This window comes from Ruegeria meonggei (genome assembly GCF_900172215.1).
GTDB classification, from domain to species: Bacteria; Pseudomonadota; Alphaproteobacteria; order Rhodobacterales; family Rhodobacteraceae; genus Ruegeria; species Ruegeria meonggei.
In genome coordinates, this window is sequence record NZ_FWFP01000004.1 from 56,817 (window position 1) to 287,502 (window position 230,686).

The 230,686-nt window shown below is 56.6% G+C and carries 203 protein-coding genes, 2 tRNA genes and 3 pseudogenes (2 of these 208 only partly in view); 108 read left to right on the forward strand and 100 right to left on the reverse strand.

The features are described from left to right. Both RUM8411_RS07515 and RUM8411_RS07520 read left to right on the forward strand, forming a co-directional pair. Positions 1-550 carry the final stretch of an ROK family transcriptional regulator gene (locus RUM8411_RS07515; protein ID WP_085822084.1) on the forward strand. Its footprint begins 650 nt before the window's first position, so only the last 550 of its 1,200 coding nucleotides appear in the window; the start codon falls outside the window, past its left edge; its stop codon occupies positions 548-550. A gap of 137 nt (positions 551-687) precedes the next feature. Further along, positions 688-942, forward strand: coding sequence for a DUF1289 domain-containing protein (locus tag RUM8411_RS07520; protein WP_085822085.1), 255 nt, complete (start codon positions 688-690; stop codon positions 940-942). Between the two features lies 1 nt (position 943). Here RUM8411_RS07520 and RUM8411_RS07525 read toward each other — a convergent pair whose 3' ends face one another. From RUM8411_RS07525 to RUM8411_RS07535, 3 genes are all read right to left on the reverse strand, one after another. Continuing rightward, positions 944-1,414, reverse strand: a complete 471-nt coding sequence (locus RUM8411_RS07525; RefSeq protein WP_085822086.1) for a Dps family protein — start codon at positions 1,412-1,414, stop codon at positions 944-946. Between the two features lie 108 nt (positions 1,415-1,522). Continuing rightward, positions 1,523-1,879, reverse strand: a complete 357-nt coding sequence (locus tag RUM8411_RS07530) for a hypothetical protein (protein ID WP_085822087.1) — start codon at positions 1,877-1,879, stop codon at positions 1,523-1,525. A 285-nt stretch (positions 1,880-2,164) separates the two neighbouring features. Then, positions 2,165-3,760, reverse strand: a complete 1,596-nt coding sequence (locus tag RUM8411_RS07535; RefSeq protein ID WP_085822088.1) for a GMC family oxidoreductase — start codon at positions 3,758-3,760, stop codon at positions 2,165-2,167. A 109-nt stretch (positions 3,761-3,869) separates the two neighbouring features. On the opposite strand from RUM8411_RS07535, the gene RUM8411_RS07540 reads away from it, so the two are divergent. The 4 genes from RUM8411_RS07540 to RUM8411_RS07555 all read left to right on the forward strand — a co-directional run bounded on the left by RUM8411_RS07540 (position 3,870) and on the right by RUM8411_RS07555 (position 7,991). Continuing rightward, positions 3,870-5,108, forward strand: a complete 1,239-nt coding sequence (locus RUM8411_RS07540; RefSeq protein ID WP_085822089.1) for a TRAP transporter substrate-binding protein — start codon at positions 3,870-3,872, stop codon at positions 5,106-5,108. 68 nt (positions 5,109-5,176) lie between these two features. After that, positions 5,177-5,842 (forward strand): TRAP transporter small permease, encoded by a 666-nt coding sequence (locus tag RUM8411_RS07545; RefSeq protein ID WP_085822090.1) that lies wholly within the window; start codon positions 5,177-5,179, stop codon positions 5,840-5,842. Continuing rightward, positions 5,842-7,200, forward strand: a complete 1,359-nt coding sequence (locus RUM8411_RS07550) for a TRAP transporter large permease (RefSeq protein ID WP_085822091.1) — start codon at positions 5,842-5,844, stop codon at positions 7,198-7,200. The genes RUM8411_RS07545 and RUM8411_RS07550 overlap by 1 nt, the downstream gene beginning before the upstream one ends. 11 nt (positions 7,201-7,211) lie before the next feature. Next, on the forward strand, positions 7,212-7,991 hold the full coding sequence (locus RUM8411_RS07555; RefSeq protein ID WP_085822092.1) for an IclR family transcriptional regulator: 780 nt from the start codon (positions 7,212-7,214) through the stop codon (positions 7,989-7,991). A 207-nt stretch (positions 7,992-8,198) separates the two neighbouring features. Here RUM8411_RS07555 and RUM8411_RS22685 read toward each other — a convergent pair whose 3' ends face one another. Both RUM8411_RS22685 and RUM8411_RS07560 read right to left on the reverse strand, forming a co-directional pair. Further along, positions 8,199-8,369 carry a hypothetical protein gene (locus RUM8411_RS22685; protein ID WP_159453869.1) on the reverse strand — a complete coding sequence of 57 codons (171 nt, stop codon included), beginning with the start codon at positions 8,367-8,369 and terminating at the stop codon, positions 8,199-8,201. Between the two features lie 185 nt (positions 8,370-8,554). Beyond that, on the reverse strand, positions 8,555-9,223 hold the full coding sequence (locus tag RUM8411_RS07560) for a cupin domain-containing protein (protein WP_085822093.1): 669 nt from the start codon (positions 9,221-9,223) through the stop codon (positions 8,555-8,557). 350 nt (positions 9,224-9,573) lie between these two features. Between RUM8411_RS07560 and RUM8411_RS07565 the strand changes: the two genes are divergently transcribed. Both RUM8411_RS07565 and RUM8411_RS07570 read left to right on the forward strand, forming a co-directional pair. After that, positions 9,574-10,698, forward strand: coding sequence for an efflux RND transporter periplasmic adaptor subunit (locus RUM8411_RS07565; RefSeq protein ID WP_143534850.1), 1,125 nt, complete (start codon positions 9,574-9,576; stop codon positions 10,696-10,698). A gap of 57 nt (positions 10,699-10,755) precedes the next feature. Further along, positions 10,756-13,860, forward strand: coding sequence for an efflux RND transporter permease subunit (locus RUM8411_RS07570; RefSeq protein WP_085822094.1), 3,105 nt, complete (start codon positions 10,756-10,758; stop codon positions 13,858-13,860). 104 nt (positions 13,861-13,964) lie between these two features. Here the strand turns inward: RUM8411_RS07570 and RUM8411_RS07575 are convergent, their stop codons facing one another. Beyond that, the gene (locus RUM8411_RS07575) at positions 13,965-14,597 is read right to left on the reverse strand and encodes a glutathione S-transferase (RefSeq protein WP_085822095.1); all 633 of its coding nucleotides are present in this window, start codon (positions 14,595-14,597) and stop codon (positions 13,965-13,967) included. 168 nt (positions 14,598-14,765) lie between these two features. Here RUM8411_RS07575 and RUM8411_RS07580 point away from each other — a divergent pair, with 168 nt between their 5' ends. From RUM8411_RS07580 to RUM8411_RS07630, 12 genes are all read left to right on the forward strand, one after another. After that, on the forward strand, positions 14,766-15,380 hold the full coding sequence (locus tag RUM8411_RS07580; protein WP_085822096.1) for a helix-turn-helix domain-containing protein: 615 nt from the start codon (positions 14,766-14,768) through the stop codon (positions 15,378-15,380). Positions 15,381-15,509: 129 nt separating this feature from the next. Then, positions 15,510-17,093, forward strand: coding sequence for an ABC transporter substrate-binding protein (locus tag RUM8411_RS07585; protein WP_085822097.1), 1,584 nt, complete (start codon positions 15,510-15,512; stop codon positions 17,091-17,093). Positions 17,094-17,152: 59 nt separating this feature from the next. Then, entirely contained in the window at positions 17,153-18,094 is a 942-nt protein-coding gene (locus RUM8411_RS07590; RefSeq protein WP_085822098.1) for an ABC transporter permease, read from the forward strand. Beyond that, positions 18,091-18,942: an ABC transporter permease gene (locus RUM8411_RS07595; RefSeq protein ID WP_085822099.1), complete on the forward strand. Its 852-nt coding sequence runs from the start codon at positions 18,091-18,093 to the stop codon at positions 18,940-18,942. The genes RUM8411_RS07590 and RUM8411_RS07595 overlap by 4 nt, the downstream gene beginning before the upstream one ends. A 3-nt stretch (positions 18,943-18,945) precedes the next feature. Beyond that, positions 18,946-19,938, forward strand: coding sequence for an ABC transporter ATP-binding protein (locus RUM8411_RS07600; protein WP_085822100.1), 993 nt, complete (start codon positions 18,946-18,948; stop codon positions 19,936-19,938). Then, positions 19,935-20,933, forward strand: coding sequence for an ABC transporter ATP-binding protein (locus RUM8411_RS07605; RefSeq protein ID WP_085822101.1), 999 nt, complete (start codon positions 19,935-19,937; stop codon positions 20,931-20,933). Before RUM8411_RS07600 ends, RUM8411_RS07605 begins: the two co-directional genes overlap by 4 nt. After that, complete coding sequence (locus RUM8411_RS07610) at positions 20,905-22,725, forward strand: aminopeptidase P family protein (protein WP_234995164.1); 1,821 nt, start codon at positions 20,905-20,907, stop codon at positions 22,723-22,725. The genes RUM8411_RS07605 and RUM8411_RS07610 overlap by 29 nt, the downstream gene beginning before the upstream one ends. Before the next feature lie 319 nt (positions 22,726-23,044). Next, positions 23,045-23,518, forward strand: coding sequence for a DUF4178 domain-containing protein (locus RUM8411_RS07615; protein ID WP_234995165.1), 474 nt, complete (start codon positions 23,045-23,047; stop codon positions 23,516-23,518). Beyond that, a complete protein-coding gene (locus RUM8411_RS07620; protein ID WP_085822103.1) occupies positions 23,515-24,816 on the forward strand; it encodes a DUF4178 domain-containing protein in 1,302 nt (433 codons plus the stop codon). Before RUM8411_RS07615 ends, RUM8411_RS07620 begins: the two co-directional genes overlap by 4 nt. A 1-nt stretch (position 24,817) precedes the next feature. After that, the gene (locus RUM8411_RS22825) at positions 24,818-24,982 is read left to right on the forward strand and encodes a hypothetical protein (protein WP_200818548.1); all 165 of its coding nucleotides are present in this window, start codon (positions 24,818-24,820) and stop codon (positions 24,980-24,982) included. Between the two features lie 10 nt (positions 24,983-24,992). After that, positions 24,993-25,217, forward strand: a complete 225-nt coding sequence (locus RUM8411_RS07625) for a DUF350 domain-containing protein (RefSeq protein WP_085822104.1) — start codon at positions 24,993-24,995, stop codon at positions 25,215-25,217. After that, positions 25,214-26,755 (forward strand): polyamine aminopropyltransferase, encoded by a 1,542-nt coding sequence (locus RUM8411_RS07630; protein ID WP_085822105.1) that lies wholly within the window; start codon positions 25,214-25,216, stop codon positions 26,753-26,755. The genes RUM8411_RS07625 and RUM8411_RS07630 overlap by 4 nt, the downstream gene beginning before the upstream one ends. Before the next feature lie 62 nt (positions 26,756-26,817). On the opposite strand, the gene RUM8411_RS07635 is transcribed toward RUM8411_RS07630, so the two are convergent. The 5 genes from RUM8411_RS07635 to RUM8411_RS07655 all read right to left on the reverse strand — a co-directional run bounded on the left by RUM8411_RS07635 (position 26,818) and on the right by RUM8411_RS07655 (position 32,625). Continuing rightward, positions 26,818-28,053, reverse strand: coding sequence for a Tm-1-like ATP-binding domain-containing protein (locus RUM8411_RS07635; protein ID WP_085822106.1), 1,236 nt, complete (start codon positions 28,051-28,053; stop codon positions 26,818-26,820). A 24-nt stretch (positions 28,054-28,077) separates the two neighbouring features. After that, positions 28,078-29,562, reverse strand: coding sequence for an aldehyde dehydrogenase (locus RUM8411_RS07640; protein WP_085822358.1), 1,485 nt, complete (start codon positions 29,560-29,562; stop codon positions 28,078-28,080). Between the two features lie 5 nt (positions 29,563-29,567). Then, complete coding sequence (locus RUM8411_RS07645) at positions 29,568-31,088, reverse strand: tripartite tricarboxylate transporter permease (RefSeq protein ID WP_085822107.1); 1,521 nt, start codon at positions 31,086-31,088, stop codon at positions 29,568-29,570. A gap of 7 nt (positions 31,089-31,095) precedes the next feature. Further along, on the reverse strand, positions 31,096-31,632 hold the full coding sequence (locus RUM8411_RS07650) for a tripartite tricarboxylate transporter TctB family protein (protein ID WP_085822108.1): 537 nt from the start codon (positions 31,630-31,632) through the stop codon (positions 31,096-31,098). Positions 31,633-31,695: 63 nt separating this feature from the next. Continuing rightward, positions 31,696-32,625 carry a tripartite tricarboxylate transporter substrate binding protein gene (locus RUM8411_RS07655; RefSeq protein ID WP_143534851.1) on the reverse strand — a complete coding sequence of 310 codons (930 nt, stop codon included), beginning with the start codon at positions 32,623-32,625 and terminating at the stop codon, positions 31,696-31,698. Between the two features lie 108 nt (positions 32,626-32,733). Between RUM8411_RS07655 and RUM8411_RS07660 the strand changes: the two genes are divergently transcribed. Both RUM8411_RS07660 and RUM8411_RS07665 read left to right on the forward strand, forming a co-directional pair. After that, positions 32,734-33,513, forward strand: coding sequence for an IclR family transcriptional regulator (locus RUM8411_RS07660; protein WP_085822109.1), 780 nt, complete (start codon positions 32,734-32,736; stop codon positions 33,511-33,513). A gap of 34 nt (positions 33,514-33,547) precedes the next feature. Then, entirely contained in the window at positions 33,548-34,900 is a 1,353-nt protein-coding gene (locus tag RUM8411_RS07665) for an aminotransferase class III-fold pyridoxal phosphate-dependent enzyme (protein ID WP_085822110.1), read from the forward strand. A 33-nt stretch (positions 34,901-34,933) separates the two neighbouring features. On the opposite strand, the gene hpaR is transcribed toward RUM8411_RS07665, so the two are convergent. Next, positions 34,934-35,374 (reverse strand): homoprotocatechuate degradation operon regulator HpaR, encoded by a 441-nt coding sequence (gene hpaR / locus RUM8411_RS07670; protein WP_085822111.1) that lies wholly within the window; start codon positions 35,372-35,374, stop codon positions 34,934-34,936. 105 nt (positions 35,375-35,479) lie between these two features. Here hpaR and RUM8411_RS07675 point away from each other — a divergent pair, with 105 nt between their 5' ends. The 7 genes from RUM8411_RS07675 (at position 35,480) to RUM8411_RS07705 (ending at position 42,359) form a co-directional block, all read left to right on the forward strand. Then, positions 35,480-35,878 carry a 5-carboxymethyl-2-hydroxymuconate Delta-isomerase gene (locus tag RUM8411_RS07675; protein ID WP_085822112.1) on the forward strand — a complete coding sequence of 133 codons (399 nt, stop codon included), beginning with the start codon at positions 35,480-35,482 and terminating at the stop codon, positions 35,876-35,878. Positions 35,879-35,881: 3 nt separating this feature from the next. Then, positions 35,882-37,393 carry a 5-carboxymethyl-2-hydroxymuconate semialdehyde dehydrogenase gene (gene hpaE / locus RUM8411_RS07680; RefSeq protein ID WP_085822113.1) on the forward strand — a complete coding sequence of 504 codons (1,512 nt, stop codon included), beginning with the start codon at positions 35,882-35,884 and terminating at the stop codon, positions 37,391-37,393. Between the two features lie 48 nt (positions 37,394-37,441). Continuing rightward, the gene (gene hpaD / locus RUM8411_RS07685) at positions 37,442-38,425 is read left to right on the forward strand and encodes a 3,4-dihydroxyphenylacetate 2,3-dioxygenase (protein ID WP_085822114.1); all 984 of its coding nucleotides are present in this window, start codon (positions 37,442-37,444) and stop codon (positions 38,423-38,425) included. 98 nt (positions 38,426-38,523) lie between these two features. Beyond that, positions 38,524-39,921 (forward strand): pyridoxal phosphate-dependent decarboxylase family protein, encoded by a 1,398-nt coding sequence (locus RUM8411_RS07690; protein ID WP_085822115.1) that lies wholly within the window; start codon positions 38,524-38,526, stop codon positions 39,919-39,921. Then, entirely contained in the window at positions 39,918-40,772 is an 855-nt protein-coding gene (locus RUM8411_RS07695) for a fumarylacetoacetate hydrolase family protein (protein WP_085822116.1), read from the forward strand. Before RUM8411_RS07690 ends, RUM8411_RS07695 begins: the two co-directional genes overlap by 4 nt. Beyond that, complete coding sequence (hpaH, locus tag RUM8411_RS07700; protein ID WP_085822117.1) at positions 40,769-41,569, forward strand: 2-oxo-hept-4-ene-1,7-dioate hydratase; 801 nt, start codon at positions 40,769-40,771, stop codon at positions 41,567-41,569. The genes RUM8411_RS07695 and hpaH overlap by 4 nt, the downstream gene beginning before the upstream one ends. A 13-nt stretch (positions 41,570-41,582) precedes the next feature. After that, positions 41,583-42,359, forward strand: coding sequence for an aldolase/citrate lyase family protein (locus RUM8411_RS07705; protein ID WP_085822118.1), 777 nt, complete (start codon positions 41,583-41,585; stop codon positions 42,357-42,359). Between the two features lie 119 nt (positions 42,360-42,478). Here the strand turns inward: RUM8411_RS07705 and RUM8411_RS07710 are convergent, their stop codons facing one another. Then, on the reverse strand, positions 42,479-42,907 hold the full coding sequence (locus tag RUM8411_RS07710; RefSeq protein ID WP_085822119.1) for a hypothetical protein: 429 nt from the start codon (positions 42,905-42,907) through the stop codon (positions 42,479-42,481). A gap of 105 nt (positions 42,908-43,012) precedes the next feature. On the opposite strand from RUM8411_RS07710, the gene RUM8411_RS07715 reads away from it, so the two are divergent. Then, positions 43,013-43,777 (forward strand): helix-turn-helix transcriptional regulator, encoded by a 765-nt coding sequence (locus tag RUM8411_RS07715; protein ID WP_085822120.1) that lies wholly within the window; start codon positions 43,013-43,015, stop codon positions 43,775-43,777. 193 nt (positions 43,778-43,970) lie between these two features. Then, positions 43,971-45,302 carry an MATE family efflux transporter gene (locus RUM8411_RS07720; RefSeq protein WP_085822121.1) on the forward strand — a complete coding sequence of 444 codons (1,332 nt, stop codon included), beginning with the start codon at positions 43,971-43,973 and terminating at the stop codon, positions 45,300-45,302. A gap of 164 nt (positions 45,303-45,466) precedes the next feature. On the opposite strand, the gene RUM8411_RS07725 is transcribed toward RUM8411_RS07720, so the two are convergent. From RUM8411_RS07725 to RUM8411_RS07735, 3 genes are read right to left on the reverse strand one after another with little or no spacing between them, the layout of a single operon-like run. Further along, a complete protein-coding gene (locus RUM8411_RS07725) occupies positions 45,467-46,246 on the reverse strand; it encodes a carnitinyl-CoA dehydratase (protein ID WP_085822122.1) in 780 nt (259 codons plus the stop codon). A gap of 3 nt (positions 46,247-46,249) precedes the next feature. Continuing rightward, positions 46,250-48,259, reverse strand: coding sequence for an acetate--CoA ligase family protein (locus tag RUM8411_RS07730; protein WP_085822123.1), 2,010 nt, complete (start codon positions 48,257-48,259; stop codon positions 46,250-46,252). A gap of 9 nt (positions 48,260-48,268) precedes the next feature. Then, on the reverse strand, positions 48,269-49,429 hold the full coding sequence (locus tag RUM8411_RS07735; protein WP_085822124.1) for an acyl-CoA dehydrogenase family protein: 1,161 nt from the start codon (positions 49,427-49,429) through the stop codon (positions 48,269-48,271). A 99-nt stretch (positions 49,430-49,528) separates the two neighbouring features. Between RUM8411_RS07735 and RUM8411_RS07740 the strand changes: the two genes are divergently transcribed. Then, on the forward strand, positions 49,529-50,446 hold the full coding sequence (locus RUM8411_RS07740) for a GlxA family transcriptional regulator (protein ID WP_085822125.1): 918 nt from the start codon (positions 49,529-49,531) through the stop codon (positions 50,444-50,446). A 123-nt stretch (positions 50,447-50,569) separates the two neighbouring features. After that, complete coding sequence (gene curA / locus RUM8411_RS07745; RefSeq protein WP_085822126.1) at positions 50,570-51,604, forward strand: NADPH-dependent curcumin/dihydrocurcumin reductase; 1,035 nt, start codon at positions 50,570-50,572, stop codon at positions 51,602-51,604. A gap of 77 nt (positions 51,605-51,681) precedes the next feature. Here the strand turns inward: curA and RUM8411_RS07750 are convergent, their stop codons facing one another. Beyond that, complete coding sequence (locus tag RUM8411_RS07750; RefSeq protein WP_159453870.1) at positions 51,682-55,584, reverse strand: beta strand repeat-containing protein; 3,903 nt, start codon at positions 55,582-55,584, stop codon at positions 51,682-51,684. A 274-nt stretch (positions 55,585-55,858) separates the two neighbouring features. Between RUM8411_RS07750 and RUM8411_RS07755 the strand changes: the two genes are divergently transcribed. Next, on the forward strand, positions 55,859-57,946 hold the full coding sequence (locus RUM8411_RS07755) for a tetratricopeptide repeat-containing sulfotransferase family protein (RefSeq protein ID WP_085822128.1): 2,088 nt from the start codon (positions 55,859-55,861) through the stop codon (positions 57,944-57,946). A 49-nt stretch (positions 57,947-57,995) separates the two neighbouring features. Here RUM8411_RS07755 and RUM8411_RS07760 read toward each other — a convergent pair whose 3' ends face one another. From RUM8411_RS07760 to napF, 8 genes are read right to left on the reverse strand one after another with little or no spacing between them, the layout of a single operon-like run. After that, a complete protein-coding gene (locus RUM8411_RS07760; RefSeq protein ID WP_085822129.1) occupies positions 57,996-58,253 on the reverse strand; it encodes a hypothetical protein in 258 nt (85 codons plus the stop codon). A gap of 13 nt (positions 58,254-58,266) precedes the next feature. Next, entirely contained in the window at positions 58,267-58,968 is a 702-nt protein-coding gene (locus tag RUM8411_RS07765) for a NapC/NirT family cytochrome c (protein WP_200818549.1), read from the reverse strand. A gap of 29 nt (positions 58,969-58,997) precedes the next feature. Further along, complete coding sequence (locus tag RUM8411_RS07770) at positions 58,998-59,435, reverse strand: nitrate reductase cytochrome c-type subunit (RefSeq protein WP_200818550.1); 438 nt, start codon at positions 59,433-59,435, stop codon at positions 58,998-59,000. 12 nt (positions 59,436-59,447) lie between these two features. Further along, positions 59,448-60,365: a quinol dehydrogenase ferredoxin subunit NapH gene (napH, locus tag RUM8411_RS07775; RefSeq protein ID WP_085822131.1), complete on the reverse strand. Its 918-nt coding sequence runs from the start codon at positions 60,363-60,365 to the stop codon at positions 59,448-59,450. Beyond that, a complete protein-coding gene (gene napG / locus RUM8411_RS07780; protein ID WP_085822132.1) occupies positions 60,362-61,180 on the reverse strand; it encodes a ferredoxin-type protein NapG in 819 nt (272 codons plus the stop codon). The genes napH and napG overlap by 4 nt, the downstream gene beginning before the upstream one ends. A 27-nt stretch (positions 61,181-61,207) precedes the next feature. Then, complete coding sequence (napA, locus tag RUM8411_RS07785) at positions 61,208-63,700, reverse strand: nitrate reductase catalytic subunit NapA (protein ID WP_085822133.1); 2,493 nt, start codon at positions 63,698-63,700, stop codon at positions 61,208-61,210. Continuing rightward, complete coding sequence (locus RUM8411_RS07790) at positions 63,697-63,990, reverse strand: chaperone NapD (protein ID WP_085822134.1); 294 nt, start codon at positions 63,988-63,990, stop codon at positions 63,697-63,699. The genes napA and RUM8411_RS07790 overlap by 4 nt, the downstream gene beginning before the upstream one ends. Continuing rightward, positions 63,987-64,502 (reverse strand): ferredoxin-type protein NapF, encoded by a 516-nt coding sequence (gene napF / locus RUM8411_RS07795; RefSeq protein ID WP_085822135.1) that lies wholly within the window; start codon positions 64,500-64,502, stop codon positions 63,987-63,989. Before napF ends, RUM8411_RS07790 begins: the two co-directional genes overlap by 4 nt. Before the next feature lie 347 nt (positions 64,503-64,849). Between napF and RUM8411_RS07800 the strand changes: the two genes are divergently transcribed. The 3 genes from RUM8411_RS07800 to RUM8411_RS07810 are packed head-to-tail and all read left to right on the forward strand — an operon-like array spanning position 64,850 to position 69,820. After that, positions 64,850-67,267 carry a DUF3141 domain-containing protein gene (locus RUM8411_RS07800; protein ID WP_085822136.1) on the forward strand — a complete coding sequence of 806 codons (2,418 nt, stop codon included), beginning with the start codon at positions 64,850-64,852 and terminating at the stop codon, positions 67,265-67,267. Further along, positions 67,264-68,658, forward strand: coding sequence for a bifunctional enoyl-CoA hydratase/phosphate acetyltransferase (locus RUM8411_RS07805; protein WP_085822137.1), 1,395 nt, complete (start codon positions 67,264-67,266; stop codon positions 68,656-68,658). The genes RUM8411_RS07800 and RUM8411_RS07805 overlap by 4 nt, the downstream gene beginning before the upstream one ends. Continuing rightward, on the forward strand, positions 68,651-69,820 hold the full coding sequence (locus RUM8411_RS07810; protein WP_085822138.1) for an acetate/propionate family kinase: 1,170 nt from the start codon (positions 68,651-68,653) through the stop codon (positions 69,818-69,820). Before RUM8411_RS07805 ends, RUM8411_RS07810 begins: the two co-directional genes overlap by 8 nt. Before the next feature lie 12 nt (positions 69,821-69,832). On the opposite strand, the gene RUM8411_RS07815 is transcribed toward RUM8411_RS07810, so the two are convergent. The 7 genes and pseudogenes from RUM8411_RS07815 to RUM8411_RS07840 all read right to left on the reverse strand — a co-directional run bounded on the left by RUM8411_RS07815 (position 69,833) and on the right by RUM8411_RS07840 (position 75,728). Further along, positions 69,833-70,294 (reverse strand): phage holin family protein, encoded by a 462-nt coding sequence (locus tag RUM8411_RS07815; protein ID WP_085822139.1) that lies wholly within the window; start codon positions 70,292-70,294, stop codon positions 69,833-69,835. Positions 70,295-70,304: 10 nt separating this feature from the next. Continuing rightward, the gene (locus RUM8411_RS07820; RefSeq protein ID WP_085822140.1) at positions 70,305-70,568 is read right to left on the reverse strand and encodes a hypothetical protein; all 264 of its coding nucleotides are present in this window, start codon (positions 70,566-70,568) and stop codon (positions 70,305-70,307) included. A 149-nt stretch (positions 70,569-70,717) separates the two neighbouring features. Continuing rightward, positions 70,718-71,389 (reverse strand): D-lyxose/D-mannose family sugar isomerase, encoded by a 672-nt coding sequence (locus tag RUM8411_RS07825; RefSeq protein WP_085822141.1) that lies wholly within the window; start codon positions 71,387-71,389, stop codon positions 70,718-70,720. A 16-nt stretch (positions 71,390-71,405) separates the two neighbouring features. Next, positions 71,406-72,332 carry a carbohydrate kinase family protein gene (locus RUM8411_RS07830; RefSeq protein ID WP_085822142.1) on the reverse strand — a complete coding sequence of 309 codons (927 nt, stop codon included), beginning with the start codon at positions 72,330-72,332 and terminating at the stop codon, positions 71,406-71,408. Positions 72,333-72,369: 37 nt separating this feature from the next. Beyond that, positions 72,370-73,329, reverse strand: a complete 960-nt coding sequence (locus RUM8411_RS22975; RefSeq protein WP_234995185.1) for a glucokinase — start codon at positions 73,327-73,329, stop codon at positions 72,370-72,372. Between the two features lie 63 nt (positions 73,330-73,392). Continuing rightward, positions 73,393-74,694, reverse strand: a pseudogene (locus tag RUM8411_RS22980) (GH1 family beta-glucosidase); the annotation flags it as partial. A gap of 2 nt (positions 74,695-74,696) precedes the next feature. After that, positions 74,697-75,728: a LacI family DNA-binding transcriptional regulator gene (locus RUM8411_RS07840; RefSeq protein WP_085822144.1), complete on the reverse strand. Its 1,032-nt coding sequence runs from the start codon at positions 75,726-75,728 to the stop codon at positions 74,697-74,699. A gap of 218 nt (positions 75,729-75,946) precedes the next feature. Between RUM8411_RS07840 and RUM8411_RS07845 the strand changes: the two genes are divergently transcribed. The 9 genes from RUM8411_RS07845 (at position 75,947) to RUM8411_RS07885 (ending at position 87,326) form a co-directional block, all read left to right on the forward strand. Continuing rightward, entirely contained in the window at positions 75,947-77,215 is a 1,269-nt protein-coding gene (locus RUM8411_RS07845; RefSeq protein ID WP_085822145.1) for an ABC transporter substrate-binding protein, read from the forward strand. A gap of 66 nt (positions 77,216-77,281) precedes the next feature. After that, positions 77,282-78,289, forward strand: coding sequence for a carbohydrate ABC transporter permease (locus RUM8411_RS07850; RefSeq protein WP_085822146.1), 1,008 nt, complete (start codon positions 77,282-77,284; stop codon positions 78,287-78,289). 5 nt (positions 78,290-78,294) lie between these two features. After that, complete coding sequence (locus tag RUM8411_RS07855; RefSeq protein WP_085822147.1) at positions 78,295-79,443, forward strand: carbohydrate ABC transporter permease; 1,149 nt, start codon at positions 78,295-78,297, stop codon at positions 79,441-79,443. 9 nt (positions 79,444-79,452) lie between these two features. Then, entirely contained in the window at positions 79,453-81,108 is a 1,656-nt protein-coding gene (locus RUM8411_RS07860) for an alpha-glucosidase (protein ID WP_085822148.1), read from the forward strand. Positions 81,109-81,111: 3 nt separating this feature from the next. Further along, the gene (locus RUM8411_RS07865) at positions 81,112-82,194 is read left to right on the forward strand and encodes an ABC transporter ATP-binding protein (protein ID WP_085822149.1); all 1,083 of its coding nucleotides are present in this window, start codon (positions 81,112-81,114) and stop codon (positions 82,192-82,194) included. 587 nt (positions 82,195-82,781) lie between these two features. Further along, positions 82,782-83,906 carry an extracellular solute-binding protein gene (locus RUM8411_RS07870; RefSeq protein WP_085822150.1) on the forward strand — a complete coding sequence of 375 codons (1,125 nt, stop codon included), beginning with the start codon at positions 82,782-82,784 and terminating at the stop codon, positions 83,904-83,906. Positions 83,907-84,022: 116 nt separating this feature from the next. Continuing rightward, positions 84,023-85,135, forward strand: a complete 1,113-nt coding sequence (locus RUM8411_RS07875) for an ABC transporter ATP-binding protein (RefSeq protein ID WP_085822151.1) — start codon at positions 84,023-84,025, stop codon at positions 85,133-85,135. 11 nt (positions 85,136-85,146) lie between these two features. Continuing rightward, the gene (locus RUM8411_RS07880) at positions 85,147-86,067 is read left to right on the forward strand and encodes an ABC transporter permease (protein ID WP_085822152.1); all 921 of its coding nucleotides are present in this window, start codon (positions 85,147-85,149) and stop codon (positions 86,065-86,067) included. Further along, complete coding sequence (locus RUM8411_RS07885) at positions 86,064-87,326, forward strand: ABC transporter permease (protein WP_085822153.1); 1,263 nt, start codon at positions 86,064-86,066, stop codon at positions 87,324-87,326. The genes RUM8411_RS07880 and RUM8411_RS07885 overlap by 4 nt, the downstream gene beginning before the upstream one ends. A 34-nt stretch (positions 87,327-87,360) precedes the next feature. Here the strand turns inward: RUM8411_RS07885 and RUM8411_RS07890 are convergent, their stop codons facing one another. The 10 genes from RUM8411_RS07890 to RUM8411_RS07935 all read right to left on the reverse strand — a co-directional run bounded on the left by RUM8411_RS07890 (position 87,361) and on the right by RUM8411_RS07935 (position 98,646). Beyond that, the gene (locus RUM8411_RS07890; protein WP_085822154.1) at positions 87,361-89,280 is read right to left on the reverse strand and encodes a beta-galactosidase; all 1,920 of its coding nucleotides are present in this window, start codon (positions 89,278-89,280) and stop codon (positions 87,361-87,363) included. Beyond that, on the reverse strand, positions 89,277-90,137 hold the full coding sequence (locus RUM8411_RS07895) for an SMP-30/gluconolactonase/LRE family protein (RefSeq protein ID WP_085822155.1): 861 nt from the start codon (positions 90,135-90,137) through the stop codon (positions 89,277-89,279). The genes RUM8411_RS07890 and RUM8411_RS07895 overlap by 4 nt, the downstream gene beginning before the upstream one ends. Further along, positions 90,134-90,739: a 2-dehydro-3-deoxy-6-phosphogalactonate aldolase gene (locus tag RUM8411_RS07900; RefSeq protein WP_085822156.1), complete on the reverse strand. Its 606-nt coding sequence runs from the start codon at positions 90,737-90,739 to the stop codon at positions 90,134-90,136. Before RUM8411_RS07900 ends, RUM8411_RS07895 begins: the two co-directional genes overlap by 4 nt. Then, positions 90,736-91,629, reverse strand: coding sequence for a 2-dehydro-3-deoxygalactonokinase (locus RUM8411_RS07905; protein WP_085822157.1), 894 nt, complete (start codon positions 91,627-91,629; stop codon positions 90,736-90,738). Before RUM8411_RS07905 ends, RUM8411_RS07900 begins: the two co-directional genes overlap by 4 nt. A 4-nt stretch (positions 91,630-91,633) precedes the next feature. After that, positions 91,634-92,401, reverse strand: coding sequence for an SDR family NAD(P)-dependent oxidoreductase (locus tag RUM8411_RS07910; protein ID WP_085822158.1), 768 nt, complete (start codon positions 92,399-92,401; stop codon positions 91,634-91,636). After that, a complete protein-coding gene (locus RUM8411_RS07915) occupies positions 92,401-94,107 on the reverse strand; it encodes an IlvD/Edd family dehydratase (protein ID WP_085822159.1) in 1,707 nt (568 codons plus the stop codon). The genes RUM8411_RS07910 and RUM8411_RS07915 overlap by 1 nt, the downstream gene beginning before the upstream one ends. Before the next feature lie 48 nt (positions 94,108-94,155). After that, on the reverse strand, positions 94,156-95,496 hold the full coding sequence (locus RUM8411_RS07920) for an alpha-glucosidase/alpha-galactosidase (RefSeq protein WP_085822160.1): 1,341 nt from the start codon (positions 95,494-95,496) through the stop codon (positions 94,156-94,158). Between the two features lie 21 nt (positions 95,497-95,517). After that, positions 95,518-96,366, reverse strand: coding sequence for a carbohydrate ABC transporter permease (locus tag RUM8411_RS07925; protein WP_085822161.1), 849 nt, complete (start codon positions 96,364-96,366; stop codon positions 95,518-95,520). A gap of 1 nt (position 96,367) precedes the next feature. Next, complete coding sequence (locus RUM8411_RS07930) at positions 96,368-97,291, reverse strand: carbohydrate ABC transporter permease (RefSeq protein ID WP_085822162.1); 924 nt, start codon at positions 97,289-97,291, stop codon at positions 96,368-96,370. 95 nt (positions 97,292-97,386) lie between these two features. Beyond that, the gene (locus RUM8411_RS07935; RefSeq protein WP_085822163.1) at positions 97,387-98,646 is read right to left on the reverse strand and encodes an ABC transporter substrate-binding protein; all 1,260 of its coding nucleotides are present in this window, start codon (positions 98,644-98,646) and stop codon (positions 97,387-97,389) included. Between the two features lie 137 nt (positions 98,647-98,783). Between RUM8411_RS07935 and RUM8411_RS07940 the strand changes: the two genes are divergently transcribed. The 9 genes from RUM8411_RS07940 to RUM8411_RS07980 all read left to right on the forward strand — a co-directional run bounded on the left by RUM8411_RS07940 (position 98,784) and on the right by RUM8411_RS07980 (position 108,686). After that, complete coding sequence (locus RUM8411_RS07940) at positions 98,784-99,590, forward strand: IclR family transcriptional regulator (RefSeq protein ID WP_085822164.1); 807 nt, start codon at positions 98,784-98,786, stop codon at positions 99,588-99,590. Next, positions 99,587-100,645 (forward strand): ABC transporter ATP-binding protein, encoded by a 1,059-nt coding sequence (locus RUM8411_RS07945; RefSeq protein WP_085822165.1) that lies wholly within the window; start codon positions 99,587-99,589, stop codon positions 100,643-100,645. The genes RUM8411_RS07940 and RUM8411_RS07945 overlap by 4 nt, the downstream gene beginning before the upstream one ends. 158 nt (positions 100,646-100,803) lie before the next feature. After that, positions 100,804-101,763 (forward strand): dihydrodipicolinate synthase family protein, encoded by a 960-nt coding sequence (locus RUM8411_RS07950; protein WP_085822166.1) that lies wholly within the window; start codon positions 100,804-100,806, stop codon positions 101,761-101,763. Then, positions 101,754-102,686 carry a 4-hydroxyproline epimerase gene (locus RUM8411_RS07955; RefSeq protein ID WP_085822167.1) on the forward strand — a complete coding sequence of 311 codons (933 nt, stop codon included), beginning with the start codon at positions 101,754-101,756 and terminating at the stop codon, positions 102,684-102,686. Before RUM8411_RS07950 ends, RUM8411_RS07955 begins: the two co-directional genes overlap by 10 nt. Beyond that, the gene (locus tag RUM8411_RS07960; RefSeq protein ID WP_085822168.1) at positions 102,683-103,921 is read left to right on the forward strand and encodes an NAD(P)/FAD-dependent oxidoreductase; all 1,239 of its coding nucleotides are present in this window, start codon (positions 102,683-102,685) and stop codon (positions 103,919-103,921) included. The genes RUM8411_RS07955 and RUM8411_RS07960 overlap by 4 nt, the downstream gene beginning before the upstream one ends. Before the next feature lie 9 nt (positions 103,922-103,930). After that, entirely contained in the window at positions 103,931-104,953 is a 1,023-nt protein-coding gene (locus RUM8411_RS07965; RefSeq protein ID WP_085822169.1) for a trans-3-hydroxy-L-proline dehydratase, read from the forward strand. Between the two features lie 126 nt (positions 104,954-105,079). Continuing rightward, on the forward strand, positions 105,080-105,493 hold the full coding sequence (locus tag RUM8411_RS07970; RefSeq protein WP_085822170.1) for a tetratricopeptide repeat protein: 414 nt from the start codon (positions 105,080-105,082) through the stop codon (positions 105,491-105,493). A 123-nt stretch (positions 105,494-105,616) separates the two neighbouring features. Beyond that, positions 105,617-106,222 carry a hypothetical protein gene (locus RUM8411_RS07975; RefSeq protein WP_085822171.1) on the forward strand — a complete coding sequence of 202 codons (606 nt, stop codon included), beginning with the start codon at positions 105,617-105,619 and terminating at the stop codon, positions 106,220-106,222. Between the two features lie 250 nt (positions 106,223-106,472). Further along, a complete protein-coding gene (locus RUM8411_RS07980) occupies positions 106,473-108,686 on the forward strand; it encodes an NADP-dependent isocitrate dehydrogenase (protein ID WP_085822172.1) in 2,214 nt (737 codons plus the stop codon). Between the two features lie 264 nt (positions 108,687-108,950). Here the strand turns inward: RUM8411_RS07980 and RUM8411_RS07985 are convergent, their stop codons facing one another. The 12 genes from RUM8411_RS07985 to RUM8411_RS22985 form a co-directional block, all read right to left on the reverse strand. Continuing rightward, complete coding sequence (locus RUM8411_RS07985; RefSeq protein WP_085822173.1) at positions 108,951-110,057, reverse strand: transporter substrate-binding domain-containing protein; 1,107 nt, start codon at positions 110,055-110,057, stop codon at positions 108,951-108,953. Between the two features lie 45 nt (positions 110,058-110,102). Further along, positions 110,103-111,332 carry a type 2 periplasmic-binding domain-containing protein gene (locus tag RUM8411_RS07990; protein ID WP_085822174.1) on the reverse strand — a complete coding sequence of 410 codons (1,230 nt, stop codon included), beginning with the start codon at positions 111,330-111,332 and terminating at the stop codon, positions 110,103-110,105. Between the two features lie 22 nt (positions 111,333-111,354). Next, positions 111,355-112,140, reverse strand: coding sequence for a PP2C family protein-serine/threonine phosphatase (locus tag RUM8411_RS07995; RefSeq protein ID WP_085822175.1), 786 nt, complete (start codon positions 112,138-112,140; stop codon positions 111,355-111,357). A gap of 3 nt (positions 112,141-112,143) precedes the next feature. Further along, positions 112,144-113,205, reverse strand: a complete 1,062-nt coding sequence (locus RUM8411_RS08000; protein WP_085822176.1) for an FHA domain-containing protein — start codon at positions 113,203-113,205, stop codon at positions 112,144-112,146. A gap of 128 nt (positions 113,206-113,333) precedes the next feature. Then, the gene (locus RUM8411_RS08005) at positions 113,334-115,478 is read right to left on the reverse strand and encodes a serine/threonine protein kinase (RefSeq protein WP_085822177.1); all 2,145 of its coding nucleotides are present in this window, start codon (positions 115,476-115,478) and stop codon (positions 113,334-113,336) included. A 338-nt stretch (positions 115,479-115,816) separates the two neighbouring features. Further along, on the reverse strand, positions 115,817-117,103 hold the full coding sequence (locus RUM8411_RS08010; protein WP_085822178.1) for a dynamin family protein: 1,287 nt from the start codon (positions 117,101-117,103) through the stop codon (positions 115,817-115,819). After that, positions 117,100-119,142: a dynamin family protein gene (locus RUM8411_RS08015; protein ID WP_085822179.1), complete on the reverse strand. Its 2,043-nt coding sequence runs from the start codon at positions 119,140-119,142 to the stop codon at positions 117,100-117,102. The genes RUM8411_RS08010 and RUM8411_RS08015 overlap by 4 nt, the downstream gene beginning before the upstream one ends. Before the next feature lie 67 nt (positions 119,143-119,209). Then, the gene (locus RUM8411_RS08020) at positions 119,210-120,043 is read right to left on the reverse strand and encodes a hypothetical protein (RefSeq protein ID WP_234995166.1); all 834 of its coding nucleotides are present in this window, start codon (positions 120,041-120,043) and stop codon (positions 119,210-119,212) included. A 47-nt stretch (positions 120,044-120,090) separates the two neighbouring features. After that, positions 120,091-120,492, reverse strand: coding sequence for a hypothetical protein (locus tag RUM8411_RS08025; RefSeq protein ID WP_085822181.1), 402 nt, complete (start codon positions 120,490-120,492; stop codon positions 120,091-120,093). Positions 120,493-120,513: 21 nt separating this feature from the next. Further along, positions 120,514-122,256, reverse strand: coding sequence for a dynamin family protein (locus tag RUM8411_RS08030; protein ID WP_085822182.1), 1,743 nt, complete (start codon positions 122,254-122,256; stop codon positions 120,514-120,516). 8 nt (positions 122,257-122,264) lie between these two features. Then, complete coding sequence (locus RUM8411_RS08035; protein ID WP_085822183.1) at positions 122,265-124,274, reverse strand: dynamin family protein; 2,010 nt, start codon at positions 124,272-124,274, stop codon at positions 122,265-122,267. Positions 124,275-124,276: 2 nt separating this feature from the next. Beyond that, the gene (locus tag RUM8411_RS22985; RefSeq protein WP_234995167.1) at positions 124,277-124,525 is read right to left on the reverse strand and encodes a hypothetical protein; all 249 of its coding nucleotides are present in this window, start codon (positions 124,523-124,525) and stop codon (positions 124,277-124,279) included. Between the two features lie 900 nt (positions 124,526-125,425). Between RUM8411_RS22985 and RUM8411_RS08045 the strand changes: the two genes are divergently transcribed. Next, positions 125,426-125,510 (forward strand) — tRNA-Leu (locus RUM8411_RS08045). Between the two features lie 237 nt (positions 125,511-125,747). On the opposite strand, the gene RUM8411_RS08050 is transcribed toward RUM8411_RS08045, so the two are convergent. Together RUM8411_RS08050 and RUM8411_RS08055 are read right to left on the reverse strand one after the other, a co-directional pair. Continuing rightward, positions 125,748-126,104, reverse strand: a complete 357-nt coding sequence (locus tag RUM8411_RS08050) for a nucleotide-binding protein (protein ID WP_085822185.1) — start codon at positions 126,102-126,104, stop codon at positions 125,748-125,750. A gap of 167 nt (positions 126,105-126,271) precedes the next feature. Then, a complete protein-coding gene (locus RUM8411_RS08055) occupies positions 126,272-126,814 on the reverse strand; it encodes a hypothetical protein (protein ID WP_085822186.1) in 543 nt (180 codons plus the stop codon). Positions 126,815-126,912: 98 nt separating this feature from the next. On the opposite strand from RUM8411_RS08055, the gene RUM8411_RS08060 reads away from it, so the two are divergent. The 3 genes from RUM8411_RS08060 to RUM8411_RS08070 all read left to right on the forward strand — a co-directional run bounded on the left by RUM8411_RS08060 (position 126,913) and on the right by RUM8411_RS08070 (position 128,144). Further along, complete coding sequence (locus RUM8411_RS08060) at positions 126,913-127,257, forward strand: hypothetical protein (RefSeq protein ID WP_143534853.1); 345 nt, start codon at positions 126,913-126,915, stop codon at positions 127,255-127,257. Between the two features lie 169 nt (positions 127,258-127,426). Beyond that, a complete protein-coding gene (locus RUM8411_RS08065) occupies positions 127,427-127,654 on the forward strand; it encodes a hypothetical protein (RefSeq protein ID WP_085822188.1) in 228 nt (75 codons plus the stop codon). A gap of 190 nt (positions 127,655-127,844) precedes the next feature. Continuing rightward, a complete protein-coding gene (locus RUM8411_RS08070; protein ID WP_085822189.1) occupies positions 127,845-128,144 on the forward strand; it encodes an ArsR/SmtB family transcription factor in 300 nt (99 codons plus the stop codon). On the opposite strand, the gene RUM8411_RS08075 is transcribed toward RUM8411_RS08070, so the two are convergent. Then, on the reverse strand, positions 128,141-128,698 hold the full coding sequence (locus RUM8411_RS08075) for a hypothetical protein (RefSeq protein ID WP_085822190.1): 558 nt from the start codon (positions 128,696-128,698) through the stop codon (positions 128,141-128,143). The two genes, RUM8411_RS08070 and RUM8411_RS08075, sit on opposite strands and share 4 nt — an antisense overlap. A 157-nt stretch (positions 128,699-128,855) precedes the next feature. Next, positions 128,856-129,668 carry an SOS response-associated peptidase gene (locus tag RUM8411_RS08080; protein WP_234995168.1) on the reverse strand — a complete coding sequence of 271 codons (813 nt, stop codon included), beginning with the start codon at positions 129,666-129,668 and terminating at the stop codon, positions 128,856-128,858. A gap of 747 nt (positions 129,669-130,415) precedes the next feature. Here RUM8411_RS08080 and RUM8411_RS08090 point away from each other — a divergent pair. Beyond that, positions 130,416-131,510 (forward strand): glycosyltransferase family 47 protein, encoded by a 1,095-nt coding sequence (locus RUM8411_RS08090; RefSeq protein WP_159453871.1) that lies wholly within the window; start codon positions 130,416-130,418, stop codon positions 131,508-131,510. Between the two features lie 282 nt (positions 131,511-131,792). Here the strand turns inward: RUM8411_RS08090 and RUM8411_RS08095 are convergent, their stop codons facing one another. Beyond that, the gene (locus RUM8411_RS08095; protein WP_200818551.1) at positions 131,793-132,065 is read right to left on the reverse strand and encodes a hypothetical protein; all 273 of its coding nucleotides are present in this window, start codon (positions 132,063-132,065) and stop codon (positions 131,793-131,795) included. Positions 132,066-132,421: 356 nt separating this feature from the next. After that, positions 132,422-133,351: a LysR family transcriptional regulator gene (locus tag RUM8411_RS08100; RefSeq protein WP_085822195.1), complete on the reverse strand. Its 930-nt coding sequence runs from the start codon at positions 133,349-133,351 to the stop codon at positions 132,422-132,424. 342 nt (positions 133,352-133,693) lie between these two features. Between RUM8411_RS08100 and RUM8411_RS08105 the strand changes: the two genes are divergently transcribed. Next, entirely contained in the window at positions 133,694-135,373 is a 1,680-nt protein-coding gene (locus RUM8411_RS08105) for a BCCT family transporter (RefSeq protein WP_085822196.1), read from the forward strand. A 599-nt stretch (positions 135,374-135,972) separates the two neighbouring features. Here RUM8411_RS08105 and RUM8411_RS08110 read toward each other — a convergent pair. From RUM8411_RS08110 to RUM8411_RS08120, 3 genes are all read right to left on the reverse strand, one after another. Further along, complete coding sequence (locus RUM8411_RS08110; protein WP_085822197.1) at positions 135,973-136,731, reverse strand: site-specific integrase; 759 nt, start codon at positions 136,729-136,731, stop codon at positions 135,973-135,975. A gap of 312 nt (positions 136,732-137,043) precedes the next feature. Continuing rightward, a tRNA-Pro gene (locus tag RUM8411_RS08115) sits at positions 137,044-137,120 on the reverse strand. A gap of 111 nt (positions 137,121-137,231) precedes the next feature. Further along, entirely contained in the window at positions 137,232-138,347 is a 1,116-nt protein-coding gene (locus RUM8411_RS08120) for a THUMP domain-containing class I SAM-dependent RNA methyltransferase (protein WP_085822198.1), read from the reverse strand. Between the two features lie 289 nt (positions 138,348-138,636). Here RUM8411_RS08120 and RUM8411_RS08125 point away from each other — a divergent pair, with 289 nt between their 5' ends. From RUM8411_RS08125 to nqrF, 6 genes are read left to right on the forward strand one after another with little or no spacing between them, the layout of a single operon-like run. Continuing rightward, positions 138,637-139,980: a Na(+)-translocating NADH-quinone reductase subunit A gene (locus RUM8411_RS08125; RefSeq protein WP_085822199.1), complete on the forward strand. Its 1,344-nt coding sequence runs from the start codon at positions 138,637-138,639 to the stop codon at positions 139,978-139,980. 5 nt (positions 139,981-139,985) lie between these two features. Continuing rightward, complete coding sequence (locus tag RUM8411_RS08130) at positions 139,986-141,194, forward strand: NADH:ubiquinone reductase (Na(+)-transporting) subunit B (RefSeq protein ID WP_085822200.1); 1,209 nt, start codon at positions 139,986-139,988, stop codon at positions 141,192-141,194. Next, on the forward strand, positions 141,187-142,002 hold the full coding sequence (locus RUM8411_RS08135; protein WP_085822201.1) for a Na(+)-translocating NADH-quinone reductase subunit C: 816 nt from the start codon (positions 141,187-141,189) through the stop codon (positions 142,000-142,002). Before RUM8411_RS08130 ends, RUM8411_RS08135 begins: the two co-directional genes overlap by 8 nt. Further along, complete coding sequence (locus tag RUM8411_RS08140; RefSeq protein WP_085822202.1) at positions 142,002-142,655, forward strand: NADH:ubiquinone reductase (Na(+)-transporting) subunit D; 654 nt, start codon at positions 142,002-142,004, stop codon at positions 142,653-142,655. Before RUM8411_RS08135 ends, RUM8411_RS08140 begins: the two co-directional genes overlap by 1 nt. Next, the gene (gene nqrE, locus RUM8411_RS08145; RefSeq protein WP_085822203.1) at positions 142,655-143,263 is read left to right on the forward strand and encodes an NADH:ubiquinone reductase (Na(+)-transporting) subunit E; all 609 of its coding nucleotides are present in this window, start codon (positions 142,655-142,657) and stop codon (positions 143,261-143,263) included. Before RUM8411_RS08140 ends, nqrE begins: the two co-directional genes overlap by 1 nt. Positions 143,264-143,273: 10 nt before the next feature. Further along, positions 143,274-144,497, forward strand: a complete 1,224-nt coding sequence (nqrF, locus tag RUM8411_RS08150) for an NADH:ubiquinone reductase (Na(+)-transporting) subunit F (RefSeq protein WP_085822204.1) — start codon at positions 143,274-143,276, stop codon at positions 144,495-144,497. 35 nt (positions 144,498-144,532) lie between these two features. Here nqrF and RUM8411_RS08155 read toward each other — a convergent pair whose 3' ends face one another. Both RUM8411_RS08155 and RUM8411_RS08160 read right to left on the reverse strand, forming a co-directional pair. Continuing rightward, positions 144,533-145,546, reverse strand: coding sequence for an NAD-dependent epimerase/dehydratase family protein (locus RUM8411_RS08155; RefSeq protein WP_085822205.1), 1,014 nt, complete (start codon positions 145,544-145,546; stop codon positions 144,533-144,535). Between the two features lie 84 nt (positions 145,547-145,630). Next, positions 145,631-146,155, reverse strand: a complete 525-nt coding sequence (locus tag RUM8411_RS08160) for a CBS domain-containing protein (RefSeq protein ID WP_085822206.1) — start codon at positions 146,153-146,155, stop codon at positions 145,631-145,633. 120 nt (positions 146,156-146,275) lie between these two features. On the opposite strand from RUM8411_RS08160, the gene RUM8411_RS08165 reads away from it, so the two are divergent. The 7 genes from RUM8411_RS08165 to RUM8411_RS08195 all read left to right on the forward strand — a co-directional run bounded on the left by RUM8411_RS08165 (position 146,276) and on the right by RUM8411_RS08195 (position 153,635). Continuing rightward, entirely contained in the window at positions 146,276-146,461 is a 186-nt protein-coding gene (locus RUM8411_RS08165) for a hypothetical protein (protein WP_085822207.1), read from the forward strand. A 66-nt stretch (positions 146,462-146,527) separates the two neighbouring features. Beyond that, positions 146,528-147,553: an FAD:protein FMN transferase gene (locus RUM8411_RS08170; RefSeq protein WP_085822208.1), complete on the forward strand. Its 1,026-nt coding sequence runs from the start codon at positions 146,528-146,530 to the stop codon at positions 147,551-147,553. Between the two features lie 13 nt (positions 147,554-147,566). Next, the gene (gene nqrM / locus RUM8411_RS08175) at positions 147,567-147,797 is read left to right on the forward strand and encodes a (Na+)-NQR maturation NqrM (protein WP_085822209.1); all 231 of its coding nucleotides are present in this window, start codon (positions 147,567-147,569) and stop codon (positions 147,795-147,797) included. A gap of 108 nt (positions 147,798-147,905) precedes the next feature. Continuing rightward, positions 147,906-149,555, forward strand: coding sequence for a sulfatase-like hydrolase/transferase (locus tag RUM8411_RS08180; RefSeq protein WP_370738034.1), 1,650 nt, complete (start codon positions 147,906-147,908; stop codon positions 149,553-149,555). A gap of 88 nt (positions 149,556-149,643) precedes the next feature. Next, positions 149,644-151,161 carry a 2,3-bisphosphoglycerate-independent phosphoglycerate mutase gene (gpmI, locus tag RUM8411_RS08185; RefSeq protein WP_085822211.1) on the forward strand — a complete coding sequence of 506 codons (1,518 nt, stop codon included), beginning with the start codon at positions 149,644-149,646 and terminating at the stop codon, positions 151,159-151,161. Then, on the forward strand, positions 151,158-152,288 hold the full coding sequence (locus RUM8411_RS08190; RefSeq protein ID WP_085822212.1) for a murein hydrolase activator EnvC family protein: 1,131 nt from the start codon (positions 151,158-151,160) through the stop codon (positions 152,286-152,288). The genes gpmI and RUM8411_RS08190 overlap by 4 nt, the downstream gene beginning before the upstream one ends. Before the next feature lie 6 nt (positions 152,289-152,294). After that, positions 152,295-153,635, forward strand: a complete 1,341-nt coding sequence (locus RUM8411_RS08195) for a S41 family peptidase (protein ID WP_085822213.1) — start codon at positions 152,295-152,297, stop codon at positions 153,633-153,635. A gap of 43 nt (positions 153,636-153,678) precedes the next feature. Here RUM8411_RS08195 and RUM8411_RS08200 read toward each other — a convergent pair whose 3' ends face one another. From RUM8411_RS08200 to RUM8411_RS08210, 3 genes are all read right to left on the reverse strand, one after another. After that, positions 153,679-155,205: an MFS transporter gene (locus RUM8411_RS08200; protein WP_085822214.1), complete on the reverse strand. Its 1,527-nt coding sequence runs from the start codon at positions 155,203-155,205 to the stop codon at positions 153,679-153,681. A gap of 86 nt (positions 155,206-155,291) precedes the next feature. Next, positions 155,292-155,651 (reverse strand): hypothetical protein, encoded by a 360-nt coding sequence (locus tag RUM8411_RS08205; protein WP_085822215.1) that lies wholly within the window; start codon positions 155,649-155,651, stop codon positions 155,292-155,294. 10 nt (positions 155,652-155,661) lie between these two features. After that, positions 155,662-156,423 (reverse strand): DUF6478 family protein, encoded by a 762-nt coding sequence (locus RUM8411_RS08210; RefSeq protein WP_085822216.1) that lies wholly within the window; start codon positions 156,421-156,423, stop codon positions 155,662-155,664. A gap of 248 nt (positions 156,424-156,671) precedes the next feature. Here RUM8411_RS08210 and RUM8411_RS08215 point away from each other — a divergent pair, with 248 nt between their 5' ends. Genes RUM8411_RS08215 through RUM8411_RS08230 form a run of 4 tightly spaced genes read left to right on the forward strand, consistent with a single transcriptional unit; the run spans position 156,672 to position 162,922 of the window. Further along, on the forward strand, positions 156,672-159,779 hold the full coding sequence (locus RUM8411_RS08215) for an ABC transporter transmembrane domain-containing protein (RefSeq protein ID WP_085822217.1): 3,108 nt from the start codon (positions 156,672-156,674) through the stop codon (positions 159,777-159,779). Further along, entirely contained in the window at positions 159,772-160,659 is an 888-nt protein-coding gene (locus RUM8411_RS08220) for a CPBP family intramembrane glutamic endopeptidase (protein WP_306372835.1), read from the forward strand. The genes RUM8411_RS08215 and RUM8411_RS08220 overlap by 8 nt, the downstream gene beginning before the upstream one ends. A 59-nt stretch (positions 160,660-160,718) precedes the next feature. Beyond that, positions 160,719-161,651 (forward strand): acetyl-CoA carboxylase, carboxyltransferase subunit beta, encoded by a 933-nt coding sequence (accD, locus tag RUM8411_RS08225; RefSeq protein ID WP_085822218.1) that lies wholly within the window; start codon positions 160,719-160,721, stop codon positions 161,649-161,651. Continuing rightward, on the forward strand, positions 161,648-162,922 hold the full coding sequence (locus tag RUM8411_RS08230) for a bifunctional folylpolyglutamate synthase/dihydrofolate synthase (RefSeq protein WP_085822219.1): 1,275 nt from the start codon (positions 161,648-161,650) through the stop codon (positions 162,920-162,922). The genes accD and RUM8411_RS08230 overlap by 4 nt, the downstream gene beginning before the upstream one ends. A gap of 59 nt (positions 162,923-162,981) precedes the next feature. Here the strand turns inward: RUM8411_RS08230 and zapE are convergent, their stop codons facing one another. Then, a complete protein-coding gene (gene zapE / locus RUM8411_RS08235; protein WP_085822220.1) occupies positions 162,982-164,040 on the reverse strand; it encodes a cell division protein ZapE in 1,059 nt (352 codons plus the stop codon). 146 nt (positions 164,041-164,186) lie between these two features. Between zapE and RUM8411_RS08240 the strand changes: the two genes are divergently transcribed. Next, positions 164,187-165,425, forward strand: a complete 1,239-nt coding sequence (locus RUM8411_RS08240; protein WP_085822221.1) for an MFS transporter — start codon at positions 164,187-164,189, stop codon at positions 165,423-165,425. Position 165,426: 1 nt separating this feature from the next. Here RUM8411_RS08240 and RUM8411_RS08245 read toward each other — a convergent pair whose 3' ends face one another. From RUM8411_RS08245 to RUM8411_RS08265, 5 genes are all read right to left on the reverse strand, one after another. After that, entirely contained in the window at positions 165,427-166,047 is a 621-nt protein-coding gene (locus RUM8411_RS08245; protein WP_085822222.1) for an HAD family hydrolase, read from the reverse strand. A gap of 145 nt (positions 166,048-166,192) precedes the next feature. Beyond that, entirely contained in the window at positions 166,193-166,648 is a 456-nt protein-coding gene (locus RUM8411_RS08250) for a YaiI/YqxD family protein (RefSeq protein ID WP_085822223.1), read from the reverse strand. Further along, entirely contained in the window at positions 166,645-168,093 is a 1,449-nt protein-coding gene (gene sthA, locus RUM8411_RS08255) for a Si-specific NAD(P)(+) transhydrogenase (protein WP_085822224.1), read from the reverse strand. Before sthA ends, RUM8411_RS08250 begins: the two co-directional genes overlap by 4 nt. A 3-nt stretch (positions 168,094-168,096) precedes the next feature. Next, on the reverse strand, positions 168,097-168,930 hold the full coding sequence (fghA, locus tag RUM8411_RS08260) for an S-formylglutathione hydrolase (protein ID WP_085822225.1): 834 nt from the start codon (positions 168,928-168,930) through the stop codon (positions 168,097-168,099). Between the two features lie 95 nt (positions 168,931-169,025). Beyond that, entirely contained in the window at positions 169,026-169,955 is a 930-nt protein-coding gene (locus RUM8411_RS08265) for an AEC family transporter (protein ID WP_085822226.1), read from the reverse strand. Positions 169,956-170,160: 205 nt separating this feature from the next. Here RUM8411_RS08265 and RUM8411_RS08270 point away from each other — a divergent pair, with 205 nt between their 5' ends. The 7 genes from RUM8411_RS08270 (at position 170,161) to RUM8411_RS08300 (ending at position 178,098) form a co-directional block, all read left to right on the forward strand. Beyond that, the gene (locus tag RUM8411_RS08270; RefSeq protein ID WP_085822227.1) at positions 170,161-170,778 is read left to right on the forward strand and encodes a TetR/AcrR family transcriptional regulator; all 618 of its coding nucleotides are present in this window, start codon (positions 170,161-170,163) and stop codon (positions 170,776-170,778) included. A 731-nt stretch (positions 170,779-171,509) separates the two neighbouring features. Next, the gene (locus tag RUM8411_RS08275; RefSeq protein ID WP_085822228.1) at positions 171,510-173,093 is read left to right on the forward strand and encodes an ABC transporter substrate-binding protein; all 1,584 of its coding nucleotides are present in this window, start codon (positions 171,510-171,512) and stop codon (positions 173,091-173,093) included. 66 nt (positions 173,094-173,159) lie between these two features. Next, positions 173,160-174,254, forward strand: coding sequence for a M24 family metallopeptidase (locus tag RUM8411_RS08280; protein WP_085822229.1), 1,095 nt, complete (start codon positions 173,160-173,162; stop codon positions 174,252-174,254). Further along, positions 174,254-175,261: an ABC transporter permease subunit gene (locus RUM8411_RS08285; protein ID WP_085822230.1), complete on the forward strand. Its 1,008-nt coding sequence runs from the start codon at positions 174,254-174,256 to the stop codon at positions 175,259-175,261. Before RUM8411_RS08280 ends, RUM8411_RS08285 begins: the two co-directional genes overlap by 1 nt. After that, positions 175,261-176,163: an ABC transporter permease subunit gene (locus RUM8411_RS08290; protein ID WP_085822231.1), complete on the forward strand. Its 903-nt coding sequence runs from the start codon at positions 175,261-175,263 to the stop codon at positions 176,161-176,163. The genes RUM8411_RS08285 and RUM8411_RS08290 overlap by 1 nt, the downstream gene beginning before the upstream one ends. A gap of 4 nt (positions 176,164-176,167) precedes the next feature. Next, a complete protein-coding gene (locus RUM8411_RS08295) occupies positions 176,168-177,145 on the forward strand; it encodes an ABC transporter ATP-binding protein (RefSeq protein ID WP_085822232.1) in 978 nt (325 codons plus the stop codon). Further along, the gene (locus RUM8411_RS08300; RefSeq protein WP_085822233.1) at positions 177,142-178,098 is read left to right on the forward strand and encodes an ABC transporter ATP-binding protein; all 957 of its coding nucleotides are present in this window, start codon (positions 177,142-177,144) and stop codon (positions 178,096-178,098) included. Before RUM8411_RS08295 ends, RUM8411_RS08300 begins: the two co-directional genes overlap by 4 nt. Before the next feature lies 1 nt (position 178,099). Here the strand turns inward: RUM8411_RS08300 and RUM8411_RS08305 are convergent, their stop codons facing one another. Further along, positions 178,100-178,774, reverse strand: coding sequence for a GntR family transcriptional regulator (locus RUM8411_RS08305; protein ID WP_085822234.1), 675 nt, complete (start codon positions 178,772-178,774; stop codon positions 178,100-178,102). 162 nt (positions 178,775-178,936) lie between these two features. Between RUM8411_RS08305 and RUM8411_RS08310 the strand changes: the two genes are divergently transcribed. From RUM8411_RS08310 to RUM8411_RS08330, 5 genes and pseudogenes are all read left to right on the forward strand, one after another. Further along, the gene (locus tag RUM8411_RS08310) at positions 178,937-179,959 is read left to right on the forward strand and encodes a GlxA family transcriptional regulator (RefSeq protein ID WP_085822235.1); all 1,023 of its coding nucleotides are present in this window, start codon (positions 178,937-178,939) and stop codon (positions 179,957-179,959) included. A gap of 209 nt (positions 179,960-180,168) precedes the next feature. Beyond that, positions 180,169-181,068, forward strand: coding sequence for an alkaline phosphatase family protein (locus tag RUM8411_RS08315; protein WP_200818552.1), 900 nt, complete (start codon positions 180,169-180,171; stop codon positions 181,066-181,068). A gap of 111 nt (positions 181,069-181,179) precedes the next feature. Continuing rightward, positions 181,180-182,400 (forward strand): annotated as a pseudogene (locus tag RUM8411_RS08320) (aldehyde dehydrogenase family protein). A gap of 68 nt (positions 182,401-182,468) precedes the next feature. After that, positions 182,469-183,383: a LysR family transcriptional regulator gene (locus RUM8411_RS08325; RefSeq protein WP_085822236.1), complete on the forward strand. Its 915-nt coding sequence runs from the start codon at positions 182,469-182,471 to the stop codon at positions 183,381-183,383. A gap of 146 nt (positions 183,384-183,529) precedes the next feature. Continuing rightward, positions 183,530-184,192, forward strand: a complete 663-nt coding sequence (locus RUM8411_RS08330) for an NAD(P)H-dependent oxidoreductase (RefSeq protein ID WP_268808352.1) — start codon at positions 183,530-183,532, stop codon at positions 184,190-184,192. Positions 184,193-184,271: 79 nt separating this feature from the next. Here RUM8411_RS08330 and RUM8411_RS08335 read toward each other — a convergent pair whose 3' ends face one another. Genes RUM8411_RS08335 through RUM8411_RS08370 form a run of 8 tightly spaced genes read right to left on the reverse strand, consistent with a single transcriptional unit; the run spans position 184,272 to position 191,549 of the window. Then, complete coding sequence (locus RUM8411_RS08335) at positions 184,272-185,114, reverse strand: fumarylacetoacetate hydrolase family protein (RefSeq protein ID WP_085822237.1); 843 nt, start codon at positions 185,112-185,114, stop codon at positions 184,272-184,274. An 18-nt stretch (positions 185,115-185,132) separates the two neighbouring features. Then, positions 185,133-185,888 (reverse strand): SDR family oxidoreductase, encoded by a 756-nt coding sequence (locus RUM8411_RS08340; protein ID WP_085822238.1) that lies wholly within the window; start codon positions 185,886-185,888, stop codon positions 185,133-185,135. An 8-nt stretch (positions 185,889-185,896) separates the two neighbouring features. Next, on the reverse strand, positions 185,897-187,399 hold the full coding sequence (locus RUM8411_RS08345; RefSeq protein ID WP_085822362.1) for an aldehyde dehydrogenase (NADP(+)): 1,503 nt from the start codon (positions 187,397-187,399) through the stop codon (positions 185,897-185,899). A 13-nt stretch (positions 187,400-187,412) separates the two neighbouring features. Next, positions 187,413-188,516: a fumarylacetoacetate hydrolase family protein gene (locus RUM8411_RS08350; protein ID WP_085822239.1), complete on the reverse strand. Its 1,104-nt coding sequence runs from the start codon at positions 188,514-188,516 to the stop codon at positions 187,413-187,415. Position 188,517: 1 nt separating this feature from the next. Beyond that, positions 188,518-189,348 (reverse strand): amidohydrolase family protein, encoded by an 831-nt coding sequence (locus RUM8411_RS08355; protein ID WP_085822240.1) that lies wholly within the window; start codon positions 189,346-189,348, stop codon positions 188,518-188,520. Continuing rightward, positions 189,345-189,773, reverse strand: coding sequence for an RbsD/FucU family protein (locus tag RUM8411_RS08360; protein WP_085822241.1), 429 nt, complete (start codon positions 189,771-189,773; stop codon positions 189,345-189,347). Before RUM8411_RS08360 ends, RUM8411_RS08355 begins: the two co-directional genes overlap by 4 nt. Continuing rightward, positions 189,763-190,815, reverse strand: coding sequence for an aldo/keto reductase (locus tag RUM8411_RS08365; RefSeq protein ID WP_085822242.1), 1,053 nt, complete (start codon positions 190,813-190,815; stop codon positions 189,763-189,765). Before RUM8411_RS08365 ends, RUM8411_RS08360 begins: the two co-directional genes overlap by 11 nt. After that, the gene (locus tag RUM8411_RS08370) at positions 190,812-191,549 is read right to left on the reverse strand and encodes a GntR family transcriptional regulator (RefSeq protein WP_085822243.1); all 738 of its coding nucleotides are present in this window, start codon (positions 191,547-191,549) and stop codon (positions 190,812-190,814) included. Before RUM8411_RS08370 ends, RUM8411_RS08365 begins: the two co-directional genes overlap by 4 nt. Before the next feature lie 83 nt (positions 191,550-191,632). On the opposite strand from RUM8411_RS08370, the gene RUM8411_RS08375 reads away from it, so the two are divergent. The 6 genes from RUM8411_RS08375 to RUM8411_RS08400 all read left to right on the forward strand — a co-directional run bounded on the left by RUM8411_RS08375 (position 191,633) and on the right by RUM8411_RS08400 (position 199,448). Beyond that, positions 191,633-193,186: a UxaA family hydrolase gene (locus RUM8411_RS08375; RefSeq protein ID WP_085822244.1), complete on the forward strand. Its 1,554-nt coding sequence runs from the start codon at positions 191,633-191,635 to the stop codon at positions 193,184-193,186. 39 nt (positions 193,187-193,225) lie between these two features. Beyond that, on the forward strand, positions 193,226-194,752 hold the full coding sequence (locus RUM8411_RS08380; RefSeq protein WP_085822245.1) for a sugar ABC transporter ATP-binding protein: 1,527 nt from the start codon (positions 193,226-193,228) through the stop codon (positions 194,750-194,752). Beyond that, a complete protein-coding gene (locus tag RUM8411_RS08385) occupies positions 194,749-195,756 on the forward strand; it encodes an ABC transporter permease (RefSeq protein WP_085822246.1) in 1,008 nt (335 codons plus the stop codon). The genes RUM8411_RS08380 and RUM8411_RS08385 overlap by 4 nt, the downstream gene beginning before the upstream one ends. Positions 195,757-195,803: 47 nt before the next feature. Next, positions 195,804-196,748: an ABC transporter substrate-binding protein gene (locus RUM8411_RS08390; RefSeq protein ID WP_085822363.1), complete on the forward strand. Its 945-nt coding sequence runs from the start codon at positions 195,804-195,806 to the stop codon at positions 196,746-196,748. Positions 196,749-196,945: 197 nt separating this feature from the next. After that, the gene (locus tag RUM8411_RS08395; protein ID WP_234995169.1) at positions 196,946-197,590 is read left to right on the forward strand and encodes a GNAT family N-acetyltransferase; all 645 of its coding nucleotides are present in this window, start codon (positions 196,946-196,948) and stop codon (positions 197,588-197,590) included. Positions 197,591-197,678: 88 nt separating this feature from the next. Beyond that, complete coding sequence (locus RUM8411_RS08400) at positions 197,679-199,448, forward strand: adenylate/guanylate cyclase domain-containing protein (RefSeq protein ID WP_234995170.1); 1,770 nt, start codon at positions 197,679-197,681, stop codon at positions 199,446-199,448. A 72-nt stretch (positions 199,449-199,520) separates the two neighbouring features. Here the strand turns inward: RUM8411_RS08400 and RUM8411_RS08405 are convergent, their stop codons facing one another. From RUM8411_RS08405 to RUM8411_RS08420, 4 genes are all read right to left on the reverse strand, one after another. After that, positions 199,521-200,369 (reverse strand): hypothetical protein, encoded by an 849-nt coding sequence (locus RUM8411_RS08405; RefSeq protein ID WP_085822248.1) that lies wholly within the window; start codon positions 200,367-200,369, stop codon positions 199,521-199,523. A 150-nt stretch (positions 200,370-200,519) separates the two neighbouring features. Further along, on the reverse strand, positions 200,520-201,815 hold the full coding sequence (locus tag RUM8411_RS08410) for a gluzincin family metallopeptidase (RefSeq protein WP_085822249.1): 1,296 nt from the start codon (positions 201,813-201,815) through the stop codon (positions 200,520-200,522). A 43-nt stretch (positions 201,816-201,858) separates the two neighbouring features. After that, the gene (locus RUM8411_RS08415; protein ID WP_085822250.1) at positions 201,859-203,172 is read right to left on the reverse strand and encodes a TfuA-like protein; all 1,314 of its coding nucleotides are present in this window, start codon (positions 203,170-203,172) and stop codon (positions 201,859-201,861) included. Then, positions 203,169-204,374, reverse strand: a complete 1,206-nt coding sequence (locus RUM8411_RS08420) for a YcaO-like family protein (protein WP_085822365.1) — start codon at positions 204,372-204,374, stop codon at positions 203,169-203,171. The genes RUM8411_RS08415 and RUM8411_RS08420 overlap by 4 nt, the downstream gene beginning before the upstream one ends. 329 nt (positions 204,375-204,703) lie before the next feature. Between RUM8411_RS08420 and RUM8411_RS23290 the strand changes: the two are divergent. The 3 genes and pseudogenes from RUM8411_RS23290 to RUM8411_RS08435 all read left to right on the forward strand — a co-directional run. Further along, positions 204,704-205,106: pseudogene (locus RUM8411_RS23290) on the forward strand (IS30 family transposase); the annotation flags it as partial. 303 nt (positions 205,107-205,409) lie between these two features. Beyond that, on the forward strand, positions 205,410-207,131 hold the full coding sequence (locus tag RUM8411_RS08430; protein WP_085822252.1) for a type I secretion system permease/ATPase: 1,722 nt from the start codon (positions 205,410-205,412) through the stop codon (positions 207,129-207,131). Continuing rightward, positions 207,128-208,447, forward strand: coding sequence for an HlyD family type I secretion periplasmic adaptor subunit (locus tag RUM8411_RS08435; protein ID WP_370738033.1), 1,320 nt, complete (start codon positions 207,128-207,130; stop codon positions 208,445-208,447). The genes RUM8411_RS08430 and RUM8411_RS08435 overlap by 4 nt, the downstream gene beginning before the upstream one ends. A 10-nt stretch (positions 208,448-208,457) precedes the next feature. Here the strand turns inward: RUM8411_RS08435 and RUM8411_RS08440 are convergent, their stop codons facing one another. Next, entirely contained in the window at positions 208,458-209,432 is a 975-nt protein-coding gene (locus tag RUM8411_RS08440; RefSeq protein ID WP_234995171.1) for a dockerin type I domain-containing protein, read from the reverse strand. A gap of 10 nt (positions 209,433-209,442) precedes the next feature. Here RUM8411_RS08440 and RUM8411_RS08445 point away from each other — a divergent pair, with 10 nt between their 5' ends. Then, positions 209,443-209,916 carry an ATP-binding cassette domain-containing protein gene (locus tag RUM8411_RS08445; protein WP_234995172.1) on the forward strand — a complete coding sequence of 158 codons (474 nt, stop codon included), beginning with the start codon at positions 209,443-209,445 and terminating at the stop codon, positions 209,914-209,916. Further along, positions 209,900-211,210, forward strand: coding sequence for an HlyD family type I secretion periplasmic adaptor subunit (locus RUM8411_RS08450; RefSeq protein ID WP_085822255.1), 1,311 nt, complete (start codon positions 209,900-209,902; stop codon positions 211,208-211,210). Before RUM8411_RS08445 ends, RUM8411_RS08450 begins: the two co-directional genes overlap by 17 nt. A 56-nt stretch (positions 211,211-211,266) precedes the next feature. Here RUM8411_RS08450 and RUM8411_RS08455 read toward each other — a convergent pair whose 3' ends face one another. From RUM8411_RS08455 to RUM8411_RS08470, 4 genes are all read right to left on the reverse strand, one after another. Next, positions 211,267-213,033, reverse strand: coding sequence for an ABC transporter ATP-binding protein (locus RUM8411_RS08455; protein WP_085822256.1), 1,767 nt, complete (start codon positions 213,031-213,033; stop codon positions 211,267-211,269). 279 nt (positions 213,034-213,312) lie between these two features. Beyond that, a complete protein-coding gene (locus tag RUM8411_RS08460) occupies positions 213,313-214,014 on the reverse strand; it encodes a response regulator transcription factor (protein ID WP_085822257.1) in 702 nt (233 codons plus the stop codon). After that, positions 214,014-215,879: a PAS-domain containing protein gene (locus tag RUM8411_RS08465; protein ID WP_085822367.1), complete on the reverse strand. Its 1,866-nt coding sequence runs from the start codon at positions 215,877-215,879 to the stop codon at positions 214,014-214,016. Before RUM8411_RS08465 ends, RUM8411_RS08460 begins: the two co-directional genes overlap by 1 nt. A 137-nt stretch (positions 215,880-216,016) precedes the next feature. Continuing rightward, entirely contained in the window at positions 216,017-217,549 is a 1,533-nt protein-coding gene (locus RUM8411_RS08470; RefSeq protein ID WP_085822258.1) for a sulfatase-like hydrolase/transferase, read from the reverse strand. A 308-nt stretch (positions 217,550-217,857) separates the two neighbouring features. Here RUM8411_RS08470 and RUM8411_RS08480 point away from each other — a divergent pair, with 308 nt between their 5' ends. Genes RUM8411_RS08480 through RUM8411_RS08495 form a run of 4 tightly spaced genes read left to right on the forward strand, consistent with a single transcriptional unit; the run spans position 217,858 to position 221,750 of the window. Continuing rightward, positions 217,858-218,970 (forward strand): ABC transporter permease, encoded by a 1,113-nt coding sequence (locus RUM8411_RS08480; protein ID WP_234995173.1) that lies wholly within the window; start codon positions 217,858-217,860, stop codon positions 218,968-218,970. 1 nt (position 218,971) lies between these two features. Then, complete coding sequence (locus RUM8411_RS08485) at positions 218,972-219,787, forward strand: ABC transporter ATP-binding protein (RefSeq protein WP_085822261.1); 816 nt, start codon at positions 218,972-218,974, stop codon at positions 219,785-219,787. A gap of 5 nt (positions 219,788-219,792) precedes the next feature. Then, positions 219,793-221,109, forward strand: a complete 1,317-nt coding sequence (locus RUM8411_RS08490; RefSeq protein ID WP_085822262.1) for an MlaD family protein — start codon at positions 219,793-219,795, stop codon at positions 221,107-221,109. Beyond that, positions 221,106-221,750 (forward strand): ABC-type transport auxiliary lipoprotein family protein, encoded by a 645-nt coding sequence (locus RUM8411_RS08495; RefSeq protein WP_085822263.1) that lies wholly within the window; start codon positions 221,106-221,108, stop codon positions 221,748-221,750. The genes RUM8411_RS08490 and RUM8411_RS08495 overlap by 4 nt, the downstream gene beginning before the upstream one ends. A 50-nt stretch (positions 221,751-221,800) precedes the next feature. On the opposite strand, the gene RUM8411_RS08500 is transcribed toward RUM8411_RS08495, so the two are convergent. Genes RUM8411_RS08500 through RUM8411_RS08510 form a run of 3 tightly spaced genes read right to left on the reverse strand, consistent with a single transcriptional unit; the run spans position 221,801 to position 225,948 of the window. Next, a complete protein-coding gene (locus RUM8411_RS08500) occupies positions 221,801-223,771 on the reverse strand; it encodes a vWA domain-containing protein (protein ID WP_085822264.1) in 1,971 nt (656 codons plus the stop codon). Beyond that, complete coding sequence (locus RUM8411_RS08505) at positions 223,768-224,307, reverse strand: RNA polymerase sigma factor (protein ID WP_085822368.1); 540 nt, start codon at positions 224,305-224,307, stop codon at positions 223,768-223,770. The genes RUM8411_RS08500 and RUM8411_RS08505 overlap by 4 nt, the downstream gene beginning before the upstream one ends. 60 nt (positions 224,308-224,367) lie before the next feature. Beyond that, a complete protein-coding gene (locus tag RUM8411_RS08510) occupies positions 224,368-225,948 on the reverse strand; it encodes an FMN-binding glutamate synthase family protein (RefSeq protein ID WP_085822265.1) in 1,581 nt (526 codons plus the stop codon). Positions 225,949-226,143: 195 nt separating this feature from the next. Between RUM8411_RS08510 and RUM8411_RS08515 the strand changes: the two genes are divergently transcribed. Both RUM8411_RS08515 and crcB read left to right on the forward strand, forming a co-directional pair. After that, entirely contained in the window at positions 226,144-226,551 is a 408-nt protein-coding gene (locus RUM8411_RS08515) for a fluoride efflux transporter FluC (RefSeq protein WP_234995174.1), read from the forward strand. Further along, positions 226,548-226,910 (forward strand): fluoride efflux transporter CrcB, encoded by a 363-nt coding sequence (gene crcB / locus RUM8411_RS08520; RefSeq protein WP_085822266.1) that lies wholly within the window; start codon positions 226,548-226,550, stop codon positions 226,908-226,910. The genes RUM8411_RS08515 and crcB overlap by 4 nt, the downstream gene beginning before the upstream one ends. Here the strand turns inward: crcB and RUM8411_RS08525 are convergent. The 5 genes in view from RUM8411_RS08525 to RUM8411_RS08545 are tightly spaced (at most 35 nt apart) and all read right to left on the reverse strand, a layout consistent with a single transcriptional unit that may run on beyond the window. After that, positions 226,907-228,430, reverse strand: coding sequence for a DHA2 family efflux MFS transporter permease subunit (locus RUM8411_RS08525; RefSeq protein WP_085822267.1), 1,524 nt, complete (start codon positions 228,428-228,430; stop codon positions 226,907-226,909). The genes crcB and RUM8411_RS08525 overlap by 4 nt on opposite strands. Then, complete coding sequence (locus RUM8411_RS08530) at positions 228,427-229,410, reverse strand: HlyD family secretion protein (protein WP_085822268.1); 984 nt, start codon at positions 229,408-229,410, stop codon at positions 228,427-228,429. The genes RUM8411_RS08525 and RUM8411_RS08530 overlap by 4 nt, the downstream gene beginning before the upstream one ends. A gap of 35 nt (positions 229,411-229,445) precedes the next feature. Further along, the gene (locus RUM8411_RS08535; protein ID WP_085822269.1) at positions 229,446-229,772 is read right to left on the reverse strand and encodes a cytochrome o ubiquinol oxidase subunit IV; all 327 of its coding nucleotides are present in this window, start codon (positions 229,770-229,772) and stop codon (positions 229,446-229,448) included. After that, positions 229,765-230,397 (reverse strand): cytochrome c oxidase subunit 3, encoded by a 633-nt coding sequence (locus RUM8411_RS08540; RefSeq protein WP_085822270.1) that lies wholly within the window; start codon positions 230,395-230,397, stop codon positions 229,765-229,767. Before RUM8411_RS08540 ends, RUM8411_RS08535 begins: the two co-directional genes overlap by 8 nt. After that, positions 230,394-230,686, reverse strand: partial view of a cbb3-type cytochrome c oxidase subunit I gene (locus RUM8411_RS08545; protein WP_085822271.1) — the end only. The gene runs 1,798 nt beyond the window's last position; only the last 293 of its 2,091 coding nucleotides appear in the window; the start codon falls outside the window, past its right edge; its stop codon occupies positions 230,394-230,396. The genes RUM8411_RS08540 and RUM8411_RS08545 overlap by 4 nt, the downstream gene beginning before the upstream one ends.

Genomic DNA, 230,686 nt, shown 5'->3' on the forward strand with positions numbered 1-230,686 from the left:
ATACAGGGACTACTTCTACTTTTTCATCGGGTCGATGATCGGTGGCGGCGTCGCTTTGAACGGGACGGTGTTCGAAGGCAATCAGGGCAATGCAGGGGCTTTGGGGGCAATGCGCACCACTGGGCCGCTGGGTGAAAGCCAGCAACTGATCGATGTCGCGTCGCTGCACCTGTTGGAAGACAGGTTGAGGGAAGCGGGCGTCAATCCGGGAATTTTGTGGAAAAAGCCTCAGGATTGGAGCAGCATCGCGCGGTATGTAGAGCCGTGGATTGGCACAACCGCGCAAGAACTCGCAAAGGCGGCATTATCCATCTGCGCAGTCATCGATTTTGAGGCAATTTTCATTGACGGTGCGTTCCCGCCTGACGTGCGCGAAGAACTGGTTGCCCGGGTCCGTCGCTATCTGGATAATCAAGACAAGCGCGGATTGATCCCCCCGGTCGTTGAGGCCGCCGAGGTCGGAGAGAACGCGCGCGGCATTGGAGCAGCCAGCAGCCCGATTTTCCGCCAGTTTCTGTTGAATACCAATGCTGGCCTTTCAGGCATGTAGCCTGTGCGCGTCCTTTTTGATCAATCCAGCGACACTGGGCCTGCATCGAATGTTCCGATATCGACAATCGTTGAAAACCGGGTCATCACATGACCCACTATTCATGCCAAATATTGCCGGTTCAGCGAGTCCCCGAAATGAGCAAGAAAGTCCCGTCGCCCTGCATAGACGTGTGTAAATTTCGCCGCGAGGGCCATTGCATTGGCTGTTCGATGACCAAGAGCCAGAAAAAACTGTTCAAGTCGATCAAAAAGCCGGATCAGCAGGAAGGTTTTGTGCAGATGCTAACCTGTCAGCAGGATGCGATGGGCCGGTACAAACACTGGGCACCGGCCTATCTGAAAAAGCTGAAAAAGAAGAAGGCCAGAGTGACCATCAAGCTGGCACCGTAATTCAGCGCAAATGAGAACGTAGGAACCAGGCAAACTTCTCGTGGGTCTGGCCCCGATTGATGCACAGATCTTCGGTCAGCGTGTCACCATATTCGGCGGCTACTTCACCAGCACCAGCAAGCGTTGAGGCCAGCGTTTCCTGTGCCTCAAGCATCATCTTGATCATGCCCTTGTCAGATGCCAAGCCGTCGAATTCGCTGACTTTGGAGCGTTTCAGCATCCCTGCCAGTGTGCCATCGGCGTGGGCGTCTAGCGCTTTGATACGCTCGGCCAGATCGTCTTGCGCAACAAAGTGGTCCTCATAAATCTTCTGGAACAGCTCGTGCAGCGGACCAAAAGCCATGCCGGTTACATTCCAATGAAAGTTCTGGGCCAGCATTGTGGTCACGGCGGTTTCGGCCACAGACTGATTCAAGGCGTCCGCGATTGCGGCGCGTGTGTCTTGTGTCAGGGCAATTGCAGTTTGGGTCATATTGGTCACCTTGGTTTTCCGGAGGATATGGCTGGCTGCACTAAAAATGGCTGGCTTACACATACTTAGACGGTCAGCGGAAAATTCCAAGAACTTTTTAGAATTATTCTAAAACGTACGAAATTGGTCGGAAATCGAACGGATCAGATAGGCCAGATTTCGTTGGGTCCAACGTGGCACACGGGACCGAATTAAAAACTGAAAACTGTCGTTATCGCCGCGATCCATTGCGTCCAAAAGGCTGCCAAGCCAGGCTTCGTCAAAAGACAACTCGGTGGTGCCGGGGCGATAAAACACCGGGCGTTTGGACACCGCCTGATAAAATCCGCGCATCAGAGTCTCGGCATAGCGCGTCTTTGCATCTGCCGGGTCGACCAGCAATAGGGCGCAGGCTTGCTCAAGATCGATGCGCGCGCAAGACCGGCAACGCAAGGACACCATACGCAGCTGGTTGATGATGCACATGGATCGTTCAGCGACCCGAGGGGAGGGTGCCGGGGAGGCGTGCTCTGAGTTATTGAGACTGATTGCCTGCATCATGACCTGGGATCATCTCCTTTGCCTGAGGTTGGAACTGGTCAATCCTAAACCTGACAATAGTTGTAAGGTAAAAGGTCTGCAAGAAGCGTGAGTACAATTCTTGCTTCACCACAGCGCGAATGTCCCGATGCGCAATGCGGGCGCTGCCGAGCGTAATCAGTCAATACTGGGCCGCAAATCAGAAGCGTAACGCCCAATTCTGCTTTCCGTTCAAGCGCCGCTGGTCAGCAGATCACTTGCCTTTTCCCCAATCATGATGGCCGGTGCATTGGTGTTCCCGCTGACGATCTCAGGCATGATCGAGCAATCCGCAACCCGCAGGTTCTGGATGCCGTTCACCCGCAGGCTTGGATCGACAACAGAGTTTTCCGTCGTGCCCATCGCGCAGGTTCCGGTTGGGTGATAGATCGACACGGAATTGGACCTGGCCCAATCCAGCGTGCCTTCGTAGTCGTCGCTGGACAGGTCTGCGGTCGGACGAAACTCTTCGGATATCTTTGAGGCCAGCGGGTTATGCCGTGCGATGTTGCGGGCGATATTCACCCCGTCGACGATGGTTCTGCAGTCGGTTTCCGTCGAAAGGTAATTCGGAAGGATTTTAACATATTGCGATGGATCCGGGCCGTTCAGGCGCAGCTCTCCCCGGCTTTCAGGGCGCAACTGGCAGACGGACATGGTAAAGGCGGAAAACGGATGGACGCCTTCGCCGGGGCTATCGGCCGACCAGGGTTGGACGTGGAACTGGATATCGGGGGTTTCAACCTCGGGTCGGGTTTTCAGGAATCCGGTGGCAAGGCTTGCGGCCATTGTCATTGGTCCGGCGCGGAACAGCGCGTATTTCAACGCAATGCGCGCCTGATTGAACAGGCTGCGTACTTCGTCATTCAGGGTGGGTTCGTTGCATTTGAACACCAATCGCGCCTGCAAATGGTCCTGCAGCCCCTTGCCTACGCAGGGCAATGCGTGAACAGGTTCGATGCCGTTTTCCTTCAAGTGATCGGGGTCGCCAATACCGGACAGCATCAATATCTGAGGAGAGTTAATTGCCCCGCCCGACAGAATGATTTCGCGCCGCACTTTTAGCGTTTTCAACGCGCCGGATCGGTCACGGTAGATGAGGCCAGTGGCTTTTTTCCCCTCCATCTCAATCCGGGTCACCAGCGCGCGAGTGATGATGTTCAGGTTTTTCCGGTCTCGGACCGGTTTCAGATAGGCCACTGCGGCACTGCACCGACGGCCATTGCGTGTAGTCAATTGGAAATAGCCCACACCTTCCTGATTGGCTCCGTTGTAATCGGGATTAAACGGGTAGCCCGCGGTTTGCGCGGCTGCCACCCATGCGTCGCAGATCGGGCGCTGTATGCGCATGTTCGAGACCGCAAGCGGACCGCCGACACCGTGGAATTCATCCTCGCCGCGTTCCTGATCTTCGCAACGCTTGAACAGGGGCAGCACGTCGTCCCATCCCCAGCCAACATTCCCCATCTGACGCCAGCGGTCATAATCCTCTTTTTGGCCGCGCACATAGAGAAGGCCATTCAAGGAAGACGACCCGCCCAGCACCTTGCCGCGGGGCCAGTCAATTGCGCGTCCATTCAGCCCCTGATCAGGCTCGGTGCGGTAACACCAGTCCACCGAGGGATTGTGCATGGTCTTAAAGTACCCAACCGGAATGTGAATCCAGGGGTTGGTATCCGGACCCCCGGCTTCCAGCAAAGCAACCTTGGTTTTGGGATCGGCACTTAGTCGATTGGCGATGACACAGCCCGAAGAACCGGCCCCGACAACTGCATAATCCACCTCCATGACCGACTCCTTTCAAGTTTGTTGAAAAAAAACCTATGCAAATTGCCAGAAATATACTAGCTTTTTTTGATACAAAAAGTCTCATTAATTGCGAAACGGGAGGAAAGCAATGGAGATCGGTAAGAAACTAGGCGGTATTTCGAGGCGTGATTTTTTCCGCGTGGCAGGACGCTATGGCATGAGTTCCACTCTGCTTGCTGCTGGCGGATTCGGTGGGGCCATGAGCCTGGCCAACTTGGCGCAAGCTGCGGAATCAACATACGAAAAGCGGTTTTCGAAAGAGCCGAAGCACACGCTGAAATTCGGCGCATCCGGGTTCAATACACGTAACCTTTTGATCGAACGGGCAGGGGCCATCGAATTTGCCCGCGACCTGGAAGAACGTACGGATGGTGAGATTCGCATCGAATTCATCGGCGACAACCAGATCTGTGGTCAGCTGAGTTGTGTTGAAAAGACTCAGCAGGGAATCGTCGACATCTATGCGGCGTCTACCCAGAACTCGGCTGGTGGCGCACCCTATCTGAACGTGTTGGATTATGCCTATATGTTCCCCAGCCGCGCGGCGCAGTATCACTTCTTCTACAGCCCCGCGAGCCAGCGTATCCTGCGTGAGCCGCTGGAGAAACGGCACGGGTTGAAGTTCCTGTTCACCCATTGTGAATTGCGCGGGCTTCAGATGGGCTCGACCTTCTCGGACAAACCCACGGTTACCAAGCTGGAAGAACTGTTTGGTACCAAAAACCGCGTAACGGGTACTCAGTTGGGTCGAATCGCCATGCAGCTGCTGAACCTGAACCCAGTTCCAGTTGCGTGGGAAGAAACGCTGGATGCGTTGAAAACAGGTCTGATTGATGGTGCTGAAACCTGGGCGTCGGCGGTGGCTTATGCAAACATGTCGCCGGTGGTGTCACAGTCTGTTGACCTAAAGTTCTTCTGCGGCACCGAGCATACCTCGATGTCGGCCAGCGTCTTTGATGGGCTGGGCGGTGAGCTGCAGGACGCGGTTATGGAATCGTCTTACTTCACCCAAGCGCTTATTCAGGGGGCCAATGAGGCGGCTCTGCTGAACACGGTTGGCTTCTCGGATCCGCAATTGCCGAAAACAATCTTTGCCGAAAACGGCGTGCGTCCGGCATTCCTAGCCGAAGATCAGATCAAGCTGGCCGAAGAAATGTGCGCCCCGAACTACAACCCGGAACCCTGGGCTGAATGGCGCGAGCGTCTGAACAAGTGGGCCGGCGGCATCGACACCTATCAAGAGATCTACGACATCGCGCGTGAGATCCCGGCAGACACACTGCCCGAAAACGTCGAGCCCCGTCGCTGGTGGAAAGGCGAGGCCTGATCCAAGCACTGAAGGCCCGGCCCCACGCGGGCCGGTTCCACTAAACACCAATTGGAAGGACGGGGTTCATGTCATTTTGGGCAGATGTCGGCGCGATTTTCAGCGCCTTGTTGAGCCAGGATTCGTTCGAGATCCAAACCGCATTGCGATCCGATGCCGCCTGGATAGTTGGCGCGGTTGTCGCCGCATTGGGTGGGTTTCTTATCATGATCATCTATCGCAAAGTGCCGTTCATTGAACGCCATTTTGAGCGCTCAGTGATGGTGTATTCCTATCTTGCCATTGCGCTGATCATCTTTTGGGGCGTGATCGACCGTTTTGTATTTAACGATCAGGAACCCTGGTCCACCACCATTCCACCGCTGTTGTTCATGGTCATGGCCTGGTTCGGAGCGTCATACAACGTACGCCTGCGCACCCATCTGAGCTTTAGCGAGTTTCGCACCTCCATGCCCCGAGGCGGACAATTGGCCTGTCTGATCCTGGACGCCGTGCTGTGGTTCATCTTTGCGGTGATCGTCATTGTGACGACATCCCGCCTGGTGGCGCTGTCTGCGTCAAACTTCCAGATCGTGCTTGGGACTGACAACATCATGCAGTGGTGGTTCCTGCTTACAGCACCATTGTCGTTTTTCCTTATGGTCGGACGGGTGTTCCAAAACCTGACAGATGATCTGAGAAACTGGAAAACAGGTCAGCCGCTGATTCAGCAGGCTGTGATAGGGGCAGACTGATGGCAGACGGAACCTGGGTTACACTAATCTCATTGGGCGTGACGTTTCTGTTCATGCTGGGCGTGCCGGTTTTTCTGGTGATTGGCTATTGGGTGATCGGATGCTCATTTGTTCTGGGCCTGACGCTTGACAATATGGGCGCCGAATTGCTGAACGTCTTCAACAAGGGCTTCGCGCTGCTGGCAATGCCGCTGTTCATTCTGACAGGGGACCTGATCAACAAATCGGGTATCGCTCGGCGGTTGAGCGATTTTGCCTATTCCTGTCTGGGCTGGATACGCGGTGGGCTAGCGATGGCATCGCTTGGGGCCTGCGGGCTGTTCGCGGCGATCTCGGGCTCGAATTCGGCCACCACGGCAACGATCGGGTCGATGTTGCATCCCGAGATGGTCAAGGGCGGATATGACGAACGCTTTAGCGCCGCCACAGCGGCTGCGGGCGGTACAGTGGGGATCATCATCCCACCGTCCATCATCTTCATCGTCTACGGGTTCCTGATGAACCTGCCGATTTCCGAGCTGTTTGTGGCTGGTATACTGCCAGGCGCGTTAATGGTGATTGGGATGCAGTTTGCGTGCTGGATCATCTGCCGGATCAACGGCTGGGGATTTCTGATCCCGCTGCAACTGACCCGGGTTCTGAAGACGGCCTTTGGTGCGTGGCTGGGCTTTTTCGCCATCGGTCTGGTGCTATGGGGCATTTACACCGGTAAGTTCTCGCCGACCGAAGCAGCCGGGGTGACCGTTGGGTTTTGTGTCATCGCTGGGCTGGTCAGTTACCCGATCAACCGCATCATGGGCGCACGGAACGATATCCCCCCAACCGAGAAAAGCTATGCCGAAATGTTCGTAGTCGAGGGTTTCACTATTCCTGAAATCCCTTCGATTGTTATCCGCTCGGCCCAGATCACTGGTATTCTTGCACCTCTGATTGCAGTGTCGGTTGTGATGCAGCAAATCCTGTCGTTGTTGGGCGCACAGCAAACCATCGGAGATTTCGTAACCTCTATGGGTGGCTACTACGCGGTCTTGTTCACATCGATGGTGATAGTCTTCTTCTCGGGCATGGTGCTAGAGAGCCTTCCGGTGACGATTATTCTGGCACCGATCCTGGCGCCCATTGCAGCATCAGTTGGCGTCGATCCGATCCACTTTTCGGTTATCTTCCTGGTCGGGGCATCCATTGGGTTCATTACTCCTCCCTATGGTCTGAACCTCTATGTCGCGTCTGGCGTGACGGGCGTGCCGTATTTCCGGCTGTTACGGTACACGGTGCCTTATCTCGTTGCGCTGCTTTCGGTTTGGATACTGGTGTCACTGGTGCCCGATCTGGCCTTGATCCTGCTGCCAAATAACTAGAATGTAGCGGGATGGCCCATACGGATGCACCGGAAAAAGACACTCAGATACCGACAAACCTGCGTCTATTGCTGATCCTGGAAGAGGTCGCACGACGTGGAGTCGCGGTGAAGCCGTCAGACCTGATCTCTGCATTGGGTCTGGCAAAGCCAACAATCCACCGTTTGTTGCAAACGGCAGAGTCCGAGGGCTTTCTTCAGCGTGACCTGGACGGCCGGTCATTCGGTCCCGGCCCCCGGCTAAGACAGCTGTCTGTTAACACGGTATCGTCCGAGCACCTGCGGACCGCGCGTCTTGCCATTTTGCGCGGCGTTGCGGATGAAATTGGCGAGACTTGCAACCTGGCCGTCCCGGACCGCGAGGGGATGATCTATCTCGACAGGGTCGAGACCAAGTGGCCGTTGCGGATTCAATTGCCGGTTGGCACTCAGGTTCCGTTTCACTGCACCGCCAGTGGTAAAATGTACCTGTCCACGCTGCGAGAAATCACGCTGAACGGCTATTTGTCAGCGCGCAAACTGCAGCCCAATACCAATCATACCGTGACCGAACCTGATGCGTTGCGCCGAGAGATAAAACGCATATCCCGAAAGGGTCATTCAACGGATGATGAAGAGTTCATGTCGGGAATGATAGCCATTGCCGTTCCCGTTCTGGACGGCCAGGACAGGCTGGTGGCCACCTTGTCCGTCCACGCGCCGACCCAGCGTCATGATCTTAAAAGTCTGATGCAATTTATGGAAAACCTGCAGGACGGTGCATCAAAACTGTCGACCCTGCTGCTGACCTGAAGTCGTCAAAAACAACCGAGCCCCTGAATTCTCGTGCACCAGCTCCAACCGCGTTTTCGCTCTGCCCACGTATGTCTGCCAAATGTGCGTCGGCCCCTAACTGGTTTTCCAAGCTGAGTGGGCGCCGGGTTCACAGCGGGCCTTCAGGGCTTCTTCAGCTTCATCAAATGTGTTGACATATTCTTTGGCGCGGAACTTTTGATCTTTTCAAATAACCTCATCCGATAATGTTTTGCCATCATTCAGCGCTTGTCTGTAAAACGCATTTATGGCCTGCAGACACTCGGCTCCGGTGTTTTGTTTTACTTCAACCATGTTGCACTCATCCGCCAGTGCCGCGTGATACCGATCCTTCAGAACGGCGGTCAGATCGGCCACGGCGGGGGTTACTGAACCGAGATCAATAGGATCGACCTGATGAAAATTCCAATCGTTTCCGATGGCTGGGTTCGACCCAGCCCAACAGCAGTCATCCCACCGGTTTGAAGACGCGACAGCAGGGACTGGCCAAGGCCAGCCCCCGCACCTGCGATAAGAGCCAGAGGTCTATGGGCGGTCGTGGGTCAAACTTCCGGTGGCTGTGCAAAAGGTAGATGGCCTGACTTCATCCACAGCTTGGCACCGTCTGTGCCCGCGGTTACAGACAGCGTCTCGCCCTCGGGCAGGCGCAGCCAATCGTTTTTGGACAGAAGATCGCCACCAGATGTCAGCGACCCACCGATGATCAGAACCTCGATCCCGCCTGCGGCACCTGACGCCATCTGAGCACCCGGATCAAGATGGCTGTAGGTGACTGTTTCACGCGCGTCCTTGTGAAGCGTTGCTGTGGCCACGCCGTTGACCGGGGTGGCCAGTTCGTCCGCCATGGTTTTGCGGAATTGGTTGCGGTCGTCCATGTCGAACTGCCAGAGCTTAACAAAGATGGTGCAGCCGGGCTCAGACCCTGGGGTATGCTGGGATGTCGGCGGGTTGCGCACGTAGGTTCCAGCAGGAAAATCGCCATGTTCGTCCTGAAACACGCCGTCAAGCACGATGAATTCCTCGCCCCCGGTATGGGTATGGGCGGAAAACTTGCTGCCGGGCGCATAGCGGACGATGGTGGTGGCGCGGGCAACCTCGCCTCCGATCCGGTCCAGCATGCGCCGGTCCACGCCTTTCATCGGTGAAGCCTGCCATTCAAGCTGATCAGAGTGGACGACGACGCGGGAAGAAAAGTCTGCGTTGATTTCCATGGGAAAATGTCCTTTCGGGGATTCCAACATTCGCAAAATCGGCAAAGGTGTAACCTAGACCGCCAACGTGCAGACTTTCAACTTGGGCGAAAAGGGACATCTCGGTAATGTGTTTGGTGCGATCATTTGCGCCCCGGCCAAAGCTTGCCTTCCGCAACTGCGAGTTTGTTGTCCAGAACTTAGCCGGACGTGAAAAATAGCCGTGTCCGGATAGAATTCGCTATTGCAATTTGAGACTTAAAATCTCAGGGATAGTCAGCGCTACCATTTTGCGCGAAGGGTCGAAGGTTGACCTTTCCGCGGGCGTCAAGAACCGCTTGCAAACAGCCCGCACCAGACGGAGAAGCCAAATGATCAGATACCGACGTTTCTTGCTGATGTCATTGACAGCGCTGTTGTCCGGTATGACGTCCATTGCGGTTGCACAATCCGGCAATCCGGTCCCTGTCACCGTTGTGATGCTAAAAGCAGAAGACGTGACGCTTTTTTCCGAACTTCCCGGTCGAGTGGCCGCGTTGGGTGTTGCAGAAGTCAGACCGCAGGTTTCCGGAATTGTCGTTGAACGCCTGTTCCAGGAGGGCGGCACGGTTCAGCAAGGCGATGCAATGTATCGCATAGACGATGCGGTCTATGACGCTCAGGTTCAGCAGGCCAACGCAAATGTGGCGCAGGCTGAAGCCCGGCTGACGGCTGCTGAAAAAGAAGAAAAACGCGTGGCGGAACTGTTGTTGCGAAACGTGGCCAGTCAACAGGCAGTTGATGCCGCCGTGGCTGAAAGGGATTCGGCCCAGGCTGGTCTTTTGGTCGCAAAAGCGCAGCTGCAGACAGCTAAGATCGACTTGCAGCACACTGTCATACGCGCGCCTTTGTCGGGTCGGGTGGGTCGAGCGCTGGCCACACAGGGGGCGCTTGTGACCGCACAACAGGCAGAGCCTTTGGCCGTGATCCGGCAGATCGACAGGGTTTATGTGGACGTTGCAGTATCCACGCAGGATGTCTTGCGCTTTAACCGGGCAATTGCGACCCAGCCAGCGGCGCTGCAGTCGCTGGATCCTACTGTAACAGTGACGCTGGCAGATGGATCCACCTTTGGTCAGACCGGAACAGTCCTTGCGGCCGAGCCGCAGGTGGACCCGCAAACTGGTGTGTCTGTGTTGCGGATCGAGTTTCCGAACCCCGATCAGATTGTTCTGCCGGGCATGTATGTCACTGCCCATCTTCCGTTTGAGGTCCTGCAAGGGGCGATCCTTGCACCACAGCAAGGTATCGCACGCAACCGGCGTGGCCAGCCAACGGCGATGATCGTTGATGACAATGACACGGTGGCCGAGCGTATTCTGACCGTCAGAGGGACGGAAGGCGACAAATGGATTGTTACCGGCGGCCTGCAGGCGGGGGACAGGATAATCGTGTCGGGTCTGCAAAAGATCGGTGTCGGGGCAACGGTTGCTCCTACAGAAGAGCCCGACGCGTAACCCGCGTACCCAGTTTTGGGGCACCGGGTGTCCCGCAACCAGATGTGAAAGCTGTTTATGGCACGTTTCTTTATTGACCGACCTGTTTTTGCATGGGTCATCTCGATTTTGCTGATGGGGATTGGTGCGTTGGCGGTTCTGAGCTTACCAGTTGCACAATACCCGCAAATCGCGCCGCCAACCGTTGACGTCAGCGCCTCGTATTCCGGCGCTTCGGCAGAGACGGTGAATAACACCGTGACGCAGGTGATCGAAGAACAGATGACGGGCCTGGACGGGCTGCGATACATAAATTCGGCGTCGACTTCGACTGGCGCGTCCTCGGTCACGCTGACATTTGAAACGGGTACCGATCCGGATATCGCGCAGGTGCAGGTGCAAAACAAACTGAGCCAGGCCACCCCGCTGCTACCTGAAACTGTGCAGCGCCAGGGCGTTACGGTACAAAAGTCGTCGGGCGGTTTTCTTTTGGTTGCGGCGCTGGTGTCGACCGATAACCGTCTGAACGCGGTGGACCTGTCCGACTATCTTGTGTCGAACATGGTTGATGAATTCAGCCGTCTCAATGGGGTTGGCAATGTTCAGGTCTTCGGCGCGCAATATGCGATGCGTATTTGGCTGAACCCCGAACAGCTTGCCGCATTCGAGCTAACGCCGTCGGACATCGTTCAGGCGGTATCCGAAGAAAACGCACAGGTGTCTGCAGGATCGTTTGGCTCTCTTCCCGCGATTGAGGGGCAGGCTCTGAATGCGACGATTACGGCGCAATCGCTTTTGTCCACGCCAGAGGATTTTGAACAGATCGTGGTCCGGGCTGAAACCGACGGTGGCCTTGTCCTGCTGCGGGATGTGGCGCGGGTTGAGATCGGGGCCGAGACCTATACGACCTCGGCCTGGTTTAATGGCAATCCAACGGCGGGGATGGCTATTCAACTGGCTTCGGGCGCCAACGCCTTGGAAACCGCTGAACGCGTGAAGCACAAGCTTGAGGAGGTGTCTGCCTTTTTCCCCGATGGCGTGGAATATGTAGTGCCCTATGACACCACACCATTTGTCGAGATTTCAATCGAAGAAGTGGTCCACACGCTGATCGAGGCTATCGCGCTGGTGTTCCTTGTCATGTTCCTGTTCCTGCAGAACCTGCGTGCGACAATCATTCCAACTCTTGCCGTGCCCGTGGTTTTGTTGGGGACATTTGGGATAATCGCGGCCTTTGGGTTCACGATCAACACGTTGACGATGCTGGCGATGGTTCTGGCAATCGGATTGCTTGTGGATGACGCCATTGTCGTTGTCGAAAACGTCGAACGCATCATGGAGGAAGAGGGCCTGTCCCCCTACGAAGCGACGCGGAAATCCATGGGCCAGATCACTGGCGCATTGGTCGGGATCGCACTTGTGTTGTCTGCCGTGTTTATTCCGATGGCATTTTTCGGGGGGTCCACTGGGGTCATTTACCAGCAATTCTCGATCACAATTGTTTCCGCGATGATGCTATCCGTCGTGGTCGCTCTGACCCTGACACCGGCGCTGTGCGCCACCCTTTTACGCAAACCCGATCACGACAAGCGCAATCGCGGCCTGTTTGGATGGTTCAACCGAGGGTTTGACAAGCTGACCGATCATTATTCCTCGCTGGTCGGGTTCTCGATACGACGCCCCCTGCGTATGGGTTTGATCTATCTGCTGATTGGCGCGGCAATGGTGTATCTGTTTGCCCGCACGCCGACCGGCTTTTTGCCCGAAGAGGATCAGGGCATCCTGTTCACTTTGGTGCAGGGTCCAACCGGGTCTACGGCCGGGTCTACCGAAGCCGTACTTGAACAGATCGAGCAGTACTATTTGGAAAATGAGGCTGAAAACGTCGCCTCGGTCTTTACTGTGCGCGGCTTCAGCTTTGCCGGTCAGGGGCAAAACATGGGCCTGGCCTTTGTAAGTCTGACAGATTGGGACGAACGCAACACACCTGATCGCAGTGCTCAGGCAATCGCGGGGCGGGCTTTTGGGGCCTTTTCGCAAATTCAGGACGCGCTGGTTTTTCCGATTGTTCCTCCGGCAGTTATCGAACTTGGCAATGTCAGCGGTTTCGACTTCTACCTGCAGGCGCGCGACGGCCAAAGCCACCAAGAGTTGGTCCAGGCCCGAAACCAACTGATGGGCCTGGCGTCACAAAGCGAGACGATCGCCTCAATCCGACCCAACGGGTTGGAGGACGCCGCCCAGTTCAACATCAACCTGGATTGGCGTGCCGCAGGTGCGATGGGCCTGTCAGCGCAGGATGTCGGAGAGCTTTTGTCGGTCGCCTGGGCCGGGCGGTATGTAAACGACTTCCTGGATCGAGGCCGGATCAAACGGGTCTACGTTCAGGGCGACGCGCCCTATCGCATGGTCCCCGAGGACATCGGCGCATGGCGGGTGCGGAACGACTCGGGTGGGCTTGTGCCATTCTCTAATTTTTCTACAACCAACTGGCAATTCGGCCCGCAGGGGCTTTACCGCTATAACGGTGTGTCCGCCATTCAGTTGCAAGGCAGCCCTGCAGGTGGCTTCACAACGGGTGAGGCGATGGCCGAGATCGAAGCGTTGGCGCAGCAACTGCCACCCGGGTATCAGATCGCTTGGACTGGCCTGTCGCTGGAAGAACGCGAGTCCGGAGATCAGGCCGGGATGCTTTACGCCCTGTCCCTTGCTGCGGTGTTTTTGTGCCTTGCGGCGCTGTATGAAAGCTGGACCATTCCTTTCGCGGTGATGCTGGCCATGCCGATCGGCATCACCGGATCTTTGACCGGGGCCTGGCTGGGCGGGTTTGAAAACGGCGTCTATTTTCAGGTCGCGCTGCTGACCGTCATTGGCCTGACCGGCAAGAACGCTATCCTTATCGTAGAATTTGCGCGCGACAAGGTCGCAGCCGGAGAGCCATTGTTCCAGGGCGTCAGGGATGCCGCACATCAGCGGTTCAGGCCCATTCTAATGACCTCAATGGCCTTTTCCCTGGGTGTCCTGCCGCTGGTTCTGTCCTCGGGTGCAGGGGCCGGGGGCCGAACAGCCATGGGATCCGGCGTCATGGGCGGCGTGATCTCGGCCACAGTGCTGGGCGTCGTCTTTGTACCGGTGTTTTTCGTGGTGATTTACCGCCTGTTTAAACGGGTGGCGTCTGGCTGACAGCAAATGTCTGTGCGCAAAAGTTAAGTGAAGTCGGGGCTGTCTAGGCGCAATTTGGTCGGTTGCGCCCGGCGTAAAGGGCCCGGGAAGGTGTCGTAACTTTATCACCCGAATAGAACCGGTGCGTCCCCTTCAACCCAAGGTGTGTATTTGATCATAACCTGACTTAACTGCTCACTGTCCAGAAACCGATCCAGCCATGCAATAAGGTGAGGCCAGGGTTGCTGATCGAACCAGGCTCGGTCGATGAAAGCGAACTGTCGGAAAAACGGCAAAAGCGCCAGATCGGCCAAGGTCGGCCGGTCGCCATACAGCCACAGGCGAGCCTCAAGGCGTGCATTCAGGTCAATCAGAAAATCTGAGGCCTTCTGTCGTTCGGCCTTTGCATCCAGATCCGGGTATCGCGTGCTGTATTTCGTATGATCCAGCGCCTCTTTGAACGGGCCGTCAAAAGTAGCGATAAGTTCCCAGCCCTCGGTGGGCATGTCCAAAAGCTGCTGGGGGTCGTTTGTCTCCAGTGCCCAGATCATGATGTCCAAGCTTTCATCCAACACCCGATCATGCAACCGCAAGCTCGGAACTGTAGCTGTCGGCGATGTATGCAGGAACGCTTCGGGTTTGTCGCGCAAGCGAACCTCTCGCAGCTCAACGGTGATACCTGCGCTGGCAATAGCCAGACGCGCCCTCATCGCATAGGGGCAGCGGCGGAAAGACCAGAAGATGGGGGGGTGATGCATGTTGTGACCAGGTTTGTTTTCCCCGATTATGGGGCGCCGGGCGGTGTCTGCAACTCTGTTTTGGAATGGACGTAATTAGAAATTTTTAGCCTCACTAAGAAAAATTTTGATCTTGCGACTTTTTTTCTATTCAATGGCCAAGACCATAGGAACCGCAGGAGAGTCCATATGTTAGCTCCGACCGAGCGTGCCAAAGCCAAAACAAAGGGCAAGCCAACCGAGCTGGGGCAAGCCATCCGAAGGCGGCGCAAGGCCATGGGTCTGACGTTAGAGCAGGTGGCGAAGTCCTCTGATCTGACAACCGGGTTCCTTTCGCAGGTTGAGCGGGGGCTCAGCTCTCCTTCTCTGACATCTTTGATGGCGATCGCAGCGGCGTTGCAAACCAGCATCGAACAGCTTCTCAGCGTGCCCGAGGTGTATTCTGAATTCGTGCCCAAGGACCAGCGGCAGACCTATTCATTAGGCACGCGGGGGCGGTTCTATGAGAAGCTTGGTCCAGGATTCGCCGGCGCATTGTTCCATCCCCAGATCGTTCACCGCCCTGCAGGCCATGTGTCGGAAAAGATGTGCCACGATGGAGAAGCGTTCTGTTATCTGCTGTCCGGTCAGTTGGAGTATCATCTGGGGAAAGGGATTTTCATCATGTCCCCTGGTGACGTGATTCACCATGACACGTCCACGCGGCACTACTCGGTTGTGCTGGGGGAAAATGAGGCGGTCGAGCTCTGGGTCACCACCTCTCCGATCAAAGATACAGGGCCGTCCGGGTCTGCCGCAGAGTGATTGGGATAACGTGTAGATTGGATACAAGTAAAAAAGTTTAACCCATCACTAAAAAAAACTTTAGTAAAACTAAGAATCGCGTATTCTCTCGATCAGGAATGACATAGATTTTTCCGGGAGGAGAGAAGAATGATGCTGAAGACGGTACTGGGAATGACCATCGCCGCCACGCTGTCGATGCCGGCAATGGCGCAGGAGCGGGGCGGAACCCTGAATTTTGCGCGCTATGACGGTTCGCGGCTGATTGACCCAATCTATGCGGACCGCAATCCCGACATCTGGATGGTCGGCAGCCTGTTCGACACTCTGCTGCGCGGCAGCGCCGATGGAAACTCAGTCGAGCCTGGCCTGGCAGAAAGCCATGCGGTCTCCGAAGATGGCAAATCCGTAACTCTGACCCTGCGCGAAGGCGTGCTGTTTGCCGATGGCTCACCGATGTCCGGCGCGGATGTCGTCTTTTCCCTTGATCGGGCGCGCAACCCTGACCTCAGCCCCTGGGCCGGTCTGTTGGGGTCGATAGACTCGGTTTCGGCGGACGGCAATTCCGTGACCATTGCGCTGTCGGCACCTGACCCAACCTTGCTGTCGATGCTGGCAACGTTCAATACGGCCATCGTCTCAAAAGCCGCTTTTGACGCCGCCGCTGGCGCGACGGATCAGGACAAATCCGCCGGGATCTTTGCAGCGAAATCGGCAGGCGTTGGGTCTGGGCCATTCTATCTGTGCGGTTTTGAACAGGGCGCATCGATGGATTTCTGCGCCAACGAGAATTACTGGCGCATGGGTGCGGATGGTAAAGCGCTGCCCTATCTGGACGGCGTGCATTTTGAGATCGTGCCCGACGATGCGACCCGTATCCTGCGCCTGCAGGCCGGTGAGGTGGATGCCGCGGAATTCATCCCGTTCAGCCGTGTGGCGGAGCTGGAGGCTGATCCAAACATCAAGATGCAGCTCTACCCGTCCACCCGGATCATCTATTCGCCGATCAACACGCGTGAAGCGCGGGCAGATGGGTCACCTAATCCGCTTGCAGACGCACGGGTGAGGCAGGCGTTGAACTACGGCACGAACAAGGATGCTTTGATCGGTGTGGTTCTGCATGGGGCTGGACAACCGATGAGCTCGCCTCTGATGGCCAAGGCCACGCAATATGCAGCCGACATGGACCCGCTTTATGCCTATGACATGGACAAGGCCAAGGCGCTTATGTCCGAGGCCGGTGTGCAGCCGGGTACAGAGGTGACATTAACCACACTGGCGGGGTCGGCGGATGACGCCACGATTTTTGCAGCGCTTCAGCAGATGTGGGCCCCGTTGGGCATCAATCTGGTGGTCGAACAGGTCGATGGCGCAACACGCGGCGCCAAGAACCGTTCGGGTGAGTTCGATATTCACACCTATGGCTGGGTCAATGACGTGAACGATCCAAGCCAGGTTGTGGGATGGCTGGGCTATACCCCGACTGCCAAGGCCGTGGGCACAGGTTGGGAAAACCCCGAGTTCAACTCCCTGTTCGAAGAAGCCGCCAAGGAGATGGACCCAGAGGCCCGCAAGGCCAAGTTCGCCCGGATGCAGGAAGTTTATGCAGAAGCAGCACCGTTGCTGTTCATGTACGAAACACCCTTTGCCGTGGCCGTAGGCAATGCTGTCGATGGGTATGTCCAAACCCCCTTGGGCAACAACATCTTCGATGAAGCAACGGTCAGCCGTTAATATCTGACCCTTCTTCCCGTCGCCTTTTAGGCGGCGGGATTCTTGTGCGGAGCGTGCGTGTGTCCAGCCTGACTTATATCTTCAAACGGCTTTTTCTGATGATCCCGACCTTCTTTCTGGTCATGGTGATCATTTTTCTTCTGGTGCGCATGTTGCCCGGTGACCCGGCGATTGCAATGGCCGGGGATCGGGCCTCGGATGCTGATATCCAGGCCATCCGTGAACGGTTGGGATTGACCCAACCGATGGTGGTGCAGTTCTGGCTGTTCCTCAGCAATACGGTTCAGGGTGATTTGGGCCGGTCCATTCTGATGCGATCGGATGTCACCACTGTGATTGTCGACCGTCTGCCGATTACGGTGTTTCTGACGGTCTATTCTGTTGTGCTGTCTCTGTTGATTGCCGGGCCTCTGGCCTTTGTCGCGGCGCTCAATCGTGGGCGCTGGCCGGATGCGGTGATCCGCACGGTGTTTCAGGTCGGTCTGTCGATGCCCGTATTCTATATCGGTCTGGTTCTGCTGACCTTTTTGGCCGCGCAGCTGCGATTGTTCCCGGTGGGCGGGTACGGCGATACGTTCGGGGAACGGCTATATCATTTGTTCCTGCCTTCGGTCACCGTTGCATTGTATACCTCTGCCATCATCATGCGGAACCTGCGCAGCGCGATTATCGAGGTTCTGGATGCCGAATACGTCCAGTTTGCCCGTGCCAAAGGGCTGCCCGCGCGGCTGATCCTGGGACGGCACGTGTTGCGCAATGCGTTGATCTCAACCGTGACGCTGCTGGGCTTGTCCATCGGCAACCTGATGAGTGGTACTCTGGTCACCGAGACGGTGTTTGCGGTTCCAGGCATGGGGCGGCTGATGCTCGAGGCGATCTTTGCCCGGGACTATCCGCTGATTCAGGGCCTGACCCTGACCTTTGCCCTGTTGGTATCTCTGGTTTTCCTGATGACGGATCTGTTCCAGAGCCGCCTTGATCCAAGGATGCGACTGCAATGAGTGATGCGATTTTTACCCCCACGCAACCGACATTCATGCAACGGGCGCTGCGCAAACCGGGGTTTGTGGCCGGATTGCTGATTATCGGATTTTCAATCATGCTGGCCGTTTTTCCCGGTGTGTTTGCCCCCTATGATCCAAACGCAATCGATTATCTGGCGCTTAGGCAGCCACCTTCGTGGGCGCATCCCTTCGGCACCGATCTGCTGGGGCGGGATAGCCTGTCACGGGTAATCTGGGCTTATCAGGTCAACATGCAGATGGCGGTGTTTGGCACGGTCTTTGCTCTGGTGACCGGTGTTATCATCGGGGCACTGGTGGGGTATTACCGGGGCATTGCCGATCTGATTTTTGGCCGGATTGTTGATGCGGTCATCACCTTCCCGTTTTTGGTTCTGGTTATCGCGGTTGTCGCTGTGTTGGGGCCGGGTCTGGTCAATATGTATATCGCGATTTCGGTGGTCTACTGGGTATATTACGCGCGTTTGATGCGAGGCGAGGTGATTGCCCAGATGGGCAACGATTACGCCGCGGCCGGAATAGTCATGGGTTACTCGGATCGACGCATCATATTCCGCCACCTGCTGCCCAACGCGATTACGCCTGTCATCGTTTACTGGATGACCGATATGGCGCTGGTGATCCTGTTGGGCTCGTCCCTGGGGTATCTGGGTCTGGGCGCGCAACCGCCACAGTCCGAGTGGGGCGTGCTGATTGCCGAAGGCCGCAACTTTATCTCAACTGCCTGGTGGCTAAGCCTGATGCCGGGCATTGCCATTGTTGTGACCGGGCTGGGCTTTTCACTGTTGGGTGACGGTTTGGCCGATCTCCTGAGACCACGGGGGTAGAGAGTGGAACACCAAGTACCAATTCTCGAGGTGGACGGATTGTGCACCACGTTTCACCGCACGGGTCAGGCGTTGCCTGCGCTTCGTGATGTCAGTTTCTCAGTCTCACAGGGTGAGGTTCTGGGGCTGGTCGGTGAAAGCGGCTCTGGCAAGAGCGTAACCCTACGATCAATTATTGGCTTGGCCCGCCGATATGGCAATGTAACTGGGCAGGTACGCTGGCAGGGGCGCGATCTGGTGGGGATGCCGGATCGCGCATTGCGCCAAATCCAGGGGCGCGAGATCGCGATGATCTTTCAGGAGCCGATGACCTCGCTCAATCCTCTGCTGACGGTCGGGCTGCAGCTTGAGGAAACCCTGCACGCCCATACTGATTTGTCTAAGGTGGCGCGTCGTGATCGCGCAATCGAAATGCTGAACCTGGTCGGCATCCCCTCGGCCAAGCAACGGTTGAAGGACTATCCGCATCAATTCTCAGGTGGGATGCGGCAGCGCGTGATGATCGCCATTGCTTTGGCCGCGACGCCCAAATTATTGCTGGCGGATGAGCCTACAACAGCATTGGACGTGACCATTCAGGCGCAAATACTTGATCTAATCCTGCAGTTGGCGCAGGACATGGATATGGGCGTGGTGCTGGTGACCCATGATTTGGGCGTGGTGGCCCAAACCTGCGACAATGTCGCGGTGATGTATGCCGGACGGATCGTCGAACAGGGGCCGGTGCGCGGCGTGCTGAAACACCCGCGCCATCCTTACACAGTCGGACTGATGCGATCGGTGCCGGAAAACCTGCCGCCAAGGACGTCGCTCTATTCGGTGCCGGGTGTTCCACCCAGCCTTGATGCACTGCCACGGGGATGTGCCTTTGCACCCCGTTGTGCCGCCTGTGTCGCCTCCTGCGAACAGGATCGGCCACCGTTATCCCTGATCACAGAGGGGCGCCAGGTTGCCTGTTTCAATCCGGTCACCAATGAACAGGGGAATGCCGCATGAAAAGCGCCGTATTGCAAATTCAGGACCTGCATTTACGCTTTCCCATGGGGCGTAGCATGGCCGATGTGGTCACGGGTCGGCCGGGCCGCGTTGTAAGTGCTCTGAACGGTGTCAGCTTGGACCTGTACCGGGGAGAGACCCTTGGTATTGTGGGCGAATCTGGCTGCGGCAAGTCCACTTTGGCACGCTGTATTGTCCGTCTGTACAAGCCAAGCGAAGGCGAAGTCCGATTTGACGGGAAAGACATCTTTGACGCGGCGCAACGTACAGATCGCAGCTATAACCGCCGTGTTCAGATGATGTTTCAGGATCCGTATTCCTCGCTCAATCCGCGGATGACAACAGGACAAATTCTGGCCGAGGCGCTTCGGGTTCACGACATGCGCCCCGAGGATGGTATCCTCGCCCGCGTGGCTGAACTGTTGGATCTGGTCCGGTTGCCGCAGGACGCTCAGCACAAATTACCGCACGAGTTTTCCGGCGGTCAGCGTCAGCGTATCGCAATCGCTCGGGCCCTGGCGGTCGAGCCCGAAGTGCTGATCGCGGATGAGTTGGTCTCGGCACTGGATGTGTCGGTTCAGGCACAGGTGGTGAATCTGCTGCTTGAGCTGCAGAGCGACCTTGGCCTGACCATTCTTTTTGTAGCACATGATCTGCGTCTGGTCCGGCATGTGTCGAACCGGGTGGCGGTGATCTATCTGGGACGGATTGTCGAGATCGGGGACAGCGAAACCCTGTTCTCGAATCCAGCCCATCCTTATAGTCAGGCTCTGTTGTCCGCTGCCCCGTCACTGGACCCGGACGACCGGGGCAAGGCCACCAAGTTGGAGGGGGAACTACCCTCACCGCTAAACATGCCGCCAGGCTGTCCGTTTCACGCGCGCTGCCGTCATGCCAGCGAAATATGCAAACAACAGGTTCCTGCCCTTTTGCCTTTCGAAGGGCGTGGTGAGGTGGCCTGTCATCATGTTGAAGAGATTAATGCCCATGCTTGATGCGCCCGAAACCAAACGCGAGGCGATCATTACTGCCCTGCGGGCAGAATTGCAGGCGCAAGGTCTGGATGCTTTCATCCTGCCCCGCTATGACGCGCATCAGGCGGAATATCTGGCCCCACATGATGAACGACTGGCCTATGTCACCGGGTTCACCGGCACCGCCGGGATGGCAGTTGTCACAATGGACACGGTCGCCCTGTTCGTGGACGGACGATATGTGGTGCAGGCCGCAAATCAATGCCCTTCGGCGCAGTTTACACACCTGCATCTATTCGACGACCTACCCGAGCACTGGTTGGCCGAACGGGCTCAGCCCGGATGGCGTATCGGTTTCGATGCCATGCATCTGTCACCAGTCTTGTATGACCGTTTCGCCAATGCGTTGCAGCGCCAAGAGCTGACCCCGGTCGCAAAGAACCCCGTAGACGCGGTTTGGCCTGACCAACCCCCGATCCCGATGGGTCGGGTTGAGCCGTTTCCAGTGCAGTTTTCAGGCAAGCCGTCGGGCGATAAGATCGACGATCTGGTTGCGGGAATGCGCCGCTTTGGGGCCGGGTTGCTGGTCGAAACTCAGCCGGACAATATTGCTTGGCTGTTAAATGTCCGGGGGGCAGACGTCGCCCTAAATCCGGTGCCGCATTCGTTTCTAATGGTCGACGTCTCGGGTCAGGTTCTGTGGTTTGTCGCGCCGCAAAAGCTGGATCAGAGTGTCACGGATCACCTGCCTGACGACGTTCAGCTTTGCGTACCTGAGGCATTTCTACCGTCGCTGGAGGCCAGGGCTGCTGTAGGGCAGGGCGTCATGTTTGACCCCGAGTTCTCACCAGAGGCCGTCCGTATCGTGCTGCAGCGCATCGGTGCCGATCAGAAGCCCCGGCCAAGCTTGCTGACCACGGCCAAGACGCAAAAGAACCCGACGGAAATCGAGGGGATGCGCGCCTGCCACATCGCTGACGGCATCGCCTGGACAGAATTCTGTGCCTGGTTGGCGGCCACGGTTCCAGAACGTGCCAACATGGGTAATCCGGTGACGGAACGCGAGGCTGAATTGGCTATGCAGGGGTTCAGGCGTGAGCAATCCGGGTTTCTCGGAGACAGTTTCAACCCGATATCCGCTGCGGATGGCAATGCCGCCATGTGCCACTATGCAACGCAGGAAGGCAATGTGGTGCCCTTAGTCAAAGACGGCACATATCTGTTGGATTCCGGAGGGCAGTTTGAAACGGGCACGACGGATGCCACTCGCAGCTTTGCCTTCGGCCCTAACAGGCCCGACGGGTATGATCGGGCTTATACAGCTGTTTTCAAAGCTTTTCACGCATTGTGCACTCTGCGCTTTCCACCCGGAACACAAGGCCATCACATTGATGCTATCTGCCGCCGCCCGTTGTGGGATCTCGGGCTGGACTACGATCATGGCACCGGTCACGGCGTTGGCCACCGCCTGTCGGTACACGAGCATCCTCAGCGGATCGGCAAACCTTACAACCCCGTTGATCTGGCCCCCGGTATGATCCTGTCGATCGAGCCGGGTTACTATGAAACCGACCGATTTGGCATTCGGATCGAAAACCTGTTTGAAATCACGCAGGCTGATGATGGATTTATGACATTCTCGAACATGACCTGGTGCCCCATTCAAACAGACATGTTGGTGCAAGATCTTCTGACCCAGGCCGAGCGTGAATGGCTGAACAGTTATCATACAAAGCTGTTGCAACGCATAGGCCCCAGATTGTCGCCGTCTGCCTTGGAATGGGCCCGAGAAGCCTGCGCATCATTGACCTGAGTGCTAGACTGCGATGCTTAGCCCAGAGACGCCGGGTTATGGCTGACGCCCAACTGATATCGAACCAGCGGGTTGGGAAGGTCGGCCAGCCATGGCATCAGAAACGCAGTGGGGTGCTTTCGGGTCGCGTAACTCAATCACAGCTTGAACTTCGTGCCGCTCTGCGCGACTTGAAGACATGAGCGATTTGAATTGCCCTAATTGCGGATCTCAATGTCCAGTTGCCTTAAAAGCGGCAAAGGTAGTGACCTGCCCGGCCTGCAGCACCACCTTAATTCTTCGCGGCGCACATATTGAAAACGCGGGCGAGCAGGGGATCATGCACGACGCCCCCATGCTGTTTGGCATCGGCGACTATGTCGAATTGGGCAGCAAAACGATCCAAATCGTCGGTCACGCGCGGTTTTCTTATGGCCGGGGGTTTTGGGACGAGTTCTGTGGATTGTCCACGACAAGCGAAACGATCTGGATTTCGGTCGATGAAGGTGACGTGATTCTGCAGACCCCAGTAACCGGTCCAGCCCAACCAAAGTTTCGCCCCCCCTTCAAACCCGGCGAGACGTTAGAGTTTGACGGCACCACCTATACTGTCACCGAAGTGGAACAGGCTGAATGTGTTGCCTTACGCGGGCAGTTCGACGAAGAGCTGCACGTGGGCGAGACCTATGACTTCGTGAATGCTTCAGCTGATGGATATGCCCTGTTGTCAGGCGAGTTTTGGGGCAAAGAGGCGGCGTGGTACACAGGGCGCTGGCATGACCCGTTTGGTGTGCAGGTGGTCAGACCAACATGACCCGGAACAGCGAACTTACCTCGATCAACTGCACATCCTGCGGTGCTGGCCTGGACGTTCTGGGCGGGGGGCGCATCATGGTGCAGGTCTGTTCCTATTGCGGCTCAGAACTGGACGCACAGGACAATTACAAGGTCTTGCGTCGGTTCAAGGATCAGAAGCGCCCTCAATCTCCGCTGTCGATCGGGATGTGCGGCACGCTTTATGGTGTCGAATTTGTCATCATCGGACTTGTCGAACATACCGAACGATGGGCCGGCCGGAGCTTTACCTGGATAGATCATCAGCTTTATTCACCAACTCACGGTTATGCGTGGCTGACGCTGGAAAACAACCACTTGGTGTTTACACGCCGCTATCGGGGGTCAGGCTGGATATCCGAGCACTGGGTTGAGACGGCAGACCATCCGCCATCTGTGCGAACGACTAATGGAACGTACATTTATTACGAAACAACCAACAGCACGATCACCTATGTCGAGGGCGAGTTCACATGGAGCCCGAGAATGGGCGAGCGGACATTCACAATTACTGCGATGTCCGACGCGGCTATGTTGGGCTTTTCACAAACCGGCTCCGAGCGTGAGGCATATCGCTCGATCTATGTCTCTCAGCAAGAGGCTGAAGATGGGTTTGGTGTAAAACTCGACCTCAAGACTTATCGCGTCCATCCGTTGCAGCCATTTGTGGCCGGTCGAAACTTTTACTTTGTGATGCTGTCTTCATTAGTCTTTGCCACTCTCTGTTTGGCTTTGGCGGCGATATTCACAACGCGCTCAGGGCAGGACGTGTTGCGCAACCACACGGTCCGAGCCGCCGATCTTCCGGTGGAAATCGAAATTCCACTGGAAGACAACAACAATCTTACGGCCATCTCATTGCAGGGGGACGTAAAGAACAGCTGGGTCTATATGGATATGGAGCTGGTGGATCCCAACGACCAACCGGTGTTTGAGGCAGGCCGCACGATTGAACGATACTCGGGTCGCGATTCAGACGGCAATTGGAGCGAAGGCTCGCCCCAGACCCGTTTGATTTTCCGACCCGAAGTCTCGGGCACTTATACGCTCACGCTGACTGTGCCTGAGCAAGGGTTGTGGCGTGGTGCCGGGGCAGTTGGTATTCCCGAACAGCCATTCTCTCAGCTAAAAGTTGATGTCCGATCCGGTCTTTCCAGCGGTTATTGGATGATGTTGCTCGGCGGTCTGTTCGGCGCGGTTTTCCTGTTGCAATACGGGCGCAAGGCGCTACATCGACGGGCGCGCTGGTCCGGCACAGATTGGGTAGACGAGGATTGACGTGACAGTATTTAGGATTGCTTTCATTCTCATCTCAACCGTGGCAGTTGCTGCCACAGGGTATCTATCTTATCACGGCTACGGTGGCGAAAGCCGTGATCTGGACCGGTCCGTTCGCGTCGGCAGTGATGGCGGCGGATATTATCGGGCTAACCGCGTAAAATAACGAGGAATCAATGGAATACCTGGCAGCAATTCAGATTGCGGAAATCATCAGCACCATATTCTATACCTTCCTGGGTGTGACATTGATGTGGATCGTGTGGAAGGTGATCGACTGGCTGACCCCATTCTCGATCGTTCGGGAAATCGAACATGATCAGAACACGGCGCTTGCCGTTCTGGTTGGGCTTTTGTTTGTGTCCGTGGCGATCATCATCGCAGCCGTCATCCTTTCATGACACCAATTGGCGCGGTGGATGCACGCGCTGCTTGGCTTTTGGCCGCGACCTTTCTGATCGCGATTGCCGGGCTGATCTACGAGCTGATCGCGGCGACCCTGTCCAGCTATCTGCTGGGGGATTCGGTGCGCCAGTTCTCGCTGGTCATCGGCATTTTCCTGTCGGCAATGGGATTGGGTGCCTGGCTGTCGCGGTTTGTCGATCAAGCGTTTTCCGGTTTCGTCTGGGCGCAGATATTGCTGGGCGTCGTAGGTGGGTTCATGGGGCCATTCCTGTTTTTGAACTATGCCTGGATGGGCCATGTCGAAACCCCACTCTATGCCGCGCTGATCACCATCGGCATTCTTTCGGGAATGGAAATTCCACTGATCGCGCGGGTATTAGAGCAAATCGGGGCTCGGAAATTCCGGTTCGAGAATGTTCTGAGTGTCGATTATGTTGGTGCGCTGGTTGCCTCGCTGGCGTTTCCATTGCTGGTGATCCCGCATTTGGGGCTGATGTCCGCCAGTCTTGTTTTTGGCGGGCTGAATCTGGCGGTGGCGGGCCTGTCACTGTTTCTGTTCCGAAACTGGGCCACCCGCACGCAGGTCGTGGTGTGGGCGGTTGCCTTCGCGGCGACGATGATTGCGCTGTGGCATTCAGAAAAACTGGTATCTGTGGCCGAAGCGGAACTGTTTGAAGACGACGTCATCCTGTCCGAGGCGACCCCCTATCAGAAGATAACCGTGACACGATACCGCGACCGGGTCAGGCTGTTTCTGGATCACTCGATCCAGTTCGATTCTCTGGACGAGCATCGCTATCACGAGGCTCTGGTGCATCCAGCCATGTCATTGGCGCCGCGCCGGGCCGACATCCTTATTCTGGGCGGCGGCGATGGAATGGCCGTCCGCGAAGTGCTGCGCTATCCGGATGTACAAAGTGTCACGCTTGTGGATCTTGATCCGCGGGTTACTCAGATCTTCCGCGACCATTCTATGTTGTCCCAGCTGAACGAGGGTGCGTTCAACGATCCGCGTGTGTCGATTATCAATGAAGACGCCTGGAAATTTCTTGAACGTGACACGCGGATTTACGACGTTACCATCATTGATCTGCCCGATCCAAAGTCGATCTCGCTATCGCGGCTCTATACCAGGCAATTCTATGGTCTGGTTGTCGAGAGGTTGTCGGCGCAGGGCCTTATGGTGACACAAGCTGGGTCACCCTTTTTCGCGCGCCAAGCTTTTTGGTCAGTGGTTGAGACACTAGAAACCAGTCGAAACCCACAGCACCCGGGGCAGGGGCTGAACGCGGTGCCCTATCACAGCTATGTCCCAAGTTTCGGGGAATGGGGTTTTGTGCTGACCTCACCTGAATCGGTGCCGACCCGGGATATCGAACTGCCTGAGGGTCTTCAGTACCTGACCAGTGCAGTATGGCACGCGGCGCAAGAGTTCGGCGGTGACATGGATCGCATCGCGGCCGAACCCAACACGCTGCAGTCACATGTTCTGACCGGGTATTACCTGGACGGCTGGGATTATTGGTTCCGCTGACGCTTACTGCGTCAGCAAGTTCTGTAAAGCACGGCTAACCTGATCTTCAACCCGACCACGTCTCAACCGGATTTAACCAGACCGCTTGCGACCCACTCGTCAAACAGCGTCAGCACAGCATCGCAAAAGGCGGCATCGTTAATGTGTGCGTCCAGCTCAGTCATCGGTACACGGTCCGGTATGGTTTTGCGCGCCTCGTCGACCATTTCTGCCAACGCTTGTGGATCATGGGCCTCTTCGCCCCGCCTGTCCCAAGCTTCTACGCCTTCAACGGGCAGGAAGAAATGGACGGGTCCGGTAGCGGCCTCCATCCGGTTGGCCAGTTCGCGTATCCAGGCGCGCCGTTCGTCTCCGTTGAAGACTGAGCTTTTGATCAATCGGTTATGCTCGTGGAACGGGCGGTCGGCGTAACGCTCGGGGATGTCCTGCCATCCGGCGAAATCCAGCAGGTCCAATGCACCGGGGGCGATCATTTGCGGGATGCCCATACGCCCGGCATTGGTTACCCGATCTTTGCCGCTTGAGACAACAGAGCCCGCCATTAGATTGCCAAACTCCTGCATGCAAAAATCCATCACGCAGGCGAAAGCGCCTTCAGCAGCCAGTTTTTCAAACGCCATGCCGCCCATGCCGGTTGAATGAAACACAGCAACTTCGAAGCCGCGATCTTCCAATGCCGGTTTCAGGGTTTTCATGTAGCGTAGGCAGGACGATCCCAAACTGGTCATCCCGATCAGCGGCTTGCTGTGATCTGGCGCGATGGCTGCGTTGGTGGCACCAACAACCGCCCCAGCGGCCTGGCGCAGCGAGGATTGGCAAATCGAATTCATGCCATAAAGACCCCCGGCCCAGAGGATCATCTGGATATCGGGTGCCAGACGGTGCGGCGGGATCAGCGGTGAGAAACTGACTGTCGACACGATGTATTTCGGCACGCCCATCGGCAGCGCTTGTGCGCAATCCATGGCCAGATCGGTGCCCATGGTCCCGCCCGTGGCCAGCATCCCGTCAAAGCGCCCGTCAGCGTAGGTTTGTGCGACCAGTTTTGCCGCCCCGTCAGCCATGATGCGAAAGGCTTTGTTCTCATCCCCCTGTGCGATCACCTGATCGATGGTCATGCCACCGGCAGCGGCTACGTCATGCTTGGAGATATCGGTCGGGCGTTGTGGATCACCCAGAACCGAGACATCCATGGTCAGCACCTCTGCGCCCTGATCCCGGATCGCGTCTTCGATGAACCGCATTTCCGGTTCCTTGGTGTCGTAGGTGCCGATCAGCAGGATTATCTTTTTTTCCATTGGTTTCTCCCTGGTGCCAAACGATCAGATCTTGATCCACGCCGTTTTCAGATCAAAGTACTTATCCAACGCGTGCAAGGACTTGTCGTGCCCATTCCCCGATTGACCCACGCCGCCCAGAGGCACGGTCAGATCGGCCCCGCCATAAGTGTTCACATGCACCACCCCGGCACGAATACCTGCGACCATGCGGTGCGCCCGGCTGAGGTTTGCAGTCCAGACCCCAGCGGCCAGCCCGTACTCGGTGGCGTTGGCCAGACGGATCGCCTCGTCCTCATCCTTAAACGGAGTGACGGCCAGAACCGGGCCGAAGACTTCGTTCTGGAACAGGTTGTCGCTTTGTTTCACGCCGGTCATGACCGTAGGGGCCATGTAATAGCCACCAGTCTCGGTCAGGATGCGGGTGCCACCGGTTCGACGCTCGGCACCTTCGGCCTCGGCCTGGGTGACAAAATCCAGATTGGCCTCAAGTTCAGGCAAGCTGTGGACCGCGCCGATCTGGCTGTTCAGTTCCAGTGGATCGCCGACACGAAAGCTTTCGGCGTGGAGGGTAATCTCAGCCACGAAATCCTCAAATATCTCGTGTTGCACCAACAGGCGGGATCCGGCAACGCAGACCTGACCGGAATTGCGAAAAATCCCTGCGGCGGAAATCTTGGCGGCCTCAGCAAGGTCCGGCGCGTCGGCAAAGATGATATTGGGGGATTTGCCGCCCAGTTCCAAATAACAGCGTTTCAGGTTCGATCGCGCGGAATACTCCAACAAACGTCGACCCGTGGCACCTGATCCGGTGAACACCATGATGTCGACATCCATGGATAACGCCAGTGCCTCACCCACAACCGCGCCGCGCCCGGTCACCACATTGAACACGCCATCCGGCACCCCTGCCTCGGCTGCCAGTTCGGCAATCTTCAACAAGCTCAGCGAAGCGCTTTCTGCCGGTTTCAAAACCACCGAATTGCCAGCAGCCAGTGCCGGAGCAATCTTCCAACTGCCGATCATCAGCGGAAAATTCCACGGCACGATGGCACCAACAACGCCGACGGGTGCGTGGTGAACAAGGCCCAGAACATCATGGCTGGTTGGGGCTATCTGGCCGTACACCTTGTCGATCACCTCGGCGTAGTATCGGAACGTGGCGGCGGCCGAGAGGGCCTCGGCCTTGTAGGCCATGTTGATCTCTGTGCCGTTATCGCGCACGCCTAAGACCGCGATCTCCAACGCGTGAGCCTCAATCAGATCACCCAGTTTCAACAGCACCTTTTTACGTGCGGCAGGGGCCATCCGTGACCAGCGACCATCTTCGAACGCGACCCGCGCGGCCCTTACGGCAGTGTCGACATCCGTCGGGCTACCTTCGGCAATCTGTGCCAGTGGCAGACCATCGATCGGCGACAGCACCTGGTGTTGAGCACCAGTTTCACTGGCACAAAACGCTCCGTTTATGAAGTGACCCCGCGGGGTGACATCCAGCGCACGCAGCGCATTGATCGAGGCCTGATCCATGAGGGTCATCCTTGCTGGGTTGAATCTTCATCGCCCGTGGGCTGCGGTTTGAGGCGTTCGCGCTGTTCCTGAACAAGCGTGCGGATATGCAGCAGGATGATACCTAGGATCATCACAAACAGGATGGCGGCAATCGGTCGGTCGATGAAATCAAGCGGCGATTTCACTCGTGCCATCGCACTGCGCAGTTTGACCTCCATGATGCCGCCCAGAACCATGCCCAGAATGATCGGAACAATTGGCAGGTTCAGGCGCTTGAGGATCAGGCCAAACACCCCGAATCCGGCCGCGATTGCGCAGTCCGTGACCGAGTTGCGCAGGCTGAACACTCCCACAAAGGACAAAATCAGGATCATGATGCCCAGAAACCGGGTAGGTATCTGAATGATTTTCAGCAGTAGGTTGGTTGAAAACAGCAGAAAAACCAACACGATCACGTTCAGCAGGATCAACGACATATAGAGCGCCATGACGAAGTCCATCTGATCCGCAAAAAGCTGCGGCCCGGGTATCACGTTGTGGACGTAAAAGACCGACAACATCATCGCCGTCAGCGCCTCACCCGGGATGCCCAGTGCCAACAGCGGTATCATCGCAGCCCCGGGTACGGCGTTGTTGGCGGCCTCTGACGCGACCAGCCCTTCGGGCGAGCCGTCGCCAAACTTTTCGGGGTTCTTGGAGCTCTTCTGAGCGTAGGTATAAGACAGGAATTGCGAGGTGAACTCACCCGTGCCCGGCACCATGCCCATGATCACGCCAAGCGACGAGGATACGGTGGCGACTCGTTTCAGGCCTAGCAGCTCTTTCAGGCCGGCGAAGATGCTGCCGCGCACATGGGTGTCACCCGGGGCGTGGTCCTTGTCGACCAGCAACAGCAGCGCCTGACTGATCGCAAACAGCCCCAGCACAACAACGATAAGATCAACGCCAGAGGACAGCCAGCTTTGGTCAAAAGTAAAGCGCTTGGTGTATTTGACCGGCTCCAACCCGACGGTGCTGAGGAAGATGCCGAAAAAGGCCAGCATCGCGGCTGAGAAAATCTGCCCGCGATGGGCCAGGATCACCAGCAGGATGCCCATGAAGGCGGCCAGAAAGATTTCACGGCTGCCGAAATGTGGTGCAACCCAGGCCAGAACGGGCGACAAGATGATCAGGCACAGGATCGAGTAGATGCCGCCAAAGAAAGACGCAGAGTAAGCCAGCGAAAGCGCACGGTGACCTTCGCCCCGCTTGGTCATGGGATAGCCGTCATAGGTGGTCAGCGCATTGACGGCTGTACCGGGTGTGTTGATCAGAATGGCCGGGATCGCGCCGCCATACATGGATGATCCATAGATACCCAGCAGCAGGGTCAGGCCAACGATGGGTTCAAACGCAAAAGTGGCGGGCAGCAAAATGGCGATGGCCACGGCGGCACCGACGCCAGGCAGAGCGCCGATGATGACCCCGCCGACCGAGCCGATGATAAGTGCCACCACGACCTGCCACTGTGTCAGTATCGCAAAGCCTGAGATCAGATTGTCCATGTTGGCCTCACAGATAGGTCAGCGCAAAGACGCGCACGCTGTCGGGCAGGTATTCATACACGCGACCGGCAGGAATATTCACCTGTAGCAATGCCCGGAAGACGATGGCCACCACTGCACCAAACGTCAGCGAGATGCCTATGGCCCCGCGGGACCGGAACCCAGTGCGAATGGCCAGAAAGGCTGCAAACAGCATCGTTGAAGGCAGGTATCCAAGCCAGGGCACGGTCACCACGTAGATCAGGAAATAGGACACGTACTCCAGGGACATCAACCAGAACGTGACTTCTTTCAGACGTCCGGGAATACGCGGGGACAGAACCGAGCTCAGCAAATGCATGCCACTAAAGATTACCATGCCCCAGATGGCAATCATCGGCCACAGCGCGGGCTGTGCGAACCATTTGGTACGTTTGACCACTTTGGTCTCGGTGCCCAGTTGGCTTAGCAGGAACAGCGCGAATGCGAAAAACAAAAGGGCAAAAACGATGTCGCCAGGACGGCGATACCGCCGGAACATGTCTTGCAGCGTTTTAGCGATCATCGTGACCTCCCCTCAGATTGAAAAGGACCCGGATTGGCTCAGAGCGACCGGGTCCGTTTCATCTTATTCGCCCAGGATTTCTTCGATTTTGGCGAAAGAGGCCTTGTCCTGTTCGATCTGCGCGTTGGACGCATCCGGATCCTGCCAATAGACCAGCGCTCCGGTTTCTTCGGCAAGTTGCTTGGCTTTGTCCGACTGCAAGGCCTTTTGCGCCGCCGCGGAAATCTTCTCGCGTGCGTCGGCGGGGGTGTCTTTGTGAACAAACAGGCCGTTCCACAGGGCCAGCGGCAGGTCAGGGTTTAGCTCAACCACGGTTGGTGTATCCGGCACCAGCGAAATGCGTTCCCCACCGATGCTGGCCAGAACGTTGACCTGATCCAGGCAGGGCAGCACAAGCTGCAGCGTGGTGTTGATCACATCCACATCGCCTGAGGCCAGCGTATTGCAATCCAGTGCATCAAACGCGGCTTCACTTGCGAAATCGAACCCGCTGCTGACGGCGGCGGCAAAGGTAACCTGCGTGGGCGGCAGGACCGATCCGAAATGTCCCAATGCCAGGTCGTTATCCTTGCCGTGGGCTGCCAGCTCCTCCCAAGTCGAATATGGGGCGTCCTTGCTGGATGCGATCACAAACGGATAGGTAAGGAAAATGCCAATCGGGTCGAACGGATTGGGATTAAGCTCGGGGATACCGATTTCGGGCCCGATGACCGGCACACCAATCACAAACGAGCCAATGGTATAGCCGTCCGCCGGGGCAGTTGCCACTTCGACCGCGCCGGGGAAGGGGCCGCCGCCACCGCCGGGTTTGTTCACGACCGCAGCAGGGACGCCGTACATGGCCTGAAATTCATCCGCGATCATACGCGTCAATACGTCCTCCAAATCGCCCGGAGGCCATGGCACGACAAAGGTCACCGGCTTTTCAGGATACTCGGCCAGTGCAGCGGTTGCGGTCGCTACAAAGGCGGCGGCTGTAAGAATTTTCTTCATTGACACCTCCCGTGGTTGGTTCATTATTTGATCCACGTTAACAATAATAATGTTGCTTTGTTAAGTTAGTTCTGTCAAGTAATACCTGAGCTGGAGGACACGAAACACATGGGTACTGCTCTTAATGCCCTTAAAATGTTGAACTATTTTTCGAACTCTCAGCCAGAGATCGGGCTGAGTCACTTTGCGCGACTGTCCGGTCTGAACAAAGCGACCGCGCTGCGCCATCTGCGCGCGCTTGAAGAATACGGACTGATTGAACAGAATCCGATGACAAAATCCTACGCGATTGGCCCAGCCGCTCTGCGCTTGGCCGCCTTACGCGAGATCGCCAGACCCGGTATCGAAAGCGCCCGCCAGAAAATGCAGGTGGCCATGCAAGAGGTTGGCGAAAGCCTGCATCTGTCACTGTTGGAAAAAAACGTCCTGCAAACCGCTTTGGTCGTTGAAACAACGCGCCATAGTGTGCGGGTCAGCTTGGACCCCAGTGAGCTTCTTCCGATCAACGCCACTGCCTCGGGTCTGTGCATGCTCAGCTTTGGGCCGGCTTTCTTGCTGGACCAACTTGAGCAGGGCGGTTTGCAACGGTTTACGGGCACCACGCTGACCGACCCGAACCAGATCAAGACGCGGGTGGCGCAGATCAGCAAAGCGGGGTGGTCTAACAGCAATGGCAGTTATGAAGATGGCGTTTTTGGATATGCAGCCCCCATATTTGGCATCGATCAGGTCGCCTTGGGGACAATCGCAATCGCCGTTCCCGAAAGCCGCGCAAGCGGTGACCACCTGCCGCTGATTTTATCCGCGTTGCACAGCCTCTCGACCGACCTGACCGCAAATTTCGGCGGTCAGTTGCCCGGCTCATTTCCAATCGAATTCCACCCTTGACCACAGGTGGCCCTAACCCCCGGAGACCCGACTTATGAAAGACTCCAACTTTCTGAAGGAAAACAACGCCCGTCACTTCTGGCATCCGATGGCGCACCCGGCTGACAGTCAGAAGAATCCCCCAACCATCCTGAGCGGTGGCGAAGGTGTCAGCATCATCGATATCGACGGGCACAAAGCTCTGGACGCAGTCGGAGGGTTGTGGAACGTCAATCTAGGATATTCCTGTGAGCCGGTGAAACAGGCGATTGCCGATCAGCTGAACGCGTTGCCTTATTATTCGACGTTTCGCGGCACCAGCAACGACAAGGCGATTGAGTTGTCTTATGAGCTGGCACAGTTCTTTGAACCCGATGGACTGACCCGGGCCTTTTTTACCTCGGGCGGATCGGATTCGGTTGAGATCGCGCTGAAACTGGCGCGTCAATACCACAAAGTCCGCGGTCAAGAGGGGCGCACCAAATTCATCAGCCTGAAACAGGGCTATCACGGCACCCACTTCGCCGCCGCCTCGGTCAACGGCAATCAAAAGTTTCGCGCCGCTTATGAGCCGATGATGCCGGGCTGCTTCCACGTGCCCGCCCCATGGACCTATCGGAATCCGTTTGACGAAACCAACCCCGAGCGTCTGGCGCAGCTTTGCGTCAAAGCGCTGGAGGCTGAGATAGCGTTCCAGGGCGCGGACACCGTGGCAGCCTTCATCATGGAGCCAGTTCTGGGAGCAGGGGGCGTGATCCCGCCGCATAAAAGCTTTATGCCCATGGTTCGTGAGGTCTGTTCGAAACATGGTGTGCTGCTGATTTCGGATGAGATCATCACAGCCTTCGGCCGCACCGGCAGCGAAAGCGGCGCGCGGCATTGGGGCGTGCAACCCGATATCATGACGACGGCCAAGGCCATCACCAATGGCTATTTCCCCTTTGGCGCTGCGATGATTTCCGGTGCGGTGGCTGAAGTGTTTGAAAGTGACACCACCGGCAAAGCCTCGGTTGATCAGGGCTATACCTATTCCGGCCACCCAGTTGGGGCGGCGGCGGCCTTGGCTGCGCTGTCGGAAATCAACCGCCTTCGGGTCTGGGAGAACGCAGCCGCGCGCGGAGATGAGCTGTTTGCCGGTCTGCAAAAGCTGGCGGACAAACATGACGTGATCGGTGATGTGCGCGGGGGCGAGGGCCTGATGTGTGCGTTGGAGCTGGTTTCGGATCGCGCAACCAAAGCACCGATTGCCAAGCATCTGCCGCTGCAGATTCAGAAGGCCGCTTATGAAGACGGTGTGATGGTGCGCGTGTCGGGCAACAACATTATCCTGTCGCCACCTCTGGTCATCACCTCGCAGGACGTGGCCAAGATCCTGTCGGCGCTGGACACTGGTTTGGCTAGCCTGTGACCAACTGATTGGACCCATCCACCAAGGGTGGGGTCAGACTTTGACGGCCTGCAATTCCTCAAGCAGGTCCAGCAGGTGATCCAGTTTTTCCCGCCCCATCTGCGCCTCGATGTTGTTTGATATCGCTAGTGAAGTCTCGAGATTTTCTTTTAGAATCCGACGACCTTCTTCGGTGATTTTTACCATGGTGCGCCGCTTGTCCCGGCTGTCCTGGCGGCGCGTGATCTGGCCTTCTGCCTCCATCGTGCGCAGAATGCGGGTGAGGCTGGGCAACAGCAGGCAGGCCTCATTGGCGATGGTGCTTTGCTCGACTTCGCCCAGTTCGTCCAGAACGCGCAGAATGCGCCATTTCTGTTCGGTCAGCTGAATACCTTGCAACATATCCCTGATCGGTGCCATCACCGTTTCACGGGCGCGCAACAGCGCAATTGGAAGGGACCTCGAGGTGCTTTTGGTATGGCTTTGTATGGTCATTCGGCCTTCTAATGCGCTCTTTCTGGAAATGCAAAGATTAACAAGGCAAGTTCTTGACGGGAGGTGTGCAATTTAGTAAACATGTTAATGATTAAAGGAGGGGACATGCCACATTTCCACGTCGAATACTCTGGCAACCTGGAAGATCGGGTCGACATGGGGGGCTTGTGCGCCTGTATACGGGCCACTGCGGCTGGGATCGATACCTTTCCGTTGCCGGGAATTCGCGTTCGGGCCACGCGCGTCGATCATTACGCCATTGCAGACGGCAACCCCAAGCATGGGTTTGTCGACATCTCGATCCGCCTGCGTGCGGGCCGTTCCAAGGATGTCAAACAGGACGCGACCCGGAAAATCTTTGAGGCGGTCAAGGCCTATCTGGAACCAGCCTTCGCGCAAAATTCCATCGCGCTGTCGCTAGAGATGCGCGACATCGACCCAGAGTTATCGCCTAAGACCGGCACGATCCGAGACCATCTGGCTGCCACCAAGCAGGAGAGCTGACGCATGAGCGCATTGGACACAAATACCGAGAAACTGACAGGCTTTCTGGCGCGGTTCAAAGACACCGGCATCAAGAACCGCATCGCAGGTGAAGATTACGATGGGGCGGCGGGGGTGTTTCAATCCATCTCGCCGGTCGACAAGTCGGTGATCTGCGACGTTGCCCACGGCACTGCAGATGACATAGACGCGGCGGCCACCGCGGCCCATGCCGCTTTTGCCGACTGGCGCGACATGCCCGCGCCCGAGCGGCGCGGCATCCTGCTGAACGTGGCCGACGCAATTGAGGCGCGCGCCGAGGAAATTGCCCTGTGCGAATGCTGGGACACCGGGCAGACCCTGCGGTTCATGTCCAAGGCCGCGCTGCGCGGGGCGGAGAACTTCCGCTATTTCGCCGATCAGGTGGTGCAGGCGCGTGATGGGCAGCATCTTAAATCTCCGACGCTAATGAATGTCACCACCCGAATGCCGATTGGACCTGTAGGTGTGATAACCCCGTGGAACACGCCCTTTATGCTGTCGACCTGGAAGATTGCGCCAGCACTGGCTGCGGGCTGCACTGTGGTTCACAAACCGGCTGAGGATTCGCCTCTATCAGCCCGTCTTCTGGTGGAAATCGCTGAAGGGGCGGGGTTGCCCAAGGGAGTATTGAACACGGTCAACGGGTATGGCCCCGATGCAGGCAAGGCGCTGACTGAACACCCGCTGATCAAGGCCATCGCGTTTGTCGGCGAAAGCCGCACTGGCAGTTTGATCGTCAAACAAGGGGCGGACACGCATAAGCGCAATCATTTGGAACTGGGCGGTAAAAACCCGGTCATCGTGTTTGCGGATGCAGATTTAGATCGGGCCTTGGATGCGGTGATCTTCATGATCTATTCAATCAATGGAGAGCGCTGCACCTCATCCTCGCGCCTGCTGGTGCAGGACTGTATCAAGGAAGAGTTCGAAGCCCGGTTGGTCGAGCGAGTGAACAACATCAAGGTCGGCCATCCGCTTGACCCGGCGACCGAGATTGGCCCGCTTGTGACCAAAGAACACTATACCAAGGTCACCAGCTATTTCGATATTGCTAAAGCCGATGGCGCGACCATAGCCGCGGGCGGCGTGACGATTGGGGACGAGGGGTATTTCATCCGCCCAACCCTGTTTACCAATGCAAACAACCAGATGCGCATCGCCCGAGAGGAAATCTTTGGTCCGGTTCTGACTTCGATCCCGTTCTCGACCGAAGATGAAGCGTTGCAGATTGCCAACGACACGCCCTATGGCCTGACTGGTTATGTCTGGACCAACGACCTGACCCGGGCCCTGCGCTTTACCGACAAGCTTGAGGCCGGGATGATTTGGGTCAATTCAGAAAATGTGCGCCACCTGCCCACACCCTTTGGCGGGGTCAAAGCCTCGGGGATCGGTCGGGACGGCGGTGACTGGAGCTTTGAGTTCTACATGGAGCAAAAGCACGTCGGCTTTGCCACTGGTCAGCACAAGATCATGCAGCTGGGTAAGCTGTAACAACCACCAATTAGAAGCGCGCGAAAACTCTAACACCAGGAGGCCTTTATGCCCGTTCCAGCCCCCAATTTATACCCCGACTTCAACACCATCAGGCTAAGCCATGTTTGCCTGAATGTCAGCGATCTGGCTGCATCGAGTAAGTTCTATTCGGATATTCTGGGGCTGCAGGTCTCGGATGAGACGGACACCCATATCTATCTGCGGGCGATGGAAGAACGCGGGCACCATTGCGTGATCCTGCAGAAATCCGACCAACCCGGCACGGTCGAGGTTATGGGGTTCAAAACCTTCGATGAACAGGATCTGGACCGGGCCGAGGCATATTTCCGCTCCAAGGGATGCCCGGTGGAATGGGTTGAGCGGCCTTATCAGGGGCGCACGCTGCTGACTTCGGACAATATGGGTATTCCGTTGGAGTTCTATCACAAGATGGACCGATTAGAGCCGATCCATCAGAAATACGCGCTTTATCGGGGCGTAAAACCGCTGCGGATTGACCATTTCAACTGCTTTTCATCCAATGTCGATTACAGTGTGGCCTTCTACAGCGATTTCGGCTTTCGCGTGACGGAATATACCGAGGACGATGACAGCAAGCGCCTGTGGGCCGCGTGGATGCACCGCAAGGGTGGGGTGCATGACATGGCGTTTACCAATGGCACCGGTCCACGCATGCACCATGTGGCCTTTTGGGTACCGACGCCGTTGAACATCATTGACCTGCTCGATCTGATGTCCACCACGGGATATGTCGACAATATCGAACGCGGCCCGGGACGACACGGTATTTCCAATGCCTTCTTCCTGTATATCCTCGACCCCGATGGCCACCGGATTGAGATCTATTGCTCGGATTATCAGACCGTGGACCCTGATCTTGAGCCGATCAAATGGGATCTCAAGGACCCACAGCGCCAGACCCTGTGGGGGGCGGCAGCCCCGCGCAGTTGGTTCGAACATGGCACCCCGTTTGTGGGCGTTGATCTGAAAGAGTCGGATTTGGCCGCCTCACCCATTATCGCGCCATAGGAAAACAGAAGGCTTGAAGTGCGTGATCCGGACCATAGTCTGGACAAAAACACGGCTTTTGGTGCGCGCGCAGAAAATTGAAAAAGGAAGTATAACCCATGGATTGGGATGAGTTTTCGCATTGGGGGCAACACATCTCACGATGGGCTGCCAATTATCACAAAACCCTGGCGGATCGCCCGGTGCGGGCGCAAACTACTCCGGGGGATATCGCCGCTCAGCTTTTGGCCGCTCCTCCGGACAAGGGTGAGCCGATGGAGGCTATCCTCGCCGATTTTGAGCGCATCGTGATGCCCGGCATTACCCATTGGCAGCACCCGAGGTTCTTTGCCTATTTCCCTGCCAACGCCGCGCCGCCTTCGATGCTGGCGGAAATGCTGGTGACCACAATTGCGGCGCAATGCATGCTTTGGCAGACCTCGCCTGCGGCAACCGAGATCGAAGGCGTCATGGTCGACTGGCTGCGCCAGGCGCTCGGTTTGCCTGACGGCATGACAGGTGTCATTCAAGACAGCGCGTCTTCGGCCACCTTATCGGCAGTGTTGACCATGCGCGAACGGGCCACCGGGTTTAGCGGCAACCGCGAAGGCCTGAACGGCAAGGGGTCGTTGCGCATATATTGCTCGGATCAGGTGCATTCCTCAATCGACAGGGCCTGCTGGGTTGCTGGGATTGGTCAGGACAATTTGGTCAAGCTTCCGACGCAGGGCGATACCTTTGCGATTGATCCGGACCGGCTTGAGGCCGCCATTCAGGATGACATCGCTGCAGGGCACGTCCCAGCTGGTATCATTGCGATCACCGGCGGCACGGGTGTGGGGGCCTGCGACGACCTGATCGCCGTGGCCGATATTGCGCAAAAATTCGACCTGTATTCCCATCTGGACGCCGCTTGGGCCGGGTCTGCAATGATCTGCCCCGAGTTCCGCCAGACATTCTGGCCCGGAGCAGAACGGTATGACAGCATCGTCTTTAACCCTCATAAATGGCTGGGGGCGCAGTTCGACTGTGCCATCCAATTCCTGCGGGACGCAGCGCCGCAGCTAAACACCCTGAAAATCGAGCCGGAATACCTCAAGACAACCGGTGCAGAGGTGACGAACTATTCGGAATGGACAATCCCCTTGGGGCGCCGGTTTCGTGCATTGAAAATCTGGTTCCTTTTGCGCTCATACGGGTTGGAAGATCTGCGCGCGCGCATCCGCAATCACGTGGCCTGGGCGCAGGAGCTGGCGCAACAGATCAAAGCCATGGAAGGGTTTGAAATCACGACCGGCCCGATCCTAAGCCTGTTTTCCTTTCGGTGCCCCGGTGATGACGACATGCAGCAACGGCTGGTCGATGCGCTAAACACCGACGGGCGGATTTACCTGACCCAGGGGCTGTTTGAGGGGCGGAAAATCATCCGCTTTCAGGTCGGGCAATTTGATACGACTCGGGATGATGTGCTGATGGCCGCCAAAGTCATCGGCGACGTTTGGGAGAAGATCAGATGAAGTTCGCAACATTCACCGCCTCTGGCGATACATTTTTTGGCGCAATCACTGATCAAGGCGCAATTGCCCTGAACGATGACTTTCCCAACCATACCAGCCTGTTTGAGGTGATCGCTGCAGGTGCGTTCGACCAATTATTGACAGCCGCCGAAGGCAAACCCGTGACGCATACCGATTTTGCCTATGAAATGGTGATGCCGGATGCCCGCCGAATCCTATGTGTCGGGGTAAACTTTCCGGATCGTAACGCCGAGTACAAAGATGGCAGTACGCAGCCGCAATACATGTCGCTGTTTCCGCGCTTTGCCAGCGGGTTCACCGGGCACAATCGCCCTCTGATCCGGCCTCCGGAAAACCACACGCTGGATTACGAGGGTGAGGTGGCCATCGTGATTGGCAAAGCAGGTCGCAGGATTGCGCAGGCAGAGGCGTATGACCATATCGCGGCCCTGACCCTATGTAACGAAGGGACAATCCGCGACTGGGTGCGTCACGCCAAGTTCAACGTCACGCAGGGCAAGAACTGGGACAAATCAGGTGCGATTGGCCCGTGGCTTGTGCCGTTTGCTGATGCGGCCCAACTGGATGAGGCCCGCATTCAGACCCATGTAAATGGAGAGCTGCGTCAGGACGATACGCTGAACCGAATGATGTTCCCGATCCGACGTGAGATCGAATACATCTCGACCTTCATGACATTGCAGCCCGGCGATGTAATCATCACCGGCACACCTACCGGCGCAGGTGCGCGGTTTGACCCTCCGAAATACCTTGTCCCCGGCGATGTGGTCGAAGTCTCGGTCGAAGGCATCGGGACCCTGTGCAATACAGTCGAGGACGAGCAGCCATGAGCCCCGAAGACCACGCCCGTGCCGCCGCTGACTTGCTGCAAGCGGAACAAAACCGCGAACAAATCGGCTTGCTGACCCTGCGCCACCCTGAAATGGGAATGGACGACGCGTATCAGGTGCAAAACGCTCTGTATCACCAAAAACTGGCAGCCGGGCGCAAGGTGATCGGATGGAAGATCGGCCTGACATCAAAGGCAATGCAATACGCGTTGAATATCGACATTCCCGATAGTGGGATTTTGTTCGATGACATGATCTTTGATCATGGGGGCACAGTTCCGGCTAACCGCTTCATTCAGCCCCGGATAGAAGCGGAGATTGCCTTTGTAATGAAATCGCCTGTGGGTGGCGCGGATGTTAACCGCGAGGATATCATCGCCGCAACGGACTATGTCGTCCCATCGATTGAAATCCTTGACACGCGTATCCAACGCGTTGACCCCCAGACTGGCAAGGCCCGCACCGTCTATGACACGATCAGCGACAATGCCGCCAACGCGGGCATTGTTCTGGGCCGGGAACGCCACGCAATTGATGCCTTCGATCTGTGCTGGGTTGGCGCGCTGACCTTTCGCAATGGCGAGATTGAGGAAACCGGGCTTGGTGCCGGGGTTCTGAACGACCCGGTCGAAAGCGTGGTCTGGCTGGCCCGGCGCATGGCGCAATACGGTCAGAGCATTGAGCCCGGGCAGGTGATCCTGTCGGGCAGTTTCATCCGCCCTGTGGAATGCCCATCGGGCACCGCCATCCAGGCTGATTTCGGGCCTTTCGGGGCGGTCGATATTAATTTTGCATAAAGGAGCGCCGCACATGCCCGCGCCAAAGAACAATTTCAAGGCGGCGCTGAAAGCCGGGACACCTCAGATCGGGTGTTGGATCGCGATGGCGAATACCTATGCTGCCGAGATTGCTGCGACTGCCCGGTTCGATTGGCTGCTGGTAGACGGCGAGCACGCGCCAAACGACTTACGGTCTATCCTGGATCAGGTGCGGGTGATCGAAGGATCGGGCAGCACCCCTGTTGCGCGTTTGCCGATTGGCGAGACCTGGATGATCAAGCAGTACCTGGATGCCGGGGTACAGAACCTTCTGGTCCCCATGGTCGAAAGCGGCGATCAGGCAAGGGCCCTTGTCCGGGCTGTTCAATATCCGCCTCATGGCGTGCGCGGCGTGGGTTCATCGCTGGCGCGCGCCTCGCAGTTTGCGGCGATACCGGACTATCTGAAAACGGCCGATGAGCAGATTTGCCTGCTGGTGCAGGTGGAAAACCGACTGGGGTTGAGTGCGCTGGACGATATCCTGACCAGCGATGTGGACGGGGTGTTCATCGGTCCTGCTGATCTGGCCGCCGATATGGGCCACATCGGCAATGCCGGGCATCCCGACGTGGTCGAGGCTGTTTTGGACGCGATAACCCGCATTGTGGCAGCGGGCAAAGCGGCGGGTATCCTGACCCTTGATCCGGACATGCAACGCAAATGTCTGGAACTTGGGGCAAGTTTTGTAGCCACAAACATCGACGTCACTCTGTTTGCAAATGCCCTGCGCGGCGCGGCCGAGGCCGGGCTGGCTTTGGTACCGGACTAAACCGCATCTGACGTTGCAAAGACGGCATTTGCCAGAAAACACAGCGTCAGTTTTGCCGTTTGCAAAACGCTGTTGATCGACTGGCCCGGGCATGCCGTCTTTTATCTTTGATTCTGGTATCACGCGGACACTAGTCTCGCCTCGGGCCGCGGTTTGCAGGACAACAGGATCAACGCCAAAAAGGACAAGTTCAGAACCACGTTCATTGGCGCTCCGACCAGAACTGAAGCTGTACTGTCGGTCACAAACCACGTCCACGCTGTGCAGCGTGCAACTTTGGCGGCCGAGTCGGCCGAGATTGAGGCGACATAGGTCCCCAGCGCCCATTGCATCGCACCAAGCCCGACGGTCAACCCGCCCGAAATGCCCAGCAGCAAAGGCGTGGGAACGGCTAATTCTGGCGGGACGTCGTGAAGGGGCCAATAAGCCACCTGAAGGAATACATGGGCCGCGGGGTGCAGCGCGGGCAACGCCGCAAGGGCAAACAGAATACCCGTGGCAGCCAAAACCCCTCCGGCGAAACGCATTGCTGATTGTTGTTGTGTCATGTGATTCTCCTTCGTATGCCCTCCTTTCTTGCGCGCCACATTGGGGCCAAAGCAATTACCTCAGAGGTAAGTGATTTCTGTCGGGTCCACTGTTAGGGTCGCCTCATGACGCCCTATCCAAATATGCTGAAAGAATGGCGCAAGCGCCGCCGGATGAGCCAACTGGATCTAGCGGTCGAGGCTGAGGTCAGCGCGCGGCACATCTCCTTTCTCGAAACCGGCCGTTCCAAACCCAGCCCCGACATGATCCTGCATCTGTCAGAGGTCATGGAACTGCCGGTCGATACCCGAAATCAGATGATGCGCGCCGAAGGGTTCGCACCCAGATACGCGGCGACGCCCTTTGATGACAGTACAATGGCCCCAATCAGGGATGCGGTCGATTGGACGCTGAAACGACACGACCCCTATCCCGGGATGGTGCTGGATAGGCTCTGGTCTGTCGTAAAGCTGAATGAAGGGGCGCAGCGGCTGTTTGCTCCGCTGGGTCTGTCCGAGGGACAGAGCCTATTGGATCTTTTGGCGCACCCGATGATGCCAAGTGTCGTGGAAAACTGGCCTGAGGTTGCGCACCATATGATGCTTAGGCTGCGGGCTGAAAGTGCAAATGTCGGGGGGATGCCCGAATTGGATGCTGCCGCACAGGCCCTGGCCTCACAAGCCAATAGCCGGTCCGATGCTGCATTAGGCCCAACTGTGCCGACTGTATATCGTTTTGGGAACCAGCGCCTGTCCCTGTTTGGCACGATTGCTCATTTCAGCACGGTCACGGACGAAACGCTGGACGACCTGAAGATCGAGTTGTTTTTCCCCGCCGATGCGGAAAGTGCCGCGATTCTGGCAACGTTGTCCGGCAAACCACAAAGCTAACGCCCGCCGGTCAAGCTGCGCTGAGGTATCTGGACGGGTGATTGCAATTGCCCTACAAGCGGTACAGTCAAACCGTCCCAATAAGGACCAAACTCATGGTTTTCACGTCGCAGGGCTGAACAGCCTTTTTTGAAGCGGAGCGATACCTCCACCACGCGATTTTTACGTCGGGCGCTGGCCCGACAGGTGAACCATGACTGACCTTACCTTTAACCCGCAGGCGTCGACACGCGCCGAATTCTGGCCGCTGATCCAGCTGGCCGTTCCCTTGATGGTGGGATTGGCGGCTGCCCTATTAATCGGCGTCGTTGACACTGTGATGATCTCTCCTCTGGGAACAGTGCCGCTTGCTGCTGCAGGCGTGACCACAGCCGTTTTGATCATATTGATTTCCGCGCTCTGGGGCGTGATTACCGCGATTTCAGTGCGGATCAGCCAGGCCGAAGGCGCCCGGGATCCTGCGCGCGTTGCCCTTGCTTTGCGCAGCGGGATGTTGATGTGCCTGCTGGGCGGTGGCGGCGGGGCGGCGCTGATGTGCGTACTGTTCCCCTTGCTGGGACCCTTGGGACAACCGCAAGAGGTTCTGGGCATTCTCTTGCCCTACTGGATGTCGATGGCGATCTGGATCATCCCGTTTACGCTGTTTTTCGGCCTCAAAGCTCTGTTCGACGCAGTAGGGCGGCCCTGGACTGCGGTGGCATTGTCCTATCTTGGGGTGTTGATCAACGTGCCGGCCAATTACGCGTTTATCCATATCTTTGATCTGGGGATTCTGGGTGCGGGTTTGGCGAGTATCCTGTCGCAATGCGTTTCACTTGGGGCGGCCTGCCTTGTTCTGCTTTACACACCCGGGCTGGCAGCTTTTCGTCAGCGGGTCGCCGTGACCTGGACAGATGTCTGGGCACAAACCAAAGACGCGCTGCCACTTTGCATCGGCTATGCGGGCGAAGGTGGTGCCTATGCCGTCGTTGGCCTGATGATGGGCTGGTTGGGGGCCGAGGCACTGGCAGCGCATCAGATCGTCAACGCGCTGGCTGGGCTGGCCTATATGATACCACTTGGTATGGCAGGTGCTGCTTCAATCCGCGTCGGGTTGGCCGTTGGCGGAGGCAGCCGGTCGCGCCTGCGCCCGATCCTGAAAGCGTCATTTGTCATGGTGACCCTCTGGCAAGTCCTGGCCGCTGCCCTGTTCATTGCCGCCGGACGCTTGATGGCCGAGACGATGTCGAACGACCGGGCAGTAGTTGAACTGGCGGCGACCTTGTTCATCGTTGTGGCGCTGTTGCAGGTGGCCGACGGGGTACAAGGTACCGCCTTGGGGGCACTCAGGGGTATGTCCGACATGAACCTGCCAACTTTCATAACGCTTACCGCTTATTGGCCCCTGGCGCTGCCGGCAAGCTATGGGCTTGGGTTCGTTCTGGGCTATGGGGCGGTTGGGATCTGGATCGGATACTTGCTGGGTCTTTTGGTGGCCGCGGTCGCGCTTCCGGTACGGTTCTGGATGTTGACGAAAGAGCCATAGTTTGACTCCTATCCCCTAGTAGGAATCGCCTGGCGGAAGTGGTGCCGCCAGGAATGCGGCCAACCCGACCTCCCTTGGGTTGGCCGCCTCAGTTTTCTGGCCAGATCCTTCCAGGATGCCGAAAGACACAATTGCAGCTATAGGTGCACAACCTAAGACACCGTCTATTTACCCTTCCAGACGGGGTCGCGTTTCTCTGAAAAGGCGCGGGCGCCTTCCAGTTGGTCTCCGCTTGCGTAAAGAGTATCAACACTGCGCAACTGGCGCTTGGTAATGCGGTTCATGGCATCCTGAAAATTACTGTCTTCGGCGTCCCGCACGATATCCTTGATTGCGGCATAAACCAGCGGAGGGCCCGAGGCCAACAGACGGGCCAGTTCCCAAGCGCGGGCCATCAGTTGATCCGATGTGATGATCTCGTTGACCAAACCCCAGCGGTTGGCCTCGGTCGCGTCAAACCAGCGCCCGGTCAACAGCAACTCCATTGCGATGTGGTATGGGATGCGTTTGGGCAGTTTCACGCTGGCTGCATCAGCAACAGTGCCCGAGCGGATTTCCGGCAAGGCGAATGTGGCATGCTCGGCGGCCAGGATCATGTCGGCTGACAGGGCCAGTTCCAACCCACCACCACAAGCGATACCGTTGACGGCTGCGATGATCGGCTTGTTCATGTTGCGCAGTTCCTGCAGGCCGCCAAAGCCGCCAACACCGTAATCCCCATCGACGGCATCCCCGTCAGCGGCGGCTTTCAGATCCCAGCCTGGGCAAAAGAACTTCTCGCCTCCGCCGGTCAAAATGGCCACGCGCAGGTCCGGATCATCGCGGAAACCGGCAAAGACCTCGCCCATGATCCGGCTGGTGGCCAGGTCGATGGCGTTGGCCTTGGGCCGGTCCAGCGTCACCTCAAGAATTGCCCCTTCACGGCGGGTTTTGATCGGGTCCATATCTCAGGCCTTTCTGATGAGGGCATCCACTGCGACAGCCGTATCTGGCGTGCAGAGGAGCGGATTGATTTCAACCTCGCCAAGCGTGTCGGCATTTTGCATGACATAGGCCTGAACGGCCTGAACAGCGCTGATAATCGCATCCATATCAGCCGCGGGCTGGCCTCGATAGCCCGTCAAAAGCGGTGCGATGTTCAATGATCCAAGTGCGACGCGGATGTCATTGGCCGTGCTGGGCACCAGCAGGGACACGGTATCGCGCAATATCTCGGTCCTCACACCACCTGCGCCCAGTGTCAGGACAAACCCGTGCGCCAGGTCGCGAACCACACCGATTAGCAACTCGACCACGGGTCCGGTGATCATTTCTTCGATCAGAATTTCTTCGGTGCCGATGTCCCTGGCAACATCGGCGACGTCTGCAGCCGATACGCCCAGACGCACGGCCGCATGTTCGGATTTATGTGCCAACCCTACGCCTTTCACGGCGAACGGCGCTTGCAACTTTTGCACAGCGTCGCGCGCCTCGACAGCGTCGCGAACGGTACGGTGTTGCGGAATAAGCAATCCGCATTCCGCCAGGGCTTGCTTGGCTTGCGCCTCGGTTAAGGTTGTTGTGGCATCGACCTTGCCAGGTAAACAGATTGGGTCGGTGGCCGGCGCCGATATTTGCGTCGCCGCGCGTGTGGCGGACAAAGCCTCTCGAAGGCCCATCAGCGGGACAACTCCGCCGGTCATCAACTCTTGCGCAACAGTGTCAGGCAGAAGCTCGGGCAGAGTGGCGGCAACGGCAAATCGCGCGCCCGTTTCAGCGCGCACTCTCAGCGCGGCCTGTGTGGCACAGGCCCAGTCCGCCGGGTCGGTGGTTGGGTAGTCAACGATCGAGACCGTCAGGTGGATATCGTCGCCGGTCATCCCGGACCACGCCCGCGCCATCGCCTCTTCGTCACGCCAGATATAGGTGTGATAGTCCAACGGGTTACTCAGCGCGACCATCGGCCCCAACGCGTCTCGTAGACGGGCTTTCTTGTCTTGGTTCAGGTGTGGAAAGTTCAGGCCAGTTCCAACCACCATATCCGCGATCAAGCTGGCCTCACCCCCCGAACAGCTGATCGAGGCGATGTTGCCGCCCGGCAGCGGGCCATAGCAGTGCAACAGTTTCAGCGCTTCCAGAAACTCAGGCAGGGTCGACAGGCGCGGTATGCCCAAACGCGCCAGCAGCGCCTGCGCCCCGGCATCACTACCAGCCAAAGACGCGGTGTGGGATACAGTCGCCGCCTGCGCCTGTTCAGACGCACCAACCTTTAAGGCGATCAACGGGATGCCTTTGTCATGAGCTTTGGCAGCCAGTGCCTCCCATTCGCGAATGTCCTTGAACCCTTCGACGTGCAAGCCCACAGCTGTGACGCGCGGGTCATCGATCAGGGATGCGGCGATCTGAGCCTGACTGGTTTGCGCCATGTTTCCGCAGGTCACCATATAGGCAATCGGCAGACCTCGTTTTTGCATGGTCAGATTGATCGAGATATTCGAGCTTTGCGTCAGTATCGCAACGCCCTTGTCTACAGGCGTCGCCCCGTGTTGATCCGGCCATAACAATGCCCCGTCGAGCGCATTGATGAACCCATAGCAATTTGGCCCCAAAATCGGCATGTCACCAGCGGCTTTGATCAATTGATCCTGCAGCGCGCCGCCTGTGACATCCTCTGCCGTGGCCTCGGAAAAGCCCGAGGCAAAACACACCGCACCTCCGGCACCCATACGCGACAGAACTTGCACCGCCTCAATCGTGGCATGACGATTGATGCCGATAAACACTGCATCGGGGGCTGCGGGCAGATCTTCAAGACGGGCATAGGCTTGATGCCCTGCCACTTCGTTCGCCTTCGGGTAAACCGGCCAGATTTGACCGGAATATCCCATACGCTCGGATTGCAGAACAACCTGTTGGCACCAGGCACCGCCGCCAATGACGGCAATGGAGTTCGGGCGAAGTAGTCGGGTCAGATTCATGGTCACGGCTTAGGCACCCAAGGGGCGCAGCAGATCGCGGCTGATGATATGGCGTTGGATTTCGCTGGTTCCGTCCCAAATCCGCTCAACCCGGGCGTCGCGCCAGAACCGCTCGATCGGGAAATCGTCCATCAGCCCCATGCCGCCAAAGATCTGCAATGTTGTATCGGTGACCCGAGCCAGCATCTCTGAGGCGTAGAGTTTGGCCGAAGCGATCTCACGGTTGGCGGGCAGGGATTGATCCAAACGCCACGCAGCCGACAGGGTCAGCCAATCTGCCGCGTCGATCTCAGTGATCATGTCTGCGATCTGGAAACCAACCCCCTGGAACTTGCCGATGGGTTGACCAAATTGTTTTCGTTCGGCCGCATAATTCAAAGCGTAGTCAAAACAGCGACGGGCGCGCCCAACCGAGAAAGCCGCAACGGTCAGCCGGGTGGCGTAGAGCCATTCGTTCATCACCGCAAAGCCACCATCGACCTCGCCCAGAACCTGCGCATCGGGCAGGCGGCAATTGTCGAAGTAAAGGATGTAGTTCTTGTACCCCTTGTGGCTGACCGAATTATAACCTTCGCGCACTTCAAACCCCGGGGTGCCCCTATCCACCAGAAAAGTAGTGATGCGTTTCTTGGGGCCTTTCGGGGTCTCGTCTACCCCGGTTGCGATGAAAACGATGAAGAAATCCGCGTGTTCGGCCCCTGAAATAAAGTGCTTGGACCCGTTGACGACCCAGTCACCGCCATCCCGCACAGCCTGACAATTCATCCCGCGCACGTCCGAACCCGCATCTGGTTCTGTCATTGCCAGAGCGTCCATCCTTTCGCCGCGCACAGCGGGCAACAGATACCGCGCGCGCTGGTCTTCATTGCAGGCCATCAAGATATTCTGTGGGCGGCCAAAGAAATGCGTCAAAGCCATGGAGCCGCGACCCAGTTCACGCTCAACCAGCGTAAAATCCAGATGAGACAGCCCTGCGCCACCGACCTCTTCGGGGAAGTTGCAGGCATAAAAGCCCAGATCGATGCATTTCTGTTTGATCTCTTCGCCCAATTCCGCCGGAACGGTGCCGGTGCGCTCAACCTTGGCTTCATGGGGGTAGATTTCGTTTTCGACAAAACTGCGAACAGTCGAAACGATCATGTCCTGTTCTTCCGACAAACCAAACTGCATGTCACATGTTCCTTGGATAGGTGATTGACGAAGGAAACGGCATTGCGCATCTTCTCGACATGCAGAGTTGATCAATGATCGTGCAGGTTTGGAAAAATTTTGACCCGCCAATACAATGTTTTGCTGTTTGATGGTTTCTCGAACCATTGCCTGGCCAACATGGTTGAACCCTTGCGCGCGGCGAATACGCTATCGCGACAAACATTGTACGCGTGGCGCTTTTGTTCGATAGACGGGCAGCCTGTCCACAGTTCCAGCGGCCTGGCGGTCACCCCGGACGGCGCTCTTGGCGATCTGAACGGCGATGTCCTGGTAGTCATGCCGTCTTATGGCTACCTGGACCTGGACACGTGGCCTACCATACGGACCCTGTTATCAGCGGCCTCCAAATATGCGCAACTGGCGGGTTTGGATACCGGAAGTTGGCTGCTGGCCCGTGCCGGGTTGCTGGATGATCACCGGGCAACTATTCATTGGGATGAGCTGACCCGCTTTGAAGAAGCCTTTCCAGCGGTAGAGGCTGTTCAGGAACGGTTTGTCATTGATGGCAACCGGCTGACCTGTTCGGGGGCGATGGCTGCGTTTGATCTGGCCTTGGCCCTTATACGGCGTGACCAGGGCCCGCTATTGTCGATGGAGGTTGCGCATCTGTTCATGAGCCGGGGCAGGGCGGATCAATATGCGTTACCGCTGAAATCCGAAGATACGCTGGTGAACCGTGCCCTGAACGTCATGCAGAGTAATCTGGAAACGCCGCTGTCGATCACTGACCTCGCACGCAGGATTGGCTGCACGCAAAAAAGGATTGAGGTGCGGGTTCAGCATGAGCTCAGGACCACGCCGCAAGCTTTGTATCGGCGGTTGCGTCTTAATCTGGCGCGAAAACTTTCTGAAGAGACAGAGCAATCCATCGCAGAAATCGCAGGCCGCTGTGGGTATGAAAACGCCAGCGCAATGACCCGTGCATTCAAAGCGGAATTTGGCCAAACGCCGACTGAGTTCCGAAACCGGGCCTGATCCTTTGGGCAATGCACGGGATGGAAAACCGGTGGGGCTCTGACTATCTCAGTTGCAATCCGGCCAAGATGGGCGCACCAATTTGATCCCTGACATGGCACCAGCATTCAAAGGACACAGCACATGCCGCAGACCTCTGAGATCAACCGCCAAATCGTCTTAAACGAACGCCCGAAAGGCGAGCCCGATGCCAACACCCTGCGCATGACCACGACCGAGGTCCCTGTCCCCGGCGCGAATGAGATGCTGGTGCGCACAGTATACCTGTCGCTGGACCCCTACATGCGTGGCCGTATGAACGACGCCAAATCATATGCCGAGCCGGTTTCGATTGGCGGCGTCATCACCGCTCAGGTCGTGGCTCAGGTTGTATCCTCCAATCTGGATGGCTTTGAGCCAGGGGATTATGTTCTGTCCGGCAGCGGCTGGCAGGATTACGCGATAACCGACGGGACCGAGGTGATGAACCTTGGGAAGTCGCCTGAAAACCCGTCCTGGGCATTGGGGATTCTGGGAATGCCGGGCTATACCGCCTACGCCGGTCTGCTGAAAATTGGTGAGCCCAAGCCGGGTGAAACCGTCGTCGTTGCCGCCGCTGCGGGGCCAGTTGGTGCGACTGTTGGCCAGATCGCAAAGCTCAAAGGGTGCCGGGTTGTCGGCATTGCAGGGGGTGCAGAGAAATGCGCGCATATTGTCGAAAACCTTGGGTTTGACGCCTGTATCGACCACACGGCCGTTGACTTTGCAGACCAGTTGAAAGCCGCGTGCCCAGATGGGATTGACGTTTATTTTGAGAATGTTGGCGGCAAGGTCCTGTATGCCGTGCTTCCCTTGCTGAACCCGTTTGCCCGTGTGCCTGTGTGTGGCATCGTGGCGTGGTACAACCTGCCGGGTCTGCCGGATGGGCCGGATATGGGACCAGCCATCATGGGTACCTTGCTGCGCATGAAAGTCAAGATGCAGGGCTTTATCATCTTCGACAACTTCACGCGCGAGGTATATGAAGAGTTCCGCCGCGATATGATGGGTTGGCTTCAGGACGGATCGATCAAATACAAAGAGCATATGGTCGACGGGCTGGAAAACGCCCCCGACGCATTTAACCAACTGCTTAGCGGCGGCAATTTCGGAAAAATGGTGGTCAACGTCGGCGTCTGAAGCCGCTGGTGATGTCCTAAAAAGACACCCCGGTTGGTTAACATACCGGGGTGCCTAAAATTTTTTGGTGGCTGGTCTTAGAACGACCAGCGCAACCCGGCCTGGAAGTTTGGACCCTGTGCGTCGTCACCAATTTCCTGTTCGGCATTCACTTCGAACAGCATGTCAGTGATAAGCTCATGTTCGTATCCGACCAGTACGCTGGCACCCGAGAAATCCGAGGTGGCAAAGGACAGCGACTGAGTGGTGGAGAACACAGTGACTGAGGCCTCGGTATCACCCAAATCGCGGCGCAGAACTCCGGACAACCGACCAACTAAAAGACCTCGGTTACCAAGTGATTTTTCGGCCTCAACGCCCAGACGAGCCTCGATCACCTCGGTGGTACTGTCGCCGACGGTAGCATTGGCCGAGGACCCTGTTTCAGTGTAACCATCGTCCTTCTGACGCGTATAACGCACGTCACCAAAGCCCAGCAGCCCAAATTCGTCTCCGACATCAAAGGCGCGCTCGACCCCAACATAGGCCGTCAGCAAGGTGCTGTCGAAATCGGCATTTGCATCCTCACTGCCAGCGATCTGGCGCGACTTGTCGGTCGACAGCCAGCCATAACCCAGACCGGCTTCAATCGTGTATGACCCAATCTGACGACCCAAAGAGGCATCCAGATAGAAACCGTCCGTGTCGAAATCGGTTGTGTCCGTGTCTCCGTCCGAACGGAAGACACCCAAACCCAGCGCCAGGGCAAGGCCGTTGTCCAGCTGACCGGAATACCCGGCACTGCCGTTGAACACGGTGACATCGGTATTGGTTTCGGTCACGTTTTCAAACCGGCGCGATGCTGCATCGATCATGACATAGGGGCGGAATGCACCGAATGTCAGGCCAGATACGCGCCCCGTGGTGGCACTGCGCGTGACCTGCGCCTGAGGAGCATATCGCAACGCTGAGGTCGAAGAGCCGACCACATGGCCGTAAAAGGCCGTGACCTCTCCGGAATTCAGCACATCAGCCCCATCAACGCTTGCATAGATCGGGGCTGCGCCACCTTCATCGTGCACGAACCAGCCCGACCGGCCATCGGATACTGTGGTGGTAAAGGTTCCTACACCCGGGGCGGCATCTTCGAATTCAAAGATTGAACTGCCCCCGACTGCGTCCAAATTGACGTTGTGATCCTGCACGCGAATTAGTCCGGTGACCTTGTCAGTGTTGACCACGTTGAGGGTGCCGGTGCCAGTGCCAAGGAAAATGGCGTATGCATCGCCAGTGTCAGAGCTTGCCGAAATCTCGCCGACATTCGTGATCACACCATCGAAGTTTTCGAAGTACAGACCATAAGCATTGGATTCCCCCGCACCGGACGCCGTAGCCGTGATCACACCGGTGTTCGAGAAGGTGCCCTGCATGTCATCTGCCCAAACGCCAGCGGCAGTGCCTTGGAAAAAGTCGGTGTCATTGGTGATCCTTGCGGACGCCACCAGCGTACCTGTGTTGGTGACACTTCCAGTAAACTCGTCGTCCAGATAGATCGCTTGGGCCTCTACCTCTGTCGCGCCGGTAGCAGATGCCGAAACAACATTGCTGTTGATGACCGTACCAACAGATCCGTTGCGAAGGTAAAGACCAACCGATTCGGCCTCATCTGTTTCCGAGGAGCTGATGGCTCTGATCACACCAGAATTCGACATCGTTCCGTCGAACTCTGTGATGTATGCGCCATATGCCGTTGCCGAAGCGCTGGTGTCGCCGCGCGCGGTGACCTGAATGGTACCGGTGTTGGTGATGTTGCCTGTTGTTTCACTGCTGCTATACAGCCCATAGGCTTCGGCAGAACTGGTGTTGTCGGTGACAAGCACTGTGATCGAGCCAGTATTGGTGATGTTTCCATCCAGACCGCCAGAGATGTAGACGCCTGCGCCTGTGCCTTCGGTGTCTCCGTGTGCTGTGGCCGAGATCGAGCCGCTGTTGTGGATATTGCCGGTCATACCGCCGCTGACATACAGGCCATAGGCCTCGGCCTCGTCAGTCTGGTCGGTGGCCACTGCAGTCACGGTGCCGGAATTGTTGAAATCCCCTTCCAGCCCTCCGCGGATATAGAAACCTGCAACGGTTGCTGATGAATAGCCATCACCCTGGACTGATACAGTGCCACTGTTGGTGATGTTACCGACCATGCCGTCACGAACTTCCAGGCCAAAGGCTTCTGCCTCCTCGGTCTGGTCAGTTGCGATAGCTGTGATGGAGCCAGAGTTCGTAAAGTTGCCCTCCAATGAACCGCGCAGATAAAAACCTGCAACAGTTGCAGATGTTTCTCCGTCACCCCTGACCAGGATGGTACCGCTGTTGGTGATGTTGCCGACCATGTCGCCGCGCAATTCCAGAGCATAAGCTTCCACTTCTTCGGTCTGACTGGTCGCCTGGGCAATGATTGTACCGCTGTTATTGAAGTCACCGGTAAAATCGCCAGTGATTTCGAAGGTGGTCGCAGTGCCAGATGAATATCCATCCGCCTGCAAGGTGATCGTGCCGGTATTGATAATGTTACCGGTCATATCGCCACTGAGATCCAGCACGTAGGCATCGGCTTCATCATCATCCAGATCGGTTGCCTGTGCCGTGATTGTGCCGCTGTTTACAAAGTTCCCAGTCAGGTCACCGTTAATGTCGAACGCCGTGGCCGTTGCGGATTCTACCCCGTCTGCTTGCAAACTAATACTGCCGCTGTTGGTGATGTTGCCATTCAAATCGCCACTGACATACAAACCCAGTGCCTCGGCTTCCTCATCGGTCGAGTTCGCAATCAGAGAGATGGTTCCCGAGTTGTCGAAGTCTCCGGTCAAATCGCCGGACAGGTAATAGGCCGAGGCCGAAGCTGAATCGGTCGCCTCTCCACGTGCGACGATGGTCCCGGTGTTGGTGATATTGCCGGTTGTGTCGCCCTCAATGTAAACTGCTGCACCATCAGCACTTCCAGATGCAGCGTTTGCAATGGCGGTTATCGTCCCGCTGTTGGTCAGGTCACCGTTCAAATCGTCTTCCAGGTGGAATGCCCAGGCAGTCGCCGACGTCAGACCAGAGGCGTTGACCGAAACGTTTCCAGTGTTGCTGATGTTGCTGTTTGCAACGCCCTGCACCCGAACACCAACGGCTTCGGCAAGGCTGTCATTTTGATCCGCCGCCGCGTGAAGGGTGCCAGAATTGGTCAGGTCCCCGTTCATGTCGCCAGTCACAAATAGACTTACCGCCGCGGCCGTCGTTGCATCACCGGCAATCGCACGAATTGTGCCATTGTTGCTCATATCGGCGTTCGCATCGCCCACAAAGAGCAGCCCAAAAGCGGACGCTTGGCTTGAGCCTGACCCACCGGCAATCGCCGTGATCGTGCCCGAGTTGAAAGCCGATCCCGTTGAAGCGGTGCCATTTGTGAACACGGCGCCCAGTGCGCTTGCGTTGCCGACAGAAGTTGATGTCGCTCTGGCCGTTACTGTGCCAGTGTTAATGAAATCACCACCAAAGTTTCCGCCCATCAGGAAGCCCAAAGCGGCGCCGAATGCTGACGTGTCCACACGAATATCGATTGTGCCGTTGTTGACGATTTGCCCCGATGCGGACAGGTTGCCGTTCAACAATACCCCGAACCCTAAACCACTGGCTGCCGATGGCCCTGAGATGGTACCATTGTTTGTGAACTGGCTTGTGTAGTCAGTATCGATGACAACCGCCGGACCACCTGATGTGGTCAGATTCACTGCACCTGTGGCCGTGATAGTGTTGTTTTCATCGACCGAAAACACCTGCCGTGTGTTCTGGGGGGTCGAAACAACTTCGGCAGAAGCAATACCAACGGACAAAGCTGCCACAGATACTGAGGCCAGGAAAACTGAGGGCGCAACGCTTGCCACCCGACCTTTCCATTTGACCATACGACCACCGCGCACCGCACATTCACGTGCGTGCTGAACTACGCCACCACTCATTTTCGAAAGTCCCTCCCAAAGGATATAACTTGTTAACGATTTTTCAGGCCTGCTACCTAGGAGCGAAGCTGAGCGCAAATGTGACATTGTTTTAAGACTGCCGAATATATTGTTGTATGGCATTAGGATCACACAATATATCGTATTGATACTTGCGGTTTTCGCCGGAACAGCGGATGGACGGCTGGGCAAGAATGCTCTACGAAACACAGATCAGCGTTAAGAATAAGGCAAGCTCAGGCCATGTCTGCGTTGACCCGTAGGAGGCAAATTCATGACGACGCAGCAGCAGATTTCGGTACAGGACGCATTCGCTCAGGCGATGGCGCAGTATGAAAATGGGCAGCTGCAAAAGGCAGTCGCGGTGTTTTCGGAAATCGTTAAAGTTGCGCCGCACCACGCGCAAACGCATCATATGCTGGGTCTGATTGCCTTTCAGATCGGGCAATTCGAGCCGGCTGTCAAAGCGGTTGGCCGGGCGGTGCAACTGCAGCCCGAAAACGTGCATTTTCTAACCAACTACACTGAGATTCTGCGCAGCTCCGGGCAATTGGAACAGGCCCGCGCCGCGGGCGAACGTGCGGTTCGACTGGCCCCGGGTCGTGCGGCTGCGCATTCCAATCTGGGCCTTGTTCATTACGACCTGTACGATCTTGAACAAGCGCGCATTGCACAGGAACGGGCGCTGGCATTGGCGCCCGATTTTGACAGGGCTCTCAACAATCTGGGCAGTATCGCGCGCGATGAAGGGGATCGCGACACGGCTGCCCGCTATTATCAGCGCGCGCTGCGGATTAACCCAGGTTCTTCCGAAACTGCCAATAATCTGATCTCGGTTCTGATCGAGGCTGAAGATATCCCCTCTGCTCATTCAACAGCCGAGAGCTTTGCCAAACACGAGCCGCGTGACGCGGAATTACATCGCAATTTCGGTCGGATTTTCATGTTGGAAAACGATCTGGACAAGGCCGAAAACGCGTTTCGCAATGCCATCTCTTTGAACGATAAAAAGGCCGAAAGCTATGTTGGCCTGTCGCAGGTTTTGTTTGAAAAAAACCATCCCAAACTGGCTGTGATCGAGGCCGAGCAGGCTTTGCGCCTGGACCCTGAGAATGCCTCGGCTTGTCACCAAATGGCATTGATCAAGGCGCATCTGGGCAAAGCGGAAACGGCAAAGGATCTGTTTCGCAAGGCAATCGACCTCAAGCCCAAGCTCAGCGCCAGCAGGCTGGCCCTAGGACATCTTGCCATTGAACAGGCCGAATTCGACACGGCGCGCCAGCTGTTCGAAGAGGCCGCATCATGCGCCGAAGACCCATTGAGCGCGCAAATTGCGTTGGCCCGCCTGGAAAAGGTCACCGAGGACAGCCCTGTGTTTCAGGCGCTTGAAGCGGCATTGCCCACCGCCCCAACCATGCTGCCGCAAAAGGCGGTCTCATTTCACTATGCGATGGGTGACTCCTATGAAAAGCTCAAACGTTATGATGAGGCATTCGCTCAGTTCAAAAATGGCGCGGCGCTGAAACGATCGCAGATCGCCTATGATCCGGCTGACACCGATACGCTAACGGATGACCTGATCACGACCTTCGACGCACGGAAAATATCGAACCTGCGCCAATGCGCGATCACAAGCATAAAGCCAATATTTGTGGTGGGCATGCCAAGGTCAGGTACCACATTGACCGAATCCATTCTGGATGCCCATCCAGACGTGTTCGGTGCCGGGGAACTGAACGATCTGCAGAACCTGTTTGGTCATCTCGACGACGGCCGTTCTAACGTGCCACGCGCCATGGCCTCTATGTCAGCCGAGCAACTGACCCGTCGCGCGGAGGATTATGTGGATTTGCTGTCCGCTCATGCAGCAGATGCGCTTCGGGTGGTGGACAAGATGCCCGCCAATTTTCAGTTGATCGGGCTGATCCACGGTCTGATGCCCAATGCCCGTATTATCCATGTTGCGCGCGATCCGCTCGACATATGCTTGTCCTGCTATACGCGTTTGTTCGAACGCAGCCAGTTGCACAGCTATGACCAGATCGAGCTGGGACGGTATTACAACAACTACGTCCGGATGATGAAGCACTGGCAAGCCACGCTGCCTCAGGGCGCGTTCCATACGGTCCGGTATGAGGCGTTGGTCGATGATATCGACACCGTTGCGCGTGGGATGATCGACTATTGCGGTTTGGAGTGGGACGAGGCCTGCCTTGATTTCTATTCGGGCAAGCGTCGGGTGCGAACGGCCAGCGTTCAACAAGTGCGCCAGCCGCTCTATGCGTCGTCAAAGCAAAAGTGGCGCAGGTATGAGCGTCACTTGCAACCGTTGATCGACACGATTGGCGACAACCGGATTTAATCCAACCGCAGAATAGCGGCTATCGTTTAGTTACGCGCTGCAACTGATATCAAACAGATGCGCCTTTGATGCGGATCGCAGAGCCCAGTGTTCCGGCGCACAAGCCCACGACAACGGCAATCAACAACTCGATCGTTGCGACATTGGCAAAATCCCAATGGGCAAACAGCAGCGTCTCAACAATGCCCACCAGACCGCCCATCAAGGCCCCCAGCCATACGCGACGCGTCATCATACCCAGCGCCAGGCCCAAAATACCTGGTAAGCCGATGATGTTACCTCCGATTGTTCCTAAGAGTTCCAGCATATCTTGCCCCTTTTCAATCCGACTGTGTGGTCAGATATGACCGGATTTCAGTGCCGCCATCCGCCACCTGTTGCTGCAGTTTTCCGGTGGATTCGCTGGCCAGAGTATCGGTGATTTTCTGGTATTCTTCCTGATATCCCTGCGGCAAGCTATGCGCGATGCCTTGGTGACAATCGATGCAGGTCATGTCGTTGTCGATGGCGCGTTGGTGTTCCGAGGCCGCCCGCGCTTCTTGGATGGTAAAATCCATATAATCGAAGTTGTGGCAGTTGCGGCATTCACGGCTGTCAGACGCTTTCATTTTCTTCCAGACCGCCGAGGCCATAGCCAGACGGTGTTCCTCGTACTTCTCCGGCGTGCTGATGGTCCCCGCAAGCTCGTGATACACATCCTTAACAGCCATGATCTTGGCCTTGATTTTATGGTTCCACTCATGCGGAACGTGGCAGTCAGAGCAGATCGCGCGCACACCGGAATGGTTGTTATAGTGGATCGTCTCGCGATACTCACCCAGGTTGGTTTCCATAGTGTGACATGAAGTACAGAATTCCTCGGTATTGGTCAGTTCCAATGTCCAGTGGAACCCACCCCAGAACAGAATACCGGCCAGAAACCCGGCGAGGATCAGAAAGCCCGAGCTGAACATAACAGCCGGGGTCCAGATCGCGTTCCAGAGGCGGCGGATCCAACCGCGGTTTTCGGGGGAGTCTGCCATCTTGGTGCTCCTTTCAGACATGCGTTGGATTAATTGCCGGACGAGGGTTCAAACACGTTGTCGACCAACGCAGGCGCATCTGCCTGAGGCACGTGGCACTGGTTGCAGAAATAACGGGTCCCGGCGATGTGATCCAACTCATTGCCGTCACGATCCAGATAATGGGTCATCGACAGGGTCGGCGCATTGCGTTCCCCGGCTTTGGTCCAGTCATGGCAGGACAGGCATTGATTGGTGCGCACGTCAATCTGGTATTGCTCGATCGAGTGGGGGACAAGCGGTGGTTGCTGGCGATAGTTGCGCTGCATCCGTCCTTCCACGTTCTTGTGAATCTGGTCCAACGGAATGGGTTCATCCACCTCGGCGCCACGCAGGGTTTGCACCGGCGCGGATTGCGCAAGGACGAATCCGCTCAGGAATATAACGGGGATCAGGGCGACGACACCTGTCAGGATTGGCTTGTTCATCTCGGCACTCCCTTAAATAGGTCTGGCTACGCGCGGTTCAGGCGCGGGAACTGGATCGGAAGGTGCGGCGACTTGGTCGTCGAACCGGTGAGTAAATTTGAAGACATCAACTGCACAGACATCGATACAGCGACCGCAGTTTGAGCAGTCAGTTGACAGGATCAGCGGCGTGGCACCCGGCTTGCCTTTCAGCGCGGGCGAAATGATGTGGTTTTCGGGGCAGACGGCGTAGCAATCCATGCAATCGTCACAGGCCGAGCGGTTAACCGCGCTGACCCGCAACAGGCTTTTGGTGCCGATCAGGCCATAAAACGCACCAACCGGGCATATGTGGCCACACCAGCCATGGCGGGCGACAAACACATCAAAGACAAAGATCGCAACGACCATGGCCCAGACAAAACCGGCCCCAAAAATCAAGCCGCGATGCAACATGGTGATTGGGTTGATAATCTCCCATGCGATGACGCCGGTGAGACCCGAGACGATCAGCGCGGTGGCCAATATCCACAACCGCGTGCGCCGTTTAGGTTGCCAACCTTTTGGCAAATCCAACCGCCTGTGCAGCCAGTTTGCCGCGTCGGTCACCGGGTTGATCGGACAGACCCAAGAACAATAGACGCGGCCCCCGACCAGCGCATAGGCCACCATGACGATCAAGCCGCCCATCAAAGCGGTTAGCGCCGGCCAATGCCCGGCGATCATGCTTTGCAACAGGATGAATGGGTCCGTCAACGGCAGTACAGCCAGGGTCTGCGATCCTGCCAAGGTACCTTTAACGACCCAGATGCCGAACCAGGGTCCCAACAGAAACAGGACCAGAAAGAACAGCTGACTGATACGGCGCAGTATCAGGTATTTATGCGCGCCGACCCAACCTTTGACCGCCACGGCCTCTTGGCCTATTGGCATATGTGCTCGGGTGGTCATTGTCCCACCCCTGGAAGATCATAGGCGGGTTCAAAACCACCCGGTGCGATCAGGTTGTCGACCCCCGGGCCGGGCAGACGGTCGGGTAGGTCGATTATGCCTTCGACAATCGGCGCGCCCTTGGCATCTTTTTCTTCCCATCCTTTGCGGTAATGATCCGCGCTGCTGCCGCGCGCAAGGCGTGTTGGCAATACCTTGATTGCGGCTTCTGGCAGAACACAGCTTTTTTCGCACATGCCACAGCCGGTGCAGCGGTCCGCGTGCACGGTTGGGATAAACATCGCGTGGTGACCCGAGCGGGCGTTATGCGCTGTTTCCAACGTGATCGCTTCGTCTATCACCGGGCAGACACGGTAACAAACGTCACACCGCAAGCCCAGGAAGTTCAGGCAGTTTTCCTGATCGACCAGAACCGCGACGCCCATTTTGGCATCGTCAATGTCATCCAACGTGGGATCAAGCGCACCGGTCGGGCAGGCGGCAACACAAGGGATATCGTCGCACATTTCGCAAGGCACATCGCGAGCGGTGAAATAGGGCGTGCCCGTCGCCCCAGCATCCGACCCAAGTTCGGCCAGTTTCAAGGTATCATAGGGGCAGTCTCGCACACACAGCCCGCAGCGAATGCAGGCCGATAGGAACTCCCGCTCTGGCAACGCGCCGGGGGGGCGCAATGCCTCGGCCGGCAATGCACGGGCGTCGCGGGCCAGCCAGGCCAGCAGTGATCCGGCGACCACACAGCCACCTGCCGTGCGCGCCGTATCCTGAAGGAAGCGGCGACGTTTCGGCGAAAGAGGTGTCTCGGCGAGGGGCATGGGGATTACCTTTGCGATCCGTGCCGATTACGCGCGCTCGATCTTACAGGCGCATTTCTTGTAGTCGGTTTCCTTCGACAGCGGACAGGTTGCATCCAGCGTCAGCTTGTTGGTCAACTGGTGTTCATCAAACCACGGCATAAAGACCAAGCCGCGCGGCACCTTGTTGCGCCCGCGTGTCTCAACCCGACTGGTGACCTCGCCACGGCGGGTCGAGAGCACAATTTCCTGCCCGCGACGCAGTCCCCGATCCTTGGCGTCCTGCGGATGCATGTAGACCACAGCCGAGGGAAAGGCGCGGTGCAGTTCTGGCACCCTGCGCGTCATCGAGCCTGAATGCCAATGTTCCAGCACGCGACCGGTAGACAACCACAGATCATATTCTTCATCTGGCTCCTCAGCGGCGGGTTCATAGGGGGCAAAGATGATCTTGGCCTTGCCGTCCTTATGACCGTAGAATTTAACATCCGCGCCTTCGGGCACATACGGATCGTACCCTTCGCGGAAGCGGTAAAGGGTTTCTTGGCCGTCCACGACCGGCCAGCGCAACCCACGCGCCTGGTGATAGGTTTCGAACGGTGCAAGGTCATGCGCGTGGCCACGGCCAAATTCAGCATATTCCTCAAACAGGCCTTTCTGGACGTAGAACCCAAAATGCTCGGATTCGTCGTTGTCAAAGCCTTCCGCAGTTTCGGTGAGGGGGTACTTATCCACAGATCCGTTGGCGTACAGCACATCATACATGGTCTTGCCGCGGTGTTCGGGCATCTTGGCCAGAAGATCTTCGTCCCAGACCTCTTCAACGGTGAAGCGTTTCGAAAACTCCATCAACTGCCACAGGTCAGATTTTGCTTCTCCTGGCGCTTTCACCTGCTGGCGCCAGAACTGCGTACGGCGTTCCGCGTTGCCATAGGCGCCTTCTTTTTCGACCCACATGGCGGTGGGCAGGATCAAATCGGCAGAGACAGCCGTGACTGTTGGATAAGGGTCAGAGACTGCGATGAAGTTTTCCGGGTTGCGATAACCCGGGTAACCTTCCTCGTTGATATTGGGTGCCGCCTGCATGTTGTTGTTGCACTGCACCCAATAGGCATTCAGTTCACCATCCTTCAGCTTCCGGTGCTGCAAGACAGCATGGAATCCGGGCTTAGGTGGAATAGTGCCTGCCGGGATGTTCCAGGCAGTTTCGCAAATCTGACGGTGTTCGTCATTTGCCACCACCATGTCAGCAGGCAGCCGGTGTGCGAACGTGCCCACCTCACGCGCGGTTCCACAGGCCGAGGGCTGACCGGTCAGCGAGAAAGGCGAATTGCCTGGTTCTGAGATCTTACCAACCAGCAGGTGTACATTGTACATCAGCGAATTCACCCACGATCCGCGGGTGTGCTGGTTGAAGCCCATGGTCCACAAGCTCATCACTTTGCGGTTCGGGTCTGCATATTGTTGCGCCAGCTTCTCAAGTTTATCGGTGGGCACGCCAGACAGCTCGGCTGTGTATTCCAACGTATAAGGGGCGACCGCCTCGGCGTATTCTTCAAAGCTGATCGTCTCGAGCTTGCCCGAGTTTGGGTTCTCTGCCTCTTGCTGCAGCGCGTTTGTATCGCGCAGACCATAACCGATATCGGTGGCGGTCTTGGTGATATTGACGTGTTTGTTGACAAACTCTTCGTTCACCGCGCCGTTCTGAATGATGTAATTGGCGATGTAATTCAGGATCGCCAGATCGGTCTGCGGGTTAAACACTAGGCCATTGTCGGCAAGCTCGAACGAGCGATGTTCGAAAGTCGACAGAACATGCACTTCGCATCCCGGCTTGGTCAGGCGCGTGTCGGTCAGGCGCGACCACAGGATCGGGTGCATTTCGGCCATGTTCGATCCCCACAGCACGAAAGTATCCGCGTGTTCCAGATCGTCATAGCAACCCATCGGCTCGTCAATTCCGAAGGTACGCATAAAGCCCACAACCGCGGATGCCATACAGTGCCGCGCGTTGGGGTCGATATTGTTGGACCGAAACCCGGCTTTCATCAATTTCGAAGCAGCATAGCCTTCCCAAACCGTCCACTGACCTGACCCGAACATTCCGACACTGGTCGGGCCCTTCTTGGCCAGCGCATCTTTCCACTTGGCGGCCATGACGTCAAAGGCTTCGTCCCAACTGACAGGCTCAAACTCACCGTTCTTGTCATATTCGCCGTTTGTCTTGCGCAGCAGTGGGGTGGTCAGGCGATCCTTGCCATACATGATCTTGGACAGGAAATAGCCCTTAATGCAGTTTAGTCCGCGATTGACCGGCGCGTCAGGATCGCCCTGAGTGGCGACGACACGCCCGTCCTTAGTGCCGACCAGCACAGAGCAGCCGGTGCCACAGAATCGGCAGGCAGCCTTGTCCCAGCGAATTTCTGGGGCACCAGCCTGCGCGTTGGCTTGACCGGTGGCCAGAGGAATACCTGCGGCAGAGGCCGTCGCTGCGGCCGCTGAGGCCTTGAGGAATGTCCGACGAGATTCTGATATAGTCATAGCGTGGGCCTCCGGCTGGTGGTTTGGCTTGGGGCATCGGGGTGCGGATGGCTGTCCGCAATGTCCTCGAAATGGTGGTACGTCAGCGTCAGAGAAATCACCCCGGGGATCTGGTGCAGGTCCATGATGATCTCGGACGCAAGGCATGTCGGCGTGTCTTCGACAACAACTACAAAACGGCCGTCTTCGGCCTCGGCGTGAATTTCGACACCGGCGGTGTCTTTCATTGCCTCGGACGCCGCCAGTGTGTGCGCTGGCGCGATATGTAAAAGGCATCCGCAGATATTCATTGGCTGACTTCCGTTTGAGATATGGTTTGGCGTTTCAATGTGACGGCATTGACCGGGCAGGACACCGTACACGACCCACAACCAGTGCAGGCGTCGAGGTCTAAAGATGGATCCGCGCGGCCACCCAGTTGCAGCCTGAAGCTGATGACGTTTTGTTCGCAATTGTCCTGACACACCCGACAGCTGACGCCATTGACAGACAGGCAGGACACAGCCTCGACCGATGCGCGCCACGGCCAGTCTTGCAGGCGTTCTATGTCCAGGGCATCCGTGGGACAGGATTGGGCGCAACTCCCACAAAAAGTGCAGGGACCCTCGGTGGGTTGAAACACCGGATACCCATCCTGACCAATGACAATCACACTTTCGGGGCAAGCTTCGACACAGTCGCCACACTTACTGCATTGATCTGAAAAGCCAGGCACAACCGAACCCGGAGGTCGAACAATGTTACTGTTCTCCCGGAATGCTGCTGCGCCTAAAAACGCGCGTCGGCTAGTCAGTTGGCTCATATCGCTTTGACCTGGCTACCTTTGATTCCTTTTGTGAGCTTACTGCATAACCGGTCACAAGCTGACGCATTTTGATCCAGATCATGAATGGAGGACTTATCTTTAGTCTAATTGAAGACTCACGCGGCTGATGTTGCGCGCCGGCTCAAGTGGTAATCACGGTTCAAACTATCCGGAAACGAAAGCTAGGTTGGCGGCGCGGGTGGTACATTTGGCCGCTACTGCAAGACACAGCGCAGAAATTGAGTATCACTTCGAAACCGGATATGCTGCATCGCAGAAATCGTGACAGGAACAGCGGCGCACCCAGTCGGACAGGGTGAACGCAACAGGCTGGAGATACGTTTATGACTTCGGATGTTCAAGAAAACACCAGAAAACTTGCGGCGGACATGGCGCAGGACGCGACAGCGGAAAAGGACCAGACCGCCGATCTGGTGAGTCGAACCTTGGACCGCACCGGAGTGCAACGGGACCTTCTGACCAAATCAATGACACTTCAATCGGCTAAAATTTGCCGGGATCATACGTTACGCAGTCGTGACCTGATGCAAGGGTTTGGGGCTCTTTCGCAAGATCTTCTGGGTTCGAAATCCTTAACCCAGGATTGGGCGGCCTACCTGAAAGACGCAAGCCAACGGGCAATGCTGACCCTGGATGTGCTGCGCGAACGTGGTGATGTTTTTCTGGAGCATGAGGCCGCCGGTTGCCCCCCGGTTCTGGCCTATGAATACGAGGTCGTCGTCGACGGGACGACGTTGAAACGCCCCTGCAACTACAATCTGCTGCGTATTGTTCCCCCGGTCAGCGTGACTATCGAAGATACAAAGCGTCCCTATATCATAATCGATCCACGTGCCGGACATGGCGGCGGCATTGGCGGGTTCAAACAGGACAGTCAGGTCGGCGTCGCATTGTCGAAAGGGCACCCGGTCTATTTTGTCAGTTTCGGGCGTGACCCTGTGTCCGGGCAGACCTTGGCGGATGTGATGCATGCCGAGGCCGGATTTGTTCGAACCGTCCGCGCGCGCCACCCGGACAGCCCGCACCCCGTTGTGACTGGCAATTGTCAGGGTGGGTGGGCGACATTGCTGATGGCAGCCTGCAATCCGGACCTGACCGGCCCTGTGATCCTGAACGGAGCGCCCATTGCACCCTGGTCGGGCGAAGTGGGGCAGAACCCTATGCGCTACAACGCGGGTGTTCTGGGTGGTACATGGCAACCAATGCTTTGGTCTGATCTGGGCGCCGGGCAGTTCGACGGCGCCAACCTGGTGATGAACTTCGAGCAGCTGAACCCAAGCCGGAACTATTTTGGCAAATATTTCGACCTCTACCGCGATCCTGACGGAGGCCGAAAACGGTTCATCGACTTTGAGCGTTGGTGGGGCGGATACTTCCTTTTGAACGAAGCCGAAATTCACTGGATCGTCGAACAGCTTTTTGTCGGCAACCGGCTGGTCAAGAACACCGCGCGGTTGGAACCGGGCGTGCCGGTCGACATAAAGGCTGTCAAAGGCCCGATCTTTGTCTTCGCCAGTCAGGGCGACAACATCACGCCACCACAACAGGCGCTGAACTGGATCGCTGCGACCTATGCCGATGAAGAAGAAATTCGTCTGTGCGGGCAGCGGATCATCTACATGCTACATGAAGATGTGGGCCATCTGGGCATCTTCGTGTCGTCCAAAGTAGCCCGCAAGGAACATTCCGGGCTGGCCTCGACCCTTGAAACAGTCGAAGCCATGGCACCTGGGCTGTATGAGATGGTGATCGAGAACACGTTTGGCGAAGGCCCAGACAAACAGTTCGAGGTTCGGTTCTACGACCGCACTCTGGCAGAGGTTGCCGCGCTGGATGATGGTCAGGAGGATGAGGAAAGTTTTGCCGCCGTTGCCCACATGTCCGAGGTTCAGGCAAATCTGTATGAAACCTTCGGGCGCCCAGTGGTTCAGACGCTGACAACGCCAATATCGGCTAAAGCCTCGCGTGATTTGCATCCGTTGCGTGTCCAACGCGCTGCGATGTCATCGGGATCACCCGCGATGCACGGCGTCAAAAGCGTGTCGGGAACGGTTCGCGAACAGCGCAGCCCAGCGAACCTGGAAAACCCGTTCCTTGAGTTAGAAAAGCTGACGGCCGATTGGATTGAACAGTCGATGGATCTGAGCCGTGACCTGCGTGACGCGTGGTACGAAGCAACGTTTTATTCGCTTTGGGGCGGTCCATTGGCTGCGTGGTTTGGCCGGAAATACGCAGCCCACCGCACGCTGCCGGACTCTGAAACCCTGCGATCCTTGCCACAGGTCGAGGCCGCGCTGGCCCATATGAAACAAGGCGGGTTGGCCGAAGCGGTTGTTCGGATTCTGATCCTGTTGGGCGACAGTAACCAAAGCTTCAGATCCGAGATATTGGACCGTTGGGCCCATGTTTTTCGGCACGAGACACCCTTCAAAGACCTGAGTGTTGACCAGCGCCAGCGCGTTTTGCACGAACAGACTATTGTTGTCACCTTTGATAAAGAGGGGGCCATAGCGTCCTTGCCTGACCTGTTGAAGCAACCCAAAGATAAAGAACAGGTTGTGGATCTGGTTCAGCGTGTTGTTGGCGATATTCCCGAGCCCTCGCAAGAGCTTATGGACATGACCCGAGCGCTGTGCGACACGCTGTGCATTCCCGAGGCAGAACAGAAGACCAAATCCAGACCCGCGCCCAAGCCCAAAGCGCGCAGACGGGCCACGCCGAACAAGGCCAATCCGACATGAAAACCAATGAAAACCGAACTTTTTCGCAGTTGAAGGTTGGCGACGAAGCTCAGCTGACGCGGCTATGCACCGTGGACGACCTCTATGCCTTTGCATCGGCCTCCGGGGATCATAACCCGCTGCATCTGGCCAGCTATGATGGGGACGGCGACGGGCGTCCCGAAGCTGTGGCTCCGGCCCTATGGCCTGCCGGTCTGGTTGCAGCCGTTCTGGGAAACATCCTGCCGGGTGCCGGGACGCAGACCCGTCGCGCGGACCTCAGTTTTCATATCCCGGTCCTGGCAGGTGACGAATTGACCGCATTTGTGTCAGTCCTTGAAAAGAGGCAAGATGGCGACTTGCGCTGTGCCGCCGAAGTGCGCCGGGTCGGTGATAATGCCCTGATCCTCAGCGGTGAAGTTCAGGTTACACCTCCGACACATCATATGGAGTTTGATTCCATCGAAGTGCCCGGCCTGATCGTGCAGCGCCACCGCCATTTTGATGCACTTCTTGAGAAAGCCAGACCTCTGGACCCGATGCCAACTGCTGTGGTGGCCCCGGAAGAGCCGAACTCACTTGGCGGGGCCCTGCTGGGGCAATCAAACAGCATCATCACACCGATTCTGATTGGCGATCCGGATAAAATCGCCGCTGCCGCTGCCAAACTTGGGGCGGATCTGTCAGGGATCGAGATTGTCGAGGCTCATAGCCATGAAACAGCAGCCCATCGCGCAGTCGATCTGGTGGCTGAGGGCAGGGCGCAAACCCTGATGAAAGGGCATTTGCATACGGACGTATTGCTGCACGCGGTCCTGCGGCGCGAAAAGGGACTGCGCACCGGTCGCCGGTTGTCACATGTGTTTGTCATGGACGTCCCGGGCATGTCGCGACCGATCATGGTGACAGATGCTGCAGTCAATATCGCGCCTGACCTGGAAACCAAGGCCGATATTGTCCAGAACGCCATACACCTCGCACATTCCATAGGGATCGAAACGCCCAAAGTTGGTGTGCTGTCCGCCGTTGAAACGATCAATCCGCATATGCCTTCGTCTGTTGACGCGGCACTATTGTCCAAAATGGCTGAGCGTGGCCAGATCACCGGTGGTTTGGTGGATGGTCCGTTGGCGATGGACAACGCAGTTGATCTGAACGCGGCGCGTACCAAGGGCATCACCTCGGCCGTGGCGGGTGCGGCGGATATTCTTGTGGCCCCAAACATTGAGGCCGGCAATATGGTTGCGAAACAGCTCACCTATATCTCGCACGCCGAGGCGGCGGGGATCCTGGTTGGGGCGGCGGTTCCGATCATCCTGACTTCGCGGGCGGATGACGACGCCTCGCGGCTGGCTTCCTGCGCGGTCGCGGCACTGCACGCCTATGCGAGTAAAGGCAAAATCCATGACTGACCACGTTCTGGCGCTGAATGCCGGGTCTTCTTCACTGAAATTTGCACTCTACGAACTGGTCGAGGATAACCGCCCCAGCATGCGTTGGCGCGGCCAGATCGAACGGCTGGGCGACGCACCCCGGTTGCTGGCGCAATCGGCTGGCGGACGGTCGATCAACGAGCCGCTAACTGACACCAAAACCCATGACGAGGCAATTCGGGCGTTTCTGAAAATGGCCCGGGAAAACCTGCCGGATATTCATGTCCGTGCCATTGGCCACCGAGTGGTCCATGGGGGCGCAGTTTTTTCGGAACCGGTTCGGATAGACGATAGCGTGCTTGACACTCTGAACGGTTTTATCCCTTTTGCACCGCTGCATCAGCCCTATAGCCTGGCCGGTATCCGCGCCGCCAGCGCGGCATTTCCGGGCACCACGCAGGTGGCCTGTTTTGATACGGCCTTTCATCGGACGCACCCGTGGGTAAACGACACCTTTGCCCTGCCGCAAAGATTTTACGAAAAGGGCGTGCGCCGGTACGGGTTCCACGGGCTCAGCTACGATTACATCTCGCAAAAGCTGCAGGATATTGCGCCCGGTCTTTATGAGGGCCGCGTGGTGATCGCCCATCTGGGCAATGGCGCGTCGATGTGCGCGGTTTCAGGGGGCAGGGCCGTGGCCTCGACCATGGGGTTTTCGGCCTTGGACGGGCTGCCGATGGGCACCCGTAGTGGCCAGTTGGACCCGGGCGTTGTGCTTTACATGATGCAACAGGACGGCATGACCGCCGAGGAAATCGCCGACACCCTTTATCGCAAGTCTGGTCTGCTGGGCCTGTCAGGTATTTCGTCCGACATGCGCACGCTGTTGGCAGCAGATACACCTGATGCGCGCAAGGCAATCGAGTATTATGTGTTCCGTATCCGCCGCGAATTGGGCGCGTTGTCCGCCGCGTTGGAAGGGATAGACGCGCTGGTCTTTACCGGCGGTATCGGCGAAAACTCAGCCGCGATTCGTCAAATGGTCTGTGACGGGATGCGCTGGATCGGAATCGAGATGGACAAAAGCAGGAACGCGGATGGCGGCACAGTCCTGTCTACGGACCTCAGCCGCGTCCGCATACTTGCAATCCCGACAAACGAAGAGATGATCATCGCACGCGCTGCCGCGCGTCTGGCGTAGTAATCCGCAGACTTACTCTTTCCGGCGGCGCGCGTATTTGATCAGGGTGCTGAGAATGGCGCTGAATACTTCGGGGGTCAGTGTGCCAATCGGGTCGCGCCGTATTCCTGCCACCGTGTCGCGTGCATCAGACAGGCTGTCTTTGATCTCCGCCTCGATATCGTTGAGGGCCATGTCCCGAAGCTCGACCGCAGCGGTGGTATCAGCCTGCGGGCTTTGCGCATTGGCCAACAAAGCCAGAATGACCGCCAAAAGCAGGTTTGCGGCGGCCACAATCAGGGCGGCCAGCGGCTTTGACAGCGTAACCGACAGCCAGAAAAACCCGGCGATGTTCAGCATGACAACAGCGAGCCCCACAGCCAGACCAGCCGCAGCATAAAACCCGGTGCGTTTGGCGGCGATGGTCAGGTGACGTTGTGCAATCAGCCGTTCGGCGCGCAGAATAATCGAAATGTTGCGGGAAATTCGGCTCATAGTCGGGCTCCTACCGGGATCGGCCTATCAAATAGCCAAGCGCAAAAATGCCGAGGGCAAAAAGGATCGGTTTTTTATGAGGAAGGTCCTCGAGTTCAGTCAGGACCTCTTCGATCTGGGTTGTCCACGCGTCCAGATTGTCGGTAATTTTTTCGGTCACCGTTTCATGGTGAACATCGGGTTGGGGTTGTTTAGGGTCGGATGTCTTGGATTGTTCAGCCAATTGGCGACGCAGGTTCGCAACCTCGGCTTCAAGCTGTGTCTTTGTGACCATCACACCGTTCCCTTCCCGATCGCCGGCTGGCAGGTTTCTTGGGTTACGAGGATCATGTTAATGCCCTTTTCCGGTTTAAGAAAAGGAAGTTATCAGGGATGGAGCGAAATTGCCTGTGCAAACATGGAAGTGTGGTTGTTGTCAAAAGTTCAGGCGTAGTAATCCGCGACCAGCAGGAAATCCGGCTCGGCGTCTTCTTCTATGGTGGCAAATCGTGGGATCGGCTGTTCGAACACGTTGTCAGTGCGGTCGTCATTGACGGTCGAAACCTCGCCGATCAGGCAATCCCCTTGTTCGGCCCAGAACGCATGCCAGATACTCGGCATCAACGTCACACTCTGGCCCGGTTTCAGGCGCAGCAATTCCCCTGGTTTTATGGTGACCGGACAGTTATCGCTGGGCACGGTAACCGGGGTGTCCCGATCAATGCCACCTTGCGGGTCCGAGGCATAAATCTCCATCACCAGGTCACCGCCACCACGGTTGATGATGTCTTCAGCCTTGACGATGTGGCGGTGCATTGGCGACAGCTGTTTGTCACGCGACACCAACAGTTTTTCGGCATAAAGCATACCGCGGCCTTTGTTCAGGTCGCCTACATCGCCGTTGCGAAGGGTAAACAGGAACAAACCCAGCGCATCGAAACGCCCCTGGGCGTAGTCGGTGATGTCCCAGCCAAGCCCGCGATCACGAATGCCCGCTGCCTGATCGCTGCGCATCTGATCGGGTGACCAGTTGGCAAAGGGCGGCAGGACAGCACCGAAGGACTTGATGAAGGCCTCGGCCTCGGCTTTGATAGCGTTGATATCTGATCGTTTCATCTGTGTGCCTTATTGGTCAAAGCTCGTGCGCCCAGGGTGGGTTTGCCCCCGCGCGGGATACAGTGATGGCGGCAACTTCCGCCCCTTTGGTAAGGGCCGCGCGCAATGTGTCGGTGCCTATAGCGCGCAGGGCGGTTTTGGTCAGGTGGTCCGACCGCTCTAGTTCAGCCAGCACGCCGGCGTTGAACGTATCGCCCGCACCAACCGTATCAACCACTTGAACCGGTTGTACAGGGACCGAGGTTTCGGATCCATCTGCCAAAAACCCCGACGCCCCGTCGCCGCCCCTGGTCACGATGATCACCGATGGTCCGCTTTGCAGCAGCAAGGTCACCTTTTCAGAGATGCTTTCGGGGCCGGGGACGATCCAATCCAAATCCTCGTCCGACACCTTAACGATATCAGCCTGCGCGATCATCCGGTTCAACCGTGTGCGATAACGGGTCTGGTCCTGGATGAACCCAGGCCGGATGTTGGGATCCAGCATGACAGCGCGATCTGATCCGTGGCGATCCAGCAGCGCCGCATAGGCATCGGCGCAAGGTTCGCAAGCCAGGCTGATGCCGCCAAAATACAGCGCGGATACTGCAGGCAGTTGGGTCGGCATATCCTCGGGCGTCAGCATGCGTCCGGCCGAGTTTTCGTCCATGAAGCTGTACGTGGCATGCCCGTCCTGCAATTGAACAAAAGCCAAAGTTGTTGGTCGATCCGAGCGGATCACCTGGCTTGCATCCACATGGCTGGCCCGCAGCGCAGCCGCCAGCTGTTGCCCGAACATGTCCGACGACAGCCCCGTCAGCATTCCGACCGGAGCATCCAGCCGACCCAGCGCAATGGCCGTGTTAAAGATGGCGCCTCCGGAGTGGGGCACGAACCCGTGTTCGCCCGAAACGGTCGGGGCAGCGATCATGTCGATCAGGGCTTCACCGCAGCACAGGATCATGCCGGGTCCTTTCTGTTTCAGGGCTCAGGCGGGCATATTAACGCGCAAGCGCACTTTTACAGAAGTTGTTAGCGCCAACAATGCCAAATTCATCCTGTTCCGACACATAAAGGTTCATTGAGCGGCGCAGATCGCTGAACCGCCCTCCTGCGTTAAAGGCATCACGAAAGGCGTCCTTGAACAGCCAACGGTTCTTCTTGGCGACGCCCCCGACCAAAAAAACACCGCCGATGGGCATGAACGCAACCGCCAGATCCCCCATCACCGCCCCTAGATGTGTGGTGAACAAATGCGAGGCCCTGCGAGCAATCGGATCATTGTTGGTACGGGCATCTTCCAGAATCTCGCGGGCGCTGCGGACGGACGTATCGGCGAGCCCGGCAGCCATTCCGGCGGCTCGATACAGAATGGGCAGCCCCGTACCGCTGAGGAACATTTCAGCCTCGATCGTCAGGCTGTCGTCAAAAAAGCAATCCGGCGCGATATGGCGGGCGGCCCTAAAAATTTCAACCTCGTCCGCGTGGCGTGGGGACAGGCCGACATGGCCGCCTTCACCCGAAGCCGTGTGGTAACGGCCCTCGGAATAAAGCAGCGCGCCGACCCCAAGACCAGTACCGGGGCCAACAACCAAGCGCGTCCCGGTGGGCGGCTCAGTCGCGCCTTGCAGCACTTCAACCTCGTCGCCTGAGATTTCGGCAACAGACCACGCCGCAGCGGTAAAGTCGTTGATCACGTATGTATGCTGAGCGCCGGTCACCCTGCCGATATCGCGTTCGGGCAGATCGAGATGTGCGTTGGTCAGCTGGATCGTGCCGTCTTTTACCGGCCCGGCCCCTGCGGCGACCACGGCGCGGGGATCGGTTCCAATCTCATCCCGCAGGCTGTGAAACGCTTCGAGTAATTCGGGTAATGTACCAGTTGGATACTTACGCAGATCGGTCAGCTTACCGTCCGAGACGACGCCCAGCCGGGTATTGGTGCCGCCAATATCAGCCACCAGATTCCAATGCGCACGAATGGCCCCGGCAGGTTGCGCCAAAGGCAGCGAAACCGTGCCCCCGGTCAGAACGGTTTTCAGAGCGTTATACGAGGCCTTGGGTGTCCGTTCCAGCGTCTCGAAATCCACGTCGACCAGGCCAAAGCGCTTTTCATACCCAAAGGCCCATTCGTAATTGTCCAGCAAGGACCAGATGAAATAGCCTTTGACCGGAACGTCCTCATCCAACGCGGCCTGAACCGCTTTCAGGTGCTGGTTGAGGTAATCTATCCGATCCTCATCCTGCTGACGCTCGGGGCTGGCCATGCCGTTTTCAGTGACATAGATCGGCAGATCGCCAGTGTATTCCTGCTTGGCGCGGGTCAGGAAACGGGTCAGCGCGGTGGGCTCGATCTCCCACCCCATCTGCGTTTTGGGCAGCGGGCCTGGAACCTCTTTGAGGCTGGGCCATGCAGTATCATCAGGCGCGATCAGTTTGCGGGTATAGTAGTTCAGACCGCACCAGTCGACCGGGGCACCAATGGTGTCAAAATCGTTTTGCCATCCGCTTGGCAAATACGGTTCCAAACCCTTAAGCACGTTGTCCGGATAAGCTTTGTTGAACACACCACCCAGAAAGAACCTGTTGTAGATCCCGTCATAGAGATCGGCCGCCTGCCGCGCCTTTGGGCTGTCATCGGCGGGTTCGGCCCATTCCAGGTTGAACACTGCGCCCAGATTGGACATTCCCAAACTGCGCATGGATTCAATGGCCCGACCATGGGCCAGCAGCACATGGTGCATTGCGCGGGCTGTGGCGCGGATATCGCGCAGACCCGGTGCATGGTGGCCATCAAAATGGCTCAGCCAACTGACACACCATGGCTCGTTGATCGGGGCAACGCTGTACATGCGGTCGCCGATGCGCCCCATGATGACTTCGGTGAAATCGGCGAACCACTCGGCGATATCGCGGTTGCGCCAACCGCCCAGATCAGACAGCGGCGACGGCAGCTCCCAGTGATACAGTGTTGCACAAGGACGGATGTTGCGTTCCAGCAGCGCGTCGGCCAGCCGGTCGTAATAGTCGAGCCCGGCCTGGTTCACCTGTCCGCGCCCTTCGGGCAGAACCCGCGCCCAGCTGGTCGAAAACCGGTAACAGTCGAAACCGGCGTCCCGCACCAGGTCAAAATCCTGTGGAAACCGGTTTAGGTGATCACAGGCCAGATCGCCATTTTCACCCCGCGCCACATTCCCGGGCGAGGCGGCAAACGTATCCCAATGATTTTGCCCGGCACCGCCCTGCGCGTGGCCTTCGATCTGATAGGCCGAGGTTGCAACGCCAAAGAGAAAATCTTTGGGGAAGTCAGCACGGGTGTATTTCATTGTCACAACCTGTTGGGGGCGGGGCCGGTTGAGCCGCCAACTACCAGTTCGGCCTCCAGCAATCTAGTTTTTACCGGGTCATTCGGGGATTTGATCCGATCAATCAGCATTTCCGCCGCCATTTCGCCCGCCTGACGGACAGAGGATCGGGTTGCGGTAAAGATCGGAACATCCTGCCCGTTCTTCAAATAGGACAGGTCGTCGTCATGGGCGATAACCGAGACATCCTTGCCCATCTCCAACCCGGCCTCATGCAACGCACGCCGCACACCAACGGCCGATATCATCGACGAGGTCAGGATGGCCGTGGGCGGATCGTTCAGTCGCAACATGTCGCGGGTTTCATGATGCCCATAAACTTCGGTCATCTCGGCACTGCGCATCAGCTCTGGGTCGGGTGTCACTTTCACCTCGCGCAACGCTTCCAGATATCCGGCGCGGCGTCGTTGTGCGAAATCCATATCTTCCAACCCATTGATCAAGGCAATACGCCGGTGCCCAAGGTCGGTCAAAAACCGTGTTGCGCGTTGGAACGAGCTTTTGTTGTTCACATCAATCCAATCATAAGGCACCTCAACCCCGGTCGAGCGGCCATGAACGATGAACGGCACCCCCATGCGGTTCAGAACCTCAATCCGTGGCTCGCGGACCTTGGGGCCCTGCAGAACAACGCCATCTACCGCGCCGCGCTGAAACAAGCTACGATAAGCGTCCTCGATCGAGGTATCTTCAACATTGGTGAACATCATGTCATAGCCGTGTTCAGCATATTTGCGCACAGCACCGGCGACAAAGTCTCCGAAGATGGGGTTCACCATCTCATGCCGGGACGAGCTGGGAATCACATGCCCGATCACCATCGACCGACCGGTTGCCAGTCCCTTGGCGCGGCTGTTGGGTCGGTATCCGTGTTTGACGGCGGCCGCCTGAACGCGCACGCGCGTACCCTCGTTCACTTCGGGGTACCCGTTCAGCGCGCGACTGACCGTTGTTTGTGATAGGCCAAGAGTTTCTGAGAGTTCCTTAAGGTTCATATTCGCTTCAAAGCGCCTTAAATTTTTACCAGCATCCGCCTGCGAACGTATCTCTTGCCCGCCAATGGCCAGTGTTTCAGCTGCAGTAAGCGCAACCTGTTAAGGTGTGAATAAACCGATTGTTGACAGATCGCAAGTGTTAGCGCATAAACTCCCCCATTCAAAGCGCTTTGAAAACTGAGTCTCAAAGACGCAAGAAAACGTTGGGAGGAAGCTCTATGAAACACTCGCTTTACGCAGGCGCGGCCACGTTCGCCCTGATGGCGGGCGCGGCGTATGCCGACAAGGTCACCGTGTTCGGGCCATGGCTGGGGCCGGATCAGGAAAATGTCGAAAAGGTGTTGGATGGCTTTGCCGCCGCAACCGGGCATGAGTACGCCTATGTCGGTTCGGACAGTTTCGAGCAGCAGATCCGGATTGATGCCGAGGCCGGATCAGCCCCAAGCGTGGCCGTGTTCCCGCAGCCCGGTTTGGCAGCGGACATGGCGGGGTCAGGGTTCCTGACACCGTTGGCCGATGGCACCGCAGATTGGATTCGCGACAACTATGCAGCCGGTCAGTCCTGGGTTGATCTGGGCACTTATCCTGGCGCGGACGGGCAGGATCATTTGTACGGCTTTTTCTACAAGGTCGATGTGAAATCGCTGGTCTGGTACGTACCCGAGAATTTTGAAGACGCGGGCTACGAAGTGCCGACCACGATGGAAGAGCTCAAGGCGCTGAGCGACCAAATCGTGGCGGACGGTGAGACGCCGTGGTGTATTGGTCTGGGATCCGGTGGCGCGACCGGTTGGCCCGCGACGGACTGGGTCGAAGACATGATGCTGCGCACCCAATCGCCCGAGGATTATGACGCCTGGGTCGCCAATGAAATGAAGTTCAACGACCCCAAAGTGGTTGCCGCCATCGAGGAATTCGGTGCGTTTGCCCGTAACGACGACTATGTCGCGGGCGGAGCGGGCGCGGTTGCTACTACCGATTTCCGCGACAGCCCCAAAGGCATGTTCAGCTCACCTCCACAGTGCTATTTTCACCGTCAGGCATCGTTTATTCCGGCCTTCTTTCCCGAAGGCACGATTGTGGGCGAGGATGTCGATTTCTTCTATTTCCCAGCTTATGAAAGCAAAGACCTCGGCAGCCCGGTCCTAGGCGCCGGCACCTTGTGGGCGATTACCAATGACAGCCCCGGCGCACATGCGCTGATCGAATACCTGCAAACGCCTGAAGCGCATGAGACGTGGATGGCACTGACCGGCTTTCTGACACCACACACAGGTGTCGATACCTCGGTTTTCTCGGACCCGACGCTGAAGAAGATGAACGACATTCTTCTGGGGGCCACCACCTTCCGGTTTGACGGCTCTGACCTGATGCCGGGCGGCGTTGGTGCAGGCACCTTCTGGACTGGAATGGTCGACTATGCCGGTGGCGCACCGGCGCGAGAGGTCGCCGATGAAATCCAGTCCTCGTGGGACGCGCTGGACTAAGTCGTCTGAGACTGGGCAACCCGTACGGCCGGGTTGCCCGAAACCTCCGTCGCAAGGGAGAGCGGCATGCATCCGGCATTTCAGGGCCTTCTGACCATCGCCATCGGCGTGTCGGGTTGTGTGGGCTATTTCTACTTTTCCAATCAATTTCTGGACAAGGTTCTGTTCCCGGCCCGTGGTCCAAATGCGGGCCGCAACATCAACCGTGCGAACATAATCCGGCCTTGGCTATTCCTGTTTCCGGCTTTGGCGGCTTTGGGGCTTTATCTGGCCTATCCGGTTGTGGAAACGCTGCGCTTGTCGCTGACCGATCGGGTTCCGGGTGGAGGTTATACCTGGGTTGGGTTGGACAATTACATCCAGATGGCGCGTGAGCCAAAATTCTGGGAAGCCATGCGCAACAACATGTTCTGGCTGATCATCGTGCCCGCCATGTCGACCGCTTTTGGCCTGTTGGTGGCGCAGCTGACCGATCGCATCCGCTGGGGCAATATCGCAAAGTCGCTGATCTTTATGCCGATGGCAATTTCCTTTGTAGGGGCCTCGGTGATCTGGAAACTGGTCTATGACACCCGCCCGGCGGAACAAGACCAGATCGGAATGCTGAACGCGCTGTATCTGTTCTTTGGCGGATCCGATCCGCAGACCTGGCTGACAATCCCGTTCTGGAACAGTTTTCTGCTGATGATTGTGTTGGTCTGGATTCAGACCGGGTTTGCCATGGTCATCCTGTCGGCGGCCCTGCGCGGTATCCCCGAAGAGACCATCGAAGCCGCCATTCTGGACGGTGCAAACCCGTTTCAGATCTTCTTCAAGATCAAAGTTCCGCAGATAAAGACCACCATTCTGGTCGTCTGGACCACAATCACGATCACCGTGCTCAAGGTTTTTGACATCGTCTTTGCCATGACCAACGGCCAATGGGAAACGCAGGTGCTTGCCAACTACATGTACGACAAGCTGTTCCGCGCCAATGACTGGGGTGTGGGCTCGGCCTCGGCCATGGTAATCATGCTGCTGGTGGCTCCGATCCTTGTCTGGAACGTGCGCAATGCGCGCAAGGAAATGGAGTAGGGGCAATGAGCGATATTGCAGGAACCAAACCGGCGCTGCGCTGGATCGTCCATGCCTCGGTTCTCTTTCTGGTAGTGTTATGGGTTGTGCCGACGCTGGGGCTGTTGATCTCATCTTTTCGAACTTCTGATCAGATCGCGACCAGCGGGTGGTGGCGGTCGCTGTTCCCTTCCGAGCAGAACCTGACGCTGCGCAGTGCCGCGCCCGAGACGCAGGTTCAGGAAAACGGGATCTACGTGATCGAGGGCAATCTGTTCGATGACGGCACACAAGCTACGATTTCGAAATGGGGCGTCAGTTCGCGCGCAGTTGATGCGTTTGAACCGGGGCAAACCGCCGAGTTGCGCAAGGGCGGAACAATCGTGGTTGATGCCGCCGGGAATTACCGGATGGAGAACCCCGAGGAATTCACAGGCAGCCGCGGAGCCCGCGTCTTTGTTTCCGCAGAACTGCCACCCGAATTCACGCTGGCCAATTACCACAAGGTCCTGTTGGCCGAAGACAGCACCGACAGTATGGGGCGCGCATTCTTCAACACGCTGACCGTGACGATTCCGGCAACGATCATTCCGATTCTGGTTGCTGCGTTTGCGGCCTATGCGCTGGCCTGGATGGATTTTCCCGGCCGGGCGTTGCTGATCGCCGTGGTCGTCGGTCTGTTGGTTGTCCCACTGCAACTGGCCTTGATCCCGTTGTTGAAATTCCACCTCAATATCGGGATCGGCAAAGGGTACCTAGGTGTTTGGATGGCCCATACCGGGTTCGGGATGCCTCTGGCCATCTATCTTTTGCGCAACTACATGGCCGGGCTACCGCGCGATCTGATCGAAAACGCGCGTGTTGATGGCGCAACCGAGTTCCAGATCTTCACCAAACTGATCCTGCCGCTTAGCTTTCCGGCACTGGCGTCTTTTGCGATCTTCCAGTTCTTGTGGACCTGGAACGACCTGCTGGTTGCCAAGGTCTTTTTGATCGACGCATCCGGCCAAACGACCGTCATGACCAACCGCATTGTCGAATTGTTGGGTACGCGAGGCGGAAATTGGGAAATTCTTGCCACGGCAGCGTTTGTATCAATCGCCGTGCCGCTGGCTGTCTTCTTCGCAATGCAAAAGTATCTGGTCCGCGGCCTGTTGGCCGGGTCCGTAAAATAGAGGCGTCTGATGAACGTGCAGAACACCGCAGAACTTTCCAAATCGACCAAAGTGTCCGCCGACTGGTGGCGCGGCGGGGTGATCTATCAAATCTATCCCCGCAGCTTTCAGGACAGCACCGGCGATGGGATTGGGGACCTGAAAGGGATCACTCAACGGCTGGGCTATATCGCGTCATTGGGGGTTGATGCGATCTGGATTTCGCCGTTCTTCAAGTCTCCGATGAAGGATTTTGGCTATGACGTCAGCGACTATCGCGATGTCGATCCGATGTTCGGCACCATGGCGGATTTCAAGGACCTGCTGGAACAGGCGCATTCCCTTGGGCTGAAGGTGATGATCGACCTTGTTCTGTCGCACACTTCGGATCAGCACCCGTGGTTCAGCGAAAGCCGCGCCAAACGGGACAATCCGAAGTCAGATTGGTATGTCTGGGCCGATCCAAAGCCGGACGGTACGCCACCCAACAATTGGCTTTCGATCTTTGGCGGCTCGGCCTGGCAGTGGGATTCGCGGCGTCTCCAGTATTACCTGCACAACTTCCTGACCGCGCAACCCGACCTGAATTTTCATTGTCCGGACGTGCAGGACGCCTTGCTGGACGTGGCCCGGTTCTGGTTGGACCTTGGTGTGGATGGTTTCCGCCTGGACACAATCAACTTCTATTTCCACGACATGCAGTTGCGCGACAATCCGGGCTTGCCGATGGACCAGCGCAATGCCTCAATCGCGCCGATGGTGAACCCCTACAACCATCAGGATCACCTGTTTTCTAAAAGCCAGCCCGAGAATATAGCCTTTCTGGAACGGTTGCGCGCGCTGACGGATCAATACCAAAACCGCGCCTGCCTGGGTGAGGTCGGCGATGCGCAGCGCGGGCTTGAGATCATGGGCACCTATACGTCGGGCGATAAGCGAATGCACATGTGTTATGCGTTCGAGTTTCTGGAAAAGCGTGCTTTGACCGCCACCTATGCCAAACAGGTTTTTGACCAGTTGGAGGATAAGGCAGGCGACGCCTGGCCCTGCTGGGCGTTTTCCAACCACGACGTTCAGCGCCACGCATCCCGCTGGGGGCTGGATGATGCGGCCATCCGTCAGCACGCGGTTCTGATGATGTGCCTGCGCGGATCGGCCTGCCTGTATCAGGGCGAAGAGCTGGGCCTGCCCGAGGCGGACGTGCCCTATGAACATTTGCAGGACCCCTACGGCATTGAGTTCTGGCCCGAGTTCAAAGGCCGCGACGGTTGCCGCACGCCGATGGTCTGGGCCGCACAGGACGAACATTCCGGGTTCTCCTCCGGCCGCCCGTGGTTGCCTGTCAGCTCAGCGCAGGCAGACCGCGCTGTCGACCAGATGGAACAGGATCGCGATTCAATGTTGCACCATTACCGTCGGGCAATTGCATTGAGACACGCGCATTCAGCGCTGTTGTCTGGTCAGCAGACGGACATGGCCGCATCCAATTCTATCCTGACTTTCCTGCGTGAAGACGCGACCGAACAGGTGTTCTGCGCGTTCAATCTGGGTTCAAAAGGCCAAGAAATCACTCTACCGGACGGTAACTGGCAAGCCATCGGGGACGAGTTGGGCAGTGTCGATGGAAAGGGTTCTCTGACCCTCGGCCCCGCCCAATTCTGTCTGATGGCGCGGAAAAGGGGATAAGTCATGTCGGAACTCAATCTCACGGATGTGGCAAAGACCTATGGCAGTGTCGATGTGCTCAAGAACATTAACCTGGACATTGAAACGGGTGAATTGATCGTTTTCGTCGGCCCGTCTGGCTGTGGCAAGTCCACATTGCTTCGGATGATTGCAGGGCTTGAGAAGATCTCGGGCGGAACGCTTGAGATTGAGGGGCAGGTCATGAATGACGTGCCTCCGGCGCAACGGGGCATTGCGATGGTGTTCCAAAGCTATGCCCTGTACCCTCATATGACCGTGCGCGAAAACATGGCTTTTGCCCTGAAGATCGCCAAGATGCCAACGGATGAGGTCGACGCAGCCGTCGATCGTGCCGCGCGCATCCTTCAGCTGGACCCTTTCCTGGACCGTCTGCCCAAGGCACTGTCCGGCGGACAACGTCAGCGGGTTGCAATCGGCAGGGCCATCGTGCGGGACCCCAAGGTCTATCTGTTTGATGAGCCGCTTTCAAATCTTGACGCAGCCCTGCGCGTGGCGACGCGGATAGAGATCGCGCGCTTGAAAGAGGCGATGCCCGACAGCACGATGATCTATGTCACCCACGATCAGGTCGAAGCGATGACGCTGGCCAGCCGGATTGTGGTTCTGGCGGACAAGGGCATCGCGCAGGTGGGTACGCCACTGGAACTGTATGAAACGCCCGACAATGAATTTGTAGCGCAATTCATTGGCTCGCCTTCGATGAACCTCTTGTCCGGTGTCATCACCCAGACCGGCGAGACAACAATTGTAAAGCTCGACAGTGGCGGAACAGCCGTGTCCAGGGTTGCCACGGATGCCTCAGACGCGGGCAAACAAGTCAATATCGGTGTGCGCCCCGAAGACTTCCAACCCGCAGACCGCGATCCCATTCTGGAAGGCATTGTTGATTTCACCGAGGCCTTGGGTGAGGTCACGCTTCTTTACTTCGCGGCCGAAGACGGGGCGGACACTGTCGTTGCCAAACTGCCCGGTGTCCAAAGAAACATGCGCGGGCAAACCGTCGCCGTGACTGCCGAACCGGACAAGGTCCACCTGTTCCATCAAGGGATCTCCATGCGGAAATAGGATCACCTAGCGTGACATTTTCTGCAGACCCTAAAGCCACAAGATAGTCTAATAACGGCTAAAGTGGCGCCGGTCGAATCGTCATCCGCTTTCCCCGAGAACCGTCCGTCCGCGAGGCGAAGTAGCGCAAGGTTCCACCAGTTGACGAGAGGTCACAGCGGTTAACGATCCTGTAGCTGCCGGTTATTCAAGCGTTGGCCAGAGCGCCAGCTTTGTGATCATGCGGACGGATCAGACAATTTATCCAACGATTGTTCCGAAGGTGTAACGGCTAGGGAATCGGACCAAGACCCGCGTGTTGCGCGCCACGGACACCCATGGTTCGCCTTTGACTTCGGTAAAACAGGCCATGTCTCACCCCTTCAATAGGTGCTGTAATATCTTGTTGGTACTTCGGAAATCCCGCCCTATGGTGACTTCGTCCGGGTGGAACTGTGACCCTGAGATCAAATCCACCGGATGCGGCTGCGAACTGGACTTATGAAACTTGGCAACTGTCACTTTTGGACTGACAGATCTGCCGCGAAGGTCTAGCCTGCAACTACAAAACTAAAAGACTGCAAAGTCTAACAACGGGAGAATCAAATATGGCCGAACGGAAAACGCTTTCCAGACGCTCAGTGTTGAAGAGTGCGGGTGCCGCTGCTCTGGCAGCACCACTGTATAGCAAAAGCGCACTGGCGTCCTCGGGTGAGATCAACATTCTAATGTGGTCGGATTACCTGCCACCCACGTTCCTGCAGGAATTTGAAACCCTTACCGGCATTAAGGTCAACTACACCGGTATTGGATCGAACGAAGAAATCATCAACAAGATGAAGGCCACCAAGGGCCAGGGCTTTGACATCGTCTCGCCGACCAACAACCGCTCGCTACAGTGGGAGCCGCTGGAGCTGCTGCAGCCGTTTGACATGAACAAAGTGCCAATCGATCTGGTGAACCCGGCGATGGCCTCAATTGGTACGGACGCCTGGAACTTTAGCGACAGTGGCGTGCATTGGCTGCCGCATATCTGGGGAACAGAAGGTATCGCTTACCGCACCGACCTGTGGCTGCCCGAAGGCGATGCGCCCTCATATGGCGATGTCTGGTCCGAAGCAAACGCAGGTAAGACCATGGGCCGCGCGCACTCGATGATGCTGGGCGCAGGTCTGTATATGGAAAGTGCCGGTGAAATGGAGCCGGGCTCGGTCTGGGCTGCCTATGGCGACGAGGACACCATGCGTAAGGTTTGGGGTCAGATTGCCGACTGGTGCGTCGAGCGTAAGAATCGCATCAAACTGATCTGGAACGACGCTGATACTCAGAAAAACGGCTTGCTGAACGAAGGTGTGATCGTTGGTCAGACTTGGGATGGTCCGCCGCTGGCGCTGAAATCTGCGGGTGAACCGGTGCACTATCAGGCGCCGGTCGAAGGCGCGATGGCGTGGGTCGACGGTATTGCAATGCCAACAGGTGCTGCCAATACAGAACAGGTATATGCCTTCATCGACTTCGCCTATCAGGCGAAACCGGCTGGTGTCGCAATTGACAGCCACGGGTATAACTCGCCAGTTCTGGGTGCCGATCAATATTCCGGCGACACCTATAAAAAGAACTTTGCCGAGGCCTATCCGGGCGATTCACTCGCCAACCTGAACCCGTGGCCGGCCGAAGCGCCCTGGTACGCGGAAACACGGACCGAGTTCGTCAACAAGTTCAAAAGCGCCTGATCGCTTAGCAAAACTACCCCTCGCATCTCAGCGGGGGGTTATCTGCCCGTGCGCCGATGTGGCGTAACGGTCGATACTGCGCGGTCTGAAACCGTGCCAGACGGGGATACCTGAAAATGAGTGCTGGGGTCGGTGTAGATCTGGAAAACCTGTGGATCCGTTTCGGTGACTTTGTCGCTGTGCGTGATGCTAATGTAAACATTAACGGGGGCGACTTCTTTTCGTTCCTTGGGCCCTCTGGCTGCGGCAAGACAACGATTCTACGCGCGGTTTCGGGCTTTCTTGACCCCAGTGAGGGCAAGGTTCTGATCGGCGGCAACGATATGCGCGGCATTGGCCCGAACAAGCGTCCGACTGCTTTGATCTTTCAGAACCTCGCGTTGTTCCCCCTGATGAAAGTATGGGAGAACATCACCTTCTCGATGGAAATCAACGGTGCCAGCGCTGCGCAACGGCGCAAGCGGGGTGATGAATTGCTGGACATGATCGCGCTGCCGGGACAGGGCGACAAGCTGCCCAGTGAATTGTCTGGCGGTCAGCGTCAGCGTGTCGCCATCGCGCGCGCCTTGTGCGCTGAACCGGATGTCCTGTTGCTGGACGAACCCCTGTCGGCGTTGGACCTGAAGCTGCGCCAACATATGCGGACCGAGTTGCGTGAAATCCAAAAGCGCGTTGGCATTACGTTCATCTATATTACGCATGATCAGGGCGAGGCCCTGACCATGTCCGACAGCATTGCGGTGATGCGCGCCGGTGTGATTGACCAGATCGCCGATGGAAAGACCATCTACAACGATCCCAACACAGCGTTCGCCGCATCATTCGTGGGCGAAAACAACGTATTCCGCGGTAAAATCAAGCAGGTCATGGGAAATGAGGCTCTGATCAGAACAAACCGCTCGGGGGATCTGGTGGCCCGTGTTTCGACCGCCAATCAGGGCAAGCTGAAAGAGGGCGATGACGCCATGATGTTCGTCCGCCCCGAGGCCTTTGCCATCGCACCGGACGGCGCAACCGGAGATCACTTTGTCACCGCGCGGGTGACCCACGAAGAGTTTGAAGGAAATGCGTATAACATCTTCACCGAAGGCGAAGGTGGCAAAGAGATCAAAGTTTCTCTGCCAAACCTGGGCCAATCTTTTGAGGATCACACAGGTCAGAACATCACGCTGGAATACGAGACCCGCAACGCGGTTCTGGTTCCGGCGGGTGAACTGGCTGCGGAATAGGGGGCCATACAATGCCCGGCTTCCTGAAAGAGTTTTTCAACCGCAATGGCACCGGCATGGGGCTGGCGATCCTCGGTCTGGTCCTGTTCTGGACCATCGGCCTGATTATCCTGCCACAACTGTCGATGCTGGACTTCTCGTTCCGTCCGAACCTGCCACCGCCAGAGATTGGCGGGCCCAAAGACGTTTATACGCTTGAGAACTACAAATACCTCGTCTACGGCCCCGAGGGTGGCAGTCAGTCCTATAACACGGTCGATTTGCGCGTGTTCTTCCGAACCTTGCTGGCCGCAGTCTGCGTGACGATATTCAACCTGATCCTCTGCTATCCGATTGCCTATTACCTGGGTCAATCCAAGGGCAGCCATATCCGCATCTTTGCGATCATGCTGATCATCCCTTACTGGATCAACGAGATTCTGCGGGCCTTTGCCCTGCGGATCATCTTTGGTGAGACCGGCGTGCTGAACACCTTGTTCACAGGGCTGGGCATCTGGGACACACCGTTTGATTTCATCCGTAACGACATCGCGCTCTATGCGGGGCTGGGGTACGCCTATATCCTGCTGATGATCTTCCCGATGTATAACGTCATAGAAAGTCTGGACAAAAACCAGATCGAGGCTGCGCGTGATCTGGGCGCGCCCTGGTGGCGGATTCACTGGCGGGTAGTTATTCCCTATGCCAAGCCGGGCATCAGCTCGGGCTGCACCATGGTCTTTATGCTGTCGGCAGGGGCTCTAGCCGCGCCGCAAATTCTGGGCGGGCCGTCGTCCCTGTGGTTCACACAGCTGATCTATCAGCAGTTCAACGACAACAATGACTGGCCGCAGGGGGCCGCCTACGCCATCGTGCTGCTGGTGACCTGTATCCTGTTTGTGCTGGCCGTGATGCGCCTGTTCAAAGTGAACATGGGGGATATCGGGAAATGAATAATTCCTTCCTTCGTGTAAGTATCTGGGTCTATCTGGCGATCTTCTTTCTGTACTTGCTTGGGCCGTTGGTGATCATGTCGATTACCGCGTTCAACTCGTCGGGTTTCCCGCGGATGACACCGTGGGAATGTCTGACTTTCCAATGGTTTGGAGAATTGTTTCAGGATCAACGTATCCTGAACGGGATCAAAAACTCGTTGATCATCGGGGCCGGGACGGTTGTTTTGTCAGTGGCGATGGGTCTGGCGGGTGCGTTGATGCTAACGCAGATATGGCCAAAGCTGCGCGCGACCTACTACACGGTCATCATCGCGCCGATCCTAATCCCGGGCGTTGTTCTGGGTATCTCGACGCTGGTGTTCTGGGACCGGATCAATCGGATGCTGGGTCTGGGTGCGGACAGCTTTTTGTCGAACGGCATCTTCCTGACGGTAATTGGCCAATCCACCTTTATTGCCAGCTATTGCATGCTGGTCCTGGTGGCGCGGCTACAGCGCTATGATGTTGCCCTGACCGAGGCCGCTTTGGATCTTGGCGCCACTCACGCACAGGCGTTCCGCAAAATCCTGCTGCCTTTCATGCGTCCGGCGATTGCCTCGGCGGCGGTATTGGCCTTCCTCGCATCGTTCGAGAACTACAACACCACCACGTTTACCTTCGGCGAATACCCGACACTGACGATCGAGTTGGCGCAAAAAGTGCGCTATGGCATCACGCCCTCGATCTCGGCACTGGCCTTCATCATCGTGGCATTGACTGTGTTCTTTGCTCTGCTGAACGAGGCCAAGCTGAAACGGCAGGAACTGGTGGCCGCTGCGCGCAAAAATGCCACGGTCGAAGAGCTGGCGGGCAAGATCAAACTGCCCAGCTTTTTTGCAGGTAACATGGCTGCGGTTCTGGTTGTCGTCTTTGCTGTGGCAACGATCACCGTGGTCGGCACGGCGACGGCTTACAATCCGGGGCAGTGCATCGCCAACGTCAAAGAGCAGAAACGGCTTGAAGCAGAGCAACGCATTCAGGAACTGCGCAAGCAGCGCGAAGAACAGCGCAAGAAACGGGAAGCCGAAGAGGCTGAGCAGGGTGATGCACAGCAATCGGCTCCGAAGCCGTCAAACAACAGCGGCTTTGGCAACGTATTTGCTCCAAATACGCTGGATAGCGACGATGAAGACGACGCAACTGGTGCTGAAACACCCTCAAACAATGGTGGATCTGGCGGCGTCTTTGACCCCAACAGTCTGCAAGACAACCAATAGGTCGACCTTTTGGACCCCGACGCGCCCTAAGAGATTACCGCTCTTCGGGCGCGTCTTTTTTTACGATGGTGACGCCACAGGCACCGATCTGGTGACCATTCCAGATGACGGGGTCGGCGTTATAGTTGATCAGGAAGGTATGGTTTTCCGTTTCACGTCGCCGCAGGCCTTCCGGCATTTGATGCAAGGATAGGCCGACCTGGTGCGCCGTCATAGTGATCACACGATCCCACAATGCTTCATCCGGAAAGCCAGCCAGATACCAGAGCCCGCCGTCGCCTTTCAACGCGGGTGCCTCATCTTCAAAGCTCAGCAGGTCGGGGCCTGTGCCGGACAGACGGTCGATCCAGTGTTGGGCCGCACCGCCTCCGATCACGCCGCGATGGACGTTTGGGGGCAGGGTTTCGACCAGATCGACGTCGCAATCCAGCCTGGACAAACCGGGTCGCCCGGCCTTTGGGATTTGAAAATCATGGGTGATGGCACCGCTACGAGGACCCAGAACACACAGGTCACATGCGCCTGACAGTCGCTGTTCCAGTTCGCTGTCCAGCGTTGCCAGCCCGGGTGCCAGGATCACCTTGTATCCCTGTGTGGGAAAGTTGGATGATGAGAGGAAGTCAACCGACAACCCGGCACGCCGCAACGCGCGGTAAGCCGAAAAGACCAGCCGGAAGTAGCTGAATCCGGCGCCTTGCGGCTGTGCGGTCCACGCCCAATCCGAGGCGTAGTCAAACAGAATGGCCACCTGCGCCTGTACCTGTGTCACCGTGCCCATCCCCGCCAGGGTATCTGCCGTTCCGCGAGCCTCAGCCAATCCCGGGGCGGGGCGGTTATTTGGGGTCAACAAGCCTGCGTGCATTTGTTCCTGCGCAAACGGTGCTTGCCGCCAGCGGAAATAACTGACCACTTCGGCCCCATGTGCAACGGCTTCAAGCGACCAGAGGCGGACCATGCCAGGCAGGGGGGCCGGGTTGTAGGGGGCCCAGTTGACCGGGCCGGGTTGTTGCTCCATCACCCACCAACGGCCGCGTCCGACCGCGCGGTAAAGGTCGTGGTGAAAGGCTTGCATGTCAGGATCACCCTGCTGCAGGAAGGTGGTTTTTTGGGCATCGTCCGCTTCTAGCCGGTCAGAAAGAAAACCGATCGGATAGCTGTCCCATGTGGCAATATCCAGATCCTCCCCAACCTTGAAATGGTCGAAATCCAGCTCGCGCCCCATATAGTTGTGCAACAAAGGAACGTCGGTCAGTGGTCGCAGCACATCGACCTGCGCCTTGTTGAAAGCAACCACCTGATCCGAGCTGAAGCGGCGATAGGCCAGAACATGTGCGGGGTTGGGCTCTGTAACGGTCAGATTGGGCGGTTCGATCTGGTCGAACCCGTCATATTCCATTGACCAGAAAACGTTGCCCCAAGCCTCGTTCAGGGCATCGATGGTGCCGTATTGGTTTTCCAGCCAATGGTGGAACGCTTTTGCGGCGAGATGGCTGTAGCTGACGGTGGTATCATGGCAGCCATATTCATTGTCGATCTGCCACGCGGCGATGTGAGGGTTGCGCCCGTACCGCTCGCCCATAATTTGGGCAACGCGTGTGCATTCTTTGATATAGCCCTGATGACTAAAGCAGTAGTGCCGGCGCGATCCGAATTTACGTGGCTGCCCATTTGCGTCCACGGCCAGCATGTCCAAGTGCTTTTCCAGCATCCACCGCGGAGGGGTCGCGGTTGGCGTGCCCAACACCACTTTCAAACCCGCAACACCCAGTACCTCAATCGCGCGATCCAACCAGTCAAAGTGCAGGTCACCAGGCGTCGGCTCCATCCGGCTCCATGCGAATTCGCCAATGCGAACCCAGGTGATACCGGTTTCGATCATGCGTTGGGCGTCGTCAGCCCACATCGCTTCGGGCCAGTGTTCGGGGTAATAGCATACGCCAAGTTCAGGCTTCATAAGATGACTCTGTGTTCCGTCTGGCCTTTGCCCACCGCAGTGGCGGCAAAGGTCATGCCATTTGTTGGTTGTGCATTCAGGGTGTCCACATCCAGCCCCTGACGCGCGGTAGTGCAGAAAAGCGTCGTCAGATCGTCACCACCAAAGGCGGGGCAGGACGTGTGGGCCGCCGGAAACTCAACAGCCGTCAAAAACTGCCCGGCGTCAGAGTAACCCGCCACGCGGCTTGCCCCCCATTGCGCGATCCAGATAGAGCCCTCGGCATCCACCACGGCACCGTCTGGGTTCAACCCATCCATCCGCAAGTCCAGAAAAACCGAAGGCGACCCAATGGGCCAACCCGTTTCCGGGTTCAACGCATATCGCATGACCAGTTTTGTCGCTGTATCGGTGAAATAGGCGCAGGACCGGTCCGGAGCAAAGCAGATGGCGTTCGAGATGGTAACATCCGGCACCAGCCGTTGCACTTCCCCACGCCAAAAGCGGTAAATCGACCCAGCACCACGCTCTGCACTTTTGCCCATGGTCCCGATCCAGAACCCGCCCCAGGGGTCGGCGCGACCGTCATTGGATCGGGTGACGGGGTTGTCCACCTCAAGCGGGGCAATCAGGTCTTTGTCCTCAGTGGCCAGGTTGAACCGCCAAAGCCCGGTTTCTGATGCGATCAAAAGCGTGTCCCGGTCCACCCAGCCAGCGGCCGATACATGTTCTGGGAACTGCCAGCTGCGCGGCTCTCCATCTTCCTGCGTCATCAGGCGTTTGCCCAGAATATCAAACCAGAACAGCTGCTTGCGGTTCGGGTGCCACAATGGCCCTTCGCCCAACTCGCAGGGGCGGTCATCAAAGACCCTGCTCATCCGGCTGCCACATCATAGGCCGTAACGATCTGCCCGGCCCGGTCCGCGATGTCAGCGGCCGCCATTCCCGGTTTGAACAGGGCCGAACCGATCCCAAATCCGTCGGCTCCGGCGGTGAGCCAGTCGCCGAAATTCTCAGGGCCCGCACCGCCAACGGCATAAACCAACGTATCTTTCGGCAGGATCGGTCGCATTGCGGCCAAGCCAGATGGTCCCGCCATAACGCCCGGAAACAGTTTCAGCCCCGTCGCTCCGGCCTTGAGTGCCACAAATGCCTCGGTCGGAGTATAGATGCCGGGCCAGCTTTCCAGACCAAGAGCATGGGTTCTGGAAATCACATCCGCATCGCAATTGGGCGAGACGATCAGCTTGCCGCCGACACCTGCGACAGCATCAACTTCGACGGGGCTCAGCACAGTTCCTGCGCCTATCAAAGCCTGATCCCCAAAGGTGTCTACCAGAATTTTGATGCTGTCCAAAGGATCGGGCGAGTTTAGCGGAACTTCGATCTTGTCGATACCAGCCGCGATTAAGGCATGGCCGACTGCGGCTGCTTCGGTCGGCCTCAGGCCGCGTAAAATGGCAATGATTGGTCGGCTCATGCAATTTGTCTCGTTAGTTTTCGGGCCTGTGACAGGCCTGCCAGAGTGGATTGGGTGCTGTTGGTGGTTTCGACAAACGCGCCTTGGTGTTGCAGGGCCATGGCATAAACTCCAGACAGGCCCTCGGCACCGATAATCGCTATTTGCTGGCCCAGCCAATAGGCTCGGGTAGCGGCCAGTTCAGCGCCGATCAACAACCCCGACAGGCGTGCGCGGGCCGTACCTGCGTCCTGCCCATGCAGCAGATCCGCAGCGCGAAGGCCAAACAATCGCGCCGCCAGTTGTTCGGGTTTCGACAGCGTATCCGCTGCGGCTTCAACAAAGGCGGCCTCGTCCCAGCCCTCACCAACCGAGTGCTTCAGGACAGACTGCGCCTGTAGAAGTTCGAACATTTCACCTGTCATGAAAGTGCGGAAACTGATGACTTCACCAGCGCTGACCTGCACCCATTTGGTGTGGGTGCCGGGCAGGCAAATCACGCCGTCCCAGTTCTGGTGACCAGCCAGAAACCCCGCAATCTGGGTTTCTTCGCCCCGCATGACATCCGGTGGTGACAGTTGTTTCAATCCGGGCACGACGAAGGCACGAATACGCGGGTCTGTATCCGGAACCCGGATCGGATCAACCGGCATCGCAGCACAAGGCACGCTTGTATAAGGTGCCTCGACCCAGCCCTGTCGCGCACCCACCATGCCGCAGGCCACAACGTCGACTGGCTCTCTGCCCAGCCATCCTTCGATCAAATCCAACAAAGCCACCTGGAAGTCACCTTTGGCAACGCGCGCCATGCCACGGTCAGACTGCGCCCGATCCAGCACGGATTCGCCCTGCATGGCCCAGACCCGCAGGTGCGACGTTCCCCAATCAACAGCGATCCATTCGGTGTTCATGGCTCTATCCTGATGCTACAACGCCGCCGTCGACGGCCATGCATTGACCTGTCATGGCTCGGCTGGCCTCGGACGCAAGGAACAGGGTCGGCGCGATCATGTCTTCGGGCGTAAGATGGTATTTCAGGCACTGGCGCTCCAGATGTGAGGCCAGATCTTCGGGCGTGGCCCACATGTCCAGCTGTTTCTGCGTTAATACCCATCCGGGTGCCAGCGCGTTGACCCTGATTTTCTGCGGACCCAATTCGCGGGCAAGCGAGCGGGTCATTCCGGTAATCCCGGCGTTCGAAGTGGTATAGATCGGATAGCCTGCATTGCCCATAATGTAACTGATCGAGCTGAAATTGATGATCGCGCCGCCTTTACCCTGCATCTGGCGGGCGGCCTCCTGACAGGCAAAGTAATAAGCCTTGAGGTTCACCTCGATCATCCAATCCCAGAATTCCGTGGTGGTTTCCTCAAGCGAATGGCGTTGATCATTGGCCGCATTGTTGACCAACACGGTCAGGGGACCATGCGCCTCGGCAGCTTTCTCCATCGTGGCGTGCAATAGCTCTGTATCCGTCATATCGCCTTGCATGAACAACGGTGCGCGCCCGTGCTTTTCACGCATCTCGTCGACAAAAGCGCTGGCATCTGATCGGCCGATAAAGGCGACATTCGCGCCTTGTGACAGGAACCCGTCGGTCAGCGAAGCGCCCACACCCGATCCTCCGCCGGTGATGTAGACGGACGCTCCGTTCAGGTCGTGAAATGTGGCTGGTTGATCCATCAGTGGCTCTCTCTGGTCACAAGGCGGGTGTCTTTGCCTACAAGAAAATCAAGGTCGGCGCCCCGATCGGCCTGCAGCACGTGGTCAATGTAAAGCTTGGCATAGCCGCGGGTATAGTGTGGGTCGTCCGGTTGCCACGCGGCGCGGCGAGCGTCCAGTTCCTTTTCGTCTACAAGCAATTCAAGCGCACCCTTGCTGGCTGACACGCGGATACGGTCTCCGGTTTGCGCCAATGCCAGCGGGCCACCAGCCTGCGCTTCGGGGCTGACATGCAGGATGACGGTACCAAACGCCGTGCCGGACATGCGCGCGTCCGAAATTCGGATCATGTCGCGCACGCCTGCTTTTACCAACTTGGCCGGGATCGGCATGTTGCCGACCTCCGGCATGCCCGGATAGCCCTTGGGGCCGCAGCCCTTAAGCACCAGAATGGTCTCGGGTGTCACCGGCAGATCGTCGCGGTCGATATTGGCCTTCAGGTCCTCAATGCTTTCGAAAACAAAGGCCTCGGCTTCGGTTTCCAACAGCCCGTCTGTTGCGGCTGAGGGTTTAACGATGGCCCCGTTGGGCGCGAGATTCCCCCGCAGCACCCGCAAGCCAGCCGCAGGTTTAACCGGGTCATCAAAAGGCCGGATCACATCGCGGTTAAAGCATTCAGCCCCGTCGTAATAGGCTGAAATGTACTTGTTTAGAACGGTCTTGGCCGGGCGCAAGTGCGGCTTTATCTCGGACAGCACAACCGGCACGCCGCCCGCATAACAGAAGTCCTCCATCAGGTATTTGCCCGATGGCATGCAATTCACCAGTAGGGGGATTTCCGACCCGATCTCAAAGTCTTTCAGCGTCAGATCAACACCCACGCGACCTGCAAGGGCCAGCAGGTGGACAACCGCATTGGTCGAACCACCGACGGCAGCATTGGTCAGTATGGCGTTCTCAAAGGCTTCTTTTGTCAGGATATCGGATGGCTTCAGATCCTCATCCACCATCTCAACGATCCGCTTGCCGGTCAGATGCGCCAGTGCCATGCGACGTGCATCCACAGCAGGCAAGGCGGCGTTGGTCGGCAGGCTCATGCCCATCGCCTCGACCAGCGAGGCCATAGTGCTGGCGGTGCCCATTGTCATACAGACCCCGGCACTGCGAGACATGCCGGATTCGGCGTTCATGAAGTCCTGCAGGGTCATTTCACCCGCCCGCACGGCCTCGGAAAACTTCCAGACATCCGTGCCTGAGCCGATATCCTGCCCGCGATACTTGCCGTTGAGCATCGGGCCGGAGCTGACAACGATTGAGGGCAGATCGACCGAAGCCGCGCCCATCAATTGCCCCGGTGTGGTTTTGTCACAGCCGCCCAGCAGGACAACGCCATCGATGCCATAAGCACGGATCGATTCCTCAACATCCATCGCCAACAGATTGCGAAACAGCATGGCGGTAGGTTTCATTTGGGTCTCACCCAGGGACATCACCGGAAACTCAACCGGAAAGCCTCCTGCCTCCCACACACCGCGCTTTACGCCCTCGGCCAAATCACGCAGGCCCGAGTTGCAGGGCGTGAGTTCGGACCAGGTATTGCAGATACCAATGATGGGCCGCCCGTCGAAAGCGTGATCCGGAAAGCCCTGGTTCTTCATCCAGGACCGATGGATAAATCCGTCTTTGTCGAGTTTTCCGTACCAGTGTTGTGAACGGCGTTTCTTCATATCTTGGGGTGCTTTTCAGGCAAGGAGTGTCAGGGCGAAATGTAACGATCAGGCGGCACGGGCCGGGCGGCACCAGTCGGGTAGCCAATCGGCATGGGCGGTCAAAAGATCGCTCACCAGGTTTCGGATCTGGCGCAGGTCAAGCTCGGCCGCAGTGTGGGGGTCCATCATGGCTGCGTGATAGATGTAGTCCGGGTTCTGATCGACCAACGCACGAACGGTCAGTTCCTGAACGTTGATCTGCGTGCGCATCAGGGCAATCAATTGCGGAGGGATGTCCGCCACAACCGAGGGCTGCACCCCGTTGGCATCCACAAGGCACGGCGTTTCCACCGCCGCGCCCAGGGGCAGTTGCGGAATCTGCCCGGTGTTTGGCAAGTTGCCATAGGCTGTATAGGGCGTATCGGTGACAATCGCATTCATCAGGTCAGCGGCAAATTCGTGACTACGGACAACATCGATATTGCGGCCATCGGTCAGCGTCTTGGCCTGTTCTTTCCAGGATTCCACCTGTTCCACACAGCGCGTGGGGTATTCATCCAGCGGAATACTGAACTGCTCGATCAGGTCCTGCCGACCGTCTTTGATGAACCACGGCACATACTCCGCGAAATGCTCCGAGCTTTCGGTGCAGAAATAGCCCAGGTGGTCCATTACCTCATATCGCACCTTGTTCGGGCAGCGCGGCATCAGCAGGGGTGGTTTGGGAAAGCGGCCGCTGGCATAACCCTGCTGCAGCGCAGGATAAAGATCACGCCCGTTATGTTCCAACCGCAAGAAGAATGCGACGTGATTCACGCCCGCAACCTTGTATCGGAAGTCCTGTTTGGGCAGGTCCAGATCATGGGCCAGTTCTTCGACCGTGTTTTGAACCGAATGGCACAGACCCACATGTTTTAGCGTTGGGAACTGTTCGGCCAGCGCCCAGGTGTTGATTGCCATCGGATTGACGTATTGCAACAGCGTCGCGTCTGGACATAGCTGCATCATGTCCTGCGCCACATCCCACAGCACAGGCACGGTACGCAGCCCGCGCATTATCCCCCCCACACCCAACGTATCGGCAATGGTTTGACGCAGCCCGTATTGTTTGGGGATCTCAAAATCCGTCAGCGTACAAGGTTTGTAACCGCCAACCTGAAAGGCGGTGATAACGAAATCCGCACCATCCAGCGCCGCCCTGCGATCCGTATGGGTGGACACAGTTGCCGCACTGCCGACCGAACGGATCATAGCGCGGGCCACGGCTTCGCTTTCGGCCAGACGGGTCGGGTCGATATCCATCAACGCAAAGTGGCTGTCGGACAGGGCGGGGGTCAGCAGAGCATCGCCCACGATATTCTGCATGAAGATCGTGGAGCCTGCTCCAACAAAAGTAATTTTAGTCATGTGGCAAACCTTGGTTTGACGTTATTTTACGGCACCGAGGGTCAATCCCGCGATAAAGTGTTTCTGCATCAGGAAGAACATGGCCACCGGCGGCAGGGCTGCAACGATGGAACCGGCGCTCATTAATTGATACGCGGCCCTGAACTGCGCATTAAAGCTGGTGATCCCCGCCGTTACAGGCTGGCTCTCTGCGCCTTGGGTCAGAACAACGGCCCAAAAGTAATCGTTCCAGATGAAGGTGAAGATCAGCACGCTGAGCGCCGCGATTGCGGGCTTCATCAGCGGCAGGACAACATACCAGAAGATGCGCCATTCGCTGATGCCTTCGACTCGTGCGGCCTCGATCAGTTCGAACGGCAGGGCACGGATGAAATTACGCATGAACAGCGTGCAGAATCCGGTCTGAAAGGCGATGTGAAACAGAACCAGCCCCGTTTTGGTGTTGTACAGCCCAAGCTCGAGGGTCAGGTCGCGGACCGGCACCATCAGAATTTGGAACGGTACAAAATTGCCTGCAACGAACATGAAGAAGATCCAGATGTTCGATTTGAACTTATAGATCCCCAGCGCAAACCCGGTCATACTGCTGAGCGCGACGCACCCGAGCACCGTTGGAATGGTGATCAGGAACGAGTTCATCAGATAGCGTGGCATGTCCGAATTGAAGAAGACTTGCCCATAGTTGAAAGCACCTTCAAAACGGGACGGCATCCCCCAGTAGTTTGCGTTGGTGAAATCCGCTTCGGGCTTGATCGAGAAAAGCGCAACCGCAAGCAGGGGGCCTAGCCACAGCAGCAATGCAACCGGCAGCATCGCCTTATAGGTGATTTGTGCTGCACGGGGTTGTTTTTCGATGGGTTTGGGAAACATTTCAGTGCCCCCTTTCTTCGCGGTACATCGACCACAGGAAGTAGGCGATGAAGCACAGCATGATCAGGAACAGGATGACCGCAATTGCAGCGCCGTATCCCATGCGGAACCCGTATTCGGACAGCGCGACTTCGAACATGTAATAGGCCAGAACGCGGGACGACCCGAACGGCCCGCCTTGCGTCATGATTGAGATCAGGTCGAACGAGCGCAGCGCCCCGATGATTGTCACAACAAACGCGATGAAGGTGGCCGGGCGCAATTGCGGTAGGATGATGTGCCACAACATCCGCGCGCCCTTGGCGCCGTCGAGGCGACCAGCTTCGATCTGTTCGGGGTCAACGGCGTTCAGGCCGGTCAGATACAGGATCATGCAATAAGCCGTTTGCGGCCAGAGACCCGCAAAGATGATGCCGTAAGTCACGAACCGCTCATCCCCCAGCACGTTCAGCCGGCCAAGACCGAAGAAGCCCAGAAACTCGTTCAGCAAGCCAAAGGTCGGGTCATAGAACCAGGTGAACACGAGGCCGACGACCACCTGAGAGATGACAAACGGGAAGAAAAAAAGCGACTTATACAGACGAATGCCCCAAACCGTCTGGTTCAGAAACAGCGCAATGAACAAACCCGCCGGGATCGCTGCCAGATACAGAAGCAGCCAGATCAGATTGTTCTTGAGCGAGATGTAAAATGCATCCCGGTCGGCCCATTCCCAATACAGGTCTTCGTAGTTGCGAAAGCCCACGTATTCGGCGGCACCAAGACCATCCCATTCGTACAGGGACAGATTAAACGACTGGAACACCGGGATGATCACATAGACCATAAAAAACAGCAGACCGGGGGCCAAAAACAGCCAGGGCGCGATGCGCTGTTGGTTTCGGTGGAACCAGCTTTCTTGTTCTGGGACGTCAACGGCTGACATGGGAAATCTCGGGTTAGGTCAAAGGAGTAAGGCGGGTTGTCGCCCGCCTTACGCAGGTCTGGGTACAGCCCGGGCCGTGACCCGGCCTGAACGGATCAGTTGTCGTAAATGCGCTGACGCGCGCGTTCCAGTTTAGCCAGAATACGGTCTGCATTGTCCGGCTTGACCATGAACTCCTGGAAGCCTTCCATCGACGCCTTGGCCATTTCAGCCGGGGCATCGCGGTCCCAGAACTGGGCCACACCGCCTGGGCTGTTGGACGACAGCATCTCAAAGCCCTGGTTCAGGAACTTGTCGCTATCAACCGAAGACTGCGCATTTACCGGCAACTGGCCCAGGTTTGCACCATTGTTGATCTCGGTCTGCACGTCCGGTGAGACGACAAAGCGCAAGAATTCGCGCGCGGCTTCTTTGTTGGCGGCATTTGCCGGAATGTGGAAGGTATCCGTCGGCGCATCTTCGGCCAACTCAACGTCAGGGTTGATCGCAACAAACTGATAGAAATCAATCTGATCGTCGGACAGACCCGCCTCGCGCAGGGGCGCGACGGCAAAGTTGCCCATCAGATAGGCAGTGGCGTCCCCGTTGACCATGAAGGGCAAGGCTTCTTGCCAGCTGTAAGTCTGGTGGTTGTCGATGAACGCGCCCATGTCGATCAGCTGTTTCCAGTTGGCGAAGGTCTGCTTGACCCGATCGTCTTCCCAGCTGATTTCCCCATTAGCCAGCTGCTGGTGGAAATCGAACCCGTTGGTGCGCATGTTCAGGTAGTCGAACCAGCCACCAGCGGTCCACAGGAACTTGGTGCCGATGGTGTAACAGGCGCGGCCCGAATCGACGATTTTCTGGCAGTTGGAAATCTCTTCTTCCCAAGTGGTCGGCTCGCTCAGACCCAGTTCGTCAAAGATGTCTTTGCGATAATAAACGCCCCACTGATAGTAGGTATAGGGCACGCCCCACTGCTTGCCGTCGATGGTCATCGCACCTTTGGTCGAGGCCAGATTGTCGGCAATCGCAGGCTCGGCCCACAGGTCCGAGACGTCTTCGAACAGGCCAGCGTCAACATAAGGCTTCATCCGGTTGGCAGCATACCAAGTAGCAACATCCGGCGTATCCGCCGTCAGGAAGTTGCGGATCTGGGTCTTATAGGCTTCGCGGTCGATAACCGTTGTTTCAATTTCCAAACCCGGATGCTGGGCCGCGAACTGATCGATCATTGCCTCCATCGTTGCACGCGGAGCCGGGTTCGATGTGTCCAGGAAAATGCGCAGTTCGCCAGTCAGTTCGGCAGCCGCCGGTGCAGCGAGCGCAACGCTCATGGCCAGCGCGGCCGTTGTGCGCGTGAAGATGGAATGCATGGTTTCCTCCCTTAGCTTCCATTTTAGTTCCAATTAATGAAACCGAGTTTTATATATTGAAAACTACACATCATATCGGTTAGTCTTGTCAAGACCCTCGTGCCATCGGTCGGGGAAAGTGGAGGAGAATACGCGCCGTGGCTGGTGACGGAACAATAGGAAAAGCATGTGACGTGCTGGAGCAGGTGGCGGCTTTTGCCCGCCCTGTTCGATTCGCGGAATTGCTGGAAAGCAGCGACTTTCCCAAGGCTACGCTGTACCGGTTTCTGCAGACTCTGACCAATCAAGGCATGCTGTCCTACGACCCGGACCGGCAGACCTATGCACCCGGAATGCGTCTTGTGCGTCTGGCTCATGCGGCGTGGACACAAAGCTCTCTGGCGCCGATTGCGCGGCCATTTCTGGATTCACTCAGTCGCGAAACCGGGGAAACAGTGCATCTGGCCCAACTCGATTCCAGTCAGGTCTTATATGTCGACAAACGCAACGCGGCCCAGCCGATAGAGATGTATTCACAGGCGGGCAAAGTCGGCCCGGCCTATTGCACCGGTGTGGGTAAGGCGATGATGGCCTTTCTTGAGGATGAGGCCCTGAACAAGGCGGTCTCGCAGCAAAGCTATCACCGGTTCACCGACAAGACACTGGCCTCGGAAAAAGCCTTGCGCGCCGATCTCGACCTGATCCGCGGCCGGGGCTATGCCGTCGATGATGAGGAACACGAGCCGGGGATCATTTGCATTGCCTGCCCGATCCTGACCTCAGGCGGACGAGTGCTGGGGGCAATCTCGATCACCGGATCAACCGAACGTATGAATTTTGACCAATTGGAATCCTGGGTTCCCCGAGTTCGGCGCGTGGCCGAACAGATCGGAACCGAAGCCCAGGCCTGGCGGTTCCCCGAGACCCGCACAAACGCTCACAACGACAGGATGCAAGCAACATGACAGGTGTCACTCTGAACCAGGCAATCAAACGCTACGGACAGACTCAGGTCATTCACGGCATTGATCTGCAGATCGAAGACGGTGAGTTTTGTGTGTTTGTCGGCCCCTCGGGCTGTGGCAAGTCCACATTGCTGCGGATGATCGCGGGCCTTGAGGAAACGTCCGAGGGACAGATTCACATCGGCGCACGTGATGTGACCGATATGGATCCGGCGAAACGCGGCGTGGCGATGGTGTTTCAGACCTATGCCCTCTACCCACACATGAGCGTGGCCGAGAATATGGGCTTTGGCCTGCGGATGAACGGGGTCGCCAAGGACGAGATCAACAAAAAGGTGCAGGAAGCATCAAATATTCTGAAGCTGGACCAGTACCTAAAGCGCAAGCCCAAGGCCCTATCGGGTGGTCAACGCCAACGCGTAGCCATTGGGCGGGCCATTGTACGCGGACCCGAGGTGTTTCTGTTCGACGAACCTTTGTCCAACCTCGATGCTGAACTGCGCGTTGAAATGCGGGTTGAGATTGCGCGTCTGCATAATGAAATCGGCGCGACGATGATCTACGTGACCCATGATCAGGTCGAAGCGATGACCATGGCCGACAAGATCGTGGTGCTGCGCGATGGCCGGATCGAACAGGTTGGCGCTCCGATGGATTTGTATCGGGACCCGGACAATCGGTTTGTGGCCGGGTTCATCGGCTCTCCGGCTATGAATTTCCTGGATTGCGATATCGTGGACGGAAAGATCGCGCACCCTGCGCTCAGCGAAGCTTTGGTGCCGACCGTAAATGTGCCTGCAGGCATGACCAAGGTGACACTTGGCATTCGCCCCGAACACATTGAGATTGACCGGTCTGGCGATACTTGCACCGTTGATCTGACCGAAGCATTAGGGGGCGTAAGCTATACCTATCTGCTGACACCAAATGGTGACAAACTGATCGTGGAAGAGCGTGAGGATCAACGCAGTGCGCAGGGCGAACGCATTGGGATCACTTTTCGCCCCGAGCGGACCATGTTGTTTGATCCCGAGAGCGGACAGCGATTCCGGTAACGCTTTTAACCACCATCAATGCAAGCGCGCCGATCTTCCGATCCGGCGCGTTTTTTATGGCAGATTTGATATGGATTTTGTATCCAATATCCGATATGGCGAGTCGAAAGGGTCATTTCTGTAGGCCCAGGCCCTGTTTCTTTGGAAGGATGACATCGATGTCGACCAATGTTTTCACCGGCACCATGCCTGCACTGATGACCCCTTGTACGGCAGATCGTGCTCCTGATTTCGATGCGCTCGTTCGAAAGGGACAACAGATGATCGATGTCGGCATGTCGGCTGTGGTCTATTGCGGTTCGATGGGGGATTGGCCGTTGCTGACCGATGAACAGCGGATGGAGGGGGTCGAGAGGCTGATCGGGGCAGGGCTGCCCGTTGTTGTCGGCACCGGGGCCATCAACACCAAGTCCGCCGTAGCCCATGCGGCCCATGCGCAAAAAATGGGCGCGGTCGGCCTTATGGTCATTCCTCGGGTTCTGTCACGAGGCAGTTCTCCGACCGCGCAAAAAAATCACTTCAAGGCGATCTTGTCAGCAGCACCGGACGTACCGGCAATCATCTACAACAGCCCCTATTATGGCTTCGCAACGCGCGCTGACTTGTTCTTCGCCCTGCGCGCCGAACATCCCAACCTGATCGGGTTCAAGGAATTTGGCGGAAAAGATGATCTGCGTTACGCGGCCGAAAACATCACCAGCCAGGACGATCAAGTGACCCTGATGGTCGGCGTTGACACCGAAGTTTACCACGGCTTTGTCAATTGCGGCGCCACAGGCTCAATCACCGGGATTGGTACTGCCCTCCCGCGTGAGGCGCTGATGCTGGCGGAATTGTCCAAAAAGGCCGCAAAAGGCAACGCCGAAGCTCGCCTGCGCGCGCAGGAATTGACGGAAGCCATCCAGGTTCTGTCCACCTTCGACGAAGGTCCTGACCTGGTGCTGTATTACAAGCATCTTCTGGTTTTGAATGGAGAACAGGAATACCGTCTGCATTTCAACGAAAGCGATGAGTTGACTGACACGCAGCGCAATTATTGCGAACAGCAATACGCGCTGTTCGGAGCTTGGTTCTCTGATTGGTCCAAACAGGGTGGGGTGATCGCTGAATGCATGTGATCGACAGCCATACGGGGGGCGAACCAACGCGTGTTATTCTGGACGGCGCGCCTGATCTGGGATCCGGCCCGCTGGCCGACCGTGCCCTCCGTCTGGCCACCGAACATGAAGAGTTTTATCGCTCGGTGATGCTAGAGCCGCGCGGCCAGCCGGCCATGGTCGGGGCGCTACTGGTCGAACCCGTTGACCCGACCTGCGTAACCGGCGTGATCTATTTCGACGTGGATGCCGTTCTGGGCATGTGCGGGCATGGCACTATCGGACTGACAGTCACGCTTGCCCATTTAGATCGGATCGGCGTTGGGATGCATCGGATCGAAACCCCTGCCGGAATTGTCACGGTCGAATTGCACGATACCCACACGGTCACTGTCACAAATATCGAAAGCCGCCGGGTGGCCGCTGATGTCACTCTGGACGTGCCCGGATATGGCATGGTTACCGGGGATGTTGCCTATGGCGGCAACTGGTTCTTTATCGTTGATCCCAGCCCGACCCCGGTTGAGGCCAGTAACATCCAACACCTGACTGACATGACAATCGCCATTCGAACGGCGTCCATTGCGCAGGGCATCGGTGGCGAACAGGGTGAACCGATTGACCACGTGATCTTTCAGGACGCATCACCAGCCCCTGACATTCACAGCCGCAATTTCGTTCTGTGCCCCGATGACAATTATGACCGCTCTCCCTGCGGCACAGGCAGTTCCGCGCGGTTGGCGTGCCTGGCCGCTGACAGGGCGCTGCCACCGGGGCAGGAGATCGTCCAACAAAGCGTCATCGGCAGCACTTACCGCCTGTCGTATCAGCCGGGTCCGACCGGAGGCATCATCCCCTCGATCACTGGGCAGGCCCATATCATGGCCGAGGCCAAGTTGATCTTTGACCCAAACGATCCCTTCCGAAACGGGATCGCCCCATGACCCAGAAGGTTGTCGTGATCGGGGCCGGTGTCATCGGCATCACGACAGCGCTGGACCTGCAGCGCCGGGGGCACTCTGTTCTGGTTCTGGATCGCGGGGATGCCGCCACCCAGGCCTCAGCCGGAAATGCCGGGGCTTTTGCCTTCCCCGAAGTGGAGCCGCTGGCAACGCCAGGCATTTTGCGAAAAGCACCAAAATGGTTGCTGGATCCACTGGGCCCATTGTCGATCCCACCCGCCTATGCGCTGCAGATTTTGCCCTGGATGGTGCGTTTCCTGCGGGCCAGCCGTTCGGATCGCTACACATCCCTTTTATCCGCCCAAGTCAGTTTGATGAAACTGTCCAGCACGGCCCTGGACCGCCTGATCGCGTCAGTTGATGCCGAGCCTTTGCTGCAGCGTGACGGCCAGATGCAACTTTACGAAAGCGAGGCAGAGTTCCAGGCCAGCCTGCCGACCTGGACCCTGCGTCGGGATCACGGGATTGAATTTGAACTGCTGGACAGCCGCGAAGCAATTGCAGAAAAACAACCTGGCCTAAGCCCTCGATTCACCCATGCGGGCTATACGCCCAACTGGATGAACACCGTCGATCCGGAAAAATGGGTTGTGCATCTGGCACAATCCTTCCGAGACCGAGGGGGGCGGATCGAAACACAGGATATCCGGGCACTCTCCCCGACGAATGACGGGATAAAGATTGCCTTTGGCGATGGCCAGGTCGATGCGAGCAAAGTCATAGTCTGCGCCGGGGCGTGGTCGCATCACCTTGCCCGCACGCTGGGTGATCACATCCCCCTTGAGACCGAGCGCGGCTATAACACAACCCTGCCCGTAGGGGCCTTTGACCTGCGCATGCACCTGACATTTTCGCGCCATGGTTTTGTTGCCAGCCGCATCAATAACGGCGTCCGGATCGGTGGTGCGGTTGAACTGGGCGGGCTGAACCTGCCGCCGAACTACCGACGGGCGGATACTTTGCTGACCAAGGCCAAACAGTTTCTACCCGGACTAAAAACCGAAGGTGGTACACAATGGATGGGGTTTCGCCCCTCGATGCCGGACAGCATCCCGGTTATCGGCCCCTCGGCGAAATCGGCCAATGTCATCTATGCTTTTGGCCACGGACATCTGGGACTGACACAATCTGCCGGGACAGCCGAGCTTGTCGGCGCATTGGTCGACGGCCAACCCGACCCGATCGCGATGACCCCATACTCTCCCAACCGGTTCTAAGGAGAACACATGCGCAGCGCCAAAACCATCCATGTCATCTCGGCCCATGCAGAGGGCGAAGTCGGCGACGTCATCATCGGCGGGGTACAGCCGCCACCCGGGGATACAATCTGGGATCAACGCTCGTTCATTGCGCAGGATCAGACCCTGCGCAACTTTGTCCTGAACGAACCGCGCGGCGGCGTGTTCCGCCATGTCAATCTGCTGGTCCCGCCCAAACACTCCGAGGCTGATGCTGCCTTTATCATCATGGAGCCCGAAGACACACCGCCCATGTCGGGATCGAACTCAATCTGTGTGTCGACTGTGCTGCTGGATGGCGGGATTATCCCGATGCAGGAACCGGAAACACATCTTACCCTTGAGGCACCCGGAGGGCTGGTTCGCGTGCGCGCCGAATGCCGCCAAGGCAAGGCCGAGCGCATATATGTACAGAATGTTACCAGCTTTGCCGATAAACTGGACGCGCAGGTTGAGGTCGAGGGGATCGGAACCCTTCGCGTGGATACCGGGTTTGGCGGCGATAGTTTTGTGATCGTCGATGCCGAGGATCTGGGTTTTGCCCTGACCGCGGATGAGGCTGCCGATCTGGCACGATGCGGCGCAAAGATCACCGATGCGGCCAATGAACAACTGGGCTTTCATCACCCCGGTGCCGACTGGTCCCACATCTCGTTCTGTCAGATTACCGGCCCGCTGAGGCGCGAAGGCAAAGTTTTGACTGGCCGCAACACGGTTGCAATCAAGCCGGGCAAACTGGATCGGTCCCCCTGCGGAACCGGCGCATCGGCGCGTATGGCGGTGATGCTGGCCAAGGGTCAGATGGGCGCGGATGACATTTACCACGCGCGCTCTGTTATCGACAGTGAGTTCCGCTGTCGCATTGTGAATCAAATCGAGTTGCAAGGCCGTGCAGCCATCATCCCGGAAATCTCGGGTCGCGGCTGGATCACCGGTACCCATCAACACATGCTGGACCCCGACGATCCGTGGCCCGGTGGGTATCGGTTGAGCGACACCTGGGGCGCATAAACAACCATTACGGTTAAATGTGTTATTTTTCAGCCTCACTTTCAGAGGGTTGGAGGTTAAAAGACTTGAGGAACAGCCAGACTCATACCACCTAAAGGTTAGTATTGCTGACCCAAAGGAGCCCTGATGCACATACGTCTTGCTGCCCTGATCATCGTTATCGTCACCCTGTTTTTGTCGTTCAATTCGCCCTCCAAATCGGGACCGGATTACACGCTATTGGCCGAGGCATGTCTGGGCAACAAAGGTGGGATGTCACACGTGGTCGCAGCCTGCACCACACTGATGGCGGGCGAGGAAGTTAGCCTGGAAGGTCAAAGCAGGCTGCTGAGAGCCCGTGGTTGGGCGTATTACTGTGGCAAACAGTACGACAAAGCGATCTTGGACTATACCGACGTTGTGGCGTTGCGACCTAACGACTCAAATGCACTACTCAATCGTGCCATGGCTTATGACGCCATGGATAACTCTCGCTCGTCGGAAAAGGATTATTCTAAGGCATTACTTCTCGACCCCAATAACGCTTACGCGTTGTTTTAAAAATCGGAATTTGACCAGCGCCAGGGAAACCTCCCCGCTGCAATTCTGGGTTTGGAGCGGGTTCTTGAGATTGATCCAAGCTATACGAGAGCAGGCCATGTTTTGGCGGACATTCACTTAGAAATGAATGGAATTGACGGAACTCAAAGATTTCTCCGTCAGGCCAAGAACAAATGGCCAAATGATTTTTGGGTGTATGATACACAACTTATCTTTGACCTGACGATTACTGGCGATCATGAAAGCGCCATGGCGGCTGTGGCACATCTTGCTGAGATGGAGCCCGGAACAAAGTACGAAGCATTGGTTCCCGCGTTGGTCCACTTGAAGATTGGCAATGAGGACGAAGGGATCAAATATGTCACTGAATTCGCGGAACGGCAATTTAACCAAGACGGCGCGAAAATGAACCTGTTCAAGCGATGGTTTCGGAATTCCTCGAACTGGTTTGTCCTTGGCCAAGATCAACAATGGCTGTACCGGTATTTGACCTACGCAGAGCTGGGCAGGACAGATCTTGCCAAGATCGAGATAGATGAGTTTCTTCGTGAGTCCGGAGAGAACGGTCGAAAAATCGTACTTGAACTTGTGCATGCCGCTGGCATTCCCATTTCGCAAGAGGCTTACTCGGGTTCCTCCAAGCATTTGGATGTCACGATTACGCAATACCTTGGACATCTCGCGGAAGCGAGCGGCTTCAAAGACTTTGGCCTGCCGGAAAAGAACTGAGGTCTCAAGCCGGGCTACTCAGGGGCAGCGCACAGGCGTGCGAGAACACACACCACCGTTTCCCTTCGGCCCGTGGCAATTTGCGCCCCCTCTAAACGATTGATCCCAAGCCAAACCTGATTTATGGGAGGCCCTGTCAAATCAGAGTCACCAACGGGGCAGCTGCATTCACACGCCCCTTTATACGCCACGCAGACGTGGCACGCTCTTGGATCGCACGCCCCGAAAGGCTTAAAAAAGGTAAAAGAATATGGCAGATAAATCGAACTTCGACATATTGTATACCATTGTAGACGAAGCGCCCGAACTGGCCAGCGCCTCGTTCCTGCCCATTATTCGCAAGTTCGCCTCGGCCGCGGGCGTCAGCGTTGGCACCAAGGACATTTCCCTGGCCGGACGCATCCTGGCGACCTTTCCAGAGAATCTGACCGACGCGCAGCGTATCACCGATGATCTGGCGGCGCTGGGTGAATTGGTAAAAACACCCGATGCAAACGTGATCAAGCTGCCCAACATCTCGGCCTCGGTGCCGCAGCTGGTGGCCGCCGTTGAGGAACTGCAATCGCAGGGCTATGATATCCCGACCTATCCCGAAGAACCCTCGACCGAAGAGGAAAAGGCGATCCGCGCGCGCTATGACGCGATCAAAGGCTCAGCCGTCAATCCGATACTGCGCGAAGGCAACAGCGACCGCCGGGCCGCGCGGGCGGTAAAAAATTACGCTCAGAAGAACCCGCATTCGATGGGGGAATGGGCGTCGGACAGCAAGACCAAAGTCTCGTCCATGCCGGGCAATGATTTTTACGCCAATGAAAAATCGGCCACCATCACGGCTGCTCAGGCCGGTGATGCCAAGATCGAATTTGTTGGCAAAGACGGCAGTAAAACCACCCTGAAAGACGGCTGGCCGCTGGCCGAAGGCACTGTGGCCGACGCGACATTCATGTCGGTCAAAGCGCTGTCTTCATTCCTGGCGGATGCTATCGAAGACACCAAGACAGACGGCACCATGTTCTCGCTGCACATGAAGGCCACAATGATGAAGGTCTCGGACCCGATCATTTTTGGCTATGCGGTCAAAGCATGGTTGGCCCCGGTTTTCGAGAAATTCGGCGCGGAACTGGACGCCTTGGGTGTGAATCCGAACTCGGGCCTGGGTGATCTGTTGGATCGCGTTCAGGGCAATGCCGACATCATGGCCGCCATCGACGCGATCAAGGGCAACCGCCCGGCCATGTATATGGTCGACAGCGACAAAGGCATCACCAATCTGCACGTGCCGTCAGACGTGATCATCGACGCCTCAATGCCAGCCGTAATCCGCGCAGGCGGTAAGGGCTGGGACGAGACCGGTGCAAAGGGCGACACCAACTGCGTCATCCCCGACCGGTGCTATGCCACTGTCTATGACGAATCGATCAATTTCTTCAAAGCCAATGGCGCGCTGAACCCGGCCACGGTTGGTGCCGTTGCCAACGTTGGTCTGATGGCGCAGAAGGCCGAGGAATATGGCTCTCACCCGACCACGTTTGAGGCCCCGGCCGATGGCACCATCCGCATCGTTCTGGCCAATAGCGAGATTTTGCATGAACATGCGGTTGAAAAAGGCGATATTTGGCGGGCCTGCACTGTCAAGAAAGCACCGATCGAGAATTGGATTCAGTTGGCCATGGACCGTCAGCGCCTGACCGGGTCCGAGGCGATTTTCTGGCTGGATGCAAGCCGCGCCCATGACGCAGAGCTGATCAAATACGTCAAACCAGCGCTAGACGCTGCAGGCGTTGCCGACAAGTTCCTGATAATGGCCCCCCGCGAAGCGACCCGTCAATCGCTGGAGACGATCACCGCAGGAAACGACAGCATAGCAATCACTGGCAACGTGCTGCGCGACTACCTGACCGACCTGTTCCCGATCCTGGAACTAGGCACCTCGGCCAAGATGCTGTCGATCGTCAAACTGATGAATGGCGGTGGTCTGTTTGAAACCGGCGCGGGCGGGTCGGCCCCGAAACACGTGCAGCAGCTGGTTGAAGAAAACCACCTGCGCTGGGACTCGATGGGTGAGTTCTGTGCGCTGGGGGAATCTCTGAATTTCCTGGCCGACAGCAAGGGCAACGCCAAGGCAGGTGTTTTGGGCGCAGCGGCAGAGGCTGCAACGCAAGGCATTCTGGACGACAACCGCTCACCCAGCCGCAAGGTTGGTCAGCCGGATAACCGCGACAGCCATTATTGGTTCGCGCGCTACTGGGCCGAGGCATTGTCAGCGCAATCCGACGATACCGCCCTGGCCGCCGAGTTTGCGCCGGTTGCGGCAGAGCTTGCGGCGAAGGAAGAGCAGATTCTTGGCGAATTGGCTGCTGCACAAGGGCCCGCAGCAGATCTGGGCGGATATTTCCACACCGATCCTGCCAAGACAGCTGCGGTAATGCGCCCAAGTGCAACACTGAACGCAATCATTGACTAAAGACACAAGGCCACGCCCGACGGGCGTGGCTTTTATCGTCAAAAAACAATCTGTTAGATAGAAAAAGGGCCGACCCCCAAAGCCGACCCTTTTTGAGTGAGTGGAGAGGCCTGAGCCTCACCGGTGTAGTTGTCCTTACCGTAACAGCCCCAGAAACTATGGGTATTAGGGATTTCCCGTAGCCTGTACTTGCCTGCAACTGAAACGAACAAAAAAGGGGCCGGTCCCAAGACCAGCCCCAAAGCATTTAGTTAACCCGAAGGGTCAGTTCGATGCTGCATTCAGCTTTTCGTTTTGCTCACGCAGGGTATCCGAGATAATCGCATACCACTCTCCGGACTCACGCATTTCGATCAGACCCTTGTTCATCATCGCAACGTATTCCCGCGCGAACGGGTTGGTGCGGTGCGCGAGGAAGCTCATGGATGACAGCGTGGAAACATAAGGATTTTCCACGATGTCAGCAGATGTCAAACCCATGTCCTTCATAGTTGATGCGAACAGATCAACTTCGAATGCTGCCACATCCGCCGTACCTGTCAAAACGGCGTCAAGACACTCACGGGCAGAGCTGGGGTGGACCAACGTCAAGTTTTCGGAATTTAGCCCGACTTCTTCAAGCACAACCATGCTCCAGCCATCCATACGGCAAAGGGTTGCGCCTTTGAGGTCTTCAAAGTCTGTAGCCTGTACGTATTGGCTTTCCGGCAGGGTAAAGAACCCGCCAACAACATCATAGACAGGGACCGAAGCAACAAACTCGTTACAGCGGGATTCTGTAGCTGCGGACCACTCGTAGGTCCGGTTTGTACAATCTGGCACTGTCCAGGCGATCGAGATATCGAATGCACCAAGCGGCAAGAGAGTCTCCAGATGCGAGCTCCAGTCATCTACAAAGCTAACCGAGAAATCGCGTTGGTTGCCCGCGCGCTGAAGACTGGTCGTTGCCAGGCGGGTCATGATTCCACCACCACCCAGGCTTTCAGTTGTAAACGGTTCCCAGCCGTTGCCAGCCACCAGCTTGATCGGCGGCGCATAGACGTTCGAGCGTTTGACGCTGGCCGCACGCTGTTCTTCAGCTGCGATCAGTTCCTGCGCGGACTGACCGTTCGGCAAGCTTCCATCCTCACATGGCAAGGTCAGAACCAAGCCGGGTGCCAGATCGTTAGGGTTGGTAATGACATTGCGGTTGGCGTTGAAGATCGGCTGATAGTTCGACGTGCCATAGGCCGCGATGGCGATTGTTGCCATCGTGTCGCCGTCTCCGACTGTATAGTTGGTACAGGCCTCTTGTGCGGCGGCCGCGCCGGCGCTCAGGGCGGTGAGGGCTGTCGCCGACAGTACTGCTTTCTTCAGTTTCTTGTTAAACATGTCCACTTCCTCCAGACTTTTTGTTTTGTCAGGCCAATTGCTGCTTTAGCCATTTTCCATTTGGTGACGCAGGGCGGTTGACACGATGTCACGCCATTCGCCAGATTGCTGCATGATCGCCAGACCCTGGTTGAGCGTCTCAAGGATCGCTTCCCCATCCGGATTATCTTTGTGGGTCATGACGTTAAGCGACTTGATGGCCGCTAGGTTGGGGTTCTCAATGATGCGGTGCTGGTAGCCCAACCGCCCGATGGTCTCGACGGCCAAATGGGCCTCAATCGCGACGATGTCGGCTGTGCCGTCCATCACTGCGTGAAAACAATCATCCGGCGAGACGGGCCGCATAAGAGAGACCGCTGGTTCGTAAAGCCCAACGGCGTCCATGTGGGACAGTGACCAGCCTTCTGGACGACAGATGGTTGCTCCGGCAAAATCCGCATATGTCAAGGTTTCTTCATAACCCGACCCCTCGCGCGCAAAGAATGTGTCTACCACTTCGTAGAACGGGTTCGAGAAGTTGTAGGTTTCACAGCGCGACCTATCCTTTTCAGACAGCGCCGCCGGTTCTTCGCAATTCGGGCGCGACCAGGGGAACGTGCCGTCAAAGGCCAGCGTTGGCATCAACAGGTCCAGATGCGAGGACCAGTCATTGACGAACTGGATCTTGTAAGACTGTTCAGGCGCGGCCCGCAGCATCGCGGTTTCCACAAGGTCTGTATACAGCCCGCGATTGGGCAAGGCCTCATCCGTGAACGGCGCGTAGTTGCCGCCTGTGATCAACAACAACTGACGATCGCGGATTTCCGGGCGCTCACCCGCATCCGCGTTACGGATAAGTGCTGCGGCTTCGGCGCGCGCGGCTTCGATTTCTTTCTTCGCCTCAGCCCGTGCCGCAACAACAGCGTCTTCGCTGGCTTTGTTCGCCTCCGCGATGGCTTTGGCGGCACGATCTTCGGCAGCTTTGACCATCTCGGACGCCATTTCAGCAGCCATGGCTTCGGCTTCGGTCTGCGGTGCAGCAGGTGCCCGGCCAACGTCTTCCAGACAAGGGAATGTCAGCACGTCACCGACCCTGATGACATTCGGGTTGTTGCCGATGACATCGCGGTTGGCGTCAAAGACGATGCGAAAATCTTCGGTTGAATAAACCTGGATGGTCAATTCCCGCAGGCTGTCGCCGGGTTGAATTTCGTATGTCGAGCACGCCTCTTGCGCCGAGGCGGCACCGGCCGCAGCAGCAAGTGCTAGGCTGGATATGAACAGATGGTGTTTCATGGGTCCTGTATCTTTGCCTTGGTTAGTTTCTTGTTAGTTTCACAACGCCGATTGAGGCATTGTCTTGGTCCGGATGATCTTTGGCTTTCAACGCCCGCAGCAAGGTATCGGCAATGTCTTGTGCCAGCGCGTTCACATTGTCCTGCAGGATCGTCTGAATTTCCGCGTTACTGAGGTACTGCAACCCGTCGCTGCCCAGGATCAGAATGTCTGATGCTGCCAGGGCCAGTGGGTCTTCGGGGCAGTCGACTTTGGGAATGGCTGCGCCCATGATCACCGACGTCAGTTGGTTGCGATCAGGATGGGCGAGTGCTTCGGCCTCGGTCAGGGTGCCTTCTGCAAGCTGCGCATCAATCATCGGCGCCATGGAATGGTCTTCGTTGATCTGACGCAGCGCCCCGTCCCGGAACAGGTATAGAGGGCTGTCTCCGATCGAGATCCAGAACACGCGCGGGCCGATCAGCAAGACACCCAACATGGTAGAGCCCATATTGAACCCTTCACCCTGTTCCTCGCAGAAATTGGCGATCGAGGCGTTGGCCTGCATTGCCGCCAACGGCAGTGCGTCTGCCAGTGCAGCCTCTGAAGGCGTTGGACCCTCAAGCTGAACGTCCAGCGCGTCGCGCCAGGCTGAGATCACCAGATCCGAGGCAACCTCGCCAGCTGCGTGCCCGCCCATGCCGTCTGCCACGACAACATAACAAGCATCCGCCGCATCGAACGTGCGCGCCGCGACCGCATCTTCCTGCGTGTCCCGCTGCCCCTGATCCAGGATCAGTGCAATATCATATGCCGGAGTCGCCAGCATCTATCAGGCATCCCGCCAATCAAAGCCGTCATCACAGAAGGCTGAAAAGCGCAGCGAAGTTTCGCTGATCCGGATCAGGTCGCCACTGGCCAGTGGAACGGTGCTGAGCACTGGTTTGCCGTTCAGGCGTACCAGATTGGCTTTGCCACCATGTCCGAGATAGCATTTACGATCTTCGGGGTCGTAGGCGATCACTGCGTGACTGCTGCGCGATATACCCGTGTCACCGAAGTCCAGCTGAATCGCCTGATCATCGTTGCGACCAATCTGCATCAGACCTTCGGTCACAGTAACGCAGGATCCACGACCCGGCCCGTTTGTGATAACCAGCCAGCCAACCGGAAAAGTCTCTTGTGCGGCTTCTGCTTTCGCAACCGGTTCGGCCGTTTCGATCAAGTCCTGAACATGAGTATCGGCACGCTCAAACCCAAGGAAAGTGGTTTTGACGCGACCACGGCGATCCGAGGACGGGGCAGGCTGCTGTGGCTCGGGTAGTGCTTCCGCTTCGGGTTGATTTTCTGGTTCTGACACTGGCTCAACAGAAATTGGCTCAACCGCGGCGGTCTCGACGGTCTCCGTGATCACTTCAACAACAGGTTCTGCTTGCTGCGCTACAACCTCAGCGGCCTCTTGCGGTTCGTCAACCTGAGGGGCCACCTCGGCTGCGACGTCTTCATCCGTGGCCACATGCAAAGTAACCACAGCATCTTCTGCCTCAGCTTCGGCTTCGGGAGCCTCAAAGATGTTGTTCTGTACCTGGGCGACCACTTCAGTCACCACAATCTCATCTTCCGCTTCAGCGGTGACCGCGTCTTCGCTCTCGGAAAACTCGGGCATATCCTCTTCCGGTATCAGCTCATCGCTGTCTTCGTAGCTGTCCGAAGACATGTTGCCACCCGCCAAGGCCTGGCGCAGCGCGTTAAAATCCGCAATGGGCTGAGGTTTTTCTGCCTCGGCTTCGATCTCGGTTTCAGGCGCGGCAACCTCGTCCAGATCGTCTTCGGATTCTTTGGCTTTTCCGGCACCTTCGAGAAGCCGGCTGAGAGGGCTCTTGTATTTGAACATGGTGTCGACACCTTTGTATCTTGGCACGGATATCTGTCCCGTGGGGCTGCTACTCACCTCTGCGCACATCGACGCAACGGCACTTCGAACTTTCTGTTTCTGGCGGATCACGTAACGAACCGGTCAGACTACTCCTGCTTTAGCGGCATGACGGCCTGCGTCTCAGTGCCATTGCGCAACACTGTCAAACGCGCCTGAGGTTGATTTTCGGACACAAGTGTTTCCAACAGGGCATCCAGACTTTCGGACCCGTCAATGGCCGCGCCGGTCTGCATCTCTGAGATCAGAATATCGCCTTTCTGAAGGCCGCCCGCCGCATCCACTGGCAAGCCAGTCACGACCGTTTTCCAACCCTGACTGTTGGTGTTGCGCACCGTAAAGCCATAACCGTTTTCCAACCCGATCATTCGGTTAGCCGGCAAGGCCAGCAATCCGTTCTGTGCCCGGGTCTTGCCAAGCGGTCGATACCGCGCGGTAACACGGATAAACCCATCCGGATCAACCGAAAGGTCGTCCAACACCTGAGCGGCAAAGCTTGCATCGGCCCGAACCGGTTCTCCGTTCAGGGTATAGATCGCCGCACCGCGTGTGACCCAATCGCCAATAACGCTCATGTCCTGGGCTGGATCGATGCCGGTCACCGCAATGATATTGCCGGTTGATGCACGCCGTCTGGACGTCTGAAACGGGATTTCTACATCCCAGTGCGAAAACGCAACCTGCGCATCGGCCAGATTAACCGCAACTGCCGCGAAAGGTTCCGTTGTCGTCGTCTCGGCTGTCTGAGGTTGCTCCTCTTCTGCGACAGCCGCTTCGGCCTGTATCTGCTCGACAGGCACTTGTTCTGGTTCTTTCTGTACAAGCGCAGCATCGACCGTTTCCGGTTCAACCGCTACCTCGGCAACCTGTGCGACCGGTTCTTCCGCCGGTACAGCAATGTCCACCGTTTCTTCAGCTTCTTCGGCAATTGCAGGCGGTGGGGCAACCGCCACATCCTGTTCCGAAGCCGTATTGTTCCCGGACATCAGAAAGAACCCGCCTGCGGCCAGACCAACCGCGACAACCGCGATGCCCGCAAACATCTTACCGCTACCGCCTGACCCGCTTTTTACCACGGTATCGACCGTAACCTGGGGTTCTTCGGCAGCTACGAACTTGGCCAGTTCATCCTCGTTCTTGTCTTCGTTGCCCAAGGCCAGATCAGCATTTCCTGCCAAAAGGGCGGTAACGACCGCTTCGGCGTTTTCGCTTTCCGCCTTTATGCGTGCCTTCTCAGCCGCTTCGTCCTTGCGATCCATGGCGACGATTACCGAGATTGGGCGCCGTTCAAACGTATCGAACATGACACCGGGACCACGGAACATGCGCAACCAATCCAGAGCAGTCTGAAGGCGGTCGGTGGCGTGAACTTCCATCGCCTTGTCAATTGCTCCAAGGAAACCTTCGGGGTAACCCTTGTGGCGTCCGGCCAACGGCACGTAGGGGTCATCCTGACCGTTGTTGAACGCATTCAAACGCGTCTGACCATCGATGGGGCGCTCGCCACTGATGGCGTGGTACAGAGTGGCTGCCAGAACATACAGGTCGCTGCTGGGGCCTTGCTCGGCCCCGCGTACGTAAAACTCATGCGGGGAATAGCCGTCCTTGATAACCCGCAATGTCAGCAACGCGGCAGACTGGTTCGCTGCCTGTTCCCGCGCGGCACCGAAGTCGATCAGGATCGGCTCACCGTTTTCGTCGATCAGAATATTGTCGGGCGAGATATCGCGGTGCAACATGCCGCTGTCGTGAATGAAAGACACCGCCGACAACATCTTTTCGGTGACCTGAACGATGAAATCAGGGTTTGTTTTGTTGTCTGGGTTTTCGACGTAATCCAGTAGATCACAACCCTTGACAAAGTCCATGGCGATATAGGCGGTGTCATTGTCTTCAAACACCTGATGCACGTCGACGATGTTGGGATGCACCAGCCGTGCGTGATTGCGGGCCTCCTGAATGAACAGGTCGATGATAGCGCGCAGATCATCTTTATGATTGGGATCTGTGGGTTCAACCAGGTCGCCGTTGCGTGTGCAAACCGCGCTTGGATAGCATTCTTTGATTACAACTTCGCGCTCCAGGCTGTTGCGGGCCAGGTAGGTAATTCCAAATCCGCCATTGCTGAGGAAGCGTAGAATCTCATACTGCCCGCGCAACAGCTTGGCGCCTGGTTGGAGTCCGTCAATTTTCGGTTCGTCGTGCGATGCACCGACAGCCTGGTTGTGGCTCATTTCTTTCCGCCCGTTCTAATCGTTTTGCGGTTTTGTTAACTGGGAAAAAAACCCGCGAACTCACAACCAAATACAACCGCAGATCACTTAAGACGGTTAGACGTTTCAAATTTGACTTTATTGGGGCCGCCTCATGGCTTCACTAAGGACCCTTTAAGGTCAAAATCATCATATAGTGGATAATCATGTCACTTTATCTATATGTAGATGTTCGGCGCCTAAATCCTGCGAACTGAATCGCAGTTTTCACCTGATTGATCACCGAATTCGAAACAATAAAACGCCGATTCTCAGAGCTTCGAATCGGCTCTTAGCGACTCAATCTTAACGAGAGGTTGTCAGGTTCCGGTTTTGGGTTGCATCGAATCCACCCGGCTGCCGGCCCAGGCGAGGTTGTCGCTGAGCTGCGCCAGGATACTGATCGCGTCTTTCAAGGGTGCATCACCGGTTTCGAATTGCAACAGCAACAGCAGATCTGTGGCCTTTTCGAACTCACCAGGAATCCAGTCTGCTGACGGGTCGATTTCTCCACCCTGCTCAAGCCGTTCGGCAAAATCCTCGACGATTTCCTGACAGCTGTTGAGAAAGGCCGCCGGCTCAATGGCCGAGGATTCGCGCAGATCTGCATAGATGCTGGCAATCGCAGCCAGCCAGTCTTCGAGAATGGGATTCTCCAGCGGTGGCAGGGTCAACTCGATGGCGGCCTGTACCGCAGAAGCGTCGGCCTGAGACTGTTCCTGCTCTGGCCCCTGCAAGTCTTCGAGATAGGGCAGGAAGTCCTGCTTCAGATCCGCGCGTGCGGCTTCCAGGTCTGATTGGCGGCGGTCCGAGGCGATTTTCAATACGTGCTCGGCCAAATTCTGACCACCACATGTTTCCCACAGGGCAAAATCGGGCTCTGGTTCCTGCGCCATGGCGCGGACCGCGACAGGTGTTCCGATGGGCACGACGGCCCGGAACATCTTGTTTTTTTCCTTGTTCAGCCGTGCAAGCACACGGTCCAGTGCATCACGGACCGGTGGCAGGTCTGCATGGGTTACGGCCAGCAGGCTGTTGTCGCGCAACTCTGTCGGAACTTGCGCCCACAAGTGGCGCTCTGTCTCGCGCCAGGCGTTGGTTCCGTTGGTGCACCAGATTGCGCAATCAACGAATTTCAACAGATCGAGCGTGGGTTTGTAGGTATCATCCAATGCCCCGGCCCCTGGCAGGTCGAACAGGGAAATTTCCTTAAGGGCAGGGGTATTCAGACCGACCGAGATAAAGTCCGGGTTGTCCGCGGCAGCTTTTTCCAGCGCAATACCGGAATAGACTTTGGGCTCTTTGCCCCACCAGCCGACGGTGGTTTCAGGTGTCTCGGAATAGGCTACGATGACCAGCGGTAGTTTCAGATGTTGCGGTCCGGTGGGCAGAATGTCGGCCCCGGCCAGCATGTTGGCAAGGCTGGATTTCCCAGCCCCAAATTCCCCGGCGAAACCGATATTGACCGCGTTGGACAGCTGTTCAGCATGGGCGAGGGCGCGCGCGCGCATCTCTTCCATTGCCGGGTCGGCTGTCAGGTCTTCGGTCGCGGTCAGAAAGCGTTCAAGTTGTCTTACTTCCTGGTCCGTTCCGGGGAAATCTATCATTCCGCAGCCTCTGCTAATCTTTTGTCTACGTAGTCCGCGCTGTATACGGCGCTCAGTTCGTCCGTTATGCGCTGTGCCTGGTCATAAGCGGTTTGGGCCTCGGCCCGGGCGTTTGTTTCACTGCTGCCAGAACGGTGTTCCAGATGTCCGGCCAGCAAAGCCATGTAGTGGTCCAGAACTGTATTCAGACGCTCCAACAGATCGCCACGAGCGGTATCCACCAGATCGTCTCCAATCATCTCGAACTCTTGAACGATCATCCGTTCAGCGCGCGCAACTACACTTTTACGCGAAATCAGTCGCGACAGCCAGTTAACCCGCAATTCAACGGTGATGCCCCGTGTCAGGGCCGTGGTATCCGGCCGAAACCAGCGCACGGCACTGGTATTCATCCGGTTGTCGGTCGGGTCCTGCCAGCCGGGCAGAGCGCGCAGGGCGGCGTTGCTTTGCATGTCGATGGCGTAAAGCTCGCTCAGCATCCGCTGACGGACAACCTGCGTGGCACCCTGAACAAGCTCGCGCATGCGATCGCGCAATGGGGTAAAGTTCAGCTCGGTCTCGCCGCCTTTGGCCAACAGCGGGGAATCCCCGTTCGGGCCCCGCACCACCGCCGAGACAGCCTCGGCCACGGTGTCGTCCATAACACCGCGCAAATTGGCCAGTACGTCGTCCATGTCGCTGACAATATCTGTCGTTTTCTGAGTGACCAGATCACGCAGCTCTGCCAGCGTTTTGTCATTTTCGTCAGCGTTCCCGGCGTCTGGGCTGATTTCATCTTCAATCACACGCAGATGCGCTTTGGAGCGTTCAAGTTCGCCTTGGGCGAAACTGTTCAGGTGCTGCCATGCCATGCGCAAATGTTCTTCGCGTGGGCCGTCGGTCAAGGCGCGAGTGACATGTTTGCGCAGGTCCGGCAGACCCGAGGCGATCATCGCGGCAAACCGCAAAACGCCTTCGCGGCTAATCGGGCCGGGGCCCTGTTTGATCTCTTCCACCCCGTCCAGATACTGTTTCATCTGTTCAGGATGCGCGCGCAGCCATGCCAGAACGTGGTCATGATCCACGCCGGTGTCATCCCCGGTCAATGCGTAATGTGCCCATTGGGCACTGCCCATCAGGACATCAATGTCCGAGTTTCCAAGCGCCTGTTCCAGGCCTTCCATGACATCGGCCCGCACCTTACCCGCATCCTCGGCACCGCCGCCAAGCTCATCAACTCGGTTGATGAAAACAACGATTTGACCCAGTTCCAGCGCCTGCATGAGGCGGAACAGTTTCAGATCGGCCCGCGACAGCGCCTGATGCGCCGAAAGGACCACGACAAAGAAATCGGATTCCCTTAGATATTGCCGCGAGATTTCTTCTCGGATCAGCAGCGGGTCATTGACACCCGGCGTATCCGTGACGGTCAGCGGAAAAGGGAAATGGCCAATGTCAAAATAGACCTCGGCCTTGCGGGTGATATCGCTGTACAGACCCCGATCCGAACCCGGATCATACGTTCCTTCATCGGTGGGATCATCGCCTGCGCAGACGTAGCGTGCCAGATCGTCTGTGGTCAGGCTGTCCAGATCATGGTGCTGACCCAGCAGGTGCTTATAGCTTTCGCCCAGACGCAGTTTGGCGCGGGTCTTCATCGCTTCGACCTGCTCTTCGATCATCTCGCGCTTATAGCTGTCCTCGTCATCGGGGAACATGTTGCGCAGTTCTTCACCCTCGGCAATCAGCGATTCCCACTGGCGATTGTCGAAAAAGTGGAATTCGGCCCCTTGGGTCCGGCCCGAGGGGTGCCCAAAGTGCATGTCGGTAATCACTGTTGTCCACGGGTTCACATCTGAGGGCAGGTATTCAGCCTGACCGGTAAACCCATTGATCAACCGGGACTTGCCCGCCTTGATCTGCCCAACAAAAGCGATCGATGGCTTCAGATTTGAAAGATCACCTACAATGCGCGAAATGAACTGACGGGTCTCATCGTTGCTGGAACCGTTCATGTCTTCGGCAATGCGAATTAACTCGCGACGATTGTTTTCACTCATAAACTTTACCCTGGTAACTTACAAACACGATTTGAATTCTTCGAAAAATTGAACTTTAGCGCCGGTCTCATTCGTCCGGCCTCGTTAGTGTTGCCCACAGATTGACTACGGCGCCCAGTTTACGAGCTTGGTGCACCGCCATTGCAAACTGTTCGTTGTCGCGCAGGATGGCCAACCCAGCTCCTTTGCCACCAGAAGGGCGCATGACGATCAGCTGCGGCAAATCCAAATTTGATGCGTCCGCAGACCAACCGGAAAGGTCGCGCGCAAACTGGCTGAGCAATTCCTGGTCCGGGTGTAGCGGTTGGGCCTGGCCACACGTGCCCTCTGCGCGAAGTTCCGCACCGTCTTTCGCCTGGGCCAGCACGCGGCCTTGCGCAAATCGGTCGGCACCTTCGAAGAAACGACTTGCAAGTCCGTCAAGTAAGGGTTCGGCTGTCACCTCATCCTCAGCAGACTCGGCATTGGCAACAATGGAAATGACGGGCTCTGCCGTCAGTTCAATGCCTTCGCACGCGACCTCAATCTCGCTGAACGTAATGCCGACATCGTCCGCCTCCAGGGCGGTGTCGGGCTGCAAGGAAACCAGCTCCAGCGGCGCCGTAGCAGAGGCGATATCTGACACCAATCCAGCCAGTTTGGCGGCAAGATCTTCTCTGGATTCAGTTTCGAAGTCCGGTGCGATGCCAGCGTGCACCCGAAACACATCCGTGACCCGAGAGCTGTTGACTTCAATCGCTAGGCAAACCCCGTTGGCGGCCGTGAATTCCAAGCGGCGCGGAAGGATGGTACCCCGTATGATATTCAGCACTTTGTCGCGCCGCACCTGAGCAGTATCGCCGGGTATAGTGACCGCCGGGTTAAGACGAGCCACTGCCGAACGCCCGATGTCATCGAGCATTTCGAGTATGTCTGTGTCCATCATGCCGTGACCCCCTCTGGTCCCGTCTAAACTGCGGCCGCAACCGGCCCCAGACTGAGATGCGATTTTGTCAGTGCCAACCCAACATTGGCGCTGCTGTTGCAGATGTAGCAGACCACATGATCGGGATACTCCCGGGTCCGCAAAAAGATGTTCAACCGGTCATTCGAAAATACCGCGATTTCCCCAAATCCCGGGTATTCTGCCTCTTCAGCGTCAGAGCTGCGTAACAAATCCTCGAACGCTTTCACGCCGCGGCCTTGAAACAGGTTAGCCACGGCAATGGCCAGACTGTCCAGCGCGTCGGCAGCATCAGGATCAGAGGTGTTGGTCCCCAGCAACATCCCCGTTTCCATATCGACATACCCGGCTGCAATACAGTCGGGTATGGTCGCTATCGCGTTGTTCAATGCTGTTTCGATAGACATCGTTTCTACCTGAGCTTCTTTTTACGACACATGCCATTCCGCCCCGCCACCGTCAGGAGCTTTGGGAACCGGACGGGACGATCCCTTGGTCTTACGCGCGATATGTTCAGCTGCAATTACATCGAATTCTTCGAGAAATGCCTTGAACACCTTTTTCAGACCTTCTGCGTCCTTTGGCAAATCCTCATCTTCGGTAATCTCACGCCACATGGACGCGGCGCTGAGCGGTGCGCCGGCTGGTACATTCAGCAAATCCTCAAGCGCGTCATCCTTTCTGCCGGCTGCAGCGGGTGCATCGGGGGCTGTTCCATTGGACAAAGGAACCACTTGCATGTCCATCAGGCCCTGGGATTCCGGCTCGGGTTCAAATTCGTCCTCTGTGTTTTTCGATTGCTCCGCCAGAAGGGCAGTGATCGAAGATACAGAGGTTTCCCCCTGCAGTTCGTCTTGCTGATCCGTGGGCGCTTCATCCCGTTCGGGTGCGTTGCCCAACTTGTCCTCCAGCGAGGCCATGAAGTTATCCGCCTGTGCGGTCTCTTCCAGAGGCTGATCCACCTCTTCTTCGGACAGAAGATTGAGACCGTCATCCAGGTCATCTTCGTCCAACTCGTCAATATCCAGAAGGTCGAACTCGTCCTCGTCCTTCATCGTATCCGTATGCCCGGTCAGGTTCAGAGGCTGACTGTCCGCCTCCCGAAAGAACGAGCGCAGGTCATCCTCATCGACTTCGACAACCGGTTCAGGAGTTTGTGTCTTTGCCGTCATCTCGGCGCGTAGACGGTCAGCTTCTTCCGCGTCGATCCGTTCAGCGCGGTCGGTGTCTTCGGTGCGGCGTTCCACACGCGACGGACGCACTGGAAAACTGGTGACCACTTCGTTATCAGCGTCGATATCTGCAACTGGGTTCACAAGTTTCAGCGGCGCAGGCTCTTCTGCGCCTTCAGATTTCCGCTGGGGTCGTATCGGCTGAACACGCGGTCCTCCGGCCAGGCTGTTGTCTATCTGGTATTGCGACAACTGATCGGCACGGTTGTCCATGATCTGTTCTGTGATCTCAAGGAAGCTGTCGACCATCTTCCCACCACCGCTACGCGCCCACAGCTCGGTATCGCCGCTTTTGTCGCGCGCGGTGATTGCATCGCGCGCCGAAAAGAGGATCGAGCGGTTGAACAGATGCCCTGCTTCGCGGTTCACCCGTCGCAGCACTTTCTGACGATCTTTTGCGCCCAAAACATCAGCACGGGTCACCAGCAACAATGAGTTATGCTGCAAGCGTTCCGGCAGCGACACCCAAGTCGCCCGCTCTGTCTCGCGCCAGGCCTGGGTCGCATGAGTACACCACAACACGCCATTGGCCTGCCCAACGGCGCGGCGCCAGACATCATTGGAAATCTTCGGATCCGAGATCCCTGGGGTGTCGATCAGATCGACAGCTTCCAAAATGTCGGATTCCAGGAAAATGCGCACAAACTGGACGTCGTTGACACCCACGCCTTCCAGTTGGTCCAGCGTGATATCTTCGCGGCTACCATCGTGGCGCTGCACGTAAGCCGACTGTTTGCCCCAGCTGAACCAAACTGGTGGCAACTGTGTCGCTGTCACTTGCGTTGGCAGCGCCTGAGAGCGCAGCAAAAAGTTCATCAGTGTCGATTTCCCGGCACTGAATTCGCCCATGAGCGCAAAAACGGGTTTCCGGCGAGACCACTTCTCGATGCGTTCCCATGCCTTAGGAGAGACGAAGCGGGTTTGTATATCTTTTGCCATGTCGCTACTTATGCTGCCTCGTTACTAAGATCTTTTAGGATGTCGCCCAAAATGTCGTCACGTGACTTTTTGGGTGCCATTCCTGCCATCAGGGCGGCCTGGTTCGGGTCCTGTTCGGCCGAGGCCGAGATGTTCAGCAGGGTTTCCTTCTGCTCGCGCAGGAAGTCTGCCAAACCAGCCCGGACATTTTCCAGTACCGCCGCGATTTGGTTTTCCTCGATGTCTTTGGTGATCGAGTTTGCCTCAGACGCAATCAAGCGTGTGTAGTCCGCGGCATAAGCCTCGAACCCTTTGCGCTTTTGCCACCAGCGCCGCCACCACGTGCTTTGCAAATCCAGCGCAATTGTGCGACCGATGCCCAATGGGGGCGGGACACGCGGCACAATGGGCGCTTCGATGCTGAATTCACCCAGGTGATTACCCAACAGCTTTTGATACAGCGCTTCGACATCTGCCGCAGCAGCGTTATACAACGCGCCGGCCTCTTTACGCATTGCACGGGCAAAACTGAAATAGGCCGCCTTTTGCAAGGTACGAAGTCCGGCCGGGTCGTATTGCCATGTGCCTTGCTCGCCATTCTGTTCAAGATGCGCAATCAGCGAATCCGTCGCGCGTTTGACAAAGTTGGTCTCGGCCGAATTCAAACGTTCCAGCACTTTTTCACGCAGCGAAGTGGTCAGTTCCGCCGCCTTCTTTTCGTATTCGTCAGAGACCCTGGCAATGGCCTCTTCGGCGGACACACCGTCCAGATCGCGGACAACACCACCCCCTTCGGACAGGGTTTTTGCAACCGCTGTTGCGCGAATCTGACTGGCAATGTTTCGGGCCCGGTGGCGCACCTTGTCCAACAGGCGCGTTCCCGCGCCCTCGGCGATGCGTTCATTCATGGCAAGCAGCAAGTCCGGCAGACCGGACAGTGCCCAGATTTTATCAAGCGACGGGGCCTGATCGCCAAACCCGGCGGCCAGATAGAATGTGTTCAGCGCCTGGCGCGACTCTTCAGTCAGGATGTCGGGATTGCCGGTCAGGGCGGCCTCGGCCCACAATGCGCTGCCAAACACCACACTTGTGTTGGTGTCGATGTTGTTCTGCTTCAGAGTGTCCAGAATCCGGTCGCGGATTTCGGGAACCTGACTGACCGGATCAGCCAATTCGTCGATCCGGTTCACAAAAAGAATGATCTGACGGTTTTCGAACTGCGCGATGATCCGCATCAGCGCCATATCCATGGTCGTCAGGGCCTGGCTGGCCGCCAGCACAACCACACAGACCTCGGACCCGCGCAGGCTGCGAAGGGTGATCTGCTCGCGCACCATGAAAGTGTCGTTGACACCAGGCGTATCGCACAGCTTCAGCGAGATCGGGTATTGCGGAATGTCCATAAACAATTCGGCAGATTTGGTAACATCCGCAAATCGACCGGTTTTCGGGTTGATATCAGGGTCATCTTCGTCGCCAAGGCAGACATAGCGCTGGATCAGTTCGTCATCGAAATAGTCATACTGATGGCTCTGGCCTAGAATCAGGTCGAAATGTTGGCCCAGCCGAGCCTCGGACTTGTTCTTCATCTCGCCAATCTGTCGGCGGATATCGTCCATCTCGTCATCCGCACCGGCGCGGTTGGCCAGCTCACCCAAACGGCCGCCGCCGACCATCAGGTTGTCCCATTCTTCCTGTTCGAAGAAGGTAAATTTGGAGCGTGTATCGCCTTCGGTGCGGGTATTGATGTTCAGCGTGGTCACTACCGAAGTCCACGGGTTCACATCCGAGGGCAGCAGAGCAGGGCGCCCAGCCAGGATGTTCACGATCGAAGATTTACCGGCCTTGACCTGCCCGACCAGCGTGATGCTGGCCGTGAAATTCTCCATCCGCGTCTTGAGGGTCGCAAGCCGCGCCGAGGACCGCGCATCCGCCACCTCTGTCAGTTGGTCAATCTGTGTGGACAGCGACGCAATGGCCGAGGTCATCGGCGCCAGTGCTTCGTTGCCTACGGACAGAAGATGGTCGTTGCGGGCCATGGTTAGCCTCCGGTTCCAGTAGCAGCGATGTGGGGTTGGATCTGACTGTCCGGGGTGCTGGTCAGGATATCAATGCGGGCAATCAGGTTCAGCGCATTGCCAAGAATGGCAGCTTCGGCCCCCGGTGAAAGGTCATCATAGGCCTGGGAATCTGCAAGGACTTCGATTGAGCTGAAATGCTCGCTGTTCTCAAGGCAGGCAACACTGCGCCCGGTTGGAAACCCATCGGATTTCGTTTCAGGCAATGGCATGCGCGAGTTCGCAAGCAGATAGTGCCCCCCGGAACGGGTGCGAAGTGAAACGCCAAAGCCTGTATTCGGATGGTTCCTATTCAAGGACTTCAGTTCACCAAGAAAACTTTCACGGGCAAGACCAAGTGCGTCTTGCTCTGCAGCAGCGGAGTTCATCATATTGGTCACGGTTCAGACCCTTGTTCTGGAGTTGAGCAAAAAAACTCGTACGGTGCCCGGAAGCAAAAAGACTCATTAACTCCCTGCGCCTATCAACTACTGGCAAGGCGGTGTTATTTTGACGCGAATAAGATTTTTTGGCGTTTGGAATGTGGCGCAATTGTGGTCCCCATCCCTCAACTCCTTGCAACCTTTGGCAGTATGACAGAGTTCCCGGCCCGGAAACCCCCGCACGGTATAGCGGCACTGGCGGTCGTTGAGTACGCGCCTTCTTGAAGGAATTTTTCTGTCTAACTCTATATTTTATTTAGTTTTTTAAAAAACCTGTGTGTAATCACACTCCCAACAACGTCCGATCAATCAAGCCGTACACCGAGCGGGTTGCCCTCATAAAATTCCGCTCAGTATGACAAGCAACTCAACGTATAGGTATCTTTAAAAGGCACATCTTTTTTTGTTCACGATATAGATACAATAAAATCGAACAATTCGAGTATTTCGACACAAGATCCAATCTACTTCTGTATCCAAAGAACCCGGGTTTGCAATTCACGTTGGCTTTGCGCCCTTGTCCGTTCGTGGCGGCCAGTTACCCCAACGCATCCACGCGCCGCATTTGGCGGAGCTGCTCTTGCATCTGGTACGTGTTCAATAATCTTTGCCGAGCCGCGATTTTCCCCCTCGCGCTTAGCGGCAAGCTTTGCTATTGAGCGCGTCAATCCGGCTGACCTGGCCGGTGATGCGGGTGTGGCGAAATTGGTAGACGCACCAGATTTAGGTTCTGGCGCCGCAAGGCGTGGGGGTTCAAGTCCCTCCACCCGCACCATTAACTCATATTAAATCAAATAATATCAAATAGTTAAGATGAGTGATGTAACTTTAGCCCCACTTACCGTCCAACTATTTGGCTTTGATAGCCCGTTGTGAGTTCCGTGTTGAATTTCAGGTTTTGTCAGGTTCGCCCTCAGTTTGAAGGTGGATACCTATCTCTCACCGACAACCGGCAGAAAGTGGCAGAAAGCCCGGATTCTTTCCGTGATATCGGAAAGCCTGCCGACGCCCGTCACCGCACCTGGACCTGATCCGGGGACGACACGATAATCTGCGGCTTGCCTCTGTAGAGCTCAATCTTTCCGCTGATTGCGAGAGTTTGGCCTTTGTATCCATAGACGCGTGGGAACTTGTGGGCGTTCTTTTTGAATATGACAACGTAGAATATATGGTTAGGATAACGGCCACCAAAGTTGATGAACGTCGTTCCCTTGCCGCTGTTTGAAACCTGACTGACGACGCCAACAACTGAGGCGCGCTTACCTATGTGGTTGATAGCTTCGCGTGGTGTGATTTCGTCAGCGTATGCCGCAACGGCTAGCGCTAGTGTCAGGACAACGGAGACACAGAACTTGGGTAGCAGGTGCATTGAACCACTCAAACAGAATTAACCTATTGGGCAATCATAAGCGGTGGCTTGGGCAGAATTGTGGCTGGGGAATTGCGGATTCCGAGAGTTTCCCCAGCACACGCCCTGGCATTCTATTCCCGCTTTTTGGTCTTTTGTTGCTGCCGGAATAACAGGGCAGTTCATGGCTACAGCCAGAGCGCATAGGCTGTAGCGGCGGCGGGTAGCGCAAGGAACCAAACCCAAAGATATAGTTTCGCGTGAACGGTAAGGGCGTCCTTGGAAGCTTGCAGTTCACGTGCCGAATTAATGAGTTCAGCAGACCGCTCTCCTAGATCCCTCGTCGGGTTCTCGTCCGGGTTCTCGCGTAGCTCCTTTAGTTGCTTCAGGTAGCTTTCAATCTGCAATATGTAGAACTCAAGTTCCGAAACTGTTTCATTCTTGTCTGAAAAGAAACTCATGTTCGAAACCATCTTCTTTGGGTGGTTCCATTTCTGAAAGCTTTGAAAGTCACCGTACCAAGATAGCAAGTGGTTCAAAGCGAGAAACACCAGCATAAAGTTTGTTGCGGCCTCTATCTGCGCGGTCTCGAATGACACGCCGAGCAATTTGAACTCTTCTAGGTTCACGTCGAGGCGGACTGACAGTATCTTTGCAAATGCGAGAGCAAATAGACTTCGGTTTGAAACATACGTAGCTCTGGAAATCAGTTCTTGCCCTTGAAAGTTCACGATGGCCTCTTTTTTGCTGCTCGTTCCAATCAATGGCTTTAGTATCGTGATGATACAACGGAAGATTTAAGCTTGTGAAATAGTCAGAGGGGTTGCCGGTGCACGAAACCGTCAAAAAAATGTTGCAGTTGGTTGCCGGTGGATTCCCACTGGATAAACCAATCATTATTGACGACGGTAGCGGCTGTCCTTCGGTGGTCGCATTCTTTTCGGATCTGGAACTAGATGTCTTCATGCTTCGTTTCGTTGATGATGGTGCTGTTGAACTGGTCACCGATGATTACGAGCATGTAGCATTCACTGCCGATATCTTAACTAGTATTGAGTTCATGATAGAAGATGCCGACGAGCTATGGCGAACGCTGGACCCTTTTTGGAGTGACAAGAAACAGCACTGGGTCGGCTGGGAACATCTAGCCACAGCGCCCGAAAACATCGAGTGATGTTACCGCACACACCGTTATTCCCCGTTAGAAAACGGCTCCGATATCACTGCGTTAAGTGAAACAACCGGCCCATTTCTGGACCGGCTGCAAGCTGGGGCATTCAGCTTAGTTCACGATACCATTCATTCACTTCATCCAAGTCCAGACAGTAAGGCGTGTAGATGAGATGGACAACGTCGGCATCGACGCAGGCCACCGACTCTATTGGGATGGTGAGCAAATTGTTACCCAGCAAGTGCAGCGGTTGGCTTGGTTTGAGCGGGCATTCGGTGCGCTGGCAGTTCTGGCTGCCGTGTGCGGTGTCTTCATCCAGGCTTGGTCATGGGGTTGTGAACTGCAATGGCTGGACTCTAACCATTGCCCGCCAATGATTTCGCAGGCGGAAAGACCTTAGGGTAAGCCTGAAGAGTTCACCGGCACGTGGAAAGGACGAAACTACCGGCGCGGCGTGGCTAGGAGTCTGATTGTAAACTTTGTGATTTTCTGCGCGATCCTTGCGTGTGCGATTTACGTCGTCCACTTAAAAGACGAGGCTCGGAATAATCCCAGAGTTTGGACTTTGGGTTCACAATAGGGAGTAGCTGGTGGGGTCAGAATTTGGCGACAAAGCTCTTGAGGCATCTAGCTTTTTGAAGGCCATATCTCATGAGGATCGCCTACAGATTCTGTGTTTGCTACTTGGTGGCGAAAGGTCGGTGAGTGAGATTCAAACAGCATTGTCGTTGAGACAGGCCGGAGCGTCCCAACACATTGCTCGCCTTCGCCTTGAAGGTTTGATTGCTCCGAGACGGGACGGAAAGAACATCTACTACAGGATTTCAAACCAGAGGGTGGCTCCAATAGTAGCTATTTTGCTTGAGGTGTTTGGTTCAGAAGCGGATTAAGCCTTCTTCTTCTTCTTTCTAACTACGGTGCGCTTTGCAATCTGTTGCTCTTCGGGCATTTCAAAAGCGATATACTTATCGAGGTCTAGACATCTGCCTTCAACTTTTACGCTCTGTTTCTTGAACTTGGCTTTCACACGATAGAAGTACGTTTTTGTCGCGCTGTCCTTGACTGCGATTTCTATTGTTTGCTCCTGTTCTGGATACGTAAAAGCCCCACCCCAATCTATTTCACTATATTCACCGTGCCAGCATTCACAGGGTCCGGCACAAACAGGTTCAAGTGCAACTATCTCTTTTTCTATCATGTCTTTAAGCGTACTCTTAGCCAACGTTTTTGCACGCCTAATTGGGGCATTTCCGGAAATTACACTGCCGCCAGGTGCTGACGCGCCATTGTCATAATCGTATTCGCTTGTTTCCGTAACGCCGCCATTAACAACAACTCGCTTGAACGGTTTCGCGCCATCTACACCTGATATCACTACCGTGTAACCGCGTTTCAAACGAAATCGTCTTACGAAGCAGCTTTCTCGTTGCTCGCAATCAGCCATTTACAATCTCCAAGATGAATCCAATTATCTGTCGAGAGTAACATAATTGAAAAACAGCACCAAATTGACCCATCAAGGCTCAAGAATATAACAACTAAAGTTGTTTGACTTGAAGAACTTCGGGACAGTGGTTTCTTATTTCGCACACGGTCTTAGCTTAACTGCCTACGTCGGACCTCTCACCCTCACCGGATAGCACGATTTGCATTTTGTCGGCGTCGAAAGGCTGCAGTAGTTCAAACGCTTCCTCAGCGCTGCCGTTCATCCATTGCTCATAGTCTTCCGGATCCAGGATCACGGGCATTCTCTGCGGATGTATCGGTTTCACGATTTCATTGGCTGAGGTGGTGATGACGGTATAGGTCTCAGTCTCTTCCGGCCCTTCCTTGCCCTCGTACCGGGAAGTTTGCCACATGCCTGCAAAAGCGAACGGAGGGCGGTCCTCATCCACGTTGAGCGCGAACCAATAGTATGTTGCTGGATTGCGGCCCTTGGCTTCACAGAACGAACTGGCGGGCACCAGGCAACGTCTTTCCTCGAAACTCCATTTCCACAGCCCACTGGATCGCACTTTGTCGTCTCTGGCGTTGTTCCATGCGCCGGGCTGGATGATTGCGCCCGTCTTTTTGGACTTCTTTGTCGTGCGAAAGCCCCAACTCAAGGGAACCAGTTCACGCGACCCATCCTCGTCTTTTCTGACCACCGGGCCCATGTGTTTTGGGTAAATAGCAGGGAGGGGTTCGGCATTCCCAAGCCTGTTCTTCTCCGCTGCTACATCGAACAGACGGCGCATCGCATCGGCGGGGATCATGTTGGAATACAGGTTGCACATCTGACAGACGGTACGCGCCAAATACGGTTTGGACAAGTTCGATATGTTCGCTAAACGTTCCGCATGACGGGCTGGCCCTACCGAATCCCCTTTGACCTTTACGAAGAGCTTGAATCGCGCCGCGTTGACGATTGGCAAGCGGCCCTGCGTGCATGGGCCAAGAACCACGGCCTAAAGCTCAAAATACAGTGGTGGGCGCAATTAGAGCGCAAAATTTCCGAACTGCATTCTATGCGCTTCACTGCAAAACCACAGGATTACTGGGCAGTGATCCGAGAATGGCTAGTGCGGCACGAGGTGCCTATACCGGGTAGATTTCCGGGTTGGCCCGAACAGGGTTCAGTGCGTGGGCATGAAACATGAGTGCTGGCAACATCCCCAGAAAAAGCGAGTAGCCTAAAGGGAAAGGATGCGTCGAACTGATGATCCTGCCCGACCCAAATACCAATACGTGCACCATCAGGAGTATATTGGTTGAAGGAAGGGTGGTTGAGGGGCTGGACGAGGGGGTAAGCGCCAGCCCCTCACTCAAGGGGGTATACGGAGTGGTAGTCTTTATCCGTTAACCAATACGTACCTGTAGACTCATCTGATCGATATTGGGGAAACCCCTTAGTGCAGCACGTGCTGTCAAAAGGCTGTGGGACACACCCGAAATGGCGATTGAGGTTTGTTGTTCTGTTAATGAAACAGCCACATTTTTAACGTTTCCCCCTATTACACATCGGGCGCGGCGCGCCTTGAGGGAGTTTGCGATTTAGAAGAGGGGGTATGAGTTCGGCGCGTCGTGCCCCGGCTTCTCAGGATATTACCCGCAATTTGTCTCAAAATTTTTAACTGCCTGGGTGGGAGTGTCTGTCATTCTAGGGTGCGAGGTTTATCTACATGGAAGCAATTAAGGCGCTACACAGCACACTTTTGGGTGCGAAACGAGAGTTGGATTCAGGCACGAAACCAAAAGAACGGCCACTTCGAACTTTACCCCCAAGCTTGCCGCCATGTCCCCCTGAGCACATTCTTCTTCCAGACAGTCATGTATTGGCCGAGTTACCTTGCACGCGGTATTGGCACGAGGAAAAGAGAAAGGATGTAAACGGTCTACCCGCTCCGGGGGTTCCACATTGGTTGCGACGCTTTGATTGGCTGGTTGGTTGGGAACATGGTTGGGTACAATCTGGGTTTTTTCCGAGGCATGTTTATTGCCACCCAAACGCCATGACGGGATTGCTGAGCTATTTGAAGGATAGTTTTCAAGAGAGAAACCCAGGCTCTTTCCTCGTAATTGGAGGTGGAGATACGCCGTTAAGCAGTCAAAGCAGGAGCACTATTCGGGGCCTGAAAAAGTACTTCAGGGATATTTATTACGAAGCCTTTGATCGGTCTGTGCTTGGCGTGAAAATGATGCCAATTGGCCTGCAAGAGTTTTACATTCGCGGGTTTGAGAAGGACCTCCGTTCGGCAGTTAGGGCAAAGCCGCAAAAGACTCGCCTTGCTCTAAGCTCATTTGGAAAGTTCTGGCCAGGACTCGAAAAAACAATTCCCGATAGGACAAGTGCAAAAGAGTTCGCGGCAAGTTCTGACTTCATAACATGTGGCCCTTTTGCCCAACCTGAATACTACGAAGCGTTGGCCACGCATCATTACATGATTTGCCCACTTGGCAACGGTGTGCAGGCTCCAAAGATAATGGAAGCGTTCCTGTTTAGGTGTATCCCGATTATGACAGATAGTTTGATGGCGAGAACTTACGCTCACAAGGGCGCGCCAGTTCTTATCGTCAAAAACTGGAGCGACCTGAATCAAGAGCTTCTGGAAAAAAGCTTGCCCATTCTCAGCGACCGAGCGAACAGTTTCTTTGACGTTGCGAGTGATCCCGATAAGTGGTGGGAGTTTTCCTTTGAACGCTCGCCTACGACCGACCATTTTCAGAGCCAAAGACTAGATGCTCAAGCTGACGAGCCGCGCACACATGATCATTGATGGCTTTTCTCATCAGTTGGGCCTCGCGGCTTCGCATGCAGTGCTTAGTTTGCTTAGACAGCTCAACACATCTCTGAGCCACTTCGTCATCAACGCGTCCGTCTAAAATTAAAGCGGCGATTGTCACGGGGGACGCGCCCGAGGTCAGGTCACACAGCGGTGTGCCGCGAATTCGCTCCGCCACGGCATGAAGTTGTTTCATTAACTCAGAAGTAGCTCCGCTTTTGGCAACCGACTTGGTTACCTGCTGGCTTTCCAACGCTGCCAATCGGTTTCTGATGCTCATTTCTGTGCCTCCAGTGCTTTCAGTCTGCGTTCGTAATCGGTTGTCTCCAGCACCCGGCGGTATTGATCGACCAGCCCCATGACAGTTGCGCCCTCCAATGGGGTCACCTCGCCATCAGAGACAGCCTGTAGAACCGCCTGCGCGGCCTCTGAGGCATCCTCAGCAGAACCTATCGGTGGAAGGTTGAAGTTAACTGGAGCGTCTTTCCTGGTGGGCGCTATGCGTTCCAGACACAGGCGCAAGGCTGTACTGTCGCCCTCAAGTGCCATCTCGACCGCTTTTTGGGTGATTTGCTCAGACTGACCCTCAAGCAGTTCCTCAACAGCCCGTAGAACAAGTTGAACGATAGCTTCGTTCGCTGAGCCGACATGCTAGGTGTTATGAAGGCATCGAACCTGACGGAAAGCATCAGATGTCCGCTCCGAGCCCTTACCTGCCATCGCGGTTTGGCTTCGATGCTGCGGGTGCGGTCGACAGGTTCCAGTCCAGAGCGGACCTCCAACTAGCAATTAATTTCTCAGGTTGGTTCCTACCGGTCGGGTTGGAAGCGGTCATTCACTGGCGGGTACGGGCGCAGTTTCATTGGCATGGCGAGACGCGACTTCATCGCTGATGCTGAGCACTATTACGAATGAGGCGAAAGAACCTGTTCCGCGATCCAGTCGAATACCATTCGAGGGCCGCGTCCCAAATTGGTCTGGTCCCGCGACATGACGTAGCCTGCGTCGCTTATGACTACATCATCTGTCACTTGCACCAGCGAACCTTTGTTGAGCAAGCCATCTATTAGACCGATCCAACCCAATGCGACCCCATCCCCTGCTAACGCAGCCTGAGTGACCATGTCGTAGTTGTTAAAGCTGATGTAATTTTTCTTTCTTTCGCCTGCAATGCCCAGACTATCAAACCAACCCTGCCAAGTTTGCCACTCGGCAGTGGCGGGTTTTGATAAACTTAGCAGTTGCACATCCAATAAGTCTGCAGAAGAGCGAATTGGTGTTATCTTTTCTAATAGCTGAGGACTGCAAACTGCTGCGACAGTCTCTTCCAGCAGTAGAATTTCACCAGGCTTAATCTCACTTCTGGGCGCTACATGGATTTGTATGTCGCAATCCGTGTCGTCCAAGCCTGGCGGCACAGTAGATGCCAGAATTTGAATCTCAATCTCGTCCCCAAGCTCTTCGCGCAAGTAAGCCAGACGCGGTAGCAGCCAGAACGTAGAGAAAGCGAAGTCGGCAGAAATCCGAACCCTTGGTTTGGATTTACGATCCAGTAAGGATCCAACCGCATAGCCCATTTGTGTCATTGCAGGTTTGACCACGTTGAGAAGCCTGAGCCCTTCATATGTTAGTGAAACGCCACGGTGTTCTCGCTTGAAAAGCACTACTCCCAAATCGATCTCCAAACCCTTAATCCGTTGAGAGATCGAAGATTGCGTCAAGCCAAGTGCTTCGCCAGCGCTTGTGAAGTTTCCATGTTTCGCGACCATTTCAAAAGCATAGAGTGCGACAAGGTTGCGGCTAAGATTGGTATTAATCTTGTTAATGTCATTCATAATTACTGAACTACTGCAAAACTACTCGAATATGTATCAAAAACTCTGTCAAAGGGTGTCTATTGCCGCCCGGACAAAAAAGAGACGGGATCGAGTCATGACCGGGTGGTGGCGCAATCAGACAACCCAGACTGCAAGAGCAATGCAGATGGGCATGGTGACTTCCCCAAAAACGTGGGTCAATTCCCAATCAACAGGTCGTGCAGGAACAGTTCAGCCTGTCGCTTCTCATTGCCTGGGTTAGGCAACACAATTTGCGGCTAGTCCAAACACGGCTTGGTGCTGAAGTCGCAACGATTTGATCTTGCAACCCGCTAGATCAACTACAGGGAGATGAAGAATATGGCAGTTAAGCCTCCACTATCGGAACTTCCGATAAAAACCGCTGAAAACGGTTTCTATCGGGGGTTCAGCGTCAACGTGACGGTAATCAGTAAGATCATTATCAGTTTACTGGTGGTCTGGTGTATTGTGTGGCCCACTCAAGCTGGCAGAATCTTAGGCGATTGGAACGCGGCTATTCTGGCTCAGTTTGCCGCTTGGTATATCTGGGTCGTAACCGCGTTTGTTATCGTTTGTATCGGGCTGGCAATCTGGCCGACCGGAGGGCGTCTTAAGCTTGGTGTCGAGGGGGAAAAACCCGAGTTCTCCAACTTCTCCTGGTTTTCGATGATGTTTGGCGCCGGGATCGGTGTCGGGATGCTGACCTGGGCCGTTGCGGAACCAGTCGCGCATTTCAAGAACAACCCATCAGTGATTCAAGGTATCACAACGGCGCTCGATGCGGACAACGTTAGAACTGCCTATGTGTGGTCCTATCTGCATTGGGGTCTTGGCGCATGGGCGTGTTACGCAATTGCTGGTCTGTCGCTGGCGTTCTTCAGCTATCGCCGCGGGCTGCCATTAACGATCCGGTCGTCGCTGACGCCGCTGTTTGGCAAGGCGCTGTCCGGTAACCTTGGTCACGTGATCGATATTGTGGCCGTTGTTGCCACCATCCTTGGCGTTGCTCAAACGTTGGGATTCGGGGTCGAGCAGTTCGTTGCGGGTCTAACGCGGATCGGTATCGGCGGGCTCGCGCATACGGATGGTTCGGCAACGACGCTTGGGATCATCGTTGCCTTAGTGGTCATCATGGGGGCCTCGACATTGTCGGCGTTGTCCGGAGTTGGCAAAGGCATCAAATGGCTGTCGAACATCAATATGGTGTTGTCGATCTTCTTGCTGGGCTTCTTTATCATCTTTGGTGCGACGTTCTTTGGTGCAAGTGCCTTCTTCGTTGGGATCTGGGACTATCTGGTAGCGCTGCCGTGGCTGAGCTTTAATGTTTATGCATCTGATGGTGTCGAAGGATCAGAATCCTTCCTGCTTGCCCAATGGCAGGGCTGGTGGCCGGTATTCTATTGGGCTTGGTGGATTGCCTTCGCACCCTTTGTCGGCTTGTTCCTTGCGCGTATCTCACGCGGTCGTACGATCCGAGAGTTTGTACTCGGCGCGATGATTGTTCCCTCGCTGATGTGCTTCGTCTGGTTCGCATGGGCCGGTGGCACAGCAATCGATCTGGAACTGAACGGCAATGCAAATGGTGTGATCCTGGATGCGGCGAATGGCGACAAGATTTTTGCCATGACCGAATTCATGCTAGCCCCAATTGCACAGGCTTTGGCCTGGGGTATGGCGGTAGTCATCGTTGTTTTGCTGATGACTTTCCTGGTGACGTCAGCTGACTCTGCGGTATTGATCGTCAACACGATCAACGCTGCAGGTGATGAAGGCCCCAAGGCACGCCCTCACATCGTGTTCTGGGGCGCTGCGCTGGCGTTGGTCGTCGGTGGATTGCTGATTTCTGGCGGCACCGGCGCAATTCAGACTGCAATGGTGATTGGGGCGTTGCCGTTCTCGATTGTGATGGCTCTTATGTGCATCGCTTTGATCAAGGCCATCTGGAATGATGGTCGGCGCGAGGCCGCAGGCGTTGCTACAACAATTGATCCGGAAACCTCGACGATGCCAGCGGAATAGGTATCGCTAAAACTACTGAGGCCCTGGTTAACATCTGGGGCCTCATTGTCCACGACACCCTTATCCATTAAAAATTGCTACGCGATGCATAAACGGCAGGAATGGGGTATCTGAACTTTGAGGTGTACCGAGTCGATGGTTGTCGGCTGTGGGCTGCCTGACTGGGCAGGCGGCACTGAGACTCGCGACTTTGCAATGTCCAATATACTACGCATTGTTGCCGTTCGAAGCGACATGTGCTGCAACCGCCGCGAACGGCAGCTCTGTGGCCTACCTACTTTGGACGATTGGTGATTGCCCGTTAACGAATGCCAGAAACGTGAGAAAACGTAAGAAGTAGAACCTGTAGGCCTTGATCGCTTATGTTGCTCCCAATAAACGCCACTTTCACGCCAATGTTGAGCCTCATTGCGCCGTTAGCCGCAAGAAATATTAAGTATATTGGAGGCTTAAGTGAGAAAAGCTATCGCAGCAATTTTGCTGACTTCAACAGTGGCAGCATGCACGGAACCAGTTATTCAGACCGGGGCAAGCTACCCAGCAGTAGCGCCGGATCAGGTCAGAGTGTCCTTCGCGGATACCCCCAATTGCGAAAATGCTCAGGAAATTGGACTGATCCCGCAAGTTGGATCGAACAAGTTTTCGCAAACAAGAGCAATCAACGAAATCAAACGGCAAGCTGGATCACGGGGCGCTAACTTGGTGTTACTCCAAACGCGGGCGACGAGCCTCTTAGGTGACATGCTCATTGACGCTGAGATGTATCGCTGTCTGTAATTCAGCCTTGCTTGAAAGCAAGGGCGGGCTAATGCCCGCCCTAACCAGTTCACCTGATCGACAAAGCATCCCCTAATCATCCGTTCCAGTTCTTCCGCAGTTAGCCATGCCTTGGTTTCACGGACTGGCTCACCTTCCTTGATAGAGAAGTCCGGAGGATATTTGGTGTATCGGTTCTTGCGCGCGCGCGTTAACGCGGCGCGAAGCACACGCAGGTCCTTGCAAGCAGTGTTGCGGCTCGTCTTGCCGAACTGACCCTCGGACTTTTGGTGTGCGGTCCACCGTGGTTTCTCCATGCGCCAGTCGATGTACTCATCCACTGTGTCCTGCACGATCTCATCCCAGAACAAATGCCCGAGATGTTCTTTCAGTGGTGCCACGTTTGCGGCCATTGGGCCTGACGTGGACTCTGCCTTTTCGCGACAGATGTAATCGTAATACTGATCGACCACCCACGCGATTGTCGGTCGGGTGGGAATTTTCGGTTTTGCTAGCTCTTGGATGAAAATACCGTGCGCCGCATCTGCCTCGATTTGCAGCTTAGTGCCGTGGGATTTCCGCCGCGTCTTGCCGTCTTCCATCCAAACAGATTCCCAATACCCGTCCTTGCGACGGCGCAGACGTGGCGCATCAGGATCGACTGCGCCAGCGGGTACGATTGGGTCAAATTTGGATAGCCTTTTCTCCGCTTCGGCTTGATCTTTGGTGCCTGTGGCTTTGCGCTTCTTCTTACCGGTAGTGGGATCGTCAAAGACGATTTCCTAGTAAGAATCAGATCGTTGGCGCACATATGGGACAGGGTTCTTCATAAGAACATCCTCGCGATTTTGTGCAGCTCGTGCAAGATTGCACCAGTTGCAAGTTTCAGTTTTCGCGTAAGTTCTTGTTTTTATTGGTCGGAGTGAGAGGATTCGAACCTCCGACCCCTGCCTCCCGAAGACAGTGCTCTACCAGGCTGAGCTACACTCCGACCGTGGCGCGTGATTTATACCCCGATATTTGGATGTGCAAGGGGGATTTTGTTGACCCTATCGAGAATTGGCAGGGTCCTTGAGGGGCAGGAAATCGCCACACAAAATAGTCACGGCAGGGGGTTCGTTTTGTATAGTCGGACCTTGGTACCACCGTGGTCGACCACGGGGCCGTTGGGCAAAAATGGTAGGCGCGTCGCGCGGGCCAGCGATTGGTTGCTGGTTACGATGCCCACCCGCCAACCTGAAAATCGTGACATTAGAACTTTGCCAAAACTGCCGTACAGGGATCGCAGACGCTTTTCGTCTCCGATTCTTGCACCGTAGGGGGGATTGGTGATGACAATTCCGGCGGGACCTGCCGGTGGCTTTATGTCACTTACTGATCGGCACTGAAATCTCGTGGAGGCCGCCACACCACCGCGGTCGGCGTTGGTGGTTGCCGCATCAATTGCACCGGCGTTCCGGTCCGACCCATAAAACTGCGGTGCGGTATCTTGTTGCCCCTCGTCCTGACGCATTGCGTCCCACGCCTGCGCATCGAAACGGCGCAGGTCTTCAAAGGCAAACTGACGCGAGCGACCGGGATAAATCCCGGCGGCAATCTCTGCGGCCTCAATGATGAACGTGCCCGATCCACACATGGGGTCCAGAACCGGCTCGGTCCCGTCAAACCCGCATTCACGCAGGAACATGGCTGCCATCGTCTCTCGCATGGGGGCTTTGGCAACGGCCGGTTTATGGCCGCGCTTGTGCAGGGGCTCACCAGAGGTGTCGATGGAAAAGGTGCAGATGTCTTTTTCGATCCGCAAGAGCACGCGCACCCCTGCGTCAGAGGAGATCGGTGCGCCCAGCGTTTCCGTGATAGCCCGTTCCACCCGCTGCCGCGCGGCCCCCGCGTGGTAGATTCGGGATTTGCGACTTGTCGCCTCGATCTTGACCGGAACATCCGACCGCAAAAAATCGGACCACGGAAACTTGCGTGCCCGCTTGTCCAACTGGGCCAGGTGAACCGCCGGAAAATTGCCGATCCGCACCAGGACCTTGTTGGCACCCCGCAAACACAGATTGGCGCGCCAGGCCTCAGACCAATTTCCGCGGCAGCTTACGCCGCCGGGCAGGATATTTGCACCAGCGAATCCTTTTTCGACAGCTTCGGCATGCAGGGGGGTTTCTAGACCAGGTGTTGCCACCAGGAATATCTCTAGGTCATTGCTTGGTTCCATGTCCGGTCCATACACCGGAAGCGAATTGGACGCGACACGCAATTTATGACGGGTAAATCGCTGCCACCTGATGGGAAAGTGGGAATTTGCTGACAGAATTTGCGGTAACAGGTTTGCGTTTGGACCGAACCCCGCGTAAAGGGTCCGTGATCGGAACGAAGCTTGGATCGGGAACAAGGTTTCTTTGCCTTTTCTTGATCTCAAGCTCCCACATTCGCACCGTTTTGTGCCAATATGCCAGGGCCGGAACGATGTGGTGCAGGAAAGAGGCTTGGAAGACCGTAGCGACATGCAAACTTTCAATCTGAAAAAAGGGCTGGAATTGCCGGTGCAGGGTGCCCCGGATCAAACTATCCAGCCGGGTCCTGAATTTTCTTCAGTCGGGGTTTTGGGGGCTGACTATCTGGGCCTCAAACCACGTGTGCTGGTTCAGGAAGGGGACGAGGTTCAACGCGGCACACCGTTGTTCTGCAACAAGGATGTGCCCGAGGCAATGATCGTTGCCCCGCTCAGCGGTAAGGTCATAGCCATCAATCGCGGCGCACGCCGTGTGCTGCAAAGCGTCGTGATCGACGTCACAAATGCCAATGACACCGGGATTGATTTCTCGGGCACAGGCGACGCGAACAGTGCCGAGGGTGTAACCGCCAAGCTTTGTGCCGCCGGGTTGTGGACCGCGTTTCGCACGCGGCCCTATTCCAAAATGCCTTCGCCGGGCTCTAAGCCGGCCGCGATTTTCGTGACCGCAATTGAGAGTGAGCCGCTGGCAGGTGATGCCAGTGCGATCATCAGCGACGCCAGCGACGCCTTTGCAACCGGTCTTGCGGCGATTGCCCATCTGACCGAAGGCAAGACCTATCTATGCCACAAAGACGGCGACACGGTTCCAGGTACGGATCTGCCGGGCATTGAGGCCGCCGCATTCTCGGGTCCGCATCCGGCGGGTCTGGCCGGGACGCATATCCATTTCCTTGAACCGCTGGCGGGAGACAAACAGGTCTGGACCATCGGGTATCAGGATGTCATTGCCATTGGCCGGCTGATGCAAACCGGTCATCTGGACCCCAACATCGTCATCGCACTGACCGGCCCCGGCGCACGTCAGCCGCGGCTGATCCGCACCGTCATGGGCGCCTCGACAGAGGATTTGACCCGGGACGAAGTGAATGTCGACGGGTCTGCCCGGATCATTTCCGGATCGATCCTGTCCGGGCAGCACGCCGAAGGGCCGAACGCCTATCTGGGCCGTTTCGCGCGCCAGATCACCATTATCCGCGAGGATAGCGACCAGATCCCAATGGGTTGGATTCGCCCGATGTCGTCGAAATTTGCTGTGCAACCGGTACTTGGCTCGGCTTTTGCCAAAAAGTTGTATGCGTTCACCAGCAACCTGAATGGTGGTCGTCGTGCGATGGTGCCCACAGGTACATTCGAAGAGCTGATGCCGCAGGACTACCTGCCCACACAGTTGCTGCGCGCGCTGCTGGTGATGGACACCGATACCGCACAGGCGCTGGGTGCGCTGGAACTGGACGAAGAGGATCTAGGCCTTGTCGGCTTTGCCTGTCCGGCGAAATATGAATACGGGCTGGCGCTGCGCGACTGTCTGTCCAAAATTGAAAAGGAGGGCTGAGCCGAATGGGTTTGCGCAGCTTCTTTGATCGGATTGAGCCGAACTTTACCAAGGGCGGCAAGTACGAAAAGCTTTTCCCCATCTACGAGATGGTGGAGAGCTTTATCTACACTCCGAAAACCGTCACCTCCGTTGCCCCACACGCACGGTCTTATGTGGATATGAAGCGGATCATGACCTATGTCGTGATCGCTACGATCCCCTGTATTCTTTGGGGGATGTGGAACACCGGATATCAGGCGAATTCTGCTATTGCCACACTGGGCCCGGACGCGGCGACAGGCTGGCGGATTGCAGTGTTGCAGATGTTTGGCATTTCTCTGAACCCGTCCAGCCTTATGGCCAACGTGTTTCACGGGATGCTGTATTTCCTGCCGATCTACATCGTCACTTTGGTGGCCGGCGGTATATTCGAGGTGATCTTCGCCACCGTACGCGGCCATGAGGTGAACGAGGGGTTCCTTGTTACGTCAATGCTTTACACGCTGATCCTGCCTGCAACAACACCGCTGTGGCAGGTCGCTTTGGGCATCATCTTTGGCGTTGTTATCGGTAAAGAAGTGTTTGGCGGCACTGGCAAGAACTTCCTCAACCCCGCTCTGGTGGGACGGGCGTTTTTGTATTTTGCCTACCCGGCGCAGATGTCGGGAGACGCGGTCTGGACCCCAGTTGACGGGTTTTCGGGCGCCACCGCGCTGGCCGTGACCGCCGCGGATGGCGTGCAGGCTTTGGCCGCTGACGGGATCACCTGGTCCAGCGCGTTCCTCGGTCAGATCCAGGGCAGCTTTGGGGAGACGTCGACGCTGGCTTGTATGATCGGTCTTGCCTTCCTGTTGATGACCAAGATTGCCAATTATCGCCTTATTGTGGGCTGTCTGGCGGGAACCATTAGCTTTACTCTGCTATTGAACCTGATCGGGTCGGACACCAACCCGATGTTTGCGATGCCCTGGTATTGGCACTTTGTGCTGGGCGGGTATGCGTTTGGTCTGGCCTTCATGGTGACCGAGCCGGTCTCGGCCAGCCATACCAATGTTGGCCGTTATATCTATGGCGCGTTGATTGGTGTCATGGTTGTGATGATCCGGGTGATAAACCCGGCCTTCCCCGAAGGCATGATGCTGGCCATCTTGTTCGGCAACGTCTTTGCACCGCTGATCGACCACTTCGTCGTTCAGGCCAACATCAAACGGAGGGCGCGTCGCCATGTCTGATCCGCAATCCCCGGAACCAAAGGGCGCCATCGCCAAGTTTCTGGCAGCTTCGCCAGATTCAGTCGGAAAAACAATCTTTGTCGCCGTCGCTGTGTGTCTGGTTGCCTCGATGGTTGTATCCGCAGCAGCCGTTAGCCTGCGCCCGGTCCAGGAAGCAAACCAGTTGAAGGACAAGCAGGTCAATGTTCTGCAGGTTGCTGGTGTCTACGAGCCCGGCATCGACGTGACCGAAGCCTTCGCTGCCTTTGAGCCGCACGTGCTTGAACTGGCAACCGGCGCCTTTGTCGATGATCAGTTCGACCCGGCCACTTTTGACGATCAAGCTGCTGCCAGCGACCCGGATCTGAGTGTTGCATTGGATGACGATCCCGCAGGGATTGGACGCAAGTCGAAGTATCGCGTGATCTACTTGCTGCGAGACGACGCAGAAGGTTTGGACAAAGTGATCCTGCCGCTGCATGGCTATGGGCTGTGGTCCACGCTTTATGGCTTTATCGCGTTGGAGAACAACGGCAACGATATCTACGGCCTGCAATTCTATCAACATGGTGAAACCCCCGGCCTTGGCGCCGAAGTGGACAACCCGCGCTGGAAATCGCTGTGGAATGGTAAAAAGCTGCGCGACGATGCCGGCGATCTTCAGATCACCGTGTCCAAATCTCAAACCGCTGCCGGGCCGGATTTTTATGTCGATGCGCTGGCCGGGGCCACGCTGACTTCGGTTGGTGTCGATAACCTGGTGAAATTCTGGATGGGCGATGCGGGCTATGGTCCCTTCCTGGCCAAACTGCAAGCAGGAGAGTTCTGATGTCTCAAACCAAGAAAGAGATGCTGGTCGACCCGCTTGTCGACAACAATCCGATCACGCTGCAGGTGCTGGGCATCTGTTCGGCACTGGCGGTGACCTCGTCGCTGCAGGTGTCTTTTGTGATGGCTCTGGCGGTCACCTTTGTAACGTCGTTCTCGTCCTTTTTCATCTCGTGCCTGCGCAACCAAATCCCCGGCTCGATCCGGATCATCGTGCAGATGGTGATCATCGCTTCGCTGGTGATCCTGGTGGATCAGGTGCTAAAGGCCTACGCCTTCGAGATCTCTAAAACCCTGTCAGTTTTTGTCGGGCTGATCATCACCAACTGTATCGTGATGGGCCGCGCCGAAGCGTTCGCGATGAAGAACCCACCTGTCGCCTCTTTCATTGACGGGCTGGGCAACGGCATGGGCTATGGCCTGATCCTGTTGCTGGTCGGCTTCATTCGTGAGCTGTTCGGTGCCGGGTCACTGTTCGGAGTCACCATTCTGGAAACCGTCAACAACGGCGGCTGGTACGTGCCCAACGGTATGCTGCTACTGCCGCCTTCGGCATTCTTCATCATCGGTCTGATCATCTGGGCCTTCCGGACATGGAAGCCAAACCAGGTGGAAGAACGTGAATACAAAATTCAGCAGGTAGAGGCCCACTGATGGAAGGTCTGATCTCACTGGCCGTAAAGGCCATCTTTGTTGAAAACCTGGCGCTCAGCTTCTTTCTAGGCATGTGTACGTTCATCGCCGTGTCCAAGAAGATTTCCACTGCGCTGGGGCTGGGCATTTCGGTGATGGTTGTTCAGGCGATCACTGTTCCTGCGAACAACCTGTTGCTGACCTATCTGCTTAAGCCGGGCGCGCTGGCCTGGGCTGGGTTTCCGGATGTGGACCTGACCTTCCTTGGGTTGATTTCGTATATCGGTGTGATTGCGGCCATGGTGCAGATCCTTGAGATGATCCTGGATAAGTATTTCCCACCGCTTTACAACGCTTTGGGGATATTCCTGCCGCTGATCACAGTGAACTGCGCCATCCTGGGCGGTTCGCTGTTCATGGTGGAGCGGGACTACAACTTTGCCGAAGCGACAACCTACGGCTTGTCCTCCGGTTTTGGCTGGGCACTGGCGATCACTGCAATGGCAGGCGTTCGCGAAAAGCTGAAATATTCGGATATCCCCGACGGCCTGCAGGGTCTGGGTATCACCTTCATCACCGCAGGACTGATGGCGATGGCCTTCATGTCCTTCTCGGGCGTCAAACTGTAAGGAGGGGCGAATGGAAACTTTCAGCTTAGGCGTCGTCCTTTTCACCCTGATTGTTCTGGGTCTGGTTGGGATCATCATGGCCGCGCGGTCGCGCCTGGTGTCGACGGGCAACGTCAACATCACCATCAATGGCGAAAAAACCGTGTCGGTTCCGGCAGGCGGCAAATTGCTGCAAACGCTGGCGGCTGAAAAGCTGTTCGTGCCGTCCGCATGCGGCGGCGGCGGCACCTGCGCACAATGCCGGGTGCGGGTGCATTCGGGCGGCGGGTCAATCCTGCCGACCGAGGAAAGCCACATCACCAAGCGCGAAGCTGCCTGCGGCGACCGCCTGTCCTGTCAGGTGGCCGTCAAACAGGACATGAATATCGAAGTTCCCGAAGAGGTCTTTGGTGTCAAAAAATGGGAATGTACGGTGCGTTCGAACGAGAACGTGGCAACCTTTATCAAGGCCCTTACACTGGACTTGCCCGAAGGCGAGGATGTGAATTTCCGCGCCGGTGGTTATATCCAGATCGAAGCACCGGCGCACCAACTGGCCTACACCGATTTTGATGTCGAAGAGGAGTACCGCGAAGATTGGGATAGGTTCAATCTGTGGCAGTACAAGTCCGTTGTGAACGAACCCATCGAGCGCGCCTATTCGATGGCGAACTATCCGGATGAACGTGGCATGATCATGCTCAACGTTCGCGTGGCTTCTCCTCCTCCGGGGTCCGAAGGCATTCCGGCAGGCCAGATGTCGTCTTACATCTTCAACCTGAAGCCGGGGGACAAGGTGACAATCTCGGGGCCGTTTGGCGAGTTTTTTGCCCGCGACACCCAAAAGGAAATGGTGTTCATCGGCGGCGGCGCAGGTATGGCGCCCATGCGCAGCCATATCTTTGATCAGCTCAAGCGTCTGAAGAACAAGGATCGCAAGATCAGCTTCTGGTACGGTGCGCGTTCAAAGAAAGAAATGTTCTTTGTCGAAGATTTCGACCAACTGGCCGAAGAGTTCGACAATTTCGATTGGCACGTCGCCCTGTCCGATGCGCAGCCAGAGGATGACTGGAACGGCTATACCGGCTTTATCCACAATGTTCTGTTCGAGGAATACCTCAAGGACCACCCGGCGCCGGAAGATTGCGAGTTCTATATGTGTGGCCCGCCCATCATGAACCAGTCGGTGATCAACATGCTGCTGGATATGGGCGTGGATCGCGAAGACATCATGCTCGACGATTTCGGCGGGTAACACTTGAGAAACCGGCGTATCTTACGCCGGTTTTTTTATTTGTTGTAGTAGTCGCGGTACCACGCAACAAACTGCGCAATCCCATCTTTGAGCTCTGCTTGCGGCCGGTATCCGGTCAAGCGCTGCAACAGGCTGTTATCGGCCCAAGTGGCAGGCACGTCACCAAGTTGCATGGGCATATAGTTGCGGAGGGCCTTCTGACCAACGGCTTCTTCGATAGCTTCAATAAAATCCATCAACCGCACCTTGTCGCCATTGCCAATATTGACGACTCGGTAGGGGGCAACCGGAGACAGGCTGTCGCCAACTTCTATATCGTCCGCACTGGCAGGACGAACGGGCGGCGAGTCGATCAGCAACCGGATGCCGCGTACAAGATCTTCGACATGGGTGAAATCCCGATACATGTCGCCATGATTGTAGATGTCGATGGGTTTGCCATTCAGGATCAGATCGACAAACTTAAAATATGCCAGATCGGGCCTACCCCATGTGCCGTAGACAGTAAAAAACCGGAACATGGTGGTAGGAAGATCCCATAGATGGGCATACGAGTGCCCCATTGCCTCGTTCGCCTTTTTGGTCGCGGCATAGATTGTCAGCTGGTTGTCGGCTTTGTCCACCTCGGTAAAGGGCATATCCTCGTTGGCGCCATAGATGGACGAGGTCGACGCCATCAACAAATGTTCAACTTTGTGTTGCCGGGCCGCCTCCATCACATTGAAAGTGCCAACCACGTTTGCGTTGATATAGCTGCGTGGCTGTTCCAGACTGTAACGCACCCCGGCCTGCGCAGCGAGGTGGACAATGACCTCGGGCTGAAACTCATCAGCAATCTGCAACAGCCGTTCGTGGTTTTCCAGAAGATCCTCGGTGGCAGAAAACCCGGGCGATTGCAGCAGCATCTGGTGGCGACGTTGCTTCAAGGTGACGTCATAGTAATCCGTCATCCCGTCATAGCCATGCACCCGGAACCCTTCGGACAAAAGCAACTTTGCCAGATGGAACCCGATAAACCCCGCAGTGCCTGTGACCAGAACCCGTTTCATGCAACCCTCGACCTTAACACAAAGTACCAGACATCAGGGATACCGTCACCGGGGCAAGGTCAAGGGGATTCTAGGCGTATGGACCTAGCCGACGATCATCTGTTTCATCCGCAGTGCCTCGTATTCCAGTTCTTTAAGACGGAAATGAACAACGTCGCCGATGGTGATCACACCGCGCAGCTTGCCGTCACTGATGACAGGCATGTGGCGAAACCGCCCTTCGGTCATGGTTTTCAGCACGTCGTTCAACAGATCGTCGGGCGCGCAGGTCTTGACCTCGCGGGTCATAAGATCTTCGACCGATTGCGGAAGGGTTTGACCGGGCGTATCCGCCATGCGGCGCACAATGTCGCGTTCGGACAGGATGCCCAGCAACGTGCCGTTCTGATCGGTCACAACCACGGCGCCAATCCGCTTGTCCCGCAGCGTAATCACCACCGAATGTATAGTTTCCGTCGGGCGCACGGCAAACACCGCATCCCCCTTACCCTCAAGCAGCTTGGAAACTGTTGTCTGCGTGTGGGACAGGTTGGATTCGACCGATTGGCTGCGGGTCGAGGCATCGGTCTTGTCGCCTCGTGTGGGCGGCTGGTAAGAGCTTGGGGCCATTGGCAATCTCCTCTTATTCCTGAGATGGCTTTGTTTTACCTTACCGCAGCCAACTGACCTGTATAGGGTACAAATGCCCTCACCGGGGAAAACTGCCGCTAACCAAGGATATTCGGCCTGTTGTCCAACTTGTATCTGACCCCACCCATAGCCGCGCTGATCTTTTTTTTTGTTGTTGTCTGTGGGCACAACTTTCGTAAAGCCTGGAAACAACAAGAACCGGGCTGGCAGAAAAAAGCCTGGCTGTTTGGTGTTCCGGCGGGTATCGGCCTGCTGATGCTTGGGTTTCTACCACTGAAATTCTGATGTCGGTTTGACTCTGATTGGGGCCGCTGGCATACGCCGGTCACGGCTTTCCTCAGGAGGTTCCCGATGCGTCTTTTGCCAGTCCTGGCTGTTGCGACACTTGTTTCCGGCTGTCTGTTCGACAAAGAGCCCGAAGTGGTGCGTCTGTCCGGGGAAACGATGGGGACCACCTTTAACATCACTGCAATCGGCACGGATGTGGATGAAAACGCGCTGGCCGAAACGGTTCAAAACACGTTAGCCCAAGTAAACGCAAAGATGTCCAACTGGGATCCGAATTCGGAAGTCTCAAAATTCTCGGCATCACCCAGCACCGACCCTGCACCGGTGTCCAAAGAGTTTGCCTTTGTCATCAATGCGGCAAACGACGTACACGCGAAATCCGGCGGGACCTTTGACGTTACCCTCGGGCCCCTGATCGAGCTGTGGGGCTTTGGTCCGCGCGAACCCGATGATCCGGTTCCCTCGGATGCCGATATCCAGGCGGCGCTGAACAGCGTGGGGCAGGCCCGCTTGCTAACGCTGAACACCGAACAAGACACCCTGACCAAGGCAGATCCCGGCGTGGGCATCAACCTGTCAGCCATTGCCAAAGGGTATGGCATTGATGCGGTCGCCGAAACGCTGCGCGAAGCAGGGATCGAAAACTACATGGTCGAGATCGGGGGTGATCTGGTCACCCTGGGCACCAACGACAAGGGCGAAGCCTGGCGGATCGGGATCGAAAAGCCCGAAGCGGGGTCACAGAACCTGCAGTTGATCGTCGAACTGGATGATTTGGGCATGGCAACCTCGGGCGACTACAAGAACTTCTTCGAACAGGATGGCGTGCGCTATTCGCATATCATCGATCCGACCACAGGCCGGCCGATCACTCACCGGACAACTTCGGTTACGGTTCTGGCCGAAAACGCGATGATGGCGGATGCCTGGGCAACCGCGATGCTGGCACTGGGTCAGGACAAGGGCATGGAACTGGCGGAGCAGCATAAACTTGCCGTGTATTTCATCTCACGGGATGTGACAGGCGGCGAAGAAACCTATATTACCGTGCATAGCACCGCGTTCAAAGATGCTTTGGGCTCCAACTGACGAGTAACCTAAGATGAGCACTTTTATTCTGGCTTTTGTTCTGTTGTTGATCATCATGGTCGGCATGTCGCTGGGCGTTATGTTGATGGGCAAAACCATCAAAGGCAGCTGCGGTGGGCTAAACGCGATCTCAGGCGCGGATAAATGCGTTGTCTGCCAAAAAGACGTCGATCCTGACAGTCCGTTGCGGGACCAGTTGCAGTGCAAGCGGGCCAAAAAGATGCTGGAACAGATGGAAAGATAAGCCTGACGTCAGTTTGCGCTTCGTCCTGACGACAGGAATGGCTAAAGAGGTCTTCGACAATATTCGGGGGGCTCGGATTTGGCCAAGACCAAAAACATCCTGTTCATCATGTTCGATCAGCTGCGCTGGGATTACCTGAGCTGCTACGGTCATCCTCATCTACATACCCCCAATATCGACCGTTTGGCCGCAAAAGGCGTTCGCTTCGACAAGGCCTATATCCAATCGCCGATCTGCGGCAGCTCACGCATGTCGACCTATACCGGGCGCTATGTGCATTCACATGGAGCCTCGTGGAACGGCATCCCGTTGAAAGTGGGTGAGATCACCATGGGCGATCACCTGCGCAAAACCGGGATGGGATGCTGGCTGGTCGGCAAGACCCACATGCGCGCCGACGCCGAAGGCATGGCGCGGCTGGGATTGGAGCCTGACAGCCTGATTGGCGCGCGTGTTGCGGAATGCGGGTTTGATGTGTTCGAGCGGGACGACGGCATGCTGCCCGAAGGGCCCGATGGTTACTACGACCCCGACGGCGCAAAGGAATATAACAAGTTCCTGACCTCCAAGGGCTATGAAAGCGACAATCCCTGGCATGACTTTGCCAATTCCGGACTGGATAAGGATGGCAATGTCCTTTCGGGCTGGTTCCTGAAAAACTCGGCCGAGGCGGCAAATATCGCCGAAGAGGACAGCGAGACACCCTATCTGACAGGGCGGGGGATCGAGTTCATGGAAACCCATGACGGCCCGTGGTGCTGCCATCTGAGCTTTATCAAACCCCATTGGCCTTATGTTGTTCCGGAGCCTTATGCCTCGATGTATGGGCCGCAGCATGTTTTGCCGGTGGTCCGCTCAGACGCTGAACGTCAGAACGCCCAGCGGGTACTGAAGGCGTTCATGGATACGAAAATCGGCCAGACCTTCTCGCGTCAGGATGTGCGGGACGCGGTGATCCCGGCCTATATGGGGCTGATCAAACAGGCCGATGATCAGATGGGGCGCCTGTTCGACTGGATGGAACAGACCGGGCGGATGGAGGACACGATGATCGTGCTGACCTCGGATCACGGAGATTTTCTGGGCGATCACTGGATGGGTGAAAAGACGTTCTTTCAGGATACCTCGACCAGAATACCGCTGATCATCTACGACCCGTCGCCCGAGGCCGACGCGACCCGAGGCACGGTGTCGGAAGCGCTAGTGGAATCCATTGACCTGGCCCCCACATTTGTCGACGCCGCCGGAGGGGAGATTGCCGGGCATATCCTGGAGGGCCACTCTCTGCTGCCAATTCTGCACGGCACTGCCGATGAGGCACCGCGAGAGTTTGTGATCTGCGAATATGACTACTCGGCCTCACCCATTGCGGATTTGCTGGGCGTGACCGTGCGTGAGGCCGTGATGTTCATGGTCGCAAACAAAAAATGGAAACTGATCCATTGTGAGGGCGGCTTTCGCCCCATTCTGTTCGATCTTGAAAACGACCCGGATGAGCTGATCGATCTGGGTGACCGCGCAGACCACGCAGATGTCATCGCCGGGATGTATGATCACCTGTTCAGCTGGACGCGCCGCCAGTCGCAGCGCACAACCCGGTCGGAACAGCAATTGATCGAGATGCGCAGCAAAAGCCGGGGCAAGGGCATTGTTCTTGGCGTCTATGACGAAAACGATGCGCCGCTGGATCTGACGGTCAAGTATCGGGGACGCACGGCGCGGCCTTATCAGGACTATACCAAACCCTCGGGGGATTAATTCTGCGCAACAGGGCACAAAAGGCGGTTCACCCGAAGCAGACCAGACGGTACAAGACGGACCAAGAGCAGAAACCCGGAGAGTCGAAATGACCGCCCCCAAACCTGTAGTCCTTTGTATTCTTGATGGGTGGGGCCTGTCCGAGGACACAGAAGGCAACGCTCCCTACTTGGCCGACACACCGACCTTTGACGCGATCATGGCAAAGGGCCCTCATGGCAAACTGACCACACATGGCCCCGACGTGGGCCTTCCCAGCGGGCAAATGGGCAATTCCGAGGTTGGCCATACCAATATCGGTGCCGGGCGCGTTGTGGCCATGGACCTTGGCCAGATCGATCTGGCCATCGAGGATGGATCGTTCTTTGCAAACGACGCCCTGCAGGGGTTTATCAGCAAGGTGAAAGCCGCAGGTGGCACCGCGCATCTGATGGGGTTGGTCTCGGATGGGGGTGTGCATGGCCACCTGAACCATATCGTGGCCGCCGCCAAGGCGATTACAGATGCAGGCGTGCCGGTGGCGTTGCATGCTATGACGGATGGGCGCGATGTGGCGCCGAAGTCTGCCTTTACCTTCATGGCCGAACTTGAAGACCGCCTGCCTAAAGGCGCACGTATCGTCTCGGTCTGCGGGCGGTATTTTGCGATGGATCGCGACAACCGCTGGGAACGCGTCGGCGAGGCCTATAATGCACTGGTCAAAGGCAAGGGTCGGCTTGCCGCATCAGCCCATGGGGCGATCGATCACGCCTATAACCAGTCCGAAACTGATGAGTTCATCGCCCCCACAGTTCTGGATGACTTTGACGGCATCCACGATGGTGACGGCCTTTTCTGCCTCAACTTCCGCGCCGACCGCGCCCGTGAAATCCTGCGCGCTATTGGTGAGCCAGGGTTTGCAGGATTCGACATTGGACCCCGGCCCAGGCTCTCGGCTTTGCTTGGAATGGTCGAGTACTCCGATGGCCACAACGCTTATATGACCACCGTGTTTCCCAAACGCTTCATCGTGAATACTCTGGGCGAATGGGTGGCTAAAAAGGGATTGCGCCAGTTCCGTCTGGCCGAGACCGAGAAATATCCGCATGTGACGTTCTTTCTGAACGGTGGCAAAGAAACTCCCGAAGTGGGTGAAGATCGCTTCATGCCGCAATCGCCCAAAGTGGCGACCTATGATTTGCAGCCCGAGATGTCTTCGGCCGAGGTGACCGCAAAGTTTATTGAGGCGATAGAGGCGGGTTATGACCTGATCGTCACCAACTATGCCAATCCGGATATGGTTGGCCATTCGGGCGATTTGCAGGCTGCGATGAAAGCCTGCGAAGCGGTAGATCAGGGATTGGCGCAGGTTGTTGTCGCGCTGGGAAAAGCCGGTGGCGCGATGATCGTAACCGCCGATCACGGCAATTGCGAGATGATGGTCGACCCTGAAACCGGCGGGCCGCATACGGCGCATACGCTGAACCCGGTGCCTGTGGCACTGGTCGGTGGCCCCCAGGGTGCGACGCTGCGCGACGGACGCCTGTCCGATCTGGCCCCAACTTTGCTGGACCTGATGGGTATTGAACAACCACCAGAGATGACCGGCAAGAGCCTGTTGTCATGACCCTGCGTGCGCTTCTTCTGGTGACGTTGTTGTCGACGCCAGTCCACGCCCAGATGGACCCGTCAACAGCCGCATTGAATGCTGCACAAATGCTGGAACAGGCGTCGGTCTCCTTGACTGGTGCGGACAGCGCCCGCGACCGGGTTCGCGCCCTGACCAAAACGATCCAGGCCTATGAGGCTGGTCTGACCGCAATGCGCGAGGGCTTGCGCCGCGCCGCCACGCGTGAGGCACAGCTGACGGCAGAGCTTCACTCGCGGGAAAAAGACATCGCGCAATTGTTGGGCGTGCTGCAGACCATTGAAACCACCGCGCCACCGGTATTGATGCTGCATCCGTCCGGGCCGCTGGGATCAGCTCGGGCTGGAATGATGCTGTCCGAGGTCGCCCCCGGCCTGAACGCCCGCGCACAGGCACTGGCCCTTGATCTGCAAGAAGTTCAGACCCTGCGACAATTGCAGCAAAGCGCCTCGGAAACCCTGACCGAGGGCTTATCCGGCGTTCAGACTGCGCGCACTGAACTCAGCAAGGCCATCGCCGACCGCACCGATCTGCCGCGCCGTTTTGTAGAAGACCCGGTGCGGACCGCCATCCTGATCTCATCAACAGAAACGTTAGAAGGTTTTGCCAGCGGATTGTCGGAAATCTCCGAAGGTGAGATTGCTGAAATCAACGCCGATGTGGCAGATCGCAAGGGTCAGATCGATTTACCCGCCCAAGGCATATTGCTGCACCGTGCCGGAGAAACCGATGCAGCTGGCGTCAAACGCCCGGGCGTGGTGCTGGGCACCCGGCCGCGCGCGATTGTTACATCGCCGACTGCGGCCACGATTCGGTATCGCGGGCCATTGCTGGATTTGGGCAACCTGGTGATCCTCGAACCCCAGCCTGGGTTACTGTTTGTTTTCTCGGGCCTGCAAGAGGTGTACGGCAACCCCGGGCAAGTGATCCCCGAAGGCACTCCGGTTGGTTTGATGCCTGGCGAAACGCCGGAAATCGGCGCAATTTTGTCAACAAGCAGTGATGGCACTGGAACTGACCGGTCAGAAACGCTCTATATAGAGGTAAGACAAGAAAACAGCCCCGTGGACCCGGAATCATGGTTTCGGACCGACAAGGATGGATAAACGAGTATGAAGAAATTTGTGATGGCCGGTCTGGCCGGAACCGTGGCAGGTATAATCGCAACCACTCAGATTGCCGGCCCCTTGCTGGCGCAAGAAGCAGAGAGCAAAGCCAGCGTTTATGAACAGCTGGATCTGTTTGGCGATATCTTTGAACGTATTCGCGCCCAGTATGTGGAAGAGGTCGAGCCCGAGGAACTGATCGAGGCTGCCATTGATGGCATGCTGACCTCGCTTGATCCGCATTCCAGCTATCTGTCGCCAGATGATGCCGAGCAAATGCGCGTTCAGACACGCGGTGAGTTTGGTGGGCTCGGGATCGAAGTCACGCAGGAAGAGGGCTTTGTCAAAGTCGTCTCGCCCATCGACGACACCCCGGCAGACGAGGCCGGGATCGAGGCTGGCGACTATATCACCCATGTCGACGGAGAGAGCATTCTGGGCCTGACCCTGGACAAGGCAGTTGATCTGATGCGCGGCCCGGTCGGCTCGGAAATCGTGATCACCGTTGTGCGCGAGGGTGAGCAGGAACCGTTCGATATCACCATTATTCGCGACACTATCAAACTGACTGCTGTTCGGGCCCGAACCCAAGGCACCAGCGTTGTGCTGCGTGTGACCACGTTCAATGATCAAACCTACCCCAACCTCGAGGCCGGTCTGAAAGAGCAGATCGAAGAGGTCGGCGGCATCGAAAAAGTAAACGGCGTGGTACTGGATTTGCGCAACAATCCGGGTGGTTTGCTGACCCAGGCGATCAAGGTATCCGACGCGTTTCTGAACGAAGGTGAGATCGTTTCGACCCGGGGTCGCGATCCGGGCGAAGGGGAACGGTTTAACGCGACAATTGGGGATCTGGCCGAAGGCAAACCGATTGTGGTGCTGATCAATGGCGGGTCAGCCTCGGCCTCCGAGATTGTGGCTGGCGCGCTTCAAGATCATCGCCGGGCCATTGTTGTCGGCACCAAGAGTTTTGGCAAAGGCTCGGTGCAGACGGTGATGCCACTGCGCGGTGACGGCGCAATGCGCCTGACCACATCGCGCTATTACACACCCTCTGGCCGCTCGATCCAGGCGCTTGGTGTGAGTCCTGACATCATTGTCGAACAGCCGCGTCCTGTGGCTGATGCCGAGGACGAGGAAAGCGATGCGCGCACCCGCTCCGAGGCTGATCTGCGCGGCAGTCTGAATAATGACAGCCTGAGCGAAGACGAAATCCGTCAGATCGAAGAAGACCGCGCCAAGGCCGAAGCTACGGCCGAGTTGCGGGAAGAGGATTATCAACTGGCCTATGCCATCGATATCCTCAAAGGCCTGACGGCCTTTAGTCCGAACGGACCGTCTCAGTAGACAACCAGGGGCCGCCGAAACAGGCGGCCCTATTTTCTAGTGGTCAAGCTTCCACCTTATGCAGCTTTTCCTCATTCAACATCATAGCCAGAACAACCCCGACCGACACCGACAGCGCGGCAAAGACAAAGGCCATGTTCATTCCGGTGTCAAAGGCCGCAGCGATGGCTGATTTGACCATTTCACCCTCGGCTGCGCTAAGCTTTTCCATCACCGCGCGCGCAGATTTCGTCGACAGGGTGCTGCCGTTGATGGCCTTCTGATCTGCGTCAGACATGTTGACGCCTGCAGATGCCAGCTGCTTGGCCAGACTGCGCAGGCTGACAACGTACATGATGGCCGTGGCACAGGCGACGCTGATCGCGCCGTATACCAGATGGGTCATAAAGCTTAACCCGCCGACCAGTCCGGCGCGTTCCGGTTTCACCGCACAGACTGCGGCTGTCCCAGAGGGTCCGACGGTCAGAGTTGCCCCCAATCCGATCATGGCCATACCGGGAAGGATCTGGAAATAGCCCAAGCCGGCGGGTAAAACCACCACGCTGACTGCACCGGTTGTCGCGATCAAGTATCCCCAGAACAGCAGTCGTTTCGGTCCAAAGTCATTGTATAGCGTCCCGGACACTATGGAGCCTACAGCAAGCAATACGGTCAGTGGCGCCAACCCCAGCGCCGATTGCAAGGTCGACCAACCCAGCACCTTTTGCATGTATTGCGGAAAATACAGCAACCCGACAAACGCCGCAGAAACATTGAACATGTTCAGGCCCAGAGTGATCCGAAACTCCCGGTTTTGCATCATCTGCGGCAGTAAAAGCGGCTCTTTCACGCGTTTTTCCACTTTGGGGAACAGGAAGAACAACGTGGCGCTGACAAAAACCAGCGACAATAACGGGACAGATGTCCAACCCCAGTCCTCGCCTACATCCAGGCCGTAAAGCAGCAGCAGAACAGCAATGGACAGGACGGCCATCCCGGCAAAGTCGATATGTTCGCCTTTTTTATGCTGCTTCTCGCGCTGCATCAGGAACAGGGCTGTCAGCATCGAAATGGTTGAAAAGACCACATTTGCCAGAAAAAACAGCCGCCAATCTCCGTAATTCACAGCCGCCCCGCTGATCAGCGGGCCAAAGACATTACCGCTGGTGACGCCTGCCAGGATCAGGCCCATGATCATCGCCCGGTGCTCGGGGCGGGAGACCCTCGTGGCACCAAACGCAAGTGTACAGGGCCAAACGCACCCTGCGCCGATTCCCTGCAATGCCCGCGCACCGATCAGAAAATCCAAGCTTGGTGAGAAAAAGCACATGACGGATGAAAACAAAAAGATCGATAGGCCGATCAGCATCATCTTGCGATGGCCAAACATGTCCCCCATCCGGCCGCCTGCAACCATGGTCATGGCAAAGAACAGGGCGTAAATGTTCAAGACCCATTGCGTGCTGGTGATATCCGCATCAAAGCTGTTTTCAATCGCCGGAACCAACATCAGTGCACCGGTGAAATCGATGCCGATGCCGAACCCAGTCACCATCAGCGCAATGACTTTGATAATGCTGCTTCTGTCCATGGGGCGATCCTGACTACTGCGATCACCTCATGATGCACGTAAAACGTTCAAAAGATAGGGAATGTCCTTTTTCTGCTACAGAACGTTCAGCCGTCCGGGTGTTGCATTCGGCGAAAAGCCCGTTTCAACATGTCCAACTCGGCGCGCAAAAGCTCAATCTGGGCGCGCAAGTCCTCAGATGCGGGACTGCCAGCAATGATTGTGAAATCACCCAGTTTCTCTGCCGTGGATGCGTCCAAAATCACAAAACAATGCACACCATCCGACAGGGCCGAGATTGGAATCTCAACGTGCAGATCCCAGCCGTTATCCGCAGCTGAGACCGTGAAGTCTTTTAGAATCTGATCGCGGTAATGTACTTGGACTGCAGGCTCTGTTTCGGTCTGGATATGCCCCATCCAGATGCCATCTTCGAACAGGACGGGGGTCAAAGTCGAATGTGTCATAACCAGGGTCTCACAAGTCAGCGCGGTGATGGCGGCAGAAGGTCAGATCGCGTAGAACCACGCGGTTCATACCGGGGTTTTCAAAGATCAGGTCCAGCCAGATCTTCTCAATCCGTCGTTCGTTCAGGGGCAAATGCGCAAGGTCGAAATCAATAGCAATGGACGGGGCGGACAAGTCCAGTTTGCGCAGAACCTGATCCGAATTTGGCCCGTGCTGGATGTTCAAACGGCCAAAAACCTCCAGCGCGTGCTCGGCCTCAAGCAAAAGGTCCACACGCATTAGATGCTGTTTCGACAGACCCTGCGCTGCTTCAGGTGGCAATTCCACCGAAAGAGACAGAAACGAACCGGCAAACCCGAATACTTCGACCGTCAGCGCGAAGGCCGCCAGATCACTGTCACGGGTGTTTCGGATTTGCCGCATCCCGATTTCAGACAGCTTGCAGTCGTGAAACAATGTTACTTGCCGATCCAGCACAGCCTTGCGCGGGACCGAGGCCACACCCGGTCGGATCAGCGGCCCACGCCAAAGATCCGGCCTCCAAGACCAGTCCGTCCCCAAGGGTTTCGGGAATTGCTCGGAACCGATCAAGGGGCGCGTCAGCCGTCCTTCGGCCATGTGCAGCAGCATATCCAGATGAGAGCGCAGCTTACGTGCCTCGTCGCGTTGTTGCCGCAAATCAGATGCCGGAGCATCATCGGCGTCACGCGCGGCCTTGCGCCAGCGTTCCAATACCTTTCGGTGAATATAGCGATCCAGAAGTCTGCCCATGGTCCCATCGTGTGAACGTGCCTCCTTATTAGTCAAAGACGGCCCAGGGGATAAGAGTGAATTGACATTTTGGCGCCTTAAAATTCCGGAACCGTAAACGCGCATGTGACTGGGCATTGCGACTTCGGTCTGATAGAGCAAGCGCTATTCTTGCAATCGATCAGGTCAGTGCGTACCGTCCGACACGTGGTTGCACAGGATCATCCAAACAAAAAAGCACCCATTATAATTCGAGGCACGTCCGGGGCATGGAACCCACTCTTTTTGCATTCATCTGGAAATACTCAAAGAAACAACAACTTGTGCTGTTGTGTTTGACGGTATTGTCGTTTCCGTTTCTTTACGCGTCGCTTGAGCTGCCCAAGCAGATCATCAACGACGCCATCGGCGCGCCCAATGACACCGTGACATTCCTTGGCATCACGGTGACGCAGATCGAGTACCTGTTGATCCTGTGCGTGGCCTTTCTGGCAACCGTGATCGCAAGCGGCCTGATGAAAATGCGCATCAACACGATGAAGGGCGTCCTTGCCGAGCGGATGCTGCGCCGCCTGCGGTTTACCCTGATCCATCGCAGTATGCGGTTTCCGAAATCCTATTTTGCCACCACCAGCCAGGGTGAGCTGGTGTCGATGATCACCTCCGAAGCTGAACCGATGGGGGGGTTGATGGGCGATGCGATTGCCCAGCCGGTTTTCCAGTTCGGTCAGATGATGACCATCGTGACCTTTTTGTTTATGCAAAGTATCTGGTTCGGGCTGGCCAGCATCGCGCTGATCCCGCTGCAGGCTTGGTTGATCCCGAAACTCCAGCGACAGATCAATCTGCTGAACAAGGACCGTATTCAGCAGGTACGCCACCTGAGCTCGGAAATCGGGGAAAGTGCGGCGGGTATCAGCGACCTCCGCACCAATGGCGGCTGGCGATACCGGCTGGCACAGTTCAGCCACCGGCTGGGAACTTTGTTTGAGATCCGGTTCAAGATCTACAACAAGAAATTCTTCATGAAATTCCTCAACAATCTGATCACTCAGATGACGCCGTTCCTGTTCTATTCGGTCGGCGGGTATCTGGCGATCACGGGTGAGGTCACCGTTGGTGCCCTTGTGGCCGCTCTTGGCGCCTATAAAGACCTCAGCGGCCCCTGGAAGGATCTGCTGACCTATTACAACCAGGTGCAGGATATGTCGCTGCGGTGGGAAATTGTGACCGAACGGTTTGCGCCGGACAACATGGTGCCGGAGAACCTGTTTTTGGGCGAACCGGAAACGATCCCTCATCTGACCGGTGACATCGTCTTGCACAATGTCACCGTGCGCGATGACGACGGGAAAACCATCCTGGAAGATATCGACCTGACGATCCCCAAAAGCGCACGTGTCGCGATTCAATCGTCAAGCGCAGCTGAACGCAGCGCATTGGCTCAATTGCTGACCCGAGAGCTTTTGCCCGTGCAGGGCGACGTCACGATCGCCGGGCATGACATCCAGACCCTGCACCAATCCGTGATCGCAGCGCGGATCGGGTACGCCTATTCTAGGCCCTACCTGTTCGACGGGACCCTGGGCGACAATCTTTTGATGCCTCTGCGCACGCACCCGCAGCACGAAGCCGAGGCGCTAAAGGCCCCATCACGCTGGCAGATCGAAGCCGCCCGCGCAGGCAACCCCACGGATTCCCTGTCGGACGAATGGATCGATCCGGGACTGGCTGGACTGGACGATATCGAGGACATCCGCGACTGGTGGTTCAAGCTGGTCGAAGCGATGGGCATTGATGAGTTCATGTTTCGCCGTACGTTGCGTACTCAGTTCAATCCCCAACAGCACCCGGCACTGGCGAAAGATATCGTGAACCTGCGCGATACAGTGGCCGAGAGGTTGCGGGAGAAGGGGTTGGAAAGGTATGTCTATCGGTTTGATCCTGCACGTTTCAATCCCGCCGTCCCGTTGGGTGGAAACCTGCTATATGCAGCACCATCGCACGATATCTCGCCGGATATTCTGGCCGGCGACGGTCGGTTCATGTCCATGCTGCGACGACACGAGCTGGACGACGATGCGATGGCAATCTCGAACGCAGTGATTGAGACGCTGAACCAGACCTTTGGGCGCGATGGCACCGATCATCCGTTGTTTTTGCGTCTGGGTATGACAAAGGACATGTACCACCGACTTTTGGATATTGAAGAGCGGCGCAAGTCCAAGGGCGAAGCAAGTATCTCTGAACAGGAACGCGCCTTGTTGCTGACCGTTCCATTCCTGTTGACCGCGGAACAGATCGGCCCGGATTTTCCAGACGAATACAAGGACAAGATCCTGGCCATTCGCAGCGGTCAGGCTGAAAGGCTACGGGCGTCGATGAATGGCATGTTCATTCCGGTGACACCCGACGCCTATATCGCCCGTATGACGGTGATGGAAAACGCACTGTACGGGCGCATTTCCCTTATGGCTGGGGCACATAGGGACGAGATTGAAGATGTTGTGGCCGATGCCATGAACGAAGCCGGGCTGCGCCGCCGCGCCGCCACGATCATCTATGACCTGCCCTCGGGTCTGGGCGGAAACAACCTGCCGACGGTGTTTCAGGAACGTGCGGCGTTCTCGCGTGCCGGGATCAAGCGTCCGGACGTTCTGGTCCTGGACAAGGCCCTGGCCAGCCACGATTCGGAAAGCCGGTTGAGAACACGCCTGAAGCTGCGTGAGTTGCTGCCGGAATCGATCATGATCTTTATGGAAGATCACTTCGCTCATCCCGAAGCCTATGACCTATTCGTCGAAATCAAGGACGGTCGCATTGATGGGGTATCGAAAACACATAGTCTGGATGACACAGGGGCGACAGCTGATCTGAGCCGCAAGCTCAAGATCATTTCCTCGACCGAGTTGTTTTCCGGCATCGATGGCCGCAACCAGCGCCTGCTGGCCTTTTCAGCGCAATGGTATGATGCGGCGGCTGGTCAGGTCATCTTTTCCAAGGGGCAGGCCCCGGACGCGGCCTATCTGTGCATCACAGGGCAGGCCAGGTTGGATTGGCCGGATGATATGGGCGGGAAACGGGTTGTGTCGGTCATCGAGCCCGGTCGCCTGATCGGTGATCTTTCCATTATCACTGGCGAGGCCCGGCAGTTGGATCTGGTCGCCAATACCGATTGCTCGTTCCTGCGTATTGGCGCGGAGGAATTGCGTGCAGTGCTGGAAAGCGATGCTTCGGTCGCAGCGCAGCTTTTGAAGGCCGTCGCACTGAACCTGACCGGGCTGGCCAGCAGAATCAGCGATGCCGAAAACCCCAACGCCTTTTTCCCAGAGGTTCCACAGATCGTGGGCGTGGAAGATGCAGGTGAGAATGCGTAATTCGGCCTATTCAGCCCATGAAGGGCTTGTGCGGGATGGGCGCGCCAAACCCGAGTTTTGGCGATTTCTTTTAGGTATGGCCATCGTCGCAATTGTTGTGACCGGGTCGAACCTGGTCCTATTCACCTCGGTTGCGTCGCTGGGATCTTTTGAAAGGGCCGAGGATTTTTTGCGCGGCGCAACCCCAATGGCCGTGGTCATCGTGCTTGCCAGCTTTGGTTTTACCACCCTTGGTGTGGCTCTGGCAGCGCAGCAGCTGCAACGTAGGTCATTGCGGTCGATCCTTGGCCCTTACAGCCTGGCGATCACGCAATTTCGGCGTGTTTTTGAAGCTTTACTAATAGTAACTCTGATCATTGCGGTTCTACCTCCTTATGGGCTGGGGCAGCCGCTGGAGCAAAATCTGGAATTTTCGCACTGGCTTGTTTTTCTGCCCTTGGCCCTTGGGGCCGTTTTTATTCAGACCAGCGCCGAAGAGGTTCTGTTTCGCGGCTACATGCAGCAATGTCTGGCTGCACGTTTTCGATCCCCGATCATCTGGATGGGGGTACCGTCGTTATTGTTTGCCGCTGGCCACTATGCGCCCAGCATTGCCGGTGAAAACGCGATGCTGATTGCTGTCTGGTCTTGCGTCTTTGGCCTGTGCGCTGCAGATCTGACCGCGCGGGCAGGGACCCTGGGCCCGGCTATCGCCTTGCATTTTTTCAACAATATCGTAGCCCTTCTGTTCATTTCGCTGCCCGACAGTCTTAGTGGGCTGGCGCTGTACTTGTTTCCATATGACATGTCCGACACAAGCGTTCTGCGGCAATTGCTGTATGTGGATTTCGCCGTGATGATGATCAGTTGGCTGACAGCACGCCTTGCACTCAGGCGCTGATTGCATTTCCTTCCGTAGCGTCTTATTTGACGTCAAAGCCGCACTAGCAAGGTTCCGATATGAACTGGATCACAAACTACGTCCGCCCCCGGATCAATTCGATCTTCTCGCGCCGGGAAGTGCCTGAAAACCTTTGGCACAAGTGCGACGAATGCGGCACGATGCTGTTTCACCGCGAACTGGCCGACAATCAGAACGTCTGCACCCAGTGCGATCATCACATGGGTATCACGCCGCGCGACCGGTTTTCGCACCTTTTTGATGGCGGAATTTTCACCGAAGTTTCGGTTCCCGCACCCAAGGACGATCCGCTGCAATTTCGAGATCAGAAGAAATATCCTGACCGGATGAAAACCGCCCAGAAGAACACTGGCGAAAAAGAAGCGATGCTGGTCGCGAAGGGTGAGATCGGACGCACACCAATTGTGGCCGCCGCACAGGATTTTTCGTTCATGGGCGGCTCGATGGGCATGTATGTCGGCAACGCCATCATCGCGGCTGCGCAAGAGGCGGTAAAGCTAAAGCGCCCGCTGATCCTGTTTTCAGCCGCCGGTGGCGCGCGGATGCAGGAGGGCATCCTCAGCCTGATGCAAATGCCGCGCACCACTGTTGCGGTTGAGATGCTGAAAGAGGCCAATCTGCCTTACATTGTTGTGCTGACCCATCCGACCACGGGCGGGGTGACAGCGTCTTATGCGATGCTGGGCGATGTCCATATCTCAGAACCCAACGCGCTGATCTGTTTTGCCGGGCCGCGTGTGATCGAACAGACCATACGGGAAAAACTGCCCGAGGGCTTCCAGCGCGCCGAATATCTGCTGGATCACGGCATGCTGGACCGGGTGACCAAACGGACCGAGATGCGGGACGAACTGATCACCATCACGCGCATGCTGATGAACCAGCCGCCGGCGGTCAAAGGCGATCTGCCTGCGCCACACCCCGAGGACGCCAAGGCCGAAACTCTGACCGAGGACCCGGGCAAGACATGACGTCCCAGACATCCGACCGCATCCTGGAACGGATGATGGCGCTGCATCCCAAGATCATTGACCTGACCTTGGACCGTGTGTGGCGTTTGCTGGCGGCTCTGGACAATCCGCAGACAAAACTGCCACCCGTGATCCATATTGCCGGAACAAACGGTAAAGGTTCGACCCAGGCAATGATCCGCGCCGGGATCGAAGGGGCAGGGCTGTCGGCACATGCCTATACCTCGCCCCATCTGGCACGGTTCCATGAACGCATCCGCCTAGCCGGTGCGCTAATATCAGAACCCGACCTCAGCGCCGTTCTGGATGAATGTTACGCCGCCAATGGGGGCGAAAACATCACCTATTTTGAGATCACGACATGCGCCGCGCTGCTGGCCTTTGCGCGTGCGCAGGCTGACTTCACTCTGCTTGAAGTCGGCTTGGGCGGTCGTCTGGATGCAACCAATGTCGTCCACGAACCTGTCGTGACGGTGATCACGCCGATCTCTATCGACCACGAACAGTTTCTTGGCAACACGCTGGGCAAAATCGCCGCCGAAAAGGCGGGGATCATCAAACCGGGCGTTCCCTGTATCGTCGGCCCTCAACAGGATGAGGCGCTGGAAGTCATCGAATACACAGCCGCCCGCCTTGGCGCCCCGCTGCTGGTCCATGGCCAGCATTGGCATGTGACCGAGGAAAACGGCCGTCTGGTCTATCAGGACGAAACCGGCCTGCGGGATCTGCCGCTGCCCAAACTGCTGGGCGCACATCAGATTCAGAACGCCGGGGCCGCTCTGGCGGTTCTGCGTCACCTCGATCTGGGCGACGACGCGTATGAGGCCGCAATGACGAAACCGGAATGGCAAGCCCGTATGCAACGGCTGAAAGCTGGCCCTCTGGTCGATCAGGCAGGGCAGGCCGAATTGTGGCTCGATGGAGGTCACAACGCCGCCGCCGGCAGTGCTTTGGCCGACGTGCTGACCAAGCTGCCCGCACGCCCCACCCATATGATCTGCGGTATGCTGAACACAAAGGATGTTACAGGCTATCTGGCCCCGCTCGCAAAGCAAGTCGACAGCCTGACCGCGGTTTCAATCCCCGGCGAGGCCAATACGTTAAGTGCCGAAGACACTGCCAAAGCAGCGACCCAAGTCGGTCTCAGCGCCGCGACGGCCAAAAGTGTCGCCGCTGCTTTGCAAGCCATTCTCGACAAAGATCCGCAAGCGCGGGTTCTGATCTGCGGCTCGCTTTATCTGGCAGGCAACATCTTGCGCGAAAACAGCTAGCTTCACCTGGCTCAAAATATCCAGGGGAGGCGCGCGCTGCGCGACGGGGGCAGCGCCCCCTATTTACCCCAGCCCTGATCCTGCATTTCCCGCAACCGTGATGCGGTGCGTTCAAACTCAAACGTTCCTTCGCCTTCGACATACAGCATTTCGGGCTCAGCCGCCGCAGAACAAATCAACCGGACTTTCGCTTCGTACAACGCATCGATCAGCGTGACAAAGCGCTTGGCTTCATTGAAGTTGTTGCGGGACAAGCGCGGAACGTCTTCCAACACCAGCACTTTCACTTCTTCTGCGATTGCCAGATAGTCCGCAGGCCCCAGCATCCGCCCGCACAGGTCATAGAAATTCGCCCGGGCCACCCCGTTGCGAAACGCGGGCAATTCCACGGCACGACCGTTGACCTGAAGGATCAATGGTTCGGCCGCACCGCCTGCCAGATCGGTCCAGACGCTGCGAATACTCTGCCGCGCTTCGGGCCCAATCGGCGTGAAATAGACCAGCGCACCCTCCAACCTGTTCTGGCGGTAATCAGTGGGCGAGATCAGCTCCCACACCTCAAGTTGTTCCTTGATATGCGCGATGAAGGGCAGGAACAGCTGCCGGTTCAGCCCATCCTTGTAAAGGTCATCCGGGTGACGGTTCGAGGTCGTGATCACCACCACACCACCGTCATGCAACATGTCAAACAGCCGACCCACGATCATGGCATCGGTGATATCGGTGATCTGCATCTCGTCAAACGCCAACACCCGCACCGATTTCACGACCGAAGCCGCAACCGGGGCCAGCGCATCCTCAACCCCGTCCTTGCGGGCCTTGTGCATACTCGCGTGGATTTCTTGCATGAAAGCATGGAAATGCACACGCCGCGCCGGGATTTCGCCCAGCCCATCGACAAACATATCCATCAACATGGACTTCCCGCGTCCAACACCACCCCACAGGTACAGACCCTTGGGCGGTAGGGGTGCCTTGCGAAACAAGCCGCGTTTGACCGGTTCGGCCAAAGCTGCGCGAATGCGTTCGAACTGGGGAAGAACGGCCTCTTGCGCGTCGTCTCTGGTCAGGGTGCCGTCGGCGACCTGCCTGTCATAGTGCGAAATCAAACCCGTCATAACCCGAGGCATAGCGTCCGGCTTGCCCGTTGAAAACCCGCCTTGTTGGTGTCACATCAATTTTGCTGATCCCAAAGGGCAAAACTCCTGAATTGACGCCGAGCACAATCGGGATAACGTCAGGACAGAAATTCCCAGAGGTCATAATGCCCCAATCCGTCCGTCTTCTGAACCCGATCCTGATCGTTGGCTGCGTTATCATCACGGTCAATTTCGCGGTGCGCGGATCTTTTGGTGTGTTCCAGATACCCATCGCGGACGAATTCGGCTGGCTGCGCTCTGATTTCTCGATGGCGATTGCAATCCAGAACCTGGCCTGGGGCATCGGTCAGCCCATCTTTGGCGCCATCGCTGAAAAGGTCGGTGACCGACGCGCCATTGTTTTGGGCGCACTGGTTTATGCCGCAGGTATGGTTCTGTCGGCGTGGTCTGTCACACCGTTCGAACATCAGATGTACGCGTGGCTGGTCGGGTTTGGTATCGCAGGAACCGGGTTCGGCGTGATCCTGGCCGTAGTGGGCCGGGCCTCGTCGGACGCAAACCGATCCATGTCACTGGCTATTGTCACAGCAGCAGGCAGTTTCGGACAGGTCCTGGGCGCCCCCACCGCGGAATGGATGCTGACATTTCTGCCCTGGCAACAGGTGTTCATCGTCTTTGCCATCGCAATTCTGGCAATGATCCTGACACTGCCGTTTATGCGCGCGCCGCAAGCGATCAGCCGGGCAGAGCAAGAAGAAAGCATGAGCCAAATCCTGGGTAGAGCGTTCCGGGACCCGTCCTACACACTGATCTTCCTGGGGTTTTTCAGCTGCGGTTACCAATTGGGTTTTATCACCGCCCACTTCCCAGCCTTCGTGACCGAGATGTGCGGTCCAATTCAACCGGGCGGCGTTTTACATTCGATCGGGATCACATCAACCTCTGCACTAGGCGCGGTCTCGATTTCCTTGATCGGCCTGGCCAATATCGGTGGAACACTTCTGGCGGGCTGGGCTGGCAACCACTTTCCCAAGAAATACCTGCTGGCTGCCATCTATACCGCCCGAACACTGGCGGCCGCTGCGTTCATCGTGTTCCCGATCACACCGCTTTCGGTTATCGTGTTTTCACTGGTGATGGGCTCGCTCTGGCTGGCCACGGTGCCGCTTACCTCAGGCCTGGTCGCGCATCTTTATGGCCTGCGCTATATGGGCACGCTCTATGGCATCATCTTCTTTAGCCATCAGGTCGGCAGCTTCCTGGGCGTCTGGCTGGGCGGGCGGATGTATGACCAATACGGCGATTACACCACGGTCTGGTGGATCGGCGTCGCAATCGGAGCCTTTAGCGCCATCGTCCACCTGCCCATCCGCGAATACAGGTCAGCCCCCATCGCCACCTAAGCTAGACGGCTTCGCCCCGCGTCAGCAAACCGTCAGACACCAGCCGATCTGCCCATCCCTGAGCGCCGGTGAAATGATGCGTCTGCCAGCCTCGCGCCCGCGCGGTTTCGATGTTGTCGATCCGGTCATCGGTAAACAGCAACCGCTCGGGCGGCACGCCACAATCGGCTTCGACCATCTCATAAATTGGCACATGAGGCTTCACTAGTTTCATACGGCCAGAGACATACTGACGGTCAAATTCGTTTAGAAACGGATAGACCGTGGTGGCATAATCGAAATTCTGCACCCCGAAATTGGTCAGCGCAAATACCGGAATACGCTTGTCGCGCAAGGCCCGTTGCAACCGTACAGAGTGGGGAATTTCCGGGGCCGCCAACTCAATCCAATTATCATGCCACATGCGGATTTCGTCGCGCCACTCCGGGTACTTCTCGGCCCAGTTATAGATTGTATCGGTGAAATGATGCCCCTGATCGACAAGGTCGTTCATCCCGTGCAGATCCACCTCGGCAAACATGGCCCGGCGACGATCTTCGCCAATCACTTTGTCGTAATAGCGTTCTGGCTGCCACTCGATCAGGACATTTCCAATATCAAAAACAACGGCTTCAATCGGCATGGGTATTTCCCGTTCTCACAATCCCTGTTGCCGGTGACTGAACCAATCCCGGTCGGAATTTACAAGGTCCTAACCGCAGCGCGCAGCGCTGCCTGGCCCAACCGGAGGTGGCGCATCTTTGATGCGTCTTCGACGAGCGGGAGCCTTACTTGCGCAGCGCGGCCCGCAACTCCCGCTCCAGCGCGTCCAGAAATCGGGAGCGATCAGCTTTACCGAACGGCTTACCTCCGCCACCGGCACCCAGCGGATTAGCGGCCCGCAGATCGGCCATCAAATCACGCATCGCCAATTGTTGTCCGATATTGGCCGCCGTAAAAGCCTCTCCGTTTGGACGCAGAACGCACGCGCCCGCCTCAACGCATTTCGCAGCCAGAGGGATATCGGATGTCACTACCACGTCTCCGGTCCCGCAGCGATCCGCTATCCATTTATCTGCCTCATCCGCCCCTTCGGCCACGATGACAACCTGCACCAAAGGGTTCGGCGATGGCCGCAATCCCCCGTTCGACACCAATGCCATCGCCACTTTGTGACGGGTGGCCACACGCTCCGCTTCGGCCTTTACAGGGCAGGCGTCGCCATCAATGAAAAGCGTCGTCACGCCTTTTTTGCCTGTTTTTCAGGTGGCTTCTTACGCACCTTGAATTCTTCCGGGATTGGCATCCGGTTGAACGCGTCCAGACCGGCGATCTTATAGGCCTCGGCCAGTGTCGGGTAGTTGAAGGTGTTCTGTACAAAGTAATCGACAGTGCCTTTCAGGTTCAGAACCGCCTGAGCGATATGGATCAGCTCTGTCGCGCCTTCACCCACGATCTGCACCCCAAGTACACGACGGGTTTTCAGCGAAAACAGCATCTTCAGCATGCCATGCTCTAATCCCATGATATGCCCGCGAGAAGTTTCGCGGAACCTGGCCACACCAACCTCATAGGGAATGCCGCGCTCTTGCAGCTCTTCTTCGGACATGCCGCAGGTTGAGATTTCGGGCACCGAATAGATGCCATAGGGATACCATGGGCTTTCTGGCAGGGTCGGGGTTTCCAGCGCATGACAGGCGGCCACGCGGCCCTGTTGCAAAGACGTAGACGCCAGCGACGGATGCCCGATCACATCACCGGTGGCATAGATATGCGGTACCGCAGTCTGATAGGTTTTGCGGTCCACGTCGATCCGGTTGCGATGGTCCGTTTCCACACCAACCGCATCCAGGTTCAGTGCCGAGGTCGCCCCCATCCGCCCGGCCGCAAACAACAGCATTTCCGCACGTACATGGCGGCCGTTTTCCAGTGTCACCTCAACATGCCCGCCAACGTCTTCGATTTTTTCAACGGCCGACCCCAACCGCAGGTCCACGCCGTTTTCGCGGATCTGATGGGTGAAATCATGGATCAAACGGGTATCGATAAAGTCCAGGAAAGTATCGCGCGGCTCGATCAAGGTGACCCGAACATCGAGGGTTGAGAACATGGTGGCGTATTCCACCCCAATCACCCCGGCACCAATCACCACCAGAGATCGTGGGATTTCCGCCATTTCCAGAAAATCGTCACCATCCAAAACCGTCTTGCCGTTGAACGGCACATAATCGGGCCGGTAGGTCTTGGTCCCCGTGGCGATCAAAAACTTGGCCGCTGTCAGACGTGTGGTTTCCCCGGCATCCGTGGCCACTTCAACGGTGTGTGGGCCGACAAATCTGGCCAGACCGTTCAGGGTTTCAACATGGTTGCGGTTGAACTGATGTTCCAGCACGTCGACCTCATGGTCCAAAGTCATGTGCAGGCGGGCTTTCAGATCCTCGGCCCGGATTTGGTCTTTTACCCGGTACGAGCGCCCGTAAAAGCTGCGCTCGCGCCAGCCTGACAGGTTCAGAACCGTTTCACGCAGGGTTTTCGAGGGGATCGTCCCGGTATGAACCGAGACACCGCCGAACCGATCCTTGCGGTCGATCACCAGCACGCGCCGCTTCAACTTTCCCGCCTGAATGGCCGCCGAACGACCTGAAGGGCCGGAACCGATGATAATCAGGTCGTAATCATAATCGCTCATGGCTCAGTCTCCGTACAGTGCCTCAGCGTGGAAGGTGATGTGATCTTCCATGAAGGTCGACACAAAGTAATACGAATGATCATAGCCGGGCTGCAGCCGGAAAATCGCCTGTTGGCGGCGCATGGCGATTGCCTGTGCCAGGGCTTCGGGGCGCAGAAGATCGATAAACTGGTCATTGGCACCAGTGTCGATCAGGACGGGCCCGTCAAACCCCTTTTCCGCCATCAGGATTGAAGCGTCATGTTTGGCCCAATCAGCCTCATCCGTGCCCAGATAGGCCTTGAGTTGCTTGCGCCCCCAATCCGCACCGGTCGGGTTTGAGAATGGCGCAAATGCCGAGACTGACTTAAAACGCCCCGGCAGATTCATCGCCATGTTCAGCGCGCCGTGCCCCCCCATCGAATGGCCGGTGATCGCCTGACGATCACTATCAATGGCAAAGTTCTGGGTCACCAAGGCGGGCAACTCTTCTGCCACATAGTCCCACATGTTGAAATGCGGTGCCCAGGGGGTTTGCGTGGCGTTCACATAGAACCCGGCACCTTGTCCCAGATCGTAATCTTCGTGATCGGCCACCCCTTCGCCGCGTGGTGAGGTATCGGGGAACACTACGGCAATGCCCTGTTCTGCGGCCCAGGCCTGCGCGCCCGCTTTGGTCATCGCGTTTTCATGGGTGCAGGTCAGACCGGACAGATACCACAGCACTGGAACCGGGCCGTCCTTGGCCTCGGCCGGCAGAAACAGACCAAAAGTCATATCGCACTGGCACGCGGTTGACGCATGGCGATACACGCCTTGCACACCACCAAAACATGCATTCTCCGAGAGGGTTTCCATCAGGCATCATCCTTCGCTTTATGGTGCGACATGGCTAACGGCCCGGGTCCCTGACGTAAAGTCCGAGAGCCTCTGACAGGCGTAATTTCCGCAAGTCAGGTTGTGCCGACCCACGCGATGACGAAAGGTACCGTCAGAATGCTGGCAGCTGTGGACAACAGGATCGCTGCCGAAGCCCGGTGCGGTGCCACGCCGTAATGCGCGGCCAGCATATAGACATTGCCAGCCACAGGCAGCGCTGCTGCAGCAATCGCAACAGTGGCAGGGAAGGTTTCTATCGGAATAATCCAGATCAAAGCGACGGCAACACAGATGGGGTGGATGACAAGTTTGCAGAAACTCAGCCACGCGGCGATCTGTACCCGCTCGGCTGATTTGCTGGCCAGCGACGCCCCGATTGCGAATAAAGCCCCCGGTGTGGCCGCACCGCCGAGAATTGTCAGAAAATCATTCAACGGCGTAGGGACCGGAACCTGCAGTGCAGACCAAAGCATTCCTGCGGAAATCGAGACGATCATCGGGTTTTTCAACAAGCCCAACCCAATCAACCGGAATGTGGCCGGGGTTAGTCGCCCGTCGCGCCCGCCATTGATCAAAATGACAATCAGCGAAGAAAACACGACGAGATCAACCGTCAACACCAGCATCACGGGGCCAATCGCGGCCTCAGAAAACAGCAGAGCCAGCATCGGCAAGCCGAGGAAACCTACATTGCCAATCGCCGCGCATTGCGCCTCGACTGCGGCAGTAGGAATTTCGAGACCACGTAGCCACGCCACCAGAGTTGCCAGCGTATAAACAACCACGGTGCCTAACAGGTACCCAAACACCAGCCGACCGTTGAAAATCTCGGCAAACGGCAACGTCGCGGCAAAGCGGAACAACATAGCCGACAGCGCAAAGAAAAAAACGAACTTGGTTAGATATGCGGTGGCGTCTTCGGAAAAAAACCGACTGCGACCGGCCCAATAGCCCAAGCCGATAATTGCAAAAAAAGGAAGCGTGCGCAGAAAGATATCGACCATGCGCAAACAGTTAACAGGGTTTTCACGGGCCGCAAGGCCAAGTCGGGCAACTCGGATTAACCGTTCATTGTCTGACCTGAGAGGGCAGTTTCTGACAATAAAATGATCGAAAAGCAAAGTTACGATGGGTCGGAACACATGAGAATCGTTGTATCTGAACTGATCGGTTTATAGTTTCAGCTAATCATCTATCAAAGGAGAGGTCATGACCCAAGCCGCCGCCATTCTACGAACGGGCCGCAAATTCGATCAGGTTTTGCGCGGCGCCCGAGAAGTTTTCATGGCAGATGGGTTCGAAGGCGCAAGTGTGGATGACATAGCCCGCGCGGCGGGGGTCTCGAAGGCGACGCTGTACAGCTACTTCCCTGACAAGCGCCTGTTGTTCATGGAAGTCGCTCAAACCGAGTGTAAGCGAATGGCGGAAAATGTCATTGCCATGATCGACGACAGCAAGCCTGCCCGTGAGGTTCTGACAATTGCCGCGACTCAGCTGACCGCCTTTCTGGTCTCTGAATTCGCGCAACAGGTGTTCAGGATCTGCGTGGCCGAGCGGGACAGGTTCCCCGAACTTGGCAAAGCCTTTTACGAAGCCGGGCCGCAGAATGGTCAGCGACAAATGGCAGAATACCTGGAAAAGGCTGTCAAAAAAGGTGAGCTGGCAATCGAAGACGTCCACATTGCAGCGGAACAATTCTCGGAACTGTGCAAAGTCAGAATTTGGCCCCGTGCAGCATTTGGAATTCAAACAAGTTTTGAGAAATCCGAAATTGATGCGATCGCTTTGCAGGCCGTAGACATGTTCATGGCCCGCTACGGCGTCTGAGTCTGTTCTAAACTTTTGCACGCACAAACCAGACCAATCGACAAAAAAAGTGGCTGGATATTGAGACTGATCAGCTTTCACCCGGACGGTCCATGCCCGGAGGAATTTGGTCAAAATGGTGGTTTCACCGAGCGGCACGTAGTGCCGGATGCGCACGCGTATGTCCGTGATTTCCCAAAGCATCACTCCCTGCAGGGTGACGGCATATCCGTCATGCGGATGACTGCGCCATAATCTCGGCCTTGGCGGCAGAACAGGCCAAACGCGACAACTGGCCCCAGAAGTTTGTGCCGTCAATGCTCCGGGGTATCTGCGTGATCTGGGTGCAGCCACACGCTCGTTGCTGGATCGAATTGGGCCCCACAAACTGGAAATCCACCCGCGGTGGTGCCCCGACCTTTGCCCTGTGATCTCAGGCCAATACCCGCATGGGAAAGGTGCCAGGCCCTTTTCGGCACAGCTGACTTTGTCTTTGGAACTACAGTGTGCCGCACGGGCGACAGGCGTATTCACATTATGCACTTGCTCAGCGCCCGCAAAACTCTCAACGTGAGAGTGTACCCAAATCACTGGCAGACGAGACTGTGGTAGGTTCGGGAAGTCAGTTGACAATGGATTTTGTATTTTGGATACATTGGGCAGGGATGTCGCGGCGGCGAGAGTCGCCAAAGATTGCTCTGGCCAAAATGAGCAACGCGAATGTCTGAAAAAAACATTTCTGGGAGATACTCATGAAACTGAAATTAATGGCCGCAACTGCTGCGATCGCCTTATCGGGCGCTGCGGCACAAGCAAATACGCTGGTCTATTGCTCCGAAGGATCGCCCGAAGGGTTTGACCCGGCGCTGTTCACGGCTGGCACAACCTTTGATGCGTCTTCGCACCCGATCTATAACCGCTTGCTTGAATTTGAGACCGGCACAACCAACGTGATCCCCGGTTTGGCCGAAAGCGTCGAGGCCAGCGATGATGGTCTGGAATACACATTCAAGCTGCGTCAGGGCGTCAAATTCCATTCGAATGACGAATTCACCCCGACCCGTGACTTTAACGCCGATGACGTGATCTTTTCGTTCATGCGCCAGAAGGACGAAGGACACCCCTTCAACCAGGTTTCTGGTGGCACATGGGAATACTTCCAGGGCATGGGTATGCCGGATCTGGTTGAGTCCATCGAAAAAGTTGACGACTACACTGTGAAATTCAAGCTTTCCAAGCCCGAGGCCCCGTTCGTGGCCAACATGGCGATGGATTTCGCTTCAATCCTGTCGGCAGAATATGCCGACGCGATGATGGAAGCGGGCACACCTGAAAAGCTGAACACCGCGCCAATCGGCACCGGCCCGTTCTCGTTCGTGGCTTATCAGAAGGACGCGGTGATCCGTTACGCCAACAACGGCGATTACTGGAAGGCGCCTGCTGACGTTGACAACCTAATCTTTGCGATCACACCGGACGCTTCGGTGCGCTATCAAAAGCTGAAAGCCGGCGAATGCCACATCATGCCTTATCCGAACCCCGCCGATATTCAGGCGATGCAGGATGACGCCGACATCAACATGCTGGAGCAAGAAGGCCTGAACGTGGGCTATCTGGCCTACAACACCACCATGGAGCCTTTCGACAACCCCAATGTCCGCAAAGCGCTGAACATGGCGATCGACAAGAACGCAATCATCGATGTTGTGTTCCAGGGCTCAGGGCAAGTGGCCAAGAACCCGATCCCGCCGACAATGTGGGGCTATAACGACGCGATCACTGACGATGCTTATGATCCCGAAGCCGCCAAGGCCATGCTGGAAGCAGAAGGCGTGACCGACCTGTCGATGAAGGTCTGGGCGATGCCAGTGCAGCGTCCTTACAACCCGAACGCACGCCGTATGGCAGAACTGATCCAGGCGGATTTCGCCAAGGTCGGAGTGGATGTTGAGATCGTGTCCTATGAATGGGGCGAATACTTGTCGCGGTCAAAAGAACTGAACCGGGATGGTGCGGTTCTGCTGGGCTGGACCGGCGACAACGGCGATCCAGACAACTTCCTGGCGGTTTTGCTGGGCTGTGACGGTCGCGAAGCCTCGAACCGCGCGCAGTGGTGCCACGAGCCCTTCGAAGACCTGATCCTGAAGGCCAAGCAGTCCACAGATCAGGCTGAGCGCACCAAGCTTTATGAAGAGGCACAAGTCGTCTTCAAAGAGCAGGCGCCTTGGGCAACTATTGCGCATTCGGTTGTTTACATGCCGATGAGCAACAAGGTGCAAGGTTACAAAGTGCACCCGCTGGGCGGCCACATCTTTTATGGTGTGAGCGTCGAATAAACCACCACTCACTGACCGGAGCCGCCCACCAGGCGGCTCCGGTTTCTTTTTTGGAGGTCGGCCTGAATGCCGGATTTGTCCGAGTACCGTCACCTGGCAAAGGACATGTCAGTAGACGCCGTGGCCCTTGTGCCCGGCCCGAATTTCACCCGTGCGCTGGGAAAACCATTCATGAGCCACGAGCGGCCCTTCGTGGTCGTGGTACCGGCCGAAGGGACTCCGGCTGCAATTGTGCCCAATCTTGAACTGGGCTCGTGGGCACTGGTTGGTTTCGACGGCGCCGTCTTCGACTGGCGCGATCAGACCGGCTATGATGACGCGTTCTCTGCCCTTGCAGAACATATGCCGCTGACTTCACTTGCCGTCGAAGGGCAGGTCATGCGAGTCTTTGTGTCCAAAGCTTTTACCCGCGCACTGCCCGATCTGAGGATCGTGGACGCCGAGCGCGAAATTTCTGGCCTGCGCATCATCAAGACCGAAGATGATATCGCGGCGCTGCAAACGGCGATTGATATCTCGGAACGCGCGCTGGACCGCGTGATCGCGGATGTGCGTGTGGGCCAGACAGAAAAACAGGTCGAACAGGCGCTGATACAGGCGCTGTTTGCCGAAGGTGCAGCCTCGCTGGCGTTTTCGCCTATCGTGGCGGCGGGTGACAACTCGGCGCAACCACATGGCACGGCACGCGAGGACTACCAGATCAAACCGGGCGACGCGCTTTTGTTCGATTTTGGTGCCCGCAAACACGGGTTTGCCGCCGATATCACGCGGACCTTTTTTGTCGAAGAAGCCTCGGACGAGGGCAGGGCGGTCTATGACACCGTGCTGCGCGCCAATCTGGCCGGGTTCGAGGCCTGTCGCCCTGGCACAACCGCCCATGATATTGACGACGCGGTGATCGGCGTGCTCGAAGCCTCGCCCTATGCCGATCGCATCCGTACCAAGACCGGTCATGGGCTGGGCCGCGATGTGCACGAGGCCCCATACATCATGCGCGGCAATGATCAGAAAATCCTTCCGGGTATGGTCTGGACCAATGAGCCAGGCCTTTATGATCTGGACAATTTCGGCGTTCGCATAGAAGATGACGTGCTTGTTACCGAGGACGGCTGTCGGTCTCTGACCCGCTTTCCCAAAGATCTCACAATAATAGGTCGCTGATGTTTGGCTACTTTCTCACACGCCTCGGCATGTTCATTCCGACATTTCTGGGCGTGACGCTGATTTCCTTCATGTTCATCCGGGTCCTGCCGGGCGACCCGATCATCGTTATGGCCGGAGAACGCGGCATGACCGAGGAACGCTATCAGGAGCTGGTTGAAAAGCTTGGCTTCGACAAACCGGTCCTGCAGCAATATTGGGACTATCTGACCGGCGTGATGCAAGGTGATCTGGGCGAAAGCTTTGTCACCAAAAAACCGGTCTGGGATGAGTTCTTTGCCCTGTTCCCCGCAACGATGGAGCTGTCGATCTGTGCGATGATATTTGCTGTTGCATTGGGTCTGCCTGCCGGTGTGATCGCGGCCGTAAACCGGGGCAAGTTCTTTGACCGGGCTCTGATGTCTTCGGCGTTGGTGGGGTATTCGATGCCGATCTTCTGGTGGGCGCTGCTATTGATCATTGTGTTTTCGGGCAATCTGGGCTGGACGCCGGTCTCGGGCCGGATTGATCTGCTATATTATTTCCCCGACGTAACCGGCTTCATGCTGATCGACAGCCTGTTATCCGGACAGGAAGGCGCATTTAAGTCGGCTGTACGACATTTGATCCTGCCAACAATTGTTTTGGGCACCATCCCTCTCGCTGTGATCGCGCGTCAAACGCGCTCTGCGATGCTTGAGGTTCTGGGCGAGGATTATATCCGCACCGCCCGTGCCAAAGGTCTTTCACCGTCGCGGATCAACGGTTTGCATGCGCTGCGCAACGCTCTGATCCCGGTGATCACCGTTATCGGCCTGTCGGTTGGAACACTGCTGGCGGGCGCGATCCTGACCGAAACGATCTTTAGCTGGCCGGGCATCGGCAAGTGGATGGTCGACAGCATTTTCCGCCGCGATTACCCGGTGGTGCAAGGCGGGTTGCTGATGATTGCGGTGATCGTCATGCTGGTAAACCTGCTGGTCGATGTCCTTTACGGCGTCATCAACCCCAAAATCCGGAGGCGGTGATGGCTGAACTGTCCGCAACCCCACCCAAAACCGAAGACCGTCCCAGCGCCCTGCGCGAGTTCTGGTTCTATTTCAGCGAAAACCGCGGCGCAGTGATGGGCCTTTGGGTCTTTGCCGCATTTGTATTCTGCGCCGCGTTCGCACCTTTACTGGCGCCGTATGATCCGACCGAGCAATTCCGGAATCACATATTGCAGCCCCCTGCATGGCAACAAGGCGGCAGCTGGGCCTTCCCTCTGGGCACCGATCCGCTGGGCCGGGATATGCTGTCGCGGCTGATCATGGGATCGCGATACTCCTTCTTTGTCGGCATCGTTGTTGTCTGTGTGGCAGTGACAGGCGGCGTGATTGTCGGCCTGCTATCCGGTTTCGCACCCAAGTGGGTCGACACTATGATCATGCGGGTGATGGATATCATTCTGTCTTTCCCTTCGCTGCTGCTCGCGCTGGTTCTGGTGGCTATTCTGGGGCCATCCTTGACCAACGCGATGATCGCCATCGCCATCGTGTTCCAGCCCCATTACGTGCGCTTGACCCGTGCCTCAGTGCTGTCTGAGCGGCAAAAAGACTATGTGACCTCAGCCCGCGTGGCCGGGGCCAGCAAGGCGCGGCTGATGTTCAAAACCGTTCTGCCCAATTGTCTGGCTCCGATCATCGTGCAGGCGGCACTGTCGTTTTCTACGGCCATTCTGGACGCCGCCGCGCTTGGCTTTCTGGGTATGGGCGCGCAACCGCCAACACCGGAATGGGGCACCATGCTGGCCGAGGCGCGCGAATTCATTCTGCGTGCATGGTGGGTGGTAACCTTCCCCGGTCTGGCCATTCTGGTCACAGTGCTGGCCATCAACCTGATGGGTGACGGTCTGCGCGACGCGCTAGACCCGAAACTAAAGCGGAGCTGACGCCATGAGCTTGTTGGAAATCCGGAACCTCACGGTTGAATTTGCCACCGCTTCGGGACAATTCCGCGCCGTAGACGGCGTGGACCTCTCTGTCGACAAAGGTGAGCTGATGGCCATCGTTGGCGAAAGCGGCTCGGGCAAGTCCGTGTCGATGCTGGCGCTGATGGGGCTGCTGCCCTGGACGGCCACGATCACCGCTGATCAGCTGAGTTTTGAGGGCATCGACCTTACCAAAATTTCGGCCCGGGAACGTCGCAAGATCATCGGCAAGGACATTGCGATGATCTTTCAGGAGCCGATGTCCTCGCTGAACCCCTGTTTCACAGTTGGCTTCCAGATCAAAGAAGCCCTGCGCATCCATCTGGGCCTGAACCGTAAGGATCGTCACCAGCGCGCGATCGAGCTGTTCGATCAGGTCGGCATCCCGGCCCCCGAAAGCCGTCTGAAAACGTTTCCACACCAGATGTCGGGCGGGATGAACCAGCGCGTCATGATCGCAATGGCCATCGCCTGTACCCCTAAGCTGTTGATCGCCGATGAGCCGACAACTGCCCTGGACGTAACGATTCAGGCGCAGATTCTGGACCTGCTTTTGCGCTTGCGCGATGAACAGGGCATGGGCTTGGTGCTGATCACTCATGACATGGGCGTCGTGGCGGAAACCGCCGAACGGGTCCAGGTTCAATATGCAGGCCAAAAGGTCGAGGAACAGCCTGTCGCCGACCTGTTCCGCACACCGCGCCATCCTTATACAACGGCATTGCTCAACGCGCTGCCCGAGCGGGCAACATCCAAGATGCTGCCGACCATCCCCGGCGTAGTACCCGGTCAGTTCGACCGGCCCAAAGGATGTCTGTTCAGCCCAAGATGCCAACATGCGAATGATATTTGCAGAAGCCTGCCACCGACCCCGCACAGCGCCCAGTTTGGCAAAGCCCGGTGTCACCATGTCGAACAGATAACCGCCGGAGAACTGGCATGACCGCACCCATCGTACAAGCCAGTGCATTGGCCCGGCATTACATCGTCAAGGGTGGATTGCTGTCGAAACCGGCGACCGTCAAGGCGCTGTCCGGTGTGGATTTCGATCTGCAACCGGGCAAGACCCTGGCTATCGTTGGGGAATCCGGCTGCGGGAAATCAACCCTGGCACGGGTGGTAACGATGATCGAGGAGCCGACCTCCGGTAATCTGACCATCAACGGCGTCGACATCACCCCATCGAAATGGGCCGAAATGCGCGAGACGGTTCAGATCGTGTTTCAGGATCCCTATGGCTCGCTTAACCCGCGCCAGAGGATCGGGCAGATTCTCAAGGAACCGCTGATCATCAACCGCCCTGACATGTCAGCCGCCGATCGCGAAGCCCGCGCGCGCGAGTTGATTGAACTGGTCGGTCTGCGCCCGGAACATTACGACCGCTACCCACATATGTTCTCAGGTGGACAGCGGCAACGGATCGCCATTGCACGCGCACTGATGCTGAACCCCAGGGTGCTGGTGCTGGACGAACCGGTCTCAGCTTTGGATGTTTCGATCCAGTCGCAGATCTTGAACCTGTTGGTTGAATTACAAGATCGCCTTAACCTGGCTTATCTGTTCATCTCGCATGACCTGTCGGTCGTAAAACACTTCGCCGATGATGTGATCGTCATGTATCTGGGTCGCGCGGTTGAAAAGGCCCCCAAGGATCAGCTGTTCGCAGCGCCCCGGCATCCCTATTCCAAGGCACTTTTGTCCACGACGCCACGCGCTGACCCCGGGGCGCGGAAAGAACGGATCAAGTTGGAAGGTGAGTTGCCGTCACCGATGAATATCCCAAAAGGCTGCGCGTTTGCGCAACGGTGCTGGCTGGCAACTGAGGAATGCCGTGCAGCACCTCCCGAGCTGAGCGGCGGCACACATCAGGTTGCGTGCCTGCATCCTCTGGACTGACCTAATCGGCGTTTCGCGTGGCGGTAACCATATCCAGCAATTGATCCTTGGTGCGCCGGATGTGTTTGGTCAGCAGGTCACAGGCATCCTGCACTTGTCCGGCACGGGCCAGTGACAGCAATTGTCGGTGGTCCTTCTTCGCTGGTTCGCGTTGTTCCATCACGCTCAGGTGCATGCGGACGTACCGGTCAGACTGCCGGTTCACGCGCTGCAGAATCTCGTTCGTCAGCCCGCGATCTGCTGCGGCATACAAGGCCATATGATACTCGTAGTTCATGCTGCCCCAACGTCCTACGTCATAAGCGTCATAGGATTTCTCCATCTCGTCCAGAATACGTTCGCATGTTTCATAGTCCGCTTTCCGCATCCGGGGGATCGCATGCTGGAACAAATCCACTTCCAGCAGGACACGCAGATCAAAGATCTCACCGATCTCTGACAGGGAATGCATGGTGACCGACGCGCCCCGGTTGTTCGTCAACTGCACCAGCCCTTCGGCATCCAACCGCTTCAGTGCCTCGCGGATCGGCATGCGCGAGACATCATAGTCCTCAGCCAGGGCTTCTTGTCGGATGGTCTCGCCCTCGGCCATTTCGCCACTCAGGATCCGCTCACGCAGATCATTTGTGATAACATCAGGCAGGCTTTGCCGGGGGATCGCGCGGGTTCTGGGCATACGGTTCGCCTTGGGTACTGGAAACTTGTATCCAAAATACAAAATGAGCGGGTGATTTCCAAGGGCCTTGCATGCAGAGATATCAATTTGGTGTTTTTTGTTTCAATAACCATAAGTGAGATGGCCGGTCAGGGGCGGTGCAACATCGAAAGGAGCCAATAGATGGACAGTCAGCGATTTCTGCCTAAAGGCGCGATCTCTGTTGACGTGCCTTATGACGGTCCGCCGAAGACCTTTTACTTTTTGCTGTTGCCTAAAACGACCATGCTGGCCTTCAGCGCCGCGATTGAGCCGCTGCGCATTTCCAACCAGCTGGCCAGAAAGCAGCTGTTTGAATGGTATGTCTTGTCGCCCGACGGCGCTCCGGTAACCTGTTCGAACGGGATCGGCATTCAGGTGGACCATCAAATGCACGACCTGAGCAAAGAGGCATACACTTTCGTCTGCTCCGGGACAGAGCCCATGGCGTCGCTCGACCCCACCGTTTTGAACTGGATCCGCCGCCAAAAAGCCCATGGTTGCGAGTTCGGCGGCATCTGCACCGGCGCGTTCGCCTTGGCGAAGGCCGGACTTATCGGCAGCAAACGTTTCACTGTGCATTGGGAAAACCGCCCCGGCTTTTGTGAGAACTTCTCGGCAATGGTCCCATCGCAGAACCTTTATGAAATCGACGGGCAACTTCGGACATGCGGGGGCGGGCATGCCAGCACGGACATGATGCTTGAGGTGATTGAAGAGATGTTTGGTAACGCCCTGGCGGTGAGCGTATCCGAGATGTGCCTGCATCGGCGGGCAGGGGACAGCGACAGCCAACAGATATCTTCTGTTTCAGCGGTTTTGGGCACGCGGAATGCCAAACTGATCGAGGCCGTGCAGATCATGCGAGACTACATTGAATCGCCCCTCAGCCTTGAGGCGGTGGCTAAGCAGGCCTCACTCTCCCGCCGCCATATGGAACGCCTGTTCCGGCAGCATACCAACATGTCGCCGGGGCAGTTCTATAACAACCTGAGGCTGGATCGCGCCTTTGCTCTGCTGAGCGAAACCGATCTGAGCGTATCCGAGATCGCCTTTGCTGCGGGATTTTCCAGCACCGACCGGCTGTCAGTACATTTCCGCAGCCGTTACAAGATTTCCCCCCATAATTTCCGCCGTTCCTGGGCGCAGGACGGGGCACAAAAATAATCCACGGCTTCTATTGAATGGATCAATAGTTATTATCCAAACAATCTGTTGGATCGATGAATGCAATTGCACGAAATTGCGGCCAGTAACTGCGATCCAGATCGCAAATTCCAAAGTAGCGTGATGAACCCACAGACGAATTCACTTAGGCTAAACTGAACTCTTGCGGCAATTACCTGATTGACACTGACCGTGGCGAAGAAGTGATGATGAACGACGTGCGCATTTTGCGTGCGCCGACCATCTTTTCGCAATTCCATGTCGCGGGCTATCGCGTGGCCATGGTCACGGCCAAAGACAAGTTGCGCGCTGTAGCCTTTTCCCCGGAACGTTCTAGAGCGACGGCCAAGTCCGAACATGGCCTCGACACTGCCAGCGGATGGCTGGGCATGCCCGTGCCCGAGGTATACTTGGCTGAGCTGTTCGAGTTTGTTCTTGCCGTCGGTGTCAAGCTTCTGAGGGAATTCAGACCGGGCATCATGTATCTGTCGACCACAGATCACATTCAACACAAGTTTGCCCCCGAGCAGCAATGCGCGCTGGAATTCCCTGCGATGTTCGACAAGTATCTGGCGCAATTGGACGACCTTGGTGCCACCAATCATGGGATGAAGCCCAAACACAATGCCGAGGGAAAACCGAATGTGATCTATGCGCAGGATCTTATGGATGAGCGACTAGGCAAAGATCAAGCCCGCGTGATCCTGCCGATTACCGACTCTTACGTTGTCCACCACGGTGCGTTGGGTGCGTTTGCCACAGTCTATCTGCCCGAAGATGCGGATAAAACTGAAATCATGGCAAGGCTTGACGCAATCGACGACTTGGTCCTGGTGATCGACAAGGAAGAGGTGATCAATCGGTTTGAACTGCCCGCTGACCGCATCGGCGATATCGTCATGATCTCGGGCGAGAACATGACCATCGGAACCTCGGAACACCGTCACAACCTGGCTACCCTCAAGGAATCCTTGCGCGGCCATGGGGGCCTGACCGAGCAAGAGGTGCCCTTTATCGTCAACCGTGTCGGCGATCTGGGCAACACTCCGGACCCGCGGAACTTCGACGCATTTTCTATGCAACTAGAGCTGCGGCGCTATAGGCGATGAAGGATCACTTCAAGCCCAAATCCGAGATCAGAAACGCAGGGATGCGCATCGGCGGCGAAGGTGTTTTTATTGAAAAGACAGTCTGTGCATTACCCCTATACCAACAAGGTTGTGGGCTATGTTCCGGCGGGCACCACAGAACACGCGCGCAAGACCTTTGAGATTGCCGCCAGCTGCACGCCAAAAATCACCCGGAATGAACGCAACCAGATTCTGCAGCGTGCAGGCGAGCTGATCTGGGAAAAGCGCGAGTTTCTGGCGAAATGGCTAACGCTGGAGCTGGGCATCTGCCACCAGCACGCGATTTACGAGATCAGGCGCGCAGGATGTTTACCAATTCGCCGTTGCCGAGGCGCTGAAAGATGACGGTGAGATTTTTTCCTGCGACCTGGCCGATAACGGCAAAGAGCGTAAGAATTTCACCGAGCGCGAGCCGGTCAAAGCCATCAGCGCAATCACACCCTTCAACCACCCGCTGAACATGGTCAGCCATAAGTTCGCGCCGTCGATTGCGGCCAATAACAGTATGGTGTGCAAACCAACCGCGCTGACCCTGGCTGATATCCTGTACTAGGCCGGTCTGCCGCCCAAGGTGTTCCAGGTTGTCACCGGATGGCCGCAAGACATCGGTGGTGAGACGATCACCAATGATAACATCGACATCAGCACCTTCACCTGGAGCGTGCCTGTCGGTAAGGTGATCGCTGAAAAGGCGGTCTATAAACGTCAAGCGCTTGAGCTGGGCGGTAATGACCCTCTGATCATTCTCTATGACCTCAGCGATGCTGATCTGGGCAAGGCCACGACCATTGCCGAGGCCAGCGTCGCACGGCGATCAAACGTATTCTGGTTCAGGACAGCGTCGCCGATAAGATTGTCCCGTTGGTGTTGGAAAAAGCCGAGGCAATCAGGTTTGGTGATCCGCAGGACCCCGGCACGCAACTGGGCTGCGTGATCTATGACCAGGGCGCTGAAATCCTCTTTCATCCCGGTCGTCAGGGGGCCTTGCTGCCGATTGTGATCGACAAAGTGCCCCAGAACAGCGTTCTGGTGATGGAGGAACCCTTTGGTCCCATCGTTAGGGTGCCCGACAATGACCCAGAGGTCATGGCTAATTCAAACTCGACCGATTTCGGCCTGGCGTCGGGCAACAACGATCTGAACCGGGCGAATGCCTCTATCAACGGGCTGGACGTGGACACCTGCAACATCTGGGAACAGCCCGGCTATCGCATCGAGATGTCTCCGTTTACTGGCCTCAAGGACAGTGGCAATGGCGTCAAGGAAGGTGTGATCAAAGCGATGAAGTTCTTCAAAAACGCCAAGACTTAATCGCTGCCTTGGCCGCGGGTAACGACGTAGGCTGGCGCAGGCGAGAATTCCGTATTATCCCAAGGCCCATGTCTTTTGATCTGAAAAACCTTCAACTGTTCGTCCGTGTGGCCACTTTGGGGGCTATCGGGCGGGCAGGGGCCGAGTTCGGGTTTTCGGCGACAAACACGTCGCAACGCCTGCAGGCGTTGGAGTCAGAGTTGGACGTCAAGCTGCTGAACCGGACTACGCGCGCCATTTCTCTGACCCCGGACGGAGAACTGTTTCTGGATCACGCGAAACACATTCTCGAAGATATCGAGGATGCCCGCACCGCTCTGTCCCGCACTTCGGGGACTGTCTCGGGAAAGCTGCGGGTCACGGCCTCAGCGTCTTTTGGTCGGTCTCATATCGTACCGTTTGTGCCCGATTTTCTGGGCCTCTACCCTCATGTCCAGCTGGACCTGAACCTGACCGACACGGTGATTGACATTGTTGAACAGGGCTATGATCTGGCCTTCCGCATTGGCGATCTGGGCCCGTCCAGCTTGCTGGCGCAAAAGCTGGATGATGATCCCCGCATGCTGGTGGCATCGCCAAAGTATCTGCAGCGCGCGGGCATCCCGCAATCACCAGCGGACCTGACCGACCACGCCTGCCGGACCATGCAGCCCCGAGAGATCTGGCACCTGATTGACCGGTCTGAAACCATGCACGATGTCCGGGTGTCCGGGCCTGTAACCGTCAGCCTTGGTGACGCGATCGTCGATTGGACACTGGCGGGATTGGGTATCGGCAAGGCCTCGCTCTGGCAGACCGGAGAGCACATCCGCGCCGGGCGGCTGGTTCCAGTTCTGCCCCAGATGCGCGATTTGTCAGATTCCAAAATCTGGGCGGTGCGCCCGCCTGGTCGTTTGATGCACGCGCGCGTCAAAGCGTTCCTCGACTTCATGCGCGCCCGCATCATTGAGACCAACAAAGCCTGCTATGCCGATCTGATCTGAGCCATTCTTTTGAAGGGCGGGATAATCATTGTCGAAAGCCGTAGATAGTGGCGACGGGCCGACAATCTTAGGTACGGTTCATCAACGAACCGGAGCCCATTCCCATGAAAGACCTCATCGACAACCACGATGTTTAGACCCAGATCATCGATGCCTTCAACTTTCGCCACGCAGCCAAGGTTTTTGACCCTGACCGCAAAATTCCGAACAGCGAGTTCAACACTATTCTGGACGCAGCCCGCCTGTCTCCGACGTCCTTCGGCACCGAACCCTTCCAGCTTTTGATCGTCCAGTCGCCAGAAAAACGCGCGTTGTTTCGCGACTTCACCTGGGGTGCAAATGGGGCCAGCAATGGAACCGCGGGCCAGTTGGGAACCGCGAGCCACTATGTGATCGTCCTGTCCCATACCGGTGCAACCATGAAAGCAGGGTCAGAGTATCTGGCCAAACACAATCGCGAGGTCAAACAACTGCCCGAAGACGTTGTCGAAATGATCCACGGGGCGTATAGCAAGTTTCAGGACAGCGATTTCCATTTGGAAACCGATGCGCACATCACCCAATGGGCCGCACGTCAGGCCTATATCGTGCTGGGCAACATGATGACTGCCGGGGCACTGATGGGGATCGATTCCTGCCCGATCGAAGGATTTGAACTCGACAAGACCGAAGCCGTTCTGCGCACGGAGTTCGGTATCGACACGCGCGTCTACAAACCCGCCGTCATGGTTGCGTTTGGCTATCGCGCAGATGGGCCGATGTTCCCTAAAACGCGTCGCGAGATGTCGGATATCGTAACCTGGGCCTGACACCCCGCTACAAAAAGACCCCGGATTGGCAGTCAACCCGGGGTCCTGAATGTCAGATCGAAGGCTCTGGCGAAGGGGTTTAGCCCTGCACAACCTCCTGTCGCTGTACGCCCAACCCTTGAATTCCCAGCTCAATCTTGTCGCCCGGCTTCAAATAGGTTTGCGGGTTTTGCCCCATCCCCACGCCCGGAGGTGTCCCGGTCGAGATCACGTCACCCGGCTGCAGCGACATGAACTGCGACAAGTGCGAAACGATCGTGGCGACGCCAAAATGCATCGTGCTGGTTGATCCGTCCTGGTACCTGTGGCCGTTTACCTCCAGATACATCGGCAGGGCCTGTGGATCGCCGACCTCATCCCGGGTCACCAGCCACGGGCCGATTGGACCGAAGGTATCCGCGGATTTCCCTTTGACCCACTGGCCCGAGCGGTGCAGCTGAAAGTCACGCTCGGACAGGTCATTGACCACGCAATATCCGGCAACGTGGTCCAGCGCGTCCTCTTCAGAGACGTATTTTGTTTCCTTGCCTATCACGATGCCCAGCTCGACCTCCCAATCGGTCTTGACAGAGCCGCGCGGGATTTCGACCGCGTCATTGGGCCCCATGATCGCCGAGGTTGCCTTAAAGAAAACTACCGGTTCTTCTGGCAGTTCCAAACCGCTTTCCGCTGCGTGGTCCGCATAGTTCAGACCGATGCAGACAAATTTACCCACCTGACCGACGCAGGCGCCAATGCGGGGATTGCCTTCGACAATCGGCAGTGCCTCAAGGTCCACCCCCTGCAACTGTGCCAGGTTGTCCTGGCCCAGCATCGCCCCCGAGATATCGCTGACCACGCGCGACAAATCGCGGATGTTGGCATCGTCGTCCATCACCCCGGGCTTTTCCAGGCCAACCGGTCCATAGCGTAAAAGCTTCATTTCGTCTTCCCTTTCAACTCAGATAGTCCAGCCGCCGTCGATGGCAAAAGGCTGACCAGTTGTGTATTTGCTGGCGTCACTGGCCAGATACAGCGCAAGCTCGGCGATCTCATCCGCAGTGCCAATCCGCCCCATCGGCTGGCGTGCGATGAAATCAACCATGGCTTGGTCATAATCGCCAGTCGCGCGCAGACGGTCATGCAAACTGGGGCTGTCGACTGTTCCAGGACAGATCGCGTTGCACCGAATGCCTTGGGTGACGAAATCCGCCGACACGGATTTGGTGAGCCCCAGTACCGCCGCCTTTGAGGCGCAATAGGCGAAACGATTTGGCACGCCCTTCATCGACGAGGCCACCGACGACATATTAATGATTGAGCCACCCCCTTTGGCCAGCATTCCCGGCAATGTCAGACGGATCAGCCGATACATCGCCTTCACGTTAAGGTTAAAGCTAAAGTCCCAAGCGTCTTCGTCACACTCCAATATCGAACCACTCGCGACATAGCCGGCACAGTTGAACAGCACGTCCAGCGGCGGCATTTCGGCCACTGCAGACTGAACAGCCGCGGCGTCGGTGACGTCCAGTTTCAATGTTTGGATGCCGTTAACCACATCTAACTCGGCCAGGGCCGTCTGATTGATGTCACTGGCGATGACCTGCGCGCCTTCGGCTGCAAACAGCTCTGCCGTGGCTCGGCCGATGCCCTGACCCGCAGCGGTGATCAGAGCGGTTTTACCGGACAGGCGATTGGATTGGGTGGAGTTGGTCATATGGTGCCTCACAGCTTTTCCGGCAGCAAGTCCGCCGGGATGTCCTGATAGCAGACGGGGCGCAAGAAACGCCGGATCGACAGGGTGCCTACGGATGTAGCGCCGAAGTTGGTTGAGGCCGGGTAAGGGCCACCGTGCACCATGCTGTCGCTGACCTCGACTCCAGTAGGAAAACTGTTGGCCAAAAGGCGTCCAGCCTTGCGTTCAAGAAGCGGCAGCAATGACTGGGCCATCGGTTTGTCGCCCTTGTCCAGATGCAGGGTACAGGTCAGCTGGCCTTCGATTGCCCGGGCTATCTGAAACATCTGATCCGCATCGCGCACGCGCACGACGATCCCAAGCGGGCCAAACACCTCTTCCTGCAGTTTGTGATCGGCCAGCCAGTCATCCCCTAAGACGGTGAACAAGTAAGGGGCTGCAGCGCGAGTGTCACAACTGGTGCCCATCACTTGGGTCACTCCTGTGCCCGCAGCAACACGCGCCACACCATTGCGATAGGCATCCGCAATACCGTCGGTCAGCATGGTTTGATCGGCAATTGCGGCCAGACCGGCCTCAGTCGCAGATTGGAAGGCATCCGCATCCGGGCCGTCGATCACTACGGCGATCCCCGGGTTGGTGCAGAACTGGCCTGCGCCCATGGTCAGGGATCCGGCCCAACCGGCGCCAATTTCCGCCCCGCGTGCAGCGGTGGCTTGTGGCAACAGGAACATCGGATTGACCGACCCAAGCTCGCCGAAAAACGGAATGGGTTCATCGCGCCGGGCGCACAAATCGAACAATGCGCGGCCACCGGCAAGGCTACCTGTAAAGCCCACTGCGCGGATCAGTGGATGCTGTACCAGTGAAGCGCCGACCTCAAGATTGCCGCCCTGCACCAGTGAAAACACGCCGGGATGAACACCCGTTGCCTTCACCGCCGCATCAATTGCCTGAGCGACGATCTCACCCGTGCCGGGATGGGCGGGGTGCCCTTTGGCCACTACCGGACATCCTGCGGCTAGGGCCGCAGCGGTATCCCCCCCTGCAACCGAGAAGGCCAAAGGAAAATTCGATGCCCCGAACACGGCGACCGGGCCCAAGGGGCGCTGTATCATGCGCAGATCCGGGCGGGGCAGGGGCGCGCGCTCCGGCAAGGCCGGGTCGTGGCGTTGATCCAGATAGTCCCCTTGTTCGATGTGATCGGCAAACAGGCGCAGTTGACCCACAGTGCGTCCCCGCTCACCCTGCAAGCGGGCGTCGGGCAGTCCGGTCTCCTGGGTTCCGATCTCAGTGATGGCGTCACCACGCGCATCGATCTCGTCAGCAATCCTGCGCAACAGCGCTGCACGCTCGGAACGGGAGGACCATCCGAATGAGGTGAACGCCTCTTCTGCTGCTTTTGCCGCCGCACCCACGTGGGCCTTTGTGCCGATTGCAAAATCGTGGCTGGTCCCGTGCGCGGGGTCTGAGGCAAACGTAGCCTCTGCGCTTACCCATTCCCCAGCAATCAGGTGTTTTCCAGTCAACATTTTCAGTTCTTTCTTACAGCAGGCCGCGTCGGGCAAGGTTTCGCATAAGGTGAGACGCGCCGAACTGCCATTCAGGGCATTCGGTCGACAGCCGCACCGTATTGGTCAGCGCGCCCAGTTTGTCGTTTGAAATCGTGACGACATCGCCAAGCTTGTGGGTGAACCCCGCACCCGGAGTATCGCGATCTTGCGTTGGCGCAAAGAGGGTTCCGAGGAACAGCATGAAACCATCGGGATATTGGTGATGCCGACCGATCGTCTGAGTAACAAGATCGATCGGATCGCGGCTGATCTTCACCATAGAGGAATGACCGTTCAGGACAAAGCCATCTGGTCCCGTGACGGTCAGCGTAAGTTCGGCGGTGCGCACATCATCCAGAGTAAAGTGCGCATCGAACACTCTGATCATCGGACCAATCGCGCATGAGGCGTTGTTGTCCTTGGCCTTACTCAGCAACAGTGCGGAACGGCCTTCGACATCGCGCAGGTTGACATCATTGCCCAGTGCCGCGCCCTTGATATGCCCCTGCGAGGTAACGGCCAGAACCACCTCGGGTTCCGGATTGTTCCAGGTCGAGATCGGGTGCAGGCCAATATCCGCACCAAACCCAACCGAAGACAGCACCTGAGCCTTTGAAAACACCTCGGCATCCGGGCCGATGCCAACCTCAAGATACGGGCTCCACAACTCTTCCGTGATCAGTGCCTCTTTTACCTGTGCCGCTGCATCCGAACCAGGCACGATGTTCGACAAGCTGTCCCCAATCCGATCGCCAATGCGCGCGCGGATGGCTTCTGCCTTGGCGGGATCACCGGCGGCTTGCTCTTCGATCACCCGCTCGACCATCGACCCGGCAAAAGTGACACCACAGGCTTTGATAGCCTGCAGATCGCACGGGGCCAACCAGTGAAAATCGCCACTCAAAGCCTCGCCTGGCGCATTGCGTAGGTAGTCGGACGCATCGTCCCGCTCCAGCACATCTCGCACAGTTGGAGCGGTTTTGCATGTAATATCAAAGACCTGCCCGTCTCGAAGGGTCACAATTGATGGGCCAATCCCTGCGCGCTCGACACGCCCAAGCCACAGCCCACCGGAATCCAGTTTCGGAGAGGTCATTTCAATCCCTGAGGTTATAGGCCCGGGCGGCATTGCCCCCCAAAACCGCTTTGCGTTCGCTGTCTGATACTGCGCCAAGCAGCAAATCCGTCGTTTCCAACCAACGGTCGTAACTGCTGGCCAAAGTACACACCGGCCAGTCGCTGCCCCAGATCAGGCGAGAAGGGCCAAATGTATCAAGCAGGTGATCAACATAGGGGCGTAAGTCTTCCACTGCCCAATCCGACGCTGCTTCTGTGACCAAGCCGGAAAGCTTGCACCATGCGTCTGTGTCGCGGGCAAGAGCTGCCATGTCTTCTGCCCAACCGGCCATCACGCCATCGCGGATCAGCGGCTTTGAGCCGTGATCGATGACCACACGCATGCTGGGATGTCGCGCCAACAGCCGCCGCAAAGGGCCAAGTTGCTGCGGCAAGGTCAAAGCGTCAAAGGTGAGGTTGTGGGTTTGCAGGGCATCAAAGGCGGGGGTCAAAGCCTTACCCATCATCCACAGCGGGTCGGCTATATCCTGTATCATCGGGCGCAAACCCACCAGCGCCGGGTGCGCAGCTAGCCCAGCAATCTGATCCGGCGCAATTGCGGCCTCAAAATCAACCCAGCCCACCACGCCTTTGATGAACCCGTTCTGATCCGCCAGAGACAATATGTATTCTGTTTCAGCCAGTGTTGGCGCGGCTTGCACCAGTACGGTGCCCTCAATCCTGGCTGCTGCCAGAATGGGGGCTAGATCCTCGGGCGCAAAATCCCTGTAAATCGTGGTTAGGTCCGGTGTGAGCCATCCATAGTCGCCGCGCGCCAGCGACCAAAAGTGCTGATGCGCGTCGATCCTCATGCAATCACACCTTTCTTGAGGATGATGTTGCCGTAAAGCCTGCGTTCCCCGGTCTGGACGATGGCAAAGGCAGTGGCGGCGCGATCGTAAAATGCAAATCGCTCTAAACCTTGAATTTGGGCGCCGTTGTCTGCCACCTCATCAATGATTGTCTGAAAGTCAGCCACTGCTTCGGGGATCGCCTCTGGTTCGCCAACCACCTGCATCGTCAGCGCCGGGTCGGGCACGAATGTGTCCAGTGGCATGACCGACAGGATCGCCCTTAGAACTTCGCTGGCCGAGGATCCATCAGCACGGATGCAATCCGGCCCGGTGCTGGAGCCAGGAAAGTTCGCATCCGCGATTACAATTTCGTCTCCATGCCCCATTGCCCGCAACGCGTGCAGCAGGTCGGGTGACAGGATCGGGTTGATGTTACGCAGCATCAGCAGCCTCCATTGGTACAGGCGCATCGGGCCGGATCAGGCTCGCGCTTTGCAGATCAGACCAAAGACCCGGCGGAATATCACGATCCAAAAGCGCCACATTGGCTTGAACCTCAGCCGCGCTGACCGCACCGGGGATCACTGTTTTCACACAAGGATGACCCAGCACAAATTGCAAAGCGGCCGCAATCAGAGGCGTGTTATGAGCGGTACAGACGGCCTCGATATTGCGAACTTTGTCCAGAACCTCGGCCGAGGCGTCGGCATAGTTGTACTTGGCCCCCGGCACCGCCCCTGTGGCCAGAATGCCCGAGTTATAAGGCCCGCCCAGAATGATCCCGACATCCCGTTTTTCGCAAAGCGGCAGGAAGCTGTCCAACGCCTCTTGCTCCAACAGCGTATAGCGACCGGCCAGCAAAAAGCCGTCAAAATCACCCAACCCCAGAAGCCTTTCGCAGACCTGCCATTCGTTCACGCCTGCGCCAATCGCTGCGATCTCGCCCGCGTCGCGCAACTCGACCAGCGCCTTGTAGCCACCGCCATCGAACAGCTCACGCACTTTGGCGTCCGACATCTCCGGACTGCCTTGACTGAAGACACAGACGTCATGCACCAGCAGGATATCTGCATTGTCCACGCCGATCCGCTGTCGGCTGGCCTGGTAAGATCGCATTACGCCGTCATAGGTGTAATCGAACACGATCCGTTTCTGCGGCACGTCGACAAAAGCTTCGGGCGTCACTTCGTGAGCGGCACAGTCCAGCAACAGGCGCCCAATCTTGGTGGATAACTGAATGGTGTCGCGCCCGAACCGGGCAATCGCCTCGCCGAAACGCTGCTCAGATCGGCCCAACCCATATTGCGGGGCGGTGTCAAAGAACCGGATACCCGCATCAAAAGCGGCCTGCAACGCAGCCTGTGCGTCATCGTCCGAGACCTTGCGATAGAGGTTACCCAATGGTGCGCCACCAAACCCCATACGCGTCAGCGGAACGGGTCGGGCGGTACGATTGTTCAAAAGCTCTGTTTGGGAAACGGTCATCCGGCCTCTCGCGTCGATTGGGAAGTGATGTTGAACAGCTGAGGTTTTTCCTGTTGCAAAATCTCGATCCGCGGCATCAATTGTCCCAGATGATGGCGCATCGCGTTTTGCGCTGCCTGTTCGTCGCGGCTGAGGACCGCGTCATGAATGGCGCGGTGTTCATGCAGCGTCTCAGCGGTGCGTCCCGGTGTGGGCAGCAACAGCATCCGGGCGCGGGTGACTTGCAGAGACACAGTTTGGGCCACATCGGCCAGACGCTTGAAACCGGTGAATTCCATAAGCAGGGCGTGAAACTCTTCGTCTGCCTGATAGAAACCAGCAATATCTTCGTCCTCAATCAACAGTTCCTGCAAACGCATGTTGCGGCTTAGCTTCTTTTGCTGGTCCTCGGTCAAATCCCGGGCCACTTTTGCAACGGTGGCCAGTTCCAATGCCTGACGCAAAAATGCACCCTCGCGAATTTCGGACATTGAAAAGTATGAGACCCGCGTGCCCGATTGCGGTACCACATCCACAAGACCTTCGGCTGCAAGTCGAGCAATGGCTTCGGTCACCGGCGCACGCGATACACCCAAACGATCACAGATTGGCGCCTTCCTGAGGATGGCACCCGGCGCGAAATCCAGCGACAAGATGGCTTGTTTGATCGCCAGGTACACCCGCTGCGCAAGTGAGCCCTCGACCGCGTTGATGTTGCCCAACACGTGTGCGTCGATGTCCTGAGGTTTGTTCATGATGTTCGCTCTAGCATACTAACATGTTAGTTGACAAGTAAGGGTTCGGTGTTTACCCATCTGTTTCAGCAAGTGGGGACAGGATGCAAGCTGACAGCACACCAAAGGCCCAGAAAGTGACGCACCGCGATACGGTCAAACTGAACCCGGTTGACAACGTGGTCATCGCATTGCGCGAGCTTGAGGTCGGCACGCAGCCCTTTGGCCTTTCTGTGCCGTTGGTCGCATCCATTGCGCGTGGGCATAAGATTGCTGTGGCTCCGATCGCGGCAGGTGAGAATGTCATCCGCTACGGCCAGATCATCGGGCAGGCGAAAACGGAAATTGCGCCGGGCGAACATGTGCATGTGCACAATCTTGGTATGGGCGCTCACCAGCAGGACTATGCGCACGCCACGGCAAATGCGGCTTTGCCTGCGATCAACGAAGGGCGGGTGTTTCAAGGCTATCACCGCGCTGACGGCAAGGTTGGAACGCGCAACTATATTGGCATTCTGACAACCGTGAACTGTTCGGGCTCGGTGGCCAGATTCATTGCTGAGGCTGCCGAGAAAACCGGCCTGTTGGACGCCTATCCCAACATCGACGGCGTGGTGCCAATTGTGCACGGCACTGGCTGTGGCATGTCTGCCAAGGATGATGGCTATGCCACTTTGTTTCGCACTCTGGCAGGCTATGCGCAGCATCCGAACTTTGCAGGCATTTTGCTGATTGGTCTGGGATGTGAAGTGATGCAGGTGGCCGATCTGGTTGGCGGTCGGCCGATCCGCAAAGACGGCGCATTGCGGTACATGACCATCCAAACCGAAGGCGGCACTCGGCGGACCATCGAACGCGGGATGGAAGAATTGCGCGGTATCGCTGAACTGGCCAATCAGGTCACGCGTGAACCCGCCCCGGTCAGCGCCATGACAGTTGGAATGCAATGCGGAGGGTCCGACGGGTACTCTGGCATCACAGCCAATCCAGCACTGGGATATGCCTCGGACCTATTGGTGCGCCACGGCGGGACGACAATCCTGTCCGAAACCTCCGAGGTTTACGGGGCCGAACACCTGCTGACACGACGGGCGGAAACGGCTGACGTCGGCAAAAAGCTGATCGACCGCATCCGTTGGTGGGAGGCATATACCGAACGCAATGGCGGCGAGATGGACAACAACCCCAGCCCTGGCAACAAGCGCGGCGGGTTGACGACCATTCTGGAAAAGTCTCTGGGCGCTGTTGCAAAAGGCGGCACCGCGCCGCTGCGCGACGTGTATCAATTCGGCGAGATCATCGACAAAAACGGGTTTGTGTTTATGGACAGCCCCGGGTTTGATCCGTGTTCGGTGACGGGGCAGGTGGCCTCAGGGGCCAACCTGATTGTGTTTACCACCGGACGCGGCTCGGTCTCGGGCTATCAGCCGACGCCTTGCATCAAACTAGCCACGAACTCTGAGATGTATGCCCGCATGGCCGAGGATATGGATCTGAACTGTGGCGACATCGTCACCGACGGGATCAGCATCGAGGCAAAGGGCGAAGAACTGTTTGAAATGCTGATCCGCGTCGCCTCGGGCGAACACACCAAAAGTGAGGAGCTTGGCTTCGGGGGCGTTGAATTCGTGCCCTGGCAAATCGGCGCGGTGATGTAAGCCGCACCCCCGTGGGGAGACGGGTCAATGGGAGAGACAATGGACAAACTGGTCGACATGACGGGGATCGATAAACATTTCCCCGGTGTGCACGCGCTTAAATCCGTGCAGTTCGATCTGTTTCCGGGTGAGGTGCATGCGCTGATGGGCGAAAACGGCGCGGGCAAAAGCACGTTGATGAAAATCCTGTCGGGGATCTATCAGCGCGATGGCGGTGACCTTGTGATCGAAGGCAAATCCGTCAACCCAACAACCCCGCGGGAAGCACAGAATCTGGGCATTGGTATCATCCATCAGGAACTGAGCCTGATGAACGACCTGACGGTGGCGCAGAACATCTTTATCGGACGCGAACCACGCAAAAGCTTTGGACGGCTGGATGAGGCCGCACTGAACGCTCAAACAGCCGGGATTTTCGCCACCATGAATCTGGCTTTGGACCCCAGGGCGCTGGTTGGAAGCCTGACCATCGCAAAACAGCAGATGGTCGAGATTGCCAAGGCGCTGTCATACCGTTCCAAGGTTCTGGTCATGGACGAACCGACGGCGGCACTAAATGATGCCGAGATTGCCGAGCTATTCGTGATCATTCGCCGCCTCAAGGCCGAAGGCGTGGGCATCGTCTATATAAGCCACAAGATGGACGAGCTGAAGCAGATCGCTGATCGCGTCACCGTCATGCGCGACGGCGAATATGTTGGCACTGTAGATGCCGCCGACACTCCGATCAGCCGGATCATTGCAATGATGGTGGGGCGCGAAGTCAACGAAGACCCTCTGATTGTGCCGGATCTGGACGGTGCCGAGGTATCCTTACAGGTTGCGGGCCTGAACCGGGGCAAAGTCCTTCACGATGTCAGCTTTTCGGTCCAGAAAGGTGAGATCTTGGGTTTTGCTGGATTGATGGGGGCAGGCCGTACCGAAGTCGCGCGCGCTATTTTCGGGGCTGATCCGAAAGACAGTGGCGAGGTTCGGGTGCATGGCAAACCGGTCTCAATCAAGTCCCCCAAAGACGCTGTGCGGGCGGGAATTGGGTATCTGTCCGAGGATCGCAAACACTTTGGCCTGGCCACGGGAATGAACGTTCGGGACAATATCGCGCTGGCTTCGATGGACCTGTTCACCGGGGCAGGGGGCGTGCTGAACGACAATGAAATCGGCACCGCCGCCAACAGCTACATCACTCAACTTGGTATTCGCACACCGTCGGACATACAGGAAGTCCGCCTGTTGTCGGGCGGGAACCAGCAAAAAGTCGTCATCGCCAAATGGTTGTTGCGCGACTGCGATATCCTGATCTTCGACGAACCCACGCGCGGCATAGACGTCGGCGCAAAATCCGAGATTTACAAACTGCTCGAAGACTTGGCCGAACAAGGCAAGACGATCATCGTGATCTCGTCGGAACTGCCCGAGATCATGCGCCTCAGCCACCGTATTGCGGTTATGTGCGAGGGACGGCTGACAGGCATTCTGCCCGGCGGAAAAGACACCACTCAGGAAGACATCATGCATCTGGCCACCCAAAGGGCAGCGGCAATGCAGGTTACAGGGACAGCTCAATGACGACAGCAACCGATATCGACAAGAAAAAGCCCCTGGCGGGCCTGTCGGAAAGCGGCGCGTATCAAAAGATGCTGGCCTTTGCCAGTCTGATCGCTCTGTTGATCGGCTTTTCGATTGCCTCGCCCAACTTTATGCAAACATCAAACATGATCGCCATTTTGCAGGCCACATCAGTCAACGGGGTGCTGGCGGTCGCCGCAACTTTGGTAATCATCACCGGCGGTATTGACCTGTCCGTTGGGACGTTGATGACCTTCTGTGCCGTGATCGCAGGTGTGGCGCTGACTTATCTGGGCTTGCCATTGCTGATCGGCGTTGCCGCGGCCATCGCGGCGGGCGCTTTGTGCGGGCTCTGCTCAGGCACGTTTGTGGCAAAGATGAAAATTCCGCCCTTTATTGCAACGCTGGGCATGATGCTGATCCTCAAAGGCCTGTCTTTGGTGATCTCGGGCACCCGGCCGATTTACTTCAATGACACGCCGGGCTTTGACCAAATCTCTCGCGGGTCGCTGATCGGCGAGGTCTTTCCCACACTTCCCATCCCCAACGGCGTTCTGATCCTGTTCCTTGTGGCCATTGCGGCATCCTACATTCTGGGGCGCACGGTTCTGGGCCGCTATACCTTTGCGCTAGGGTCGAATGAAGAGGCGGTGCGCCTGTCGGGTGTCAACACCGACGCCTGGAAGATGCGTATCTATGCGCTGGCCGGGGGCATCTGCGGGATCGGAGGCATCCTGATTGCGTCCCGCCTGAACTCGGCCCAGCCCGCCCTTGGCCTGGGTTACGAACTTGAAGCCATCGCCGCCGTCGTGATCGGAGGGACATCCCTTTCCGGCGGGCGAGGCACGATTCTGGGCACCCTGATTGGCGCTTTGATCATGGCTGTCCTGACCAACGGGCTACGCGTCCTTTCGGTGGCACAGGAATGGCAGACCGTTGTCACAGGGGCAATCATCATACTGGCCGTTTATGCCGACATGGCGCGGCGCAAAAAGACCGGGTGACGCAAACATACGCCCAAAAATCAAACCAACAACTGGAGGAAAAGAACATGTTTTCACGTCGTTTCATTCTGGGGGCACTCAGCGCGGCCACCCTTGCAGCCCCGGCCTCGATGGCTGCGGCAGAGGATATTTATATCCCCTTGGTCTCAAAAGGATTTCAGCACCAATTCTGGCAGGCGGTGAAGTCCGGCGCCGAACAAGCTGCTGATGAGTACGGGGTCACGATTACGTTTGAGGGGCCCGACAACGAAACCATGGTGGATCGCCAGATCGACATGCTGGCAGCCGCGCTGGCCAACAACCCCAAGGCGATCGGTTTTGCAGCGCTGGACAGTCAGGCGGCCATTCCGCTGCTGAAACAGGCGAATGATAAAGGCATCCCCATTATCGCCTTTGACAGCGGCGTTGACAGCGATATCCCTGTGTCAACGGCAACGACGGACAACCTGGCTGCGGCAAGTCTAGCGGCAGACAAGATGGCCGACATGATAGGCGGTAAGGGCAAGGTTGCGGTCGTGGCCCACGATCAGACCAGCCGCACCGGAATCGACCGCCGCGACGGTTTCGTGAACCGCATGGCCGAGAAATACCCGGACATCGAAGTTGTGACAGTTCAATACGGTCAGGGTGACCATTTGAAATCCACCGAGGTGACCAAAGCTATCCTGACCGCCAATCCTGATCTGAACGGCATCTTCGGCACCAACGAAGGCTCAGCCATTGGCGTGGTGAACGGCGTGCAGGAATTGGGTACCGAAGGCTTGATCATTATCGGCTACGACAGTGGAAAGGCCCAGAAAGACGCGATCAAAAGCGGCTTGATGGCTGGCGCGATCACCCAGAACCCGGTAGGCATCGGCTATGAAACGGTCAAGGCCGCTGTGGCCGCAATGAAGGGCGAAGACGTACCCGCGCTGATTGACACCGGTTTTTACTATTACGACGCCACCAACATCGACGATCCAAAGATCTCGGCTGTTTTGTACGATTAAGACCCAAACCACTCACGGTTTGCCGGCCCGCCCAAGACTGGTGGGCCGGTTTCCGTTTCACCGGCTGCGTCGAGCGGCTGTCAAATCGGTAAACATCCGCCAAAAGAGGTGGGTTTCCCATTTCGTATTTACGTCGTTTTTGTGTTAGTGTTTTATCAGTGTTTTATTTCTGACATTGATTAAAGGTAGTTTTTCCCGTGCCCGACAAACACACCAGCAGTTTTAAGCTGCGACCTCTGGAAAAGGCCGACCTGGAAGTTGTCACCCCCTGGTTTCAGGATATCGAAGACCTTGCTCGGTTCGACCGGACCTCGCGGATTCCTCTGAACCTTGCGCAAACCGAAGAAAACTGGAGCGATGTCTTCAGCGCTTCGGCTGGCAGTGGCAAGTGCTGGTTTGTTGCCGAGTCGCATAGCGGCCAGATTGTCGGCATGTCCGGACTAGAGGCCATTTCCCCAATCAACCGCGACGCGATTGTAGCGATGTTTGTGGACAAGCCCACTCGGCGCCTTGGGGTCGGGATCAGAGCAACTGCTTTAGTCGTCGATTTCGCCTTCCGCCAGCTGGGCCTGAACAGGCTGACATCGTATTACCGCGTCGACAACGCCAACAGCCGGGATCTTGTGGCCAAGCTGGGTTGTCAGATCGAAGGGACAATGCGCCAGGCCTGGTTTGCCGACGGACAGTTTCAGGATATGGTTGTGGTTGGTCTTCTCAGACAAGATTGGGAAAAACAGCGCGTGAAACTGGCGGCAGAGCTGGGTTCGGAAACGGTTGTCAGTTTTGGGCCCAGTTCCTCTACCGACTGGTCCTGGCCTCCTCAAATTCGGGGAAGCCAGTGAAAGGCATGCATTTGCTGCCGGTTTATCCAAGTTTTTTGCTATAGATTATACACCGGGTTTGAAAAAACCCCTTAAACGAGTATCGCCTGTGAACACCAACAGCCCCAACCCTCCTATGATGCAGAAACTGGGTGCAGTTCTGTTCGCCGACGTGGTCGGTTATTCCCGCCTGATGGGCGAGAATGAGTTGGATACATACAACACGTTGAAATCATTGATCTCTCAACTCGAAGCCACCTGTGCCCGCTTTAACGGCCGTGTGGTTGAAGTGCGGGGTGACGGGATTCTCGCACTGTTCGAAACTGCCACGAGCGCGGTGGAATTCGCAGTGGAATTGCATCGCATCGCAAGCGAGCACAATCAGTCGGATGACGAAAGCCTGCGAATCAAGTTTCGCGCCGGTGTACACTTGGGTGAAATCCTGATTGACGAGCGTGGAATCCACGGTGACAACGTAAACATTGCGGCCAGGCTTCAGGAAATTGCTGAACCCGAACGCGTTTACGTCAGTTCCGCCGTCTACGATCAGGTCTGCAACCGGCTTCGTTATGGGTATGAGTTTCTAGGCCCAAAACAGCTCAAGAACATCCTCGCGCCGGTCTCGACCTATTGTGTTCGCAGCGAAGTCGCAGGCGCCACCATGGCCGGTACGATGCGACCGGAAGTACCCGGAGATCTGCTGGAACGGCCTGATACCCCATCCGTGGCCATCCTGCCGTTCAGCAGCAATAGCGGCGACGAATCCGACAGCTGGATCGCCGAAGGATTGACTGACGACATCATCATGAACTTGTCCAAATTCCGGAACCTGTTCATAATCGCGCGAAACTCCTCGTTTTTCTTCAAAACACAATCGATGCCACCCCAGGAAGCCGCACGAAAACTGAACGTGCGCTATGTCGCGCGCGGCAGTGTGCGCCGGTCCGCCAGCCGTATCCGGATCACGGCTGAATTGGTTGATGCCAACACAGAACGCACCATCTGGGCGGAACGGTTCGACCGCAAGATTGACGATATTTTTGACATCCTTGACGAAGTGACCGAATGCATCGTGGCCGCCACCGCCGTAATGATCGAGTCACATGAAAAACAACGCATGATACAGGCGGTCCCGTCCGACCTTGAGGCGTATGGTTCGGTTCTTCAAGGCCAGTACCACATTTTCAAATACACCCGGACCGACAACAGAAAAGCGCAGGACTTCTATCAATCTGCGCTCGACCGGGACGGCCGCTATGCCCGCGCGGCAGCTGCCCTGTCGCGCACAATGAATATCGACTGGCGCTATTCCTGGACCGAAGACCCCTCGAGCGCACTGGATCAGGCGCTTAGTTTTGCGCAACGCGCCATCGAGCTGGATCCAACGGATGCCCGTGGATTTGGCGAGTTGGGATATGTGCATCTGTACCGAAAAGAACATGATGCGGCGCTGCAATCCTATAGGCGGGCTTTGGCGTTGAACCCCAATGACGCCGACATGCATTCTGATTTCGCCGACGCACTGGCTCATTATGGTGACAACGAAACAGCAATCATTCATATTCAACAAGCGATGCGATTGAACCCATATTTCCCGGACCAATACCTGTGGCATCTGGGTGGGGCGTATTTCAACCTCAGGCGCTATCAGGAAGCCATTGAAACCGTCAACAAGATGAACAATCCCACGGAAGGGCAACGCTTGTTGGCGGCAAGCTATGCGCAGCTTGGCCAAACTGACCTTGCCCGTCAGGTCGCGGACAAGCATCGTGCCGCGCACCCAAACTTTTCACTGGATCGCTGGGAAACCGTCCAACCGGACAAGTTGGAAGAAGACACGCAACATTTTGTTGAGGGTCTGAAAAAGGCGGGCTTCTGAACGAGAAAGGCCCTGGTCTGCCAGGGCCCGTCGCTAAGTTTTCCTGATGTAAACCTTGATATTGGTCCCGCGTCAGTCTTCCGAGCCCCGTGCCCGCGCACCGCTGACTCTGGCGCCGCTGACCCTGGCGCCACTGACACGCGCACCGCTGACGCGTGCACCACTGACACGAGCTCCACTCACGCGGGCACCGCTAACCGCCGGGCTGTCGAAACCGAAATAGATGTCCAGCAGGACCTGTTCGAACTGACCGGTCGTGATGTCCATTCGGATGGTATAATCAGCCTTGTCGTAATCCCACACGCGAATTTCGTTTGAGATCTGATATTCCGCCGAGGCAACACCAGAGATTGTTGGGGTAACAGGGGCACGAGAACCACCGCCCTGTGGGGCGCCACCCATAGTCGCAGATTCGCCCGCACCGTGGACCAGAAAAACCGAAGGCTCTGGCAGCTCGTAATAAGTGCCTTCGTACGCGAACCCATAGATCCTTGCCAACTGCGCGTCATCGTCCAGTTGAGCGGACAGTTGATTGTTGTTTCCCCGCCCACTTCTTGGCCTATTGGTTTCTTCGAACTCTTGTTGTCCGAGGCCAAATTCGCCCGTCTGTTTCCAGAACCCCTTTTGGGTGCCTTTTCTGACTTTAATCACCGTACCGGATTTGAACTGAATTTTGTTGAACCAGGTATTGGTGCCATTATCTCCTACGGTGTAAACACCGTTTTGGGTCAAATCAGTCTGGTTCTTGACCAGAACTTTGTCTCCAACTTTGAGTGTCTCGCCATCAACAGATAAGCCTTCCAAATTCGGCAAATTCACTGTCGTGGCAGCCTTGACCTTGGTTTGGGTATCAATCTTGATATCGTCTAATACTCGTCCGTATAACAACACTTCTGAAAAACTCAGCAATGACTCAGCCATAACGTTTTCTCCCAATTGCGGGATCGACGAAGCTCGAGACTGCGCCTCCCCCCTCTTTGTCGGCCCGATCGGAATCGTGCCAAAATTCACACATCAAACACCCCATGCCTAAATGCCATAAAACCGCTTCAAAATAAAGGATTTTAGACCCTATCCCGGAACTTGCGTGCGCACCGAATTTGAATGGCTGTTGCCATCGGGGTCAGGCAGGCGCGGGCCTGCGGTTGTCAGTCCAATATCGCGCATGCGGAAATTGCCTTCGATCATCCGTTGAAAGGCACCGCCAGTGATTTCCTGATCCACCGCCAGCAGGGCTTTTTCGACCCCGAAATAGCTGAGCATATCTGCATCCAGCTTTTCCCACGTATCAGCCAGATAAGTTCCCAGGTAATCCCGGGCTTCAAGCAGGGCGAGGCGAAAGCCTTCGGGATTGTCGGCATATCTTTTGTCGAATATCCCTTGCATCACTTCGCTGTAATCCGGCGAGCCTTCCATCTGATCCGAAAGATCTTCGTCTGCGCGTGAGATCAGGCCATGCAGTAACAATCGTTCGTGGTAAATATCGACGAAGATGTCGAACATTGCTCCGGTCAACGGCTCGGACAGGGCATGCTCGCTGGACCATCCAGAAGAGAACTCGGACAGTGATCGGTTATTGGCTGCTATTCTGATCTGCGCATTCTCGGAAAGTTCGGCAAATCGGCTTAACCGGTTGAACGTGTAGAGATTGCCGTGCGTATTTTCCAACAATGTACCAACAACTGATCCGAAATGCAGCGAGGCCAGCAACGCCACCATATCAGCCGCAGATTCATGGAACCCGTAATACTCACCTGACGCATCCCCGTCCGAGGGCATACCGATGACGGAGTAGATGATGGCATGCCCAATCTCATGGGCGACCACGTCGAAATTCAGGCTATAGGGGCGGTACTCGTCCCCGTGTTCGTGGGTGCCGCCGGTTTCCAGAAACCCCCAGCCGATATGAGCATTGTCGAGGCTGGGCAGTAGTGACAGTTCCAGCCGTTTGAAATCGCGGGCGAAATGCCAGGGGATTGGACGGTCGAAATATCCCTGCCAGACATCCATGGTGAAATGCGCAGACCCAAACAGATGCGCTGCCTCAAAGGCCGGATCAGTTGGATCGATATGGATGAAATTGCCAAATTCATCGGGCATGGCAGGGGGGTGAATGTTACCGTCCCAAGGAGGCAGATACATTCCAGGACCATTCGGCCCCGGAATAATCGCGCCGTAAGGTGTCGTTTTACCGACCGGGTTGACCGTATACATACGCGGCCCGGACGGCCCGGGCCCCAGGCTGCCTTGCGGAGCGGAAACCTCGACCAGTTCCAAGGGCGCGTTCGGCTCAAGAAAGGGTGACTGCGGGTACAGCAGGAACCGCGTGCCGGGTTCTTCATCCTCAGTATGTGCGGGTAAGTTCACAAAACGCCCTCCCGTATCGTGCCTGAAAAACGATCAACCCCTCTTAGTCCGAGGTGTCATCCGGGCCCGTATCCATATCGCAATACAAAAATTCAGTTTCTATCAGATCATAAAACGCGTCTCGCCCGGTTAAACCAAGTGAGATTGCGTATGATTCAAGATCATCCGGCACGTCCTGGTCAAGACATGATTCAAAATACCACATTAATAGGCGCAAACGGTTTGGCCCTGCATTGCCTCCGAGCCTAACCTGGTCTGCTTTCTTTACAGCTCGGTTACGCAACCCGGCATATTGGTCCGTGCGCCGCAACTCTGAGAGCAATAGCGCGTCCATACGATCTGCACGTGTGGCTGTTGACAGCTCAACCCGCGCCCAGTCCGCCAGCATCGCCTCATAGCTATCAGAGGTCAAATCATTGGCCTTGATCCAGGCCATCAGATCCGCCTGTCGTGTCAGGCCTGCCCTGGCCCGGTGCTCTGACATTTGGGCAACCAACGCCTCGCGATCCGGTTCGCGATCTTGTCTGGATGTATCCTCGCGCGACAACAGCGCCAAAGCCGCCCTATCACGCAGCTGAGAATACAGCTTTGGGTTCAGGCGCAATTCATTGATCACCGCATGTACATCTGCCGGGGCAGCGCCATCCACACGCGCGCATAGCGCCTTCCACATCAACGTTCGCTCGGTTCGAACAGGCTCAGATGAGGGCAGGGGAGGGTCGCCCAGATGTTCGGACATACGTACAAGCATCGCCTTGGCGTCTTTTGCCTTGGCGTCAATTTTGCCCTTGGGCAGCCAGCCGGCAAATTCAGCCATACCTGGGAGCTCTTTCAGCGCGTCCAGAATGTCGGCCCACACGCGACGCCGATAGTGCAAGTCTTTGGCGTAACGTAAGATTTCGACCGCGGTTTCCTGCGGCACAACACCAGTCTTCTGCGCGTGATCCAATGTAGTGCGGATCGACACCATCGGCTCGCTCAGCGGCATGAACCCCAATTCAGACGGGCTGTGCAGAACCGCGACCTCATCATCGTCCTGCAGGACGCCACTGTGGTAGTCCTCGAAAATGCTGCCAACACCAATCATTCCGAAATCAGCCAGTTCAGCGGCGCGCAACGCGCCCATACTTGCGCTGCCAAAAACAGGAATGCCTTGCTCCATCGCCCACAGGATTTCCTTGTGCCAGACCGACGGTACGCCTTCGAAAAAGCCATCAATGATCCCGATTGCCTTGGGCTTGTCACGCGCTGCGCGGTACACATCGCCCTGTTTGACCGGGGGCAGAATCGTGGCATCCAGATATTTGGACACCGCTTGGGGCCGAAGAGTCGGCCCCACAAAAACCACGGCCGTCATGGCTGCGCTTCCAATACGTTTTGCGCCCGCGTACCTGGCACATAATCTGGCTCATCATGCGGCGCTTCCAAGCCGGGAATAACGGCCCGGACAACCGCAACACCGAATTCCGGTCGTGACAGATCAACTGTCACCACCTGCGAGATTGCAACGTCGGCAAGCCGGTCCAATAACAACCTCAGGTCTTCCTCAAACGAGCCGGTCTCGACCGAGGGGCAATCAGCAAAACGCTGCTTTGCCACGGTCTCTTCAATAAGGTCATGCACATAGCGGCCGCGGTCTGTCTTGGCTTGGTCCGTAAACTCCGCCGGATCCAGATCATCCCGTGCACCTGAGATGTAGGTAAGCCGGGTCTGCGCTGCTTCGGTCACCGCGCGCAGCAGGGCGATGGCCCGGTCTGGATGACATCCATCACCGATCCCAATATGGCCGGGCTGTCCCCCGGATTCGCAGATTACACAGCGAAAACTGGCGATGCCGATGTCAGAGGTCGTATTCCACAGGCCGATCTGCAGCCCCGCGTCAGTAATCATCTCAATTGCCCGGCGGCATCGTTGGTCATCCACACTGTCCGGATCAAGGCGCGGTCTATGCGACCGGTGATCCCAGAGGGTGGTCGCATCCCGTTCAATCAACTCGCAAATAGCATGGCAACTGGCCTCGACCACGTTGTTGCCCGACGCCAGGCCGTTCGTCGTCCGTGGAAACGCGGACTGGCCGCCAGCAGGAGCAGAGGTATAATCCGTATCAACCATCTCAAGCGGCACCCAGCAGTTCGTGCCTGCACCCAGGTCATTCCCCTGAACCCAAAGCATCGCCTCATGGGGGTCGAACTGCCCACCCGTCACCCGTGGCAAACCCGCGACGTCAACAACAGGCGCATCGCTGACAAGATCCGCGTATCTTGCAAGTCGCTGAGGCAAATGCACCCGTTCGGCGTGCCAGGCTTCAATTGCCTCCATCACACCCGAAGCTTCGGCGGCGTGCAAAGACAACCCCTTGCCCAGCGACACCGCCACGGATCGGGAATTCGGGCGCGACACCATCACCGTCGGCAACCCAATCCGATCCAGCCCCGTGAGATTGGCGATCCTGGTGATACCCATGTCCCGCAAAAACGGCCTGACGATTGCCAGCGTTTGTTCAGGATAGCGCAGCCGGTGCGTATCCAGCACGTATTGCTTCTGCGATAGATCGGGCATGTTGCGGGCCTTGCCAATATCCGAGCCAATGACCACAGCGTTAAAAAAAACCGCGCCGGGCCAATCTGTTACAATTCACGATGATGGATCAAACCGAATGGGTCAACATTGGTATTTCATTCTACACTTTTACCATAATCATGATTATGCGAAATTCTGAAGTGGATGGGTGCACGCTACTTCCAACTACGCCTCCCATTAGAAACCAAAGGGTTATCTAATAAGGAGATCATGGCATGGGTGCTGTATATTCGCAACTGAGCATCGAAGAACGCCGTAGGATTGAACGCTGAAGGTATGCGAAAGTTCCTGTTCGAGAGATGGCACGTGTGTTGAAGCGCTCGAACAAGCGTACGAAACCAGTCATGGGTAAAATCATGAAAGCGGTGCGTGACCTGCCCCACCTAGCGCGCAAATCCGTCACCTTCGACCACGAGCACCGAATTCGTCAGCTGGCCGCATCTGCAAGCCGAGATTGGCACTCAGACCTGGTTCTGCGACCCATCCTCTCCGTGGCAGAAAGGAACCGTCGAGAACGCCAACCGCTGAGTTAGGCGCTGGCTTCCCCGCAAGCGCGACATCTCGGCGGTCTCAGATCATGAATTGAAAATGATCAGCGACCGCCTCAACGCGACGACCAGAAAATGCCTGGGATGGAAGACGCCAGCAAAAGTGTTCCGGGAAAAGATGATGGTGGAACTGGACCAAGCCCCCTACCCTCAGAAGCAATAGGAGTCGCGGTTCAGGTATCGCTCACACGAGATGTTATCTGGCTCATCTGAACGACCGATCAGAATCCAGACTGGTTCGGTCGTTTTGCGACACAGCGGTGGATGCTAACCTAGGCCCAAACTAAAGAAGTGTAAGGCGTAACGTTCAATCGCCTTAACGTTGACTGCCAGTGGCTTTTTGCCGATGCAGCAATTCTCGCGTTTCCAGCACTGCGCGGACGTATTAGAATGCCGCGCATCGCAGGTTCGCATGCATACTGCATGACAAATAACAAAGGTCCCGTTTGTGAATACTGAAAACCGAATGCCCGTGCCACCCCGCTATGAGTTGCGCCAGGTGCGCAATCAGGGTGTGACCTTTATGGCGCTGGCCTTTTTGTTCAGTGTATTTGTCAACTTGCTGATGCTGACCGGACCTCTGTTCATGCTGCAGGTCTATGACCGGGTGCTCGGTTCCCGCGCTGTCGAGACATTGACGGCGCTGTTTTTGCTGGTGGCTCTTCTCTATATTCTCATGGCTATGCTTGACTATGCCAGGGGTAGAATTGTCGCCCGCTTTGGTGCCAGGTTTCAATCGAGTTTGGACGAGCGGGTATTTGACGCCACTTTGCGCCGATCTCTTCACCCTAAGGCGCGCTCGGCCCCGGCAACGGCGCTACGCGATTTGGAATCCATTCAAAACCTGTGCGCATCGCCCGTTTTACTGGCTGTGATGGACATTCCGTGGACACCTGTTTTTCTGGCAGCGATTTTCCTATTCCACCCTCTGCTCGGTTGGCTGGCGGTTGCGTCCGGAGTATTGCTGATCGGAATTGCGCTGCTGAACCAAGCTCTGACCCATCGCAAAGTCATTGCTGCGCAACGAGCTTCGGCTCAGGCCAATGCGTTTTCGGAACATGCCAGGCAGGCCGCCGAAGTGGTGCGGTCCCAAGGCATGCAGGAAGACATGACAAAGCGGTGGCAGCGGCAACGCACCACTGCGCTTAGTCAGACAATATCGGCAAGCGACTGGACTGGCAGCTTCACGTCACTCACCAAATCTCTGCGTTTGTTTCTGCAGTCCGCGATGTTGGCGCTTGGGGCGTGGTTGGTGCTGCGCAACGAGTTAACACCGGGCGCGATGATTGCAGGGTCTATCTTGTTGGGCCGTGCCCTTGCGCCGGTAGAACAGGCGGTTGGGCAATGGGGGATGATCGAAAGGGCCCGTGCGGCCTGGACATCGCTGAACCTGTTTCTGGACGCGACCCCGCCTGAAATTCAACGCACAAAACTACCCACCCCTGAGGCGCGACTGACGGCGAAAGGCCTGACCGTTATCCCTCCGGGCGCCGACACACCGACATTGCGCAGCGTTGCGCTGCAGCTTGAGCCCGGCAAGGCGCTGGGTGTGATCGGCAAAAGTGGTTCCGGCAAGTCTACGCTGGCCAAGGCGCTGCTGGGGATATGGCGACCTGCTGCCGGGGAAATCAGACTGGGCGGTGCTACGCTGGACCAGTACGATCCAACCGATCTGGGCCAGCATATCGGCTATCTCCCGCAAGAAGTCACGCTGTTCAACGGAACAGTCGCGGAAAACATTGCCCGCATGTCCGAAGAGCCAGACTCTGAGGCCGTGGTCGCGGCCGCCAAGAAAGCAAAAGCGCATGAACTGATCCTGAGCCTTGAGAAAGGCTATGACACCTTTCTGGAAGGCAATGACAGTCAGCTGTCCGGCGGGCAGAAACAACGCATCGCGCTGGCGCGTGCATTGTATGGCGACCCGGTTTTGCTGATCCTGGACGAGCCCAACTCGGCCCTGGATGCCGATGGAACCGAAGCGTTGAATGCGGCAGTCCGAGAGTTAAAGACGGCTGGCAAGTCCACCATCATCATGACCCACCGACCCCAGGCGATTTCCGAATGCGACGATCTGGCAGTTGTTGAACGTGGTCAGGTCGTGAAATTCGGCAGCCGTGACGAAGTTCTGGGCGCAATGGTGCAAAACGCTGGCGCGATCAAACGCGGCCTCAGCAAGGTGGGCGAATGATGCAGGGCAACAAAGTTCAGGAAAAACGCCCGGTGTGGCGCATCACTCTACCGGCGATGGTCGGATTTATTGCCTTGGGTATTCTGGTCGGAGGCGTTGGCATTTGGGCCGTGCAGACGCGCCTGGCCGGGGCCATCATATCGCAGGGAACCATCGAGGTGCAAAGTAGTCGGCAGGTCGTGGAACACCCCGATGGTGGCGTTGTCGGCGAGATTTATGTGCGGGACGGCGACGAAGTCGCCGACGGGGATATGCTTGTTCGTTTGGATGATACTTTTTTGTCTTCGGAAAAAACCATCGTCGAATCGCAGCTATTCGAGCTGTTGGCGCGTAGAAGCCGGTTGGTGGCCGAGCGGGACGGCGAGGATTCAGCAACCTTGGCGGTACAACTTGAAGACATTCAAAAGCTGGACAACATCGATGCCGAACTGATTGCTGGTCAGCAACGCTTGTTCGAGGCGCGTCTGGAAACGCTGGACCAACAGACCCAGCAACTCGGCAAACAGAGGGTTCAAATCGACAGTGAAATCGACGGTACCGAGGCACAGCTTGTATCTCTGCGTCGACAGGTCGAATTGATTCAGAATGAGTTGAAGGATCAACAGGACCTGCTGCAACGCGGTTTGACCCAGGCCAGCAGAGTGTCGGCTCTGCAACGGGAAGAGGCCAGCCTGACGGGTGAGATTGGCCGGCTTGAAGCTGCTGTGGCCCGTCTGAAAGGCCAGATATCAGCAACCGAGATCGAGATTGTCGAATTGACGGCCACTCGGCGGGAGGAAGCCATTACCGAGCTGCGGGACGTACAGACACAGATCGCTGAACTGTCTGAGCGGCGCCTCTCGCTGGAGGAAAGGCTGTCACGGCTGGACATTCGCGCGCCCGTTGCCGGGAGAGTCTACGGCAGTCAGGTCTTTGCCTTGCAATCAGTGATTCAACCCGCCGAACCGATGATGTATGTTGTACCGCAGGATACGCCTTTGCTGGTGGCAGCCCGTGTGGATGCCATCCATGTGGATCAACTGCATATTGGACAGCCGGTAGCGCTACGATTCCCAGCGTTTAATCAGCGTGAAACGCCCGAGATCGACGGGCGTGTTACGACTGTCTCAGCGGATACTTTTACTGACGAAAACACAGGACAGGTGTTTTACCGCGCCGAAGTCGTGCCCGAGGATGATCAGATCGAGCGTCTGAATGGGCAGGCCCTGTTGCCGGGCATGCCTGTGGAAGCAATGATCAAGACGGACGAAAGAACGCCCTTGTCTTACCTGGTCAAACCCATGGCCGACTATTTTAACCGCGCCTTCCGCGAATAACCCCCCGGTTTCAGACAGGTTCCAAATTCCCCAGCAGGATCGAGGTCATGTCGGTAGAGATCACATTGTCGACCGCCACAATGTCCACCCCGGTCTCGTAGCTCACGTCCGTCCTTGTGATCCCCGTCAGGTCTGCATCGTCGTCCAGAAACACCCACTCTGGCTCATGTTCGGTGGACAGGCCAACCGCAACCTGAAGGATCGCCAATGCGTCCAGCGCATTGACCGTCCCATCCTGCGTGATGTCCGCAGCGATCAGGTTTCCCGGCGATGCCGGCCCCCAGGTGGGGTCCAACCCAACTGAAATGCGCAAAACCTGCAATGCGTCCAGTGCGGTGATCTCATCGCTGGCTGTGGAATAGGATTTGATGATCTCAAGCGCACCGGTAAAACTGCCGTCTGGCAAGCCCAAGTCAAACCGGCCCTCGTCGTCGGCCCGCGCACTAACAGTTCCGCCCCCGTCCAACGTGAGCAGGATTTCAGCATCGTTCAACCCGGCATTTGCGGTCTCAGAATTCACCGAAACCGCGCCCTGAATTCCGTCAGAGCTGCCTGGGTCCAAACCGCCGAAATCGCCGAAATCAACCGGGATATGATCCGGGCCGCCGAAGCCTGCCCCAAACACGTCGGTGCTGGATAAGGGGGTTTTGGTTGCCGCGTTAATTACGATCACCTCATTGATGTACTCAATCTGTGCGCCCTGCGCCGTGGATGTAAATGTCAGCTGCCCGGGGTTGCGCAGCATGGGATAATCGAACAGGTCAAGCCGATCAAAACCAGCCTGAAACCCAGTAATTGTGGTTGGATCGCTGCCATACTGCATGACATAGATGTCCGCCCCGAGACCGCCTTTCATTGTTGTCGCCCCGGTGCCCGAGATCAGGATGTCGTCACCCGCACCGCCCAAAAGGGTGGTCTCTAACACACCACCACTGAGTATATCGTTCTGCGCAGTTCCGGTAACCGTGCCAAACCCGTCTCGCACAACTCCCAGGTTGTCTATCCGGCTGTTTTCCGGGACGGTCCGTGAAAACATCAACAGCGGTGCCGTTCGCCCGCTTGACAGGGACCTGATCCATGCGGGCAAAGTGGCGGGTGTCGAGGAATTCGTTGCCTACAACCCAAACGGTTATGATCTGAAGCTGGCAGAGCGTGGCGAAGGCCTGTCTGGCGGACAGCGTCAGGCTATTGCCCTGGCCCGCGCATTGATTGGCCGCCCCCCAGTCCTGCTGCTGGATGAACCAACCAGTGCAATGGACGTGAAAACCGAGGCAGACGTGATCAAACGTCTCAAACAAGCAACAGAAGATACGACAATGGCAATCGTAACACACCGCACCAGCCTGTTGGAACTGGTGGACCGCGTGATTGTCATTGAAGGTGGGCGCATTGCCGCGGACGGACCCAAAAGCTTGCTTGCACAACACGCCCGTAAAGCTCGGAGGCATCTGAATGTCGCGGCATCCTGACCTCGCCCTCCTGGCGCGTGAAATGCGCGGACGCTCTCCAATACGTGGCTCACTGCTTTTGCTGGTGATTTGTTCTTGCCTGACCGCCATGGTGTTTTGGGCCCATCTGGCGGAACTGGACGACGTCACACGTGTTGACGGGCGGATTGTCCCCTCGGCGGATATTCAGGTCATCGAGGCCACCGAACCCGGCGTCTTGCAATCATTGAACACACGCGAAGGGCAAGTGGTCGACAAAGGCATGCTTTTGATGGAGTTCGATACCACTCAAATCCAAAGCCAGCTTAGTCAGGAACAACAACGCGCATATGGCCTGATGGCACGAGCGCAAAGGTTGCAGGCTGAAATCGACGAGGCGGAACTGTCTTTCGAGGCAGCGCTGATCAAAGGGGCTCCGAAGATCGTGAAATCGGAAACTGCTTTGTATCAAGGCCGTCAATCGGAATTGCACGCAGAAATCGCAATCCTTGAGCGGCAAAGGCAGCAACGGCATCAGGAATACGAAGAAGGCTTGGTAGATCGAGTAACCGCCGGCGAAACGCTCAGTTTACTGGCAGAAGAGCGCGCGATGATGGAACCTTTGGTCGAAAAGCGAATGGAACCGGCAACGACCCTGCTCACCTTACGCCGCAGCGAAGCAGAGTGGGAGGGCCACAAAACGCGAGCAGAGGCTGCGACCAACAGGCTGAAAACCGGGCTGGACGAAATTGATGATCGCATCCGGGCGACCCGCAGCAGATTTCGAAGCGCTGCCCTGACGGATTTGGCACTGGCCACAGCCGAACTGGCAGCGCTTCAACCGGTCTTGCCTGCCCTGCAAGACCGGGCCGCGCGAGCGCAGGTCAGGTCGCCGGTCCGAGGTATTGTCAATCATATCCACCGCTCAACGGTCGGAGGGATGGCACGCAGTGGAGAAGAATTGATCGAAATCGTGCCATTGAATGATACACTTCTGGTTGAAGCCTATGTCCGTCCAGAGGACATCGCCTTTTTGCACGCCGACCAGCCTGTCAAAGTCAAAATTACGGCCTATGACTTTGCTCGGTACGGGGCGCTGAACGGTGTGATAACGCGCATCGGTGCGGACACCATCACGCGATCAGAACGTAACGACGAAGAGGTGTTCGTAGTTGAAATCGAAACAAGCAACTCGATGCTGGACGCGAACGGCGTCGCCGTTGAGATTATTCCGGGGATGATTGCCGAAGTTGATATTTTATCCGGCAAGAAGACGGTGTTGGAGTACTTGCTGCAACCTGTTGTAAAAGTGAAAGACCGAGCGCTTCGGGAATGAGAATTACGCCTCGTCAAACACAAAACGCCCCAAAACGTTACCAAAATCTCTGCCGATTAAGACGCGGGCTGTTTGAACTGCTGATCAAACAGCCTTCGGAAAGCCCCACCTTTCTTGATCAAGGTGTCAAGGTTCCCTTCCTCAATTACTTCACCTTCCTGAATGACGACGATGTTGTCAGCCTCAAGGACCGTCGAAAGCCGATGCGCAATTACGATGGTTGTTACGTTCTTGGTCAATTTATCCAATGCGGCTTTTACCAGAGCCTCCGATTCCGCATCAAGCGCACTGGTGGCTTCGTCCAGAAGTAGAATTTCGGATTTGCGCAGAATAGCTCGAGCAATAGCCAGGCGCTGTTTTTGACCGCCGGACAAAAACGCACCGTTCTCGCCAACCTCGGTATCATACCCATGGTGTAACTTGGAAATGAAGTCATGCGCATGCGCCGCGCGCGCGGCCTCCATCACTTCTTCATCTGTCGCAGCGGGGTTCGCAAAACGAAGGTTCTCCATCACTGTTGCAGAGAACAAAAACGTTTCCTGACCAACATATGAGATCTTTCGGCGCAAAGAGGCGAAGGTGACACCATGCAAATCCTGATCGTCAATTTCAACTGTGCCACTGGCCGGGTCATAAAACCGCATGATTAACCCGAAGATTGTAGACTTTCCTCCGCCGGACTGCCCAACCAGAGCAGTCGTCTTTCCAGCCTCGAAAGTCATGTTCATATTGTTGATAACCTTCGGTTTTCCGTGGTATCCAAAGGTCAAGTTTTTCAGGCGGATTTTACCCGGCCCTGAGCTCAGTTCTTTAGCATCAGGGCTTTCGCGCATAGGCTCTTCTTGATCCAGAAGTTCGAACATCATGCCAATGGGAACCAGCGTTGTTTCAATCACAACGCGCATTTTCGACAACCGTTTCGCGGGCTCGTAGGCCATTAGCAGTGCGGTAATAAACGACATCAGCTGTCCGGCCGTCGTAGGCTGACTTCCTGCGAAGCCCACAGTACTGATGATCAGGACCCCTGCGACGGCCAAGCCTGCGAGAAATTCCATCAATGGGCTAGCAACGGACTGTAACTTGGAGATCGAGTTTGCTCGCTGCTCAACCGATCTGATCGCGCCGTTCATGCGCTGACTCATGTGATCTTCAAGCGCCAAAACCTTGATGATGGTAATGCCACCTGAGGTCTCTTGCATGACTTTGATAATTTCCGACAGCGCCTTCATTTCGGACTGCATAATCGCCCGAACGCTTTTCAGCAGAAAACGGACACCAAACATTGCAATCGGACCGACCACAAAAAACAAGACTGACAGCATCGGTTGCTGATAGACCATGACTACCACGAGCCCAACCAACGTTAGTGCATCGCGAACAAAGCCGGTAACGATAACATCAACCAGCCGCCTGGCCGCCTGGGCCCCTTGCGTGACGCGCATCAGCAAACTGGATGATTCCGTTCTTTCAAAAAAGCCGACGCCGCGCTTGATCAGCTTGGCAAAAAGCCGCTCTTGTTGCACGGCGATTATTCGGTTTCCGGCGCGCGCCAGGAAAATCGCCTGCACATACGACGCTGCAGCTTTGCAGAAAAACAGCGAAGCGACTGCTCCGGCAACCAGATAAACTTGGGATCGCTTGTCTGGTTCGGTCATCGTGTTGACAATGTTTTCCATCATCCACGCGGTGCCGGCGGTTGTCGCGGCCACCAGGACCATCGCAATCATCGCTATCCCGTACAACCACCCCTGATTTCGGAGGCTTTCGCCCAAAAGGCGGCCGATATGACCAGAACGCCATCTCGTCCAGGCTTCTTTGATCATTCTTCTCTCCAAAAACCTTTAGTCGTTTTAACGCTCAAGCGTGGTGCAGCCATTTCTATTTCAAGCGGCATATAAAAGCAGAGCATGCCAGACACTCGGGATGCTGTTAGTTATGCGCGCCAGTCGCAAGAATCCATAGCGTGCTTACAGATAATGCCGTTTGTTGTGTCAATGTCAGGGCTTGCCTCACAAGACTTTAATCTATCTCCATGTTTTTAAAAGATAACCACATAAAGTTCTATCAGAATCTCGGTGCAAGAGCCCTGCCCCATAAGCATTTTATCGCCAATCAACATCTCCCAGAAAAATGTAACCGGCGCCATAGATCGTCTTGATCAGACGCGGATTTTTCGGATCCTCCTGCAGTTTAGTGCGCAGTCGGGAAATACGCACGTCCATCGCACGGTCGAAACTGTCACCTGCTGCTCCGCCCAATGCTTCCTGCATTTGCGCTCGGCTAATCAAGCGTTTTGGACTGTCCAGAAACAACCTCAAAACCTCGCCTTCTGCATGGCTGAACGGTGTTTCTGCACCCTTGCCGTCCTCGAGTACATAACGGTCGAAATGCGCGGTCCATCCGTTGAACCTGGCGATATCAGATTGGGTGGTCTGCGTTCGTGGCGACCGCAATCTGGCGCGGATACGGGCAACGACTTCGGCCGGGTCAAACGGTTTGGTTATGTAATCATCCGCCCCCAGCTCGAGCCCGGTGACACGGTCCTGAACCTGCGCGCGACCCGATATGATGATGACCGCAGCCCCCTGTTCCAGCGCCAACCGATGAACCAGCGCCAGCCCATCAGTATCCGGCAAAGACAGGTCCACCAAACAGACATCCGGAGTTACGCGTTTCAGGGACGCTTCGAATTCTCGGGCCCGAGAGAAGCTCTGCGTGCGAAATCCAGCATCCTCAAGGGTATCGGTCAGGATGCGCCTAATCTCGGGTTCATCATCAACAATTGTGACCAGCGGTTGTGTCATCAGGCAGCCTCGCTTCGGATCAGGGCAGATAGTTGAGCCTTGGTAAATGGTTTGCGCAAGACCGGAGCTAGTGTCAGCGCCTGGCGGTGCAGCGGGTCGGAATACGGCAAGGACGTCATAAGAATACACGGCAGAACAGAACGCAGTTTCGTCAGCAGGTCCAGACCAGTACCCTGCCCCTCCAGACGAATGTCGGACAAGACGAGCGTGATGTTTTTAATGTCCGCAGTCAGAGCCAAGGCTTCATCACATGACGTTGCCTCGATCACAGTAAAGCCCAGATCTACCAGCATGTCCCGAAACTGCCCACGCAGTTCGTCATTGTCTTCAACCAACAGCACCAGGCCGTCATGGGCAGACGGTGCAGGTCGGTACGGCAGGCGCAAGATGACGGATGCACCTGAAGGAGTATTACGCAAACTCAGATCGCCCCCGGCCAGTTTCACAGTGTCATAAACCATGGGCAGGCCCAGACCCGACCCTTTACTGCCTTTGGTGGTGAAAAAAGGATTCATGGCCTTTTCCAACGCGTCATCGGAAAAGCCCGACCCCGTGTCTGACACAGAAATCTCGATCCAGATTGCACCGATTCTATGGGCACTGATGGTAATCTGACCAAAGCCGCCGCAGGCATCACGTGCATTCAGAACCAGGTTAAGCAAAGCATCCTGCATCATGCCCGGATCCAGCATCATCGCTTCGTCTGGCAAAGTGTTGACCACTGACAATCCGACCCCACGCGGCAAAGAAGGTGAGGCCAGAATGCGCAGGTCCTCCAACAGGCCTCGCATATCCGTTGCTTTAGGTTGCGGCGTCCGATTTCCAGTCATGTCGGCAATTCGGTTCAGCAATTGCCCGCCTCGCCGCGCGGTCTGCTGCGTCGCTGCCACAAGCTCACGTGCGTCCTCGGATAAGTCCATCTTTTTCAGACGGGATTGCATGCCCAGTATGATCGTCAACAGGTTGGAAAAGTCATGCGCAAGCCCGCTGGTCATCTGCGCCGCCATCTCGCGTCGCCGGGTTTGTTGCAGTGCGACACGGGCCTGAGTTTCCTCGGTAATATCAACGGACATCACGTATACACCGCCGTCACCATCCGGGGTGAACGAGACACGAATGCGCCGCGAATCCTGATCTTCGGTAAACTCAAACACCGAGGTTTCACCGCCATATGCCGTTTGCAGATGCGGTTCGACACGCGTGAACGCCGTCGACCCCAACGCTTGGGAAATGTGCATACCCAAAATGTCAGACGGACGACCGGGCAGGACCGAACTGAGACGCCGGTTGGAGTAGTCGTACCGCCCATGACGATCCAGATGCGCGATATGGGCCGGCATCATTTCTGTCGTCATGCGTGTGCGGGCTTCGATCTCGGTCAGTTGACGCTTGGCCTCTTCCAGTGCTGCGTTGGTCGCGGCAAGCTTTCGGTTGGCCGCCGACAGTTCTTCGGCGCGGGTCAGCAACTGGTCGGACAGTTCCTCGGACCTTGCGCGCAACAGCGCCTCGGCCTGTTTGGTGTTGGTGATGTCGGTGTAAACCGCAACCCAACCCCCTTTTGGCAACGGCGCCCCTTCGACCGAGATGACCTGGCCATCGGCCCGCACACGTTCCATATAGTGAGGTTCAAATGCCAGAGCCTGTTTGACGCGTTGTTCCACCATATCTTCGACATCTTCGGTCGCGCCGTATTCGCCTCTGGACGCCAGAAACTGGATTGTATCCCGGAACAAAGCCCCGGGCTGGACCAGCTCGTCCGGAAGGCTGAACATCACCTGAAACGGACGATTGCTGACCACCAGCCGCAACTCGCTGTCATAAATCGACAGCGCCTGTCCGATCAGATTCAGACCGGCTGTTGTCATCTCTTTGATATGGTGTTCGGTAATTTCCAAAGTCACCCTCCCCGCCCCATATCCGTAGCACCGGAGCGACCACAGGTGTAGAGGGCACGGTCGCGACACTTTGCGACCCCTGACAATGGTACTTTGTCGGCGTGCAGTCAGTATCGAGGCGTAGATTTCGGCCCGTCTTTGGTGATCGAATGCAGGGATAGCGTGTGATCCATGTTGCGCATCCGATGTCGCAACATTTGGCGACTCAGGCGGGCCAGGTCCGTCGCGTATTCGGGGATTTCCGCGACATTCTCCATTTCCCCTTTCCCCTGATTGTCGAAAAGAAGTGATGGCATGTCCGCCGCAAACTCTACCAGAGTGAACCGCTCGTCCCGCAGGATGCCCAGGCAGGAATTGCTGTGACCTGTTCGCAGCTCTTGTTGCCACAGCGTCGGTGTCTGAGGGTCCGAAAAGTCCAGTTCGCTAAAGGAATACGTGCGCCAGTCCTTCGGCACCTGACCTTTCAGCAGAGGCATCAGTGACCGCCCATCCATCGCGTTTGGGATGGGTTGACCGACCCAATTCAGAATGGTTGGCGTGACATCGATGGACTCGGTCGGGACGGTGACGACCGACCCGGCTTGTGCCTGATCACCGGGCACCCGGATGATCAGCGGAATATGATAGGCCGCATCATAGACCGACATTTTGCCCCAGCTGTGCCGGTCCCCCAGCATCTCACCGTGATCTGCGGTGATGACCACCAAAGTATTATCGTATTGACCGCTGTCCTTCAGGAACTGCACGACACGACCTATGTGGTGATCAACCTCGGTCGCCAATCCAAGGTAGACCGCCCGCAAGGTCTGGATGTTCTCGGTGGTTGGTTCGACATTGTCAAAACCCTCAACAACATCGGTAGGCGTTTGTTTGTCCATTGTCGGACCGAAGAACGGATGCAGGGCCAACTCGTCCTCCCGGTCGGGGAATCCCGCTGGCAGAGGCAGGGTCGATCCGTCATACATCACGTTGTAAGGCGCCGGCGCGACCAGCGGTGGATGTGGCCGGATATAGGTCAGATGCGCAAACCAGTTCTGCCCAACAAAAGGCGCCATGCCGGTCACGAATGAATCAGTCAGAAACGCGGTGTCGCTGTCTTCTGCCCGGTACAGCGCGGGATCGTTCAGGCGTGGCGCACCACCGGTTGGCGAAACCGGGGAATGCACGTCCCAGTAATCTTCGAACGCATAGCCTTTTTGCATCAGATGCGCACGCCAGGGATAGGATTCCTCAAGCCGCATTTCGAGCATTTCGTGGAACCCGGCCATCGGGTGTTCATAAGATTTTAGGATCGGATCGTTGTGATGGTGCGCACGTGGATCGGCAGAGGTATCAGTATACCCGAACAACATCGGCAGATAGTCGGCCTTGCGCATCTCGGTCGCGATGTTTGGAATATCATGGCGCAAAGGCGTTCCGTTGCGAACGGACCGGTGGTTCATCGCATATTGCCCCGTCAGGATCGAGGCACGCGACGGACCGCAGGGGTTGGTCACCGAGAAATGCCGCTCAAACGTGACCGCTTCGTTCATAAAGGCGCGCAGGTTCGGTAAGTCGATATACTCTGCCAGGGCTCCGTTCAGGCAATCAGCCCGCAATTGGTCAATGATTATGAAGAGGACATTGCCGTCTTGCTGCATCTTTTACCCCTTGATTCCACGCGTGTGGGTGTGTTGCAAACTCTGTCGTGGTTCCGGGGTTCCGGCAACCGAATTGTCGCGCCACGAGGCAGGGAATACAAACAAACGCGCGCGACGCAGTTTGGGCTTCGATGGACTCTGTTCAGACAGGCAATTCGGTTTCGGACCTTGCAACCGATTGTTGTGTCAACGCGGTATCAGCAAACTGTCACACGGGTGCAATTGCGCCCGGACAATTCCCTGTTCAAGGGCAAAAATGCGTTGCAGGTCAACGCGGTTTGGCTTCACATACGGCCATGACGCAGCCAATGATACATTCGGACCGCGACTCCAACGGTGTCTGTCTGCGGGTGACGGGAGAATTGCTGACGCAGTCTCTGGAAACCGTTGAACAGGCGTTTTCGGCGTTCCAACCCGATGGTGGCAATGTCACCGTTGATCTGTCTAAGATCGAAGCGCTGGATACCGGCGGTGCATGGCTAGTTGCGAATCTTGCGCGACGCGTCCGGGCCGCAGGGGCGCATGTAGCCTTCAAGGGCCTGAAACCGGCCCATTCTGCACTGTTGGATACGGTGGCTCAGAATATCCCGGATGAGCAGGGTGTTGAGGCCGAACACCGTAGTTTCGTTGATTGGGTCGCAAGCGTTGGCGAACGGTCTGTGGGGTCTTGGAACGACTCGATGTCGCTGCTGGGATTTCTGGGCCTGACGCTGCACCGTCTAGTTCGAACAATCCTGATGCCGCACCGGTTGCGCCGGGCTGCGCTGGTGTCTCAGATGGAGGAAACCGGGTTCAAGGCGATCCCGATTGTCGCGCTGATGGGGTTTCTAATCGGTGTTGTACTGGCCTTTCAGGGTGCCACGCAGCTTAAACAATTTGGCGCTGAGATATTTGTGGTTGAGCTGATCTCGATCTCGGTTCTGCGGGAACTGGGCATCTTGCTGACGGCTATTATTGTCGCCGGTCGTTCCGGATCAGCCTTCACTGCTTCAATAGGATCGATGAAAGTACAAGAAGAGATCGACGCCATGCGCACGCTGGGGCTGGACCCGATCGAAGTATTGGTGATCCCGCGGGTTGTTGCCCTGCTGATAATGCTGCCGATCCTTGGCTTTATTGCCGACATTTCCGCCCTGATCGGCGGCGGATTAATGAGCTGGATCGACCTTGACGTCAGCCCCGGCATGTTCATGACGCGGCTGAAGGAAAACACCGGTGTCTGGCAATTGGCCATCGGCATGATCAAAGCACCCTTCTTTGCCTTGGTAATTGGCGTCATAGCGTGCTGGCAGGCAATGCAGGTCAGAGGATCTGCCCAGAGTGTGGGTCAGAGGACGACAGCTTCCGTGGTGCAGTCGATCTTTATGGTAATCGCGCTGGACGCCCTGTTCTCGATCTTCTTCTCAGTGATGGGGGTCTGACATGGACGGCACCGTGCTGGAACAGACCTCCAAGGCCGGCGCACAGCGCGAGGCCGTGATCCGTGTGCGCAATCTGACAAACCGGTTTGGGCCTCAGGTCGTGCACGATGACCTGAACCTGGATGTCTGGCGCGGTGAAGTTCTGGGCATCGTGGGCGGATCAGGCACCGGGAAATCGGTCCTGCTGCGCACCATTGTGGGGCTAAACAAACCCGCCGCCGGCAGTATCGAGGTGCTGGGGGTCGATGTTTTGAACGGGCCCGAACAGGAACGCCGTCGCATTGAAAAACGTTGGGGCGTGGCGTTTCAGGACGGTGCGTTGTTTTCCTCGCTGAGTGTTCTGCAGAACGTCATGGCCCCACTGCGCGAACATACCGGGATCAGCGAAAACCTGATGAAGGCACTTGGTAGTCTGAAGATTAGCTTGGTCGGTCTGCCGCAACTCAGCTGTGGCAAGCTTCCGTCTGAATTGTCAGGCGGGATGCGTAAACGTGCGGCGCTGGCCCGCGCGCTGGCACTGGACCCCGAGATTGTGTTTCTGGACGAGCCCACCGCAGGTTTGGACCCGATCGGCGCGGCAGCCTACGACGAGTTGATCGGCGAGCTGCAACATGCGCTTGGATTGACCGTGTTCATGGTCACGCATGATCTGGACAGCTTGTACGCCATTTGCGACCGCGTCGCGGTGCTTGCAGAAAAACGCGTGCTGGTTGAAGGTCCAATTGAAGAAATGACCAAAGTCGACCATCCTTGGGTACAGGAGTATTTCACTGGCCCCCGGGCGCGCGCGGCGCAAGAGAAGGGGCAGGACAGGTAAAGGCAATGGAAACCCGAGCGAATTACATTCTGATTGGCGCGTTTACCCTTGCGGGTATCCTTGGCGCCTTTGGCTTTTTCCTATGGCTCGCAAAGTTCGAGGTATCGCGTCAATATGCCTATTACGACGTTCTGTTCGACAATGTGTCCGGCCTGTCTGCAGCCGGCGGCGTCAGCTATAACGGCCTGCCCGTCGGGCAGGTGATTTCGCTGCGATTGGATGAGGATGACCCATCCAAAGTCCGGGTCAAACTTGAGGTCGACGCGGAAATTCCTGTGACTGAAAACACCATCGCACAACTGGATTCTCTGGGCGTGACCGGCGTCAGTTACGTTGAGCTGACGGGCGGCACCTCAGGTGGAAAAAGGTTGGAACAAAACAGCGTAATCAAAAGCAAGCGCAGCGCCATTCAATCGCTGTTTGAAGGGGCGCCCAAAGTTCTGGATGAGGCCATCACCTTACTTGATAACCTCAACAAAGTTGTCGACGACAAGAACCGCAAGTCGGTCAGCGACATACTCAGCAATCTTGCATCGGCATCGGGCAAACTGGAAAACACCTTATCGGACTTTGAAAACCTGTCCTCGGATCTGGGTGGTGCCGCCAAAAAACTCGGCGATTTCACGGATCGATTGGATCAACTGGCCGATACTGCAGAAACAACCCTGAAAACCGGAACAGACACTTTGAAAAGTGTGAAGACAGCATCCGAATCCGCAACGGTCGCCTTGGACAGCGCCAAGGGCACAATCGAAACGGCTGATCGCCTGATCAAGGAAGACGTCAAACCCTTCATAAGCCAGGCTACAGAATTGGCTGAACGTCTGTCAGGCCTGACTGAAGAAGGTGGCGTCGCATTGGCAACCGTCAACGAAACCTTTCTGAACGCAAACAAAACGCTGGGTTCGATCACCGGCGCGATGGAGACAGCAAAAGGAACGCTGACCTCGGCCGAGCAGGCATTCGACTCGGCCAACAAGGTCATAAACGAAGATATTGGCGCTGTGATGAGTGATGTGCGCACAGCCGCAAACGAAGTTGCGTCGACGGTGAAAAACGTCACTGAACGGCTGGACGATATCTCGGCAGACATCCTCAGCGCGTCCAAATCCGCATCAGAGCTGTTGGGCACAATCGATGGCATCGTACAGGACAACCGGCGCCAGCTGTCTGATTTCCTGCGTGTCGGCCTGCCGCAATTCACGCGCTTTATCGAGGAATCGCAACGACTGGTGATCAGCATGGATCGGCTGGTGGACAAGGTCGAACGTGATCCAGCACGCTTCTTACTGGGCACCCAAGCATCGGAGTTTCGCCAATGATCAGGCTTTTACTTGTGGCACTTTCGTTGGTGTCGCTGGGCGGGTGCACGGGGCTGGATACGCTGCGGCAAGCGTCCAAGCCAAACGACCTCTACCTGTTAACACCGAAAAGCACGTTTTCGTCTTCCTTGCCGCGCGTTCAAAAGCAGATCGTCGTCCAAGAACCAACGGCAACCGCCGCCGTAAACACCGACCAGATCGCCATTCAGCCGACACCGTTGCAGGTCCAGTATCTGCCACGTGCACGCTGGGTCGATCGCGCGCCTTTGATCGTTCAGGCTTTGCTGGTGGAAAGCTATGAAAACAGCGGCAAAGTCGCTGCCGTGGGCCGTTCCACTGTCGGACTGCGCGCTGATTACGTGATCGTACCCGATCTGCGAGAGTTTCAGGGCCTCGTGGTCAGTGATGTTGAGAACACCAAAACCATACGTGTCGAAGTGCGCATGAATATCAAGATCATCGACGAGTTTGACGACAAAATCATCGCATCGGATTCGTTTAGGGAATACATCGTCTCGGCCAGTGATCAGACGCCGGATTTGGTCAAAGCGTTTGATGAGGCTCTGGGCAAGACCATGAGGGATGCCGTGGAATGGAGCGTCGGCAAAATCAACGCCCATGCGGCCAATAACCCAAGATAAACCGGGCATAGAAGTGGGTGCTGTCAGAATACAGCACCCACAACTCAGACCTACTGGGCCAGAGTTTCTGCCAATCGGATCAAAGTGACGGCTTCTGCCCGATACCCAAACGGATCCTGACCTTTCGCGGAATTGGCCAATGCAATGGCGTCCTCGTACGACCACGACCCCAGGTATTCGCCGCCGCGCAGCAACTGGCCAAACCCGGCAATGGCGTAAGAAAACTGCACATCTTCGCTTGCTACGCCTTGCCCGGCAAAGATCGGCTCTTCGATTAATTGGCTTTGATTTGCGCCGGGTATCTTGTAGCGCAGCTTGAAGAACCCAATTTCATCTGATCCGTCGGTCGCTACCTGCTCGGTATAGCGCAGCGGTCCGTTCCTGATCGCATCCGACCCGACCGGCGTGACCTCATAGATCGCGGTTACAGTGTGGCCTGCGCCAATATCCCCAGCATCAACCTTGTCATTCGAGAAGTCCTCGCGCCGCAACGCGCGGGTTTCATATCCGATCAGGCGATACTCGGCGATCTGAGTCGGGTTGAATTCGACCTGTATCTTGACGTCGTTGGCAATCGGGAACAGGGCACCGGTCAACTGGTCGACCAGCACCTTGCGTGCTTCACCCAGCGTGTCGATGTAAGAAGCCTGCCCGTTTCCGTTCTGAGCCAGCGCCTGCATTGTCGCGTCATCAAGGTTACCGCGGCCAAAGCCCAAAACACTCAGAAACGTCCCGCTGTCGCGTTTTCCCGCAATGAAGCCCTTTAGCGCATCAGGATCCGACAGGCCAACATTGAAATCCCCGTCTGTGGCCAAGATCACCCGCGTCACTTCTCCCTCGGCGGCCATGCCTTCGGCCACCTGATAGGCCTGCTGCAACCCGGCTTGACCTGCGGTTGAACCACCAGCCTCTAGCTGGTCCAACGAAGACAGGATCTTTGTGCGTTCCGAGGCTGCCGTGGGCTCCAACACCTGCCCTGCACTGCCTGCATATGTAACAATTGAGACCTGATCTTCGGGGCGTAGTTCCGAAAGTAATAAGCGAAAGGATTGTTTCAGCAGGGGCAGTTTGGTTGGGTCCTGCATTGATCCGGATGTATCGATCAGAAAGACGAGGTTCAGTGGTGCGCGTTCTGCGATCTGAGGCAATTCACCCTGAATGCCGATATGTACAAGCTGAGTACCCTCGTTCCACGGGGTTGGCGACACCGTGATTGTCGGACGGAACGGCATTTCACCTTCTGGCGCAAGATAGGCATAGGGGAAGTAGTTCACCATCTCTTCCACCCGCACCGCGTCTTTAGGTGGCAACTGGCCCCGCATCAACGAAGACCGGACGATTGAATAAGACGCCGTATCGACGTCGATCGAGAAGGTCGAAACCGGCTCTTCGGTCGTAACTTTCAGCGCGTTTGTGTCGGAATTGGCGAAGGCCTCGGTGTCAGCCTCGGGCACAACTCTTTGATCAAGCTCAATCGGCGAAGGTGCAATTGACGGAGCCCGTTCGTACAATGCCCCACCAGCAATCCCGGATTCCATTGTTGCGCCCAGCGAACTGGACTCTTGCGCATTTGACTTACGCACTCTGGGCTTAGGCGACGTTGCAGGGGCATCCGCGACCAAGCCTTGCAGGTCTGACACAGCACCATCATGAACCGATTCAGAGTTTGGTGTTGGCAAGATACCAGCAATCGGCTCAGCCTGCCGATTTTCTGCACGACTGGTGGGATTGACGACATAGTCCCGCGTCTGCGGCACGATCATCACCAGCGCCACGGCGGCAATTGCGGTGGTCGCGGTCAGTGCACCGCGATGGGAGACGGCATTCAACATGGTTTTCACTCCTTCTGTCAGGCGGGCTATCCGGCCTCGCTTGTCAGTAGGACGTGCGCCAGTTTGCAATCCTTGGGCGCGATTGAAATTTTCCTGCGCTATCGACAGGTTTTCGGCCCGGCGCTGTGCATCGGGCACGGGCGTGGCTGCGTTCATCAATGTTTTGAGGTCGTCAAGATCGTCTGTCATTGGGCCAGCTCCTCTTGTCGCAGGGCGCGCAGGCGCTTGCGGATATCTGACATGCGCCAGGAAACGGTGCCCTCGGAAACACCCAGTACGTCGGCGGCTTGGGCATGAGTCATCTCATCCTCGAGTGTCAGGGCCAGCGTGTCCTGCAGGTCCTGCGGCAAAGACTGCAGGGCCCGCTGCAACCAATCGACAGCCTCGGCGGTTTCCGCGGCTTCGGCCCGGCGCATCTGTTCAACATCCCCCCACCCGGTCGCGGCGCGGCTGTGGCTGGCCTGACGGCGGCGCGCGTCTTCGGCGGCGTTCACGACCACCCGGTAAAGCCACGTGGTGAACTTTGCCTGCCCCCGAAATCCGGCAATTTTTGCTGGCAAGGCCGCGCAAATGTCTTGCGTCAAATCCTCGGCCTGGTCGGCGCGGCCGGTTAGACGAAAAGCAAGGCGAAACACCCGGTCGTAATGCCGCGCCAACAGCGCGGCAAACGCATCTGCGTCACCTTTCGCCGCTGCCCCGGCCAGATTTTCGTCCGTTGTTGTCATACGCATCACGATGAGTAAGACGGATCGAAAAGGTCAATCCTTGGCGTTGGCGTAAAAAAATTAAAAATGATCTGCCGAAGCCATTTTCCATTCGGCTGCATATTGATAGGGGACTGTACCCGCTAGAAGGGCGCCATCTTCGAGAAAATCGTAAAGCTCGGCATAAGACCGTTCCCTTTCATCAGCTGTGCGGCGGCGAATATCGGCGGGGCGCAGCTCTGCGACCTGGTCTTTTCCCATCGCACCCAAAAGCTCGCGGAAGCTCTCCAGCGTTGCGTCGTGAAAACGATGCACCCGCACGCGTTTTTGCGGCACATTTACCGCCCGACCCCGGATCGGATCCTGTGTGGCGACGCCCGATGGACAGCGGTTTGTGTTGCAATGCAAGGCCTGAATGCAGCCGACCGCAAACATCATCGCACGCGCCGCGTTGCACATATCGGCCCCCAGCGCGAGTTTTTCGACCATATCATACCCAGTGGCCACCTTGCCCGAGCAGATGATCCGGATCTTGTCGCGCAACCCGACCCCGCGCAGGCAGTTGTTGACGAAGATCAATGCTTCGTTCAGCGGCATGCCCAGGCGATTGGTAAACTCGACCGGTGCCGCGCCGGTGCCGCCCTCTGATCCATCAATCGTGATGAAATCCGGCAGGATACCGGTTTCCAACATCGCCTTGCAGATCGCCATGAACTCGGACGGTCTACCAATACACAGCTTGAACCCGATGGGCTTACCATCCGACATCTCGCGCAGGTGTTGCACGAAATGCAACAATCCCGTTGGCCCGTCGAAAGCTGAATGCACAGGCGGAGAAATCACATCCTGATGCTCGGGCACGCCGCGGATTTCGGCGATTTCCTTATCCACCTTAGCCGCAGGCAGCACCCCACCATGGGACGGTTTTGCCCCTTGCGAGAGCTTAATCTCGATCGCTTTGACCACGTCGCGCCTGGCATTTTCAGCGAATTTGTCCTTGTCAAACCCACCCTCGGGCGAGCGGCAGCCGAAATAACCCGTGCCGATTTGCCAGATGATATCCCCACCTTCGGCCAAGTGGTGCGGAGATAATCCGCCCTCGCCCGTGTTATGTGCGAAACCACCGTCTTTGGCGCCACCATTCAAAGCCCGGATAGCATTGGCACTAAGCGCGCCGAAACTCATCGCCGACACGTTCAAACGCGACGCGAGATAAGGTTGCGTGCATTGCGGCCCGCCCAACATCACACGTTCTTCGCTTTCAGCCACATTCTTGGGCGCAAGCGAATGGTCGGCCCGGTGATAGCCAACGCTCAAAATATCGTATTGGGTACCGAAGGCCTGCGTGTCCACCTGCCCCTTGGCGCGGGAATAGACCAAGCTGCGAACAATCCGATTGTAGGGGCGGCCGTTTTCATTTGTTTCTACAAAATACTGCCGGATTTCCGGGCTCACAAATTCCAACATATAGCGGAAATGACCGAGCACAGGGTAGTTGTTCAGGACGTTGTGCTTGGTGGTCAGCATGTCATAGAGGCCGATCACTGCGTAAGGGACCAATACCACAAGCAGCCATAAGATGGGTGGCCAGAAATACCCCAACAAAACTGTTAACGGCAGGCAAACATAACTCAGGATGTAATAGAGTCTGCGTACAATCATTCGTGCTCTCCCTAAGTGATGCGCAATCGGTTTTGTGGCAACGTGGTACAATTCGGTATTTGGTTGCAAGCATTTGTACCCGAAATCACAGGTTCGGGGGAATTTGTGAAAAGAGGCAGAGGTTTAGGCACAGTTGATCCATCCGCCAGCAATAGGTATGCCCAAGAAAAGGCGAACCAGGCAGGATCATCGACCGTGACACAAACCCGACCCGCTGTCCGGACCTTGGTCCTGATGTTCACCGCTGTTTTTGTTGGCGGTGCAGTGGGTTCTGTGCTGCGCGAGGTGTTTGCCGCCCAAATACCCGGTGCTCCGATCCTGACCGCCACTTTTGGCATCAATATCGTGGCGTGTTTCATACTTGGTTGGCTCTATTCCATACGTCACCGTGTTCATGCGCATGTGGTGCATCTGGGTGCGGTAGGGTTTTGCGGTGGGTTGTCCACGTTTTCGTCCTTTGTGGCAGAGCTTGAGCGCCTGGCATCATCGCATCTGTGGGTTGCGGTGTCTGCCGCAGGGTTGGAAACCACCTTGGGTTTGGGGGCCGCCATTCTGGGCGAGGTCGTTGGGCGCAGGCGAAACGGACCAAAGGCATCGGAATGAGCGAGCTGTACCTGCATGTCATGTTCGGCCTGGGTGGCGGACTGGGGGCCGTGTTTCGTCACTGGATTGCGCTGCGGATCAATCATGATCTGCCACTGTCAACGTTGATCGTGAACGTCTTGGGCAGCCTGCTTCTGGGTCTGTGGATCGGGTATCTGGGTGGCCCGGTCGATATGGGAGAAGAAGAAAAGCGGTTGGTATTTGGCTTCTGCGGCGGATTCACCACCTTTTCCAGCTTTGCCTATCAAACGCTGGAGTTGCGGCGCGAACGGACGATCGCGCTGGCCGCCGGGAATATCCTCCTGAGCCTTGCTTTGTGCTGGCTTGCCCTGTGGATGGGTCTGGTCGTGATGCGCTAATGCGCATGAACCTGCGCTTGGGTTTCTGCCTTGGGTGCTTTGCAGAAAAACAACAACGGTATAGTCGCAAGGGCCAGCAGACCCAGATTGTTGAACACCGTCAGATAAGAAATCAACTCGGCTTGCCGCGAGATTTCCTGACCTAAAAAGGCCGCTCCCTGGGCACTGTCCGGCGTTAGCCCAAGCGGTGCCAAATAAGCCTGGGCCGCCGGATTATAGGGCGTCACGTTTTGGCTGAGGACAGCCGTATTCGTCTGCATTCCGCGCACCACCCAGGTACCCACCAGCGAAATTCCGACCGAAGACCCTAGTTGTCGGGTTACGTTGAACAGGCCTGACGCCTCGTCCTGCCGGGATTTTGAGATGCTTTCAAAAGCAAGAATGGACATGGGTACAAACACTAGCCCCATTCCAAGCCCGCTGACGGCGCCCGGCCATGCCAGTTGCCAGAACCCGGCATTCAAATTCAGCGCCCCGAGCATAAAATTGCTGATGGCTGTCAACAACATGCCCACCCCGGCAAGGACACGCGGATCGAACCGGGAAACCAGAATAGCTCCGGTCGCAACCATTGAGATCCCCGCAGCAATCCCGCGCGGGATGAATAGATGGCCGGATTCGATAACCGGATAATCCAACAGGTTTTGCACAAAGGTCGGCAAAATGGCGATGCCACCAAACAGTGAGATGGCAAACCCGGCGATGACCAGGTTACACAGGGCAAAATTGCGATCTGCAAACAGGCGCAAGTCGACAACAGAGTTTCTGGATGTCAGCGCGTGGTAGAGGAACCCCAGAGCCCCCAGAACAGACGCAATCACCGCCAATTGAATGGCGTGCGACGACAACCAGTCTTTGGTCTCGCCCTGATCCAGAACAAATTGCAGACACCCGATGCCGATGGCCAGCAACGCCAGACCAGCCCAGTCGATGCGAACTTCTTCGGTTTCGTCCTCCGGCAACTCTCCGGCCAAAAGCAGCAGTGCCATAGCCGCTACCGGGAGGTTGACAAAAAACACCATTCGCCATGAGAAATATTCGGTGAGGATCGCACCTACGGTCGGCCCAAGAACCGGCGCAACCACAACACCAAGCCCAAATACCGCCATCGCCTGCCCGCGTTTTTCGCGTGGAAAGGCATCAAACAGAATGGATTGTGACAAAGGTATTAGAAACGCACCGAACATGCCCTGCGCCAGCCGAAAGATTACGATGGTTTCAAGGCTCCAGGACAGGCCGCACAAGACGGACATCGTGGTAAATCCGATGATGGCGGTCAGGATGAGCCTTCGCCTCCCGACCCGGCGGGCGACAAATCCGGTCAAGGGCATGACCACGACAGCCGAGACGATATAACTGGTCAGAATCCAAGTGGCCTGATCGGTTGTGGCCCCGAACGCCGCCTGAATATGGGGCAGCGCGACATTGACGATGGTACTGTCCAGCACCTCGAGTATCGCACTGAGTACAACGGCGACGACGATCACCGGGTTGATGCGGCTTGCCGCCGGGGCTGTCATTGCCCGGCCTGAACTTCACTGGTGTCCACGGTCACTTTGCTACTGCCACCCACGCGTAGCGGTGCGTCCGTTGGGTCAAGCGCGACACGCACCGGGAAACGGCGCGTGACCTTGACCCAGTTGCCGCTGGCATTCTCGGACGGCAACAATGAGAACGTATCCCCCGAGCCCCGGCCGATCGAAGCAACTTTGCCCGTAAGGGTCACACCGGGCAGCATGTCGATCTGTATACGAACCGGCTGTCCCGGGCGAATACGGGGCAACGAGGTTTCCTTGAAATTCGCATCTACCCACCAATCCGAGGATTCAACGATGGAAAACTGCGGTGCGTTTGCGGATACGGCAGACCCCGGTCGCAGGGTCAGGTTGGCGATCCAGCCATCTGCGGTGGCATACACTTTGGTCCAGTCTAGATTGGCCTTGTCAATTTCCAACTGTGCCTGTGCCGACAGAACCTCGTCCTGCTTTGCCGCCACCCCGCTTTGCAAGGCCAGTAGACTGGACTGCGCGGTGGTCAGACGGGCCGAGGCCTCTGCGAATTCTGACGAAACCTGATCCAACGATGCCTGAGCCAGATCACCATCCGAGAACAACGCCCGTGCACGTTCGAGGTTTTTCTTTGCCGTGTCATACGCAGACTGAGTGGATCCGACCATCGCCTCTGCCGCCGTGATCTGCGTGGAAAAGGACTGAGCCTGTTGTATCGCGCTGTCCAGATTGGCCTTGGATTGATCAACCGCGGCCTTGAACTGCGTGTCATCAATGGTGAACAGCAGATCCCCTGCCTTAATCGGCTGATTGTCTGAAATCGGCACTGCGGCCACCTGCCCCGTGACCTGCGCGGCGACATAGATAACATTCGCCCCAACATAGGCGTCTTTGGTGGATGGGTAACGCTCCTCATAGCGCCAATACAGAAACAGGCCAACGGCGATTGCGGCCAGCATTGCGGCAACGGCTGCGGCTTTCATCGACTTCATGGGTTGGGCCTCATTCGGGTTGCTGGGATCGACGCTTACATTGGATAGGTGTGCATACGCACCGCCAGATTCCCCATGATCCACACGGTTCCAAGGATAATGATCAGCAGGACAAGAGTAGAAAACAGAACCAGATCCAGGTCTTCACGGCTGCTGCGGCGCCGGTCGATATGCAGAAAATAGACCAGCTGCACAATCAATTGGGCCAACCCCAACAGGCTGATTGCCAAATAAACGCCCTTGGTTTCGATCCCATAGGTATAGGCGATCAGGAACACTGCCAGCGTCAGCAAAAGTGACCCGCCATAGCCGATCACATAACGGCGGCGCTCGCGACGATGCATCTCGCTGCGCTTATCCATAGGTCAGGCCTCCGAAATAAACGATGGTGATGATACCGATCCAAATCAAATCGAGGAAATGCCAGAACAAGGCCAGCCGCACCACGCGGGACATCAACAGGTCAGTTAGGCCAAACACGCGCAGTTGAATGCCCAGCACGATCAGCCATAGACACCCGACAGAAACGTGCAGACCATGCAGCGGCACCAATCCGTAGAACGCAGACAGGAACCCGCTGCGCTGGGGAATCCCGCCCTTTTCAGCCATGGCCATGAAATCGCGGATCTCAAGCACCAGAAAGCTGAGTCCCAATACCAGCGTGACCCCAAACCAAAGAACAATCCTGGAGCGCGGCAGGTTGTATTTAAGGGCCAACATCGCCAGCCCTACCGTCAGACTGCTGGTCAGCAGGATCATGGTTTGGGCAAATACACTCTTCAGGTCGAAAAGTTCGTGTGGCCCCGGCCCGCCCGCCTGCGCATCGATCATGGTGATGTAAATTGCAAACATCAGGCCGAAATAAACCAGATCGCTCATCAGAAAGACCCAGAAGCCGAAGGTAACCACTTCGGTGGCTTTGTGGGCACTTTCATGCCGCCGCCCAAGGTTAAGTCCCGGATAGCTATGCGAAGGCGCGCGTTTCATGTCACCACCTCTAGATCAGGTCGGGCAAGACCGAGGTTTTCCGGGGTGGTTTCGTCGTCGCGATCGACCGGCGTGGAGGTGTGAACCAGATCCAACCATGCCTCGTGCCGCTTGCGCACTTCTTCGGCCGAAATGATCTCTTCCGTGTCGCCTTTGAACGTCCACGCGATGAATGTCACAAGCATCACAACTGTCATCAAAGCGGCAAGCCACCAGATCCACCAGACCAGTGCGAACATCCAGACACCACTGAAGACACACAGCATGAAGCCGATACCAGTATTGCGCG

What these genes read in the sequence shown, in the direction of transcription:
- RUM8411_RS07520 (WP_085822085.1), top strand. Translation starts at nt 688, where the DNA reads ATGAGCAAGAAAGTCCCGTCGCCCTGCATAGACGTGTGTAAATTTCGC.
- RUM8411_RS07525 (WP_085822086.1), bottom strand. Translation starts at nt 1,414, where the DNA reads ATGACCCAAACTGCAATTGCCCTGACACAAGACACACGCGCCGCAATC.
- RUM8411_RS07530 (WP_085822087.1), bottom strand. Translation starts at nt 1,879, where the DNA reads ATGTGCATCATCAACCAGCTGCGTATGGTGTCCTTGCGTTGCCGGTCT.
- RUM8411_RS07535 (WP_085822088.1), bottom strand. Translation starts at nt 3,760, where the DNA reads ATGGAGGTGGATTATGCAGTTGTCGGGGCCGGTTCTTCGGGCTGTGTC.
- RUM8411_RS07540 (WP_085822089.1), top strand. Translation starts at nt 3,870, where the DNA reads ATGGAGATCGGTAAGAAACTAGGCGGTATTTCGAGGCGTGATTTTTTC.
- RUM8411_RS07545 (WP_085822090.1), top strand. Translation starts at nt 5,177, where the DNA reads ATGTCATTTTGGGCAGATGTCGGCGCGATTTTCAGCGCCTTGTTGAGC.
- RUM8411_RS07550 (WP_085822091.1), top strand. Translation starts at nt 5,842, where the DNA reads ATGGCAGACGGAACCTGGGTTACACTAATCTCATTGGGCGTGACGTTT.
- RUM8411_RS07555 (WP_085822092.1), top strand. Translation starts at nt 7,212, where the DNA reads ATGGCCCATACGGATGCACCGGAAAAAGACACTCAGATACCGACAAAC.
- RUM8411_RS07560 (WP_085822093.1), bottom strand. Translation starts at nt 9,223, where the DNA reads ATGGAAATCAACGCAGACTTTTCTTCCCGCGTCGTCGTCCACTCTGAT.
- RUM8411_RS07565 (WP_143534850.1), top strand. Translation starts at nt 9,574, where the DNA reads ATGATCAGATACCGACGTTTCTTGCTGATGTCATTGACAGCGCTGTTG.
- RUM8411_RS07570 (WP_085822094.1), top strand. Translation starts at nt 10,756, where the DNA reads ATGGCACGTTTCTTTATTGACCGACCTGTTTTTGCATGGGTCATCTCG.
- RUM8411_RS07575 (WP_085822095.1), bottom strand. Translation starts at nt 14,597, where the DNA reads ATGCATCACCCCCCCATCTTCTGGTCTTTCCGCCGCTGCCCCTATGCG.
- RUM8411_RS07580 (WP_085822096.1), top strand. Translation starts at nt 14,766, where the DNA reads ATGTTAGCTCCGACCGAGCGTGCCAAAGCCAAAACAAAGGGCAAGCCA.
- RUM8411_RS07585 (WP_085822097.1), top strand. Translation starts at nt 15,510, where the DNA reads ATGATGCTGAAGACGGTACTGGGAATGACCATCGCCGCCACGCTGTCG.
- RUM8411_RS07595 (WP_085822099.1), top strand. Translation starts at nt 18,091, where the DNA reads ATGAGTGATGCGATTTTTACCCCCACGCAACCGACATTCATGCAACGG.
- RUM8411_RS07605 (WP_085822101.1), top strand. Translation starts at nt 19,935, where the DNA reads ATGAAAAGCGCCGTATTGCAAATTCAGGACCTGCATTTACGCTTTCCC.
- RUM8411_RS07610 (WP_234995164.1), top strand. Translation starts at nt 20,905, where the DNA reads ATGTTGAAGAGATTAATGCCCATGCTTGATGCGCCCGAAACCAAACGC.
- RUM8411_RS07615 (WP_234995165.1), top strand. Translation starts at nt 23,045, where the DNA reads ATGCACGACGCCCCCATGCTGTTTGGCATCGGCGACTATGTCGAATTG.
- RUM8411_RS07620 (WP_085822103.1), top strand. Translation starts at nt 23,515, where the DNA reads ATGACCCGGAACAGCGAACTTACCTCGATCAACTGCACATCCTGCGGT.
- RUM8411_RS07625 (WP_085822104.1), top strand. Translation starts at nt 24,993, where the DNA reads ATGGAATACCTGGCAGCAATTCAGATTGCGGAAATCATCAGCACCATA.
- RUM8411_RS07630 (WP_085822105.1), top strand. Translation starts at nt 25,214, where the DNA reads ATGACACCAATTGGCGCGGTGGATGCACGCGCTGCTTGGCTTTTGGCC.
- RUM8411_RS07635 (WP_085822106.1), bottom strand. Translation starts at nt 28,053, where the DNA reads ATGGAAAAAAAGATAATCCTGCTGATCGGCACCTACGACACCAAGGAA.
- RUM8411_RS07640 (WP_085822358.1), bottom strand. Translation starts at nt 29,562, where the DNA reads ATGGATCAGGCCTCGATCAATGCGCTGCGTGCGCTGGATGTCACCCCG.
- RUM8411_RS07645 (WP_085822107.1), bottom strand. Translation starts at nt 31,088, where the DNA reads ATGGACAATCTGATCTCAGGCTTTGCGATACTGACACAGTGGCAGGTC.
- RUM8411_RS07650 (WP_085822108.1), bottom strand. Translation starts at nt 31,632, where the DNA reads ATGATCGCTAAAACGCTGCAAGACATGTTCCGGCGGTATCGCCGTCCT.
- RUM8411_RS07655 (WP_143534851.1), bottom strand. Translation starts at nt 32,625, where the DNA reads ATGAAGAAAATTCTTACAGCCGCCGCCTTTGTAGCGACCGCAACCGCT.
- RUM8411_RS07660 (WP_085822109.1), top strand. Translation starts at nt 32,734, where the DNA reads ATGGGTACTGCTCTTAATGCCCTTAAAATGTTGAACTATTTTTCGAAC.
- RUM8411_RS07665 (WP_085822110.1), top strand. Translation starts at nt 33,548, where the DNA reads ATGAAAGACTCCAACTTTCTGAAGGAAAACAACGCCCGTCACTTCTGG.
- hpaR (WP_085822111.1), bottom strand. Translation starts at nt 35,374, where the DNA reads ATGACCATACAAAGCCATACCAAAAGCACCTCGAGGTCCCTTCCAATT.
- RUM8411_RS07675 (WP_085822112.1), top strand. Translation starts at nt 35,480, where the DNA reads ATGCCACATTTCCACGTCGAATACTCTGGCAACCTGGAAGATCGGGTC.
- hpaE (WP_085822113.1), top strand. Translation starts at nt 35,882, where the DNA reads ATGAGCGCATTGGACACAAATACCGAGAAACTGACAGGCTTTCTGGCG.
- hpaD (WP_085822114.1), top strand. Translation starts at nt 37,442, where the DNA reads ATGCCCGTTCCAGCCCCCAATTTATACCCCGACTTCAACACCATCAGG.
- RUM8411_RS07690 (WP_085822115.1), top strand. Translation starts at nt 38,524, where the DNA reads ATGGATTGGGATGAGTTTTCGCATTGGGGGCAACACATCTCACGATGG.
- RUM8411_RS07695 (WP_085822116.1), top strand. Translation starts at nt 39,918, where the DNA reads ATGAAGTTCGCAACATTCACCGCCTCTGGCGATACATTTTTTGGCGCA.
- hpaH (WP_085822117.1), top strand. Translation starts at nt 40,769, where the DNA reads ATGAGCCCCGAAGACCACGCCCGTGCCGCCGCTGACTTGCTGCAAGCG.
- RUM8411_RS07705 (WP_085822118.1), top strand. Translation starts at nt 41,583, where the DNA reads ATGCCCGCGCCAAAGAACAATTTCAAGGCGGCGCTGAAAGCCGGGACA.
- RUM8411_RS07710 (WP_085822119.1), bottom strand. Translation starts at nt 42,907, where the DNA reads ATGACACAACAACAATCAGCAATGCGTTTCGCCGGAGGGGTTTTGGCT.
- RUM8411_RS07715 (WP_085822120.1), top strand. Translation starts at nt 43,013, where the DNA reads ATGACGCCCTATCCAAATATGCTGAAAGAATGGCGCAAGCGCCGCCGG.
- RUM8411_RS07720 (WP_085822121.1), top strand. Translation starts at nt 43,971, where the DNA reads ATGACTGACCTTACCTTTAACCCGCAGGCGTCGACACGCGCCGAATTC.
- RUM8411_RS07725 (WP_085822122.1), bottom strand. Translation starts at nt 46,246, where the DNA reads ATGGACCCGATCAAAACCCGCCGTGAAGGGGCAATTCTTGAGGTGACG.
- RUM8411_RS07730 (WP_085822123.1), bottom strand. Translation starts at nt 48,259, where the DNA reads ATGAATCTGACCCGACTACTTCGCCCGAACTCCATTGCCGTCATTGGC.
- RUM8411_RS07735 (WP_085822124.1), bottom strand. Translation starts at nt 49,429, where the DNA reads ATGCAGTTTGGTTTGTCGGAAGAACAGGACATGATCGTTTCGACTGTT.
- curA (WP_085822126.1), top strand. Translation starts at nt 50,570, where the DNA reads ATGCCGCAGACCTCTGAGATCAACCGCCAAATCGTCTTAAACGAACGC.
- RUM8411_RS07750 (WP_159453870.1), bottom strand. Translation starts at nt 55,584, where the DNA reads ATGAGTGGTGGCGTAGTTCAGCACGCACGTGAATGTGCGGTGCGCGGT.
- RUM8411_RS07755 (WP_085822128.1), top strand. Translation starts at nt 55,859, where the DNA reads ATGACGACGCAGCAGCAGATTTCGGTACAGGACGCATTCGCTCAGGCG.
- RUM8411_RS07760 (WP_085822129.1), bottom strand. Translation starts at nt 58,253, where the DNA reads ATGCTGGAACTCTTAGGAACAATCGGAGGTAACATCATCGGCTTACCA.
- RUM8411_RS07765 (WP_200818549.1), bottom strand. Translation starts at nt 58,968, where the DNA reads ATGGCAGACTCCCCCGAAAACCGCGGTTGGATCCGCCGCCTCTGGAAC.
- RUM8411_RS07770 (WP_200818550.1), bottom strand. Translation starts at nt 59,435, where the DNA reads ATGAACAAGCCAATCCTGACAGGTGTCGTCGCCCTGATCCCCGTTATA.
- napH (WP_085822131.1), bottom strand. Translation starts at nt 60,365, where the DNA reads ATGACCACCCGAGCACATATGCCAATAGGCCAAGAGGCCGTGGCGGTC.
- napG (WP_085822132.1), bottom strand. Translation starts at nt 61,180, where the DNA reads ATGCCCCTCGCCGAGACACCTCTTTCGCCGAAACGTCGCCGCTTCCTT.
- napA (WP_085822133.1), bottom strand. Translation starts at nt 63,700, where the DNA reads ATGACTATATCAGAATCTCGTCGGACATTCCTCAAGGCCTCAGCGGCC.
- RUM8411_RS07790 (WP_085822134.1), bottom strand. Translation starts at nt 63,990, where the DNA reads ATGAATATCTGCGGATGCCTTTTACATATCGCGCCAGCGCACACACTG.
- napF (WP_085822135.1), bottom strand. Translation starts at nt 64,502, where the DNA reads ATGAGCCAACTGACTAGCCGACGCGCGTTTTTAGGCGCAGCAGCATTC.
- RUM8411_RS07800 (WP_085822136.1), top strand. Translation starts at nt 64,850, where the DNA reads ATGACTTCGGATGTTCAAGAAAACACCAGAAAACTTGCGGCGGACATG.
- RUM8411_RS07805 (WP_085822137.1), top strand. Translation starts at nt 67,264, where the DNA reads ATGAAAACCAATGAAAACCGAACTTTTTCGCAGTTGAAGGTTGGCGAC.
- RUM8411_RS07810 (WP_085822138.1), top strand. Translation starts at nt 68,651, where the DNA reads ATGACTGACCACGTTCTGGCGCTGAATGCCGGGTCTTCTTCACTGAAA.
- RUM8411_RS07815 (WP_085822139.1), bottom strand. Translation starts at nt 70,294, where the DNA reads ATGAGCCGAATTTCCCGCAACATTTCGATTATTCTGCGCGCCGAACGG.
- RUM8411_RS07820 (WP_085822140.1), bottom strand. Translation starts at nt 70,568, where the DNA reads ATGGTCACAAAGACACAGCTTGAAGCCGAGGTTGCGAACCTGCGTCGC.
- RUM8411_RS07825 (WP_085822141.1), bottom strand. Translation starts at nt 71,389, where the DNA reads ATGAAACGATCAGATATCAACGCTATCAAAGCCGAGGCCGAGGCCTTC.
- RUM8411_RS07830 (WP_085822142.1), bottom strand. Translation starts at nt 72,332, where the DNA reads ATGATCCTGTGCTGCGGTGAAGCCCTGATCGACATGATCGCTGCCCCG.
- RUM8411_RS07840 (WP_085822144.1), bottom strand. Translation starts at nt 75,728, where the DNA reads ATGAACCTTAAGGAACTCTCAGAAACTCTTGGCCTATCACAAACAACG.
- RUM8411_RS07845 (WP_085822145.1), top strand. Translation starts at nt 75,947, where the DNA reads ATGAAACACTCGCTTTACGCAGGCGCGGCCACGTTCGCCCTGATGGCG.
- RUM8411_RS07850 (WP_085822146.1), top strand. Translation starts at nt 77,282, where the DNA reads ATGCATCCGGCATTTCAGGGCCTTCTGACCATCGCCATCGGCGTGTCG.
- RUM8411_RS07855 (WP_085822147.1), top strand. Translation starts at nt 78,295, where the DNA reads ATGAGCGATATTGCAGGAACCAAACCGGCGCTGCGCTGGATCGTCCAT.
- RUM8411_RS07860 (WP_085822148.1), top strand. Translation starts at nt 79,453, where the DNA reads ATGAACGTGCAGAACACCGCAGAACTTTCCAAATCGACCAAAGTGTCC.
- RUM8411_RS07865 (WP_085822149.1), top strand. Translation starts at nt 81,112, where the DNA reads ATGTCGGAACTCAATCTCACGGATGTGGCAAAGACCTATGGCAGTGTC.
- RUM8411_RS07870 (WP_085822150.1), top strand. Translation starts at nt 82,782, where the DNA reads ATGGCCGAACGGAAAACGCTTTCCAGACGCTCAGTGTTGAAGAGTGCG.
- RUM8411_RS07875 (WP_085822151.1), top strand. Translation starts at nt 84,023, where the DNA reads ATGAGTGCTGGGGTCGGTGTAGATCTGGAAAACCTGTGGATCCGTTTC.
- RUM8411_RS07880 (WP_085822152.1), top strand. Translation starts at nt 85,147, where the DNA reads ATGCCCGGCTTCCTGAAAGAGTTTTTCAACCGCAATGGCACCGGCATG.
- RUM8411_RS07885 (WP_085822153.1), top strand. Translation starts at nt 86,064, where the DNA reads ATGAATAATTCCTTCCTTCGTGTAAGTATCTGGGTCTATCTGGCGATC.
- RUM8411_RS07890 (WP_085822154.1), bottom strand. Translation starts at nt 89,280, where the DNA reads ATGAAGCCTGAACTTGGCGTATGCTATTACCCCGAACACTGGCCCGAA.
- RUM8411_RS07895 (WP_085822155.1), bottom strand. Translation starts at nt 90,137, where the DNA reads ATGAGCAGGGTCTTTGATGACCGCCCCTGCGAGTTGGGCGAAGGGCCA.
- RUM8411_RS07900 (WP_085822156.1), bottom strand. Translation starts at nt 90,739, where the DNA reads ATGAGCCGACCAATCATTGCCATTTTACGCGGCCTGAGGCCGACCGAA.
- RUM8411_RS07905 (WP_085822157.1), bottom strand. Translation starts at nt 91,629, where the DNA reads ATGAACACCGAATGGATCGCTGTTGATTGGGGAACGTCGCACCTGCGG.
- RUM8411_RS07910 (WP_085822158.1), bottom strand. Translation starts at nt 92,401, where the DNA reads ATGGATCAACCAGCCACATTTCACGACCTGAACGGAGCGTCCGTCTAC.
- RUM8411_RS07915 (WP_085822159.1), bottom strand. Translation starts at nt 94,107, where the DNA reads ATGAAGAAACGCCGTTCACAACACTGGTACGGAAAACTCGACAAAGAC.
- RUM8411_RS07920 (WP_085822160.1), bottom strand. Translation starts at nt 95,496, where the DNA reads ATGACTAAAATTACTTTTGTTGGAGCAGGCTCCACGATCTTCATGCAG.
- RUM8411_RS07925 (WP_085822161.1), bottom strand. Translation starts at nt 96,366, where the DNA reads ATGTTTCCCAAACCCATCGAAAAACAACCCCGTGCAGCACAAATCACC.
- RUM8411_RS07930 (WP_085822162.1), bottom strand. Translation starts at nt 97,291, where the DNA reads ATGTCAGCCGTTGACGTCCCAGAACAAGAAAGCTGGTTCCACCGAAAC.
- RUM8411_RS07935 (WP_085822163.1), bottom strand. Translation starts at nt 98,646, where the DNA reads ATGCATTCCATCTTCACGCGCACAACGGCCGCGCTGGCCATGAGCGTT.
- RUM8411_RS07945 (WP_085822165.1), top strand. Translation starts at nt 99,587, where the DNA reads ATGACAGGTGTCACTCTGAACCAGGCAATCAAACGCTACGGACAGACT.
- RUM8411_RS07950 (WP_085822166.1), top strand. Translation starts at nt 100,804, where the DNA reads ATGTCGACCAATGTTTTCACCGGCACCATGCCTGCACTGATGACCCCT.
- RUM8411_RS07955 (WP_085822167.1), top strand. Translation starts at nt 101,754, where the DNA reads ATGCATGTGATCGACAGCCATACGGGGGGCGAACCAACGCGTGTTATT.
- RUM8411_RS07960 (WP_085822168.1), top strand. Translation starts at nt 102,683, where the DNA reads ATGACCCAGAAGGTTGTCGTGATCGGGGCCGGTGTCATCGGCATCACG.
- RUM8411_RS07965 (WP_085822169.1), top strand. Translation starts at nt 103,931, where the DNA reads ATGCGCAGCGCCAAAACCATCCATGTCATCTCGGCCCATGCAGAGGGC.
- RUM8411_RS07970 (WP_085822170.1), top strand. Translation starts at nt 105,080, where the DNA reads ATGCACATACGTCTTGCTGCCCTGATCATCGTTATCGTCACCCTGTTT.
- RUM8411_RS07975 (WP_085822171.1), top strand. Translation starts at nt 105,617, where the DNA reads ATGAATGGAATTGACGGAACTCAAAGATTTCTCCGTCAGGCCAAGAAC.
- RUM8411_RS07980 (WP_085822172.1), top strand. Translation starts at nt 106,473, where the DNA reads ATGGCAGATAAATCGAACTTCGACATATTGTATACCATTGTAGACGAA.
- RUM8411_RS07985 (WP_085822173.1), bottom strand. Translation starts at nt 110,057, where the DNA reads ATGTTTAACAAGAAACTGAAGAAAGCAGTACTGTCGGCGACAGCCCTC.
- RUM8411_RS07990 (WP_085822174.1), bottom strand. Translation starts at nt 111,332, where the DNA reads ATGAAACACCATCTGTTCATATCCAGCCTAGCACTTGCTGCTGCGGCC.
- RUM8411_RS07995 (WP_085822175.1), bottom strand. Translation starts at nt 112,140, where the DNA reads ATGCTGGCGACTCCGGCATATGATATTGCACTGATCCTGGATCAGGGG.
- RUM8411_RS08000 (WP_085822176.1), bottom strand. Translation starts at nt 113,205, where the DNA reads ATGTTCAAATACAAGAGCCCTCTCAGCCGGCTTCTCGAAGGTGCCGGA.
- RUM8411_RS08005 (WP_085822177.1), bottom strand. Translation starts at nt 115,478, where the DNA reads ATGAGCCACAACCAGGCTGTCGGTGCATCGCACGACGAACCGAAAATT.
- RUM8411_RS08010 (WP_085822178.1), bottom strand. Translation starts at nt 117,103, where the DNA reads ATGATAGATTTCCCCGGAACGGACCAGGAAGTAAGACAACTTGAACGC.
- RUM8411_RS08015 (WP_085822179.1), bottom strand. Translation starts at nt 119,142, where the DNA reads ATGAGTGAAAACAATCGTCGCGAGTTAATTCGCATTGCCGAAGACATG.
- RUM8411_RS08020 (WP_234995166.1), bottom strand. Translation starts at nt 120,043, where the DNA reads ATGCTCGATGACATCGGGCGTTCGGCAGTGGCTCGTCTTAACCCGGCG.
- RUM8411_RS08025 (WP_085822181.1), bottom strand. Translation starts at nt 120,492, where the DNA reads ATGTCTATCGAAACAGCATTGAACAACGCGATAGCGACCATACCCGAC.
- RUM8411_RS08030 (WP_085822182.1), bottom strand. Translation starts at nt 122,256, where the DNA reads ATGGCAAAAGATATACAAACCCGCTTCGTCTCTCCTAAGGCATGGGAA.
- RUM8411_RS08035 (WP_085822183.1), bottom strand. Translation starts at nt 124,274, where the DNA reads ATGGCCCGCAACGACCATCTTCTGTCCGTAGGCAACGAAGCACTGGCG.
- RUM8411_RS22985 (WP_234995167.1), bottom strand. Translation starts at nt 124,525, where the DNA reads ATGCCATTGCCTGAAACGAAATCCGATGGGTTTCCAACCGGGCGCAGT.
- RUM8411_RS08050 (WP_085822185.1), bottom strand. Translation starts at nt 126,104, where the DNA reads ATGCACCTGCTACCCAAGTTCTGTGTCTCCGTTGTCCTGACACTAGCG.
- RUM8411_RS08065 (WP_085822188.1), top strand. Translation starts at nt 127,427, where the DNA reads ATGGACAACGTCGGCATCGACGCAGGCCACCGACTCTATTGGGATGGT.
- RUM8411_RS08075 (WP_085822190.1), bottom strand. Translation starts at nt 128,698, where the DNA reads ATGGCTGATTGCGAGCAACGAGAAAGCTGCTTCGTAAGACGATTTCGT.
- RUM8411_RS08090 (WP_159453871.1), top strand. Translation starts at nt 130,416, where the DNA reads ATGGAAGCAATTAAGGCGCTACACAGCACACTTTTGGGTGCGAAACGA.
- RUM8411_RS08095 (WP_200818551.1), bottom strand. Translation starts at nt 132,065, where the DNA reads ATGGCACTTGAGGGCGACAGTACAGCCTTGCGCCTGTGTCTGGAACGC.
- RUM8411_RS08100 (WP_085822195.1), bottom strand. Translation starts at nt 133,351, where the DNA reads ATGAATGACATTAACAAGATTAATACCAATCTTAGCCGCAACCTTGTC.
- RUM8411_RS08105 (WP_085822196.1), top strand. Translation starts at nt 133,694, where the DNA reads ATGGCAGTTAAGCCTCCACTATCGGAACTTCCGATAAAAACCGCTGAA.
- RUM8411_RS08110 (WP_085822197.1), bottom strand. Translation starts at nt 136,731, where the DNA reads ATGGAAGACGGCAAGACGCGGCGGAAATCCCACGGCACTAAGCTGCAA.
- RUM8411_RS08120 (WP_085822198.1), bottom strand. Translation starts at nt 138,347, where the DNA reads ATGGAACCAAGCAATGACCTAGAGATATTCCTGGTGGCAACACCTGGT.
- RUM8411_RS08125 (WP_085822199.1), top strand. Translation starts at nt 138,637, where the DNA reads ATGCAAACTTTCAATCTGAAAAAAGGGCTGGAATTGCCGGTGCAGGGT.
- RUM8411_RS08130 (WP_085822200.1), top strand. Translation starts at nt 139,986, where the DNA reads ATGGGTTTGCGCAGCTTCTTTGATCGGATTGAGCCGAACTTTACCAAG.
- RUM8411_RS08135 (WP_085822201.1), top strand. Translation starts at nt 141,187, where the DNA reads ATGTCTGATCCGCAATCCCCGGAACCAAAGGGCGCCATCGCCAAGTTT.
- RUM8411_RS08140 (WP_085822202.1), top strand. Translation starts at nt 142,002, where the DNA reads ATGTCTCAAACCAAGAAAGAGATGCTGGTCGACCCGCTTGTCGACAAC.
- nqrE (WP_085822203.1), top strand. Translation starts at nt 142,655, where the DNA reads ATGGAAGGTCTGATCTCACTGGCCGTAAAGGCCATCTTTGTTGAAAAC.
- nqrF (WP_085822204.1), top strand. Translation starts at nt 143,274, where the DNA reads ATGGAAACTTTCAGCTTAGGCGTCGTCCTTTTCACCCTGATTGTTCTG.
- RUM8411_RS08155 (WP_085822205.1), bottom strand. Translation starts at nt 145,546, where the DNA reads ATGAAACGGGTTCTGGTCACAGGCACTGCGGGGTTTATCGGGTTCCAT.
- RUM8411_RS08160 (WP_085822206.1), bottom strand. Translation starts at nt 146,155, where the DNA reads ATGGCCCCAAGCTCTTACCAGCCGCCCACACGAGGCGACAAGACCGAT.
- RUM8411_RS08170 (WP_085822208.1), top strand. Translation starts at nt 146,528, where the DNA reads ATGCGTCTTTTGCCAGTCCTGGCTGTTGCGACACTTGTTTCCGGCTGT.
- nqrM (WP_085822209.1), top strand. Translation starts at nt 147,567, where the DNA reads ATGAGCACTTTTATTCTGGCTTTTGTTCTGTTGTTGATCATCATGGTC.
- RUM8411_RS08180 (WP_370738034.1), top strand. Translation starts at nt 147,906, where the DNA reads ATGTTCGATCAGCTGCGCTGGGATTACCTGAGCTGCTACGGTCATCCT.
- gpmI (WP_085822211.1), top strand. Translation starts at nt 149,644, where the DNA reads ATGACCGCCCCCAAACCTGTAGTCCTTTGTATTCTTGATGGGTGGGGC.
- RUM8411_RS08190 (WP_085822212.1), top strand. Translation starts at nt 151,158, where the DNA reads ATGACCCTGCGTGCGCTTCTTCTGGTGACGTTGTTGTCGACGCCAGTC.
- RUM8411_RS08195 (WP_085822213.1), top strand. Translation starts at nt 152,295, where the DNA reads ATGAAGAAATTTGTGATGGCCGGTCTGGCCGGAACCGTGGCAGGTATA.
- RUM8411_RS08200 (WP_085822214.1), bottom strand. Translation starts at nt 155,205, where the DNA reads ATGGACAGAAGCAGCATTATCAAAGTCATTGCGCTGATGGTGACTGGG.
- RUM8411_RS08205 (WP_085822215.1), bottom strand. Translation starts at nt 155,651, where the DNA reads ATGACACATTCGACTTTGACCCCCGTCCTGTTCGAAGATGGCATCTGG.
- RUM8411_RS08210 (WP_085822216.1), bottom strand. Translation starts at nt 156,423, where the DNA reads ATGGGCAGACTTCTGGATCGCTATATTCACCGAAAGGTATTGGAACGC.
- RUM8411_RS08215 (WP_085822217.1), top strand. Translation starts at nt 156,672, where the DNA reads ATGGAACCCACTCTTTTTGCATTCATCTGGAAATACTCAAAGAAACAA.
- RUM8411_RS08220 (WP_306372835.1), top strand. Translation starts at nt 159,772, where the DNA reads ATGCGTAATTCGGCCTATTCAGCCCATGAAGGGCTTGTGCGGGATGGG.
- accD (WP_085822218.1), top strand. Translation starts at nt 160,719, where the DNA reads ATGAACTGGATCACAAACTACGTCCGCCCCCGGATCAATTCGATCTTC.
- RUM8411_RS08230 (WP_085822219.1), top strand. Translation starts at nt 161,648, where the DNA reads ATGACGTCCCAGACATCCGACCGCATCCTGGAACGGATGATGGCGCTG.
- zapE (WP_085822220.1), bottom strand. Translation starts at nt 164,040, where the DNA reads ATGACGGGTTTGATTTCGCACTATGACAGGCAGGTCGCCGACGGCACC.
- RUM8411_RS08240 (WP_085822221.1), top strand. Translation starts at nt 164,187, where the DNA reads ATGCCCCAATCCGTCCGTCTTCTGAACCCGATCCTGATCGTTGGCTGC.
- RUM8411_RS08245 (WP_085822222.1), bottom strand. Translation starts at nt 166,047, where the DNA reads ATGCCGATTGAAGCCGTTGTTTTTGATATTGGAAATGTCCTGATCGAG.
- sthA (WP_085822224.1), bottom strand. Translation starts at nt 168,093, where the DNA reads ATGAGCGATTATGATTACGACCTGATTATCATCGGTTCCGGCCCTTCA.
- fghA (WP_085822225.1), bottom strand. Translation starts at nt 168,930, where the DNA reads ATGGAAACCCTCTCGGAGAATGCATGTTTTGGTGGTGTGCAAGGCGTG.
- RUM8411_RS08265 (WP_085822226.1), bottom strand. Translation starts at nt 169,955, where the DNA reads ATGGTCGATATCTTTCTGCGCACGCTTCCTTTTTTTGCAATTATCGGC.
- RUM8411_RS08270 (WP_085822227.1), top strand. Translation starts at nt 170,161, where the DNA reads ATGACCCAAGCCGCCGCCATTCTACGAACGGGCCGCAAATTCGATCAG.
- RUM8411_RS08275 (WP_085822228.1), top strand. Translation starts at nt 171,510, where the DNA reads ATGAAACTGAAATTAATGGCCGCAACTGCTGCGATCGCCTTATCGGGC.
- RUM8411_RS08280 (WP_085822229.1), top strand. Translation starts at nt 173,160, where the DNA reads ATGCCGGATTTGTCCGAGTACCGTCACCTGGCAAAGGACATGTCAGTA.
- RUM8411_RS08285 (WP_085822230.1), top strand. Translation starts at nt 174,254, where the DNA reads ATGTTTGGCTACTTTCTCACACGCCTCGGCATGTTCATTCCGACATTT.
- RUM8411_RS08290 (WP_085822231.1), top strand. Translation starts at nt 175,261, where the DNA reads ATGGCTGAACTGTCCGCAACCCCACCCAAAACCGAAGACCGTCCCAGC.
- RUM8411_RS08295 (WP_085822232.1), top strand. Translation starts at nt 176,168, where the DNA reads ATGAGCTTGTTGGAAATCCGGAACCTCACGGTTGAATTTGCCACCGCT.
- RUM8411_RS08300 (WP_085822233.1), top strand. Translation starts at nt 177,142, where the DNA reads ATGACCGCACCCATCGTACAAGCCAGTGCATTGGCCCGGCATTACATC.
- RUM8411_RS08305 (WP_085822234.1), bottom strand. Translation starts at nt 178,774, where the DNA reads ATGCCCAGAACCCGCGCGATCCCCCGGCAAAGCCTGCCTGATGTTATC.
- RUM8411_RS08310 (WP_085822235.1), top strand. Translation starts at nt 178,937, where the DNA reads ATGGACAGTCAGCGATTTCTGCCTAAAGGCGCGATCTCTGTTGACGTG.
- RUM8411_RS08315 (WP_200818552.1), top strand. Translation starts at nt 180,169, where the DNA reads ATGAACGACGTGCGCATTTTGCGTGCGCCGACCATCTTTTCGCAATTC.
- RUM8411_RS08325 (WP_085822236.1), top strand. Translation starts at nt 182,469, where the DNA reads ATGTCTTTTGATCTGAAAAACCTTCAACTGTTCGTCCGTGTGGCCACT.
- RUM8411_RS08335 (WP_085822237.1), bottom strand. Translation starts at nt 185,114, where the DNA reads ATGAAGCTTTTACGCTATGGACCGGTTGGCCTGGAAAAGCCCGGGGTG.
- RUM8411_RS08340 (WP_085822238.1), bottom strand. Translation starts at nt 185,888, where the DNA reads ATGACCAACTCCACCCAATCCAATCGCCTGTCCGGTAAAACCGCTCTG.
- RUM8411_RS08345 (WP_085822362.1), bottom strand. Translation starts at nt 187,399, where the DNA reads ATGTTGACTGGAAAACACCTGATTGCTGGGGAATGGGTAAGCGCAGAG.
- RUM8411_RS08350 (WP_085822239.1), bottom strand. Translation starts at nt 188,516, where the DNA reads ATGACCTCTCCGAAACTGGATTCCGGTGGGCTGTGGCTTGGGCGTGTC.
- RUM8411_RS08355 (WP_085822240.1), bottom strand. Translation starts at nt 189,348, where the DNA reads ATGAGGATCGACGCGCATCAGCACTTTTGGTCGCTGGCGCGCGGCGAC.
- RUM8411_RS08360 (WP_085822241.1), bottom strand. Translation starts at nt 189,773, where the DNA reads ATGCTGCGTAACATCAACCCGATCCTGTCACCCGACCTGCTGCACGCG.
- RUM8411_RS08365 (WP_085822242.1), bottom strand. Translation starts at nt 190,815, where the DNA reads ATGACCGTTTCCCAAACAGAGCTTTTGAACAATCGTACCGCCCGACCC.
- RUM8411_RS08370 (WP_085822243.1), bottom strand. Translation starts at nt 191,549, where the DNA reads ATGAACAAACCTCAGGACATCGACGCACACGTGTTGGGCAACATCAAC.
- RUM8411_RS08375 (WP_085822244.1), top strand. Translation starts at nt 191,633, where the DNA reads ATGCAAGCTGACAGCACACCAAAGGCCCAGAAAGTGACGCACCGCGAT.
- RUM8411_RS08380 (WP_085822245.1), top strand. Translation starts at nt 193,226, where the DNA reads ATGGACAAACTGGTCGACATGACGGGGATCGATAAACATTTCCCCGGT.
- RUM8411_RS08385 (WP_085822246.1), top strand. Translation starts at nt 194,749, where the DNA reads ATGACGACAGCAACCGATATCGACAAGAAAAAGCCCCTGGCGGGCCTG.
- RUM8411_RS08390 (WP_085822363.1), top strand. Translation starts at nt 195,804, where the DNA reads ATGTTTTCACGTCGTTTCATTCTGGGGGCACTCAGCGCGGCCACCCTT.
- RUM8411_RS08405 (WP_085822248.1), bottom strand. Translation starts at nt 200,369, where the DNA reads ATGGCTGAGTCATTGCTGAGTTTTTCAGAAGTGTTGTTATACGGACGA.
- RUM8411_RS08415 (WP_085822250.1), bottom strand. Translation starts at nt 203,172, where the DNA reads ATGACGGCCGTGGTTTTTGTGGGGCCGACTCTTCGGCCCCAAGCGGTG.
- RUM8411_RS08420 (WP_085822365.1), bottom strand. Translation starts at nt 204,374, where the DNA reads ATGCCCGATCTATCGCAGAAGCAATACGTGCTGGATACGCACCGGCTG.
- RUM8411_RS08430 (WP_085822252.1), top strand. Translation starts at nt 205,410, where the DNA reads ATGCCCGTGCCACCCCGCTATGAGTTGCGCCAGGTGCGCAATCAGGGT.
- RUM8411_RS08435 (WP_370738033.1), top strand. Translation starts at nt 207,128, where the DNA reads ATGATGCAGGGCAACAAAGTTCAGGAAAAACGCCCGGTGTGGCGCATC.
- RUM8411_RS08450 (WP_085822255.1), top strand. Translation starts at nt 209,900, where the DNA reads ATGTCGCGGCATCCTGACCTCGCCCTCCTGGCGCGTGAAATGCGCGGA.
- RUM8411_RS08455 (WP_085822256.1), bottom strand. Translation starts at nt 213,033, where the DNA reads ATGATCAAAGAAGCCTGGACGAGATGGCGTTCTGGTCATATCGGCCGC.
- RUM8411_RS08460 (WP_085822257.1), bottom strand. Translation starts at nt 214,014, where the DNA reads ATGACACAACCGCTGGTCACAATTGTTGATGATGAACCCGAGATTAGG.
- RUM8411_RS08465 (WP_085822367.1), bottom strand. Translation starts at nt 215,879, where the DNA reads ATGACAACAGCCGGTCTGAATCTGATCGGACAGGCGCTGTCGATTTAT.
- RUM8411_RS08470 (WP_085822258.1), bottom strand. Translation starts at nt 217,549, where the DNA reads ATGCAGCAAGACGGCAATGTCCTCTTCATAATCATTGACCAATTGCGG.
- RUM8411_RS08480 (WP_234995173.1), top strand. Translation starts at nt 217,858, where the DNA reads ATGATACATTCGGACCGCGACTCCAACGGTGTCTGTCTGCGGGTGACG.
- RUM8411_RS08485 (WP_085822261.1), top strand. Translation starts at nt 218,972, where the DNA reads ATGGACGGCACCGTGCTGGAACAGACCTCCAAGGCCGGCGCACAGCGC.
- RUM8411_RS08490 (WP_085822262.1), top strand. Translation starts at nt 219,793, where the DNA reads ATGGAAACCCGAGCGAATTACATTCTGATTGGCGCGTTTACCCTTGCG.
- RUM8411_RS08495 (WP_085822263.1), top strand. Translation starts at nt 221,106, where the DNA reads ATGATCAGGCTTTTACTTGTGGCACTTTCGTTGGTGTCGCTGGGCGGG.
- RUM8411_RS08500 (WP_085822264.1), bottom strand. Translation starts at nt 223,771, where the DNA reads ATGACAGACGATCTTGACGACCTCAAAACATTGATGAACGCAGCCACG.
- RUM8411_RS08505 (WP_085822368.1), bottom strand. Translation starts at nt 224,307, where the DNA reads ATGACAACAACGGACGAAAATCTGGCCGGGGCAGCGGCGAAAGGTGAC.
- RUM8411_RS08510 (WP_085822265.1), bottom strand. Translation starts at nt 225,948, where the DNA reads ATGATTGTACGCAGACTCTATTACATCCTGAGTTATGTTTGCCTGCCG.
- crcB (WP_085822266.1), top strand. Translation starts at nt 226,548, where the DNA reads ATGAGCGAGCTGTACCTGCATGTCATGTTCGGCCTGGGTGGCGGACTG.
- RUM8411_RS08525 (WP_085822267.1), bottom strand. Translation starts at nt 228,430, where the DNA reads ATGACAGCCCCGGCGGCAAGCCGCATCAACCCGGTGATCGTCGTCGCC.
- RUM8411_RS08530 (WP_085822268.1), bottom strand. Translation starts at nt 229,410, where the DNA reads ATGAAGTCGATGAAAGCCGCAGCCGTTGCCGCAATGCTGGCCGCAATC.
- RUM8411_RS08535 (WP_085822269.1), bottom strand. Translation starts at nt 229,772, where the DNA reads ATGGATAAGCGCAGCGAGATGCATCGTCGCGAGCGCCGCCGTTATGTG.
- RUM8411_RS08540 (WP_085822270.1), bottom strand. Translation starts at nt 230,397, where the DNA reads ATGAAACGCGCGCCTTCGCATAGCTATCCGGGACTTAACCTTGGGCGG.